Origin of the sequence: Paraburkholderia sp. IW21 (assembly GCF_041321145.1) — a bacterium.
Taxonomy (GTDB): domain Bacteria; phylum Pseudomonadota; class Gammaproteobacteria; order Burkholderiales; family Burkholderiaceae; genus Paraburkholderia.
In genome coordinates, this window is record NZ_JBGGWA010000002.1 from 229,368 (window position 1) to 457,374 (window position 228,007).

The 228,007-nt window shown below is 62.6% G+C and carries 207 protein-coding genes, 6 tRNA genes and 1 pseudogene (2 of these 214 only partly in view); 112 read left to right on the forward strand and 102 right to left on the reverse strand.

Annotated elements, in window-relative coordinates:
• Together fdhF and ACAX43_RS04895 are read left to right on the forward strand one after the other, a co-directional pair.
• Positions 1 to 1,353 carry the final stretch of a formate dehydrogenase subunit alpha gene (fdhF, locus tag ACAX43_RS04890; protein WP_370707295.1) on the forward strand. 1,620 nt of this gene lie to the left of the window's left edge, so only the last 1,353 of its 2,973 coding nucleotides appear in the window; the start codon falls outside the window, past its left edge; it ends in the stop codon at positions 1,351 to 1,353.
• Between the two features lie 8 nt (positions 1,354 to 1,361).
• Complete coding sequence (locus ACAX43_RS04895) at positions 1,362 to 1,613, forward strand: formate dehydrogenase subunit delta (protein WP_370707296.1); 252 nt, start codon at positions 1,362 to 1,364, stop codon at positions 1,611 to 1,613.
• 159 nt (positions 1,614 to 1,772) lie between these two features.
• Here ACAX43_RS04895 and ACAX43_RS04900 read toward each other — a convergent pair whose 3' ends face one another.
• Positions 1,773 to 3,497, reverse strand: coding sequence for an FAD-dependent monooxygenase (locus ACAX43_RS04900; RefSeq protein WP_370707297.1), 1,725 nt, complete (start codon positions 3,495 to 3,497; stop codon positions 1,773 to 1,775).
• Positions 3,498 to 3,784: 287 nt separating this feature from the next.
• Here ACAX43_RS04900 and ACAX43_RS04905 point away from each other — a divergent pair, with 287 nt between their 5' ends.
• Entirely contained in the window at positions 3,785 to 5,632 is a 1,848-nt protein-coding gene (locus ACAX43_RS04905; protein WP_370707298.1) for a tetratricopeptide repeat protein, read from the forward strand.
• A 111-nt stretch (positions 5,633 to 5,743) separates the two neighbouring features.
• Here the strand turns inward: ACAX43_RS04905 and ACAX43_RS04910 are convergent, their stop codons facing one another.
• A complete protein-coding gene (locus tag ACAX43_RS04910; RefSeq protein WP_370707299.1) occupies positions 5,744 to 7,045 on the reverse strand; it encodes an MFS transporter in 1,302 nt (433 codons plus the stop codon).
• 304 nt (positions 7,046 to 7,349) lie between these two features.
• Between ACAX43_RS04910 and ACAX43_RS04915 the strand changes: the two genes are divergently transcribed.
• Positions 7,350 to 7,874 carry an N-acetyltransferase family protein gene (locus tag ACAX43_RS04915; protein WP_370707729.1) on the forward strand — a complete coding sequence of 175 codons (525 nt, stop codon included), beginning with the start codon at positions 7,350 to 7,352 and terminating at the stop codon, positions 7,872 to 7,874.
• A gap of 288 nt (positions 7,875 to 8,162) precedes the next feature.
• On the forward strand, positions 8,163 to 9,350 hold the full coding sequence (locus ACAX43_RS04920; protein ID WP_370707300.1) for a hypothetical protein: 1,188 nt from the start codon (positions 8,163 to 8,165) through the stop codon (positions 9,348 to 9,350).
• A 76-nt stretch (positions 9,351 to 9,426) separates the two neighbouring features.
• Here the strand turns inward: ACAX43_RS04920 and ACAX43_RS04925 are convergent, their stop codons facing one another.
• The 3 genes from ACAX43_RS04925 to ACAX43_RS04935 all read right to left on the reverse strand — a co-directional run bounded on the left by ACAX43_RS04925 (position 9,427) and on the right by ACAX43_RS04935 (position 14,091).
• Positions 9,427 to 10,143 carry a DUF2968 domain-containing protein gene (locus ACAX43_RS04925; RefSeq protein WP_370707301.1) on the reverse strand — a complete coding sequence of 239 codons (717 nt, stop codon included), beginning with the start codon at positions 10,141 to 10,143 and terminating at the stop codon, positions 9,427 to 9,429.
• 411 nt (positions 10,144 to 10,554) lie between these two features.
• Positions 10,555 to 12,195 (reverse strand): gamma-glutamyl-gamma-aminobutyrate hydrolase family protein, encoded by a 1,641-nt coding sequence (locus ACAX43_RS04930; RefSeq protein ID WP_370707302.1) that lies wholly within the window; start codon positions 12,193 to 12,195, stop codon positions 10,555 to 10,557.
• Between the two features lie 138 nt (positions 12,196 to 12,333).
• The gene (locus ACAX43_RS04935; RefSeq protein ID WP_370707303.1) at positions 12,334 to 14,091 is read right to left on the reverse strand and encodes a cation:proton antiporter; all 1,758 of its coding nucleotides are present in this window, start codon (positions 14,089 to 14,091) and stop codon (positions 12,334 to 12,336) included.
• Between the two features lie 209 nt (positions 14,092 to 14,300).
• On the opposite strand from ACAX43_RS04935, the gene ACAX43_RS04940 reads away from it, so the two are divergent.
• The 10 genes from ACAX43_RS04940 to guaD all read left to right on the forward strand — a co-directional run bounded on the left by ACAX43_RS04940 (position 14,301) and on the right by guaD (position 27,282).
• Positions 14,301 to 14,990, forward strand: a complete 690-nt coding sequence (locus ACAX43_RS04940; RefSeq protein ID WP_370707304.1) for a DUF2848 domain-containing protein — start codon at positions 14,301 to 14,303, stop codon at positions 14,988 to 14,990.
• 7 nt (positions 14,991 to 14,997) lie between these two features.
• A complete protein-coding gene (locus ACAX43_RS04945) occupies positions 14,998 to 16,350 on the forward strand; it encodes an MFS transporter (RefSeq protein ID WP_370707305.1) in 1,353 nt (450 codons plus the stop codon).
• Between the two features lie 131 nt (positions 16,351 to 16,481).
• Positions 16,482 to 17,162 carry a GntR family transcriptional regulator gene (locus ACAX43_RS04950; RefSeq protein ID WP_370707730.1) on the forward strand — a complete coding sequence of 227 codons (681 nt, stop codon included), beginning with the start codon at positions 16,482 to 16,484 and terminating at the stop codon, positions 17,160 to 17,162.
• 38 nt (positions 17,163 to 17,200) lie between these two features.
• Positions 17,201 to 18,580: an amidase gene (locus ACAX43_RS04955; protein ID WP_370707306.1), complete on the forward strand. Its 1,380-nt coding sequence runs from the start codon at positions 17,201 to 17,203 to the stop codon at positions 18,578 to 18,580.
• A gap of 114 nt (positions 18,581 to 18,694) precedes the next feature.
• Positions 18,695 to 19,204 carry a disulfide bond formation protein B gene (locus ACAX43_RS04960; RefSeq protein ID WP_370707307.1) on the forward strand — a complete coding sequence of 170 codons (510 nt, stop codon included), beginning with the start codon at positions 18,695 to 18,697 and terminating at the stop codon, positions 19,202 to 19,204.
• A gap of 377 nt (positions 19,205 to 19,581) precedes the next feature.
• Positions 19,582 to 21,129 carry a xanthine dehydrogenase small subunit gene (xdhA, locus tag ACAX43_RS04965; RefSeq protein ID WP_370707308.1) on the forward strand — a complete coding sequence of 516 codons (1,548 nt, stop codon included), beginning with the start codon at positions 19,582 to 19,584 and terminating at the stop codon, positions 21,127 to 21,129.
• Entirely contained in the window at positions 21,129 to 23,561 is a 2,433-nt protein-coding gene (xdhB, locus tag ACAX43_RS04970; RefSeq protein WP_370707309.1) for a xanthine dehydrogenase molybdopterin binding subunit, read from the forward strand. Before xdhA ends, xdhB begins: the two co-directional genes overlap by 1 nt.
• Before the next feature lie 97 nt (positions 23,562 to 23,658).
• The gene (gene xdhC, locus ACAX43_RS04975) at positions 23,659 to 24,672 is read left to right on the forward strand and encodes a xanthine dehydrogenase accessory protein XdhC (protein ID WP_370707310.1); all 1,014 of its coding nucleotides are present in this window, start codon (positions 23,659 to 23,661) and stop codon (positions 24,670 to 24,672) included.
• A gap of 97 nt (positions 24,673 to 24,769) precedes the next feature.
• Positions 24,770 to 25,822: an adenosine deaminase gene (locus ACAX43_RS04980; RefSeq protein ID WP_370707311.1), complete on the forward strand. Its 1,053-nt coding sequence runs from the start codon at positions 24,770 to 24,772 to the stop codon at positions 25,820 to 25,822.
• A gap of 104 nt (positions 25,823 to 25,926) precedes the next feature.
• Positions 25,927 to 27,282: a guanine deaminase gene (gene guaD / locus ACAX43_RS04985; protein ID WP_370707312.1), complete on the forward strand. Its 1,356-nt coding sequence runs from the start codon at positions 25,927 to 25,929 to the stop codon at positions 27,280 to 27,282.
• Between the two features lie 81 nt (positions 27,283 to 27,363).
• Here guaD and ACAX43_RS04990 read toward each other — a convergent pair whose 3' ends face one another.
• Positions 27,364 to 28,635: an NAD(P)/FAD-dependent oxidoreductase gene (locus ACAX43_RS04990; RefSeq protein WP_370707313.1), complete on the reverse strand. Its 1,272-nt coding sequence runs from the start codon at positions 28,633 to 28,635 to the stop codon at positions 27,364 to 27,366.
• Positions 28,636 to 28,743: 108 nt separating this feature from the next.
• Between ACAX43_RS04990 and ACAX43_RS04995 the strand changes: the two genes are divergently transcribed.
• Complete coding sequence (locus tag ACAX43_RS04995; protein WP_370707314.1) at positions 28,744 to 29,472, forward strand: class I SAM-dependent methyltransferase; 729 nt, start codon at positions 28,744 to 28,746, stop codon at positions 29,470 to 29,472.
• Between the two features lie 24 nt (positions 29,473 to 29,496).
• Here the strand turns inward: ACAX43_RS04995 and ACAX43_RS05000 are convergent, their stop codons facing one another.
• From ACAX43_RS05000 to ACAX43_RS05085, 18 genes are all read right to left on the reverse strand, one after another.
• Positions 29,497 to 29,919, reverse strand: coding sequence for a signal peptidase (locus tag ACAX43_RS05000; protein WP_370707315.1), 423 nt, complete (start codon positions 29,917 to 29,919; stop codon positions 29,497 to 29,499).
• A gap of 38 nt (positions 29,920 to 29,957) precedes the next feature.
• Complete coding sequence (locus ACAX43_RS05005) at positions 29,958 to 31,211, reverse strand: beta-ketoacyl synthase (RefSeq protein WP_370707316.1); 1,254 nt, start codon at positions 31,209 to 31,211, stop codon at positions 29,958 to 29,960.
• Positions 31,208 to 32,434, reverse strand: a complete 1,227-nt coding sequence (locus ACAX43_RS05010) for a beta-ketoacyl-ACP synthase (RefSeq protein ID WP_370707317.1) — start codon at positions 32,432 to 32,434, stop codon at positions 31,208 to 31,210. The genes ACAX43_RS05005 and ACAX43_RS05010 overlap by 4 nt, the downstream gene beginning before the upstream one ends.
• Complete coding sequence (locus ACAX43_RS05015; RefSeq protein ID WP_370707318.1) at positions 32,434 to 33,159, reverse strand: 3-ketoacyl-ACP reductase FabG2; 726 nt, start codon at positions 33,157 to 33,159, stop codon at positions 32,434 to 32,436. Before ACAX43_RS05015 ends, ACAX43_RS05010 begins: the two co-directional genes overlap by 1 nt.
• Positions 33,156 to 33,641, reverse strand: a complete 486-nt coding sequence (locus ACAX43_RS05020) for a hotdog family protein (RefSeq protein WP_370707319.1) — start codon at positions 33,639 to 33,641, stop codon at positions 33,156 to 33,158. The genes ACAX43_RS05015 and ACAX43_RS05020 overlap by 4 nt, the downstream gene beginning before the upstream one ends.
• A gap of 8 nt (positions 33,642 to 33,649) precedes the next feature.
• Positions 33,650 to 34,834: a beta-ketoacyl-[acyl-carrier-protein] synthase family protein gene (locus ACAX43_RS05025; protein ID WP_370707320.1), complete on the reverse strand. Its 1,185-nt coding sequence runs from the start codon at positions 34,832 to 34,834 to the stop codon at positions 33,650 to 33,652.
• Positions 34,831 to 37,320, reverse strand: a complete 2,490-nt coding sequence (locus ACAX43_RS05030) for an MMPL family transporter (protein ID WP_370707321.1) — start codon at positions 37,318 to 37,320, stop codon at positions 34,831 to 34,833. Before ACAX43_RS05030 ends, ACAX43_RS05025 begins: the two co-directional genes overlap by 4 nt.
• The gene (locus tag ACAX43_RS05035) at positions 37,320 to 38,024 is read right to left on the reverse strand and encodes an outer membrane lipoprotein carrier protein LolA (RefSeq protein ID WP_370707322.1); all 705 of its coding nucleotides are present in this window, start codon (positions 38,022 to 38,024) and stop codon (positions 37,320 to 37,322) included. The genes ACAX43_RS05030 and ACAX43_RS05035 overlap by 1 nt, the downstream gene beginning before the upstream one ends.
• Entirely contained in the window at positions 38,012 to 38,443 is a 432-nt protein-coding gene (locus ACAX43_RS05040) for an acyl-CoA thioesterase (protein ID WP_370707323.1), read from the reverse strand. Before ACAX43_RS05040 ends, ACAX43_RS05035 begins: the two co-directional genes overlap by 13 nt.
• Positions 38,440 to 40,047, reverse strand: coding sequence for a histidine ammonia-lyase (hutH, locus tag ACAX43_RS05045; protein ID WP_370707324.1), 1,608 nt, complete (start codon positions 40,045 to 40,047; stop codon positions 38,440 to 38,442). The genes ACAX43_RS05040 and hutH overlap by 4 nt, the downstream gene beginning before the upstream one ends.
• A complete protein-coding gene (locus ACAX43_RS05050) occupies positions 40,034 to 41,803 on the reverse strand; it encodes a glycosyltransferase (protein WP_370707325.1) in 1,770 nt (589 codons plus the stop codon). Before ACAX43_RS05050 ends, hutH begins: the two co-directional genes overlap by 14 nt.
• Complete coding sequence (locus ACAX43_RS05055) at positions 41,803 to 43,497, reverse strand: AMP-binding protein (protein ID WP_370707326.1); 1,695 nt, start codon at positions 43,495 to 43,497, stop codon at positions 41,803 to 41,805. Before ACAX43_RS05055 ends, ACAX43_RS05050 begins: the two co-directional genes overlap by 1 nt.
• Complete coding sequence (locus ACAX43_RS05060) at positions 43,494 to 44,156, reverse strand: hypothetical protein (protein ID WP_370707327.1); 663 nt, start codon at positions 44,154 to 44,156, stop codon at positions 43,494 to 43,496. The genes ACAX43_RS05055 and ACAX43_RS05060 overlap by 4 nt, the downstream gene beginning before the upstream one ends.
• Positions 44,156 to 44,407 (reverse strand): acyl carrier protein, encoded by a 252-nt coding sequence (locus ACAX43_RS05065; protein WP_370707328.1) that lies wholly within the window; start codon positions 44,405 to 44,407, stop codon positions 44,156 to 44,158. The genes ACAX43_RS05060 and ACAX43_RS05065 overlap by 1 nt, the downstream gene beginning before the upstream one ends.
• A gap of 3 nt (positions 44,408 to 44,410) precedes the next feature.
• Complete coding sequence (locus tag ACAX43_RS05070; protein ID WP_370707329.1) at positions 44,411 to 44,710, reverse strand: phosphopantetheine-binding protein; 300 nt, start codon at positions 44,708 to 44,710, stop codon at positions 44,411 to 44,413.
• A complete protein-coding gene (locus ACAX43_RS05075; protein ID WP_370707330.1) occupies positions 44,685 to 45,479 on the reverse strand; it encodes a lysophospholipid acyltransferase family protein in 795 nt (264 codons plus the stop codon). The genes ACAX43_RS05070 and ACAX43_RS05075 overlap by 26 nt, the downstream gene beginning before the upstream one ends.
• Complete coding sequence (locus tag ACAX43_RS05080) at positions 45,463 to 46,206, reverse strand: beta-ketoacyl synthase chain length factor (protein WP_370707331.1); 744 nt, start codon at positions 46,204 to 46,206, stop codon at positions 45,463 to 45,465. Before ACAX43_RS05080 ends, ACAX43_RS05075 begins: the two co-directional genes overlap by 17 nt.
• A gap of 635 nt (positions 46,207 to 46,841) precedes the next feature.
• Positions 46,842 to 47,543: a DUF4136 domain-containing protein gene (locus ACAX43_RS05085; protein ID WP_370707332.1), complete on the reverse strand. Its 702-nt coding sequence runs from the start codon at positions 47,541 to 47,543 to the stop codon at positions 46,842 to 46,844.
• Positions 47,544 to 47,757: 214 nt separating this feature from the next.
• Here ACAX43_RS05085 and pepN point away from each other — a divergent pair, with 214 nt between their 5' ends.
• From pepN to ACAX43_RS05125, 8 genes are all read left to right on the forward strand, one after another.
• Entirely contained in the window at positions 47,758 to 50,463 is a 2,706-nt protein-coding gene (pepN, locus tag ACAX43_RS05090) for an aminopeptidase N (protein ID WP_370707333.1), read from the forward strand.
• 196 nt (positions 50,464 to 50,659) lie between these two features.
• Entirely contained in the window at positions 50,660 to 50,941 is a 282-nt protein-coding gene (locus ACAX43_RS05095; RefSeq protein ID WP_370707334.1) for a type II toxin-antitoxin system RelE/ParE family toxin, read from the forward strand.
• A 16-nt stretch (positions 50,942 to 50,957) separates the two neighbouring features.
• Entirely contained in the window at positions 50,958 to 51,413 is a 456-nt protein-coding gene (locus ACAX43_RS05100) for a HigA family addiction module antitoxin (protein ID WP_370707335.1), read from the forward strand.
• A gap of 120 nt (positions 51,414 to 51,533) precedes the next feature.
• A complete protein-coding gene (locus ACAX43_RS05105) occupies positions 51,534 to 52,550 on the forward strand; it encodes a class 1 fructose-bisphosphatase (protein ID WP_370707336.1) in 1,017 nt (338 codons plus the stop codon).
• A gap of 55 nt (positions 52,551 to 52,605) precedes the next feature.
• Positions 52,606 to 52,681, forward strand: a tRNA-Thr gene (locus ACAX43_RS05110).
• A 758-nt stretch (positions 52,682 to 53,439) separates the two neighbouring features.
• Positions 53,440 to 56,115 (forward strand): ATP-binding cassette domain-containing protein, encoded by a 2,676-nt coding sequence (locus ACAX43_RS05115; RefSeq protein ID WP_370707731.1) that lies wholly within the window; start codon positions 53,440 to 53,442, stop codon positions 56,113 to 56,115.
• Positions 56,116 to 56,637: 522 nt separating this feature from the next.
• Positions 56,638 to 56,787: a hypothetical protein gene (locus ACAX43_RS05120; protein ID WP_028200145.1), complete on the forward strand. Its 150-nt coding sequence runs from the start codon at positions 56,638 to 56,640 to the stop codon at positions 56,785 to 56,787.
• A gap of 284 nt (positions 56,788 to 57,071) precedes the next feature.
• Positions 57,072 to 57,668 (forward strand): chorismate mutase, encoded by a 597-nt coding sequence (locus ACAX43_RS05125; protein WP_370707337.1) that lies wholly within the window; start codon positions 57,072 to 57,074, stop codon positions 57,666 to 57,668.
• Positions 57,669 to 57,774: 106 nt separating this feature from the next.
• On the opposite strand, the gene ACAX43_RS05130 is transcribed toward ACAX43_RS05125, so the two are convergent.
• A complete protein-coding gene (locus ACAX43_RS05130) occupies positions 57,775 to 58,908 on the reverse strand; it encodes an exonuclease domain-containing protein (protein WP_370707338.1) in 1,134 nt (377 codons plus the stop codon).
• Between the two features lie 532 nt (positions 58,909 to 59,440).
• On the opposite strand from ACAX43_RS05130, the gene ACAX43_RS05135 reads away from it, so the two are divergent.
• Entirely contained in the window at positions 59,441 to 59,689 is a 249-nt protein-coding gene (locus ACAX43_RS05135) for a hypothetical protein (protein WP_370707339.1), read from the forward strand.
• Positions 59,690 to 60,191: 502 nt separating this feature from the next.
• The gene (locus ACAX43_RS05140; RefSeq protein WP_370707340.1) at positions 60,192 to 61,340 is read left to right on the forward strand and encodes a porin; all 1,149 of its coding nucleotides are present in this window, start codon (positions 60,192 to 60,194) and stop codon (positions 61,338 to 61,340) included.
• A gap of 164 nt (positions 61,341 to 61,504) precedes the next feature.
• Here the strand turns inward: ACAX43_RS05140 and greB are convergent, their stop codons facing one another.
• Complete coding sequence (gene greB, locus ACAX43_RS05145; RefSeq protein ID WP_370707341.1) at positions 61,505 to 62,074, reverse strand: transcription elongation factor GreB; 570 nt, start codon at positions 62,072 to 62,074, stop codon at positions 61,505 to 61,507.
• Positions 62,075 to 62,194: 120 nt separating this feature from the next.
• Here greB and ACAX43_RS05150 point away from each other — a divergent pair.
• Both ACAX43_RS05150 and ACAX43_RS05155 read left to right on the forward strand, forming a co-directional pair.
• Positions 62,195 to 62,271, forward strand: a tRNA-Arg gene (locus ACAX43_RS05150).
• Positions 62,272 to 62,360: 89 nt separating this feature from the next.
• Positions 62,361 to 62,437: transfer RNA gene (locus ACAX43_RS05155), tRNA-Arg, on the forward strand.
• 105 nt (positions 62,438 to 62,542) lie between these two features.
• Here ACAX43_RS05155 and ACAX43_RS05160 read toward each other — a convergent pair.
• From ACAX43_RS05160 to ACAX43_RS05180, 5 genes are all read right to left on the reverse strand, one after another.
• On the reverse strand, positions 62,543 to 63,031 hold the full coding sequence (locus tag ACAX43_RS05160; RefSeq protein WP_370707342.1) for a phage protein NinX family protein: 489 nt from the start codon (positions 63,029 to 63,031) through the stop codon (positions 62,543 to 62,545).
• 105 nt (positions 63,032 to 63,136) lie between these two features.
• Positions 63,137 to 65,494: a bifunctional (p)ppGpp synthetase/guanosine-3',5'-bis(diphosphate) 3'-pyrophosphohydrolase gene (locus ACAX43_RS05165; protein WP_370707343.1), complete on the reverse strand. Its 2,358-nt coding sequence runs from the start codon at positions 65,492 to 65,494 to the stop codon at positions 63,137 to 63,139.
• 107 nt (positions 65,495 to 65,601) lie between these two features.
• Positions 65,602 to 65,805: a DNA-directed RNA polymerase subunit omega gene (rpoZ, locus tag ACAX43_RS05170; protein ID WP_073427086.1), complete on the reverse strand. Its 204-nt coding sequence runs from the start codon at positions 65,803 to 65,805 to the stop codon at positions 65,602 to 65,604.
• Positions 65,806 to 65,865: 60 nt separating this feature from the next.
• Complete coding sequence (gene gmk / locus ACAX43_RS05175; protein WP_370707344.1) at positions 65,866 to 66,546, reverse strand: guanylate kinase; 681 nt, start codon at positions 66,544 to 66,546, stop codon at positions 65,866 to 65,868.
• Positions 66,547 to 66,564: 18 nt separating this feature from the next.
• Complete coding sequence (locus tag ACAX43_RS05180; protein WP_370707345.1) at positions 66,565 to 67,488, reverse strand: YicC/YloC family endoribonuclease; 924 nt, start codon at positions 67,486 to 67,488, stop codon at positions 66,565 to 66,567.
• Between the two features lie 267 nt (positions 67,489 to 67,755).
• On the opposite strand from ACAX43_RS05180, the gene rph reads away from it, so the two are divergent.
• The 4 genes from rph (at position 67,756) to ACAX43_RS05200 (ending at position 70,507) form a co-directional block, all read left to right on the forward strand.
• Positions 67,756 to 68,496 (forward strand): ribonuclease PH, encoded by a 741-nt coding sequence (gene rph, locus ACAX43_RS05185; RefSeq protein WP_370707346.1) that lies wholly within the window; start codon positions 67,756 to 67,758, stop codon positions 68,494 to 68,496.
• On the forward strand, positions 68,489 to 69,136 hold the full coding sequence (gene rdgB / locus ACAX43_RS05190; protein ID WP_370707347.1) for an RdgB/HAM1 family non-canonical purine NTP pyrophosphatase: 648 nt from the start codon (positions 68,489 to 68,491) through the stop codon (positions 69,134 to 69,136). Before rph ends, rdgB begins: the two co-directional genes overlap by 8 nt.
• A complete protein-coding gene (gene hemW / locus ACAX43_RS05195; RefSeq protein ID WP_370707348.1) occupies positions 69,133 to 70,362 on the forward strand; it encodes a radical SAM family heme chaperone HemW in 1,230 nt (409 codons plus the stop codon). The genes rdgB and hemW overlap by 4 nt, the downstream gene beginning before the upstream one ends.
• 55 nt (positions 70,363 to 70,417) lie before the next feature.
• Positions 70,418 to 70,507: transfer RNA gene (locus ACAX43_RS05200), tRNA-Ser, on the forward strand.
• Between the two features lie 35 nt (positions 70,508 to 70,542).
• On the opposite strand, the gene ACAX43_RS05205 is transcribed toward ACAX43_RS05200, so the two are convergent.
• The 3 genes from ACAX43_RS05205 to ACAX43_RS05215 all read right to left on the reverse strand — a co-directional run bounded on the left by ACAX43_RS05205 (position 70,543) and on the right by ACAX43_RS05215 (position 72,421).
• The gene (locus ACAX43_RS05205) at positions 70,543 to 70,767 is read right to left on the reverse strand and encodes a hypothetical protein (RefSeq protein ID WP_370707349.1); all 225 of its coding nucleotides are present in this window, start codon (positions 70,765 to 70,767) and stop codon (positions 70,543 to 70,545) included.
• Positions 70,768 to 70,779: 12 nt separating this feature from the next.
• Positions 70,780 to 71,010, reverse strand: a complete 231-nt coding sequence (locus ACAX43_RS05210; protein ID WP_325045684.1) for a hypothetical protein — start codon at positions 71,008 to 71,010, stop codon at positions 70,780 to 70,782.
• Between the two features lie 190 nt (positions 71,011 to 71,200).
• On the reverse strand, positions 71,201 to 72,421 hold the full coding sequence (locus ACAX43_RS05215; RefSeq protein WP_370707350.1) for a Bcr/CflA family multidrug efflux MFS transporter: 1,221 nt from the start codon (positions 72,419 to 72,421) through the stop codon (positions 71,201 to 71,203).
• 357 nt (positions 72,422 to 72,778) lie between these two features.
• Here ACAX43_RS05215 and hemL point away from each other — a divergent pair, with 357 nt between their 5' ends.
• From hemL to ACAX43_RS05250, 7 genes are all read left to right on the forward strand, one after another.
• Positions 72,779 to 74,062 carry a glutamate-1-semialdehyde 2,1-aminomutase gene (gene hemL / locus ACAX43_RS05220; RefSeq protein ID WP_370707351.1) on the forward strand — a complete coding sequence of 428 codons (1,284 nt, stop codon included), beginning with the start codon at positions 72,779 to 72,781 and terminating at the stop codon, positions 74,060 to 74,062.
• 62 nt (positions 74,063 to 74,124) lie between these two features.
• Positions 74,125 to 75,294: a bifunctional diaminohydroxyphosphoribosylaminopyrimidine deaminase/5-amino-6-(5-phosphoribosylamino)uracil reductase RibD gene (gene ribD / locus ACAX43_RS05225; RefSeq protein ID WP_370707352.1), complete on the forward strand. Its 1,170-nt coding sequence runs from the start codon at positions 74,125 to 74,127 to the stop codon at positions 75,292 to 75,294.
• Between the two features lie 15 nt (positions 75,295 to 75,309).
• Positions 75,310 to 75,924, forward strand: coding sequence for a riboflavin synthase (locus ACAX43_RS05230; RefSeq protein WP_370707353.1), 615 nt, complete (start codon positions 75,310 to 75,312; stop codon positions 75,922 to 75,924).
• Positions 75,925 to 76,124: 200 nt separating this feature from the next.
• Positions 76,125 to 77,261, forward strand: a complete 1,137-nt coding sequence (ribBA, locus tag ACAX43_RS05235; RefSeq protein WP_370707354.1) for a bifunctional 3,4-dihydroxy-2-butanone-4-phosphate synthase/GTP cyclohydrolase II — start codon at positions 76,125 to 76,127, stop codon at positions 77,259 to 77,261.
• Between the two features lie 50 nt (positions 77,262 to 77,311).
• Positions 77,312 to 77,815, forward strand: coding sequence for a 6,7-dimethyl-8-ribityllumazine synthase (gene ribH / locus ACAX43_RS05240; RefSeq protein ID WP_370707355.1), 504 nt, complete (start codon positions 77,312 to 77,314; stop codon positions 77,813 to 77,815).
• Complete coding sequence (nusB, locus tag ACAX43_RS05245; RefSeq protein WP_370707356.1) at positions 77,812 to 78,246, forward strand: transcription antitermination factor NusB; 435 nt, start codon at positions 77,812 to 77,814, stop codon at positions 78,244 to 78,246. The genes ribH and nusB overlap by 4 nt, the downstream gene beginning before the upstream one ends.
• Positions 78,247 to 78,310: 64 nt before the next feature.
• A complete protein-coding gene (locus ACAX43_RS05250; protein ID WP_370707357.1) occupies positions 78,311 to 79,507 on the forward strand; it encodes a pyridoxal phosphate-dependent aminotransferase in 1,197 nt (398 codons plus the stop codon).
• Positions 79,508 to 79,676: 169 nt separating this feature from the next.
• Here the strand turns inward: ACAX43_RS05250 and ACAX43_RS05255 are convergent, their stop codons facing one another.
• Entirely contained in the window at positions 79,677 to 80,906 is a 1,230-nt protein-coding gene (locus ACAX43_RS05255) for a transglycosylase SLT domain-containing protein (protein ID WP_370707358.1), read from the reverse strand.
• A gap of 609 nt (positions 80,907 to 81,515) precedes the next feature.
• On the opposite strand from ACAX43_RS05255, the gene ACAX43_RS05260 reads away from it, so the two are divergent.
• Both ACAX43_RS05260 and ACAX43_RS05265 read left to right on the forward strand, forming a co-directional pair.
• Positions 81,516 to 83,084 carry a UbiD family decarboxylase gene (locus ACAX43_RS05260; protein WP_370707359.1) on the forward strand — a complete coding sequence of 523 codons (1,569 nt, stop codon included), beginning with the start codon at positions 81,516 to 81,518 and terminating at the stop codon, positions 83,082 to 83,084.
• Positions 83,085 to 83,210: 126 nt separating this feature from the next.
• A complete protein-coding gene (locus ACAX43_RS05265; RefSeq protein ID WP_370707360.1) occupies positions 83,211 to 83,888 on the forward strand; it encodes a LysE family translocator in 678 nt (225 codons plus the stop codon).
• 75 nt (positions 83,889 to 83,963) lie between these two features.
• Here the strand turns inward: ACAX43_RS05265 and ACAX43_RS05270 are convergent, their stop codons facing one another.
• Positions 83,964 to 84,929: a threo-3-hydroxy-L-aspartate ammonia-lyase gene (locus tag ACAX43_RS05270; RefSeq protein WP_370707361.1), complete on the reverse strand. Its 966-nt coding sequence runs from the start codon at positions 84,927 to 84,929 to the stop codon at positions 83,964 to 83,966.
• A gap of 151 nt (positions 84,930 to 85,080) precedes the next feature.
• Positions 85,081 to 85,425, reverse strand: a complete 345-nt coding sequence (locus tag ACAX43_RS05275) for a hypothetical protein (protein WP_370707362.1) — start codon at positions 85,423 to 85,425, stop codon at positions 85,081 to 85,083.
• A gap of 777 nt (positions 85,426 to 86,202) precedes the next feature.
• Here ACAX43_RS05275 and ACAX43_RS05280 point away from each other — a divergent pair.
• The 5 genes from ACAX43_RS05280 to trmB all read left to right on the forward strand — a co-directional run bounded on the left by ACAX43_RS05280 (position 86,203) and on the right by trmB (position 89,487).
• A complete protein-coding gene (locus ACAX43_RS05280; protein ID WP_370707363.1) occupies positions 86,203 to 87,138 on the forward strand; it encodes a Rossmann-like and DUF2520 domain-containing protein in 936 nt (311 codons plus the stop codon).
• A 77-nt stretch (positions 87,139 to 87,215) separates the two neighbouring features.
• Positions 87,216 to 87,536 (forward strand): EthD family reductase, encoded by a 321-nt coding sequence (locus ACAX43_RS05285; protein ID WP_370707364.1) that lies wholly within the window; start codon positions 87,216 to 87,218, stop codon positions 87,534 to 87,536.
• Positions 87,537 to 87,754: 218 nt separating this feature from the next.
• The gene (locus ACAX43_RS05290) at positions 87,755 to 88,318 is read left to right on the forward strand and encodes a YggT family protein (protein ID WP_370707365.1); all 564 of its coding nucleotides are present in this window, start codon (positions 87,755 to 87,757) and stop codon (positions 88,316 to 88,318) included.
• A gap of 85 nt (positions 88,319 to 88,403) precedes the next feature.
• Positions 88,404 to 88,477 (forward strand) — tRNA-Gly (locus ACAX43_RS05295).
• A 224-nt stretch (positions 88,478 to 88,701) separates the two neighbouring features.
• Positions 88,702 to 89,487 carry a tRNA (guanosine(46)-N7)-methyltransferase TrmB gene (gene trmB, locus ACAX43_RS05300; RefSeq protein ID WP_370707366.1) on the forward strand — a complete coding sequence of 262 codons (786 nt, stop codon included), beginning with the start codon at positions 88,702 to 88,704 and terminating at the stop codon, positions 89,485 to 89,487.
• Between the two features lie 85 nt (positions 89,488 to 89,572).
• On the opposite strand, the gene ACAX43_RS05305 is transcribed toward trmB, so the two are convergent.
• From ACAX43_RS05305 to ACAX43_RS05315, 3 genes are all read right to left on the reverse strand, one after another.
• The gene (locus ACAX43_RS05305) at positions 89,573 to 90,409 is read right to left on the reverse strand and encodes an undecaprenyl-diphosphate phosphatase (protein WP_370707367.1); all 837 of its coding nucleotides are present in this window, start codon (positions 90,407 to 90,409) and stop codon (positions 89,573 to 89,575) included.
• A 77-nt stretch (positions 90,410 to 90,486) separates the two neighbouring features.
• Positions 90,487 to 91,083 carry a DUF1439 domain-containing protein gene (locus tag ACAX43_RS05310; protein WP_370707368.1) on the reverse strand — a complete coding sequence of 199 codons (597 nt, stop codon included), beginning with the start codon at positions 91,081 to 91,083 and terminating at the stop codon, positions 90,487 to 90,489.
• A gap of 94 nt (positions 91,084 to 91,177) precedes the next feature.
• Positions 91,178 to 91,510, reverse strand: a complete 333-nt coding sequence (locus ACAX43_RS05315; protein WP_370707369.1) for a YkgJ family cysteine cluster protein — start codon at positions 91,508 to 91,510, stop codon at positions 91,178 to 91,180.
• Between the two features lie 220 nt (positions 91,511 to 91,730).
• On the opposite strand from ACAX43_RS05315, the gene hemN reads away from it, so the two are divergent.
• Entirely contained in the window at positions 91,731 to 93,116 is a 1,386-nt protein-coding gene (gene hemN, locus ACAX43_RS05320) for an oxygen-independent coproporphyrinogen III oxidase (RefSeq protein ID WP_370707370.1), read from the forward strand.
• Positions 93,117 to 93,222: 106 nt separating this feature from the next.
• Positions 93,223 to 93,307, forward strand: a tRNA-Leu gene (locus ACAX43_RS05325).
• Positions 93,308 to 93,457: 150 nt separating this feature from the next.
• Here the strand turns inward: ACAX43_RS05325 and ACAX43_RS05330 are convergent.
• Complete coding sequence (locus ACAX43_RS05330) at positions 93,458 to 94,843, reverse strand: amino acid permease (protein WP_370707732.1); 1,386 nt, start codon at positions 94,841 to 94,843, stop codon at positions 93,458 to 93,460.
• A gap of 214 nt (positions 94,844 to 95,057) precedes the next feature.
• Here ACAX43_RS05330 and ACAX43_RS05335 point away from each other — a divergent pair, with 214 nt between their 5' ends.
• Positions 95,058 to 96,029 (forward strand): alpha/beta fold hydrolase, encoded by a 972-nt coding sequence (locus tag ACAX43_RS05335; RefSeq protein ID WP_370707371.1) that lies wholly within the window; start codon positions 95,058 to 95,060, stop codon positions 96,027 to 96,029.
• 113 nt (positions 96,030 to 96,142) lie between these two features.
• Here the strand turns inward: ACAX43_RS05335 and ACAX43_RS05340 are convergent, their stop codons facing one another.
• The 9 genes from ACAX43_RS05340 to ACAX43_RS05380 all read right to left on the reverse strand — a co-directional run bounded on the left by ACAX43_RS05340 (position 96,143) and on the right by ACAX43_RS05380 (position 107,041).
• Positions 96,143 to 96,976, reverse strand: a complete 834-nt coding sequence (locus ACAX43_RS05340) for a M55 family metallopeptidase (RefSeq protein WP_370707372.1) — start codon at positions 96,974 to 96,976, stop codon at positions 96,143 to 96,145.
• Complete coding sequence (locus ACAX43_RS05345; protein WP_370707373.1) at positions 96,976 to 98,079, reverse strand: P1 family peptidase; 1,104 nt, start codon at positions 98,077 to 98,079, stop codon at positions 96,976 to 96,978. Before ACAX43_RS05345 ends, ACAX43_RS05340 begins: the two co-directional genes overlap by 1 nt.
• The gene (gene gsiD, locus ACAX43_RS05350) at positions 98,076 to 98,981 is read right to left on the reverse strand and encodes a glutathione ABC transporter permease GsiD (protein WP_370707374.1); all 906 of its coding nucleotides are present in this window, start codon (positions 98,979 to 98,981) and stop codon (positions 98,076 to 98,078) included. Before gsiD ends, ACAX43_RS05345 begins: the two co-directional genes overlap by 4 nt.
• A gap of 7 nt (positions 98,982 to 98,988) precedes the next feature.
• A complete protein-coding gene (gene gsiC, locus ACAX43_RS05355; RefSeq protein WP_370707375.1) occupies positions 98,989 to 99,909 on the reverse strand; it encodes a glutathione ABC transporter permease GsiC in 921 nt (306 codons plus the stop codon).
• Between the two features lie 102 nt (positions 99,910 to 100,011).
• Positions 100,012 to 101,574 carry a glutathione ABC transporter substrate-binding protein GsiB gene (gene gsiB / locus ACAX43_RS05360; protein WP_370707376.1) on the reverse strand — a complete coding sequence of 521 codons (1,563 nt, stop codon included), beginning with the start codon at positions 101,572 to 101,574 and terminating at the stop codon, positions 100,012 to 100,014.
• 76 nt (positions 101,575 to 101,650) lie between these two features.
• Positions 101,651 to 103,573: a dipeptide ABC transporter ATP-binding protein gene (locus tag ACAX43_RS05365; protein WP_370707377.1), complete on the reverse strand. Its 1,923-nt coding sequence runs from the start codon at positions 103,571 to 103,573 to the stop codon at positions 101,651 to 101,653.
• 102 nt (positions 103,574 to 103,675) lie between these two features.
• Entirely contained in the window at positions 103,676 to 104,668 is a 993-nt protein-coding gene (locus tag ACAX43_RS05370) for an isoaspartyl peptidase/L-asparaginase family protein (protein ID WP_370707378.1), read from the reverse strand.
• Entirely contained in the window at positions 104,665 to 105,630 is a 966-nt protein-coding gene (locus tag ACAX43_RS05375) for a MurR/RpiR family transcriptional regulator (protein WP_370707379.1), read from the reverse strand. Before ACAX43_RS05375 ends, ACAX43_RS05370 begins: the two co-directional genes overlap by 4 nt.
• A 151-nt stretch (positions 105,631 to 105,781) precedes the next feature.
• The gene (locus ACAX43_RS05380; RefSeq protein WP_370707380.1) at positions 105,782 to 107,041 is read right to left on the reverse strand and encodes an MFS transporter; all 1,260 of its coding nucleotides are present in this window, start codon (positions 107,039 to 107,041) and stop codon (positions 105,782 to 105,784) included.
• 94 nt (positions 107,042 to 107,135) lie between these two features.
• Here ACAX43_RS05380 and ACAX43_RS05385 point away from each other — a divergent pair, with 94 nt between their 5' ends.
• Together ACAX43_RS05385 and ACAX43_RS05390 are read left to right on the forward strand one after the other, a co-directional pair.
• Complete coding sequence (locus ACAX43_RS05385) at positions 107,136 to 107,846, forward strand: 16S rRNA pseudouridine(516) synthase (RefSeq protein ID WP_370707381.1); 711 nt, start codon at positions 107,136 to 107,138, stop codon at positions 107,844 to 107,846.
• Positions 107,847 to 108,014: 168 nt separating this feature from the next.
• Positions 108,015 to 108,203, forward strand: a complete 189-nt coding sequence (locus ACAX43_RS05390; protein ID WP_370707382.1) for a hypothetical protein — start codon at positions 108,015 to 108,017, stop codon at positions 108,201 to 108,203.
• 26 nt (positions 108,204 to 108,229) lie between these two features.
• On the opposite strand, the gene ACAX43_RS05395 is transcribed toward ACAX43_RS05390, so the two are convergent.
• Positions 108,230 to 109,246: an NAD-dependent epimerase/dehydratase family protein gene (locus ACAX43_RS05395; protein WP_370707383.1), complete on the reverse strand. Its 1,017-nt coding sequence runs from the start codon at positions 109,244 to 109,246 to the stop codon at positions 108,230 to 108,232.
• Between the two features lie 94 nt (positions 109,247 to 109,340).
• Here ACAX43_RS05395 and ACAX43_RS05400 point away from each other — a divergent pair, with 94 nt between their 5' ends.
• Both ACAX43_RS05400 and ACAX43_RS05405 read left to right on the forward strand, forming a co-directional pair.
• Positions 109,341 to 110,372: a CDP-6-deoxy-delta-3,4-glucoseen reductase gene (locus ACAX43_RS05400; protein WP_370707384.1), complete on the forward strand. Its 1,032-nt coding sequence runs from the start codon at positions 109,341 to 109,343 to the stop codon at positions 110,370 to 110,372.
• Between the two features lie 384 nt (positions 110,373 to 110,756).
• The gene (locus ACAX43_RS05405; protein ID WP_370707385.1) at positions 110,757 to 111,941 is read left to right on the forward strand and encodes an acetylornithine transaminase; all 1,185 of its coding nucleotides are present in this window, start codon (positions 110,757 to 110,759) and stop codon (positions 111,939 to 111,941) included.
• A 170-nt stretch (positions 111,942 to 112,111) separates the two neighbouring features.
• Here the strand turns inward: ACAX43_RS05405 and ACAX43_RS05410 are convergent, their stop codons facing one another.
• The 7 genes from ACAX43_RS05410 to ACAX43_RS05440 all read right to left on the reverse strand — a co-directional run bounded on the left by ACAX43_RS05410 (position 112,112) and on the right by ACAX43_RS05440 (position 119,260).
• Positions 112,112 to 112,828, reverse strand: a complete 717-nt coding sequence (locus ACAX43_RS05410) for an ABC transporter ATP-binding protein (RefSeq protein ID WP_370707386.1) — start codon at positions 112,826 to 112,828, stop codon at positions 112,112 to 112,114.
• Positions 112,828 to 113,628: an ABC transporter ATP-binding protein gene (locus tag ACAX43_RS05415; protein WP_370707387.1), complete on the reverse strand. Its 801-nt coding sequence runs from the start codon at positions 113,626 to 113,628 to the stop codon at positions 112,828 to 112,830. The genes ACAX43_RS05410 and ACAX43_RS05415 overlap by 1 nt, the downstream gene beginning before the upstream one ends.
• 106 nt (positions 113,629 to 113,734) lie before the next feature.
• Positions 113,735 to 114,904: an ABC transporter ATP-binding protein gene (locus tag ACAX43_RS05420; RefSeq protein WP_370707388.1), complete on the reverse strand. Its 1,170-nt coding sequence runs from the start codon at positions 114,902 to 114,904 to the stop codon at positions 113,735 to 113,737.
• Positions 114,905 to 114,922: 18 nt separating this feature from the next.
• On the reverse strand, positions 114,923 to 115,873 hold the full coding sequence (locus ACAX43_RS05425; RefSeq protein ID WP_370707389.1) for a branched-chain amino acid ABC transporter permease: 951 nt from the start codon (positions 115,871 to 115,873) through the stop codon (positions 114,923 to 114,925).
• A gap of 228 nt (positions 115,874 to 116,101) precedes the next feature.
• Positions 116,102 to 117,301 carry a branched-chain amino acid ABC transporter substrate-binding protein gene (locus ACAX43_RS05430; protein WP_370707390.1) on the reverse strand — a complete coding sequence of 400 codons (1,200 nt, stop codon included), beginning with the start codon at positions 117,299 to 117,301 and terminating at the stop codon, positions 116,102 to 116,104.
• A gap of 541 nt (positions 117,302 to 117,842) precedes the next feature.
• Positions 117,843 to 118,802: a 4-hydroxy-3-methylbut-2-enyl diphosphate reductase gene (gene ispH / locus ACAX43_RS05435; protein WP_370707391.1), complete on the reverse strand. Its 960-nt coding sequence runs from the start codon at positions 118,800 to 118,802 to the stop codon at positions 117,843 to 117,845.
• A 2-nt stretch (positions 118,803 to 118,804) separates the two neighbouring features.
• On the reverse strand, positions 118,805 to 119,260 hold the full coding sequence (locus ACAX43_RS05440) for a peptidylprolyl isomerase (RefSeq protein WP_370707392.1): 456 nt from the start codon (positions 119,258 to 119,260) through the stop codon (positions 118,805 to 118,807).
• A 202-nt stretch (positions 119,261 to 119,462) separates the two neighbouring features.
• Here ACAX43_RS05440 and radC point away from each other — a divergent pair, with 202 nt between their 5' ends.
• The 4 genes from radC (at position 119,463) to nadB (ending at position 122,805) form a co-directional block, all read left to right on the forward strand.
• On the forward strand, positions 119,463 to 120,317 hold the full coding sequence (gene radC, locus ACAX43_RS05445; RefSeq protein WP_370707393.1) for a DNA repair protein RadC: 855 nt from the start codon (positions 119,463 to 119,465) through the stop codon (positions 120,315 to 120,317).
• 240 nt (positions 120,318 to 120,557) lie between these two features.
• Positions 120,558 to 120,791 (forward strand): 50S ribosomal protein L28, encoded by a 234-nt coding sequence (rpmB, locus tag ACAX43_RS05450; protein ID WP_370707394.1) that lies wholly within the window; start codon positions 120,558 to 120,560, stop codon positions 120,789 to 120,791.
• 10 nt (positions 120,792 to 120,801) lie between these two features.
• Entirely contained in the window at positions 120,802 to 120,969 is a 168-nt protein-coding gene (gene rpmG, locus ACAX43_RS05455; protein WP_007180630.1) for a 50S ribosomal protein L33, read from the forward strand.
• Positions 120,970 to 121,206: 237 nt separating this feature from the next.
• The gene (nadB, locus tag ACAX43_RS05460; protein WP_370707395.1) at positions 121,207 to 122,805 is read left to right on the forward strand and encodes an L-aspartate oxidase; all 1,599 of its coding nucleotides are present in this window, start codon (positions 121,207 to 121,209) and stop codon (positions 122,803 to 122,805) included.
• An 85-nt stretch (positions 122,806 to 122,890) separates the two neighbouring features.
• Here the strand turns inward: nadB and nadC are convergent, their stop codons facing one another.
• The 6 genes from nadC to purN all read right to left on the reverse strand — a co-directional run bounded on the left by nadC (position 122,891) and on the right by purN (position 129,798).
• Entirely contained in the window at positions 122,891 to 123,790 is a 900-nt protein-coding gene (gene nadC / locus ACAX43_RS05465) for a carboxylating nicotinate-nucleotide diphosphorylase (protein ID WP_370707396.1), read from the reverse strand.
• Positions 123,790 to 124,929: a quinolinate synthase NadA gene (nadA, locus tag ACAX43_RS05470; protein WP_370707733.1), complete on the reverse strand. Its 1,140-nt coding sequence runs from the start codon at positions 124,927 to 124,929 to the stop codon at positions 123,790 to 123,792. The genes nadC and nadA overlap by 1 nt, the downstream gene beginning before the upstream one ends.
• A gap of 130 nt (positions 124,930 to 125,059) precedes the next feature.
• Complete coding sequence (locus ACAX43_RS05475; protein ID WP_370707397.1) at positions 125,060 to 126,256, reverse strand: fatty acid desaturase; 1,197 nt, start codon at positions 126,254 to 126,256, stop codon at positions 125,060 to 125,062.
• A gap of 203 nt (positions 126,257 to 126,459) precedes the next feature.
• On the reverse strand, positions 126,460 to 127,815 hold the full coding sequence (locus ACAX43_RS05480) for a mechanosensitive ion channel family protein (protein ID WP_370707398.1): 1,356 nt from the start codon (positions 127,813 to 127,815) through the stop codon (positions 126,460 to 126,462).
• Positions 127,816 to 127,888: 73 nt separating this feature from the next.
• A complete protein-coding gene (locus ACAX43_RS05485; RefSeq protein ID WP_370707399.1) occupies positions 127,889 to 129,148 on the reverse strand; it encodes an RsmB/NOP family class I SAM-dependent RNA methyltransferase in 1,260 nt (419 codons plus the stop codon).
• Complete coding sequence (purN, locus tag ACAX43_RS05490; protein ID WP_370707400.1) at positions 129,145 to 129,798, reverse strand: phosphoribosylglycinamide formyltransferase; 654 nt, start codon at positions 129,796 to 129,798, stop codon at positions 129,145 to 129,147. The genes ACAX43_RS05485 and purN overlap by 4 nt, the downstream gene beginning before the upstream one ends.
• A gap of 117 nt (positions 129,799 to 129,915) precedes the next feature.
• Between purN and ACAX43_RS05495 the strand changes: the two genes are divergently transcribed.
• The 6 genes from ACAX43_RS05495 to dut all read left to right on the forward strand — a co-directional run bounded on the left by ACAX43_RS05495 (position 129,916) and on the right by dut (position 137,362).
• Entirely contained in the window at positions 129,916 to 130,911 is a 996-nt protein-coding gene (locus ACAX43_RS05495) for a bifunctional riboflavin kinase/FAD synthetase (protein WP_370707401.1), read from the forward strand.
• Positions 130,912 to 131,080: 169 nt separating this feature from the next.
• Positions 131,081 to 133,918 carry an isoleucine--tRNA ligase gene (gene ileS / locus ACAX43_RS05500; RefSeq protein ID WP_370707402.1) on the forward strand — a complete coding sequence of 946 codons (2,838 nt, stop codon included), beginning with the start codon at positions 131,081 to 131,083 and terminating at the stop codon, positions 133,916 to 133,918.
• Entirely contained in the window at positions 133,918 to 134,424 is a 507-nt protein-coding gene (gene lspA / locus ACAX43_RS05505; protein WP_370707403.1) for a signal peptidase II, read from the forward strand. Before ileS ends, lspA begins: the two co-directional genes overlap by 1 nt.
• A 164-nt stretch (positions 134,425 to 134,588) precedes the next feature.
• The gene (gene coaBC, locus ACAX43_RS05510; protein ID WP_370707404.1) at positions 134,589 to 135,803 is read left to right on the forward strand and encodes a bifunctional phosphopantothenoylcysteine decarboxylase/phosphopantothenate--cysteine ligase CoaBC; all 1,215 of its coding nucleotides are present in this window, start codon (positions 134,589 to 134,591) and stop codon (positions 135,801 to 135,803) included.
• 78 nt (positions 135,804 to 135,881) lie between these two features.
• A complete protein-coding gene (locus ACAX43_RS05515; RefSeq protein ID WP_370707405.1) occupies positions 135,882 to 136,901 on the forward strand; it encodes an LLM class flavin-dependent oxidoreductase in 1,020 nt (339 codons plus the stop codon).
• A gap of 14 nt (positions 136,902 to 136,915) precedes the next feature.
• Positions 136,916 to 137,362, forward strand: coding sequence for a dUTP diphosphatase (gene dut / locus ACAX43_RS05520; protein ID WP_370707406.1), 447 nt, complete (start codon positions 136,916 to 136,918; stop codon positions 137,360 to 137,362).
• A 115-nt stretch (positions 137,363 to 137,477) separates the two neighbouring features.
• Here the strand turns inward: dut and clpA are convergent, their stop codons facing one another.
• Together clpA and clpS are read right to left on the reverse strand one after the other, a co-directional pair.
• Entirely contained in the window at positions 137,478 to 139,775 is a 2,298-nt protein-coding gene (clpA, locus tag ACAX43_RS05525) for an ATP-dependent Clp protease ATP-binding subunit ClpA (RefSeq protein WP_120289911.1), read from the reverse strand.
• The gene (gene clpS, locus ACAX43_RS05530) at positions 139,772 to 140,086 is read right to left on the reverse strand and encodes an ATP-dependent Clp protease adapter ClpS (RefSeq protein ID WP_006050100.1); all 315 of its coding nucleotides are present in this window, start codon (positions 140,084 to 140,086) and stop codon (positions 139,772 to 139,774) included. The genes clpA and clpS overlap by 4 nt, the downstream gene beginning before the upstream one ends.
• 547 nt (positions 140,087 to 140,633) lie before the next feature.
• Between clpS and ACAX43_RS05535 the strand changes: the two genes are divergently transcribed.
• A complete protein-coding gene (locus ACAX43_RS05535) occupies positions 140,634 to 140,840 on the forward strand; it encodes a cold-shock protein (RefSeq protein ID WP_007180614.1) in 207 nt (68 codons plus the stop codon).
• A gap of 262 nt (positions 140,841 to 141,102) precedes the next feature.
• Here ACAX43_RS05535 and icd read toward each other — a convergent pair whose 3' ends face one another.
• A complete protein-coding gene (gene icd, locus ACAX43_RS05540) occupies positions 141,103 to 142,359 on the reverse strand; it encodes an NADP-dependent isocitrate dehydrogenase (RefSeq protein ID WP_370707407.1) in 1,257 nt (418 codons plus the stop codon).
• Between the two features lie 335 nt (positions 142,360 to 142,694).
• On the opposite strand from icd, the gene ACAX43_RS05545 reads away from it, so the two are divergent.
• The 11 genes from ACAX43_RS05545 (at position 142,695) to ACAX43_RS05595 (ending at position 155,590) form a co-directional block, all read left to right on the forward strand.
• Positions 142,695 to 143,264 (forward strand): pseudouridine synthase, encoded by a 570-nt coding sequence (locus tag ACAX43_RS05545; protein WP_370707408.1) that lies wholly within the window; start codon positions 142,695 to 142,697, stop codon positions 143,262 to 143,264.
• A 453-nt stretch (positions 143,265 to 143,717) separates the two neighbouring features.
• Positions 143,718 to 143,912, forward strand: a complete 195-nt coding sequence (locus tag ACAX43_RS05550) for a hypothetical protein (RefSeq protein WP_370707409.1) — start codon at positions 143,718 to 143,720, stop codon at positions 143,910 to 143,912.
• Positions 143,913 to 144,057: 145 nt separating this feature from the next.
• Positions 144,058 to 144,564: a DUF192 domain-containing protein gene (locus tag ACAX43_RS05555; RefSeq protein ID WP_370707410.1), complete on the forward strand. Its 507-nt coding sequence runs from the start codon at positions 144,058 to 144,060 to the stop codon at positions 144,562 to 144,564.
• 283 nt (positions 144,565 to 144,847) lie between these two features.
• Complete coding sequence (gene fusA, locus ACAX43_RS05560) at positions 144,848 to 146,953, forward strand: elongation factor G (protein WP_370707411.1); 2,106 nt, start codon at positions 144,848 to 144,850, stop codon at positions 146,951 to 146,953.
• Positions 146,954 to 147,159: 206 nt separating this feature from the next.
• Positions 147,160 to 147,675: a cupin domain-containing protein gene (locus tag ACAX43_RS05565; RefSeq protein WP_370707412.1), complete on the forward strand. Its 516-nt coding sequence runs from the start codon at positions 147,160 to 147,162 to the stop codon at positions 147,673 to 147,675.
• Positions 147,676 to 147,915: 240 nt separating this feature from the next.
• Positions 147,916 to 149,580 carry an ABC transporter substrate-binding protein gene (locus tag ACAX43_RS05570; protein ID WP_370707413.1) on the forward strand — a complete coding sequence of 555 codons (1,665 nt, stop codon included), beginning with the start codon at positions 147,916 to 147,918 and terminating at the stop codon, positions 149,578 to 149,580.
• A 75-nt stretch (positions 149,581 to 149,655) separates the two neighbouring features.
• Positions 149,656 to 150,666 (forward strand): ABC transporter permease, encoded by a 1,011-nt coding sequence (locus ACAX43_RS05575; RefSeq protein WP_370707414.1) that lies wholly within the window; start codon positions 149,656 to 149,658, stop codon positions 150,664 to 150,666.
• Positions 150,663 to 151,541 carry an ABC transporter permease gene (locus ACAX43_RS05580; protein WP_370707415.1) on the forward strand — a complete coding sequence of 293 codons (879 nt, stop codon included), beginning with the start codon at positions 150,663 to 150,665 and terminating at the stop codon, positions 151,539 to 151,541. Before ACAX43_RS05575 ends, ACAX43_RS05580 begins: the two co-directional genes overlap by 4 nt.
• Positions 151,538 to 153,709: an ABC transporter ATP-binding protein gene (locus ACAX43_RS05585; protein WP_370707416.1), complete on the forward strand. Its 2,172-nt coding sequence runs from the start codon at positions 151,538 to 151,540 to the stop codon at positions 153,707 to 153,709. The genes ACAX43_RS05580 and ACAX43_RS05585 overlap by 4 nt, the downstream gene beginning before the upstream one ends.
• Before the next feature lie 319 nt (positions 153,710 to 154,028).
• On the forward strand, positions 154,029 to 154,802 hold the full coding sequence (locus tag ACAX43_RS05590) for a hypothetical protein (RefSeq protein ID WP_370707417.1): 774 nt from the start codon (positions 154,029 to 154,031) through the stop codon (positions 154,800 to 154,802).
• A 305-nt stretch (positions 154,803 to 155,107) separates the two neighbouring features.
• Positions 155,108 to 155,590 carry a hypothetical protein gene (locus ACAX43_RS05595; RefSeq protein WP_370707418.1) on the forward strand — a complete coding sequence of 161 codons (483 nt, stop codon included), beginning with the start codon at positions 155,108 to 155,110 and terminating at the stop codon, positions 155,588 to 155,590.
• A gap of 71 nt (positions 155,591 to 155,661) precedes the next feature.
• On the opposite strand, the gene ACAX43_RS05600 is transcribed toward ACAX43_RS05595, so the two are convergent.
• On the reverse strand, positions 155,662 to 156,507 hold the full coding sequence (locus ACAX43_RS05600; RefSeq protein ID WP_370707419.1) for an aldo/keto reductase: 846 nt from the start codon (positions 156,505 to 156,507) through the stop codon (positions 155,662 to 155,664).
• A 200-nt stretch (positions 156,508 to 156,707) separates the two neighbouring features.
• Between ACAX43_RS05600 and ACAX43_RS05605 the strand changes: the two genes are divergently transcribed.
• Positions 156,708 to 157,454, forward strand: a complete 747-nt coding sequence (locus ACAX43_RS05605) for a GntR family transcriptional regulator (protein WP_370707420.1) — start codon at positions 156,708 to 156,710, stop codon at positions 157,452 to 157,454.
• An 85-nt stretch (positions 157,455 to 157,539) separates the two neighbouring features.
• Here the strand turns inward: ACAX43_RS05605 and ACAX43_RS05610 are convergent, their stop codons facing one another.
• The gene (locus ACAX43_RS05610) at positions 157,540 to 158,931 is read right to left on the reverse strand and encodes a CoA transferase (RefSeq protein ID WP_370707421.1); all 1,392 of its coding nucleotides are present in this window, start codon (positions 158,929 to 158,931) and stop codon (positions 157,540 to 157,542) included.
• Between the two features lie 115 nt (positions 158,932 to 159,046).
• On the opposite strand from ACAX43_RS05610, the gene ACAX43_RS05615 reads away from it, so the two are divergent.
• Positions 159,047 to 160,282 (forward strand): citrate/2-methylcitrate synthase, encoded by a 1,236-nt coding sequence (locus ACAX43_RS05615; RefSeq protein ID WP_370707422.1) that lies wholly within the window; start codon positions 159,047 to 159,049, stop codon positions 160,280 to 160,282.
• A 137-nt stretch (positions 160,283 to 160,419) separates the two neighbouring features.
• Here ACAX43_RS05615 and ACAX43_RS05620 read toward each other — a convergent pair whose 3' ends face one another.
• Complete coding sequence (locus ACAX43_RS05620; RefSeq protein ID WP_370707423.1) at positions 160,420 to 160,725, reverse strand: DUF2917 domain-containing protein; 306 nt, start codon at positions 160,723 to 160,725, stop codon at positions 160,420 to 160,422.
• Between the two features lie 199 nt (positions 160,726 to 160,924).
• Here ACAX43_RS05620 and ACAX43_RS05625 point away from each other — a divergent pair, with 199 nt between their 5' ends.
• From ACAX43_RS05625 to ACAX43_RS05635, 3 genes are all read left to right on the forward strand, one after another.
• Complete coding sequence (locus tag ACAX43_RS05625; RefSeq protein ID WP_370707424.1) at positions 160,925 to 162,343, forward strand: PLP-dependent aminotransferase family protein; 1,419 nt, start codon at positions 160,925 to 160,927, stop codon at positions 162,341 to 162,343.
• 265 nt (positions 162,344 to 162,608) lie between these two features.
• A complete protein-coding gene (gene mdtD / locus ACAX43_RS05630) occupies positions 162,609 to 164,063 on the forward strand; it encodes a multidrug transporter subunit MdtD (RefSeq protein ID WP_370707425.1) in 1,455 nt (484 codons plus the stop codon).
• Between the two features lie 370 nt (positions 164,064 to 164,433).
• Positions 164,434 to 165,708, forward strand: coding sequence for an EAL domain-containing protein (locus ACAX43_RS05635; protein ID WP_370707734.1), 1,275 nt, complete (start codon positions 164,434 to 164,436; stop codon positions 165,706 to 165,708).
• On the opposite strand, the gene ACAX43_RS05640 is transcribed toward ACAX43_RS05635, so the two are convergent.
• The gene (locus ACAX43_RS05640) at positions 165,664 to 166,650 is read right to left on the reverse strand and encodes a sigma-70 family RNA polymerase sigma factor (protein ID WP_370707426.1); all 987 of its coding nucleotides are present in this window, start codon (positions 166,648 to 166,650) and stop codon (positions 165,664 to 165,666) included. The two genes, ACAX43_RS05635 and ACAX43_RS05640, sit on opposite strands and share 45 nt — an antisense overlap.
• Before the next feature lie 332 nt (positions 166,651 to 166,982).
• Between ACAX43_RS05640 and clpP the strand changes: the two genes are divergently transcribed.
• Entirely contained in the window at positions 166,983 to 167,630 is a 648-nt protein-coding gene (gene clpP / locus ACAX43_RS05645) for an ATP-dependent Clp endopeptidase proteolytic subunit ClpP (RefSeq protein ID WP_370707427.1), read from the forward strand.
• Between the two features lie 175 nt (positions 167,631 to 167,805).
• Positions 167,806 to 169,230, forward strand: coding sequence for an NYN domain-containing protein (locus tag ACAX43_RS05650; RefSeq protein ID WP_370707428.1), 1,425 nt, complete (start codon positions 167,806 to 167,808; stop codon positions 169,228 to 169,230).
• Positions 169,231 to 169,481: 251 nt separating this feature from the next.
• Here the strand turns inward: ACAX43_RS05650 and ACAX43_RS05655 are convergent, their stop codons facing one another.
• The 8 genes from ACAX43_RS05655 to ACAX43_RS05690 form a co-directional block, all read right to left on the reverse strand.
• On the reverse strand, positions 169,482 to 171,215 hold the full coding sequence (locus ACAX43_RS05655) for a pyrrolo-quinoline quinone (RefSeq protein WP_370707429.1): 1,734 nt from the start codon (positions 171,213 to 171,215) through the stop codon (positions 169,482 to 169,484).
• A gap of 283 nt (positions 171,216 to 171,498) precedes the next feature.
• A complete protein-coding gene (locus ACAX43_RS05660; RefSeq protein WP_370707430.1) occupies positions 171,499 to 172,077 on the reverse strand; it encodes a glycine zipper family protein in 579 nt (192 codons plus the stop codon).
• A 209-nt stretch (positions 172,078 to 172,286) separates the two neighbouring features.
• The gene (locus ACAX43_RS05665) at positions 172,287 to 173,951 is read right to left on the reverse strand and encodes an ATP-binding protein (protein ID WP_370707431.1); all 1,665 of its coding nucleotides are present in this window, start codon (positions 173,949 to 173,951) and stop codon (positions 172,287 to 172,289) included.
• A gap of 1 nt (position 173,952) precedes the next feature.
• A complete protein-coding gene (locus ACAX43_RS05670) occupies positions 173,953 to 174,945 on the reverse strand; it encodes an ATP-binding SpoIIE family protein phosphatase (RefSeq protein WP_370707432.1) in 993 nt (330 codons plus the stop codon).
• Positions 174,930 to 175,367 carry an anti-sigma regulatory factor gene (locus tag ACAX43_RS05675; protein WP_370707735.1) on the reverse strand — a complete coding sequence of 146 codons (438 nt, stop codon included), beginning with the start codon at positions 175,365 to 175,367 and terminating at the stop codon, positions 174,930 to 174,932. Before ACAX43_RS05675 ends, ACAX43_RS05670 begins: the two co-directional genes overlap by 16 nt.
• The gene (locus tag ACAX43_RS05680; RefSeq protein WP_370707433.1) at positions 175,328 to 175,711 is read right to left on the reverse strand and encodes an STAS domain-containing protein; all 384 of its coding nucleotides are present in this window, start codon (positions 175,709 to 175,711) and stop codon (positions 175,328 to 175,330) included. Before ACAX43_RS05680 ends, ACAX43_RS05675 begins: the two co-directional genes overlap by 40 nt.
• Position 175,712: 1 nt before the next feature.
• The gene (locus ACAX43_RS05685; RefSeq protein ID WP_370707434.1) at positions 175,713 to 176,582 is read right to left on the reverse strand and encodes an STAS domain-containing protein; all 870 of its coding nucleotides are present in this window, start codon (positions 176,580 to 176,582) and stop codon (positions 175,713 to 175,715) included.
• 211 nt (positions 176,583 to 176,793) lie between these two features.
• Complete coding sequence (locus ACAX43_RS05690; RefSeq protein ID WP_370707435.1) at positions 176,794 to 178,725, reverse strand: diguanylate cyclase; 1,932 nt, start codon at positions 178,723 to 178,725, stop codon at positions 176,794 to 176,796.
• 89 nt (positions 178,726 to 178,814) lie between these two features.
• On the opposite strand from ACAX43_RS05690, the pseudogene ACAX43_RS05695 reads away from it, so the two are divergent.
• A pseudogene (locus tag ACAX43_RS05695) lies at positions 178,815 to 179,285 on the forward strand (aldo/keto reductase); the annotation flags it as partial.
• A 125-nt stretch (positions 179,286 to 179,410) separates the two neighbouring features.
• On the opposite strand, the gene ACAX43_RS05700 reads toward ACAX43_RS05695, so the two are convergent.
• Entirely contained in the window at positions 179,411 to 180,166 is a 756-nt protein-coding gene (locus ACAX43_RS05700) for an SDR family oxidoreductase (RefSeq protein ID WP_370707436.1), read from the reverse strand.
• Between the two features lie 49 nt (positions 180,167 to 180,215).
• Positions 180,216 to 180,617 (reverse strand): ester cyclase, encoded by a 402-nt coding sequence (locus ACAX43_RS05705; RefSeq protein ID WP_370707437.1) that lies wholly within the window; start codon positions 180,615 to 180,617, stop codon positions 180,216 to 180,218.
• A gap of 227 nt (positions 180,618 to 180,844) precedes the next feature.
• Here ACAX43_RS05705 and ACAX43_RS05710 point away from each other — a divergent pair, with 227 nt between their 5' ends.
• Positions 180,845 to 181,483, forward strand: a complete 639-nt coding sequence (locus tag ACAX43_RS05710) for a TetR/AcrR family transcriptional regulator (RefSeq protein WP_370707438.1) — start codon at positions 180,845 to 180,847, stop codon at positions 181,481 to 181,483.
• 152 nt (positions 181,484 to 181,635) lie between these two features.
• Here the strand turns inward: ACAX43_RS05710 and ACAX43_RS05715 are convergent, their stop codons facing one another.
• Positions 181,636 to 182,610 carry a LysR substrate-binding domain-containing protein gene (locus ACAX43_RS05715; protein WP_370707439.1) on the reverse strand — a complete coding sequence of 325 codons (975 nt, stop codon included), beginning with the start codon at positions 182,608 to 182,610 and terminating at the stop codon, positions 181,636 to 181,638.
• A 106-nt stretch (positions 182,611 to 182,716) separates the two neighbouring features.
• Between ACAX43_RS05715 and ACAX43_RS05720 the strand changes: the two genes are divergently transcribed.
• Genes ACAX43_RS05720 through ACAX43_RS05745 form a run of 6 tightly spaced genes read left to right on the forward strand, consistent with a single transcriptional unit; the run spans position 182,717 to position 187,821 of the window.
• The gene (locus tag ACAX43_RS05720) at positions 182,717 to 183,568 is read left to right on the forward strand and encodes a transporter substrate-binding domain-containing protein (RefSeq protein ID WP_370707440.1); all 852 of its coding nucleotides are present in this window, start codon (positions 182,717 to 182,719) and stop codon (positions 183,566 to 183,568) included.
• 14 nt (positions 183,569 to 183,582) lie between these two features.
• Positions 183,583 to 184,230 carry an amino acid ABC transporter permease gene (locus tag ACAX43_RS05725; RefSeq protein ID WP_370707441.1) on the forward strand — a complete coding sequence of 216 codons (648 nt, stop codon included), beginning with the start codon at positions 183,583 to 183,585 and terminating at the stop codon, positions 184,228 to 184,230.
• Complete coding sequence (locus ACAX43_RS05730) at positions 184,212 to 184,871, forward strand: amino acid ABC transporter permease (RefSeq protein ID WP_370707442.1); 660 nt, start codon at positions 184,212 to 184,214, stop codon at positions 184,869 to 184,871. Before ACAX43_RS05725 ends, ACAX43_RS05730 begins: the two co-directional genes overlap by 19 nt.
• A 30-nt stretch (positions 184,872 to 184,901) precedes the next feature.
• Positions 184,902 to 185,687 carry an amino acid ABC transporter ATP-binding protein gene (locus tag ACAX43_RS05735; protein WP_370707443.1) on the forward strand — a complete coding sequence of 262 codons (786 nt, stop codon included), beginning with the start codon at positions 184,902 to 184,904 and terminating at the stop codon, positions 185,685 to 185,687.
• 7 nt (positions 185,688 to 185,694) lie between these two features.
• A complete protein-coding gene (locus ACAX43_RS05740) occupies positions 185,695 to 186,405 on the forward strand; it encodes a DUF1989 domain-containing protein (RefSeq protein WP_370707444.1) in 711 nt (236 codons plus the stop codon).
• A 12-nt stretch (positions 186,406 to 186,417) separates the two neighbouring features.
• Complete coding sequence (locus ACAX43_RS05745; RefSeq protein WP_370707445.1) at positions 186,418 to 187,821, forward strand: amidase family protein; 1,404 nt, start codon at positions 186,418 to 186,420, stop codon at positions 187,819 to 187,821.
• A gap of 147 nt (positions 187,822 to 187,968) precedes the next feature.
• Here the strand turns inward: ACAX43_RS05745 and sodB are convergent, their stop codons facing one another.
• Both sodB and xseA read right to left on the reverse strand, forming a co-directional pair.
• Entirely contained in the window at positions 187,969 to 188,547 is a 579-nt protein-coding gene (gene sodB, locus ACAX43_RS05750; protein ID WP_370707446.1) for a superoxide dismutase [Fe], read from the reverse strand.
• Positions 188,548 to 188,766: 219 nt separating this feature from the next.
• Positions 188,767 to 190,146, reverse strand: a complete 1,380-nt coding sequence (gene xseA / locus ACAX43_RS05755) for an exodeoxyribonuclease VII large subunit (protein WP_370707447.1) — start codon at positions 190,144 to 190,146, stop codon at positions 188,767 to 188,769.
• Positions 190,147 to 190,717: 571 nt separating this feature from the next.
• Here xseA and lpxK point away from each other — a divergent pair.
• The 5 genes from lpxK to ACAX43_RS05780 all read left to right on the forward strand — a co-directional run bounded on the left by lpxK (position 190,718) and on the right by ACAX43_RS05780 (position 194,766).
• The gene (gene lpxK / locus ACAX43_RS05760) at positions 190,718 to 191,734 is read left to right on the forward strand and encodes a tetraacyldisaccharide 4'-kinase (protein WP_370707448.1); all 1,017 of its coding nucleotides are present in this window, start codon (positions 190,718 to 190,720) and stop codon (positions 191,732 to 191,734) included.
• Positions 191,715 to 191,918 carry a Trm112 family protein gene (locus ACAX43_RS05765; protein WP_006050060.1) on the forward strand — a complete coding sequence of 68 codons (204 nt, stop codon included), beginning with the start codon at positions 191,715 to 191,717 and terminating at the stop codon, positions 191,916 to 191,918. The genes lpxK and ACAX43_RS05765 overlap by 20 nt, the downstream gene beginning before the upstream one ends.
• A 138-nt stretch (positions 191,919 to 192,056) precedes the next feature.
• Positions 192,057 to 192,857, forward strand: coding sequence for a 3-deoxy-manno-octulosonate cytidylyltransferase (gene kdsB, locus ACAX43_RS05770; RefSeq protein WP_370707449.1), 801 nt, complete (start codon positions 192,057 to 192,059; stop codon positions 192,855 to 192,857).
• Between the two features lie 215 nt (positions 192,858 to 193,072).
• Positions 193,073 to 193,738, forward strand: coding sequence for an adenylate kinase (gene adk, locus ACAX43_RS05775; protein ID WP_370707450.1), 666 nt, complete (start codon positions 193,073 to 193,075; stop codon positions 193,736 to 193,738).
• A 269-nt stretch (positions 193,739 to 194,007) separates the two neighbouring features.
• Positions 194,008 to 194,766, forward strand: a complete 759-nt coding sequence (locus tag ACAX43_RS05780) for a 3-hydroxyacyl-CoA dehydrogenase (protein ID WP_370707451.1) — start codon at positions 194,008 to 194,010, stop codon at positions 194,764 to 194,766.
• Between the two features lie 103 nt (positions 194,767 to 194,869).
• Here the strand turns inward: ACAX43_RS05780 and ACAX43_RS05785 are convergent, their stop codons facing one another.
• Together ACAX43_RS05785 and murJ are read right to left on the reverse strand one after the other, a co-directional pair.
• Positions 194,870 to 195,712, reverse strand: a complete 843-nt coding sequence (locus ACAX43_RS05785) for a SirB1 family protein (protein ID WP_370707736.1) — start codon at positions 195,710 to 195,712, stop codon at positions 194,870 to 194,872.
• Between the two features lie 5 nt (positions 195,713 to 195,717).
• Positions 195,718 to 197,268, reverse strand: a complete 1,551-nt coding sequence (gene murJ / locus ACAX43_RS05790; protein ID WP_370707452.1) for a murein biosynthesis integral membrane protein MurJ — start codon at positions 197,266 to 197,268, stop codon at positions 195,718 to 195,720.
• A gap of 507 nt (positions 197,269 to 197,775) precedes the next feature.
• Between murJ and rpsT the strand changes: the two genes are divergently transcribed.
• Positions 197,776 to 198,054, forward strand: a complete 279-nt coding sequence (gene rpsT / locus ACAX43_RS05795) for a 30S ribosomal protein S20 (protein WP_074282377.1) — start codon at positions 197,776 to 197,778, stop codon at positions 198,052 to 198,054.
• Between the two features lie 218 nt (positions 198,055 to 198,272).
• Here the strand turns inward: rpsT and ACAX43_RS05800 are convergent, their stop codons facing one another.
• Positions 198,273 to 198,617: a DUF3579 domain-containing protein gene (locus tag ACAX43_RS05800; protein WP_370707453.1), complete on the reverse strand. Its 345-nt coding sequence runs from the start codon at positions 198,615 to 198,617 to the stop codon at positions 198,273 to 198,275.
• 435 nt (positions 198,618 to 199,052) lie between these two features.
• Here ACAX43_RS05800 and argF point away from each other — a divergent pair, with 435 nt between their 5' ends.
• Positions 199,053 to 199,982 carry an ornithine carbamoyltransferase gene (gene argF / locus ACAX43_RS05805; protein WP_370707454.1) on the forward strand — a complete coding sequence of 310 codons (930 nt, stop codon included), beginning with the start codon at positions 199,053 to 199,055 and terminating at the stop codon, positions 199,980 to 199,982.
• A gap of 238 nt (positions 199,983 to 200,220) precedes the next feature.
• Positions 200,221 to 201,447, forward strand: coding sequence for an argininosuccinate synthase (locus ACAX43_RS05810; RefSeq protein WP_370707455.1), 1,227 nt, complete (start codon positions 200,221 to 200,223; stop codon positions 201,445 to 201,447).
• 255 nt (positions 201,448 to 201,702) lie between these two features.
• Here the strand turns inward: ACAX43_RS05810 and murB are convergent, their stop codons facing one another.
• The gene (gene murB, locus ACAX43_RS05815; RefSeq protein WP_370707456.1) at positions 201,703 to 202,743 is read right to left on the reverse strand and encodes a UDP-N-acetylmuramate dehydrogenase; all 1,041 of its coding nucleotides are present in this window, start codon (positions 202,741 to 202,743) and stop codon (positions 201,703 to 201,705) included.
• A gap of 184 nt (positions 202,744 to 202,927) precedes the next feature.
• On the opposite strand from murB, the gene ACAX43_RS05820 reads away from it, so the two are divergent.
• Positions 202,928 to 203,413 (forward strand): YajQ family cyclic di-GMP-binding protein, encoded by a 486-nt coding sequence (locus ACAX43_RS05820; protein ID WP_370707457.1) that lies wholly within the window; start codon positions 202,928 to 202,930, stop codon positions 203,411 to 203,413.
• A gap of 78 nt (positions 203,414 to 203,491) precedes the next feature.
• Here the strand turns inward: ACAX43_RS05820 and plsY are convergent, their stop codons facing one another.
• Both plsY and ybaK read right to left on the reverse strand, forming a co-directional pair.
• Positions 203,492 to 204,136 carry a glycerol-3-phosphate 1-O-acyltransferase PlsY gene (gene plsY, locus ACAX43_RS05825; RefSeq protein WP_370707458.1) on the reverse strand — a complete coding sequence of 215 codons (645 nt, stop codon included), beginning with the start codon at positions 204,134 to 204,136 and terminating at the stop codon, positions 203,492 to 203,494.
• Between the two features lie 125 nt (positions 204,137 to 204,261).
• Positions 204,262 to 204,753: a Cys-tRNA(Pro) deacylase gene (gene ybaK / locus ACAX43_RS05830; protein ID WP_370707459.1), complete on the reverse strand. Its 492-nt coding sequence runs from the start codon at positions 204,751 to 204,753 to the stop codon at positions 204,262 to 204,264.
• A gap of 143 nt (positions 204,754 to 204,896) precedes the next feature.
• On the opposite strand from ybaK, the gene ACAX43_RS05835 reads away from it, so the two are divergent.
• A complete protein-coding gene (locus ACAX43_RS05835; protein ID WP_370707460.1) occupies positions 204,897 to 206,471 on the forward strand; it encodes a class I adenylate-forming enzyme family protein in 1,575 nt (524 codons plus the stop codon).
• 20 nt (positions 206,472 to 206,491) lie between these two features.
• Here ACAX43_RS05835 and xerD read toward each other — a convergent pair whose 3' ends face one another.
• From xerD to queG, 3 genes are all read right to left on the reverse strand, one after another.
• Positions 206,492 to 207,427: a site-specific tyrosine recombinase XerD gene (gene xerD / locus ACAX43_RS05840; protein ID WP_370707461.1), complete on the reverse strand. Its 936-nt coding sequence runs from the start codon at positions 207,425 to 207,427 to the stop codon at positions 206,492 to 206,494.
• Entirely contained in the window at positions 207,424 to 207,894 is a 471-nt protein-coding gene (locus ACAX43_RS05845; RefSeq protein ID WP_370707462.1) for a methylated-DNA--[protein]-cysteine S-methyltransferase, read from the reverse strand. Before ACAX43_RS05845 ends, xerD begins: the two co-directional genes overlap by 4 nt.
• Before the next feature lie 109 nt (positions 207,895 to 208,003).
• Positions 208,004 to 209,245 carry a tRNA epoxyqueuosine(34) reductase QueG gene (gene queG, locus ACAX43_RS05850; RefSeq protein WP_370707463.1) on the reverse strand — a complete coding sequence of 414 codons (1,242 nt, stop codon included), beginning with the start codon at positions 209,243 to 209,245 and terminating at the stop codon, positions 208,004 to 208,006.
• 17 nt (positions 209,246 to 209,262) lie between these two features.
• Here queG and tsaE point away from each other — a divergent pair, with 17 nt between their 5' ends.
• Together tsaE and ACAX43_RS05860 are read left to right on the forward strand one after the other, a co-directional pair.
• On the forward strand, positions 209,263 to 209,877 hold the full coding sequence (tsaE, locus tag ACAX43_RS05855; RefSeq protein WP_370707464.1) for a tRNA (adenosine(37)-N6)-threonylcarbamoyltransferase complex ATPase subunit type 1 TsaE: 615 nt from the start codon (positions 209,263 to 209,265) through the stop codon (positions 209,875 to 209,877).
• Positions 209,859 to 211,427 carry an N-acetylmuramoyl-L-alanine amidase gene (locus tag ACAX43_RS05860; RefSeq protein ID WP_370707465.1) on the forward strand — a complete coding sequence of 523 codons (1,569 nt, stop codon included), beginning with the start codon at positions 209,859 to 209,861 and terminating at the stop codon, positions 211,425 to 211,427. Before tsaE ends, ACAX43_RS05860 begins: the two co-directional genes overlap by 19 nt.
• Positions 211,428 to 211,516: 89 nt before the next feature.
• On the opposite strand, the gene ACAX43_RS05865 is transcribed toward ACAX43_RS05860, so the two are convergent.
• Positions 211,517 to 212,398, reverse strand: a complete 882-nt coding sequence (locus ACAX43_RS05865) for an EamA family transporter (RefSeq protein ID WP_370707466.1) — start codon at positions 212,396 to 212,398, stop codon at positions 211,517 to 211,519.
• Positions 212,399 to 212,571: 173 nt separating this feature from the next.
• Between ACAX43_RS05865 and ACAX43_RS05870 the strand changes: the two genes are divergently transcribed.
• Complete coding sequence (locus ACAX43_RS05870) at positions 212,572 to 213,444, forward strand: pirin family protein (protein ID WP_370707467.1); 873 nt, start codon at positions 212,572 to 212,574, stop codon at positions 213,442 to 213,444.
• A 74-nt stretch (positions 213,445 to 213,518) separates the two neighbouring features.
• The gene (gene trxA / locus ACAX43_RS05875; RefSeq protein WP_370707468.1) at positions 213,519 to 214,367 is read left to right on the forward strand and encodes a thioredoxin; all 849 of its coding nucleotides are present in this window, start codon (positions 213,519 to 213,521) and stop codon (positions 214,365 to 214,367) included.
• 52 nt (positions 214,368 to 214,419) lie between these two features.
• On the opposite strand, the gene tcdA is transcribed toward trxA, so the two are convergent.
• On the reverse strand, positions 214,420 to 215,277 hold the full coding sequence (tcdA, locus tag ACAX43_RS05880; RefSeq protein ID WP_370707469.1) for a tRNA cyclic N6-threonylcarbamoyladenosine(37) synthase TcdA: 858 nt from the start codon (positions 215,275 to 215,277) through the stop codon (positions 214,420 to 214,422).
• Between the two features lie 215 nt (positions 215,278 to 215,492).
• On the opposite strand from tcdA, the gene pdxH reads away from it, so the two are divergent.
• The 3 genes from pdxH (at position 215,493) to ACAX43_RS05895 (ending at position 218,827) form a co-directional block, all read left to right on the forward strand.
• Positions 215,493 to 216,134: a pyridoxamine 5'-phosphate oxidase gene (pdxH, locus tag ACAX43_RS05885; RefSeq protein WP_370707470.1), complete on the forward strand. Its 642-nt coding sequence runs from the start codon at positions 215,493 to 215,495 to the stop codon at positions 216,132 to 216,134.
• A 143-nt stretch (positions 216,135 to 216,277) separates the two neighbouring features.
• Positions 216,278 to 217,492 (forward strand): class I SAM-dependent methyltransferase, encoded by a 1,215-nt coding sequence (locus ACAX43_RS05890; RefSeq protein WP_370707471.1) that lies wholly within the window; start codon positions 216,278 to 216,280, stop codon positions 217,490 to 217,492.
• Positions 217,493 to 217,594: 102 nt separating this feature from the next.
• Positions 217,595 to 218,827: a DUF72 domain-containing protein gene (locus ACAX43_RS05895; protein ID WP_370707472.1), complete on the forward strand. Its 1,233-nt coding sequence runs from the start codon at positions 217,595 to 217,597 to the stop codon at positions 218,825 to 218,827.
• A gap of 16 nt (positions 218,828 to 218,843) precedes the next feature.
• On the opposite strand, the gene msrA is transcribed toward ACAX43_RS05895, so the two are convergent.
• A complete protein-coding gene (msrA, locus tag ACAX43_RS05900) occupies positions 218,844 to 219,392 on the reverse strand; it encodes a peptide-methionine (S)-S-oxide reductase MsrA (protein WP_370707473.1) in 549 nt (182 codons plus the stop codon).
• Between the two features lie 256 nt (positions 219,393 to 219,648).
• Here msrA and ACAX43_RS05905 point away from each other — a divergent pair, with 256 nt between their 5' ends.
• Positions 219,649 to 220,158, forward strand: coding sequence for a flavin reductase family protein (locus ACAX43_RS05905; RefSeq protein ID WP_370707474.1), 510 nt, complete (start codon positions 219,649 to 219,651; stop codon positions 220,156 to 220,158).
• A 91-nt stretch (positions 220,159 to 220,249) separates the two neighbouring features.
• On the opposite strand, the gene ACAX43_RS05910 is transcribed toward ACAX43_RS05905, so the two are convergent.
• Positions 220,250 to 220,759: an Lrp/AsnC family transcriptional regulator gene (locus ACAX43_RS05910; RefSeq protein ID WP_370707475.1), complete on the reverse strand. Its 510-nt coding sequence runs from the start codon at positions 220,757 to 220,759 to the stop codon at positions 220,250 to 220,252.
• A 130-nt stretch (positions 220,760 to 220,889) separates the two neighbouring features.
• Between ACAX43_RS05910 and kynB the strand changes: the two genes are divergently transcribed.
• The 4 genes from kynB to ACAX43_RS05930 all read left to right on the forward strand — a co-directional run bounded on the left by kynB (position 220,890) and on the right by ACAX43_RS05930 (position 224,651).
• Positions 220,890 to 221,528: an arylformamidase gene (kynB, locus tag ACAX43_RS05915; RefSeq protein WP_370707476.1), complete on the forward strand. Its 639-nt coding sequence runs from the start codon at positions 220,890 to 220,892 to the stop codon at positions 221,526 to 221,528.
• A 37-nt stretch (positions 221,529 to 221,565) separates the two neighbouring features.
• Positions 221,566 to 222,816 carry a kynureninase gene (gene kynU / locus ACAX43_RS05920; RefSeq protein WP_370707477.1) on the forward strand — a complete coding sequence of 417 codons (1,251 nt, stop codon included), beginning with the start codon at positions 221,566 to 221,568 and terminating at the stop codon, positions 222,814 to 222,816.
• Positions 222,817 to 222,826: 10 nt separating this feature from the next.
• The gene (gene kynA, locus ACAX43_RS05925) at positions 222,827 to 223,774 is read left to right on the forward strand and encodes a tryptophan 2,3-dioxygenase (RefSeq protein WP_370707478.1); all 948 of its coding nucleotides are present in this window, start codon (positions 222,827 to 222,829) and stop codon (positions 223,772 to 223,774) included.
• Positions 223,775 to 224,171: 397 nt separating this feature from the next.
• Positions 224,172 to 224,651 carry a hypothetical protein gene (locus ACAX43_RS05930; RefSeq protein ID WP_370707479.1) on the forward strand — a complete coding sequence of 160 codons (480 nt, stop codon included), beginning with the start codon at positions 224,172 to 224,174 and terminating at the stop codon, positions 224,649 to 224,651.
• An 84-nt stretch (positions 224,652 to 224,735) separates the two neighbouring features.
• Here the strand turns inward: ACAX43_RS05930 and ACAX43_RS05935 are convergent, their stop codons facing one another.
• The 5 genes from ACAX43_RS05935 to ACAX43_RS05955 form a co-directional block, all read right to left on the reverse strand.
• A complete protein-coding gene (locus tag ACAX43_RS05935) occupies positions 224,736 to 225,098 on the reverse strand; it encodes a hypothetical protein (protein WP_370707480.1) in 363 nt (120 codons plus the stop codon).
• Positions 225,099 to 225,166: 68 nt separating this feature from the next.
• Entirely contained in the window at positions 225,167 to 225,538 is a 372-nt protein-coding gene (locus ACAX43_RS05940) for a hypothetical protein (RefSeq protein ID WP_370707481.1), read from the reverse strand.
• A gap of 7 nt (positions 225,539 to 225,545) precedes the next feature.
• Positions 225,546 to 225,704 (reverse strand): colicin E5-related ribonuclease, encoded by a 159-nt coding sequence (locus tag ACAX43_RS05945; protein WP_370707482.1) that lies wholly within the window; start codon positions 225,702 to 225,704, stop codon positions 225,546 to 225,548.
• 530 nt (positions 225,705 to 226,234) lie between these two features.
• Positions 226,235 to 226,480 (reverse strand): hypothetical protein, encoded by a 246-nt coding sequence (locus ACAX43_RS05950; protein ID WP_370707483.1) that lies wholly within the window; start codon positions 226,478 to 226,480, stop codon positions 226,235 to 226,237.
• Between the two features lie 9 nt (positions 226,481 to 226,489).
• On the reverse strand, positions 226,490 to 228,007 hold the 3' portion of the coding sequence (locus ACAX43_RS05955; protein ID WP_370707484.1) for a DUF6531 domain-containing protein. The gene runs 639 nt beyond the window's last position; 1,518 of the gene's 2,157 nt are visible here — the last part of the coding sequence; the start codon falls outside the window, past its right edge; its stop codon occupies positions 226,490 to 226,492.

Genomic DNA, 228,007 nt, shown 5'->3' on the forward strand with positions numbered 1-228,007 from the left:
CCGGAAGCGACTGCGGAAGTCACCGGCGTCCCTGCCGCATCCCTGCGCGAAGCCGCACGCATCTACGCCACCGGCGGCAATGCCGCGATCTATTACGGCCTCGGCGTCACCGAACACGCGCAAGGTTCGACAATGGTGATGGGCATCGCGAATCTGGCGATGGCAACCGGCAACATCGGCCGCGAAGGTGTCGGCGTGAATCCGCTGCGCGGGCAGAACAACGTGCAGGGTTCGTGCGACATGGGCTCGTTCCCGCACGAACTGCCGGGCTACCGCCACATCGGCGATTCGATCACGCGCTCGTTGTTCGAGGAGGCATGGAACGTCACGCTGCAGCCCGAACCGGGCCTGCGCATTCCGAACATGTTCGACGCCGCCGTGCACGGCACCTTCATGGGTCTGTACTGCCAGGGCGAAGATATCGTGCAGTCCGATCCGAACACGCACCATGTGTCGGCGGCGTTGTCGTCGATGGAATGCATCGTCGTGCAGGACATTTTCCTCAACGAGACCGCGAAGTACGCGCATGTGCTGCTGCCGGGTTCGTCGTTCCTCGAAAAGGACGGCACCTTCACCAACGCGGAACGTCGCGTCTCGCGCGTGCGCAAGGTGATGCCGCCGGTGCCGGGTTACGCCGACTGGGAAGTCACCGTGATGCTTTCTCGCGCGCTCGGGTACGAGATGGATTACACGCACCCGTCGCAGATCATGGACGAGATCGCACGCCTCACGCCGACCTTCCAGGGTGTGTCGTACAAGAAGATCGACGAACTCGGCAGTATCCAGTGGCCATGCAACGAGAGCGCGCCCGACGGTACGCCGACCATGCACGTCGACACCTTCGTGCGCGGCAAGGGCAAATTCGTGATTACGAAGTTCATCGCAACGCAGGAGAAGGTCACACGCAAGTTCCCGCTGCTGCTCACCACAGGCCGCATCCTGTCGCAGTACAACGTCGGCGCGCAAACGCGCCGCACCGAGAACTCGCTCTGGCACGACGAAGACCGGCTGGAACTGCATCCGCACGATGCCGAGGAACGCGGCATCAAAACCGGCGATTGGGTCGGCATCGAATCGCGGGCGGGACAAACCGTGCTGCGCGCGAAAGTGACCGAGCGAATGCAGCCGGGGGTCGTCTACACGACGTTCCACTTCCCCGAATCAGGCGCGAACGTGATCACCACCGATAGCTCGGACTGGGCCACCAACTGCCCCGAGTACAAGGTGACCGCAGTGCAGGTGATGCCGGTTGAACAGCCGTCGCAATGGCAGCAGGACTATTCGCGCTTCAACACCGAGCAGCTGGAACTGCTGAAGCAACGCGAGTTGGCTAACACAACATCGGGTAAGTGAGGCAAGCCATGGACAATCAGAGCCTGATCAACATGGCGAACCAGATCGGCGAATTTTTCGATTCGATGCCGGACCGCGAAGAAGCCATCACCGGCATCGCCGATCATATCCGCCGCTTCTGGGAACCGCGCATGCGGCGCGCGTTGCTGGCGGCGCTCGACGAGCCCGATGCGAACGGTATCGCGATATCGGGCATTGTGAGGGAAGCGCTCGTCAAGCATCGTGACGAGCTGACGCCGGCCGCGCCTTCTACGGTATAGGCGGCAGCGTCCCCCAGCGCCTGCCGTGCATAAGGCGGCCCATGTGTCACGGGCCGCCTTATGCATGGTCGTCTCACGACCCGGTCTCAGACGACTGCAACAGGCAATCACCCAGGCCCATCTCAGACGGCCGCGTCACAGTTAATCTTGCGGCCCACCTCACAGCGCTGCCTGCTCGGGTATCACGCCACCCACCGTGAACCACGCTTCGCAATGCCGCAACAAGCCGTGCAGATCCGAGCCGGTTCGCCCGCGCGCGCTGATGTAGCCGTCCGGCCGCACCAGATAGAACGACGGCCGCGTGCGCCCATACGATTCCGATAACGGCGGGGCGCCCTCACCGCTCGTATCGGTCACCCGCCAGATCCGCACCGCGCCTGGCAGCAATCGCTCGACCTCCGCGGCAAGATGCTCCAGTTCCGGGTCCGGTGGAGGCTCGTGCTTCGCGGCTGGATCGAGCGGCGTTTCGTCGACGGGTGAAGGCGGGACCAGCAGGAACAACGAGAAGAACGCCGGATCGTGCAGATCGAAAATGCAGCCGACGCCCGGCGCGCGGCCAAGCGGCCCATCCACCACATGCACTAGCGCATCCGGCGCGCGCTCGCCGGCGCGTGGACCGCCGTCGAGCACACGCTCGAAGGTGAGCGGACTGCGCCGATACTGGATCGACAACTCGCTGATGGTCATCCGCGCCGCATCGCGCAGCGGACCGAGCGCCGCCAGCATCGGCATCACGCGCTCGCGCAGCAGCTTCAGCGGTCCATGATCGGCCTCGGCCATGTGGGTGATGAAACCGGTTTGCCGCAGCACGTCGCGCTCGATTGGATGCCGTTCGAGGTGGTACGTATCGAGCAGGCGGTCCGGCGCCGCGCCCTTCAATACACGGGCGAGTTTCCAGCCGAGATTGAATGCTTCCTGGATGCCCGTGTTCATCCCTTGCGCGCCAGCCGGACTGTGCACGTGCGCGGCGTCCCCCGCGAGGAAGATGCGGCCGACGCGCAGCTTGTCCACCATCCGGCTGTTCAGATGGAAATACGACGACCATGCCAGCTCCGATACGTCGATTCGCTCACGCACGCGCTGGGTGAGGAGCGCCTTGCATTCGTCGAGCGAAGGCGGCCGCACGACGTTGAGCGGCGGCTCGCCGAGCACTGCCGGCGTGGAGGGTGCGACGGTCGCGGCAGGTACGGCCGGATGATCCGCAATCAAACGATGACGGCCATGGCCCATCGGAAACAGCGCGACGAGACCCTCGCCTGACGCGAAGATGTGGAACTCATCGTCCGGCCAATCGGTTTCGGCGTGCACATCGGCGAGCAGGAAAGTCTGCTCGAAAGTCTTGCCCGCGAAGCTCAGACCCAGCCCGTGGCGGATCGCACTATGCGCGCCATCGGCGGCGATCAGGTACGACGGGCGCACGGTCTCCGTGTGACCGTCCGCGCGGCGCAGGGTCGCCTGAACGCTGGCGGAACCTTGCGAGAACATCGTCAGTTCGACGCCGCGTTCGACCGTCACGCCGAGCGTTGCGAGATGCTCGGTCAGCAAACGCTCGGTCACGGACTGATCGAGAAACAGCAGATACGGATAGCGCGTGTGCAGCGGATCGAAATCGAGTCGTGCAAGACGCATTCCATTGGAAAAAAGATTGGCGATGCGCGCGCGATGACCGAGTTCCAGAAACGACTCGATCAGCCGGTGCTGTTCAAACAGTTCGAGCGTGCGCGCCTGAATGCCGATGGCCCGCGAATAGGGGCTCGGCTGCATCGCCTTGTCGATCAGACGCACGGGGATGTGGGCTCGCGCCAGACTCATCGCCGCGGCGAGCCCGGTCGGCCCCGCCCCGACGATCAGCACCGGCGACGCATAGTGTGCAGCAACGTCCATGCAGAACTCCGGAGGCAACAGGACGTTCTAGTGTACGCCGCCGATTAACGGCTCAACGGTGCGCTGCATCAATCGCCGGGAGTTTGCCGGGGGCGGTGGCGGGTGTGTGTTCCGGCTCGGTGCGTGGTCGAGCGGCGCTCATCGCGTCAGTGCGCGCGCGGCGTAGGGTCCATCGCGCCTCGATGCTCGATGGTGCGGAGGTCGAGATAACAGGTCAAATTGGAGGGCGGCCCGGCGAGTGTGGGAAAATGCGGCGTCCGCCTCACCCGAAATACCATCCCCCCGTCATGCAACCTGTATTTGACCGCGCTTTCGCGGCGCATCGTGACGGCCGCCTCGACGACGCCGAACGCGGCTACCGCGCGACGCTCGACGGCAATCCCGTGCACGTCGATGCGTTGCACCTGCTGGGCGTACTGCGCCACCAGCAGGGCCAGCACGCCGAAGCCGCCGAGCTCGTGCGGCGCGCGGTGAACCTGCGCCCGGAAGATGCCGCGCTGCAACTGAACCTCGGCAACGCGCTCAAAGCGCTGGGCCAGATCGACGGCGCCATCGAACAGTTCCGCAATGCGTTGACGCTGGCGCCGTCCTTCCCGATGGCGCACTACAACCTGGGCAATGCGTATGCGTCGGTGGGCCGCCACGAAGACGCCGCCGACGCGTTCGCGAGATCGTTGCGCCTGCAACCGAACGACGCCTCGTCGCATAACAATCTCGGCAATGCGTTGCACGCGCTGGGCCGCTACCCGGATGCGATCGCGTCGTTCCGGCGTGCGCTCGAACTGCGCCCCGGGCATGCGGGCGCGCTGAACAACATGGGCATGTCGCTGAACGCGCTTGAGCGCGCGGACGAGGCGATCCCGTGCTTCCAGGCTGCGCTGGCAGCCGAACCGCGTTTCGTCGCCGCGCACTTCAATCTCGCCAATACCCTCGACGCCACCGGCCGCCACGAAGAAGCGGTCGCCTCTTTCCAGGCGGCGCTCGCCTTGCAGCCGAACCTGCCGCCCACCATCTTCGGGCTCGGCAACGCGCTCGCGGCGCTGGGACGCCATGCGCAAGCACTGCCGTATCTCGAGCGCGCCGTCGGGCTCGATCCGCAATTCGCGCTCGCGTGGCTGAGCCTCGGCACCGCGCACCAGGCGCTGGGCGCTCACGCCGCGGCGGTGCGCGCCTTCGATCAGGCGCTGCGCTTGCGCCCCGACCTGGCCTCCGCGCACATGAACCGCGCGCTCGCGTGGCTCGCACTGCGTGATTTCGCGCGCGGGCTGCCCGAATACGAATGGCGGCTGCAAACCACGGCGCAGCCGGTGATCCAGACGCTGCCCCGCTGGCGCGGCGAGCCGATCGAGGAGCGCACGCTCCTGATCCATGCCGAGCAGGGTTTCGGCGATACGCTGCAGTTCGTGCGCTTCGTCCCGCTGGCGGCGCAACGTGCGGCGCGCGTCGTGCTCGAAGTACAGCCGCAATTGCTGCCACTGTTTGCACCGGCCGCGCAAGCCTGGCGCGTAACGCTGATCGCCCAAGGCGCACCGCGTCCGGCGGCCGATCTGCAATGTCCGTTGCTGAGCTTGCCGCTCGCGCTCGGCACGACCTACGACACCATTCCTGCCCGCACGCCTTATCTCAGCGTGCCGCCGGCTTACGGCCGCAAATGGCGCGGCTCGCTCGGCGGTCACGCGAAGCGCAAGATCGGCATCGCGTGGTCCGGGCGCATCCAGCAAAACGAAACCCGTTCGATGCCGCTCGCCGCGCTCGCTCCCCTCTTCGCGCTCGACGGCATCGACTGGATCGTCCTGCAACCGGAACTGAGCGCCGACGAACGCGCGGCGCTCGACGCGCATCCGCGCGCGGCGTCGATTCATCGCTTCGATAAGCGGATCGGCGATTTTGCGGACACCGCGGCGATCGTCGAACGGCTCGACGCGGTCGTGTCGATCGATACATCGATTGCTCACCTGGCCGGCGCACTGAGAAAGCCGCTGTGGCTGATGCTGCCGTTTGCGGCGGATTGGCGCTGGTTCGCCGGCGAGACGCGTAGCGCGTGGTATCCAGGCGCTACGCTGCTGCGCCAACCTCAACCCGGCGCATGGGGCGACGTGGTGGAGGCCGTGGTGAACGAATTGCGCCACGGCTAGCTGAACACGGCGCGGGAAAATCAACCACCGCCGATGCAACACACTTAACAAAAACCCCCGCGCTCGTGAGACCGCGGGGGTTTTGTTTGCCCGAATGAAGCGGCGGAAACGTTACGCCGTTCGATATTGATCGCGTGCCTCCGGCGTGCGATACAACACCAGCGTCGCGATCAGCCCGCAAATCGCCGCCGCGCCCAGAAACAGGCCAGGCGCCGCCTTGTTGCCCGTGGTGTGAATCAGCAACGTGGAGATCGCCGGGGTGAAACCGCCGATCGTCGTGGCGAGGCTGTAGGCCAGCGAGAAACCGGCGGTCCGCACTTCGACCGGCATGACTTCGGTCAGCGCCACCACCATTGCGCCGTTGTAGCTGCCGTACAGGAACGACAACCACAACTCGACCGCCAGAAGGCGTGCGAACGACGGTTCCGCGACCAGCCATTGCAGCGCCGGGTACGCGGTGACGATCGTCAGGATCGTGAATGCCAGCAATACCGGACGACGGCCGATGCGGTCCGACAGCGCGCCCGCGAGCGGCAGCCAGATCAGATTCGACAGACCGATACAGACGGTGACGACAAGCGTATCGATCGATGACAGCTTCAGCACTTCCTTGCCGAAGGTCGGCGTATAGGCCGTGATCATGTAAAACGACACGGTGGTCATGATCACCATGCCCATGCCGCCCAGCACGATGCCCCAGTTCGCGGCCATCGTCTTCATGATTTCGCCCATGCTCGGTCGATGCTTGCGCGCCTTGAATTCCTCGGTTTCCTGCAGCGAACGGCGGATCAGGAACAGGAACGGCACAATCAGGCAGCCGATCAGGAACGGCACGCGCCAGCCCCATGCGGTCATCTGGTCCGCAGGCAGCACTTTGTTGAGCACCACGCCGATGAGCGCGGCGAACACCACGGCAACCTGCTGACTGCCCGACTGCCACGCGCAGTAGAAGCCCTTGTTGCCCTTGGTGGCGATCTCCGACAGATACACAGAGACGCCGCCCAGTTCGACCCCGGCGGAGAAACCTTGCAGCAGCCGGCCGCCCAGCACGAGCACGGGCGCGAGCACACCGATGGTCGCGTAGCCTGGTATCGACGCGACTGTGAGCGTGCCGAGCGCCATCAGGCCGAGCGTGAGGATCAGGCCTTTGCGCCGGCCGTGATGGTCGATGTAGGCGCCGAGCACGATCGCGCCGAGCGGCCGCATCAGGAAGCCCGCGCCGAATACCGACAGCGACAGCATCAGCGAGGCGAATTCGTTGCCGCTCGGGAAATAGGTCTTGGCAATCGCCGAAGCGTAATAGCCGTAGACCATGAAGTCGTACATCTCAAGAAAGTTGCCGCTGACCACGCGGAAAACCGTCTTGACCTTGGATTCTTCGGATGAGGAAGTAGCGTGTGACGCGGTAGACATGACATTCTCTGATAAGCCCGTCGCCACGGAAACAGGCGGCGATCAGGCAGTTGAAACGATCCGCTGTGCTCGGCAAGCGGTTGCTGCAGGCGACCTGACAGGACGCGCCGGGGGCGCCGCATTCTCATGCTGGGCACATTCGCGCGGCATCAGGGTAAACGTGGTGAAACACGCGGAGCCCGCAGCACGTAATGTTACCGTTCATGGCACCGTCGCGCATTTCATACGGTTTCATTACGGACAACCCCGCCGATTCCCGCGGTAAACTTTTGCACACAGGCAATTCCCGTTGACCACCATCCCGATGCAAACCACCCCTGCACTTTCGCTACGCCCCGCGGCCCTCGCGGATGCAGCGCTGATCGCCTCGATCCATAGCGCCAGCTGGCAGGCTACCTATCGCGGCCTGTTGCCCGACGCATTCCTCGACGGGGAAGTCGCGCGGGAGCGCGCCGCCTATTGGGAAGCGCGTCTGAACGCACCGGGCGGCGAGCGCCGCATCGTATTGATCGCCGAGCTCGCTGGCGAGCCGATCGGTTTCGTCTGCGTCGAACAGCAACCGAAGTCCGAGTGGGGCGTGCTGCTCGACAACCTGCATGCGCTGCCCGGACGCCAGGGCATCGGCGTGGGCAAGCTGCTGATGCGCGCAGCCGAAGACTGGGCGCGCGCGCAAGGAGAAGCACAGTTGTATCTCTATGTGCTCGAGGGCAATACGCCCGCGATCGGCTTCTATGAGAGGCAAGGCTGGCAATTCGTCGGCGCCGAACCGGACCACATGGGCGGCGTGGATATTACTGCATTGCGCTACGTGTACCGGCTGGATCGCTAGGACAAGCGCGCCTGGTTTGGTCGGTGTCCAAAATCTGTCCGAATCCACGCGGGACCAGCGCTTCTTTTTCGGACCAATCCGATCGTTAGTTCAGCCACTTCCTGGCATCATCTTCGACATCCCGATGGCTTTACAGTGACCACCCATGCGGCAGCGTGCTCGATCTGAGCACGGCGTTTCCGTATGGCGACGTGTACGGCGCTTCACGCGCATCACTCCGAAGCCAGAGTCCCACAGACCCCGGGGCCGCCAATCCGCGGCCCCTTTACGAGGCGCTGGAAGAGACCGATGTCCACTACCATTCCGCTCACCCTGATAGAAGGCGCCATGGCGCTACCGAACCTGCCGCCGCTCGGTCGCCGCCTGCCCCCGCCCTTCGGCCGAGATTGGGCATTGCTGCCGCCAGGCCGCACTCTGCGGGCGGAACTCAAGGCGCTCTATGCAGCCGTGCTACGTACCTTTTGCATGAGCGAACAGGCCATCCGCTCGTTCTGCAAATGGGCGCCGTTGAGCGAGGGGACTTCGGCCACGGCTGCCACGGCTGCGACGGCTGCGACGGCTGCGACGGCTGCGACGGCAACAGTGTTCGACGTGCCGCTCGATGAAGCCACTGAAACTTCGGCGGAAGCCGCAGCTTTCGCGCCGGTCAGCGCACCTGCGTTTGAGGCAACGCCACGCGGCGCGTCTATGAATTGGGGAGCGCTGGCGGGGGGCGCCTGCGCACTCGGCGGCGCTGCGGTGCTCACATGGCTTGCGCTCGGTCATCTGGCGCAACGTCATGCGGCTGGCGATGCAAAACCTGCGGGGGCAGTATTGGCGGATCGCGGCGCGCCGTCTACGAACCGGCAATGGCCTGACGCAGCGGCGGATCAGCGCACGCCGGCTGACAGTGGCGCAAGCGCGCGTGCATCGACTGAGGCGTCGGCGCACGCGGGCGCGGCATCGGAATCAGCGTTTGCGTCGGCGTCCACCGGTCCCAAGATCTTGCCAAGCGCAGTTGGCTCGGTTCCGTCTCGCGGCCTTACAACCGTCCTCTCAACGGAAGTCGCCGCCGCCCCTTCCCCGGCGCTGCCGCGTGTCTCCACCCGCCAAACCACCGCGCATCGTCGCGAAAAAACCGCCAGCCCGCACAAGAAAAGGCTCGGTCGGGCTGCGCAGATCAGCGCTGCGGCGCGACTGCCGAAAACCATGCCGGCAATGGCCACGGACCTGCCGCGGCACTCGATCCCGGCAGCCGTACAACGAACCTCGCCGAATCCCTCGGCGGCGGGTCCTTACTCACCGCTCGCGCCGACGCAACTCGGCGTCGACGGATACGCATCAACGACCCTGTCAGCCGGTACGCACATTCGCGACATTGCGGCGCCATCGCGCCCGGCTTCGTCGATCAATCCACCCGCAACCGGCGGGACAGAATGGATGAATCAAAAATCGCAGCGTCGCGTGACCGAGGTTCCCGATCAGTTCGCGAAGTAAGCCACCGCTATCGCAAAATCGAGGCGTAAAAAAAGCCCGGCAATCAAGAATGCCGGGCTTTTTTTCGCTTATGTGCTTACTTCTGGGTTGGCAATCCGAACTCGGTCTGCCGCTGCAACTGCATCACTTCGCCCTGAACCTGACGCAACTGCGCCTGCGCCTTTTCCTTTTCCGCGTGCAGCGCAACCGCCTCGCCTTGCGTTTGACGCTGGTAGTCGTTGACCTTGGCCTGCTGCGTACGGGCAACGTCGAGATCGGCCTGCAACCGTTTCGCGCGATCTTCGGACAACGCGATGATGTCTTCGATATACGCCTTCTGCGCTTGCAACTGCGTGCGGCGAATCTCGACGTCCGCGAGTTGCGCCGTCTGCTGCACGAAGCCGGCATACACTGCTTCGGCACGACCCACATCCGCCGACTTGATCACGCGCCAGAAATGTTTGTCCTGAAAGAGCGCGACGTAATACGTCATCTCCTGCGGATAGAAAAACAGACTCGCGCCGTAACTGCCGTTATAAGTGGTGCGCAGTTCGCTCAGCTTGGCGTCGTGAATCATCTGCATCAGTTCGGCGACGTTGCCTTGCGCATCGGCAGCGGTAGCCGGCGTGCCTGACGCGGCGCTGCGCAGCGCCGCGGCGACTGGCTGCGGCGTTAGCGTGTTCATGGCCGGCCGCGTGCCGACCAGCGGTGCGGCCTCTGCGCTTTGCGCCGCCAGCACGAAACCACCATGCTGCAACAGCGCACACGAGGTCGCGAGCAGCATGGTGCGCCGTACAATTAAGAGGTACTTCATACGTGCATGCTCCATGCAAATCCAAAATAGCCGCAGATTATCGCGCGGATTAGCCGTTAAGCGAAGCATTCAAGTGTCGCGCTGACAGACTTTAAATCGAGATAAATCTGTCGCGAATAATTTGGCCGGACGGACCCGTCAGTCACGAAATAATAAATTTCGGATAAGACAAAAACGCAACAATCTGACTCATGCGGACGTTTCCCAATTTGCATTGGATTTGCGAAAATCCAACATCAAAGTGGCTGCAATATGGAGATAAATGGATAAATAGTTGCCGCGTTGCCAAGGGAAGCAAACGGGAAGCGAAAGCCGGGGCAAGAATAATCGTTTCACGAGGTGCTGCCGCCAAACATGGCGGCAGCACCTCGTGAAAGTCGAGCGTGAAAGCGCGAGTTTAAGGACGTGGCCTTAAAACCGCGTTTCGCGCGCCACCCGCAGAAAGGTATCGAGCAACGGCGTGCAATCAAGCAACTCCGGGCCGCCCGCGCGATGAAACTCCGGGTGCCACTGCACGCCCATCACGAACGGCGCACGCCGATAGCGCACCGCCTCGATGATGCCGTCCGACGCCGACACCGCCTCGATATTCAGATCGCGGCCGAGCGTCTTGACCGCCTGATGGTGAATCGAGTTGACGATCGCCTCGCGCCGGCCCGGAAACATATTGGCCAGGGTCGATCCGTCCGGGAAATGAATGCTGTGCCGATGCTGATCGTAGTTCTCGTTGACGTGCACGTCGGCGGTCGGCACATCGGTGGCGATGTCCTGATACAAGGTGCCGCCGAACGCCACATTGATCAACTGGCACCCGCGGCACACGCCGAGCACCGGCTTGCCCGACTCGATGAACTCATGCAGCAGTTCGAGTTCGTACATATCGCGCACGCGGTCGCCAGGCCACTCGTGGCTCGTCGCCTGTTCCGCGTACGACTGCGGCGAGACGTCAGCGCCACCCTGCAGCAGCAGACCGTCGAGATGCTTCGCATAGTCGCGCAAACGAATGTTGCTTGGGTGCAGCATGCCCTGATGGCCGACCGTCGGAATCATGAACACCAGCACGTCGCGTGACATCACCCAGTGCGCAATCGATTCCTCGAGGTATTGCAGCGTCTTGCCGCGCAGCCCCTTCGCGCCCGGCTCCGGGTGGAAGATGCGCGCCGACACGCCGATGCGCAGCGTGCGCTGGGTGATCCGTTGGCCGGCGCGATCGAACAGTTGACGCGCCCGCGCCGCAATGATGCGGCCAAATACTGTCCACGCCGAATCGTTCTGCTTCAGATAGCGCGGCGGCGACGGCGGCAAGGCGTTCGGCGGCGGCGGGTTGGTTGCGGTGAAGTCCGGCGCGGCGCCGAAGCCGGGCGGCGGCGAACCAGCCGGGCGGGCGGCCGCGGCGGCCTCGTCCGCTTTTTCCGCTAGGGAAGCTCCGTCAGCCGGCACGCTCACTTCGCCGGTTAGCGGCGCGCCGCTCTCCAGCGTGGGCACACGTGAGGCAGGACTTTTGGCGGCATGCCGCGCCGCGACCGCCGCCTCGCGCTCATGCACCGCGGCCTCCTGCTTCGCGGTCGAGGCAGCCGCCGAGCTTCGCGCTTCGGCCGCGTCGCGTCGCCGCGCCATTTGCGCATCCGTGGGTGTGACGGTGGACGCGCTCTCCGGGTCGTCGGTGGACGATCTCACGGCCGCCTCTTCGGCAGCGGGCGATACACTTGAAGCAGCAGGCGCATCAGCCGACGAATCTTCCGGCAAAGCGATCGAGGGGGGAGTGCCGGGCACCGCCGATGCCGTACCCGTGCCTGGCGTCGCCGCCGCAGAAGTAGTCGCGACAGTAGTCGTGCCCTCACCCGCCGTCCCCGAAGCGACAGTCGGCGTCACCAGGTCCTTGATCGGGGACTGGATGGAATCTTCGTGGGAGAGCGGTAGCGAGGCCGCCGGCTCAGCCGGTGTTGTATCGGATTTCGACGTGCCAAGGGTTACGCCGGACGGCGTTGACGTCGCCGAAGGCGACGGAGGGATGCCGGGCTTGCCGGCGTTTTCAGGTTTGTTTTCGCTCATGACAGTCCGACAGGCGCCTTCCACGCGAACGGATGAATATGCCCTGATTATCCGCCTGCGGGCCACGTGCCGCAAACCCGCACACAATTGCTCACATTGTTGCGGGCCACTACGCAGGCCGCCTCAGGGCGATCTACCTTACGGATCCGGTTGTTCTTCGAAAGTTTCGCGCAGCGCGATCTGCATGGCCGCGTGGATTTTCACGCACCACCGCCACACCAGCGCCAGCAGCAACGCGGCGCAGATCAGCACCACGGTCAACAGGCCCGTCGGCGGCAAGATTCCCCCCGAAAGCACCGCGACCAGCAAAAACACACCGACCATCGAGACCACCGGTACCAGATCGGAGATCGCGTAACGGATCGCACGCGTGAAGCGCCCTGCTGTCGCCTGCTGCACGCTCACCTCGGCAAGCAGCAGGGCAAGCGACTTCGTCTTCCGATAGACCGCCACCAGGAATGGCATCGACAGTACCAGCGCGATGCTCCACAGCACCACGCGCTGCATCGGCTCGGAAGTCATCCAGTGGGCGAGCAAGGTGCTGGTATACGGCGCGCTATACGATCCGATCAGAAAGATCGCCGCGACCAGCGCGAGATTGACGGCGATCTGCAGAATGATCCGCCGCGTCATGCCGAACAGCGTCGGCTCGCCGGTTTCAGTGCTCAGGCTGCGCAGCCACTGCCCGTACATGCCGAACACGTTGGCGAGCGTGCGCGGCATCGCCCGGCCAAGACGCTGCGTCAGCGGATCGGCGGCGCGAATCAGATAAGGCGTGAAAAGCGTGGTCAAGGCGGACACGGCCACCGCGATCGGATACAGAAACGCGCTCGTCACCTTTAAGGTGAGACCGAGCGAGGCGATGATGAACGAGAACTCCCCGATCTGGGAGACGGTCATGCCCACCCGCATCGCCGTACGCCCATCCTTGCCGGCGAGAAAAGTGCCGAGTCCGCACGAAACGATCTTGCCGACGATCACGGCCGCCGTGATCACCGCAATCGGCCACGCATAGTCCACCAGCACGGCCGGGTTCAGCATCAGGCCGATCGTCACGAAGAAGATCGCGGAGAAGGCGTCGCGCAGCGGCGCGATCAGGTGCTCGATCCGATGCAGATGGCGCGACTCGGCCATGATCGCGCCGATCAGGAACGCGCCGAGCGCAATGCTGTAATCGAGCTTCACCACCAGCAGACAGAAGCCGAAGCAGAAGCCGAGCACCGATACCAGCAGCATTTCATCGCTCCTCGCGCGTGCCACGTAGTTCAGCGCGCGCGGCACGAGCAGAATGCCGACCACCAGCGAGACCGTCATGAAGAGCAGCAGCTTGCCGAGGGTGACGACCGCGACACCCGCGCTCAGGTGCCCGGTCTGCGCGATCCCGGAGAGCAGGACCAACATTGCAATGGCAAGAATGTCCTCGACGATCAGGATCCCGAACACCAGTTGCGCGAAGCTCTCACGCTTCAGGCCCAGTTCGGACAGCGCCTTGACGATGATGGTGGTCGACGAAATCGCCAGAATCGCGCCGAGGAACAGCGAATCCATTGGACTCCAGCCGAACGCGCTGCCGATCTCGTAACCGATCCATAGCATCAGCACGATTTCGGAGAGGGCCGCGACGATCGCCGTCGCGCCGACCTTGAACAGCTTGCGCAGGCTGAATTCGAGCCCGAGCGAAAACATCAGGAATACCACGCCCAGCTCGCCGAGCGTCTGGATGGTCTGCTCGTCATGGATCAGTTGGAACGGCGGCGTGTACGGCCCGATGATCACGCCCGCCGCGATGTAGCCCAGCACCACCGGCTGTTTCAGGCGATGGAACAGTACTGTGACGACGCCGGCGAGCGCCATCACGACCGCCAGATCCTGAATGAAGCCGATGCCCTGATGCATGGATGCGTTCCTTACAAAAAGTAATGTCTTGAAAACGCAGTGTAACGCACCGGTGCGGCATGCCGGATCGCGCAAACGCCGAAAGGACATGGGATTGAACGGACCACAAGGCGCACCGGCGCGCGCTCCCACCGAAACTTTTTTGACACGCTGGACGCCAGTGAAATATCACAATAATATTTTCTGCATATTTTCTTGGGAGTCGAGTGATGCGGCAGGTGTTCTTCAATGTTGTAGATCGTTCCGGCAGCAGTCGCGCCGATGTCGTCGAGGTGAATCGTCTGACGATCGCCGGCTGGGCCGGGCGCGATCAGGCCGCGATCGAGCATCACATCGCCGAACTGGCCGAACTCGGCGTGAAGCGGCCGTCGACCACGCCCTGTTTCTATCGCCTCGGCGCCGAGCTGCTGACGCAGGCCGAGCAGATCGACGTGGTCGGCGTGAAGTCCAGCGGCGAAGCCGAGTGCGTGCTGGTGCGCTCGGCAGCAGGGCTGCTCGTCACCGTCGGCTCCGACCACACCGACCGTGAAGTCGAAGCCTACGGCGTCACCGTATCCAAGCAGGTCTGCCCGAAACCGGTCGCGCGCGACGCCTGGCGTTTCGAAGACGTTGCCGGCCACTGGGATCAGCTTGAACTGCGCGCTTTCGCTGTGACAAACCACGGCGAGCGGCGCGTCTACCAGCAAGGCAGCGTCGCGTCGCTGCTGCCGGCTGCCGATCTGCTGGACCGCGCGCCCGTCGCTGACGGTGCCGCGATGTTCTGCGGCACGCTGGCCGTCCAAGGCGGCATCGTCGGCATGGCCGACGGCGACGCGCTGGAACTCGAACTGCACGACCCTGTGCTGAACCGCACGCTGCGCCACGCTTATCGCGTGCGAGCGCTACCTATCGTCGAATGAGGCATCCATGAATCCCCCTTCGCTATCCGCCAACGCCGACGCGTCTTCCGACGCGTGGCTCGAAGCCGCCGCCCTGCGCAAGATCACCTGGCGCATCATGCCGTTCCTGTTTCTCGTCTACGTGCTGTCGTACCTGGACCGCGTCAACATCGGTTACGCGAAGCTGCAGTTCACCGGCGATCTCGGCCTCTCGAACGCGGCGTACGGACTCGGCGCCGGGATCTTTTTCCTCGGCTATTTCGTGTTCGAAGTGCCGAGCAACTTGCTGCTGAAGAAGTTCGGCGCCCGCGCCACCATCGCCCGCATCACGATGCTGTGGGGCGCGCTGTCCTGCGTGATGATGTTCGTGCACTCGGAAACGATGTTCTACGTGCTGCGCTTTTTCCTCGGTGTCGCCGAGGCCGGGCTGGTACCGGGCGTGGTGCTGTACCTGACCTTCTGGTTTCCATCCGACCGGCGCGCGCGGATGGTCGCCGTGTTCATGGCGGCAATTCCGGTCGCGGGCATCATCGGCGCGCCCTTGTCGGGCTTTCTGATGTCGGCGCTGCATGAAGCGCACGGTTTGCGCGGCTGGCAGTGGATGTTCCTGATCGAAGGCATTCCGTCGATCCTCGCCGGCTTCTGGGCTCTGTCGGTGCTGCGCAACACGCCCGCCGAAGCCGCCTGGCTCACCGCCGACGAAAAGCGCGTGATCACGAACCGCCTCTCGCGGGAAAACGCGGCGGCCGCGGCGGCCGGCGCGGAGCAAAGCCTGGGCGTTGCATTACGCTCGGGACGCTTCTGGCTGCTGACGCTGATCTACTTCTGCCTCGTCACCGGCAATGCGGGCTTCTCGTTCTGGCTGCCGCAGATCGTCAAGGATCTCGGCGTCACCAACCTCGTCACGAATGGCTTCGTCACCGCGATTCCTTATCTCGCGGCGGGCATCGGCATGATCCTGATCGGCCGCTCGTCGGATATCACGGGCGAACGGCGCTGGCACTATGCCGTGTGCTGCTTCATCGGCGCGGCGGGGCTGCTCGGCAGTGCCTCGGTGACCAATTCGATTCCGCTCGCCGTCACCGGCTTGTCGATCGCGTATGTCGGCATTCTGGCGGGCTTCGGCATCTTCTGGTCGATGTCCACCACCTTCCTGCAAGGCACGGCGGCGGTTGCCGGTATTGCCGTGATCAACTCGATTGCGAACCTCGCCGGCTACGTGAGCCCGTATGTGCTCGGTATCGTCAAGGATGCGACGCATAGCGTGACCTTTGGACTGGTGCTGATCGCGGGCGCGCTGATCGTCGGCGGGTTGGTCACGTTGATGATGCCGCGTGTCGAGGTGCAGCACGCCGCCGCGGTGACGCCGAGGAGCGCCTGACATGCAGTGATTGACCCGCGCGCGGCCATCGCGTATGCGCACGCGGCGCCGGTGAGCAACCGCCCGCCACGCGCCATCCGCGCAAAACCTTGCTCTACAATGCGGACGACATCGCCCGCTTCCCTCTTCACATGACGCTTTTGCAGACTGCCCGCCCTTCGAACCCCGCCCGCGAGACCGCGTCCGCAAGTCTCGCCGAACAGGCCTATGCGTTCGTCAAGCGCGAGATCATCACGATGCGCTTGCGGCCGAGCGAGGTGCTGAACGAAGCGGAACTGATGGTGCTGACCGGCATCGGCCGCACGCCCGTTCATCAGGCGCTGCACCGGCTGGTGCACGAAGGCATGCTGACCATCATGCCGAGAAAGGGCATCATGGTCCGCCCGGTATCGCTCGACGACGTGCTGGCGATCATCGACGTACGGCTCGTCAACGAAGGCTATTGCGTCGAGCTGGCCGCGCGCCATGCGCAGCAGCACGATTTCGATGCGATGCAGGCGCTGCTGGACCGCTCGTCGGTATGCGTCGCCGCCCACGATATCGAAGGCATGATGGATATCGACCGCGAGTTTCATCTGGCGATTTCGGCCGCGTCGCGCAATCCGGTGCTGGCCGACATCCTGCGCGGACTGCATGAGCGCTCGCTGCGCTTCTGGTTCATTTCGCTGTCCGAGCTGCATCATCTCGAAGACGTCCACGAAGAACATCTCGAACTGTTTCGCCTGCTGCGCGAACGCGATGCCGAAGGCGCTCGCCAATCGGTGCAAAAGCATATTGAAGCGTTCCGCGCGACTCTCTTCAATCGAATCTAACCGGCATCACTCGGTTCAACCGGATCTGAACGAACATCATGGCCACTGAATTCACGCCCTTTCCGCCGCTTGCCCAGCTTGCCGCCGATCTCGCCGCCGGCCGCACCACGAGCCGCGCGCTCGTCGAAACCGCGCTCGAACGGATCGCCGATCCGGCCGGCCAGGGCGCGGTCGCCTTCATGCACGTCGACGCCGACAGCGCCCGCGCGGCAGCTGACGCACACGACCGTCTGCGCGCCGCCGGCACGGTGCTCTCGCCGCTCGCCGGAATTCCGGTGTCGGTCAAAGACCTGTTCGATATCGAAGGGCAGCCGACCCGCGCCGGTTCCGTGGTGCTGGCCGACGCGCCTGCCGCCAAGGCGGACGCGGTCGCGGTCGCGCGCCTGAAACGGGCAGGCGCGGTGATCGTCGGGCGCACCAATATGAGCGAGTTCGCGTTTTCCGGACTGGGCCTGAACCCGCACTACGGGCATCCGCTGTCGCCGTATCAGCGCGGCGTGAAGGGTGACGAGCGGATTTCGGGCGGTTCGTCGTCGGGTGCGGCGGCGTCGGTGGCGGACGGCATGGCCGCCATCGCGCTCGGCACCGACACCGGCGGCTCGATCCGCATCCCGGCTGCGCTGTGTGGCCTGACCGGCTTCAAGCCGACCGCCGACCGGATTCCGAAGCAAGGCGGCGTACCGCTCTCTTCGACACTCGACTCGTTCGGGCCGATTGGCGTCTCGGTGGCGTGCTGCGCGCTGGTCGACCGGATGCTGGCCGGGCTGGAACCGCGCATCCCGGCGGTCCGGCCGCTGGAAGGCGTGCGCCTCGGCGTATTGACCCATTTCGTGACGGACGGCGTCGAACCGGCCGTCGCCGCGGCGATCGATACGGCGCTGAAGCATCTGGAAGCGGCCGGCGCGATCGTCAGCGAAGTGCGCTTTGCACCGCTCGACCGTTTGCCCGAGATCAACCGCTTCGGCTTTTCGCCGATCGAAGCGTATGCATGGCACCGTCCGCTGCTGGAAAAGCACCGCGATCAATACGACCCGCGCGTGCTGGTGCGCATCCTGAAGGGCCAACCCGCCAGTGCCGCCGACTATCTGGACCTGCTAGCCGAGCGCCAGGCCATGCTCGACGAAGCCGCGCGCACGCTGTGGCAGCGCTTCGACGCGGTGGTCGCGCCGACCGTGCCGGTGGTGCCGCCGCGCGTCGCCGATCTGGAACACGACGATGACGCATTCGGCCGCACCAACGCGCTGATCCTGCGCAATCCGAGCGCGTTCAACTTCCTCGACACCTGCGCGCTGTCGCTGCCCTGCCATCTGCGCGGGGAAGCGCCGGTGGGCCTGATGCTGGCGAGCGCGCCGCACGCCGACGACGCCTTGCTGGCAATCGGTCGCGGCGCCGAGGCGGTGCTCAACGCGATTCGCTGAGCGGGGGCGTTGAACGGAATCGCGGCTTAATGCGCGGTAAACGTCAAGGGGGGAGGTTCGCGCTAGAATCGCGGGCACCTTCGCCCTTTCCGTTTCCAGACAGCCACACGATCCATGAATAACGACAATGCGATGCTGCGCCGCGAGCGCTCCCTGCTGGTTCTGCTTGGCCTGATCTGCGTCGGCCTCGTGGCCGGCGCCCTGTATATGCAATACGGGTTGCACGAAGATCCGTGCCCGCTGTGCATCATCCAGCGCTATTTCTTCTTGCTGATCGCGATTTTTGCGTTCCTCGGCGCGCGCTTCAACAGCTGGCGCGGCGTGCGTCTGCTGGAAGTGCTGGCGGCCCTGTCGGCATTGGGCGGTATCGTGACGGCCGCGCGGCATGTGTATATTCAGGCGAATCCGGGCTTCAGCTGCGGATTTGACGCGCTGCAGCCAATGGTCGACAGCCTGCCGCCCGCCCATTGGCTGCCGGGCGTCTTCAAGGTTGCCGGCCTCTGCGAAACGGCTTATCCGCCGATTCTGGGCCTCTCACTGCCGATGTGGTCGCTGATTGCGTTCGTGGTGGCTTACGTGCCGCTGGCGCTGAGCCTGTATAAGAATCGCCGCCGCTTCGCCTGATCGGGCCGGCTGCGCTGAAGCAGCACTGAATTAGCGCCGGACTTCGTGCCGCCCGCCGCGGCGGCCGCAGTCCGGCGTTTTTTCGCCTGCGCCTTTTCATCCCGGTTTTTGCCTCGCTTTTGCTGGATTTTTCCCCGCTGTGCCCCGTCCTGCCGGGCTTCCCGCCATCCGCACCGTCCCACGCACCTCCCCGGCCTGGCGCGAATCATCCTTATCTCATGACCGCTTCCGAATAAGCTTCATGCGATAGGGGAAATGTTTTCAGGACAAGGTAGTGCTATCTTCGAACCTGGATGGCGATCTACGTGCGCGAGGCCGGCTTTGGCGCGACCCCATGCGTAACGCGCGCCCGGTCCGCACTGTCTTTCGGATTCGCCATGACAACGCAAACCATCCGCTTTTACCACCAGGGGTCCGTCCGTGAGGTTTCGGGCGTCCCTGCATCGCGCACCGTGCTTCAGCATCTGCGTGAGGATCTGCATTGCACCGGCACCAAGGAAGGCTGTGCGGAAGGCGACTGTGGCGCCTGCACGGTCGTCGTCGGCGAACTGGATGCGCAGGGCGGCGTCTCGCTGAAAGCGGTCAATGCGTGCATCCAGTTCCTGCCGACGCTGGACGGCAAAGCCCTCTTCACCGTCGAAGACCTGCGCGCCGCCGACGGCGCCCTGCACCCCGTGCAACAGGCGATGGTCGATTGCCACGGCTCGCAGTGCGGTTTCTGCACCCCAGGCTTCGTGATGTCGATGTGGGCGCTGTACGAAAACCAGCCGGCCGCCGCCGGCCTGCCCACCCGCGATGAAATCAACGCCGCGCTATCGGGCAATCTGTGCCGCTGCACCGGCTACCGGCCGATCGTCGACGCGTCGCAGAAGATGTTCGACTATCCGCAATACCCGCGCGTGACGCTAGACCGCAAGGCCGTCGCCGACAAATTGCGCGAGATCCAACGCCGCGAGACCTTCGAATACAGCGCGCCCGATACGCGCGGCGGCGCGTTCGGCTCGCCCACCTTCCACGCGCCGGTCACCCTCGACGCGTTCGCCAAACTGCGCGCCGAGCACACCCAGGCACGCCTTCTGGCCGGCAGCACCGACGTCGGCCTGTGGGTCACCAAGCAGTTCCGCGATCTCGGCGACATCCTGTATATCGGCAACGTCGCCGAATTGAAGACGATCGAGCGCGACGCGCAAACGCTGACGATCGGCGCGGCCGTCACGCTCGAAGACGCGTACGCAGCACTTGCCGCCGATTACCCGGAACTGGCGGAGATGTGGACGCGCTTCGCGTCGCTGCCGATCCGCAATGCCGGCACGCTCGGTGGCAACGTCGCGAACGGCTCGCCGATCGGCGATTCGATGCCCGCGCTGCTCGCGCTCGGCGCCGAAGTCGTGCTGCGGCACGGCCCCAAAACCCGCACGCTGACGCTCGACGCTTTCTACCTCGGCTATCAGAAGACCGCGCTCGCGGCCGGCGAATTCGTCACGGCGCTGCGTGTGCCGCGTCCGGCGCGCGATCTGCGTTTTCGTACGTACAAGGTGTCGAAGCGCTACGATCAGGACATCTCCGCAGTGTGCGCGGCGTTCGCGCTGCACCTCGGTGAAAACGGCGCGATCCGGGAAGCACGCATCGCCTTCGGTGGCATGGCCGCGACGCCTAAACGCGCCGCGCAAACCGAAGCCGTGCTGAACGGCGCGACGTGGGACGAAAGCACCGTGCGGCAAGCGATGAACGCACTCGTCGCCGATTACCAGCCGCTTACCGACATGCGCGCCTCGAGCGCCTATCGACTGAAGGTGGCGCGCAACCTCCTGTGGCGCTTCCACCTCGAAACGCGCGACGACGCGCCGCTCGCCCTCTTCGACGTGAATGCGTTCGCGTTCGAAAACGGCGTGCCGGACGCAGCCGTTGCGAAGGAGTCGTCGTGATGAACCGGACCGATGCTTTCGTCGAACATGCGGGGAGCCACGCTGAAAAGCACGCCACCGCTCAGGGCAGCGAGCCGGCAATCGGCGTGTCGCTGCCGCATGAATCCGCCACGCTGCACGTGAGCGGTGAAGCCACCTACACCGACGACGTCCCCGAACTGCAAGGCACGCTGCACGCAGCGCTTGGGCTGTCGCGACATGCGCACGCGCGCATCGTCTCGATCGATCTGGACGCGGTGAGAAAAGCGCCCGGCGTGATCGCCGTGTTGACCGCTGAAGACATTCCCGGCGAGAACAACTGCGGCCCGGTGCTGCACGACGATCCGATTCTCGCCGTCGATGAAGTGCTGTATCTCGGCCAGCCGGTGTTCGCCGTGATCGCCGAAAGTCATGAGCTTGCACGCCGCGCCGCTGCGCTCGCGAGGAGCGATGACGTCGTGCGCTATGAGCCGCTCGAGGTCATCCTCACGCCAGCCGAAGCGAAAGCCAATAAGCAATTCGTCCTGCCGCCCATGCATCTGAAGCGCGGCGAACCCGACGCAAAGATCGCCTCCGCGCCGCATAAAATCAGCGGCACGTTCGAAGTCGGCGGCCAGGAACAGTTTTATCTCGAAGGCCAGATCGCGTACGCAGTGCCGAAAGAAATGGACGGAATGCTCGTCTACAGTTCGACGCAGCATCCGAGCGAAATGCAGCAGGTGGTCGCGCATATGCTCGACTGGCCGGCGCATAACGTCGTATGCGAATGCCGGCGGATGGGCGGCGGCTTCGGCGGCAAGGAATCGCAATCGGCGCTGTTCGCATGCGTGGCCTCGCTGGCGGCGAAACTGCTGCGCCGTCCGGTCAAACTGCGCGCCGATCGTGACGACGATTTCATGATCACCGGCAAGCGCCACGACGCGATCTACGAGTACGAAGCCGGCTTCGACGATAAAGGCCGCATTCTCGGCGCGCGTGTCGAGATCGCTCTACGTGCCGGCTACTCCGCCGATCTGTCCGGCGCCGTGGCCACGCGTGCCGTCTGTCACTTCGACAACGCGTATTACCTGTCCGACGTCGATATCGTCGCGCTGTGCTGCAAGACGAATACGCAGTCGAACACGGCGTTCCGCGGCTTCGGCGGCCCGCAAGGCGCCCTGGTGATGGAAGTGATGCTCGACAGCATCGCACGTCAATTGAAGTGCGATCCGCTCGACGTGCGCCTCGCGAATTACTACGGCATCGGCGAGCGCGACACGACGCCGTATGGCCAAAAGGTCGAAGACAACATCATCGCGCCGTTGACCGACGAGTTGCTCGAAACCAGCCACTACCGCGCGCGCCGCGAAGCGATCGCCGCGTTCAACGCAAAGAGCCCGGTGCTCAAACGGGGCCTGGCGTTTTCGCCGGTGAAGTTCGGCATCTCGTTCAACGTGCCGTTTCTGAATCAGGCCGGCGCGCTGGTGCATGTGTACAAAGACGGTTCGGTACTCGTCAATCACGGCGGCACCGAAATGGGCCAGGGGCTCAACACGAAGGTGGCGCAAGTCGTCGCGAATGAACTCGGTTTGCCGCTTGCGCGTGTACGCGTAACGGCGACCGATACGTCGAAGGTCGCCAACACCTCGGCAACCGCGGCATCCACCGGCAGCGACCTGAACGGCAAAGCGGCCGAAGCGGCTGCGCGGACGATTCGCGTCAGGCTCGCAGAACTGGCGGCGAAGCAACTCGGCGGCACCGCCGACGCGGTGGAATTTGCCAACGGCGAAGTGTCGGTGAACGGCGGTGCGATGCCGTTCGAGCAACTGGTCGGCGCGGCCTATCTGGCGCGCGTGCAGTTGTGGTCGGACGGTTTCTATACGACGCCGAAAGTGCACTGGGATGCGAAAACGCTGACCGGTCACCCGTTTTATTACTTTGCGTACGGTGCGGCGGTGTCGGAAGTGGTGATCGACACGCTGACCGGCGAATGGAAACTGGTGCGCGCGGACGTGTTGCACGACGCCGGCCAATCGATCAACCCGGCGATCGACATCGGCCAGATAGAAGGCGGGTTCATTCAGGGCATGGGCTGGCTCACCACGGAAGAACTGTGGTGGAACCGCGATGGCCGCTTGATGACGCACGCGCCGTCGACATACAAGATTCCCGCGGTCAGCGATACGCCTGCGGCGTTCCATGTTCGGCTTTATCAGAATCAGAACGCCGAGCCGACGGTGTTCCGTTCCAAGGCTGTGGGCGAGCCGCCCCTGCTGCTGCCGTTCTCGGTATTCCTCGCAATTCGCGACGCGGTCGCGGCTGCGGTGCCGGGCGCGGAAAATGCACCACGGTTGCGCGCGCCTGCGACGCCCGAAGCGATTCTCGATGCGCTCGAAGCGTTGCAGCCGCCGGGGACGTCAGCGGAACCCGCGACGGAAGCGGCCACTACGGCCACGACCGCCACCACCATTTAGCAACGTTAAGCAAAGGCCTGACGCGACACGAACGCGCCAGGCCACACTCAACCGGCCGCACGGATACCCCGCGCGGCCACGTATGGAGAACCGCCGGATGCAAGCCTGGCTACCTGACCTGCAACAACTGCTCGCGCACGGCGACGCTGCCGTGCTGGTGACGGTCGCGCGCGTCGAGGGTTCGGCGCCCCGCGAAGCCGGCACCAAGATGATCGTCACGCGCGATTCGGCCAAGCACACGATTGGTGGCGGACACCTCGAATGGAAAGCCATCGAGACCGCGCGCCAGGTCCTGCGCGACGGCATGCGCTCGCCGCATATGCGCCGCCTCGAACGCTTCGCGCTTGGACCCAGTCTCGGCCAATGCTGCGGCGGCGCTGTGATTCTCGCCTTTGAGCGCCTCGACATCGGCGATCTCGGCTGGATCACGTCGCTCGCGAAACGCGTGGCCGCAGGTCTTTCGACGGTGCGTAGCGTATCATTCGGCCCCGCACCGGATGCGGTGATGCTGTCCGACCCCGAACCGGGTGTGGATGCCGCCGACTGCCTGCTGTGGGACGGCGCCGGCTTCGACGACAGCGGCGCGCTGCTCACCGAAACCATCGCGCCGGGCGACTTCCAGGTCGTGCTGTTCGGCGCCGGTCACGTGGGCGCGGCGCTGGTTCGCGTGCTTGCCACGCTGCCTTGCACCGTGCGCTGGGTCGACGAACGCGACGCGCAGTTTCCGCCGGTGGAAACACTGCATGCGCCGAACGTGAAGATCGATCCGAACGACGCGCCCGACGAAGCCATCGACGAGGCCGCGCCGCACACGTACTTCATCGTGATGACGCACAACCATGCGCGCGATCTCGAGTTGGCCGAGCGCATTTTGCGGCGTGGCGATTTCGCGTTCTTCGGCATGATCGGCTCGCACACCAAGCGCAAGCAGTTCGAGCATCGGCTGGCCGCGCGCGGCATCGATCCGTCGCGGATTGCGCGGATGAAGTGCCCGCTCGGCGTCGACGGTATCGTCGACAAGTCGCCGGAGATCATCGCGATCTCGGCGGCGGCCCAGGTGTTGCAGGCAGTGGAGGCGAATGCAGGCGCGCATGCGGCGCAGACGGTCTGATTTGCCGCACAATCGACCTGCCGCCCACACTGCGATTGCCTGCTGTCCTGCATCCCGCATTCGGCGCGAACCGACTCCAACGAACTTCTGACCGACCATGAATACAACGACCGCAATCCGTACGCCACTCGTCGAGAAAACCGCGCGCGCGCCGAAGGCCGAGCTGCACATCCATATCGAAGGCTCGCTCGAACCCGAGCTGATCTTCGCGCTCGCCGAACGCAACGGCGTGAAGCTTGCGTACGACTCGATCGAAGCCTTGCGCGCCGCGTACGCCTTCACCGATCTGCAATCGTTCCTCGACATCTATTACGCCGGCGCGAGCGTGCTGCTGCACGAGCAGGACTTCTACGACATGACGATGGCGTATGTCGAACGCTGCCTCGCCGATAACGTGATTCACAGCGAAATCTTCTTCGATCCGCAGACGCACACCGAACGCGGCGTGCCGATCGCGACGGTCGTCGCCGGTATCGAACGCGCGTTGGCCGATGCGGAAAAGCGCGGTATGACGAGCAAACTGATTCTATGCTTCCTGCGCCACCTGTCGGAAGAGGATGCGCTCGCTACGTTCGAAGAAGCGCGGCCGCTCTTCGAGCAATACAAGCATCGCCTGGTCGGTGTCGGGCTGGATTCGTCGGAGCGTGGTCATCCGCCTTCGAAGTTCGAACGCGTATTCGCCAAGGCGCGCGCGCTCGGTCTGAAGCTGGTCGCGCATGCGGGCGAAGAAGGGCCGCCGTCGTATATCTACGAAGCGCTCGATCTGCTGAAGGTGGATCGCGTCGACCACGGCGTGCGCAGTATCGAAGATCCGGCGCTCGTCACGCGCCTCGCCGATACGCGCGTCGCATTAACCGTGTGCCCGCTGTCGAACCTCAAGCTCTGCGTGTTCGACGACATGACCAAGCACACGCTGAAGGACCTGCTCGATCGCGGTGTCGCCGTCACGGTGAATTCCGACGATCCGGCTTATTTCGGCGGCTACGTGAACGCCAACTATTTCGCCACTATCGACGCGTTGAAGCTCAACGATGCCGAGGTCTACACGATCATCCGCAACAGCTTCGAAGCGTCGTTCGTCACGCCCGAGCAACGCAGCGAACTGATCGCGAAGCTCGACGCGCACTGGCACTCAGGCGGCCCGCATTGACGGGCCAATGAATAGCAGCCGGCGGCGGCACGGGCTCCCTGCAGAGCCAGAATCAAGCCGCTGTCTGCGCTGTTTAGCTTCTCACATTCGGAGACGGTTTTTTCATGACTCAATCGGCACAAGCGGCCCAGTCAGCATTCCGCGCACAACTGCTGACCTTCAACGGTGATCCTGCGAAATCGCCCAACGCGGCGGTCTTCAACGAGGACGGTTTGCTGATCGTCGAAGACGGTCATGTCGTCGCGGCGGGCGCGTATGCCGCGCTTGCGTCGCAACTCGCCCCCGGCACCCAGGTGCAGGAGATGCGCGACAAGCTGATCGTGCCGGGTTTCATCGATACGCACATCCACTATCCGCAGACCGACATGATCGCGTCGCCGGCCCCGGGTCTGCTGCCGTGGCTCGACACGTACACCTTCCCGACCGAGCGCCGCTTCACCGATCCGGCCTACGCGCGCGACACGGCGAGCTTCTTCGTCGAAGAGCTGCTGGCGTGCGGCACGACGACCGCGCTGGTGTATTGCACGGTCCATAAGGAATCGGCCGACGCGCTCTTTACCGAAAGCGAAGCGCGCAATCTGCGCATGGTGGCCGGCAAGGTGCTGATGGACCGCAACTGCCCCGAGTTCCTGCGCGACACCGCGCAATCGGGCTACGACGACAGCGCCGAGCTGATCGGCCGCTGGCACAACCGTGGCCGCCAGATGTACGCGCTCACGCCGCGTTTCGCGCCGACTTCGACCGAAGCGCAGCTTGAAGCGTGCGGCGTGCTGGCGGGCAAGCATCCGGACATCTTCATTCAGAGCCACGTCGCCGAAAACACCGACGAAGTGAAATGGGTCGCCGATCTGTTCCCGGGCCACCGCAGCTATCTGGACATTTACGATCACTACGGCCTGCTGCGCCGCCGCGCGGTGTACGGCCATTGCATCTACCTCGACGAGGAAGACCGCAAGCGCATGGCGCAAACCGGCACGGTCGCCTCGCACTGCCCGACCTCGAACCTGTTCCTCGGCAGCGGCCTGTTCGATTTCGACAAGGCCGACGAAGCCGGCATGCCGATCGCGCTGGCAACGGACGTCGGCGGCGGCACCTCGTTCTCGATGCTGCAGACGATGAACGAAGCGCACAAGGTTGCGCGTCTGACCGGCCATCATCTGACGGCCACGCGTATGTTCTATCTGGCAACCGCGGGTGCCGCTGAGGCGCTCGATCTGGCGGACAAGGTGGGGACGTTGAAGCCGAAGTCGGAAGCCGACTTCGTCGTGCTCGATCCGCAAGCCACGCCGCTGCTCGCGCGCCGCACCGCACGCACCGAATCGCTCGAAGAACTGCTGTTCGCATTCGCGCTGCTCGGCGACGATCGCGCGATCTACGAAACGTATGCGGCAGGCAAACGCGTGCATCGCCGCGACGACGTGCGGCAGCATGCACCGCGTACGGCGAAAATCGCGGCTTGAGTTGATTCGCACGCACCAGAAAAAACGGCGCTTCGTTTCCGAAGCGCCATTTTTTTTTGCCTGTACGTTGCAGCGTGCCGCTCAAGGCTGCGTGCACACCTCGTGCAACGCATTCAACCGCCGCACCGGATCGGCGACATACGGATTCGTTTCATCCCACGCATAACCGGCGAGCACCGCGCTGATCATCCTGCGGATCGACGGCGTCTGGTGCGGATAGAAAATGATGTCCTGCAACTCGCCCGTGTACCAGCGCTCGACGAACACGCGGAACGTGTCGATGCCCTTGCGCAACGGCACGTCGTAAGCCGCCGACCAGTCCACCTGCTCGCCATCCAGTTGGCGGTTCAACGTCTGCACCGCGAGATGCGCGGAACGCAGCGCAATCGTCACGCCCGACGAGAACACCGGATCGAGAAATTCGCCCGCATTGCCGAGCAGCGCGTAACCCGGTCCGTGCAAACGCTCGACGTTCGCCGCGTAGCCGCCGATATGGCGCACCGGCATCAGGAATGGCGCGTTGCCGATCAACGGGCCGAGTGTCGGCTCCTGCTGGATCAGTGCACGCAGTTTCGCGTCGCGTTCCCCTTCCGGCACATCGAGGAAACTGGCCTCGGCGACGCAGCCCACCGACGAACGGCCGTCCGCCAGCGGAATCATCCAGAACCACACGTCGCGCCGCTCCGGGTGCGTCGCCACACAGATCTTGTTGCGGTCGGTCGCGCCAGCCGGAATGCCGTCGCGCACGTGCGTGAAGATGGCGGCGCGTGTCGGCATGCGCGTGGGCGTTTCGAGGTTCAGCAAGCGCGGCAGTACGCGGCCGAAGCCGCTCGCATCGAATACAAAACGCGCTTCGACTTCATACGCGTGGTCCGCTTCGTCGATCACGTCGAGCACCGGCCTGCTGTCCAGTGCGCCCGCTTTGCCCATTTCGCCGGTCCGCATCGCCCGGACCGTATGACCGAAGCGCACGTCGGCGCCCTGCTGCGCCGCGCAGCGAATCAGGATGTCGTCGAACACCGCGCGCTCGACCTGGTACGTAGTGCCCCATCCTGCCGAATGCTTGTCGCGGAAGTCGAACGCCGACGATTGATCGCGATAGACAAAATGCGCGCCGTTCTTGTACTGGAAACCGGCTTCGACCACTGCCTGCAGCATGCCGGCCTCTTCCAGGTAGGCCATGCTTTGCGGCAACAGACTTTCGCCGATCGAGAAACGCGGAAAATGCTGGCGCTCCAGCACGAGCACCGAGCGGCCCGCCTGGCGCAGAAGCGCCGCTGCAACGGCGCCCGCCGGACCCGCGCCGATGATCGCTACATCGACGGTCATGCGTTTTGACGAATTCGTATTCAAGGTAGCCTCAATCGTTTGCTTGCGTGGAACAGCGTTACGCTGCACCCTTACTTCTCGTTACAATTACCGCTCTCGCAGCAAGAACACTATTCCGACGGGGAGCCCAGCGTGTCGCCATCCGAATCATCCAGTGTGCCTTTCGTGCCGGAAACGGCCTTCGGGATCTGGTTCCTGCGCACCCATACCTGGGGACATCATGTCTTGCGGGTCGCGATCAATGACCTCAAACGCCTGATCGATGCACCCTTGCCTGCCGCGCCGGTCATCGTGGACGTCGGCTGCGGGCAAGGCATCTCGTTTCGCCTGCTCGCCGAGGCGTTCAATCCGCGCCGCATTGTCGGCGTCGATTTTCACAAGCCGTCGCTGGTGCTTGCCGCCGCTGCCGCCAACGCCTGCCGCGACAGGCTCGCCGATATCGAACTGCTGCACGGCGACTGCGCGAAGCTGCCGCTGCCCGATGCCGGCGCCGACATCGTGTTCTGCCATCAAACCTTCCATCACCTCGTCGAGCAAGAACGTGCGCTCGCCGAGTTCCGCCGCGTGCTCAAACCCGGCGGCATCCTGCTGTTCGCCGAATCCACCGACGTGTACATCAAATCGTGGGTGATCCGGCTGCTGTTCCGCCATCCGATGCAAGTGCAAAAAAGCGCCGACGGCTACCTCGACATGATTCGCCGCGGCGGTTTCAGCTTCGGCCCGCGCAACGTCTCGCTGCCCTATCTCTGGTGGAGCCGCGCGAAAGACTTCGGCCTGCTCGAGCGCCTCGGCCTCTACCGTCCGCAACCTGGCAAGCGCCGTGAAACGCTCGTCAATGTCGCGGCGATCAAGGCCGATTGATAAAGCGTGCGAGTCCGCTTCGGCTTAGTTCGCTTCCAGCACGACGAGCTGGCCGCTCACCGCGATCGCGGCCGCGCTGGGGCTCACGCCGCACGTGAAGTCGGTCGACGAGTTGCTCTCGGTGCTATGAAAGCGCGTCGCCACATCGATCACGGCATTCGCATGGCGTTCGCGGGCTGCCGCGCGCAGCTTTTGCACCGCTTCCGCCAGCGCTTCGTGGCAAGCTTCGTCGGGACTCGACACCTTGCGTGCGATCCGCACGGAGTACGACGCGCCGCCCAACTGGCTCTTCACCGCCGGGTGGCTCTGCTGGCCGAAATACACCGGCACGCCGCCGCTCGACTGGCCGCCGGCTGCCGCAAGCGGCAGCGACTTCACGTTCGTGGCGCATCCCGCTTGCGTCAGCACCACCACCGCCAGCGCGCCAAATACAAAACTTTTTTTCATTTTTATTGCCCTCGTTTTTTTTCAAAATGGCGGCTAGTTCAACCGCCCTGCCACACTTCAAACATCAGGCTCGCGCAACTGCCGCCGAACCCGAATGAATTTGACATAGCCGTGCCGATACGCGCCTCGCGCGACACGTGCACCAGCGGCATTTCGCCAAGACTCGCGTCCGGCGTCTCGATGCCCACCGTGCCTGCGATGAAACCGTCGCGCATCATCAGCAGCGTGTAGATCGCCTCGTGCGCGCCGCATGCGCCGAGCGGATGCCCGGTCATGCCTTTGGTCGACGAGAACGCGGGTACAGCGCCGCCGACCACGCCGCAGGCCAGATCGCCAAATACGTCAATTAATGCGCGCAGTTCCTCGACGTCGCCAAGCGGTGTCGACGGTGCGTGCGTGTTGATGTAATCCGGGCGCTTGCCCGCCTCGCCCAGCGCGCCGCGCATCGCCCGCGCGATGCCTGCCGCCCGCGGCGCGACCATGCCGGCGACGTCCGTGCAGTCGCCAAAGCCGATCAGCTCGGCGTAAATACGGGCGCCGCGCGCCATCGCGTGATCGAGCGATTCGAGCACCAGCACGCCGCCGCCCGACGCGATCACGAAGCCGTCGCGCGCCGTGTCGTAGGGGCGCGACGCATGCTGCGGCGTGTCGTTGAAGCTGCGCGACAGCGCCCCCATCGCGTCGAACATCAACGTCATGTTGTCGTGCAGCGACTCGCTGCCGCCGGCCAGCACGATCTGCTGGCGGCCGGTCTGGATCAGCTGCATCGCCTGGCCGATCGCGAGCGCCGACGTCGTGCACGCCGACGACGGCGAATAGCTGACGCCTTCGAGTCCGAACACCTGCGCGACGTTGGCCGACGCGGTGCTGCTCATCGCGTGCGGAACCGTGTACGGCGGCACTTTGTCGACGCCGCGTGCATTCGCAATCGCCATGGCCGCGTCGTAACTCGACATCGTGCCGACGCCCGAGCCGATCACCGCACCCGCACGTGGCGAGCGCAACATGGCAGGCTCAAGTCCGGCGTCGTCGATCGCCTTGCGGGCGGCGTGGCACGCAAAGCGCGCGGTGTCGCCCATGAAGCGTTCGAGCTTGCGCGCGAACGGCGGCTCCTGCGCGACCGAGGCAACGCCCGCCACCTGCGATCCGAAACCGCGCTCACGCCACGCCTCGATCCGCTCGATGCGCGAGCGGCCCGCGCGCAGCGCGGCGGACACGTCGTCGAGCGTATTGCCGAGGCACGACACGATTCCCATGCCGGTGACGACCACACGTTGCAGCACGACGCTCATCGAACGCGCCTGAAAATCAGCGACGTATTGATGCCGCCGAATGCAAAGTTGTTGCTCATGACGTGTTCGGCGTCGATCTCACGGCCTGTACCCATGATGTAATCGAGCGCTGCACAAGCCGGATCGACGTTCTCCAGATTCAAGGTCGGCGCATACCAGTTGCGCTTCATCATCTCGATGGTCCACCACGCTTCCAGTGCACCGCACGCGCCGAGCGTATGGCCCACATAGCTCTTGAGCGAACTGATCGGCATGCGCGCGCCGAAGGTCCGCGCGGTCGCATGGCTTTCGGCGATGTCGCCGCGATCCGTGGACGTGCCGTGCGCGTTCACATAGGCGATCGCTTCGGGCGGCAGTTGCGCATCTTCAAGCGCGAGCTGCATGGCAAGCGCCATGGTTTCGGCGGTCGGCTGGGTCATGTGCGCGCCGTCCGAGTTGCAGCCGAAGCCGACGATCTCCGCGTGAATCCGCGCGCCGCGCGCCACCGCGTGTTCGTATTCTTCGAGCACCAGCGTCGCCGCACCTTCGCCGACCACGAGGCCGTCGCGCGCGGCATCGAACGGACGCGGCGTGAGATGCGGTTCGTCGTTGCGCGTGCTGGTCGCGTATAACGTATCGAACACGGCGACCGCCGGGCCCGACATTTCTTCCGCGCCGCCCGCCAGCATCAGCGTCTGTTTGCCGGCCAGAATCGCTTCATAGGCGTAGCCGATCGCCTGGCTGCCCGACGCGCACGCGCACGAGGTCGGGATGATCCGCCCTTTCAGGTCCCAGAACAGGCTGACGTTGACGGCCGTGGTATGCGGCATCATCTGCACGTAGCTGTTCGACGTGACGTCGCTCATCGAGCCGGTTTCGAGCATCGTGCCGAAGGCGCGAATCGGCTGCACCGAGCCCGACGACGAACCGTAGGCGACGCCCATGCGGCCGTCCTTGATGCTTGCGTCGACGGACAGGCCTGCATCGGCGAGCGCCAGTTCGCTCGCGCGCACCGAATACATCGACACCGGGCCCATCGAGCGGGTTTTCTTGCGCGGATAATGCGCGGGCACCGCGAAGCCCGGCAACGGACACGCGAGCCGCGTATGCAGCGACTCGAAGTAATCCCACTCGGGCATACGACGCACCGCGTTCACGCCGCGCTTCAGGCGTGCTTCGATTTCGTCCCAGCTATCGCCGAACGCCGTGACGCCGCCCATGCCGGTAATGACGACGCGTTTCATCACACCATCCCACCGTTGACGCCGATCACCTGACGCGTGACATACGAGGCCGCATCCGACATCAGGAAGCTGACCACGGACGCCACTTCGGCAGGCTGGCCGACGCGGTTCATCGGCACCGTCTTCAATGCGTGCTCGAGCGGCATCTGGTCGAGCATGCCGGTATCGATCAAGCCCGGCGCGACGCAATTGACGGTGATGTGGCGCGTCGCCAGTTCGACGGCGAGCGCCTTGCTCGCGCCGATCAGGCCGGCCTTCGCCGCGCTGTAGTTGACCTGGCCGCGATTGCCCATCACGCCGGACACCGACGCGATCGTGACGATGCGGCCGCCCTTCTTCGCGCGCACCATCGGCATGGTCAACGGATGGACGACGTTGTAGAACGAGTCGAGACCGGTTTCGATCACGATGTCCCAGTCTTCCTCGGTGAGCGCGGGGAACGCGGCGTCGCGGGTCACGCCCGCGCTGCACACGATGCCGTAGTAAGGGCCATGCGCCGCGACGTCCGCTTCGAGCACGTCGCGGCACACGGCGCGCTCACGCACGTCGAATTGCAGCACGCGCGCCGTGCCGCCTTGCGCGGCGATGCCCGTTGCGACTGCTTCGGCTTCAGTGCGGCCCGTGCGGCAATGCACGGACACCGCGAAGCCGTCGGCAGCCAACTTGTACGCAATCGCGCGGCCGATGCCGCGGCTTGCGCCGGTAACGAGAACACGCCGGCTCATGAACTGAAACTCCCTTCGATGAATGACTGGAAATTGGGCGGTTGAAAGACCTTGATGACGGCTTCGGCGCAACACACGTCGCCATGATGGATCGTGCATTCATAGGCGCCGTGGCCTTCTTCGCCGCGCAGCAATTCTGTCGCGTGAATCAGCAACTGGGCACCGGCGGCGAACGACGGTTGCAAAGCTTTATAGCTGCGCGAGCCAAGCAGGACACCGTGACGCGTCTTGCCGCCGCCGCGCATCGCCCGCAATGCCACGTGTGCCGCGATCGCCTGCGCCATCAACTCGATGCCGATCCAGGCGGGCATCGCGCCGTCGGCGTCCGCATACCAGGCGTCGGCATGCACGGTCGCCCGCGCGCTCAGCGTGTCTTCGCTGAAAGTGCTCACAGCATCGATCAACAGCATCGTGCCGCGATGCGGGATGATCGCTTCGATCGGGTGCAGGACGAGTTCCTCGAGGGATAACGTTCGGGTCATCTCGCGTATCACCGTCCAAGGATCAGGCTGACATTGCTGCCGCCGAACGCAAACGAATTGCTCATCACGTACTGCGACCCTGCGGCGCGCGGCAGAAAACGCTCGCGCTCGACGAGGTCCAGCACCGGCAGCGCGGGATCGGCATCGCCGTCCCACAGATGACGTGGCAGCGGCACGTTTTCACGCGCCAGCGTCAACCACGCGAAGCCGAGTTCCGTCGCACCCGCGGCGCCGAGCTGGTGACCCGTCAGCGGCTTGGTGCCGCTCGTTGCCACACCGTCGGGGAACACGCGCGCCATCAGCTTCGCTTCCATGTCGTCGTTCTTGCGCGTGGCGGTTGCGTGCAGATTCACATAGCCGATCGACGCAGGCGCGATGCCCGCATCGGCGAGCGCCGCGCGCAGCGCGAGTTCGCCGCCCACGCCTTGCGGGTCGGGCGAGGAAATATGATGGGCGTCGCTCGATTCGCCGGCGCCCGCGAGTCTCACCGCCGCTTCGTCGCGGCTCATCAGGAACACGGCGGCGCCTTCGCCGACGTTGATTCCGCAACGATTGCGGCTCATCGGATTGGAGCGCACGCCGCTGGTCGATTCGAGCGACGCGAAACCCTGCACCGTCAACTCGCAGAGCGAATCGACGCCACCCACCACCACCGCATCGCACAGCCGCAATTGCAGCAGCCGGCGCGCCGACGCAAAAGCTTTCGCGCTCGACGTGCAAGCAGTCGAGATCGTGAACGCCGGCCCGTGCACGCCGAGCGCGGCAGCGGCAAACGGCGCGGCGGTGCCGATCTCCATCTGCCGGTAATTGAAGTTGGCGGGCAAGTCACCGGCTTGGGCCTGATAGACGAATGCGGCCTCGGCCGCTTCGATACCCGACGTGCTGGTGCCGAGCACCACGCCGATCCGATGCGCGCCGTAACGCTCGCGCGCCGCCTCGACGGCGGGCGCGATCTGCGTGAGCGCGGCGAGCAGCAAGCGGTTATTGCGGCAGTCGTAACGCGCGAGCGCGTCGGGCGGCGCCAGATCCAGCGGTGTGAGCACGCGGCCCACAAAGGCCTCGCCGATGCCCGTATGCGCAGTCGCCATGCCGGGCGCGTGAGCCGCGGCGAGCGCCGGGACGATACACTCGAGGTCGCCGCCGAGTGCATTGATCATGCCGAGCGCGTGCAAATAAACTGATGGCGCCTTCATGCGGCCCTCCTTGATTCCGATGGCATGCCGATCGGCGCGAGCAGCACCGACACCGCGATACCGAGCGCGAGCGTGGCGCCGAAGCTCCTCAGCGCGGGCATCGCGCTCATGCCGAGCATGCCGAACGACAGCAGCGTGGTGGCCGCCGACAGCAGCACACCCGTCCACACCGCGCCGAGGTCCGCGTCCGCGCGCAAGCAGCCTTCGCGCAGAAACACGGCATAGTTCGCGCCGACGCCGAGCACCAGCATCAGCGCAAGCCAGTTGAAAAGATTGAGCGGCACGCGGAGGTAACCGAACACCGCGAGTGTCACGCCGACGGCCAGCAGCACGGGCAGCGTCACGGTGATGCCGCCGCGCACGCGGTCGCCCAGGCGGACTTTCTGCCGGGTGCCTCCCAATCCCCCAAGGGGACTTCCTGCGGGGGGGGGGACTTCCTTCGGGGCGTAACGTAGCGTCAGCAAGACGAGCACAAGCGCCAGCGCACCGCCGAGCCACCAGCCGCTATCCACGCGATACTCCCCGAACAGTGCCGACACACTCGCCGCCTTGTCGACAAAGACAACGCCTGGCAGGGCCCGGGCGGTGGCGATCAGCGCGGGTTCGTTCTGCGGTGTCACGCCTTGAGGAATCACGACCGCGGCATAGGCTTTGGCAGCCGAATCGACAACGCCTAGCCACAGATGTTTGTACGGCTGCGACCACGGCGCGGCGAGCCATGTGTCGACCGTCAGCGGCGGCTGCGGTTTCGCGTACGCGGCGAGCCAGGCGTCGGCGACTGCGTCTTTAAAGCCCGCCTGCAGCAAGGTGGCACGCAATGCCGCGGGGTCGTTGAACACGTGCTGCGCGAGCAACGCACGATCTTCGTTTTGCCGTTTCGCCGACGGCACGAATTGCGCCACCGATTGATAGCTGCCAATCTGGTTCGCCGTGCCGTTCAACCCGTCCAGCTTCGCGCCCAGCGCTTCGGCCCGTTGTAAAACAATTTCCGGCGTTTCGCCGCGCACCACAAAAAACTGCGTGCTGTTATCGACGCCGACCGCCGCGCGCACCTTGTCTTCCTGCGCGACCAGCGACGGATCACGCTCGATCAGCAGATGGATATCGTCATCGCTCGTCAGACGCAGCCAGCCGGGAATCGCCACGACCAGCAACAGCGCGGCAACGAACCACGCGCGCTTACCGCCGATCGCGCGATGCCATGCCGTCAGCAAACGTGCCGCGCCGGCGAACACACGCTGCGGGCTGTGCTTCGGTGCGCGCGTGAGCAGCGCGGGCAACAGCCACAGCACGGAAGCAAACGCGGTCACAATGCCGACCATTGCGAAGCACGCAATCTGCTTGAGCGCGGGAAACGGCACCCACGTGAGGATCGCGTAGCCCAGCAAGCTGGTGGCAAGCGCCACCGTCAAGGCCGGACGCACGGCGCGCGCACCACGCCGCGCGTCCCAATCGCGCCCGGCACCGAGATAGACCACGAAATACTGAATCGAATAATCGACCGCTTCGCCGATCAGGCTTGCGCCGAACACGAGCGTCAACAGATGCAGTTTGCCGAACACCAGCATCGTCACCGCGAGCGCGCAGACAATGCCGAGCGCCGTCGAAACGAAGCCGAGCACGAGGAGACGCGGCGAGCGGAACACCCACATCATCAACAACGCAATCCCGCACAGCGATGCGACACCGATCAGATGCACCTCGCGTTCCGATGCGCTGCGGGCCGATTCCGCGTAGAACACCGCCCCTGTTCTCGCGACTAGGACGTCGGGGAATGCCTGCTTCAACGCGCTTTCGCCCTGTGCTATTGCGGCGAGCACGGCGTGTTGCGTCTTCGTTTCGTAGGCGGAGCCCGGCAGCGTGGCGACGATCAGCACGCTGGTAGCGAGGCCGCGATGCGACACCAGCATGTTGTCTTCGAGTTCCAGATTCGACGTGGCGAGCGGCACATCTCCTAGCCAGTGTTCGAGCCAGCCGAACGGATCGTCGGCGAGCGGTGTGGTCAGGCCGCCGCGTAACGGGCTGTAGATACGTTGGGCGAGCGCGTCATGCAGCGTGGTGCTTGTAGCGCCGCTCGCGAGCGCTTCGCGATCGGCAGGCGCCAGCAGACCGAAGCGATACGGCATGTATAACGCAGCGATCTGTGACAGATCGAACGGCGGCAACTCCGCCGTCACTGAACCGAACGCCCCGCTCTTCTGCAGTGACGCGCCGAGTTGTTTCGCTGCCGCTTTCGCATGCGCGCCGTCGTTGCTGGTGACGAGAAAAACCGTGCGGTCGCCGAGCGCGCTCGCCAGCGTATCGACCGCCTTTTCGGCGACCGGATCCGCTTCGGTGGCGGGGAGCAAAGCCAGCAGATCGGTCTGTAGGGGTGACGGTCCTGCGAAACGCCACCCGCAATACAGCGCCGCGACGAGCGCGAGCAGCAACCACGCGGCAAGCATGCCCCACGTCTGTTTCGCGGACCGCTGTTGCAGCACCTGCATTACGGCGCTCCGAGCAAGCTGCGCTCAGCCGGCGTCGGCTCGGTCACCGCCGCGCTCTTCGCAAAGTCGAGCTTCGTGATGTCGCCGTTCGCGAGCGTGATGCGCAAGCTCTGCAGATAGTCGCCGCCCTTCATCTGCAAGCCTTTGATCGACTGCGCGATCTGCGGCTGGTTCGGCGTGAGTTGCATATGCCACTGCGCGGCGCTGCCTTCGGCCTCTACGTCGAATTGCGAGTACAGCGCCGACAGGTCGCCGCCGAGCATCGCGCGCATCATCTTCGAGACCTGCGCGACGCCGCGCGTGCCTTGCGCGCCGTGGGTCGTCACGCGCTGCCCGTTGGCGTTCACCTCGGCGACGCCCGCATCGGTGATGACATAGGTGGCTTTGTACGGCGTGTCGATTTGCCAGATCACGCCGCGCTCACGGAAGAACAGCAACGACCCGGTGCTGACGAGCGGTTGCTTCATCGCGGCGAGTGTCTGCGTTTGTGTGAATTGCGCGCGAACACCCTTGGCTTGCGCGAGGTGCGCGGCGATTTGCGAAACCAGTGCCGGGTTGCCCGCGGACGGCGCGGCTTCAGCCGCCGACGCTGCCGCCGGCCACGCCGCCACGCTTGATACGCTCAATACGGTCAGTGCGCTTAGCGTCGTGCCTAGCGCGAGCAATCCGCCCGCTGCCACACCGCGGAAATTCATCGTCCCCATACGCGCTCCAGCTTTTCGAAAACGACCGGCGGCGAGACGAACTGCAATTCCTGCGTTGCGGCGTCGACCGCGACCTGGATCGTGTAGCCCTTCGTCAGCCGTGTGCCGGATGCGCAATCGACAATTTCGTAGCCTATTTTCAGGCGGTTTTCATGTTCGAGCAGTTGCGTGCGCACCTCGATCGCCTGACCGTAGGTCGCCGGGCGGACATACTTCAGATGCGCCTCGACGATCGGCCACAGGTAGCCCGAGGCCTGCATTTTGCGGTAGTCGTAATCGAAGACGCGCAGCAGCGCCGCACGACCGATCTCGAAGTACTTCAGATAGTGGCCGTGCCAGCACACGTTCATCGCGTCGACGTCGTGAAACGGCACTTCGACGGTCGCGCTTGCGGTCAGCACTTTAGAGGAAGCTGTCATGCGTTCGAGCCTCCGCGATAATCGCTCACCAAATCGCACGCGGCGATGCGCGCGGTCAGTGCGCGCAGATCGCTTTCCAGAGCGCGATCTTCGTCGACGAACGGCGATTGCGCCGTCACGCTGTCAATGAAGGCTTGCAGCGGCGCAGGCATCGGTGTGGCGCTATCGATCTTCAACCGCAGACGCGCGGCTTGCACCGTCGCGAGCGTATGCGCGGCGGCAACCTGCTCGGTCAATTCCAACACGCGCAAACAGTCGCGCGCGGCGATCGTGCCCATGCTGACCTTGTCCTGATTGTGCGCCTCGGTCGAACGCGAGAAAACGCTTGCCGGCATCGTGTTCTTCAACGCTTCGGCGGTCCACGCAGAGGACGAAATCTGCACGGCCTTGAAGCCGTGATTGATCGCCGCACGCGCGGGCGCGGCGCCCGACAGATTGCGCGGCAAGCCGTTGTTGAAATTCACGTCGACCAGCAGCGCGAACTGCCGGTCCATCAGATCGGCGAGATTGGCGACCGCGACTTTCAGCGAGTCCATTGCGAACGCGATATGGCCGCCGTAAAAGTTGCCGCCGTGCAGCACGCGTTCGTTGTCGGGATCGATCAACGGGTTGTCGTTCGCGCTGTTCAGTTCGTTCTCGACATCGCGCCGCACCCACGACAAGGCGTCACGCGCGACACCAATCACATGCGGCGCGCAGCGAATCGAATAACGGTCTTGCAGACGATGCCCCGGCGTATCGTCGCGCCCGGAAAGATCGTCGCGAATCCATGCGGCGGCTTCGGCCTGGCCGGCGTGCGGTTTCACTTCGAACAGCATCGCGTCGAAGTGCGCGGCGCGGCCGTCGAGTGCAACGGTAGAGAGCGCCGTGAGACGGGCGGTAAGCCGCGTCAGATGATCGGCCCGCGCGAACGCGAGACAGGCGAGGCCCGTCATCACCGCGGTGCCGTTCATCAGCGCGAGGCCTTCTTTCGGCGCGAGCGTCAATGGCGCTTGACCGAGTTCGGTCCACACTTCACGCACGTGGCGCAAGCGGTCTTCGAACATCACATCGCGTTCGCCCGCCAAGGCCGCGGCCACATAGGAGAGCGGCGTCAGATCGCCGCTTGCGCCAACCGAGCCTTCCGACGGAATACGCGGTAACACGCGATGATTGATCAGATCGGCAAGGCGTTCGAGCAACACGGGGCGCACGCCGGAAAAACCGTAGGCCAGCGAGTTGAGCCGCGCGGCGATCACCGCGAGCGTTTGCGCGTCGTCGAGATACTGGCCCATGCCGCAGCCGTGATAACGGGTCAGTTGCAACGGCAAGGCTTCGACGAGTTCCATCGGCACATCGACCACGCAGGCGTCGCCGTAGCCGGTGTTGACGCCGTACACGGTCGCGCCCGCCGCCAGATGCCGGCGCAGAAAATCCGCGCCGCGCTGGATGCGCGCGCGCCACGCCGGATCGGCGCTCAACGCAACCGGCGCACGATGCTGCGCGATCGCGACGACCTCTTCGATCGTCAGCTTGCGGCCACCGATGGTCACCGCCGCCGCATTTGCGCGGGTGTTCTCATTGACGCTGACGTCCGGCGCTTCGATCAGATCATGTTCGGCCATGCGTGCCTCGCTTGGGGCTGGCCCAGAAATCGAAGAAATTGAACCATTGATAAGGTGCCTTGCGGCAATAGTGTTCGAGCCGCGCCGCGTAACGCTGCGCCCACGCGGCGAGATGCTGCGCGCGTTCGCGGCGCGGCAACTCGATACGCTCGGCGAACGGCTCGAAGTACAGACGATAACCGTCTTGCTCTTTCAGGCAGAAGAACAGGTAGACCGGACAGCCCAGCGCATGCGCAAGCACGTAAGGGCCTTGCGCGAACGGCGCCGTCGATCCTAGAAATTGCGCTTCTGTCGTGCGGCCGGCTTCGTGAGCCGGCACGCGATCGCCGACGATCACCAGCAACTCGCCCGCGTCGACGCGCTCCTGCATCATCATCGCGGTCTCGGGCCCGAAGTCGCTGACTTCGAGCAGACGCCGCGCGAACTCGCTATTGGCCGAGGCCAGCACGCTATTGAAGCGCCGCGCGTGTTCGGTGTAGACCACGGCCGTGACTTTGGCGTAGGCGCCCTGCGCGGCGAGCGCGCGGGTCATTTCCAGATTGCCCAGATGCGCGCCGATGACGAGCGCGCCCTTGCCGCTTGCAACCAGGGCTTCGAATGCCGAAGGATCCTCGAACTTGACGTCGGCGTTGTTGACACGGCCGGACCATGCAGCGAGCTTGTCGAAGCCCGATTGCGCGAACGCCAGCATGTGGCGATAGGCGGACAGCCAACCCGGGCGCGGCGTATCGCCATGCGGCGCGGTCTCGCCAAGACGCGTGAAGTAGTTGTTCGACGCCTCGCGCGCGGCGCGGCCCGTCAGCAGAAAATACGCGACGACCGGATGCAGCCAGAGCGCGGTGAAACGGCGGCCGAACAGCTTGCAACTGAGCGCGAGCAACGACATGCCCAGATGGCTGCCGCGTTCGGCGATACGCCACCAGTCCTGGGGGCCCTGTTCGGGTTGGTCAGCTTGCTTGCCCGGTTCGCGATGGTTGCTCCGCTTGCCCGCTTCGCTTGCGATGACCGGGCGGCGCGGCATCGCTTTGTGCGCGAGCAGCATCGGCAGACGCCACAGCATGCCGAATACAAGACGCGTGTGAGTGCGGCTGATGCGCACGTTGTCCCACAGCACGTCGAAATGCGAGACGCCATCACTGGCGTAAGTGACGCGCGTCGGGATCGAGCGGAACGCTGCGCGCCGCCAATGAAGGCGCACGAGAATTTCAATGTCGAAGTCCATGCGCGTCGGCAGTTGCACGCTGTCGATCAGCTCGCAGGCCAGCGCAAGCGGATACAGACGGAAGCCGCACATCGAATCGCGAATTGTCAGCGAGAGCGTTTCGATCCACACCCACACGTGGGTCAAATAACGGCCGTAGAGGCGCGACTTCGGCACGCTCTCGTCGTAGACCGGACGGCCGAGGATCACTGCGCCCGGTTCGGCTTGCGCGGCCTGGATAAAACGCGGCACGTCTGTCGCGTCGTGCTGGCCATCGGCGTCGATCTGCAAGCCATGCGTGTAACCCGCAGCGCGCGCGGCGCGCAATCCCGCCATGACCGCCGCGCCCTTTCCACCGTTGACCGGCAAGCGCAGCAGCTTGAGCTGCTCCGCGTACCGTTGCGCAAGCGCGGCGAGCACCTGCTGGGTCGCCGCATCGCTGCCGTCGTCGACGACCAGGATCGGCAAGCCGTGCACCGCGAGATGGGCGACGGTCGCGCCGATCGCGTCCTTGTGGTTGTAAATCGGAATGACGATGCACGGGGCGAAGCTCATCACGCGGGCTCCCGATACACGATCACGCCGGATGCGCATTCGCGGCCGCTCAACCGGTACGCGAACTGCACGCGCCGACGCTCGGCGTCGTGTGCAAGCGTGAGATTCAGCACCGCGCCCGGCGACACCGGCGCCATGAATTTGAGCCGGTCGATCGATGCGAGCCTACGTACAGCCGGCAGCTGTTCGGCGGCCAGACGCATGGCCCAGTGCACCTGGACCACACCCGGCAGAATCGGCAGACCGGGGAAGTGGCCGGCGAAATGCACGAGCGTCGGCGGCACGCGAAGTTCGTAGTGCAGCGTGTCGGCGCTGCGCGCTTCGGCGAGCACTTCCACGCCGTCGGTACGCGGCTCGAAAGCCGCGGCGACGGCGGCCACCGGCAGTTTGCCGCGCGCGTCGAACGGCAAGGTGAGGCGAAAACGCCAATGACGCGGCAGCACCACCACATCGAAATACGCAGCGAGGTGCCGGCGCAGGGTTTGCGCGAGCCGCACGCGGCCCTCGTCGCGCAATGCCGCACTCCCCGCTTCGGTCAGGGCCACCACGGCGCCGACGCGCTCGCGCGAGGCGCCTTCCAACGGCACGATCGCCGCTTGCGCGACAAACGGATGCCGCGCGAGACGCGCTTCGAGCTCCGGCAACGACACGCGCTTGCCGTCGAGTTTGAGCACGCGATCGAGCCGGCCTTGCAGGCGGAAGCGGCCGTTTGCGTCGAACGCGATTTTGTCGTCGGTGCGATGCCAGCCGGTGTGATCGAGGTGCGGCGAGCGAACGTTCAGCGCCCCGTCTTCGTCGCGGCGTACTTCGATGCCGGCCACCGGCTGCCAGGCATCGGTCTGATCCTGACGCCGCCACGCGATGCCGCCGGTTTCCGTGCTGCCGTAAATTTCGAGCGGCGCGGCGCCATACGCTGCGGCGTATTCCCGCGCGGTTTCCAGCGCGAGCGGGCCGCCGGAAGAAAAGAATGCGCGCGGCGCCGGCGTCAACGCGGCGAAGCCAGGCAACGCGGGCCAACGCGACAATTGCGCGGGCGTCGAGACGACCACCGTCGCGCCGTCATGCTCGATCTGCGTTTGCAAATGCAAGGGCTCGATGCTGATCGCGCGGTCGAACGCACGGCCCGCGGCAAGCGGCCACAACACGCGAAACAGCAAACCGTAGATGTGGTGATGCGGCACGCTCGCGAGCATCGTCGCGTCGCCGACCAACGCGCCCCACTGCTTTTCGAGCGTATGCACTTCGGCGTTGAACTGTGCGAGCGTCTTGCGGATCGGCTTCGGTACACCGCTGCTGCCCGACGTGTAGAGCGTCAACGGGGCTTGCGGATCGATTGAGTAAGCGGCGCTTTGCGTGCGCGTGATATCTCGCCCATAGGGCGGCAAGTCCGCGTCGGTCAGCACGGCGTCGTATGCGTCGGCGAGATCGGCCAGATAACCTGGCGTCGCATTGGCCGGAATCACCGGCTCCTTGCCACATGCGAACAGCGCAAACAGCGCACAGGCGAAATCGAACGGATCGTCGACGCACAACGCGTAGCGTTGCGCGGTTTGCGTTCGGATCAGCGCGACCAGTGCCGCAACCCGCTCGCGAAACGCGGCGCTATCGAGCATCACGGCGCCGTCGCGGCACACTGGGGCGTTCACACCAGCGGCCTCTTGGGCCGCCGACAACACATCATGCAACGCGATCATGCCGCCTCCGAACGCGCGGCTCGCGGCAGCACCACCAGATAACGCCAGATGACCTCGGCCACCAGCAGCACGCCGATCAGCCCATAGGCGATCGCGCCGTTATAGAGCGACCAGTTCGCGCGGCTCCAGTACAGCGCCGTATAAGCGGAGAAGGCGCCGTTCACCGCGAAGAACACGCACCACACCTGCGTCACGCGCCATGTATGACGCACCGCGCCCGGCGGCAGATCCGGATTGCCGAGCCTCGCAAATTTTTCGATCATCGACGGCCCGCGCACGAGCGTCGCGCCGAACGCGATCAACAGGCCCAGATTGACGAGCGACGGATAGAGGCGCAACAGCAGCTCGCTGTTGGTGAACACGATCGCCGCCGAGGCGCAGCTCAGCAAGCCGACCACGGTCCAATCGATCGTGGAGAGCCGACGCAACGAGGTCGCGACCGGCCCGCTGCCGGCCCAGCGTTGCAGCCACAGGATCGCAAACAGCATGCAGCCGACATAGCGCGGCGTGTCCCAGCGCCAGGCGCACAGAATCAACGCGGGATACGCGAGTTTCAACACGACCTGCAACACCGTTTTGGCCCAGTGGCGCCCGGTGCCGGGCGATGCCGCGCCGGGCTGGCTCGCCGCCGCTTGCATTCGCGAGCGCACGGACGGCATCAGCCTTGTGCCGCCAGCAGGGATTCGACCGCGCTGATCACATCGCCGACTGTGCGCACCGACTTGAACTCTTCCGGCTTGATGCGGCGGCCGGTCATTTCCTGCAGTTTGATCGCGAGGTCGACGGCATCGATGCTGTCGAGATCGAGGTCTTCGAACAGATGCGCTTCGGGCGTCACGCGCTCCGGCTCGATCGCGAAGTTCTCTTTGAAAATGGCGCGGATGCGTTCAAGAATCTCTGCCTCGGACACGATTTATTCCCCCTTCTTTGTGGTTTCGTTCGCAGCGTGCGCGGCGTCCCGTTGACTCGCGACCAGCGCGGCCAGCGTGCTGATCGAGCGGAAGTGTTCGCGGGTGCGTTCGTCGTTCGCGGCGATGGTCAGTTGGTATTGTTTGCGCAGCACGATGCCGATCTCGAGCGCATCGATCGAATCGAGACCGATGCCGTCGGTATCGAACAACGGTGCATCGTCGTCGATATCGGCCGGGCTCAGGTCTTCCAGATCGAGGGCTTCGATCAGAAGCTGTTTAATTTCCAGTTTTAAAGAATCCATAGTCGAACAGGTGCTGAGTAATGTGTGCTTCGATGGCGCTAGTCACGCTGCGCGCCGCGAGAGACGGTGTGGAGTCATGGGCCGCAAGCTGCTCGACGCCAATTGGCTCGAGCACGTTCACGCGGATCCGGAAAGCACGCGCCGGCACGTCATACCAGCGCATCTGCTTGGTGAACGCCGGCGGATCGCAATCCATCAGCACCGGCACGATCGGCGCGCCGGCCTTCAACGCCATGTGCGCGAAACCGCGTGAAAACGCGTGCAGCCGGTTCGGTGCGGGGCTGCGCGTGCCTTCGGGAAAAATAATCATCGTGTAGCCTGCCGCGAGCTGCCGCGCGCCGGCTTCGATCAGTTCCGAAGGATCGGCATTGCTGACGTATTCCGCCGAGCGCACGATCCCCCAGAAACACGGGTTGCTCCAGTGTGCATTTTTCACCACGCAACAGGCATGGGGCGTGAGCGACAACAACACCATCACATCGAGGTAAGTCGGGTGATTGGCGACCACGATCGCAGGACCGCCCGCGCGCAGCGCCTGCGCGCCCGACACCTCGAGCTCCATCACGCCGATGTACCGTAACACGGCAACCAGCGCGCGGAAAAACCAGTGGATCACGCTTGTCACCACACGCTGCCGCGACGCACGATGCGGCCACAGCCACGCGAGCGGGAACACCAGCACCGAGAACAGTACGCCGCAAATGCCGAACACGACGAAGGCCATGCCCGTCGCGCAGAATCGCCAAAGGTAATCAAGCCGCGCGTTCATGCCAGCTCCAATGCCAGGCGGCGCCGGCGCCCTGCCAAACCGCGGGCCGGCCTGTTTCCAGGCTGTGCAGCAGCGCCTGGCTCTGGGTCGAGAAGCTTTCGTCCGGGCTTGCCTCGCTTGCCCGATCTGCGTGGCTCGCCTGCTGCCCGTCCTCTGCAGCCTCCAGCCCACCCGCGCCCGACAGCGTGCAGATCAACTGCCCCGCTGCCGTTTCGCCGTTCAGCAGGATCGCGATCGCGCCACCCTGCACTTCATCTTCAATCGTGCCGTACGCCGGATCGGCCGGTTCGTCGGCATATACCACCAGCACCGGCGAGTCCGGCTGGGTCGCGTATTGTGCGTACGCTTCCAGCAATGCGTAGCCGAGCGTCTCAGCGCCGGCCGAGATCGCACTGGCCGCGGAACGGTCGCTGCGCGCGATGCCGAACACGCCGGTCATTGCGTTCAGCACCGACAGGCTGAAAGCGGTCGGCGAGACCGGCTCGCCCGCGCTGATGGTGCGCAGGATGTCCGTGGTGCGTCGCAATTCGCCGTGGCGCGAGGCGAACACGACCCGTACCTCGTTTTGCGCCACGCAATCGTGCGCGACCTTCAGGGCGACTCTGGACAACGTGCTCAGGCGACGCCGCACGATTGGCTCGATAAAGCCAATATCGGGTGCGGCGGATGCGGCAGCAGGCCAGCTAGACCAGCGAGCGACCGGAATGGTCCAGTGCAGATCGGGCATATCGGTGTTCGCACGTAGAAGCGAGGAAAGGCTGAGGGCGCCCGGCGGAATACACAGCCGTCAACAGCGGGTGCGCGCCGCGCGGAACGGCAATCTCCAGCCGGGGGTCAATCCAACTTATATATAGGGTTCAGCAAATTAACGGCACCTGGCCCCGATTATTTAGGCGCCTTTGCTAATTAGTCTGATGGATTGTCTCGGGCTCCCTATGGTCGCCGGAATCATACTGAATATTCTGGATTAAATCAGCCACAAAAGACGTATCCATCTGTATCCGTATCACCAGTGCGACGGAGGACTGGACAGCGTGAGAGGACCGGCCTGGCGGCCCTTGCACATCCCCCGATAGGGTCGGAAAGCCGCTGCGGCGCGCTTTGCGGGCGCGTCAAACGCTGCGGCATTCACAAATACGCCCCAATACTTTCATTTAACTTTCCAATCAAGTGTTTCAGTTCGGAACATTTCAATGAATTTCCCGACGCGCGGCGTGGCTCACGCGAATTGAAAGGCAAAACGGCCCGGCAGAGATGACTTGCCGGGCCGTTTTTTGCGCCGCAGCGGCGCCGTTGCGGGCACCGCCTGCTGCTTCCCGCCGACCGCCTGTCACCTATTGCCGGCAGCAGGCTGCGTGCGGCTCACTGCACAACTTTTGCACCTGGCGCCGTGACCGGCGCGGGCGCGGCGCCGTTTCGATCCACTTCGTTCGACGTCCCGCCATTCTTGTCGACTGGAATCTTCACGGTATGCACCACACCGTTGCCGAGCGGGAAATCGGCCAGCGCGCTGCGGGCCAGATACGGCATGGCCCTCACCAGCGACGACTCGCCGCCGGAGTTGCGCGCCGTCACGTTGTAGACCTCCTTGCCTGAAGCACGCTCGGTGATCCGCACGCCAAGCAGGTGCGTGAAGACCGGGTAGCTTTGATTCACGTAGGCGGTGGGAAACGGCCCCATCGGGCCCCACGGACCCCACGGGTCGAATGGGCGCCCCCAGTAAGGCGCCGGCCAGGGGTTGTAATAGACCGGCTGCGCGACCGTCACCATGTCCGAGCGAATCCCATACGACAGCCCGACGAGATAGCGCGCCTGGGAAGCGTCGACCTGACGGAATGCGTGCGTGGCGAGTTCGTTGCCGACGAGGCGCTCGTAGGTGGTGAGTTCGAGATTGTTCTGCTGATCCGCCGCCCGCGTGAACGCATAGGTACGGGTGGCATCATTGCCGCTCCAGTCGGAGAACGCGGTGACCTGGGTGGTCACGTAGGTCGTGCAGCCTGACAGCAGCACCGTCAGCGTCGCCAGCAGCAGCGTGGCGCGGCGGGTCCATCGATCGATTTTCATGGTCTACCTCTTGTTGCCTGTTATCGCCAGTCTTGACCGGGTTCGTTTCTGAGCAGCCATTCCCGTGCAGGGCGCCCGATAATACGCTGACCGGGCGATTCGGTAAAAAGTTCGCTCCGCACGATCCGCCGAGGCTTTGTACAATGGCTCGACACGCCCGGCTCGCGCGCGAGAAGCGCACGTGCCGGCTCGAGTTCCATTACTACAGAACGCCATGGCCGATACCGCAACGCCCAATGTGATCCGCCGCGCCGATTACGCGCCGCCCGCCTTCCTGATCGAAACCGTCGCACTGGAGTTCGATCTGGTCCCCGAACGCACCGTCGTCAGGAACACGATGCGCGTGCGCCGCAATCCGGAAGCGTCGCGCGCCGCGCATCTCGAACTGATGGGCGAACAACTTGAATTCGTCAGCGCCGCGATCGATGGAACGCCCTTCGCCAACGCACATGCGCACGAGCACGGCCTCACGCTCGACAACGTGCCGGACACCTTCGAACTCACGCTAACCAGCCTCTGCAATCCGGCGGAAAACACCACACTGTCGGGCCTGTATGTGTCGGGCGGCAACTTCTTCACGCAGTGCGAGGCCGAGGGCTTTCGCCGTATTACCTACTTCCTCGACCGCCCTGACGTGATGGCGACTTACACGGTCACGCTGCGTGCCAGCAAGACCGATTATCCGGTACTGCTGTCGAACGGCAATCTGCTCGAAGAAGGCGATCTGCCGGACGGCCGCCATTTCGCGCGCTGGGAAGATCCGTTCAGAAAGCCAAGCTATCTGTTCGCGCTGGTCGCGGGCAAGCTGGTGGCGCTGGAAGAACGCGTGAAGAGCGGCTCGGGCAAGGAAAAGCTGCTGCAGGTGTGGGTCGAACCGAACGATCTGGACAAGACGCGCCACGCAATGGATTCGCTGATCAACTCGATCCGCTGGGACGAAGCGCGCTTCGGACTCGAACTGGATCTGGACCGTTTCATGATCGTCGCGGTGAGCGACTTCAACATGGGCGCGATGGAGAACAAGGGGCTCAACATCTTCAACACGAAGTACGTGCTGGCGAACCCCGAAACGGCCACGGACACTGACTTCGCGAACATCGAGGCGGTGGTCGGCCATGAGTATTTCCACAACTGGACCGGCAATCGCGTAACGTGCCGCGACTGGTTTCAGCTAAGCCTGAAAGAAGGCCTGACGGTGTTCCGCGATCAGGAATTCTCAGCCGACATGGCCGGCGGCCAGAGCAATGGTGGGGACGAAGCCGCGCGCGCCACCAAGCGTATCGAGGACGTGCGCGTGCTGCGCCAGATGCAGTTCGCCGAAGACGCAGGTCCGATGGCGCACCCGGTGCGCCCGGAAAGCTACGTCGAGATCAACAACTTCTACACGATGACGGTGTACGAGAAGGGCTCCGAAGTCGTACGGATGTATCAGACGCTGTTCGGCCGCGACGGTTTCCGCAAGGGCATGGATCTGTACTTCAAGCGCCATGACGGCCAGGCCGTGACCTGCGACGATTTCCGTCACGCGCTTGCCGATGCGAACGGCCGCGATCTCGCGCAATTCGAGCGTTGGTACAGCCAGGCCGGCACACCGCGCGTGTCCGTGCGCGCGAAGTACGACGCCGCGCAGCAACGCTACAGCGTGACGCTCACACAAGGTTATGGCGAAGGCGCGCCGGCCGCGCGCGAAACGCAAAAGGGCCCACTGCTGATTCCGTTCGCGATCGGTTTGATCGGCAAGGACGGTGTGGACCTGCCGCTGCAGCTGGAAGGCGAAGCGAAGGCTTCTGCCTTCACCACACGCGTGCTCGAATTCACGCAGACCGAGCAGACCTTCACGTTCGTCAACGTCGCGCAAGAACCGCTGCCGTCGCTGCTGCGTAATTTCTCGGCGCCCGTGATCGTCGAATACGACTATTCAGCCGACCAGCTCGCGTTCCTGCTCGCCCATGACAGCGATCCGTTCAACCGCTGGGAAGCCGGTCAACGGCTCGCCACGCGCGAGCTGCTGACGCTCGCCGGACGCGCCGCCACTGGCGTGCCCTTGCAAGTCGACGACTCGGTGGTCGCCGCGTTCGCCCGCGTGCTGACCGACACGTCGCTCTCGCCTTCTTTCCGCGAACTGGCGTTGATGCTGCCGTCTGAAGCGTATCTGGCGGAGCAGATGGCCGAATCGAATCCGGCAGCCGTGCATGCGGCACGGCAATTCGTGCGCAAGCGCCTCGCGAACGCGCTCAAGAAGGACTGGCTCAAGGTGTATGAACAGCACCGCACGCCGGGCGCGTATGAAGCGACGCCTGAGGCTTCCGGTCATCGTGCGTTGAAGAATCTCGCGCTGTCGTATCTCGCGGAACTGGACGATCCGGCTGAAGCCGTGCGTCTCGCATCCGCCCAGTACGACGTCGCCAACAACATGACCGACCGCGCGGCGGCGCTCTCGGCGTTGCTCAATGCAGCGGCGGCAAATGGCGGCAGCGTCGAGGCGCAGCAGGCGCTGGACGACTTCTACCGGCGCTTCGAAAAGGAACCGCTTGTCATCGACAAATGGTTCGCTTTGCAGGCCACGCAGCGGGGCAGCGCGCAACGTCCGGTGATCGACATCGTGCGCAAGTTGATGGCACACCCGGCGTTCAACCTGAAGAACCCGAACCGCGCGCGCTCGCTGATTTTCAGCTTCTGCGCGGCGAACCCGGCGCAGTTTCACGCCGAAGACGGATCGGGTTACGCCTTCTGGGCCGACCAGGTGATCGCGCTCGACATTATCAATCCGCAAGTGGCCGCCCGCCTCGCCCGCTCGCTGGAACTGTGGCGCCGCTTCACGCCGACGCTGCGCGACGAGATGCGCGCGGCCCTGGAGAAAGTGGCCTCGCAGGTGAAATCGCGCGACGTGCGCGAGATCGTGGAGAAGGCGCTGGCGTAACGCTTGTCCCAAAGCGCCTCAAGCGTCGAAAAGCCGGCACGTGTTGCCGGCTTTTTTTCGTCCTGAGTTTTGCCCGGAATCGGCTGCCCGACAGCAACGTTAGCCATCTGGACGACTGTTCGGATCACTTTGGCAGGGTGAAAGTAAACACATTCACTTAACGGTTTACGTTTAACGCTACGCGTTATATCATTCTATGATCACGACATTCGGCGACAAGGCTACAGCGAGAATCTTTCAGGGCAAGTTTGTGCATTCACTGCCGCTTCATATGCAGGCGCTCGCACGCCGCAAGCTGCTGATGATCGACGCCGCCCACTCCATTCACAGCCTGCACGCGCCGCCCGGCAACCGGCTCGAAGCTTTGCAGGGGCAGCGCAGCGGGCAATGGAGTATTCGCATCAACGCGCAATGGCGCATCTGTTTTCATTTTGTCGACGGCGAAGCGCTGAATGTCGAGATTGTCGACTATCACTGATTATTGGGAGACCGGCATGGTCATCAAACGCTCCGATCTGAACAGCATCGATTTCTCGGACATCGACACGGGCGAAAGCATCCCGGAGATCCATCCGGGCGAGATTCTCCGTTGCGAGTTCCTCGAACCGCTTGGCATGTCCGTCAATGCGCTCGCACTTGCGCTTCGCGTACCGGCGCCGCGCATTAACGACGTCGTGCGCGGCAAGCGCGCCATCTCGGCCGATACCGCTCTGCGGCTCGAGCGCTACTTCGGCGCGAGCGCGCAGTTCTGGCTGAACCTGCAGATCGCCTACGACCTGCGCATCGCCACCGCGGCAGCCGGCGAGCAGATCGAACGCGAAATCGAGCCGATGCCCAAGGCAAACCGGCCGAAAATGCCGAAAATCTCGGCCGAACACGTCCGTGCCGCCGCGCTCGCCACCAGCCTGAGCGGCAACGTCACGGCCCTCAAGGGGCGCCGCAAAGCCTGAATTTGGCCACGCAATGCAACACCTGGCGACACGACCGCACGCCCTTCCGTCTCAAAAGCACGGGGCCGACACAACGAGCGGTTAAAATCGAGACATTCCTCAAGCCCCTGGAGTACAGCAATGGCTTTGCAACGTCGTACCACTCTCACGAAGTACCTGATCGAGCAGCAGCGCGAGACCAACAACCTGCCGGCCGACCTGCGCCTTTTGATCGAAGTCGTCGCGCGCGCGTGCAAGGCGATCAGCTACCACGTCAGCAAGGGCGCGCTGGGCGATGCACTCGGCACGGCGGGCAGCGAGAATGTCCAGGGCGAAGTGCAGAAGAAGCTCGACATTCTGTCGAACGAAATCCTGCTCGAAGCGAATGAATGGGGCGGCAATCTGGCCGGCATGGCGTCCGAGGAAATGGAACAGTTCTTCCCGATTCCGGCCAATTACCCGAAGGGCGAATACCTGCTGGTGTTCGATCCGCTCGACGGCTCGTCGAACATCGACGTCAACGTGTCGATCGGCACCATCTTCTCCGTGCTGCGCTGCCCGGACGGCCAGCAGCCGACCGAACAGTCGTTCCTGCAACCCGGCACGCAGCAGGTCGCGGCGGGTTATGCGGTGTACGGCCCGCAAACCGTGCTGGTGCTGACCACGGGCAACGGCGTGAACTGCTTCACGCTCGACCGCGAACTGGGTTCGTGGGTACTCACGCAAAGCGATATGCGCATTCCGGTGGAAACGGGCGAATACGCGATCAACGCATCGAATGAGCGCCACTGGTATCCACCGGTCGAGCAGTACGTCGGCGAATTGAAGGCCGGCAAAGACGGCCCGCGTCAGAGCGACTTCAACATGCGCTGGATCGCGTCGATGGTGGCCGACGTGCACCGTATCCTGAACCGCGGCGGCATCTTCATGTATCCGGCCGACAAACGCACGCCGGACAAGCCAGGCAAGCTGCGCCTGATGTACGAAGCGAACCCGATGGCTTTTATCGTCGAGCAGGCGGGCGGTGCCGCGACCAACGGCGAGAAGCGCATTCTGGACGTTCAGCCTAAAAGCCTGCACGAGCGTGTGGCGGTGTTCCTCGGCTCGAAGAACGAAGTCGACCGTGTCACACGCTACCATCTCGAAACAAAAAAGTGATTGCAGGGGCTTGCCAAGTTCGTAAAGAACTCCCTATAATCTCGTTTCTCCTGATGCCGGAATAGCTCAGACGGTAGAGCAGCGCATTCGTAATGCGAAGGTCGGGGGTTCGATTCCTCTTTCCGGCACCACAAGATTCAAGCAAAAAGCCCAGTCCTCGTGACTGGGCTTTTTGCTTTTCCGCGCTTTTCGTCTTTCTGCTTTTTGTTTCCGGATTTCTACTTCCCGCACTCCGAGCAGGCTCAGCTTGCCTTCCTCCAGTCACCCAACTTCCGCTACTTCAACGCCGACTGCCACAACGGCAAACAACCGCTCCAACTCATTCGCCAAAATCCAATCGATCGTCTCGCGCGGCTATCACGAGATTGCGAGCGACCACCGCATCTGCAACGATTACGTTCACGGCCTGCTGAGTGCCATAGGCCGAAACGGCCTCCTGCGGCGCCGACGAAAATCACAAGATCCGGCCGGCACACTCGATTCCGACCTGACGTCCTTTCCAGTAGACAGCGTTTTCCATGACGAACTCTCTCAACGGGAAGACAGCCATCTTCCGCGCCGGCCCTGGCGCGTCCGTTATCCAGCGCACTCTACGCTGCGAATAGCCGCTTCCATCAATAGGCGGCGCTGCCCATGCTGCCCGGCTTGTCATCCGCTGACGAGGTTTTGGCGCCATGAAAAACGACCGCCGGTTTCATCGGAAAGGCTTCGCAACGTTCTCCTTTCCGCCGCGCTTCGACTATGCCGATTGACGGCACTGCGATCTAGATTCGTGCGCCGCCGTCAATCCCACTGGAAATCATTCCCACGTTGCCGGGCATGTTCCGTGCGGACTTACATGCATTCGCCCGGCCAGCCGGGCTGCCGCGCCTACTCGCTATCGACCGCCATGGACGCCATCCGCAACACGCCTCGCTCGACCTCGACCGCCCCTGATGCGCCCGCCCCGGCTGGTTTCGTTCGCGTGCGTGGCGCTCGGGAGCACAATCTTAAGAACGTCGACGTGCAAATCCCGCGCGATGCGCTGGTCGTGTTCACCGGCGTTTCCGGCTCAGGAAAATCCTCGCTGGCGTTCGGCACGCTCTACGCCGAGGCGCAGCGCCGCTACTTCGAATCGGTCGCACCGTATGCAAGGCGCCTGATCGATCAGGTCGGCGTGCCCGAAGTCGACGCGATCGAAGGTCTGCCGCCCGCGGTCGCGTTGCAGCAGCAGCGCGGCACGCCGAGTGCACGGTCGTCGGTGGGCAGTGTGACGACGCTGTCGACCCTCGCGCGCATGCTGTACTCGCGCACCGGCGACTATCCGCCGAAACAACCCATGCTGTTCGCCGAAGACTTTTCGCCAAACACGGTGCAAGGCGCGTGTCCCACATGCCATGGGCTCGGCCGCGTCTACGAGGTCACCGAAAAATCGATGGTGCCCGACGACTCGCTAACCATCCGCGAGCGCGCGATCGCCGCATGGCCGCCCGCATGGCACGGACAAAATCTGCGTGACATCCTCGTGACGCTCGGCTACGACGTCGATACGCCGTGGCGCGACTTGCCGAAGAAAGACCGCGACTGGATCCTCTTCACCGACGAACAGCCGACCGTGCCCGTATACGCCGGCCTCACGCCCAGGGAAACCCGCGCCGCGCTTAAACGCCGTGCCGAACCGAGTTATCAGGGCACCTTCACCGGCGCACGCCGGTACGTGCTGCATACCTTCGCCAATACCCAAAGCGCGCTGATGAAAAAACGCGTGTCGCGGTACATGATCGGCAGCGAATGCCGGACTTGCCATGGCAAGCGGCTCAAGAAAGAAGCGCTCTCGGTGAAGTTCGCCTGCCTCGATATCGGCGAGTTTTCACAATTGCCGCTCGCGCGGCTCGCCGCGCTTCTCGAACCGATCGCGCGGGGCGAATGGCCGGATGCCGCGACAGGCGCTGACTGCAAAGGTAACGTGCTCAGCAGGCATGCGATGCGCGACGCCGTCGATAAGCGGGTCGCCGCGGGCGGCTCCGCGCACAAAGCCTCACCCGACGTGCGACGCACACCGAATCTTTCCGCGGAAAAGCGCGTGGCCGCACAGCGCATTTCAGCCGAACTGCTGGAGCGTCTGACCACGCTGAACGATCTCGGCCTCGGCTACCTCTCGCTGGAGCGCAGCACGCCGACGCTGTCGTCCGGCGAACTGCAGCGCTTGCGATTGGCCACCCAGTTGTCATCGCAATTGTTCGGCGTCGTATATGTGCTCGACGAACCGTCCGCCGGTCTGCATCCCGCCGATGGCGAAGCGCTCTTCAGCGCGCTGCAAGGGCTGAAGGCGGCGGGCAATTCGCTGTTCGTCGTCGAACATGATCTGGAGATGATGCGGCGCGCCGACTGGCTGGTCGACGTTGGCCCCGCAGCCGGCGAAGCAGGCGGTCATGTGGTTTATAGCGGCCCGCCCGCGGGACTCGCCAAAGTCGAGGCGTCGCAAACACGCCGGCATCTGTTCGCACCGCTCGCGCCCATTGATCGCACGCCGCGCTCGCCCGCCGGATGGCTGCGGCTCGCCAATATCACGCGCAACAATCTGCACGGGCTAAACGTAGCGTTCCCGCTCGGATGCTTTACGACGGTCACCGGCGTGTCGGGCTCCGGCAAATCGAGCCTCGTGAGCCAGGCGCTGCCGGAACTGGTCGCAAGCCGCCTGGGACGAATCGTCGAAGACCCGGACGATGACGAACAGGATCCACTGCTCGTCACCGCAATGGCGCCGACGAGCGGCCACATCGCCGACGGCATGGAGGTGTTGCGGCGACTCGTTCGCGTCGACCAGAAGCCGATCGGACGCACGCCGCGCTCGAACCTCGCCACTTACACGGGCCTGTTCGACCACGTGCGCAAACTGTTCGCCGACACGCCGCTCGCGCGCAAGCGCCGCTATGGCGCCGGCCGCTTCTCGTTCAACGTCGCGCAAGGCCGTTGCCCGACGTGCGAAGGCGAAGGCTTCGTCAGCGTCGAGTTGCTGTTTCTGCCGAGCGTCTACGCACCCTGCTCGACCTGCCACGGCACGCGCTACAACCCGCAGACGCTGGAAATCACGTGGCGCGACAAAAGCATCGCGGCGGTGCTCGATCTGACCGTCGACGCCGCCTGCGCTTTCTTCGCCGAAGAAGTCAGCGTGATGCGCGCGCTGAAAGCGTTGCGCGACATCGGCCTCGGCTATTTGCGGCTCGGCCAGCCGGCCACCGAACTGTCCGGCGGCGAAGCGCAGCGCATCAAGCTCGCCACCGAACTACAGCGCGCGCAGCACGGCGACACCCTGTACATCCTCGACGAACCCACCACCGGACTGCATCCCGTCGACGTGGACAGGCTCATGGTGCAACTGCAAGGGCTCGTCGATGCGGGCAATACGGTGGTGGTGGTCGAGCATGACATGCGGGTGGCGGCCCAGAGCGACTGGGTCATCGACGTCGGCCCGGGCGCGGGCGACGCGGGCGGCAAGATCGTGGCGAGTGGCACACCGGCTGAAGTTGCGCGTGTCGATGAAAGCCGCACAGCTGCTTATCTGAAGCAACGGATCGCGGCGTGAGCCGAATATGTACAAGAGACGGCGGACGGCGAGCGCCGCGCTTCATCCTGAACCGGTGTCTTTCCAATTGCGAAAATTGCTTTGAAAAGTTCTTCAAACTCGTCAACGAAGTCGCGCAATCGCTCGTTTACGAAAGATTAGGCACCCGAATGAACACACCAGCCGATCGGTAATTAACGAACGTTCGGTCTTGTGAACAGAAAAACCTCCCGATGCCGCACCGCACAAAAAGCATGGAAATGTTCATATCAACACATATGAACGAACGACGCTATGGTACTAAGGAGATAATCCGCCAAAGCCGCGCGGAGCAAGGCTGGGAAGAGGACAGTGAGCGATATGAAAATCGATTGGTTGGCCACCGCCAACAGGGCATGCGCAGTCAACCGGTTAATTCTATTCAAACATTCCCATGCGATGTTTAGCTGTACCGTTAAAGCAACAAAGGACCCGTAAGCCGCATCAGGCACTGGTGCAAAACGGGGACCGAGGCAGATAATCGGTTTGTAAAGGAGAAAGATCATGGATGCCAAACCACCGAAGATTCCGACCCCGGATAAAGTTTTCAGCCCGGATCCGGAACCCGCTGGCGTCGAGTTTCTGGGTGCCGAACTGCCTGAGCACGTTCGCGCTTTTTTCGACGAACAACGCAAGTCGTGCGATTCGAAGTAATTGTGCAGTGGCGCGATGCAGCATCGGCGTCCGCGCGTCCGGCGCGCGGCGCGGGGTTGCACGCGTCCGCGATTGTCTTGCGCCACAGTGTGTGATGCGAGCCAGGACTGCTTGAGCGCGGCGCTCGGCCATGTGGCCCTGCGTTGGGTCGCGCACGTCTTTAACCGGCACTGCTGAATATCCGCCAGGCACTTTATTTTCGATGCGCCACGCGCCCGCTCGTTCACGGCATCGTCTATTCTTCTGGTTTTTCCTCCGCGGCCTCCCGGCCACCCTCGCCTTCCATGAATCGTTCGTATCGCTTTGGCGCGTCATGCGCGCTCGCGTTGTTCATTGCGCTCGCCCTCGCGCCGGCCTCCGCCATCGCGGACGGAGACGACACGGCTCTCACCAATCTGATCGCGCTGGCCTCGCAGCGCCTGGCGCTCGCGGAGCCTGTTGCGCGCTGGAAGTGGGCGAACCGTCAGGCGATCACCGATACGCCGCGCGAGAACGCGTTGCTCGCCGATGTCGAGAAACGGGCCGCGGCGGCGAACGTTGATCCAGCGTTTGCGCACGCGTTCTTCCAGGATCAGATCGACGCCAGCAAGGACGTGCAAAACGCGCTGTTTGCCACCTGGCGCAGCGCGCCGCCGCCCGAAGGGCCCGCGCCCGACCTCGCAACCAGCACGAGGCCTCAATTGGACAGGCTGACGCAGTCGCTCGTGGCCGGACTCGCACGCGTGCAACCGTTGCGTGCAGCGCCCGATTGTCCGTCACGCGTCGCGCAAGCGCTTGCGAACTGGAAATCGTTGACACGCTACGACTCGACCCGTTCGAGCGCGTTGACCCGCGCTCTCGGTCATGTGTGCGAAACGGGGGGAGTCGGCGCGACGGGTTAAAAGGGCGGGCGCCTTCGAACCTGGGGCTTGAAATCCCGTTGTTCTGCCGCGCTCGACTGTGGGTTTGAACTCGACTCGCGTTAAGCAGCGTGTTGAAGCGCGACGCTTAAGCCAGATTCGACACGCTCAGCGGCATCACCCGCAAGCCGCGCGCCAAGTGGCTCTGCAAAAGGCGATAGGTCGACAGTTCGAAGGGCCCGGCCACGCTCGACGCATGCAGTGCCGTCGCCTGCGCGAGCGAGGGCGCGTGACCGATGTAGCGCCACCGGTCGACAACGTGAAAAACGCGCGCGTGCGCCGCTTCTTCGCGCTCCTCGAAAACGATCGGGCCGTCGAACGGCCAGGGTGCATCCGCCGGATCGCTTTTCGTGACGCGCGGTACGCGGTTATGGCCGGGCCGCAGCGTTGCGATCCACTGCGCCTCCGCGAACATGGCGCCCAGTTCGCCGCCGGTCGCGCGCCACTCGACGCGCCGCACCTGCTGCGCGAGCCGCACATCCTTCGACGAACGCCGCTCGCCGGTCAAATGCGAGCGCAGCCGCTGACGAACACGCACGCTTCGCCCAACATAGAGTGGCAGATCGCCTTCGCCATAGAAGGCATAGACGCCGCATCCGGCCGGCGCGGTATCGAGCAGATCTTCGGTGATGTCGCCGGCAAGCCGGTAGCGCCGCGTGGTGCGCTCGATCTGTGACCGCAGAACGTCAAGTGGCACGAGACCATGCAGACGTTGCCAGAACTGCCAGATCAGATCGGCGTCGGCGAGCGCGCGGTGGCGATCGGACGGGACGAGTCCATGACGCTCAACCAACGCGTCGAGCCCATGGCGCTTTTCCGCCGGAAACAACGCGCGCGACAGACGTACGGTGCACAGCACATCGGGATCGAACGCAAGCCCGGCCCGGCGAAACTCGCCGCGCAGGAAACCGCGGTCGAAACTGGCGTTGTGCGCCACGAACAATTTGCCATTCAGACGCTCAAACAGCGCTGGCGCGATGACATCGAATGTCGGCGCGCCTCGCACCATCGCATTCGTGATGCCGGTGAGCTGCTGAATGAATGACGGAATCGGTTGCTGAGGATCGACCAGACTGCTCCAGCGCGAAACGCCGGCCGGTCCTATTTCAACCACGCCGACTTCGGTAATGCGATGTTCGCTGGTCGAGCCACCGGTGGTTTCAAGGTCGACGAAGACGATCGGCACATCTAGGGCCGGTTCCGGCAGAAACTGTTCAGACATGGAAAGGGATACTTTGGACGCGTGGGTTCTGCGGCAAGTATGCACCAGTTAGACGCTGCGCACCCTCTCTGCATTGCGTTGCCGTTGGCGCCACGCGCCTCAAAAGACTGCTTTTCCCCGCAAACCCCGCGCTGCTCACCGAAGCGGAAATTATTATGTTTTGGTAATGGAAAATAGAAACACCGCAGAGGCTATTACTTCCATATAACGCTCACCCGATTAATTCACACCGGATAGTCACTAAACGTCAATCACAGCAATAATAACGAATAATCCTAAGCCCGCATCTGGCGAGGCTTTTTGGCAGCCAAGCCATCTGGCTGCAAGCGCGGAGTAGCGCAACACGTACTTAAAGGGGCTGGATGTTTGCCGCTTGCCCACCCTTTGGGCCAGCTTTTAAATATTTCACCATGTTGATGACAATATGTAACAAAACATGATTTTAGTAAGTGTTTGTCCGAGTTGTTGTTTCTCACTCACGGCAGCATGATGAAAAAATGTCGCGCGTAGTAATGCACATCAGGAGATTGCCATGCTGTCCAACGAGTTCCGCCGTCTCGTCACCTGGCTCACCCGACCGCACGTAAAAACGGGTTCTGATCAGTCGAGGCCAGTAGCCGCATCACCTGCGACCTTCGAGTTCGATCCCATGTGGCATGGGGATCACTGGCAAAACCTGCTGTCGTCGCCCATGGACGCACGCCACTATGTGATGGAAGACTGGAGCGTTCCGGTATCGACCGCGTGGAGCGAAGTGGACGGTGCTGCGCCCGCGCACTGACTGACATGCGCGCCCGACACGCAAAAAAAAGCGCGACTGGGAGTCGCGCCGACAAAGGTTTGGAGATCTTTCTCGTCAACGAAAAAGTCTGCTTCGGAAAGCAGAAATTTCAGTATAGCGGCATAGCCGCTGTTGATTATTCACACAATCAACAATCATCTATTGCCACTTCAACAATAATCCGCCTTTACGATTTGTCGCGTTGTTTTTTTGCATCGATTACTGTAGCAACTAAGCAACGCAATTCACATTAATGCCTTTTTCACTCTCCTCAATAACGCTGCAAGCCTTTATCAGCAAGGCTTAAGCGGCATTCGCCCATCGTTTCATATCGCGTAATACTTTATTGCGCAAATCGGAACGCCCACTTCTCGGGCGGCTCTCTACACTCAGCGAAATCGGAAACCGGCGCGTTTGAGTACAGCGCGCGCTTCAGGCGGCGCCCAACGTGCAGGTCTTCTTAAGCCTGGGCTCATGCCCCCTCTCGCTCTCGGAGTTACAAATGAAAAAGACTCTCATGGTCGCAGCCCTCACGGGCGTTTTTGCAACGGCAGCACATGCTCAAAGCAGCGTCACACTGTATGGCTTGATCGACGCCGGTATCACCTATACGAATAATCAGCACGGCCACAGCAACTGGCAAGAAACGAGCGGCTCGGTGAACGGCAGCCGTTGGGGCTTGCGTGGTGCCGAAGACCTGGGCGGCGGTCTCAAGGCGATCTTCACGTTGGAAAACGGCTTCGGCATTAACGACGGCACGTTCAAGCAAGGGGGTCGTGAATTCGGTCGTCAAGCCTTCGTCGGTCTGGCGAGCAACCAGTTCGGCACCGTGACGCTCGGCCGTCAGTACGACAGCATGGTCGACTACGTCGGCCCGCTGGCGCTGACCGGCACGCAGTACGGCGGCACGCAGTTCGCCCATCCGTTCGACAACGACAACCTGAACAACTCATTTCGCGTCAACAACTCGGTCAAGTACCAGAGCGTGAACTACGGCGGCTTCAAGTTCGGCGGCATGTACGGGTTCTCGAACCAGGCCAACGGCTTCGCCAACAACCGTGCTTACAGCGCGGGCGCATCGTACAACTGGGGCGGCCTGAATGTCGCTGCTGCTTACTTGCAACTGAACAGCAACGGTGCGACCGGCGCGGCTGCAGCGTTCAATTCGGGTGGCGCGGTGTCGAGCGACAACACGTTCTTCGCCGGTCGTCAGCAAACGTGGGGCGCAGGTGCTAACTACGCGTTCGGCCCGGCAACGGTCGGCCTCGTGTACTCGCAAACGAACCTGTCGAGCCTGGTGGGCATCGGCGCAAGCGCATCGGGTCAAACGGGTGGTATCGGTTTCCCGAGCAACAGTGCTCACTTCCAGAACTTCGAAGCTAACGCTCGTTACGCTCTGACGCCGGCAGTGAGCATCGCCGGTTCGTACACCTACACCCGCGCAAGCCTCGCCGGCACGCGTCCGCACTGGAACCAGTTCAACCTGCAAACGTCGTACGCGCTCTCCAAGCGTACGGACGTGTACCTGCAAGGCGAATACCAGCAAGTCAACGAAAACGCCATCGTCGATGCCGACATCAACGGTCTGGGCGCGGCTTCAAACAACAACAAGCAAATCGCGGTGACCGCAGGTCTGCGTCACCGCTTCTAAAGCGGCTAACAACACCCGCAGCACTGAAGGCGCCGTTCGCGGCGCCTTTTTTTATGCCGCGCCGGAAGCGCTTTTTGCAGAAGAAACGAGAGGGGCCGGCTGCCAGACGCCGAATGAGACCGCATCAGACACCCGTTCCCGAAGGCAAGCGCCAAATCACTGGCCTAGCCGCCGGTATCAGGCGGCGGATATTTGACGTCGAGTATCTCGATCTGCTCGGGGCCGGCCGGCGTGTACAAAGTCACCGTATCACCGATTTTTGCCTTGAGCAGCGCACGCGCGATCGGCGAGATCCAACTGACGTGGCCCACATCCAGATCCACTTCGTCGACGCCGACGATGGTCACGGTATGCACCTCACCGTCTTCCGTTGCGTATTCGACGGTCGCGCCGAAGAAAACCTGATCGACGTTTTCCTGCTTGCTACTGTCGACCACCTCGGCGATATCGAGGCGCTTGGTCAGAAAGCGAATCCGCCGGTCGATTTCGCGCAGCCGGCGTTTGCCATAGATGTAATCACCGTTTTCCGAGCGGTCGCCGTTCGAGGCTGCCCACGACACCAGCTTGACCACCTCCGGCCGCTCGACATCGATCAGATGCAGCAGTTCATCGCGCATGCGCCGGTAACCGGCGGGCGTGATGTAGTTTTTCGTACCCGCTGGGATTTCCGGCTGGGCGACGTCGAGGTCGTCGTCATTCTCTTCACTCGACTCTTTGACAAAGGCCTTGTTCATGATGGTCCATTAACTGCAGCAAGCGACTGCCTATCAAGGGTACACGATCAGGGCAATGAGACAAATCGCAGTTACATGCTTCCCTTTTTGAAAACCTTTGCTATAATCTCGTTTCTGCGTGCGGCTGTAGCTCAGTTGGATAGAGTACTTGGCTACGAACCAAGGGGTCGTGGGTTCGAATCCTGCCAGCCGCACCACTTATTCGAGGGCCTTTCTCCAGGAAGGCCCTTACGTTTTACCCAGTTTCATCGCAGTATCATTGAAATAAGCGTCACCCGTTTAGCGTGCGGCTGTAGCTCAGTTGGATAGAGTACTTGGCTACGAACCAAGGGGTCGTGGGTTCGAATCCTGCCAGCCGCACCATCTATTAAGGGCCTTCCGATCGGAAGGCCCTTTGTTTTTTCGAGCGGTTTTAGTCAGACCACTACCGCCCTGCCATGCTTGAGAGCCCCTGTGGCGCAACCGCAGCTATCGCGGGGAAGACTGGATATCGCCGATCCGCCCATCAGGGCTCGGCACATCTTCGACCGAACCACCCACCGTTTGTTCATCGATCGGCTCCGCCCGCTCGCCCGTCAGCGCCTGCGGCTGGCGCAACACATCGTCCACGCTATCGCCGAAGCGGCTTTCAATGAACGCCCGCAACAGCGCGACCCGCAACGAGTCTCCTCGCCCGTCCACGGTTCGATGCCCACCTTCGAACTCCGCGACGCAGTGCGCCGCGCCTTGATCGGTCCGCTCCCGCACCTCCAGCCGCTGCGCGCGCTCCAACACCGCTGCTGCCGCCTCCCACGACGTGGAGGGCGTGAAACGGCCATCCCACGCGCGGCCGCGGTCGTTGCCGCGGATCGAGACGGTTTCACCGCTGTCGGTAAAGTAGATTTCGCGCACAAAGTCGTGCAGGCTGCGGGCGACCCAATAGTCGAGTGCCACGCCGGTAAGGTCAGCTACGTGCATGAACGTTCTCCCTGAAGTTCAGGTGAGACTCGCTGGTGGCAGCAGCGTTCAGATCCGATGAAGCACCGTAGCGGGGCGCCCCCGCCAATCTCGGCGACCGGCAGGTCAGTAATCGGCCCGTTCCCGGTCGATTCGCATTCCGCCATCGTGACGGTGATGCCCTTCCTCGCTCGGCCGCTCGCGCGCAATGCGCATCACGTCCGGATTCGTCCGCACGCGACGCATTACATTGGCCAGATGGACACGATCGCTAACCTGAATCACGAAGCGCAGCACCGTGAATTCCTGCGACAAGTCTTCGTCCATCGCGATGTGGACGATGTTCGCATCCGCCGAGGTGATATCGGCAGCCACGCGGGCAAACACGCCTTTGGTGTTCTTGACCAGCACCTTCACGGCGACGTCGAACAGACGTCCCGGCTGCGGCGCCCACGCAACGTCGATCCAGCGGCCCGGATCGCGGCGGTGAATGCGCTGCGCGACGCGGCAGTCGGTAGTATGGATCGCCATGCCGAGGCCGATGCCGATGTAGCCCATGATGTCGTCGCCCGGAATCGGACGGCAGCATGCGGACAACTGCACTGACATGCCTTCAGTGCCCGTGATGACGACCGGCGGCGCATGAGGCAAACCGGATTCGGAGCGCGACCCGTCGTCGTCGGCGTCGCGGCCGCTCATCAGCACCTCGATGCGCTTGGCCATGACCGCCGCGACACGCCGGCCGAGACCGATATCCGCGAAGATTTCCTGACGGTTCTTGTTGCCCGTCCACTGCACCAGCTTTTCCCACGCTTCCGGCGTCACATCCGACAGCGCCAGCCCGTAGCCCTTCAGCCCCTGATCCACCAGGCGTTCGCCGAGCTGCACGGACTCGTTCAGACGCATCGTCTTCAGATAATGGCGGATCGCCGAGCGCGCCTTGCCGGTGCGCACGAAGCCCAACCACGCCGGATTCGGCTTCGAATACGGCGCTGTAATCACTTCGACGATATCGCCGCTCTTCAGCTCGGTACGCAGCGGCAGCAGTTCATTGTTGATCTTCACCGCGACGCACTGGTTGCCCAGGTCGCTGTGGATCGAATACGCGAAGTCGAGTGCGGTGGCGCCGCGTGGCAGCGCCATGATCCTGGACTTCGGCGTGAACACGTAGACCGCATCCGGGAACAGATCGATCTTCACATGCTCGAGGAATTCGCTCGAATCGCCCGCTTCGCTCTGAATGTCGAGCAGCGACTTCAGCCACTGATGCGCGCGCTTCTGCACATCGTTCAGATCCGCGCCGCCGTTCTTGTAAAGCCAGTGCGCGGCGACGCCCGCTTCGGCGATCTCGTGCATCTTGCGCGTGCGCACCTGGAACTCGATCGGCGCGCCGAACGGGCCGACCAGCGTGGTGTGCAGCGACTGATAGCCGTTCACCTTCGGGATCGCGATGTAATCTTTGAACTTGCCTGGCACCGGCTTGTAGAGCGCATGCAGCGCGCCGATGCAGGTGTAGCACTCCAGCGCGCTTTCGACCACCACGCGGAAGCCATAGACGTCGAGCACCTGCGAGAACGACAACTGCTTGTCGCGCATCTTCTTGTAGATACTGAAGATGGTTTTTTCACGGCCAGTGACTTCGGCGTCGAGCTTCGCGTCGGCAATCGCGCGCTGCACCGACTCGAGAATCTTGCCGACCACTTCACGCCGGTTGCCGCGCGCGGCCCTGACGGCTTTTTCGAGCGTGGCGTACCGATGCGGGTTGAAGTTCGCGAAGCTCAGGTCCTGCAACTCGCGATAAGTATTGTTCAGGCCGAGCCGATGGGCGATGGGCGCGTAGATATCTATCGTTTCGCGCGCCACGCGGCGGCGCTTTTCGTGCGGCACCGCGCCCAACGTGCGCATGTTGTGCAGACGGTCGGCGAGCTTCACCAGAATCACGCGAACGTCGCGCGCCATTGCAAGCAGCATCTTGCGGAAGTTTTCCGCCTGCGCTTCCTCGCGATTGCGAAACTCCATCTTGTCCAGCTTCGACAACCCGTCGACCAGTTCCGCGACCTTGGCGCCGAAACGCTCGGCGAGTTCGGCCTTGGTCACCCCCTGGTCTTCCATCACGTCATGCAGCAGCGCCGCCATGATCGACTGGGCGTCGAGATTCCAGCCGGCGCAGATTTCGGCGACGGCGACAGGATGCGTGATGTAGGGCTCGCCACTCTGGCGATACTGACCGAGGTGGGCTTCGTCGCTGAAATGGAACGCTGCCTTGATGTCCTTGATTTCTTCCGGCTGCAAATAGCCGGACAAGGCGGACGTCAGTTTGGCGATCGAAACGACGTCATGCCGGCGCGGTTGCTCCGGCGTGGCGGTCGGCCCGAACAGATGGCGAAACGACTGTTCGAGGACCGCGTCGATGTACTTCCGTGCAGACGAGGGCGAGTCGGCGTCGTGTTCCACTTCCGTGGCGGTGGGCGGGGTAGCACTCAATTTCGCCTCCGTAGCGGTTAGGGTTGGACGCCGGTCTGCACGTTGATGCAATTACGTGCGGCAAATAGGTGTGGCAAATGCAGCACTCGAAAACGGAACAGCGCGCCTTAAACCGGCACCTTCTTCAGCATTTCGACGCCAACCATGCCCGCTGCGATTTCACGCAACGCGACGACCGTGGGCTTGTCGCGGCTTTCGATCTTCGGTGTATGGCCTTGAGCGAGCTGACGCGCGCGATAGGTTGCGGCAAGCGCGAGTTCGAAACGGTTCGGGATCTGTTTGAGACAGTCTTCGACGGTAATGCGGGCCATGTTGGATTCCTTCTCAGTATGTTGCTTATTCTACCTTATGTGCTCGATACACCGCCGCGCTCACGCGTGTGGCAGGTGGATTCCGAGCTGCACGAAAAGCTGCGTGTGGCGCGCGTATTGCGAGGCGAAGCGGGAACGCGTCGCCGCCACCAGACATTGCAGTTCGCCGAGCGCGCGATCGAAGTTGTCGTTGATCACGACATACTCCGCTTCGGCCGCGTGCGCCATCTCGCTGCCGGCTGCAAGCAGGCGCCGCGTGATCACATTCGGTTCGTCCTGACCGCGCTTTTTCAAACGCTCTTCAAGCGCATCGAGCGACGGCGGCAAGATGAAGATTTCGACCGCGTTATGAAACTGCTTCTTCACCTGTTGCGCGCCCTGCCAGTCGATTTCGAGCAGCACGTCATGGCCGCTTTTCATCTGCTGTTCGATCCACACGCGCGACGTCGCGTAATAGTTGCCGTGCACTTCCGCGCTTTCCAGAAACTCCCCTTCCGCATGCCGCGTCAGGAAATCGTCGACGGTCGTGAAGTGGTAGTGCTCGCCGTCCTGCTCCTTCGGACGCGGCGGGCGCGTGGTGTATGAAATCGACAGACGGATCGCATGGTCGCCGGCGAGCAGCGCATTCACGAGCGTCGACTTGCCCGCGCCCGAAGGCGCGACCACCATGAACAGGTTGCCGGGGTAGGCCCCGGCGTAAGGATTGCGCGGTGCGCTGGTTTCGCGTGTGTGGTCGGTCATGTTATCGAGGCTCGCGCCTTACTCCAGGTTCTGTACTTGCTCGCGCATCTGTTCGATGAGCAGCTTCAGGGTCATCGACGAATCGGCCAGTTCCTTCGCGGCCGCCTTCGAGCCGAGCGTGTTCGCTTCGCGATTCAACTCCTGCATCATGAAGTCGAGCCGCTTGCCAAGCTTGCCGCCCTTCTCGATCACGTGACGCGTTTCGTTCAGGTGAGCCGTGAGGCGCGACAGTTCTTCGGCGATGTCGATGCGAATGCCGTACATCGTCACTTCCTGGCGAATCCGTTCGTTGATTTCTTCGCGCGAGACGATCGTCGCCGCCGTATCCGGCGCGGCAATGCCGAGCGCTTCCTGCAAGCGTTCGACGATCTTCTGCTGATGCTTCGTGATCAGTTCCGGCACGAGCGGCGTGATCTTCGTGACGATCGCTTCCATTTCGGTAACGTTGGCGAGCAGCATCGTCGCGAGTTGCGCGCCTTCGCGGGCACGCACGTCGATCAGATCGGCAACCGCCTGCTTGCCGCACGCAAGCACCGCATCGCGCAGCACTTCCGGCGCCACGCCGCTTTCGGCCAGCACGCCCGGCCAGCGCAGAATTTCGCCGGTGCGCAAGCGCCCTGCTTCCGGGAACGTCGACAGCACCGTGCGCTCGAGCAACGCCAGTTGCGTCAGTGCCTCGCGGTTGACCGAGCCGGCGTTGGCCGACTGTTCGCTGCGCTGCAGGTTGATACGGATATCGACCTTGCCACGCGAGAGCTTGTTCATCAGCATTTCACGCAGCGTCGGTTCGCAGACGCGCACGTCTTCCGGCATGCGGAAGTTCAGATCGAGAAAGCGCGAGTTCACCGTGCGCAGTTCAACCGAGACGCTCACGCCACCGGTGCCTGAGGCTGCGACGAGTTCGCGCGTGGCGCTCGCATAGCCAGTCATGCTGTAGATCATCGTATTTCTCGCGATTGCGGCCATGCGTTTGACGATGGCCAGAGAGTCGAATCGCCCGGCGTGTACGAGACGCGGGGCGGGGAACCCGCATTATCCCATTTTTACCGGCGAGACCCCCTTCGCACGAGGGCAGCACGCGCGAAGCGCTACCTTGCGCAGAGCCCCAGCACATGCGGACAGCCGTCCGACGGACAGGCCGCCCCGCACCCGGCGCGTTCGGCGGTAAAATTGCGCTTTCCTCCCGCTTTTCTTCCGGACCGATCCAACATGACCCACAACACCCAACGCCCCAGCGGCCGCCAGGCCAATCAGCTGCGCGACGTGCGCATCACGCGCCACTACACGAAGCATGCAGAGGGCTCGGTGCTGGTCGAATTCGGCGACACCAAGGTCATCTGTACGGCGAGCATCGCCGAAACGGTGCCGTCGTTCCTGCGCGACCGCGGCCAAGGCTGGCTCACTGCCGAATACGGCATGCTGCCGCGCGCCACGCACACCCGCAGCGACCGCGAAGCCGCGCGCGGCAAGCAGACCGGCCGCACCCAGGAAATCCAGCGTTTGATCGGCCGCGCGCTGCGCTCGGTGTTCGATCTCGAGAAGCTCGGCGCACGCACGCTGCATATCGATTGCGACGTGATCCAGGCCGACGGCGGCACGCGCACGGCCAGCATCACCGGCGCATTCGTGGCAGCCCATGACGCGGTGGCTAAACTCCTCGCTGCGGGGCGCATCGAAAGCTCGCCGATCAGCGATTACGTCGCGGCGATTTCGGTCGGCGTGTACGACGGTCTGCCGGTGCTGGATCTCGATTACGACGAAGACTCGCAATGCGACACCGACATGAACGTGGTGATGACGGGTGCGGGCGGTTTCGTTGAAATTCAGGGCACCGCCGAAGGCGTGCCGTTCTCGCGCCACGAAATGAACTCGTTGCTGGATCTGGCGAGCGACGGCATCAACACGCTGATCGCAAAGCAGAAGGACGCGTTGGAGCAAAAGGGTGAGTGAGGTTCGTCAAGGCTACGGCGCGGTTGCGTCTGACTCGCCGCTGAAGAAAATCGTGCTGGCGTCGAACAACGCGGGCAAGCTGCGCGAGTTCGCGGCGCTGCTCGGCGCGGCCGGCATCGAACTGATTCCGCAAGGCGAGCTGAACGTGCCGGAAGCCGAGGAGCCGCATCCCACTTTCGTCGAAAACGCGCTGACCAAGGCGCGTCATGCGGCGAAGCACACCGGCCTGCCCGCGCTCGCCGACGATTCGGGCCTTTGCGTGCGCGCATTGCGCGGGGCGCCCGGGGTCTATTCGGCGCGCTACGCGCAATTCGCGGGCGGCGAGAAAAGCGATGCGGCGAATAACGCGCGCCTCGTTTCCGCATTGCAGGACGAAGCCGATCGTCGCGCGTATTACTACTGCGTGCTGGCGCTCGTGCGTCATGCGGACGATCCCGAACCGCTGATCGCCGAAGGCCGCTGGCACGGCGAGATCCTGAATGCGCCGCGCGGCGCGCATGGCTTCGGCTATGACCCGTACTTCTTTTTGCCGTCCCTGAATGCGAGCGCCGCGGAACTCGAACCGGCAGTGAAGAACGCCAGCAGCCACCGCGCGATTGCATTGCGGCACCTGCTCGCGCGTTTGACGGAGGAAGCGTGATTCCGATCAAACCGGCGCCTGCCGATATCGGCAGCGGCGTCATCAAAGCATTTACGTCGCCAGGCAGTATTCGCCTGACGTCGCTGCCGCCGTTGGCGTTATATGTGCACTTTCCCTGGTGCGTGCGCAAGTGCCCATACTGCGACTTCAACTCGCATGAATGGAAAGGCGATACGTTCCCCGAAGCCGACTATCTCGACGCGCTGCGCGCCGATCTCGAATTGGCGCTGCCGCTCGTGTGGGGCCGCCAGGTGCATACGGTGTTCATCGGCGGCGGCACGCCTAGCTTGCTGTCCGCAGCTGGGCTCGACAGAATGCTGTCCGACGTGCGCGCGCTGCTGCCGCTCGACGCCGACGCGGAAATCACACTCGAAGCCAACCCGGGCACGTTCGAAGCCGCCAAGTTCGCCCAGTTTCGCGCGAGCGGCGTGAACCGCTTGTCGGTGGGCATCCAGAGTTTCAACGAAGCGCATCTGAAAGCGCTCGGCCGCATTCACGACTCGACGCAAGCACGCCATGCGGTCGACGTGGCCGCGAGCACGTTCGACAACTTCAATCTCGACCTGATGTTCGCGCTGCCGCAGCAAACGCTCGCCGAATGCCAGGCCGACGTGGAGACGGCGTTGTCGTACGCGCCGCCGCATTTGTCGCTGTATCACCTGACGCTCGAACCGAACACGCTGTTTGCAAAATTCCCGCCCGCGTTGCCCGACGACGACGCATCCGCCGACATGCAGGACTGGATTCACGAACGCACGACGGCCGCCGGTTACGAACGCTACGAGGTGTCCGCGTATGCGCAGCCGCATCGGCAGAGCAAGCACAATCTGAACTACTGGCGTTTCGGCGACTACCTCGGCATCGGCGCGGGCGCGCATACCAAGCTGTCGTTTCCGAACCGCGTGTTGCGTCAGGCGCGCTACAAGAATCCGACCACCTTCATCGAGCAGGCGAAGGCCGGCACGGCAGTCCAGGAAGAGCATGAGGTGGGCCCGCGCGATTTGCCGTTCGAGTTCATGCTGAACGCGCTGCGACTGGTGGAAGGGTTTCCGGTGCATCGGTTCATCGAGCGTACAGGAATGTCGATGACGTCGATCGAACCGGCGCTGCAGGAAGCGGAACGGCGCAAGCTGATTACCCGCGACCACGAAAAGATCGCGCCGACGCCGCTCGGCCAGGCGTTCCTGAACGATCTGCAGGCGCTGTTTCTGAAAGATCCGCAGTGATTGCAGTTCGACCGAGCGCCGCAGCGAGGTTTTTTCAGGTTACAATTTAGGGCTTGGAGGTGTGGCCGAGTGGTTTAAGGCACCGGTCTTGAAAACCGGCGAAGGAGTGATCCTTCCGTGAGTTCGAATCTCACCGCCTCCGCCAGACAAACAATGAATACGGGCCCATCGGCCCGTTTTTCATTTCTGGTCGCCAAGCAGCCGCACTGCCGAGCTTTCCTTCAACCCGTCATGCAGATGGGAAACTGGCACGACGGCACGCGCCGACCGAGCTTCGCCCGCCATCGCGCGTAAGCTCACCTGGTGTTCGACACCGGCGATATCGACGCGCACCTGCACCAGTTGCTCGATGCTGCTGCCGGCGCCTTCGCAGCGCATGGCTAAGCACACGACGCTGTCCGCCACTCACCACCCGCGTCACACGCTAAGCACGTCCAGCTTCTCACGCGCATCGGCGCAGCGGCGATTCAGGTCGCGATGCATCAGCTGGCTGTCTAGCAGCGCTGATACATCAGACAAACCATAATCAAAGCGCAAGACGTATTCGATGTCTGTGTAATCGTGATAGGCGCCACTGTCTGCCAGCTTCTGCGCTTCGGCAAAGGCAGCATGTTGCCGCTCGCCGTTCATCAAATCTCTGATCGCCATGATTGCCGCTCCGAGGAACAGTGATGCCATCATAGCAACGCAAATCGAAACGCACGGTCGCGCGCGCACAACACCTGGTGTTTTCCGTAGATGCCATGCTTAGCGCAAGACGGACAAGCAAGTGTGCCGCGCGTTTCGGCTAAGGAACCCCGTTCCGCCTTCACCGGCGAATTCCCGCCTCAGCCAACCGTCAAGCGGCAGCGACGGGCACCTTCATTCCGTGCCACTTGACGACCAGAATCCGCCCGACATAACACAACACGCCCGCGACGCCCACGACAACGCCCATGCCCTTCGGCGAGCCATCCTGCCAGAGTCCAACCGCGAGGCTCGACAGCGCGCCGAGCGCCAACTGCACTGCGCCGAACACGGCGGCCGCGGCGCCGGCATTGAGCGGATAGCGATGCATCAGGTCGGTCGTGCAGTTAGCGGACAACAGCCCCACCACCCCGACCACGAAGAACAAACCGAACACGATCGACCATAGCCCGCCCCACCCCGTCAGCGACACCAAACAGACGAACAAGGATGCGATGCAACTCACGGTCGCTGCAAAAGAAATAATCGGCAGCGAACCGAGCCGCCCGACGAGGCGCGTATTCATGAAGTTGCCGAACATGATGCCGACGATATTCAGCGCGAACAGGAAGCCGTAATGCTGTGCCGACACATGGAAATATTCGATGTACACAAACGGCGTGGCCGTGATGTACGCGAACATCGACGCGAATGCCATGCCGCCACATAGCATATGCCCCCACGCGACCGGATCGCGCAGCAACTTGCCGTACGCGCCGAACGATTGCAGCAACGCCGACTCCGCACGCTTCTCGCGCGGCCACGTCTCCGGCACCTTGAGGAACGCGGTGACCGCGCAGATCGTGCCGAATAGCGTCAGCACGACAAAGACGACACGCCAGCCGCCGAGCAACAGCAACTGCCCGCCGATCAGCGGCGCGAGCAACGGCCCGATCGACGTGACGATGGCGAGCATCGACAACACGCGTGCCGCGTCGGTCGGCCCGTGCGCGTCGCGGGCAATGGCACGCGCCAGCACCGAGGCCGCGCCCGCACCGAGCGCCTGCACGAAACGGAACGTCACCAGCGAGCCGATCGAGAACGACAGCGCGCAGGCCACGCTCGCCAGCGCATACATGATGATGCCGCCGAGCAGCACCGGCCGGCGGCCATAGGTGTCTGAAAGCGGACCATAGAGCAGCATGCCGATCGAAAAACCGAACATGAAACTGGTGAGCGTGGTTTGCGCGGCGCCAGTGCTGATCGCGAACGCCTGCGCGATAGTCGGCAGGCTCGGCAAGTACATATCGATGGAAATCGGCCCGCACGCGGCAAGCGCGCCGAGCAACAGAATCAGCCGGCCATCGGGCCGGCGTCTGGCGACGTGAGACATGGGAATCCGGATGAAGCGCCGCGCCATCACAGGCAGCGGAACGCGGTGAAACAGGGAAAACAGCAGCTTGACGGCGTCAATTGTACGCGATGGTTAAAACATCCGCCGCGTCAGGGCGGCCCATCCATGCCTCGCGGCAAGCGCAGCGAAAGGTCGCGCGACAACCACACCGAAGGCCGCGGCGAAAACGGCGGCAACGAAACGCGCGCACGAAAGCTGAGAACAGCCTCGCCCGGCCGGGGCAAGCACAAGACCTGTTCACGCTGACTCCGGTACAATTTCTCTACTCATCCCAGCGCCGCGCGAGCCGCCTCCAGGCCCTCGCGCCGCCGCGCTACTCAAATTCCAGCCACCGCCATGTCCAAAAACCAGACCCTCTTCGACCGCGCGCAGCGCACCATCCCCGGCGGCGTGAACTCGCCGGTCCGCGCTTTTCGCTCGGTAGGCGGCACTCCGCGTTTCGTCGAGCGCGCACAGGGCCCCTACTTCTGGGACGCGGACGGCCAACGCTATATCGACTACATCGGGTCATGGGGCCCGATGATCCTTGGCCACGTTCACCCGGAAGTCCTCGAAGCGGTCCAGCGCGTGCTGGTCAACGGCTTCTCGTTCGGCGCTCCGACCGAATCCGAAGTGGAAATCGCCGAAGAAATCTGCAAGCTGGTGCCGTCGATCGAACAGGTCCGCATGGTATCGAGCGGCACCGAAGCGACCATGAGCGCGCTGCGTCTCGCGCGTGGCTTCACGAACCGCAGCCGCATCGTCAAGTTCGAAGGCTGCTATCACGGCCACGCGGACAGCTTGCTGGTCAAAGCCGGCTCGGGCCTGCTCACGTTCGGCAATCCGACGTCGGCGGGCGTGCCGGCGGACATCGCCAGGCACACCACGGTGCTCGAGTACAACAACGTCGCGGAACTCGAAGAAGCGTTCAAGGCATTCGGCAACGAGATCGCCTCGGTAATCGTCGAGCCGGTGGCGGGCAACATGAACCTCGTGCGTGCCACACCCGAATTCCTGCAAGCTTTGCGGCGCCTGTGCACCGAGTACGGCTCGGTGCTGATTTTCGACGAAGTGATGTGCGGTTTCCGCGTCGCGCTGGGTGGCGCGCAAGAGGTCTACGGCATCACGCCGGACCTGACGTGCCTCGGCAAGGTGATTGGCGGTGGCATGCCGGCGGCAGCCTTCGGCGGCCGGCGCGACATCATGGCTCACCTCGCGCCGCTCGGCGGCGTCTACCAGGCGGGCACGCTGTCGGGCAATCCGATCGCGGTCGCCGCGGGCCTGAAGACGCTGCAACTGATCCAGGCGCCGGGCTTCTACGACACGCTCACCACGCGCACCACGCGTCTCGCGCAAGGTCTCGCTAATGTCGCGCGCGAAGCGAAGGTACCGTTCGCGGCCGATTCGCTCGGCGGCATGTTCGGCCTGTACTTCACCGAGTCGGTCCCGACGAGCTTCGCCGAAGTCACGAAGAGCGACGTGCCGCGCTTCAACGCGTTCTTCCACAAGATGCTCGACGCGGGCGTGTACTTCGCGCCCTCGGCGTATGAAGCGGGGTTTGTTTCGATCGTTCACGACGACACGATCATCGACGCCACGATCGATGCAGCACGCGGCGCCTTCGCCTCGCTCGCGGCCTGAAAGCGGCCATCACCGAAACCCAGGCTCAGCACTGCCTAGCCACCGTACCCGACCGGACACCGATGTTTTCGCAAACCGACTTCGTCCATATGGAGCGCGCGCTCGCACTGGCCCGGCGCGGCATGTACACGACCGACCCGAATCCGCGGGTCGGCTGCGTACTCGTCAAGAACGGCGAGGTGATCGGCGAAGGCTTCACGCAACCGGCCGGCCAGGATCATGCCGAAATCCGCGCATTGAAGGACGCGCGTTCACGCGGCCATGATCTGCGCGGCGCCACGGCCTACGTGACGCTTGAGCCGTGCAGCCATTTCGGCCGCACCCCGCCGTGCGCGAATGCGTTGATCGAAGCGCAGATCGAGCGCGTGGTCGCGGCCATGGAAGACCCCAATCCGCAAGTCTCCGGACGTGGCCTCGCGATGCTGCGCGATGCCGGCATCGAAGTGCGTTGCGGGTTGCTCGCCAACGAAGCGCACGAGTTGAACATCGGTTTCGTATCGCGCATGACGCGCGGCCGCCCGTGGGTGCGCATGAAGGTGGCTGCCTCGCTGGATGGCCGCACCGGCTTGCCCTCGGGCCTCAGTCAATGGATTACCGGTGAAGCGGCGCGCGCCGATGGTCACGCGTGGCGCGCCCGCGCGTCGGCGATCCTGACCGGCATTGGCACGGTCAGGGAGGACGATCCGCGCATGACCGTGCGTGCCGTCGACACGCCGCGCCAGCCGCAACGCGTGCTGATCGACAGCCAGCTCGACGTGCCGCCCGACGCCCAGATTCTGGCCGGCGCACCCACGCTGATTTTCTGCGGCAATCTCGATCAACGTCATACCGAACGCGCGAGCGTGCTGCGCGATCGTGGCGCGGAGATCGTGCAACTGGCGAATGCGGCCGGCAAGGTCGATCTGCCCACCATGCTCAAAGTGCTCGGCGAGCGCCACGTCAACGAACTGCACGTCGAGGCGGGCTACAAGCTGAACGGCTCGCTGCTGCGCGAAGGCTGCGTGGACGAGCTGCTGGTCTATCTTGCGCCAAGCCTGCTCGGCATTGACTCGATGAGCATGTTCAATCTGAACGCGCCGGAAACGCTCGAAGGCCGCATGCAGCTGAATTTCCACGCGGTCGACCGGATCGGCGAGGACCTGCGGATTCTCGCGCGCTTCGTGCCTCGCGTTGCACTTCAGCCGGCACCTGAATCCGGGACCGAGGCCGCCCCCCAACCTACTTCGAATTGATCAAGGATTAGCACGATGTTTACAGGAATCGTCGCGGCGGTCGGCCGCATCGACTCAGTCAAACCCCTCGGTACGGATGGCGACGCGGGCGTGCGCCTGAACGTCGAAGCCGGCGGCCTCGATCTCGACGACGTCCAGCTCGGCGACAGCATCACGATCCAGGGCGCCTGCATGACGGTCGTGGCAAAGACCGCGCATTCGTTCGAAGTCGACGTGTCGCGCGAAAGCCTGAACTGCACGGCGGGCCTCGGCGAGACCGGCGAGGTCAATCTCGAGAAGGCGCTGCGCGCGCACGACCGGCTCGGCGGCCATATCGTCTCCGGCCACGTGGACGGCCTCGGCACCGTCACGCATTTCGCGCCGGTGGGCGAATCGCATGAATTGCGCGTGCTGGCGCCGCGCGAGATCGGCCGCTATCTGGCGTACAAGGGGTCTATTACTGTCAACGGCGTGAGCCTGACCGTCAACTCGGTTAAAGATCGCGACGATGGCTGCGAGTTTTCGATCAATCTGATTCCGCACACGGTCGAAGTGACCGCGCTCAAGCGCTTGCGCGAAGGCACGCAAGTCAATCTGGAGATCGATCTGATTGCGCGGTATGTGGAGCGGATGCTGAACGCGCCGAAATAACCTGCGACAAAGTCCGCCGCTCATGGGCCGGCAGCGGCACCCTGCCGCTTCCAACCGGTTCATGCGTCCATCGTTTCAACAAGCATACGGGCGGCGGGCGGCCCAACGCCAGTCGGCCAAACGGCCTATGCCATCCGGCGCAGGCGACGCCGGAGCGCGCGTGGCGTAAAATACGCGCTTTCTTCGAAACTCTCGCCAACATGACGCTCGCCTCCACTCCAGAGATCATCGCCGAACTGAAAGCCGGCCGGATGGTGATCCTCGTCGACGAAGAAGACCGCGAAAACGAGGGCGACCTCGTGATCGCCGCCGAATTCGTCACACCGGAAGCGATCAATTTCATGGCCCGCTACGGCCGCGGCCTGATCTGCCTGACGCTCACGCAAGAACGCTGCAAGCTGCTGAACCTGCCGCTGATGACGTACCGCAACGGCACGCAGTACGGCACGGCATTCACAGTCAGCATCGAAGCGGCCGAAGGCGTGACCACCGGCATCTCGGCAGCCGACCGCGCCCGCACCATCGCCACGGCGGTGGCGTCGGACGCCAAGGCCGAGCACATCGTGCAACCGGGCCACGTGTTCCCGATCATGGCCCAACCTGGCGGCGTGCTGGTGCGCGCCGGCCACACCGAGGCCGGCTGCGACTTCACCGCACTGGCCGGTCTCACGCCGGCCGCGGTGATCTGCGAGGTCATCAAGGACGACGGCACGATGGCGCGTCTGCCGGACTTGATGGAGTTTGCCAAAGAGCACGGTCTGAAAATCGGCACGATCGCGGATCTGATTCATTACCGCAGCCGCACCGAATCGATCGTCGAGCGCATTTGCGAACGCACCATGCAAACCGCGCACGGCGCGTTTCGCGCGGTGATGTATCTCGACCAGCCAAGCGGCCAGCCGCACATCGCGCTGGTGCGCGGCACGCCGAATCCTGAGCAGGACACGCCGGTGCGCGTGCACGAGCCGCTGTCGGTGCTGGATTTGCTCGAAGTCGGCGAATCGACCCACTCCTGGACGCTGGATGCGGCAATGAAAGAAATTGCCCAACGCGACCTCGGTGTGATCGTGCTGCTGAACTGCGGCGATTCGAAAGATCATCTGGTCGACGTATTCAAGGCGTTCGACTCAAAAGAAAAAGCCGAGGCGCTCAAACGCCGGCCGGTCGACTTCAAGACGTACGGCATCGGCGCGCAGATCCTGCGCGAGCTGGGTGTCGGCAAGATGCAGGTGCTGTCGAACCCGCGCAAGCTGGGCAGCATGTCGGGCTACGGCCTCGAAGTCACCGGCTTCGTGCCGATGCCGGGCAGCATCGCGCAGGCTCCGCAGCAAGGCTGATCCGACCATTCACGCGCTAAAGCGCCAACTCAAAACACTACGGAATTCACATGGAAATCGGACAATACCAACCGAATGTCGACGGCGACGGACTGCGTATCGGCATCGTCCAGGCGCGCTTTAACGAACCCGTCTGCAACGGCCTCGCGGATTCTTGCATCGAAGAACTCGAACGCCTGGGTGTGACTGGCGAAGACGTGCTGCTGGTCACCGTGCCCGGCGCGCTCGAAATCCCGCTGGCGCTGCAAAAGCTCGCTGAAAGCGCGCAATTCGACGCACTGATCGCGCTGGGCGCGGTGATTCGCGGCGAGACGTACCACTTCGAACTGGTGTCGAACGAAAGCGGCGCGGGCATCACGCGTATCGGCCTCGACTTCGGCATTCCGGTCGCGAACGCCGTGCTGACCACGGAAAACGACGAACAAGCCGTCGCCCGCATGACCGAAAAAGGTCGTGACGCAGCACGCGTAGCCGTCGAAATGGCGAATCTCGCCGTCGCGCTCGAACAACTCGGCGGTGACGATGAAGAAGACGAAGAAGAGGAAGAGGCATGAAGAGCGCACGCCGACGCTCCCGCGAACTGGCCACGCAGGGGCTTTACCAGTGGTTACTGTCGGGTTCGCCCGGCAGTGAGATCGACGCACAGCTGCGCGGCGCGCAAGGCTTCGACAAAGCCGACCACGAGCATCTGAATGCCGTCCTGCACGGCGTGATCCGCGATTCGGAAGCACTCTCCGCGGATATCGCACCGTGCCTCGACCGCCCGATCGACCAGCTTTCGCCGGTCGAACGCGCCGTGCTGCTGGTCGCCGCGTTCGAACTGAAAAATCACGTCGATATTCCCTATCGCGTGGTCATCAACGAAGCGGTCGAAATCGCCAAGACGTTTGGCGGCGCGGACGGCTACAAGTACGTGAACGGCGTGCTGGACAAGCTGTCGGCGCAACTGCGCGCGGCTGAAACGCAGGCGGCTCGCAAGCATTGAGCGTCAGACGGGACGAGCGCGCAAGGCGCCGTCCCGCTTTTGCCTCTGAACTGGATTTAATCGTATGAACTCCGTGACCGAACCCTTGGTGCGGCTTGCTGCCCGCGTCGACGCCATCCAGCCTTTCTACGTGATGGAACTGGCCAAGGAAGCCGCGCTGCTCGAGCGCAATGGGCGCGACATCATCCACATGGGAATCGGCGAACCTGATTTCACCGCACCCGAGCCGGTTATCGAGGCGGCCGCGAGCGCGCTGCGCCGCGGCGTCACGCAATACACCAGCGCACTTGGCGTCCATGCGCTGCGCGAGGCGATTTCGGCGCATTACGCCGAGGTCTACGGCGTCAGCGTCGATCCGGCGCGGATCGTGGTCACCGCCGGCGCTTCTGCCGCGCTGCTGCTGGCGTGCGCGGCGCTGGTCGATCGCGACGACGAAGTGCTGATGCCTGACCCGTGCTACCCGTGCAACCGCCACTTCGTGATCGCGGCGGAAGGCAAGCCGGTGCTGGTGCCAAGCGGCCCGGCCGAACGTTTCCAGTTGACCGCCGCCGACGTCGAGCGCCTGTGGAACGAGCGTACCCGCGGCGTGCTGCTCGCGTCGCCGTCGAACCCGACCGGCACGTCGATCGAACCGGCCGAACTCGAGCGTATCGTCAAGGCCGTGCGGGCACGTGGCGGCTTTACGATCGTCGACGAGATCTACCAGGGCCTGAGCTACGACGCCAAGCCCGTCTCGGCACTCTCGTTCGGCGACGACGTGATCACCGTCAACAGCTTCTCGAAGTACTTCAACATGACCGGCTGGCGTTTGGGCTGGCTGGTGGTGCCGCCCGGCATGGTCGGCGCGTTCGAAAAGCTCGCGCAGAATCTGTTCATCTGCGCGTCGGCGCTCGCGCAGCATGCGGCGTTGGCCTGCTTCAAACCGGAAACGATCGCGATCTATGAAGCGCGCCGCCTCGAATTCAAGCGCCGCCGCGACTTCATTGCGCCGGCGCTTGAATCGCTGGGCTTTTCGGTCCCGGTAATGCCTGACGGCGCGTTCTATGTGTACGCCGATTGCCGCACGGTCGCGCATCCGGCAGCCGGCGACAGCGCCGCGCTCACCAAAGCGATGCTGCACGAGGCGGGCGTGGTGCTGGTGCCGGGCATGGACTTCGGCACGTACGCGCCGAAGGATTACATCCGGCTGTCTTATGCAACCGCCTATCCCAAGCTGGAAGAAGCGGTCGAGCGGCTGGCAAAGCTCTTCGGGCGGCACTGACTGCAAACAGGCGTCGCGCTAAAGTCCGAGGCCCGGAAAGGATCTAATAAAGCAAAGGGCTTGCAATGCCTCACCGTCAAGCACCGCCCAGATACAAAAAAAGGACACCAACGTGTCCTTTTTTTTCACCAGCCGCTTTTCGCGTCACGCCAATACGGTTACGCCAACCTCAAGCGCCCAACTCCGAAGCCGATGCCACATGCTTGGTAGCATCCGCGTTGGCGTCGTCCTGCTCGGACACCGGCGCCTTCACCGGCGTCGCCGCGCTCAACGGATGACCGCCGCCATCCAGTGTCACCTGCACGCGCTTGCCGTTGCCCGAAGCTGAAGCAGCCGTGTTCGACGCCGTCAGAACCGGTGCCTGCGGTGCATTGATCGGCACCTTGCGGCCTCGCGCCACATCGCGCAGACGGCCACGCTCAGCCATTACCTTGGCGCCGTAGCCGCCGTCGTCCGGCGAGGTCGAGCCGACGTACAGGCGCAAGCCGCCCGGCAGCGAGCCGCCGCGCGCGATGCAATCCTTCAGAACCAACGCACCCACCTTGATGTTGGCGACAGGCTGAAGCGCCGCGCTCTGGCCGCCGAAATACTGGAATTTGTCCGAGTGAACCTTGGACATCACCTGCATCAGGCCCTGAGCGCCCACGCCGCTCTCGGCGTACGGATTGAAGCCCGATTCGATCGCCATCACGGACAGCAGAAGAAGCGGGTCGAGACCGACTTCGCGGCCGGTGTCGAACGCTGCCTTCACGAGTTCGCTAACGGGCCCCTGAGCGACGCGATAGCGACGTGCCAGGTAAGACGCGACCAGATCCTGCTCGCGGGTCGAGACCAGCACGCGATCGTCGCGTGCGTCGGCCGAGACGCGCTGCGCCGGAATCAGCCGGGCCAGCGCGGACACGCTCTGCATGGTGCGCGGGTCGAGCCCGTTCAGCGCCGCCACACCCATACCGGCTGTGCCGGAGCTGTCGAAGGGGCCGTCGAATCGGGTGTTGATGGCGGTGACGCCGCCGTTGGCGGCGGTAACACTGGTGCTGGTCGAGGTGACGCCGGTGTTGCCTTTGCCATTGCTCGCGCCGCTCACGGCGTCGCCACGGTTCGCATTCGCGGACAACGATTCGTCAGACGACGACGCACCCGGCGGTCCGAAGGCCGGCAGCGGGTGGCCCTGCAGCAGACGGGCGGGACCGGCTTGCACGGCGGCGGAAATGACCGGCATCAGCTTGGCGGCAAGGGTGCCGCGCCAAGCCGGCATCAGCCACAGCGCGAGTGCCAGCACGACGGCGGAACCGCCGACGATGCTGAACAGGTGATGACTCATTCGCGTCCCGCGACGCAACGCACCGCGCACAACGTGCGCAATACGCTCATCGGGACGCCACGATAACCAGGCGTTCATTCAGATCTCCCATGTTGCATGATCGACGAACCCCGCCAATTGAACAGGCGGTAACACACATTCGTAGAGTCAAGACATCGCGCGCTCCGTCTGGTTAGGGCAGCAGCGACGTCGGGAAAACGGCAAATACCGTTTGTGGGGAGCCATCTTGAAAAGAGGCCCGCGCATGCCAAAAAAAAGCATGCAGGCGGAGGCTCCCACGCGAAAAACCAGCGTCAGTTGGCGCTGGCGAGGACTTCAATAAGGCCGTCGGATACCGTGCAGGGGGCGGTAAACGGTGACGCGTTGCGTCTGATGGGACCGGGGGCAGTGGTAAAAAGGTTCATGCCCTGCAACCAATGTGGACGGATTCTATGCAGGGTTTTATAGATCGTCAACACTATAGATAGGCAGATGTATAACTAATTGTAATAATGAACGGTGTTCAGTCCGCTGAAAACCGCGCGGTGCGCGCCTCTTGAGCAATCTCAATTTCCCCTCAGGATGCGGGCCGTTTAGCCGATCTACGTGCGCCAGCCAACACAGGTAAAATCGACAATCGTTTTGGCGCCGCAAAGCCCTTGCCGCGCCCTTCCTTTCCGCCGCTTGCGCGGCTCTAAACCGCACCAGATGAAATACAAAGACCTGCGCGATTTCGTCGGCCGTCTCGAGACGATCGGTGAACTCCGCCGTATCTCGCAAAACGTCTCGCCGATCCTGGAAATGACCGAACTGTGTGACCGCGTGCTGCGTGCCGGCGGCCCGGCTTTGTTGTTCGAGAGCCAGCAGCAGCATGCGTTTCCGGTCCTCGGCAACCTGTTCGGCACACCCCGTCGCGTCGCCCTCGGCATGGGTATCGATGCGCAACCCGGTGAAGGCGATGGCGCCGCGCTGGAGTCGTTGCGCGATGTCGGCCGCCTGCTCTCCGCATTGAAGGAACCGGAGCCGCCGAAAGGGCTCAAGGACGCCGGCAAATTGCTCTCGCTCGCGAAGGCGGTTTGGGACATGGCGCCCAAAACGGTGAGTGCGCCGCCTTGCCAGGAAATCGTCTGGGAGGGCGACGATGTCGACCTCGCCAAGCTGCCGATTCAGACCTGTTGGCCAGGCGATGCAGGCCCGCTGATTACATGGGGCCTGACCGTCACAAAAGGCCCAAATAAGAGCCGACAAAATTTAGGCATATATCGCCAGCAACTGATCGGCCGTAACAAACTGATCTTGCGCTGGCTCGCCCATCGCGGCGGCGCGCTCGATTTTCGCGAGTTCGCGCTGCAGAATCCGGGCAAGCCCTACCCGGTGGCCGTAGTGCTGGGCGCGGATCCGGCGACCATCCTCGGTGCGGTCACGCCGGTGCCCGACACGCTCTCCGAATACCAGTTCGCCGGCCTGCTGCGCGGCGGCCGCACCGAACTCGCCAGGTGCATCACGCCGGGCGTCGACGGATTGCAGGTGCCCGCGCGCGCGGAAATCGTCCTGGAAGGCTTCATCTATCCGCAGGAAGGCGCACCCGCACCGGCCCCTGCCGGTGCGCCGCCCCGTCCCGCCAAGGGTGCATCGGCCGCCTATGAGCATGCGCTGGAAGGCCCGTACGGCGACCACACCGGCTACTACAACGAGCAGGAGTGGTTCCCCGTCTTCACGGTCGAGCGCATTACGATGCGGCGCGACGCGATCTATCACTCCACGTACACCGGCAAACCGCCCGACGAACCCGCGGTGCTCGGCGTCGCGCTCAACGAAGTGTTCGTGCCGCTGTTGCAGAAGCAGTTCGCCGAGATCACCGATTTCTATCTGCCGCCCGAAGGATGCAGCTACCGTATGGCGATCGTGCAGATGAAGAAGAGCTACCCCGGTCACGCCAAACGCGTGATGTTCGGCGTGTGGAGTTTCCTGCGGCAATTTATGTATACGAAATTCATCGTGGTGGTCGACGAGGACGTGAATATCCGCGACTGGAAGGAAGTGATCTGGGCGATCACCACACGCATCGATCCGGCGCGCGACACCGTACTGGTGGATCGCACGCCGATCGACTATCTGGATTTCGCCTCACCGGTCGCGGGTCTCGGATCGAAGATGGGACTCGACGCAACCAACAAATGGCCCGGCGAAACCGATCGCGAATGGGGCCGCCCGATCGAGATGGACAGTGCGGTCAAACAGCGCATCGACACCTTGTGGAATGAATTGGGACTGTAAAAAACAGACCTCGAATCACCCCATTGAATTGCCGGATTCTGTCGGAATCGAAGCGATCCGTTCGCCAGCCGGATCGCTCGCGCACGAACAAGTCTGAATAACAAAGCTGATGGAGCCGTTGCGCGGATGCATGCCTTTTCAATGATGTCGGATGGATTTTTTCTGTCGTTGTCCTTGTGTCTGGACATCGGCCTCGTCAACGTCGCGATGATTTCGCTGACGCTGTCGCACGGCTTCAAACCGGGCTTCTGGTTGGGCCTCGGCTCCTGTATCGGCGATCTGATTTACGCGGCGCTCGCGCTCGCGGGCATGGCCGCGCTGCTGCAGTTCGAATCGGTGCGCTGGGTGGTATGGATCGGCGGCGCGGCGATTCTGCTCTTTCTCACCTGGAAGATGGCGCGTGAAGCGATATTCCCTGCGTCGGCCCCTGCGGTTGCCGGCGAGGCCAATGCCAATGCGCCGCATCTGTCGGCGTGGCGCGGCTTTCTGCGCGGCGTGTTGCTGGCGGTGTCGTCGCCTTCGGCAATTCTGTGGTTCGCGGCCGTCGGCGGCGCGCTGATCGCGAAAGCCGGCGCCACCAGCGTGACGACTGCGCCGGTGTTCCTTGGTGGCTTCTTCCTCGGAGGCTTGTGCTGGACGATCTTTATCTGCGGACTCGGCAGCCATGGACGCAAACGCGCCGGCACCGGGTTGCTGCGCGCGTGCCACGTGTTGTCGGCGCTGCTGTTCGCGTACTTCTCGTATAGCGTGATCGTCAATGGGTATCGCGATCTGATCGTGCAAACCGCGCAGGTGGCAAGCTAGAAAAAACGGCTCGCGCTGGCGAGCCGTTTTTCATCAACTTCAACGTGTACAGCACGGCGTAAAACTAAAAGCCTCTCAGGCGAGAAACTGCGCGAGCTTCGCCAGATCGACGTTGCCGCCGCTCACCACCACGCCCACGCGCTTGCCCTTCACCGGCACGATGCCGTTGAGCACGGCGGCCGCGGCGAGGCAGCCGGTCGGCTCGACCACGATCTTCATGCGCTGCGCAAAAAAACGCATCGTCTCGATCAACTGCTCGTCGCTGACCGTTTCAATTTGGGCGACCCGCTTCCGGATGATGGCGAACGTGTAGTCGCCGAGATGCGTGGAGGCGGCGCCATCGGCAATCGTGCGCGGCGCGTCGATATGCACGATCTCGCCGCGCGCAAGCGATTGCTGGCCGTCGTTGCCTGCTTCAGGCTCGACGCCGATCACCGTGCACGCAGGGCTCAACGAGGCCGCTGATAGCGCGCTGCCGCCGATCAGTCCACCACCACCGAGACAAACGAACAGCATGTCGAGCGGACCGGTTTCTTCGATCAACTCCTTGACCGCCGTGCCCTGCCCCGCGATCACGTGCGGATGGTCGTAAGGCGGAATCAGCGTCATGCCACGCTCGTTAGCGAGACGCCGGCCGATCTCTTCGCGATTCTCCGTGTAGCGGTCGTAACTGATCACTTCGCCGCCATAGCCCTTGGTTGCAGCCACTTTGGCCGCGGGCGCGTCGTGCGGCATGATGATCGTCGCCCGGATGCCGGCAAGGCGCGCCGACAACGCGATCGCTTGCGCATGATTGCCCGACGAGTACGTCAACACACCCGCTTTGCGTTGCTCTGCATCGAAATGCGAAATCGCGTTGTAGGCGCCGCGAAACTTGAAGGCGCCCATGCGCTGAAAATTTTCGCACTTGAAGAACACCGACGCGCCCGTGCGCTCGTTGAACGTGCTCGAGGTCAGAACGGGGGTACGGTGAGCAACGCCTTCAAGGCGCGCTGCGGCGTCGAGTACGTCGTCGAAAGTGGGAGCGGGAAGCGCTTGCATCGGCGAAACTCTCCAGAGCGGTGGCGAAACAACCATTCTCCCAGCTTCGACGGTCCTTGGGTATGCCAGCAGTAGAAATGGAAACGGCGTAACCCCGGCGATCAAGCCGGCGTTACGCCGTCAACCAATCCTTGTGCTCTCTTTGCTGCGATTAGCGGCGATAGTAGCCGTGGCCGTAATAACCGCGGTCGCGGTCGTGGTCGTAGCCGCGGTAATAGCCGTGGTGATAATAAGGACGGCCATAACCACCGTAGTACCCACCCACCACGACGGGCGGCGGCGCATAAACGACAGGTGGCGCGTACATCACGGGCGGAGGCGCGTATACCACGGGCGGCGGCGGTGCGTAGTACACCGGCGGCGGGGCGGCATAGACCGGATACGCCGGGGCGAACGGAACGCCGATACCGATACCAACGGAAACATGCGCTTCTGCAGCAGTAGCGAACCCCACGCCGAGTGCAGCGGCGACGACAAACGGAACGATCTTTTTCACTTTATATTCTCCTGGCGCGGCCCACTGAGGTCGCCAACTTCGCATGCCTTGCATGCAAGGCATGCTCTGATATAAGGGTATCGAAAAAGACCGCGCCTATTTGTTCGCATTTGTTGCAAATTGCAATTGGCGGCAATGGAGTGGGATTTGCGTCGGTGCAGCGCACCGTTGGCAAGCTGCGTAGCGAGCTGAGAACTAAGGGTTTGCGCGCCGTTGAGCACGCGTGGATCAGTCGATCTGGGAGCCTTGCGGCGTGGCGCGCGGACTTGTCAGTAATCTTTGATTACAAATTAGCTTCAATCCTGACGGCACACATAAAAAATGCCCGGCGTAACCACGCCGGGCATCTCTTAACTCGAGCAGACGATATTTCAGCCTACCTTCACATAGGCGAATTCTCTGGAGACGTTAGGTGGAACGTATGCGCCGCTGATCCGCACGCGCGGAGTCAAGCGCTTCTTCTGATCCCACCAGCGACGGCGCTGCGAATGCGTCAAGAACCGCAAGTGCTTTCGGTAAGAAAAAATATTCATCGAGACCTCCCGAATTTGACTGCGAGACGAAAAACCCAGAACAGCAACTGCCAAACCGGCTCATGAAGAAATTTTGAGCACTTTTCGGACCCGCGGGGCGCGCGCCGCCGAATGACCGACCGGACGCGTTATATCGCGCGCGAACTGTTCAGAGGAATGCCGGCGCCGGGCCACGCCACGGGCGGCCGGATGCGCGATACTTCTGCTTTCCCGTTCAAATCTCTCGTCTGTGGAGCAGGCACCCATGTCCCAGCCCTCTTTGCCGCGCCTCGGCTTCATTGGTGCGGGTCGGCTTGCGCGCTGTCTCGCGCTGAGCTTTTCACGCGCCGGCTATCCGGTCACGGCGGTAGCGAGCCGCACGGCGGCCTCGGCTAGCCGTCTCGCCAGTCAAATCGAACATTGCGCGGCATGCGACGATTCACAACAAGTCGTCGACGCCGCCGATATCGTCTTTTTAGCCGTTCCTGACGACAGCATCAGTACGACAGCGCACACACTGCGGTTCACGCCGAACGCGGCCAGCCGACACGCCAAGGCGCTCGTGCATTGCAGCGGCGCCTCGCCGGTCGAATTGCTGGCCCCGGCGCGCGCCCAGGGCGCCTCGATCGGCGGCTTTCACCCACTGTACCTGTTTAGCGGCGATCCCACCGACGTCGAACGGATCGCCGGTTGCTCGGTGACGATCGAGGCCGACGGCACGCTCAAGGACACGCTGACGGCGCTCACCGTCGCCTTGCGCTGCCATCCGCTGTCGATTCCAGCCGGCGGCCGCATGCTCTATCACGCCGCCGCGCACTATGCCGCCAGCTTCGCGCTGTGCAGCCTCGCGGAATGCGTCGCACTGTGGCGCACGCTGGGCTTTGCCGAAGACGACGCGCTGCGCGCGCTGCTGCCGATGCTCTCCGGCACCATCGAAACCGCTCGGGATAAAGGTCTGCCCAACGCGCTCGCGGGTCCGGTGTCGCGCGGCGATACGGGCGTCGTGGAGAAGCAATTGGCGCTGCTGGAAGGGCTCGGCGGCGACCATGCCGCGTTGTACGGCTTGCTGACGCGTCGCGCAGTCGAGTTGGCCGAACGCCGCGCCAAACCGCCCGCGGCGATCGAGGCGATCGCCGAGGCCGTCGAAGAATCGCTCAACCGGTCGCTGAATCAGGCCGCGGGAGGTTCAAGCGTCAAGTAAGGCGTGATAATGTGACGTCCGGCGCCGCGCGCAATCCGCCAGCGCCGCGCTTCGAGACCAACAGACGAGAACGCACAATGATCAAGGTCAGCATCCTCTATCCGTATCGGGAAAACGGTCACTTCGACGTGGACTATTACTGTGTCACGCACATGCCGCTTGCGGCGAAGCTGTTCGAGCCGTCGCTAAAAGGCTGGTCGGTGGACGTCGGCATCAACGCCGGGCCGCCGGGAACGCCGCCGCCATACGTCGCCGCAGGGCACTTCCTGTTCGATAGCGCAGACGACTTCTACAAGGTCTTCAAGCCGGCCTCGGAGCGGTTAATTGCCGACATCCCCAATTACACCGATGGTGGCAATGGCACGATTCTGATCAGCGAGATCAAGATTTCTCTGTGAGATCCGTGGTCGAGGGCGGCTCGGTAATATGCAGGTCGCCGTGGCGCCTTGCTTGAAGGTCGGGAAATTGTTCCACCGCGCCACTACTTGCGGCACGTGACGCGCCCGCCCTCCGGAACGGCGCAGACAATCAAAACGAACCCGCCGGCGCACCGATCGGTTAGCGCCGGCACCCCGTGGCCGATCGACGGCCGCCATCAGAAGGATAAGGACACGAGATGTTTGGCGATATCGCCCGTTTTCTACTCAATACCGTCTTTACGTTGTTCGGCGCCGCATTGCTGCTGCGCGCATGGCTGCAGGTCGTGCGCATGCCGCCGTACAACCCTGTCACGAACGCCGTGCTGCAAGCCACCAACTGGATCGTGCTGCCTTTGCGGCACATCCTGCACAGCACGCGCAACATCGACTGGGCGAGCCTTGCCGCGGCTCTGCTCGCCGCGATCGTTTACGTGGTGCTCATGGTGGTGCTCACGGGCGCCGATCCGCTCACGCTCGTCCCTACCCTGCTGATCGTCGCCGTGCTGACCCTCATCAAGTGGGCGCTGAATCTGATCATCTGGTTGACGATCCTGATGGCGCTGCTGTCATGGCTCAATCCGCGCTCGCCGGCCATGCCGATCCTGTACCAGCTGACCGCGCCGTTTTTGAATCCGCTGCGCCGCGTGGTGCCGCAACTCGGCGGCATCGACCTCTCGCCGATTCTGCTCTTCGTGATCGTTCAGGTGCTGCTGATGGTGGTGACGCGTGCGGCCGTTCAGTTGACCTACTTCGTGATCTGAACGGGGCGCCGTGTGCCGTGTGGGCATGGGTGGCCTTAGCGCGATTTGCGCTAACCACCCGTTCCCGAGTAGAATCGGGCGCTCTGCGGGCGTCGTATAATGGTAATACCCTAGCTTCCCAAGCTAGAGCCGTGGGTTCGATTCCCATCGCCCGCTCCAGATACTTTCCAGCCAGCCTGGCCATTAGCCACGCTGGCCGAGCCTTCAGCAGAATCCAGCACGAGCCGCCTCCATGAAGGCGGCTTTTTTGTAGTGGCAGCGGCCCGGCGCAGCGATTCGCGGGGTTCGTGCGTGCGAGCCGCAACATGTCGCGCGAGCGCAGACGGCGCCTTGCAGCATGTCACACTAGCCGCGAAGCCCTCACCCTTGTAGCAGCATCGACAATGATCCACGATCCAAACGACGCCGGCCTGCCGGACCAACTCCCATCGGCTTCCAACGAAGCCGAAGGCCACCTGGCCAGCGACGGCGACGCGCCGCACGAAGAAGCCCTGCATCGACGCCGCATCCGCAGCTTTGTCACGCGCGCGGGCCGCGTATCGACTGGTCAGCGCCGCGCAATGGACGAGCTCGGCCCGCGTTTCGTCGTGCCCTTCACACCGCAGCAACCCGACTGGAATAGCGTGTTCGGCCGTGAAGCACCCCGCGTACTGGAAATCGGCTTCGGAATGGGCGCGACCACCGCGGAGATCGCCTCGCACCGTCCCGACGACGACTTCCTCGGCGTCGAAGTGCATGAGCCGGGTGTCGGCGCGTTGCTGAAGCTGATGGGCGAACAGAAACTGTCGAACATCCGCATCATTCAGCACGACGCGGTCGAAGTGCTCGAACAGATGATCGCGCCGGACAGCCTCGACGGCGTGCATATCTTCTTTCCGGACCCGTGGCACAAGGCGCGTCATCACAAGCGCCGGCTAATCCAGCCCAAGTTTGTCGCATTGCTCGTTTCTCGTCTGAAGCCGGGCGCCTATCTGCATTGCGCGACCGACTGGCAGAACTACGCCGAGCAGATGCTCGACGTACTGAGTGCCGATCCCGCACTGGAAAACACCGCGGACGGCTACGCCCCGCGTCCCGAGTATCGTCCGGTGACGAAGTTCGAACGCCGTGGGTTGCGGCTCGGACACGGCGTGTGGGATCTGGTCTTCAGGAAACGCGCCGCGGCGTAAAACCGCACGCCACAGCCCGCTCGCAGCAAGCAAAAAGGTCCGCAAACGCGGACCTTTTTTCATGGCTCGAACGACAGAAGGAAACTCAATCCGCCCAGCTCAATGCGCCGCTGTAGCCCACCAGCAGGATCAACATGCCGAAGCCGATCCGGTACCACGCGAAGGCCGTGAAATCGTGCGTGGCGATGTAGCGCAGCAGCCAGCGCACGCACGCGAAAGCGCTGACGAAGGCCGCCACGAAGCCGAGCGCGAAGCTGCCGAGCGCGTCGACGGACAACAGGTGCCAGTCCTTGTAGAGCTCGTAAGCGGTCGCACCGAAAATGATCGGGATGGCAAGGAAGAAAGAAAACTCCGTCGCGACACGCCGATCGAGGCCAAAAAGCATCCCGCCGATGATCGTCGAGCCCGAACGCGACATGCCCGGGATCAGCGCGAAACATTGAGCGAGGCCGACTTTCAACGCATCCAGCGGGCGCAGGTCGTCCACGTTCTGCACCCGCGGCGCCACCTCGCCGCGCGCGCGCTGGCGCGCTTCCGCCCACAGAATCACTACCCCGCCCGCCACCAGCGCAAAGGCGACCGGCACCGGCGAAAACAGCGCCGCCTTGATGGCCTTTTCGAACAGCAGACCGAGCACGACCGCCGGAATCGTCGCGATGATCACGTTCAGCGCGAAGCGGCGCGCGTCGGGCCGGCTCGGCAAGCCGGCCACGACGTTGCCGATGCGGCGGCGAAACTCCCAGCACACGGCCAGAATCGCGCCGAGCTGGATCACGACATCGAAGGTTTTCGCATGCTCATCGGTGAAATTGAGGAGACTGCCCACGACGATCAAGTGACCGGTGCTCGACACCGGCAAAAACTCCGTCAACCCTTCGACGACGCCCAGAATCAGCGCCTTGCAAGCCATTAGCCAGTCCATCCGTGACCCTCATCGCTATAGATAGTCGAAACGAACAGGGTCAGCACGCTGCGCGCGGCCCTGCCGGCCGCGCACCGTCATTTCTCGACGATTTGCACGCGTATGCCGTTTGTAAGGATGGTGATTGTACCGGGTTCGTAATTCACGCCGGCAAATTGCAGCTGTTCGGGCTTGAAGGTGTAGATCGGATAGTTGGTCAGCAACTGCGTGGCGAGCAATGCCGCCGCGGCATTGATCTGCTGCGTGTAGGCCTGCGCCTGCCCGCTCACGCTGACGTTGTCGACATTCGGCGCCTTCAGCACGACCGACTTGCTGGCGGCGTCGTAGGCCAGTTCGCTCGACAGCGTGAAGATGCCGTCGACCGGTTGCGGCATGAACGGGCTCACGAGCCGCGCGTCGAGCTTCACCGAGACGCGGTTGGCGTCTGGCAGGAAGCCCACCACCGGATGGGTCAGCGCGACATCGAACACTTGCGAAACCGTGCGCTGATACGGGAATTTACGCTGCACCGCGTCCTGCACCTGCTGCTGCGAGAACGTGTAGTGCGAGGGGATGAACGGAAAAATCGGTGTCGCCGCGCAGGCCGCCAGCGACATGGTGATGCCAAGCGTGGTGCAGCCTGTCAGCGCTGCAAGCAGGAAGCGGCGCCGGGTCGGCGCAGCGAGTCGAGTCATGCGAAATCTCCTGTGGAAGCTTTCTCGATCATGCGGTTGCGTTGGGTTGTTCTGATTCGAATCACTGGATGACGTGACGGTTCGCTCATGCGCGCTATCGGCGCGCCGCGAGTTGTTGCGGTTGAGTCTGCATTTCCAGCTGGGTCAGCCACGCGAGTGCTTCACCTCGGCTCGTGCCGCACATGTCCGTCTGGGGCTGCAAACCGGAACAGCACGCCGGCCGCTCCGGCTGACCGAAGATCGCACAGCGCAGATCGTCGCCGAGTTGCACGCAGCGCACCCCCGCCGGCTTGCCGTTCGGCATGCCCGGGATCGGGCTCGAAATCGAGGGCGCGATACAGCACGCACCGCAATCGGGGCGGCACGCATGACCGGTTACATTGAACGGAGACTCACGCTTCACAACGCTGTTCGGCACATCATTCACGACATTTTTCCTGAACTCGAAAACATACACGCCATACCAGACCCGCATTGTGCCACCGCATTCCGTGCGACCTTTTTACACAAGCCGGTGAGTGGTCCCTCACGTAAACTTGACGAATACGAAAGGCCACGCTCAAGAGGCGTCCGCGCTGTTCGATCCGGTCTTGCTGACCCGCCGGCTCCTTTGCCTCTTTACGGTGGCCATCAGACCCGAGCCCCTCATGACCACCGCCAACACGCTGTTCCGCCCAGACCTGCTCGCCAAATACAACGCGAACGGTCCACGGTATACGTCCTATCCGACCGCCTTGCAGTTCCGCGACGACTTCAATCCCGCCGACTATTTGCGCGCCGCGGCCGATCCAGGCGCTTCCGCCACGGATCTCTCGCTGTACTTCCACATTCCGTTTTGCGACACCGTCTGCTTCTACTGCGGCTGCAACAAGGTCGTCACGAAAAACCGCGCGCATGCGCGTCCTTACGTCGAACATCTGAAGCGCGAAATGGCATTGCAGGCCGCGTGTTTCGACACGCGGCGCCCCGTGTCGCAATTGCATTGGGGCGGAGGCACCCCCACGTTCCTGTCGCACGCCGAAATGGCGGAACTGATGGCGTCGGCCAGCGAGCACTTCACGTTGCTGCCCGATACCGAAGGCGAATATTCGATCGAAGTCGATCCACGCGAAGCGTCGCCGGAAACCATCGCGCATCTGCGTATGCTCGGCTTTAACCGGCTTAGTCTCGGCGTGCAGGATTTCGATCCGGTGGTGCAGCAGGCGATCAATCGCATTCAGCCGCTCGAGATGACCGCATCGGTGATGGGAGCCGCACGCGATACGGGCTTTCACTCGATCGGTGTCGATCTGATTTACGGGCTGCCACATCAAACAGTCGACAGCTTCAGCCGCACGCTCGACACGATGATCGAGCTCGCACCCGATCGCCTTTCGGTGTTTGCCTACGCGCACATGCCGCAGCTCTTCAAGATGCAACGTCAGATGGACGCGGCCACGCTGCCCTCGCCTGCCGTGCGGCTCGCGATCCTGCAACGGGTAGTCGAGCGGTTGACAGATGCAGGCTATGTCTACATCGGTATGGATCATTTCGCGCTGCCCACCGACGAACTTGCACGCGCGCAAGCGCAGCGTACGTTACATCGCAATTTCCAGGGCTATAGCACGCGTGCGGAATGCGATCTGATCGGCTTTGGCGCGTCGTCGATCGGCAAGGTCGGCGACGTGTACGCGCAGAACGTCAAGGACCTGCCCGCCTATGCCGCGACGATCGACGCGGGCAAGCTCGCGATCACGCGCGGCGTGCGGCTCACCGCGGATGACCGTCTGCGCCGCGATGTGATCACGCAATTGATGTGCAATCTCGAACTGCGCTTCGATGAATTCGAAGCCGCTTACGGCATCCGCTTCGCCGATACGTTCGAGCCGGAGTTGGAGCGCTTGCGCGGCTTCGAGCAAGACGGCCTGGTGTCGGTGAGCGGCAGCAAGCTTGAAGTGCGGATGGCCGGACGCATGCTGGTGCGTAACATCGCGATGGCGTTCGACCGCTATCTGGGCCAGCAAACGCTCGAACGGTTTTCCCGCACGGTTTGAAGACGCTGAACGCCAAGAAAGCGAGCGGCTTGCCCGTCGTCGAATTTTCGGCCATAATCTGCGTCTTCGCCGCGCGCCATGTTCTGACGCGTGCGCTGCAAGACCTGCCCAGGTGGTGAAATTGGTAGACGCAGGGGACTCAAAATCCCCCGCCGCAAGGCGTGCCGGTTCGATTCCGGCCCTGGGCACCAAAGAATTCGATTGACCTGCCGTTTCAGCTTTTCCTCGAACCCCGCCAGCACATGCTGCTTGCGGGGTTTGTTGTTTCTGACCTGCTCAACATGCGCAAACGGCGTGAGCGGCGTGAGCGCGAAACCCGCCGCCCACGCCATCTGCAAGCGCTACCGCCCTGCCACCCGCACGCCGCTATGCATCGCCGCGCGCCGGCGCTTGAACACATAGCCGCCCCACATCACCACCAGCCACGCAGGCACGAGCCACACCGAGACCGACAAGCCCGGCGTCATCGCGAGAATCACGAGGATCAGCGCCATGAAGGCGAGGCAGATCCAGTTGCTGACCGGGAACCAGAACGACTTGAACACGAGCGTCTCGCCTGCCGCCACCATCGCCTTGCGCGACTTCAGATGCGTCAGGCTGATCAGCGCCCAGTTCAGCACCAGCGCGGCAACGACTAACGCCATCAGCAAGCCAAGCGCTTCCGCAGGAATCAGATAATTGACGATCACGCAGGTGAACGTGGCGAGCGCCGACAACCCGATCGCCATATACGGCACGCCGCGCCGGTCGACCTTCATCAGCGCACGCGGTGCATTGCCCTGTTCCGCGAGACCGTAGAGCATGCGGCTATTCGCATACACGCCGCTGTTGTAGACCGAGAGCGCCGCGGTCAGCACCACCACGTTGAGCACGTTCGCGGTCAGCGTCGAACCGATCTGCGAGAAAATCATCACGAACGGGCTGCCGCCGGCCGCTACCTGATTCCACGGATACAACGAAAGCAGCACCGCCAGCGAGCAGATGTAGAAAATCAGAATCCGGTAGATCACCTGATTCACGGCCTTCGGAATGCTCTTCTGCGGATCGTCGGCTTCAGCTGCCGTAATGCCGATCAACTCCAATCCGCCGAAGGAGAACATGATGACCGCGAGCATCATGAACAGGCCATGAAAACCATGCGGGAAAAAGCCGCCATCGGCCCAAAGATTGGTGATCGAGGCTTGCGGGCCGCCATGGCCGCTGATCAGCAGATAGCCGCCGAACAGGATCATGCCGATCACCGCCACCACCTTGATGATCGCAAACCAGAATTCGGTTTCGCCATAGGCTTTGACATTGGCGAGATTGATCGCGTTGATGACGGCGAAGCACACCAGCGCCGATACCCAGGTCGGCACGCCTGGCCACCAGTAATGGACATAGGTGCCTACCGCGGTCAGCTCGGCCATGCTCACGAGCACGTATAGCACCCAGTAGTTCCAGCCGGACAGAAAACCGGGAAAGTCGCCCCAGTACTTGTACGCGAAGTGGCTAAACGAACCGGCAACCGGTTCCTGCGCGACCATTTCGCCCAACTGCCGCATGATCATGAAGGCGATGATGCCGCCGATCGCGTAGCCGAGAATCATGGACGGCCCGGCTGCCTTCAACACGCTGGCGGAGCCGAGAAACAAGCCGGTGCCGATCGCCCCGCCCAGCGCGATCAGTTGGATATGGCGATTCTTAAGCCCGCGCTTCAGGCCGTCTTGCTGCTGTGCACTATTCAACATTGCGCTCCAGTGTATGGATATCGATCACCCGGTCGGACTTATGGTCCGGCCTGGCAAAACCTGAAATTTTACCGTGGCCGATATTACCTACATACTGGGAGCAACCCGCGCTTGGTTCTGCGCCGCACCTAACGACGAGGATAGTGATTGTCACTAGCGTGGTGCTTCTGTATGTTGCCCTAGTCGAGGTTTCAGCCTCCGGAGATTCAACATGTCGCCCAAACGTCTGCTTTGCGCCGCTGCTTTGTGTCTCTGCTTCGCCGGAGCCAGCGCGCTTGCGCAAACCGCGGCACCCATGGCAGAACCCGCCGCCGAACCGGCCAACGCGCCCGACATGGATTCGACGAGCGCGCCAGAAGCGCCGGCCCCGCCACCAGCGGCGCCGGCCACTGCGCCCGCCAAACCGGCGGCCACCGTCCCCACGCCCGTTGCACCCGCTGCGCCAAAGGCAACCGCCCACGCGCCACCCGCCACCCCGATGACCGGCCCCGTGCGCAACGTCGTGCTCGTTCACGGCGCTTTCGTCGACGGGTCGAGCTGGAACGGTGTCGTCGCGAAGTTGCAGCAGAAGGGCTATCACGTCAGTTCGGTGCAGAACCCGCTCACGTCTCTCGCCGACGACGTCGCCGCCACCCGCCGCGTCCTCGCGCGCCAGGATGGCCCGACCATCCTGGTGGGTCATTCATGGGGCGGCGTGGTGATCACCGAAGCGGGTGCGAATGCCCCGAACGTCGCCGGCCTCGTCTATGTGGCGGCGATTGCGCCGGATCTGCATGAATCGGCGCTGGATCTGATGAAGCGCGCGGCGCCGATGCCGGCAGGCCAAGCCATGACCGCGGACCCGTCCGGCTTCCTTTGGCTAGACCGCACCAAATATCACGCCGACTTCGCCGCGGACGTGCCCGAAAATCTGACGCGCGTGCTCTCCGCCGCGCAACAACCGATCGCCGCGAAGGCGTTCAGCGAAACGGTGAGCCAGGTGGCGTGGAGAGAAAAGCCGTCGTGGTACATCGTGACGACGCGGGACCGCGCGGTGTCGCCCGAGGTCGAACAGTTCATGGCCAACCGGATGGGCGCGAAGATCGTGCCGATCTCATCGAGCCATCTCGTACCGGTGTCGCACGCGGGCGCGGTCGCCGACGTGATCGATCGTGCCGCGCGAGAATTGAGCCGGCAGCAGTAAGCAGTAGCCGGCTTCCTGCAAGCGAACCCAATTGAATCCGCGTGGGCAGACTACTGGCGGAACGTAAGCGAGATCAAACGGCTGTGTGTGCAGTGCAGGCAGTCGCGTATCGGCTAGCGCAGCATGAACGACATCGCCGACAGGCAGTTCAGCATGCGCACCGCATGTTCGGCGGATGCCGCGCCAAAGCGCAACGTGACGGCGTCGATGCGCGTGAGCGTCGGCCATTGGCAGAACAGATCGGCGAGCGCGGTAGTTTGCACACGCAATTCGCATTCGACGACCTTCGCTTCAGCGCGTGAAGCTTGCGGCGCATGACCATTGTCGATGTGTTGTCGCACCACTTCGCGGGCGGCATTGGCGATCGCATCGCGAGCGCTTGCCGGGGTTTGCGTGACACCGCTCGCATGACCCGTCGCCCGCTTGGTGACGACAAAACGCGCGCCGGGAAAACGCGGTGCGGTTTCTTCCGCGAATACGTCGTCGCCGGATAAAAGCGCTACCTGTGCGCCATATTCTTCCGCCAGCGCTCCGTACAACCCTGCCTCGCCGACTTCGACACCGTTCAGCGAAACCCGCGCAAACGCGAAGCTGTTGATCGTATGCGCGAGGACGCCGCGCGTCTGCGACTTCGCGTGATAGCCGATCATGAACACCAGCGCCGCGCCGTACTCGAGCCCGGCCATCATGCCGAGCGTGCGCGGTTTGCCGAGCACCACCTGGGCGCGTGCGTCGAGCAGATCGGGGAGCAGATTGCGGAAACCGCCGTGCGAATCGTTGACCCATACCTGCGTGGCGCCCCCGGCGAATGCGCCTTCGATCGCGGCGTTGGCTTCGAGCGTCATCCAGCGGCGCGCGGCTTCGTATTCGCCATTGCCCGCGCGCGTTTGCTCGGGATGGAATACACCGGCCACGCCTTCGATGTCGGCGGAAATCAGGACTTTCATCAGGAAGATTGCTTGAGGAGTTGAGCGAGGTCGGGCGCGCTGTCGTGCAGCGATAAACGTCGATGGCCGTCGCGGCCTGTGACAGATGTGGCGCTCCATAATGCATCGACGATCGCGTGCTCGACGCTGTCCGCGCAGGCACGGAATATCGGATCGAGGCGGGCATCGGCGAGCAAGGGCGGCAGCGTGACGAACGCTGCATCGTGCCGCACGGTGTAGGCCGTTGAGAACGCCAACGCGATATCGCCACTGCCGTGCCCGTACACCGAGCCGGTTCGTGCGAGACCGGCCGCGGCGCGCAACGAGAGACGCTTGAGTTGGCGGGCATCGAGCGGCGCATTGGTCGCGACGATCATGATGATCGAGCCTTGCTCGGGCGGCGAGGCGGTCGCTGTGATCGTCGAGGCCGTCGAACTCGCCGCAACAACGTTGGCTGCACGTTTGGCCAACTCGCGGCCAAGTGGCGCGCCGTCGATCGTCAGCATCGGCAGGCGGCCAAAATTCGCCAGCACTAACGCGCCGACCGTATAGGTCTGCCCCGCTATATCGACCACGCGCGATGCATTGCCGATCCCGCCCTTCAGATCGAAGCAGGACATGCCGCGCCCCGCCCCGACTGAACCGCTTGCGACCTCGGCGCTCGCCGCGTCGCAAGCCTCTTCATAGTGCTGTTCGTCGATAACGAGCGCCTGAATATCGTTCAGGTATCCGTCATTGCACTCGAACACCAACGGATTCACCGTCGGCCATTCGCGGCCGATTTGCGGATTCGCTTTGATCGCCGCGCGAATCTGCGCTTGAGCGATGGCGCCGACGCCAAAGGTATTGGTCAACGCAATCGGCGTCTCCAGCACGCCGAGTTCCTCGATCTGCAGGAGCCCGATGCTTTTACCGAAGCCGTTGACCACCGACACCGCGGCAGGCACCTTGTCGAGAAACGGATCGCCACGGTGCGGATGAATCACGGTGACGCCGGTTTGCACGGCGCCTTCATCCAGCGTGCAATGACCGACTGCCACGCCTTGCACGTCGGCGAGAGTCCCACGCGGGCCGCTCGGCAATACGCCGATATACGGTGCGCTTTGAGGTTCTGAAAAACTCATGACCGATCGAGCTTCGGATCAAGCGCGTCACGCAGACCGTCGCCGAGCAGGTTGAACGCCAACACGGTGAGGAAAATCGCCAGGCTCGGAAACAGCGCGATATGTGGCGCGGTGACCATATCGGCGCGCGCTTCGTTGAGCATCGCGCCCCACTCCGGCATCGGCGGTTGCGCGCCGAGTCCGAGGAACGACAAACTCGCCGCCGTGATGATCGACGTACCGATCCGCATCGTGAAGTACACGACTATCGACGAAATTGTCCCCGGCAAAATATGCCTCACGATGATGGTCCAGTCCGATGCGCCGATGCTGCGTGCCGCTTCGATATACGTGAGTTGCTTGAGCATCAGCGTATTGCCGCGCACGAGTCGCGCAAACGCGGGAATGCTGAAAATCGCCACCGCGCAGATCACATTGATCATGCCGTTGCCGAGAATCGCGACCACGCCGATCGCCAGCAGAATGCCGGGGAAGGCGAACAGCACGTCGGCGATACGCATGGTGATACGGTCCCACCAGCCTTCGTAGTAACCGGCCAGTAAGCCGAAGAACGTGCCGATCACCGCGCCGATCGCCACCGAAAGAAACCCGGCCTCGAGCGAAATGCGCGACCCCGCCAGAATGCGGCTGAAAATATCGCGGCCCAGCGAATCGACGCCGAACCAGTGCGCAGCCGAGGGCCCCGCGTTCAACGCGTCGTAGTCGAAGAAATTCTCCGGGTCGTACGGCACGATATGCGGCGCGGCGATGGCGACCGCGATCAACAGCAGCACGAAGATGCCGGCGGCGAGCGCCACGTGCTGCTTACGGAATTTGCGCCAGAACTCGCTCCACGGGGTGCGGATCGCGCTTTCTGCTTGAGCGGTTCTGGCCGCATTCGCCTCGGTGGCTGTCGTGCTCATGCGGGCCTCACTTGAAACGGATGGTCGGGTTGATGACGGCATACAGCACGTCCACAACCAGGTTGATGATGATGAATTCGAGCGAGAACAACAGCACTTCGGCCTGAATCACCGGATAGTCGCGCATCGCCACGGCATCCACCAGCAGGCGTCCGAGGCCCGGCCAGTTGAACACCACTTCGACCACGATCGAGCCGCCCAGCAGAAAGCCGAATTGCAGACCCATCATCGTGACCACGGGAATCATCGCGTTGCGCAGGCAGTGTTTGACGATCACGAGCCGCTCAGGCACGCCCTTGGCGCGTGCGGTGCGTACGAAATCCTCGTTCATCACCTCGACGAACGAAGCGCGCGTGAAGCGCGCCATCACAGCCGCGACCGCCGCACCCAGCGTAAGCGACGGCAGCACGTAGCTCTTCCACGACCCGTCGCCGACGATCGGCAGCCAGCCGAGCTTCACCGAAAAAACCTCCATCAGCAGCATGCCGAGCGCGAAGGCGGGAAACGAAATGCCCGACACCGCGAGCGTCATGCCGAGCCGGTCCGGCCAGCGATTGCGCCACACCGCCGAGACGATGCCGATGCCCATGCCGAGCACCACCGCCCACACCATGCTGGCGAGCGTGAGCAGCAGCGTCGGCATGAAACGCTCGCCGATTTCCTGACTCACCGGCCGCTTGCTGCGCGTGGATGTGCCGAAGTCGCCATGCGCGATCTTCACGAAGAAGTTGGCGAATTGCTGGGGCATCGGCTTGTCGAGGCCGAGATCGGCGCGCACCAGGGCGACGGTCGCTTCGTCCGCTTCGGGACCGGCGGCGAGGCGCGCCGGATCACCCGGCAACAGATGCACGAACAGGAAAACCAGCACGGCGACGATGAAGAGCGTCGGCAGCAGGCCAAAGAGACGTTTGACGAGGAAAGTCAGCATGAAACCCAATCCGGCAATGATGCGGGCAACGAAGAATCGTGAGAAGCCGACCATTCAGCCGGCGTGCGCTTAGGGAACACGCCGCGCCGAACGGTCAACTCATCACTTGATCGCGATCTCGTCGAAATTGAACGAGCCGTCCGGCGCGACATACGCGCCCGACAAACGCTTGCTGCGCGCATACACGACCTTTTCCTTGACGAGGAAAATCCACGGCGCGTCGGCCCAGATGCGCTTTTGCGCATCCGTGTAAAGCGCTGCCTTCTGCGTGCGGTCGGTGGTTTCGAGCGCCTGTTTCAGATCGCTGTCGACCGTGTCGTTCTTGTAGTACGCGGTGTTGACCATCTTCGGCGGGAACGAGACCGAGTCGAGCAGCGGCGTGATCGCCCAGTCCGCTTCACCCGTCGACGACGACCAGCCTGCGTAATACATGCGCACCGGCGCGGTCGCCGGGTCCTGCGCGCTTTCCACCTTGGCCACGCGTTGGCCCGCTTCGAGCGCCTCGACCTGCGCCTTGATGCCGACCTGCGCCAGTTGCTGCTGGACGAACTGGATCACCTTCTGCGCGGTCGAGTAGTTATACGCGGACCACAGTGTCGTTTCGAAACCGTTCGGATAACCCGCTTCCTTCAACAGTGCACGCGCCTTCGCCGGATCGTACGGCCACGGACCGAGCTTCACCGCGTAATCGACGCCTTGCGGCACCACGCCGTCAGCCGGTGTCGCATAACCGGCGAACACCACCTTCGACAGCGCGTCCTTGTTGACCGCGTAGTTCAGCGCTTCACGCACCTTCGGATTGTCGAACGGCTTCTGGTTTACGTTCAGGCTGATATAGCGCTGGATGATCGACGGCGAGGCGATCAGATCGACCTTCGGGCTCGACTTCAACTGCGCGGCCTGCTCGAACGGCACCTGGAACGCGAAGTCTGCTTCGCCGGTGCGTATCAACGCCGCACGCGTGTTGTTGTCCACCACGGGCTTCCAGTCGATCGCATCGATTTTCGGGTAGCCCTTCTTCCAGTAGCCGGCGAACTTTTTCACCGTCAGGTCGCCCGTGGGGTCCCACTTCACCAGTTCGAACGGGCCCGTTCCGACCGGATGGAAGGCGATGTCCTTGCCGTACTTCTTCAGCGCGTCCGGCGAAATCATCACGGCCGACGGATGCGCCAGCACGTTGACGAATGCGGAGAACGGCGCCTTCAGCGTGATCTTCACCGTGTACGGATCGACCACTTCGGTCTTTTCGATGCGGTTGAACATGTTGTAGCGCTTAAGCTTGTTCGCCGGATCGGTCACGCGGTCGAAATTCGCTTTCACCGCGGCGGCGTTGAAGTCGGTGCCGTCCTGGAACTTCACGCCGTGGCGCAGCTTGAACGTGTAGACGCGCGCATCCGGGCTCGCCTGGTAGCTGTCGGCCAGCACGTTGACCAGCTTCATGTCCTTGTCGAAGCCGAACAGGCCTTGATAGAACGACTTGGCGACGGCTTGCGAGAGCGTGTCGTTGGCGTCGTACGGATCGAGCGTCGTGAAGGTCGACGCGACGGCCATCACGGCCGTGGTTTCGGCATGCGCCAGATTGCCCGCGAGCATCGCGAACACCACCGCGCCGCCGCTAATCAGCGCGCGCAAACGAAACGGAGAAGACGGGACCAGCAGGTTCATGAGAGTAAGCTCCAGGCTGCGAAATGAAACAGGTTGATGTGAGGCGGATAAGAATTCGCAAGTGCTTGCGGGTGGGTCAATAAGCGCCGCCGACCCGATGCTGGGCGACGAAGTGATCCGGACCGACTGCAATCAGCGGCGCCACGATCGGCTCGTCGTTCAATGCGCGGATCGGGCTGGGGATTTCATCGGCGGCCAGCATCCGTTTCGCGTGACGGCGTGCCGGATCGGCGACCGGCACCGCCCCCATCAGCTTCTTCGTGTACGGATGCTGCGGCGCTTCAAAGACCGCGCGGCGCGGACCGATCTCGACGATCTGGCCGAGATACATCACTGCGACGCGATGACTGACGCGCTCCACCACCGCCATATCGTGCGAAATGAACAGATAGGCAACACCGAGTTCGCGCTGCAGATCGAGCATCAGGTTGACGATCTGCGCCTGCACGGAGACGTCCAGCGCGGAGACGGATTCGTCGGCGATCACGACTTTCGGATTCAATGCCAGCGCGCGAGCAATCGCGATACGTTGCCGCTGCCCACCGGAAAATTCGTGTGGATAGCGGCGCGCCGCTTCGGGCGGCAAGCCGACCTTTTCGAGCAGCCACGCAACCCGCGCTTGCGCTTGCGCGCCTTGAGCGACGCCATGCACGAGCAGCGGCTCCATGATCGAGAAGCCGACCGTCAAACGCGGATTCAGGGAAGCGAACGGGTCCTGGAAAATAAACTGAATATCGCGGCGCAGCGCTTGCAACGCCGGGCCTGTGAGGGCGCTGATTTCCTTGCCGCCGAATTCGATCGAGCCGCTCTGGCTTTCCACGAGGCGCAGCAATGAACGGCCCGTCGTCGATTTGCCGCAACCCGACTCGCCGACCAGCGCAAGCGTTTCGCCCGGACGCAGATCGAAGCTGACTTTCTCGACCGCATGCACGCGGCCCGTCACGCGGCCGAACACACCGCTCCTGACCGGAAAGCGCGTGATCAGATCGCGCACGCGCAGAATCGGCGGCGTGCTTTCGTGGATCAGCGGTTGTGTTTCCGCCGCTACAGCGGCTGCGGGACGAGCGGGTTCGTCGGTGCCGGTGAGCGTCGCTTGCTCGACGGTCAGAATCGGAAATTTGGCAGGCTGATCGGTGCCTTGCATGGCGCCGAGGCGCGGCACCGCGGCAAGCAGCGCTTTCGTATAAGGATGCGAAGGCGCGGCAAACAGCGTATCCGAAGCGCCCTCTTCCACCTTCTCGCCGCGATACATCACCAGCACGCGATCGGCCACTTCGGCGACGACACCCATATCGTGCGTGATGAAGATCACGCCCATGTTCATCTCGTCCTGCAAGCCGCGAATCAGTTGCAGAATCTGCGCCTGGATCGTCACGTCGAGCGCGGTGGTCGGCTCATCGGCGATCAGCAGCGCGGGCTTGCACGACAGCGCCATCGCGATCATCACGCGTTGGCGCATGCCACCCGACAGTTGATGCGGAAACCGCGCGGCCACGCGGCGCGCTTCCGGAATGCGCACGAGTTCAAGCAGGCGCAGCGTTTCGGCGTGCGCGGCAGACCGGCTCTTGCCTTGATGCAGGGCGATCGCTTCGCTGATCTGATCACCGACCGTGAACACCGGGTTGAGGGATGTCATCGGCTCCTGAAAGATCATCGCGATGTCGGCGCCGCGAATCGAACGCATCGTGCCGGACGATGCTTTCGCAAGGTCGAGCACGCTGCCGTCGCGGCGCCGGAAGGCGATGCTGCCGCCGGCAAGGCGCCCCCCGCCGTGCTCGATCAGCCGCATCAACGCAAGCGAGGTCACCGATTTGCCCGAACCGGATTCGCCGACGATCGCCAGCGTCTCACCGCGCTCGACCGTCAGGGAGAGGTTGCGCACCGCGTGGAAGGTCTTCTCGCCGCTGCGAAACACGACCGACAGATCGTCGACCGCGAGCACGCGTTGCGGCGGCAAGGTTTCGATAAGCGGGCGGGCTATGTGCGATGAAGTCGGCACGATGGTTCCTTTGAATTCGAACGCGGCAAACAGTGGCAAAAGCGGGTGGCAAAAACAGGTGGCAAAAACGATGCTTCAAGTCATGCCGCGGAGAAGACGGCGCTAGCGGTAGATCGCCGTCACCGGCGCCTCGCCGATACGCGCGAAACCGCGATACATGCCCTCGGTATTAAATGGCAGCGTGACGTTGCCGCGCGCATCGACGGCGACCAGACCGCCGCGTCCGTCGATCTTCGGCAGGCGGTTCATGACCACGTCGTAGGCCGCTTCTTCCAGCGAGACGTTGCGGTATGCCATTTGGGCCGCGACGTCGTATGCCGCGACCATGCGCATGAACATTTCGCCGGAGCCGGTGGTCGACACCGCGCAGGTTGCGTCGTCCGCATAGCAGCCCGCGCCGATCAACGGCGTATCGCCGACCCGGCCGACCTGCTTGTTGGTGACGCCGCCCGTCGAGGTGGCGGCCGCCACGTGGCCGTGCTGATCGAGTGCGACCGCGCCCACAGTGCCGAACTTGCGATTCGGATCGATCGGTTCGTGCGGCGTGGGATCGTCGCCGTTCGACGACGGCGCGGCGGCCAGCGTCGCGCCGTCATGATCGAGCATCGCGCGCTGCTGACCGACCGCGAGTTGCCACTGGCGATAACGCGCGTCGGTATGGAAATACTCGGGCTCGACACATTCGAGTCCTTGCGCGGCCGCGAAGGCTTCCGCGCCTTCGCCCGTGAACAACACATGTTCGCTGCGCTCAAGGACGCGGCGCGCCGCCAGAATCGGATTGCGCACGCGTTTCACGCAGCAGATCGCGCCGGCGTCGAGCGTGCTGCCGTCCATGATGGCCGCGTCGAGTTCATGCGTGCCGGCCGCCGTGTAGACCGCGCCACGGCCCGCGTTGAAGAGCGGGCAGTCTTCGAGCAGACGCACGGCTTCGCTGACGGCGTCGAGCGCACTGCCGCCGTCGGCGAGTACGCGCTGGCCCGCGCTCAGCACCGCATGCAAGGTAGCGTGGTATTCGGCTTCGGCGCTGGCCGACATCGACGCGCGCAGGATCGTGCCTGCCCCGCCGTGAATAGCAATGACTGCGTTGGAGTTCATCGTTTTGTTTTGGTAGTGCGGGGACTGCGGGTTGAAGAGCGCGCAGGCTGCTCACGTGTGTCAACGCGTGCGGCTTGCGGATCGGTGAGCCACGGCAGCACGAATTCGGTGACCTCGGCGGCGGCTTTCACCGAGCGTTTCGCGCGATACGCAACGGCGTCGCAGAGTGCTTCGATCACGGCCAGCACGGCGGAATCCGCATTGGCCGCGAGCCGCCGTTCCGAACGGATATAAAGCGCCAGGTCGGCGAACTGCGCGAGCGGCGAACGCGGGCTGTCGGTCAGTGCGAGCACGCGCGCGCCGCGGCTTGCCGCGCGCCGGGCGAGTTCAATGGTGTCCTCGACATAGCGCGGGAATGCGATGCCGACGACGAGATCACCTTCATCCGAATTGAACAGACGGCGTGCCGCGTGCGACGGCCCGCCGATCAAGGCGAGCGACTGCACATTGTCGTGATACGGCATCAGACCGTGTTCCATCAGACCGGCAAGAAATGCACTCGAGCCCGCGCCGAGTACGAACACGCGACGCGCGGCGAGAATAGCTTCGACCGCGGCTTCGGCGGCGGCGCTGTCGATGGCCGTGCGAGTGGAATGCAGATTGGCGGCCGCCTGTTCGAGCGAAGCGTCGATCAGCGTGTCGCCGGGTGCGAGTGATTCCTGCGCGCTACGCAGCCGTTCGACTGGCGCAAGCGTCGCTTCGAAGCCCCGTACGAGCGCTTCGCGAAACTGCGGATAGCCGTCGAAGCCGAGCGCGCGAGCGAAGCGATTCGCCGTCGCCACCGACGCGCCAACCACGCTCGCCAGTTCGTCGATTCGCATGGTCGCCGCGCGGAACAGATTCGCCAGTACGTAGTCGCCCATGCGCCGATGGATAGGCGTGAGGGTCGGCATCGCTGCGGCGATACGCGCGGCAATGGCCTGCTCGGCGGGGTTGGAAGCAACAGACGAGTGATGAATCATGCGAGCGAGTGGTCCTGCCGACTGTTCCGCAAGGGGACTTCCTGCGGGGCGCCCCCAAAGAGGACTTCCTTCGGGGCGCAATCAAAATGAATGAAAGTATATTTACATGGAAATCTCGCAGAAAAAAATTCATTTTCATTTTCGAGGGTTTTCATTGAGCGATCGCTGCGCCCTCTGGAATGTCCGCAAGTCGGGCCGCGGGCGACATGACGATGATCAGCGCCTGTACCAGGAAGGCCGCGGCCGCCGCGATGAGGCACGCCTCCATGCCCCAGCGCGCGCTGATCGCCGCGCCAAGCAATGCGCCCACCGGCCGCGCGCCATAGGTCGCGGTGTTGTTGAGCGCGGACACGCGGCCCATCATCCGTTCGGATGTAATCGCCTGACGCAGCGTGGTCGAGCCGACCACCCACAGGATCGGTCCGGCGCCGAGCAGGAAGAAGCTCAGCATCGCCAACCAGAACGACGGCTCGAAGATCGTCGCCACCATGACGAGCGAGGCGAGCAAACCGCACGAGGGGCCGATGGTCAGCACGCGCCCGAACGCGAGACGCCGCGCGATGGCCGGCGCGGCGAGCGCGCCGCACACCATGCCGATGCCGTAAGCGCCGAGCGTCACACCGACCATCGAAGCGCTCAGTCCCAACCGATGCACGGCGTACGGCACATACACCGCCTGCAGCACAAAGAAGCCTAGATTGAAGAAAACCGCAGTGGCGAGCATCGGGCGCAGCAGCGTGTCATGCAGCACGAAGCGCGTGCCGTCGCGCAGTTCCAGCAGAAAGTGACGCTGGGGCGCAGCCGCTCGCGGCGGTTCGCGCAGCCCCGCGAGCAACGCGACGGCCAGCGCCGACAGTGCAGCCGCGCAGCCATACGCCCACCCGGCGCCGATCCAGCCGACCAGCAATCCGCCGAGCGCCGGCCCCGCCGAATACGCGACGCTGCGCGCCAGTTCGAGCCGGCCATTCGCGTTGGCATAGGCCTCCCGCGGCACGAGCGAAGGCACCAGGGAAGGCGCCGCGACGTTGTAGGCCACCGTGCCGGTCGCGGCAATGAAGCCGAGCGCGGCGAGAAGCGGCAAGCTCAGCGTGTGCGTCGTCACAAGCAGCAGCACGCACAGCATCGCGACCACGCGCACGCTTTCGGCCAGCGTCATCAACGTGCGGCGCGAGCGGCGGTCGGCCCAGACGCCGAGCGGAATCGACAGCAACAGGAATGGCAGTGTCTGTGCGGTTTGCAGCAGACCCGTGTCGCGCGCATTGGCGCCGAGCGCAAACACCGCGACGAGCGGTGCGGCGGCGAGACTGACCTGCTCGGCGGATTGCGCGACCAGATTCGACCATGCGAGCCGCCGGAATGCGGCGGGCAGACGGATCGTGGATGAAGACGACGAAGAGGACGTGGCATGCATCGATGAGCTCCTGCGATGGGACGTGGGGAGACCATCGTGGCCGCTTCGGCGCTGCGCGGCGCTCCGCTTCTTGCGGTGTTATTCTTCGCTCGCCATGAATCTCGAAAGCATCCTCTTCACCCAAGGTTTCGGCTCGCGCCGCCAATGCCGGGCATTGGTCGGCGACGGCCGCGTGAGCATCGGCGGCGCGGTGTGCATCGATGCCGACACCGATTTCCCAACCGACGACGACACCTTCTGCTTCAGCGTGGACGGAGCCGTCTGGCCATATCGCGAACGCGCCTATCTGCTGCTGAACAAGCCCGCCGGCTACGAATGTTCGCGCGACCCGCAGCATCATCTGAGCGTGTTCAGCCTGCTACCGCCGCAATTCGCCGAGCGCGGCGTGCAATGCGTGGGCCGCCTCGATCAGGACACAACCGGCCTCCTGCTGCTCTCCGACGACGGCAAGTTCGTCCACATGTTCACGTCGCCGAAACGCAAAGTGCCGAAGCTGTACATCGCGACCACGCGCCATCCTCTCGACGACACGCAACTGAGCGCCCTGCGCGACGGTGTCTTGTTGCACGGCGAACCCAAGCCGATCGTCGCCGTCGACGCACAGGCGCGCGGTGAGCGCACGCTGGCACTCACCGTCATGGAGGGCAAATATCACCAGGTCAAACGGATGATCGCAGCGGCCGGCAACCGTTGCGAAGCGCTGCATCGCGAGCGGATCGGCGGACTCGCGTTGCCCGCCACGCTGGCCGTTGGCGCATGGCAGTGGCTCGACGAAACCGACCTCGGATCTTTACGGAGCGGGTAAACCGGTAGGGCCCTTTTAAAGCCTTGATGCATCGGGAGAACCATGTGGCCGCCCGCACACAAGCCCTGCGGGATGCTCCATTGCACGCTGCGGCGCAGCATGCTCTTCCTTACGACGCGCCCTATACTCGATTAAACAAAGACTACAAAGAGTTCAAGGAGGGGCGCCATGGTCATCCACCACACCATCGAAATCTCGCACCTGATGATTGCTTTCGTGTGCCTCGGGGTGGTCCTGGTCGGCGGACTGCTGGTCACGATGCGGCTGCGGCATAAATATCATCCGAACCTGATCGGCGCACTGATTGGCGCGATGCTGTGTTTCCTCCTGCTGGAGGCGTTGCCGGCGCTAACTTGAGCCGGCGAGGCGGCGCGTTTCCAATTTCACATCTCGCGCAAAAAATCCTCCACGCTCGGATACCGCAAGCGCACGCGCAATTCCTCTTTGAGGCGCCGGTTCACAAGCCGCCTCGATTCACGCATGAAGGACAGCAAGGTCGGCTCGATCTGCCGCTCTGCTTGCGCGCGTGCGATGCGAGGCGCGTGCTCAAGTCCGAACGCATCGGCTACCACATCGAAGTATTCGCCCATTTTCAGCGACGTATCGTCGGACGCGTGAATCACGCGCCCCGGCCGCCCATGCGTGGCGAGACGCACGAGAATCGCGGCGAGGTCGTCGGCGTGGATGTGGTTGGTGTAGACGTCGTCAGCATCGATCAAGGCCGGCGTGCGCTTTTCAAGCCGCGCGAGCGGCAGACGATTGCCCGCGTAGATGCCCGGAATCCGCGCAATGCTTGCGGTGACCGCGCCGCGGGCGGTCGTTCGCCGCAATTGCCGCTCGGCCGAGACGCGGCGTTTGGCGCGTGCATTGGACGGCTGCGGCGCGCGTGTCTCGTCGATCCACGCGCCGCCGCAATCGCCGTAGACGCCCGTCGTGCTTGCGTAAACCAGCCTCACAGGCGCGTGTGAACCGGCAGTCCGCCGCACCCTGTCGGGTACAATATCGGCTGCTTCAGATTCCGCCCACGAGGCACGAACGCGGCGCAGCCGCCCCACCGGCGCCACCGCGCCGCGTGCGGCACGCAACGCCCGAGTGCGGCGCGCGCTCAGAGTAGCGAGCAAGGCACGGGTGCGGCGGTCGTCATCGCCGTTCTTTTGCGGCGGCGCGAGATGCAGTACCGTCGGCGCGAGGCCTGCAAGCCGTTTCAGGCTGCGGCGCGCGTCGAGGTCGCCGACCAGCGGCGTGACGCCAGCGGCGCGCAATTCGGCGCTGCGCCCGGCGTGACTGGTGAGCGCGAAGACATGCGCGCGTGGCAGCAACAGAGGCACGCAGCGCATGCCGACGTCGCCGCAACCTACGATCAACACGCGCGGCCGGCGGAAATTTCGTGTCGCTTTCATGGTGGACGCATTGTAGCCGTCAAGCGCGGCAGGTACCGCACAGTGATACCGCGGGTCCGATAACGATTACCGACTTTTCGATTTCGAACACTCTATGGCATTTAACGTCACGCTCCGGCAAAGCGGCCGGCAGTTCCAGGTAGAACAGGACGAACCGGTCCTCACCGCCGCCTTGCGCCAGGGCATCGGCCTCCCGTACGGCTGCAAGAACGGCGCCTGCGGTTCGTGCAAAGGCACCGTGGTCAGCGGTCAGATCGAACAGCGTCAGCATTCGTCCTCCGCATTGTCGAACGACGAAAAGACGCGCGGCATGGCGCTCTTCTGCTGCGCGACGGCGTGCTCCGATCTCGAAGTGGATATCCGCGAAGTAGCCGGTGTTGGCGACGTACAGGTCAAGAAGCTGCCATGCCGTGTGAACGCGATCGAGCGCAAGGCCGACGACGTCGTGGTACTGAAGCTGCAATTGCCCGCCAACGAACGTCTGCAATATCTGGCCGGCCAATACCTCGAATTCATTCTGAAGGACGGCAAGCGCCGCAGCTATTCGATGGCGAACCCGCCGCACGCGGAAGGCCCGATCGAATTGCACCTCCGTCACATGCCCGGCGGCGCTTTCACCGATCACGTGTTCAACACAATGAAAGAGCGCGACATCCTGCGCTTCGAAGCGCCGCTCGGCACGTTCTTCCTGCGCGAAGATTCGGACAAGCCGATCGTGCTGCTGGCCTCGGGCACCGGCTTCGCACCGCTGAAGGCGATCATTGAGCACGCGGTGTTCAAGAACCTGAACCGCCCGATGACGCTCTATTGGGGCGCGCGCCGCAAGAAGGACCTGTACCTGCTCGATCTGGCCGAGCAATGGGCTCGCGAGATTCCGAACTTCAAGTTCGTGCCGGTGCTGTCGGAACCGGACGCGGGCGACGCGTGGACGGGTCGCGTCGGCTTCGTGCATCGCGCGGTAATCGAGGACCTGCCAAATCTGTCGCCGTACCAGGTGTACGCGTGCGGCGCGCCGGTCATGGTCGAGTCGGCGCAACGCGATTTCACCCAGCATCATGGGCTGCCGGAAGACGAGTTCTACGCGGATTCCTTCACAAGCGCGGCGGATCTGGCGAACGCGGTTTGAGGGAATTTCAGCAATAAACGGCCCGATCGGAACATCGATCGGGGCCGTCTGCAGCGACGTGTCAGCGCCAAGGCGGATGCACAAAAATCCGCCTTGGCGCGAATCCGTGCAAATTCATGGTTTACACCGGCGCTTTCCTTGTCGTATTCTTTCGCGCATGAACCGCATCCAGTCCGAACTCCGACGTCGCCGCTCGCCGCTCCCTTAGGGACGCCGCTGGCTTCGTCACGGATTCGCGCCGCACAAAGGCGCAAGCAGTTCGAATCATGAAAGCCACGGCATGCCGTGGCTTTTTTGTTTGCTTTTTTGTTTTTCCCCGACCCCTGTTTCCTGTTTGGCCGACCGTTCATTAACCCTTCACCCTGCTGTCTGGAGCCTGCCGTCATGAATTTCAATGAGTATCCGATCGAGTCGCTGATGTACATCACGAACCGGCCCGAAGTCGTTTTCACGCACGGCAAGGGCTCGTGGCTCTACGACAACACCGGCAAGCGATATCTGGACTTCATCCAGGGCTGGGCGGTCAACAGCCTCGGCCATTGCAACGACGGCATGATCGAAGCGCTGAACAAGCAGGCTCAACTGCTGCTCAATCCGTCGCCGGCGTTCTACAACGGCCCGATGGCACAACTCGCCGGCCTGCTCACGCAGCACAGCTGCTTCGACAAGGTATTCTTCGCGAACAGCGGCGCCGAAGCCAACGAAGGCGCGATCAAACTCGCGCGCAAGTGGGGCAAGAAGTTCAAGGACGGCGCGTTCGAAATCATCACGTTCGATCACAGCTTCCACGGCCGCACGCTCGCCACCATGTCGGCAAGCGGCAAGCCGGGTTGGGACACCATCTACGCACCGCAAGTGCCGGGCTTTCCGAAGGCGGACCTGAACGACATCGCGTCGGTTGAAAAGCTCATCAACGCGAAGACGGTCGCGGTGATGCTCGAACCGATCCAGGGCGAAGGCGGCGTGATTCCGGCCACGCGCGAATTCATGCAGCAACTGCGCGCGCTGACCAAACAGCACAACCTGCTCCTGATCGTCGACGAAGTGCAGAGCGGCTGCGGCCGCGCCGGCACATTGTTCGCGTATGAGCTGTCGGGCATCGAGCCGGACATCATGACACTCGGCAAGGGCATCGGCGGCGGCGTACCGCTCGCGGCGCTGCTCTCGAAAGCGGAAATCGCCGTGTTCGAACCGGGCGATCAGGGCGGCACGTACAACGGCAATCCGCTGATGACCGCGGTGGGCTACTCGGTGATCTCGCAACTGACCGCGCCGGGCTTCCTCGAGGGCGTGCGCGCACGCGGCGAGTATCTGCGCGCCAGGTTGCTGGAGTTGTCGGAAGAACGCGGCTTCGAGGGCGAACGGGGTGAAGGTCTGCTGCGCGCGCTGCTGCTCGGCAAGGACATCGGCAACCAGATCGTCGAGAAGGCTCGTGTGATGCAGCCCGACGGCCTGCTGCTGAACGCCGCGCGTCCGAACCTGCTGCGCTTCATGCCGGCGCTGAATGTCACGAACGAAGAAATCGACCAGATGATGGCGATGCTGCGTTCGATTCTCGACACGCTGTAATCCGGCAGGACAGCGCGTATGACGACGACTGCAACGTTATCGATCCGCCGCTTCGACGCGAGCGACACCGCGACGCAGGCAGCCGTTTGAATAGAAAAAGGCAGCATGCGGGATACGCATGCTGCCTTTTTTACGCACTAAAGCAAACTGAGTCTGGGTTATTCACCCACTCATTCGCCCAGGTAAGCCGCCCGCACCTTCGGATCATCGAGCATCTGCTTCGCGTCGCCGGACATCGTGACCAGACCCGAGTCCATCACGTAGCCGCGGTTCGCCGCCTGCAACGCGAGACGCGCATTCTGCTCGACCAGCAACACGGTCATGCCCTCGCCCGAGATCGCCCGCACCACTTCGAAGATCTTCTCGACCATGATCGGCGACAGACCCATCGACGGCTCATCCAGCAACAACAGCTTCGGCTTGCTGATGATCGCGCGCGCCATCGCCAGCATCTGCTGTTCGCCGCCCGACAACGTGCCCGCGTATTGCGTCGCCCGTTCCTTCAGGCGCGGGAAGAAGCCGAACATGCGATCGACGTCCTTCTTGATGCCATCCGTGTCGTCACGCAGATAAGCGCCCATCTGCATGTTCTCGATAATCGACATGCGCGAGAAAATGCCGCGGCCTTCCGGCACCATCGCGAGACCGCGCTTGAGCAACTCGTGCGCCGGGATGCCCTTGATCGACTGGCCCATGTACTCGATGTCGCCTGCCGCGTACGGCTTCAGACCCGTGATCGTCTTCATCGTCGTGGTCTTGCCCGCGCCGTTCGCGCCGATCAGCGTGACGAGCTCGCCCTGCGCGACTTCGAGGTCGATACCCTTGACTGCCTGGATGCCGCCGTAATTGACCTGCAGGCCCTTGATTTTCAACATTGCCGTTGCCATTAGTGGACCCCCGCACCCAGATAAGCTTCGATCACCTTCGGATCCTTCTGCACGTCTGACGGCAGACCTTGCGCAATCACCTTGCCGTAGTCGAGCACCGTCATCTGGTTGCACAGACCCATCACGAGTTTCACGTCGTGCTCGATCAGCAGGATCGTCTTGCCGTCGCTGCGGATCTTGTCCAGCAACTTGGTCAGCTCGACCTTTTCCGTTGCGTTCATGCCGGCAGCCGGTTCGTCCAGCGCGAGCAGCTTCGGGTCGGTCGCCAAGGCACGGGCGATTTCCAGACGGCGCTGGTGACCGTACGACAGGTTGCGCGACGTGTAGTCCGCATACTGCGCAATGCCGACGTACTCCAGCAGTTCGACCGCGCGCTCCTTGATCTCGCGCTCTTCCTTACGCTCGGACGGCGTCTGGAATACCGCGCCCAACAGACCATGCTTGGTGCGCACGTGGCGCCCGACCATCACGTTTTCCAGCGCGGTCATGCCGCCGAACAGACGAATGTTCTGGAACGTACGGGCAATACCCGCCTTCGCCACCTGGTAGACGGCGGTCGGCGTGTATTCCGTGCCGTCGAGCTTGAACTCGCCCGAATCCGGCGTGTACAGACCCGTGATCACGTTGAAGAAGGTCGTCTTGCCGGCGCCGTTCGGACCGATCAGGCCGTAAATCTGGCCCGACTTGATCTGCAGACCGACTTCGGAGAGAGCCTGCAAGCCGCCGAAGCGCTTGTTCACGCCCTTCACCGACAGGCGGATCTGATCGCTGCCCACACTGTTGTTCACGTTATCGCTCATATGATTTCTCCTGTCGACCCGAGTTAGCGCTTTAGCTGTCGACCAGAGTTGGCGCTTTAGCGCTTACTCTGGTCCCATGCAAAGCACTTACTCGGGTCCCATGGCCTCAGGCGCGCACCGGCTTCTTGCCAGCGCGCTTCGCCAGTTTCGCAATCTTGTCTTCGTGCTTCGGCGACGGCCACAAGCCTTCCGAGCGGTACAGCATGATCACGACCATCGCGAGGCCGTACAGCAACTGACGGATCACTTCGGTATCGACGATTTCATGGCCGAAGATCGCGTTCTGCAGCGGACCCATCGTCGAGCGCAGGAATTCCGGGAACACGGCGAGCAGCACCGCACCGAGAATCACGCCCGGGATGTGGCCCATCCCGCCGAGCACCACGCACGCCAGCACCACGACCGATTCCCAGAACGTGAACGATTCCGGCGACACGAAGCCCTGGAATGAACCGAACATCGCGCCCGACAGGCCGCCGAACGACGCGCCCATCGCGAAGGCCAGCAGTTTCACGTTACGGGTGTTGATGCCCATTGCCTTGGCGGCGATTTCGTCTTCGCGGATCGCAGCCCATGCACGGCCGATACGCGAGTGCTGCAAACGCGTACAGGTCCAGATCACGAACAGCGCGCACAGCACGAACAGGTAGTAGTACGAGTACACCGATGGGAACTGGAAGCCGAACAGCGTGTGAGTCTGCGCGAGGCTGAAGCCGCCCACCGACACCGGATCGATCCCCGTGATCCCCTTCGGACCGTTGGTGATGTTCACCGGGCGGTCGAGGTTGTTCATGAAGATCCGCACGATTTCCCCGAAGCCCAGGGTCACGATCGCGAGGTAGTCGCCACGCAGACGCAACGTCGGCGCGCCGAGCAGGACGCCAAAGGTCGCGGCGAGCGCCATCGCGACCGGCACGATGACCCAGATCGGCGCATGCAGGCCGTTCGGGAACAGATGCGCGATCCACGCGAACTGCGAGGTCAGGTGCGGCGAAGACAGCAGAGCCGCGACGTAGGCGCCGATTGCGTAGAACGCGATGTAGCCCAGGTCCAGCAGGCCGGCAAAGCCGACCACCACGTTCAGGCCCAGCGCGAGCATCACGTACAGCATCGCGAAGTCGAGCACGCGGACCCAGTAGTTGCCGCCGGCCGCGCCGATGATCATCGGCGCCGCGATCACGAAGATCGCGGTGATGATGCCGACGGTCAGCGTCTTCGTCAGGTTCTTTTCAGGGATGAGCGTCGTGGACGGCTCGATCGGTTGAATTGAGGTCATGTCTATTTTCTCCCGGGATCAGGCGCGATCCGCAACACGTTCGCCGAGCAGCCCCGACGGACGGAACACCAGCACGATGATCAGCACGATGAAAGCGAACACGTCCTGGTAGTTACTGCCGAACACACCACCGGTCAGGTTGCCGATATAGCCTGCACCCAACTGTTCGATCAGGCCGAGCAGCACGCCGCCCACCATCGCCCCGCCGAGATTGCCGATCCCGCCCAGCACCGCCGCGGTAAAGGCTTTCAGGCCAGGAATGAAGCCCATATAAAAGTGTGCGTTGCCGTATTCGGACGCGATCATCACGCCGGCCAAGGCGGCCAGCGCCGAGCCGATCATGAAGGTCGCCGAAATCACGAAGTTCGGGTTCACGCCCATCAGGCTCGCGACACCCGGGTTCTCGGCGATCGCACGCATCGCGCGGCCGAGCTTGGTCTTGTGAACCAGCAGCAGCAGACCGCCCATCACGAGGAACGCCACCACGATGATCACGATTTCGGTCATCGAGATCACAGCGCCTGGCGTCGTATCCGTGGCCTTGATCACGTTGATCGGGTCAGTGGGCAACAGCTGCGGGAACGGCAGCGGGTTGCGCGACCAGATCATCATCGCAAGGGTTTGCAGCAAGATCGACACACCGATCGCGGTGATCAGCGGCGCGAGACGCGGCGCCTTACGCAACGGCCGGTAGGCCACGCGCTCGATCGTGTAACCGACCACGGCGCAGACCACGGCCGCGATGATCAACGCGATACAGAGCGTCGGCACATTGCCGAGACCGGGGAAGTGGTTCTGCAGCACGCCTATGGCTGAGAGCGCAACCATCGCGCCCACCATCAACACATCGCCGTGAGCGAAGTTGATGATGCCCAGGATGCCGTAAACCATCGTATAGCCCAGTGCGATGATGGCGTAGACGCTGCCAAGCACCAGCCCGTTGAGGACCTGCTGGATGAAGATATCCATTTAATGCTCCTTAGCCCGTGCGACTGGATTCGCGTTCTTCATCAGCCGGTGGGCGGTGATGCGGTACGGAATCTCAACGGCACTGCGGGTACTGATGTAAAAGACCGGTAAGGGTTATCCGCTACCCGGTTCGCCTACGACTGGGATGCAGTCGCTCACTTGCCGATGGCGGATGCAAAAACGGCACCGTTGGGTGGTTTCGGTGCCGTCAGGCTGAACGTCTCGTCATCACATCTTCACGACGTCGAGGACCGCTTTTTTGCCGTCCTTGAAGTTGTAAAGCGTAATGGCGCTCTCTTTCAAATCACCCTTGTCGTCGAACGCGATGTGGCCGATTACCCCGTTGTAATCGGTGGACGGCATCGCAGCCAGCACCTTGGGCGCCTCGATCGAATTAGCGCGCTTCATTGCATCGACAATCACGTACACAGCGTCATACGTGAACGGCGCGTAAATCTGCACCGGCGTGTGGAAGCGGTCGACGTACTTCTTTTCGAAGTCCGCTCCCTTGTCCATTTTCGAAAGCGCGAGTCCCGCCTCCGAACAGACCAGGTTTTGCACGGCGGTTCCCGCCAGCTCACCCACCTTGTCGGTACACACGCCGTCGCCGCCAAGGATTTTTGCCCTGATACCGAGCGCCGCCGCCTGTTTGGTAAACGGCCCGCCCGTCGCGTCCATGCCGCCGAACATGATCACGTCCGGCTGAACACTCCTGATCTTCTTAAGGACGGCTTGAAACTCCGTAGCCCTGTCATTCGTGGCTTCGCGCGCGACGATCTTCGCCCCGCTCGCCTGTACCGTCTTCGCGAACTCGTCGGCCAGTCCCTTGCCGTAGACGGTTGAGTCGTCCACGATCGCGATGCGTTTCGCGCCGAGCACTTTCGTTGCGTAGTTGGCAAGCGCCGGCCCCTGCTGCGCATCGGTCGCGACTACCCGATAAGTCGTCTTGAAACCTTGCTGCGTATAGCCGGGATTCGTCGACGACGGCGAGATCTGCACAATGCCGGCATCGCTATAGATCTTCGACGCAGGGATCGAGACGCCCGAATTCAGGTGCCCTACCACGGCGACGACGTGATCGTCGACGAACCTTTCGGCGACCGCCGTACCTGTTTTCGGGTCTGCCGCGTCGTCTTGCGCGTCGAGCTGCAACTGGATCTTGTGACCGTCGATGGTCAAACCCTGCGCGTTGATTTCCTCGACCGCCAGGCGCGCCCCGTTTTCATTGTCTTTCCCGAGGTGCGCAATGCCACCCGTCAACGGGGCAGCATGACCGATCTTCACGACCGTCGCTTCGCTCGCCGGGGCCGCGGCCGCCGTGACAGCCGAGGCACCGGCTCCCGCCTCGCTTTCCTGTTTCTTGCCGCAAGCGGTCAACATCGCAACCGCGGTCACGATGGACACGGCGTAAGCAAATTTGACTCGCATTAAGTAGGTCTCCTGCGCCTTGCAAAATCCGTTGTTCGGGACCCGGAGGCCTTGAGAACGCGCGCATTGTAACTCCAATTATGCGACGCGCAATATTGTTGAAACGGTGGGGTTTTCCTGCATTGCAACCTTATTTTGAGAGAGAAAGCCGGTGTATGGCGCAACCCGGTTGCGCCTGTTTTTCGTGCACCAGTTGCACCAGCGCCGCACCCAATGGCATCAAGTGTTGCAGCGATATGGCCCGACCCCTGATTCCACCGTGCTTTTCGTTATGTATTACGTTTCTGTCAATATCAGGAGGCACGCACTATTTTAGTGCATCAAAAATGGGCGCAACGCGTTTAGTGTGATTAAAACGGGGGCAGATCGTCTGAAAATCGATTAAAAGCCAAATCGCAATTCAAAAGAATTTGTGTGGGAGGACACTGAAAACAGCATTGATCGATGATCTGGCACTTTATGAAGAAAGCGCTCGCGGATCTGCGGGCGTAAAAAAGCGCGCTCTCAGGCGCGCTTTTCTTTCAAAAACGAAAACAAATTGTCAGGCAGGCAGACCCAGCCCGCGCGGCAGCGGAAACGCGATGTTTTCCTCGATACCGTCGAGCGCGCGGACGTTGCGCACTCCGAGCTCCCGTAACCGGCCGATCACAGCTTGCGCCAGCGCTTCCGGCGCCGAGGCGCCCGCCGTCACGCCGATCCGGCGCTTGCCTTCGACCCAGACCGGATCGATCTGGTCCGGCGAGTCCACCATATAGGAAGGCACGCCAAGCTTTTCGGCCAGCTCGCGCAACCGGTTCGAGTTCGAGCTATTCGGGCTGCCGACCACGATCACGACATCGCATTGCGGCGCCATGAACTTGACCGCGTCCTGGCGGTTTTGCGTGGCGTAGCAGATGTCCTGCTTCTTCGGTTCGCGGATCGCCGGGTATTTTGCCTTCAAGGCGCCGATGATCTCAGCCGCATCGTCGACCGACAAGGTGGTTTGTGTGACGAACGCAATCCGCTCGGGATCGGCCAGGGTTAGCGCCTGAACGTCTGCAATATCTTCGACCAGATGCATGCCTGCGCCGGCCTGCCCCATCGTGCCCTCGACTTCAGGATGGCCCTTGTGGCCGATCATCACGATGTCGAACCCGTCCTGGCGCATCTTCGCGACCTCGATATGCACCTTGGTGACAAGCGGACAGGTGGCGTCGTACACCCGCAGGCCGCGCGACTCGGCTTCCACGCGCACTGCCTTCGAGACGCCATGCGCGCTGAAAATGACCGTATTGCCCGCGGGTACTTCTTCCAGTTGCTCGATGAAGATTGCACCCTTCTTGCGCAGATCCTCGACGACATAGGCGTTATGGACGATTTCGTGGCGTACGTAGATCGGCGAGCCATGCAGCTTGATGGCCCGCTCGACGATTTCGATAGCCCGATCGACGCCGGCACAGAATCCACGCGGCTGCGCCAGCAGGATCTCGGCGTCGGCAAGAGTCGTATCCGTGATGCTCATGTTTACAGAATCCCGATGATTTTCACTTCAAACGCCAGCGCCTGGCCGGCAAGCGGGTGGTTGAAATCGAACAGAGCCGACGTTTCACCGACTTCCTTCAGGACGCCGGCGTAGCGGCCGCCACCCGGCGCGTTAAATTCGACCAGATCGCCCGGCGAAAAATCCTCGCCGATCATGCTGTTTTCGCGCAGCGTAGCCAGCGACACACGCTGGATCAGTTCCGGATTGCGGGGACCGAACGCCTGACCCGGCGCTAGCTGAAAGGTCGAATGGTGGCCTACCTTCAAACCCAGCAAAATATCTTCCAGCGGGGGCGCCAATTGACCCGCCCCGAGCAGAAGCGTGGCAGGCCTCTCGGTAAACGTATTGATGACTTCGGCGCCATCGGCAAGGGAAAGCCGGTAGTGAAGCGTCACGTGTGAACCGGGTTTCACTTCGGAAATGTCGATGATGCTCATGCAATGCTCGCTCAGTCGAAGCGCGCTGCACGCGTGCGCCGCGGACGCAGTCGACGCGTGTGGCAAACCGTTGGAGGTGCCTTGCGCAAAGCGCCTATTGTAAGCCACATAGCGGGCGGCGGCTTGGGTCCGTCGCGCGCACCCCGCCAAGGCCGGGGCATCGCCCGCCTCACCAAACCCGAACCCGAGGACACGTATACATATGGTCGACTACGCCCGCACGATTGACGAAGCAACGCTCGAAGCGGCATTGCCGGAACCCGCGGCGTCCGCCGCCGCACTGCTGGTCGTGGCGCCGGTCCGCGCATCCGCCGCCGTTGCCAGTACCGAAGTTGGCAACGCAGTTAGCATCGCGAACTCCGGCACGCCCCCATCCCGAAAGCTCGTACGAGGCAAATGGCATAAAAGCGACATGCCGCGCGAAAGGCTAATCGAAGAAGGACCCGGCGTCCTGTCGGATACCGACATGATCGCGCTGGTGCTAGGCTCGGGCCTGCCCGGCCACGATGTATTCCACCTCGCCCGCACGCTGCTCGACCGGTTCGGCACACTGCGCGCGATGCTAGATGCAACCTACACGGATTTCGAGGGCCTGCGCGGCATCGGGCCCGCGAAAAAGGCGCAACTGCTCGCCATCATGGAGATGGCGCGGCGCTCGCTAGCCGATAAAATGCGTCAGCGCTCGCTGATGAACTCGCCCGAGGCGGTGGAAGATTACCTGCGCTTGCGGATCGGTGGCCATGCGCAAGAGGTTTTCGTGTCGCTCTTTCTTGACGCCCGTCACCGGCTGATCCGCTGCGAGGAAAGCGCACGGGGTACGCTCACGCGCATGGCCGTCTATCCGCGTGAGATCGTGCGGCGAGCGCTCAGTCTGAATGCCGCCAGTCTGATCGTCGCGCATAATCACCCTTCAGGCGCCGTCCAACCCAGCGCGAGCGACTGCCGGCTGACGCACACGCTGCGCGACGCCCTCGCGCTGATCGACGTGCAACTGATCGATCACCTGGTGATCGGTGCGGATAGCACGTACTCCTTTGCCCGCGCCGGCTGGCCGTGACGAGATCTGAACAGGGCCGCGACAGCTTGGCACCGTGTCCCGGCATCGCAAATAAGGTTTGATTTTGCGGCTTTTTTTCCGCTATAATTCCGGTTTGCCTATTTCCAACCCCCTGTTCCGAAGCCACCAAGGCGTTCCGGAAAGGAAAAGCGACCGAAGTTTCACAAAACTTAAGCGCGGCTCTTTTCGGGAAACTTTCACGGCGTTCGAACTCAGAATTAGCGTATTAGGAGTGCTCTCATGGCACGCGTATGCCAAGTAACTGGGAAAGCGCCGATGAGCGGCAACAACGTTTCCCACGCAAACAACAGAACCAAGCGCCGGTTCCTGCCGAACCTGCAAAACCGCCGTATTTGGGTGGAAAGCGAAAACCGTTGGGTGCGTCTGCGCGTTTCGAACGCCGGCCTGCGCCTGATCGACAAGAACGGTATCGACGCTGTGCTCGCAAATCTGCGTGCACGCGGTGAAGCCTAAGGAGTAAATCATGGCGAAAGGCGCACGCGACAAGATCAAGTTGGAATCGACCGCAGGCACGGGTCATTTCTACACGACGACGAAGAACAAACGCAACATGCCGGAAAAGATGCTGATCAAGAAATTTGATCCGGTCGTCCGTAAGCATGTTGAGTACAAGGAAACCAAGATCAAGTAAGTCTTGGCTCCTGCCTGACGAAGACAAAAAGATTTGCAAAAAGCCTCGCATTCGTGCGGGGCTTTTTTGTTTTCAGCGTGCCAATGGTGCGCTGTTTAGTCGCCATTGTCCTATTCAGACAGTCTTACCCCATTCGGCCAGCTTTCCCTCATTCGCCGTGACGCGTATCCTTTCTCGTTTTAGCGGCGTGCGGATGGCGCGCCGTCATGGCAAAAACGAAAGACGGAGATGTAGGCGATGGAATTCGATGTGGCGATTGTCGGTAGCGGTCTGGCAGGCTTGAGCGTCGCGCTCAATCTCGCGGAGACCCGGCGGGTTGCGGTGGTCGCCAAGCGATCGATGACAGAAGGCGCGAGCGATTGGGCGCAAGGCGGCATTGCCGCAGTGCTGGATTCGGCGGACAGCATTGAGAACCACGTGCGCGATACGCTGATCGCCGGCGGCGGATTGTGCGACGAGGCGGCGACACGCTTTATCGTCGAACATGGGCGTGCCGCGATCGAATGGCTGATTGAGCAAGGCGTGCCATTCACCAAAGACGACGCCGCCGAGCTCGGCTTTCATCTGACACGCGAAGGCGGTCACAGTCATCGCCGGATCATTCATGCTGCGGATGCAACGGGCCATGCAGTGGTCGCCACGCTCAGCGAACGTGTACGCCGCCATCCGAACATCACCCTGCTCGAAGACCATTATGCGATCGATCTGATCACCTCGGACCGTCTCGGTCTGCCAGGCCGCCGCTGCCACGGCTTGTACGCGCTCGATCTGCAAAGCGGCCGCACCGTGACAATCGAAGCGCCGCACACGGTGCTCGCCACCGGCGGCGCCGGCAAGGTCTATCTATACACCACCAACCCCGACACCGCGACCGGCGACGGCATCGCGATGGCGTGGCGCGCCGGCTGCCGCGTGTCGAACATGGAATTCATCCAGTTCCATCCGACCTGCCTGTTCCATCCTTATGCGAAGTCGTTCCTGATCTCGGAGGCGGTGCGCGGCGAAGGCGGCATCCTGAAGCTGCCGGATGGCACACGCTTCATGCCGAACCATGACGAACGCGCCGAACTGGCGCCGCGCGATATCGTCGCGCGCGCGATCGACTTCGAGATCAAGAAGCGCGGCATCGATTGCGTGTATCTCGACATCAGCCATCAACCGCCCGAGTTCCTGCGCGAACACTTCCCCACGATTCTGGCCCGCTGCCTGGAGTTCGGCATCGACATCACCAAAGAACCGATTCCGGTTGTGCCGGCCGCGCACTATACGTGCGGCGGCGTCGTCACCGATCTGGCCGGTCGAACCGATCTTGCGGGCCTCTATGCGGTTGGCGAGACGTCATGCACCGGCCTGCACGGCGCGAATCGGCTTGCCAGCAACTCCTTGCTCGAGTGCCTAGTGATCGGACGCTCCGCCGCGCAGGCCATTGAGGAAGAAGGCTTCAGCGCTGCCGTCCATGCGCCGCTGCCGGACTGGGACGAAAGCCGGGTGTCCGATCCGGACGAAGAAGTGGTGGTCGCGCACAACTGGGACGAACTGCGTCGCTTGATGTGGAACTACGTGGGCATCGTGCGCACCGACAAGCGGCTGGCCCGAGCCAAACATCGGCTTGCCCTGCTGCGCGACGAGATTCAAGAGTACTACGCGAACTTCAAGGTGAGCCGCGATTTACTTGAACTACGCAATCTGGTGGATGTGGCGTCGCTGATCGTCGAAGGCGCTCGCTCGCGGCGCGAAAGCCGCGGTTTGCACTTCAGCCGTGACTGGCCCGCCACGTTGCCTAAGGCGCTGCCGACGGTGCTGTCGCCGGAACACGTACGCAATCGCAACGTTTGATTCGTATCAGTTGAAATAAAAAGGCCATCGCGGACAAATCCCGCGATGGCCTTTTTCATCGGCTTCGACAGCTTATGCACTCACCTCAGACAACCCGCATCGAGTAATCCGTTGCGCGCACGTCCTTGGTCAGCGCACCGATCGACACACGATCGACGCCCGTTTCCGCAATCGTCCGCACCGTCTCGAAGTTCACGCCGCCCGAGACCTCCAGCACCGCCCGCCCTGCCGTGATGCGGACCGCGTCGCGCATCGCGTCGAACGAGAAGTTGTCCAGCAGAATCGACTGCGCGTGATGCGCCAACGCCGCTTCCAATTGCTCCAGTGTCTCGACTTCGATCTGGATCGATACGCCCGCATTCAACGCGAGCGCTGCGTCCATTGCCGCCCCGACACCGCCGGCTGCGGCAATGTGGTTTTCCTTGATCAGAATGCCGTCATACAACGCGAGCCGTTGATTCGCGCCGCCCCCGACACGCACCGCGTACTTCTGCGCGAGCCGCAAACCCGGCAAGGTTTTGCGTGTATCGAGGATGCGCGTTTGCGTATGAGCGATAGCGTCGACATAGCGGCGCGTTGCGCTCGCCACGCCCGACAACAGTTGCAAGAAGTTCAGCGCATTGCGTTCAGCGGTCAACAGCGCGCGGACCGGACCGCGTAGCTCACAGACGGGCGAGTCAGCCGTCATCCGATCGCCCTCGCGATAACACCACCGCACGTCAATGCGCGGATCGACCTGGCGCATCACCGTGTTGAACCAGGGCACGCCGCACAGCACAGCATCTTCACGCACGATGATGCGTGCATCGCGCACGTCGCCCGCAGGGACAAGGCGGCCGGTCTGATCGCCTGCGCCGACATCTTCGGCGAGAGCGTCAGTCACGTTGCGCGCCAACGCAGCCTCGAATGCCGCGCCGTACTGCGCCTGAATTTCAGCGAACAGCGGCGACACCGCTTCCAACTGATTGCGTTCCACCGCACCCATTAGGCTGCTCCCACGTTCGAATACAGTTGCGCGTCACGCGCGAGATCGCCACTGGCCTGCACGCGCTTCTTGTGACGCGCCGCGAAGTCGAGCATCCGGTCGATCGGCAGTCGCGCCCGCTCGCCGATCGCACGGTCGACGACGATCTCGTTGTGGCCGCGTTCGAGCACATCGGCCAGATTGGCGAGGCCGTTCATCGCCATCCACGGGCAGTGCGCGCAGCTCTTGCAGGTCGCGCTGTTGCCCGCCGTCGGCGCGGCGATCAACGTCTTGCCGGGTGCGGCGAGCTGCATCTTATGCAGAATGCCGAGATCGGTCGCCACGATGAAATGCGTGGCGTCGAGTTTTTGCGCGGCGTCGATGAGTTGGGTTGTCGAACCCACCACGTCCGCTTGTGCAACCACATTGGCCGGCGACTCCGGATGCACCAGCACTTTCGCGCCCGGATATTCGGCGCGCAGCAGATCGAGTTCGATGCCTTTGAACTCGTCATGTACGAGACAGGAGCCCTGCCACAGCAACATGTCCGCGCCGGTCTTGCTCTGGATATAGTTGCCAAGGTGCCGATCTGGCGCCCAGATGATCTTTTCGCCGCGCGCATGCAGATCTGCGACGATTTCCAGACCGATGGACGACGTCACCATCCAGTCGGCGCGCGCCTTGACGGCCGCGCTAGTGTTGGCGTACACGACCACCGTGCGATCGGGATGAGCGTCGCAGAAAGCCGAGAACTCATCGACTGGACAACCGAGATCAAGCGAACAGGTCGCATCGAGATCGGGCATCAGAATGCGTTTGTCCGGACTCAGGATTTTCGCGGTCTCGCCCATGAAGCGCACGCCCGCGACTACCAGTGTTTGCGCCTCATGATCGCGGCCAAAGCGCGCCATCTCCAGCGAGTCGGCCACGCAGCCACCGGTTTCGTCGGCGAGCTCCTGCAATTCGGCGTCGACATAGTAATGCGCGACGAGCACCGCTTTCTCGCGCTTAAGCAATGCGCGGATGCGCTCCTTTAGCGCCGTCTTCTCTTTCGCCGACGGCACGTCGGGCACCTTCGCCCACGCCTGCCCGATCCCGCAGGTCGTGCCCTGCGCCTGTGGCCGGTCGTATTCGACGGTCCTGATCGCCTGCTGATCCATGATCTCCTCTGCCTTCGCTTTGCCGCTGCGGACCGTCAATCGCGTGTCGTTGCAGTTTCCGCAGCCCAAAAAGCAAAACCCCGCCAACGCGGGGTTTTGTGACGTAACGAAATTTTAATGGATTTCGCGATCAAGCATAACGTCGCAGGCGCATCGCAAATTCTTGCAGCGCTTTAATACCGCTCTGCTCGGCACGATGACACCAGTCTTGCAACTGAACCAGCAGTTGATCGCGCGACGCATTCGAGCGCTCCCACATCGCCGCCAACTCATTGCGCATGTCGATATAGGTCTTGAGCTTCTGGCTGTTCGCGAAGATCTGCGGCAGCTGGCGCTTCTGCGGTTCATCGAGACCCGCTTCTTCCTTGTGGAACCAGCTACGCGCACCGCGCATCACCTGATATTTCTCACGCGCGCCCACTTCCTTCAGATGCGCCAATTCCTGGCGGTACGCGCGCTTGAGCGCCTTGCCGTAACGCGCCATCACTTCGTAGCGGTTCGCCAGCACGGCCTGCAGCGTGTCCTGATCGAGAACGAGCTTGCCGGTGGTCAGACGGGGCGTGGGCGCGATCTTCTTCACCTTGGCCAGACGGAACGCCGACATGATACGGATGTACATCCAGCCGATATCGAACTCGTACCACTTGTTCGACAGCTTGGCCGACGTCGCATACGTGTGGTGATTGTTATGCAGCTCTTCACCGCCAATGAGGATGCCCCACGGGAAGATGTTCGTGCTGGCATCCGACGAATTGAAGTTGCGGTAGCCCCAGAAGTGCGCGAGGCCGTTGACCACACCGGCTGCCCAGAACGGAATCCATACCATCTGCACGGCCCAGATCGTCAGGCCGACGACGCCGAACAGCGCGACGTTCAGCACCATCATCAGGCTCACGCCGAGAATCGGGTACTTGGTGTAGACGTTGCGTTCCATCCAGTCATTCGGCGTGCCGTGACTGAACTTGCGCATCGTTTCTTCGTTCTTGGCTTCGGAACGGTACAGTTCCGCGCCTTCGAGCAACACCTTCCAGATGCCGCGCGTTTGCGGGCTGTGCGGATCTTCTTCGGTCTCGCACTTGGCGTGGTGCTTACGGTGAATCGCAGCCCACTGGCCGGTCAGCATGCCGGTGGTCATCCACAGCCAGAAGCGGAAGAAATGGCTGACGACCGGATGCAGCTCCAGCGCGCGGTGCGCCTGGCAGCGATGCAGATAGACCGTCACGCCAATGATCGTGATGTGTGTCGCGACCAGTGTGTACAGCACAAGTTGCCACCACGAGAAGTGGAGCAAACCGTGGGCAAGGAAATCGAGCAAAGAATTCAACAAGGCAATTTACCTGTGGAACAAGAGACGCCAGACACACGCAAAATGCGCGTGTCAAGAAAGTGAAAGCATACAGCGGGATTGGACGACATTCTACTTGAAGCGTTCCAAGTGTTTGTAACAAATAGGGATTTTTTGTGCGACATCAATCGGAAGGAACCCGCCGCAGGTCTTTTTCAGACCCGCCGGCGGGTTCGAAGCGCCCGTCAGTGGGCGCCGTCGGCCTCATTAGCCGCGGGCGCGGTCATTGTTACCGCATGCGGCATCGCGTCGCTCATGTTGCCGACGATTCGCACTTCGCGTTGCGCAAAGGGAATTGAGATGTCGTGTTCGGAGAACAAACGCCATATGTTGCGATTGACGGTCGAGCGCACGCTCGACGTGCCGGTCGCCGCGTCTTCGATCCAGAAGCCCAATTCGAGATTGATGCCGTCGGCGCCGAAGCTCGCCAGGTAAGGCGTGGGCGCCGGCTCCTGAAGCACCCGCGCGACGTCGTGAGCAGCTTGGACAAGCAGCGCCATCGCCTGCTCGACGTCGGACGTGTACGCGACCTGCACGGCCACCTTGGCGTAACCGCGCGTCTGATAGGAAGACTGGTTCTGCACCACGTCCGTAATCAGCTTTTCGTTCGGAATCAGCGTCTCAATCCCGTCCAGCCCACGCACCACCGTATAGCGCGTGCGAATCTGCGTGACCCTGCCCTGCAGGCCGCTGACGTTGATCGTGTCGCCGATGCGCAGCGACCGGTCGATCAGGATGATGAAACCGGACACATAATTGCTGGCGATCTTCTGCAGCCCGAACCCGAGCCCGACACCCAGCGCGCCGCCGAACACGCCCAACACCGTAATGTCGATGCCGACCAGCGACAGACTGATCAGCACCGCCGCCAGCACGAAAGCTGCGCGGCCGACGCGCGCCACCACGACCTTGAGGTTGGCGTCGAGCGTCTTCGAGCGCATCAGGCGGTCTTCGAACGTGGCCCCGAGCCACATCGCGACGATCATCGTCACGCAGACCCACAGGAGGCCCGTGGTGAGCGAGAGCAGCGTCATGTGCGCGTTGGCGACCCTGAAGCGCACGCTCGCCATCCACGCGATCACGTCTTCCTGAATGCCCATCACGGTGAGCACCATGCCGATCCACACCACCAGCGAGACGATCTTCTCGACCAGGAACAGCCACGGATGCGTCTCGCCGTCGTGACTAAACACGCGTCGCGCGAAGAAAAACACGATGTAAATCAAGCCGATGCCGAACAGCGGCACCAGCGCCAGATCGAGCAGCGCGGTATGCATGAACTGGCCGGTGATCGCCCGTGCAAGCCAGACAAGCGCCGCGCCGATCAACGGAAAGAACGCGCGGTTCAGGCTTTCCGCGCCGAAGCGCAGCGTCTGGTAACGCGTCTGCCGGCGCAGATCGAGCGTTCGGCGCAGCAGGCGCGCGAGCAGCCATGCAGTGACCAGCGTCCCGAGCAGGACGCTGATTTGCCATAGCATCACCGATTGGCCGAAGTCGTGCGCGAGGTCGCCGAACATATGAGAAAAAATGCGGTTTTGCATGATGTCGCGAAAATCGCCGGCGCGCCCTGTTCAGCAGAAGAACGCGGGCACGCCGACCAAGCCATTGCACCCGTTAGCTCTGGCGTTCCAGCACGGCGGCGAAGAAGCCGTCGGTTGCGTGGCGGTGCGGCCACAGCGACAGGTAGTCGCCCATTTCCAGCTCGATGCGTTGCTCGGCCAGCACATCACGCGCGGGCACCAGTGCGAAGTCCGGATGGTCGGTGAGGAATTGCTGCACGACAGCTTCGTTTTCCGCTTCCAGAATCGAGCAGGTTGCGTAGATGAGACGGCCGCCCTTCTTCACCAGACGCGAGGCGCTGGCCAGAATCGACGCCTGCTTCGGCGCCAGCTCGGCAACCGAATCCGGCGACTGGCGCCATTTGAGGTCGGGATTGCGGCGCAGGGTCCCCAAGCCGCTGCACGGCGCGTCGACCAGCACGCGGTCGATCTTGCCGGCCAGACGCTTGATCTTGGCATCGTGTTCGCTGTCGATCAGCACCGGGTTCACATTGGACAGCCCGCTGCGCGCAAGGCGCGGCTTGAGCTTGGCCAGACGCCGTTCGGAGATATCGAATGCGTACAGACGCCCGGTAGAGCGCATCGCAGCGCCCAGCGCCAGCGTCTTGCCGCCCGCGCCCGCGCAGAAGTCGACAATCATCTCCCCGCGCTTGGGCGCGACCAGCGAGCACAGCAACTGGCTGCCTTCGTCCTGGACTTCGACCCAGCCGTGCTGGAACGCGTCGAGCTTGGTGAGCGGCGGCTTGCCGACCACCCGCACGCCAAACGGCGCAAACGGCGTCGCCTCGCCTTCGATGCCCGCCTTCGACAGTGCGTTCAGCACGTCGTCGCGGCTTGCCTTGATCGGGTTCGCGCGCAGATCCAGCGGCGCCGGGTAGTTCAGCGCGGCGGCCAGTTGCGCCAGTTCCGCAGGCTCGAAACGCTTGGAGAGCGCCTGATAGATCCAGTCGGGCAGATTCAGGCGAATCCGCAGCGGCAGGCTTTCCGGGTCGATCCTTGCGACGTGTTCGAGCCAATGCGACTCGGTTTCCGAGACAAACGGCTTGAGCGCCGTGCGCCCCGCCGTCTGCATCAGTCCCAGCAAGGCCATGCGGCGGGCCGGACTGCCCGCGCCGCCTTCGGCCAGATGGGCAAACTCCATCCGGCGGCGCAGCACCGCGAAGACTGCCTCGGCGATCACGCCCCGTTCGCCGTGCCCGAGCTTGGGGTGGGCGCGGAAAAAGCGGCTCGTCGTGGCGTCGGCCGGGCCGTTCAGCTTCAAGACTTCAGCCAGCAAAGTCTCGGTTTGTCCAATCAAAAAACCATGTAATCTCATGCGCCCTCTCCGGCGGTGTGACCGGCAAAGAGCCATTGCGGCTCCGGCGGCGTAAGCGTGACGCGCAAGCCGTCGAGAGCAAGACGCCCTTCGACGAACCAGCGCACCGCGCGTGGATAAATAATGTGTTCGGTTGCCAGCACGCGTTCGGCGAGCGTGGCGGCGGTGTCGCCTGACTCGACGGGGACCGCCGCCTGCGCGACGATCGGCCCGTGATCGAGCTGCGACGTGACAAAATGCACTGACGCGCCGTGCAGCCGCACGCCGGCGTCAAGCGCCTGTTGATGCGTTTTCAGACCCGGAAAGCTCGGGAGCAGCGACGGATGCACGTTCAGCATGCGTCCGGCGTAATGGTCGACGAAACCGGCCGTGAGCACCCGCATGAAGCCGGCGAGCGCTACCAGATCAGGCGCGAAGGCGTCGATTTCGCGCGCGAGCGCGGCGTCGAAGCTGTCGCGCTCGGGAAACTGGCGGTGATCGACCACCGCCGTGGCAATACCGTGCGACGCAGCGAACGCAAGGCCCGCAGCGTCAGGACGGTTGGCAATCACGGCGGCGACCTGCGCCGGCCAGCCTTCGTCCGCGCAGGCGCGAATGATAGCTTCCATGTTGCTTCCCCGTCCGGAAATCAGGATGACGAGTTTTTTCATCCGCGGATTTTATCATTCGGAGGCCCCGAAACCGTGACGCGCCGCCGTCTCCTGCGCTGAGCGTTTATAATCGTTTGTTTTGCGGCATCCTGGCCGCCCTACCTCAAACCCGCTATCGTGAGAGTCTTCCGCGGTCTTCCCAATGCCGAAAGCCGTGCGCCCTGCGCACTGACCATCGGCAACTTCGACGGTGTCCACCGCGGCCATCAGGCTTTGCTCGCCCACGTCCGGGCCGCAGCCGATGCACGCGGCCTGCCCGTCTGCGTGATGACCTTCGAGCCGCACCCACGCGAATTCTTCAACCCCGCCGGCGCGCCGCCGCGTATCGCGATGCTGCGCGACAAGCTCGAGGCGCTGCGTACCAACGGCGTCGACCGGGTCGTGGTCGAGCATTTCAATCACACCTTCGCGAGCCAGTCGCCGGATACGTTCGTCGAACGGATCATCGTCAACGGCCTGCATGCGCGCTGGGTGATGATCGGCGACGATTTCCGCTATGGCGCCAAGCGCGCGGGCGATTTCGCGTCGCTCAAGGCCGCGGGCCAGCAATACGGTTTCGAGGTCGAACAAATGGCCACCGTGGCCGATCCGTCCGGCGCGCGCATTTCCAGCTCGGGCGTGCGCGCGGCGCTGGTGGCGGGCGATCTTGATTCGGCCCGTGCCGCGCTCGGCCGCGATTACCTGATCAGCGGCCACGTGGTGCACGGCATGAAGCTTGGCCGCGACCTCGGTTTCCCCACGCTCAATGTGCCGATTGCGCACAAGCGCCCGGCGCTCGCCGGCATTTTCGTCGTGCGCGTGCACGGCGTGGCGGACGAACCGCTGCCCGGTGTCGCAAGCCTCGGCCTGCGCCCCACCGTCGACGATTCCGGCCGCGTGCTGCTCGAAGTGCATTTGCTTGACTGGCACGGCGACGCGTATGGCAAACTCGTGCGCGTCGAATTCCTGAAGAAGCTGCGCGACGAGGAAAAGTACGTCGACCTCGAAACGCTGACCGCCGCCATCGCGCGCGACGTCGCCAATGCGCGCGCGTGGTTCGCGGCCGTCGGCGCCGGCACGCCGGGCAGCCGTTCCACCGGTTTCGCCACCTCGGCCACCGACCGAATTAGATAGCCGCCGCGGTACATGCGAGCGCACTGAGTGCTGCATGTACCCACCGCTGCGCGCATCGAAGGGCGTCCGTGGATCACGCGACATGCCTGCCGGGCGCGCCCCACGCCCTGCGCATCTTGCGCATACCGCAGCTCTGCTGCGCATAGAAAGAATTCACCGCGACCTCATCATGAGCAATAAGAAAGCCGATTCGAAACCGCAGTCACGCTACCCGGTCAACCTGCTCGACACGCCGTTCCCGATGCGGGGCGACCTGCCCAAGCGCGAGCCGCAATGGGTCAAGGAATGGCAGGAACGCAAGGTCTACGAGACGATCCGCGCAGCCAGCAAAGGCCGTAAGAAGTTCATCCTGCACGACGGGCCGCCGTATGCGAACGGCGACATCCACCTCGGCCACGCGGTGAACAAGATCCTGAAGGACATGATCGTCAAGGCGCGCAATCTGGCGGGCTTCGACGCGGTCTACGTGCCGGGCTGGGATTGCCACGGCATGCCGATCGAAATCCAGATCGAAAAGCAGTTCGGCAAGTCGCTGCCGGCCGCCGAAGTAATGCAGAAGGCACGCGCCTACGCGACCGAACAGATCGAGAAGCAGAAGGTCGGCTTCCGCCGTCTGGGCGTGCTCGGCGATTGGGACAACCCGTACAAGACGATGAACTTCACGAACGAAGCCGGCGAAATCCGCGCGCTCGCGAAGATCCTGGAAAAGGGTTACGTGTTCCGCGGCCTGAAACCGGTCAACTGGTGTTTCGACTGCGGCTCGGCCTTGGCCGAAGCGGAAGTGGAATACAAGGACAAGACCGATCCGACCATCGACGTGCTGTTCAGCTTCGCCGAACCGCAAAAGACCGCGCAGGCGTTCGGTTTGAATGCGTTGCCGCGTAACGAAGGCGGCATCGTGATCTGGACCACCACGCCGTGGACCATTCCCGCCAACCAAGCGCTGAATCTGCACCCGGAAATCGTCTACGCGCTGGTCGATACACCGCGCGGCTTGCTGATCCTCGCCGAAGAGCGTGTTGAAGCGTGCCTGAAATTGTACGGACTGGAAGGCACGATCGTCGCCACCACACCGGGCGCGAAGCTCGTCAACCTGCGCTTCAATCACCCGCTCGCGTCCGCCCATCCGGGCTATAAGCGTACGGCGCCGGTTTATCTCGGCGAGTACGTGACGACCGAAACGGGTACGGGGGTGGTCCACTCGTCGCCGGCGTACGGCGTGGAAGACTTCGTGTCGTGCAAGGCGCACGGCATGTCCGACTCGGACATCATCAATCCGGTGATGGGCGACGGCCGTTATATCGAATCGCTCGCGCTGTTCGGCGGCCTCTCGATCTGGGCCGCCAACCCGCAGATCGTCGAAGCGCTGCAGGCTGCCGGTTCGCTGATGCGCACCGAGAAATACACGCACAGCTACATGCACTGCTGGCGCCACAAGACGCCGATCATCTACCGCGCAACCTCGCAATGGTTCGCCGGCATGGACGTGAAGCCGAACGACTCGGACAGGACGCTGCGCGAAACCGCGCTCGAAGGCATCGAAAACACCGCCTTCTATCCCTCGTGGGGCAAGCAGCGCCTGTTCAGCATGATTGCCAACCGCCCGGACTGGACGCTGTCGCGTCAGCGTCAATGGGGCGTGCCGATGGCGTTCTTCGTGCACAAGGAAACCGGCGAGCTGCATCCGCGCACGCTGGAGTTACTCGAAAAAGTCGCGCAACGCGTCGAGAAGGCCGGCATCGAAGCATGGCAAACGCTCGACCCGCGCGAACTGCTCGGCGACGACGCCAACATGTACGAGAAGAACCGCGACACGCTCGACGTCTGGTTCGACTCCGGCACGACGCACTGGCACGTGCTGCGCGGCTCGCATAAAGACGAATTGCAATTCCCGGCCGATCTGTATCTGGAAGGCTCGGACCAGCACCGCGGCTGGTTCCACTCGTCGCTCCTGACGGCGTCGATGCTCGACGGCCGCCCGCCCTACAACGCGCTGCTGACGCACGGCTTCACGGTCGACGGCGAAGGCCGCAAGATGAGCAAGTCGCTCGGCAACGGTATCGATCCGCATGAAGTGGCGAACCGCCTCGGCGCGGAAATCATCCGTTTGTGGATCGCCTCGACCGATTACTCGGGAGAACTCGCGATCTCCGAGGAAATCCTGAAGCGCGTGACGGAAGGCTATCGCCGTATCCGCAACACGCTGCGCTTCCTGCTCGCGAACCTGTCGGACTTCGACTTCGCGCAACACGCGCGTCCGGTGGAAGACTGGCTCGAGATCGATCGCTATGCGGTGGCGCTGTCGGCGAATCTGCAAAACGACATCCTCTCGCACTACGAAAAGTACGAATTCCACCCGGTAGTCGCGAAGCTGCAAACGTTCTGCTCCGAAGACCTCGGCGGCTTCTATCTGGACGTGCTGAAGGACCGCCTGTACACCACGGCGGCCGACTCCGTCGCTCGCCGTTCGGCTCAGACCGCGCTGTATCACATCGCGCACGGCCTGCTGCGCTTGATGGCCCCGTTCCTGTCGTTCACCGCCGAAGAAGCGTGGAAGATCTTCTCGCCGAACAGCGAAACGATCTTCACCGAGACCTACCACGCGTTCCCGGCCGTGCCGGACGCCGGCAACCTGCTCGACAAATGGACGCTGCTGCGCGCCGCGCGTAGCGACGTGACCAAGGCGCTGGAAGAAGCACGTGTCGCGAACCTGATTGGTTCGTCGCTGCAGGCTGAAGTCGAAATCCGCGCGAGCGGCGCGCGTTACGACGCGCTCGCCAGCCTCGCCGACGACCTGAAGTTCGTGCTGATCACGTCGGCGGCGAACGTTGTGAAGGTCGGCAGCGAGGCGGAAGAAGGCGTCGAAGTCATCGCCTCGAAGTATCTGAAGTGCGAGCGTTGCTGGCACTACCGCGCGGACGTCGGCACCAACGCCGAGCATCCCAACCTGTGCGGCCGCTGCTTCAGCAATCTGTTCGGCAACGGCGAAACGAGGAGCGCGGCATAATGGCAAGAACCATGTCGAAAACGTCGTCTGGAAACAGTTCGCTGGCGCCTTGGCTTGGCGTCGCGCTGATCGTGATTCTGTTCGATCAGCTCACCAAGATCGCGATTCAGAAAGTGTTCGCCTACGGGGTTCCGCATGAGGTCACGCCGTTTTTCAACCTGATCCTCGTGTACAACCGTGGCGCCGCCTTCAGCTTCCTCGCGATGGCGGGCGGCTGGCAGCGCTGGGCGTTCACCGCGCTCGGCGTGGTCGCGGCACTCGTGATCTGCTACCTGCTCAAGCGTCATGGCGGACAGAAGATGTTCTGCACGGCGCTCTCGCTGATTCTCGGCGGGGCGCTCGGCAACGTGATCGACCGGCTCGCGTACGGCCATGTGATCGACTTTCTCGATTTCCATGTGCGCACATGGCATTGGCCGGCGTTCAATCTCGCCGACAGCGCGATCACGATCGGGGCGATCCTGCTCGTGCTCGACGAGTTGCGGCGCGTGCGCGGCTCACGCTAACGCCGCTTAGGCCGTTTGGGCCGCGCTTTATGTGCGCGCTTGCGTCCGGGCTATGTTTGCGCCTTTGTCCGCGCCTTTGTCCGCGGTAACGCCCGGTTCGCAGGCGGCTAGCGGGGCGACACCCGCACCGCTAGCCCGCCACCACGCTTTGTCGGAGGCTTTCGTTGGCAACCGCAGAACTCGCAGGAAAACACCTCGTCCTCGGCATGACGGGCGGCATTGCCTGCTACAAGATCGCCGAACTCTCGCGTCTGTTGACCAAGGCCGGCGCAACCGTGCAGGTCGTGATGACCGAAGCGGCGACGCAATTCATCACCCCCGTCACGATGCAGGCCCTCTCCGGCCGGCCGGTGTACACGAGCCAGTGGGACGGGCGCGTGCCGAACAACATGGCGCACATCGATCTGTCACGTGAAGCCGACGCGATCGTCATTGCGCCCGCCTCCACCGATTTCCTCGCCAAACTTGCGCACGGCATGGCCGACGATCTGCTCTCGACGCTATGTGTCGCGCGCGATTGTCCGCTGCTCGTCGTGCCCGCGATGAACCGGCAGATGTGGCAAAACCCGGCCACGCAGCGCAATGTCACGCAACTGCGCGCGGACGGCATCGAAGTGCTCGGCCCGGATTCGGGTCCGCAGGCGTGCGGCGAAGTCGGAGACGGGCGGATGCTCGAAGCGGCCGCTACTTACGAAGCGATCGCGTCGTTCTTCGCGCCCAAGATCCTGTCCGGGCGTCGCGTGTTGTTGACCGCCGGTCCGACCTTCGAACCACTCGATCCAGTGCGTGGCATCACCAATCGTTCGAGTGGCAAGATGGGCTTTGCGTTGGCGCGGGCCGCGCAGCAAGCCGGTGCCGACGTGCACCTGGTGGCCGGTCCCGTCGCCCTGGAAACGCCGTGGGGCGTATTCCGCGAAGACGTGCAAACCGCGCAGCAGATGCACGAGGCGGTGATGCGCTCGGTCGCCGACTACGACATTTTCATCGGCGTAGCCGCGGTGGCCGACTGGCGCGTCGATCATGCCAGCGAGCACAAGATCAAGAAGGCCGCTGACCGTGCGCTGCCGACCTTCTCGTTCGTCGAGAATCCGGACATTCTGGCCTCGGTCGCGAGCCTGCCGCATCCGCCGTTCGCAGTCGGCTTTGCAGCGGAAAGCGGCGACCTCGAAGTGCATGGCGAAGAAAAGCGCCTGCGCAAGAATGTGCCGCTGTTGATCGGCAATCTCGGACCGCTGACCTTCGGCCTCGACGATAACGAGGTCATTCTGTTCGAAGCTGGCAGCGCAACGAAGCTGCCGCGCGCCGACAAGCAGACGCTCGCGCGCGCCTTGATCGCCGAAATTGCGAAGCGTCTGCCCGACACAAGTCTGATTCGCTGATAGCGACTCGCGGCGGTGCTGCTTGCAGCCATCGCGAGCCGCTTTCTAGCGCACTGAATCATCTGGAGCAGTACTGCCATGACGCTACTTTCCGTGCTCGATCAAACGCCCGTGATCGGCGGGCACTCAGTGGCAGACGCGATCGCCGCCACCGTCGAACTCGCCCAGCTTGCTGACGATCTCGGCTACACGCGCTACTGGTGCGCAGAGCATCACGGCTTGCGCGGCGTGTCGAATCCTTGCCCTGAGGTGATGCTGGCGCGCCTCGGCAGCGTGACCAAACGTATTCGCATCGGCTCCGGTGGCATCATGCTGCCGTACTACAGCCCGTTCAAGGTCGCCGAGCAATTCATGATGCTTGAGGCGCTCTTTCCGAATCGCATCGATCTCGGCGTAGGACGCGCGCCGGGCGGCGATATGCGCACGGCGCAAGCGGTGGCCGCTGGCGCCTACAATCGCGGCGACATTTTCCCGCAGCAAGTCGCGGATCTGGTCGGCCTGATGCACGGCACACTGCCCGAGGGTCATCTCGCGCACGGCGTGCTCCTGCAACCGCAGATCAATACGCGTCCGCAATTGTGGATACTCGGTTCGAGCGAATTCGGCGGCCTGTTGGCGGCGCAACTGGGCATCCGTTTCGCATTCGCGCATTTCATCAACGCGCACTTCGGGCATCAAGTGGCGCTCGCCTATCGGGATCGATTCAAAGCCAGCCAGGAAGCGCAGCAACCCTATCTGGCTGCGGCCGCGTTCGTCATCTGCGCGGACACCGAACAGGAAGCGGCCGACCTGGAGAAAGCCGTCGACTTGCGTCGGGTGCAAATGGCTTATGGCTTGAACGAGCCGATCCCGACGGTCGAACAGGGCGTCGCGCAGGAATACGGCGAACGCGAGCAACTGGTGATCGACCGCGAGAAGCCGCGCAGTATCATCGGCACGCCGGAAACCGTAACCGAACGCATGCAAGACTTGCAGGCGCAATTCCAGGCCGACGAACTGATCGTGCTCACCGTGGCGGGCAGCTACCGCGCTCGCCTGCGCTCCTATGAACTTCTCGCCGAAGCGTTCGAACTTGGACGCCCGGCCCCCACCCCTTAAACCTTCGAACCTGCATGAAACTCGACCTGAAGATTCTCGATGCGCGGATGCGCGACCAACTCCCGGCCTACGCAACCACCGGCAGCGCGGGCCTCGACCTGCGCGCCTGCCTCGACGAACCGTTGACGCTGAAACCCGGCGAAACCGCGCTGGTGCCGACGGGTCTGGCGATTCACGTCGCCGATCCGGGCTATGCCGCGTTGATTCTGCCGCGCTCGGGTCTGGGCCATAAGCATGGCATCGTGCTGGGTAACCTGGTCGGCCTGATCGATTCGGATTACCAAGGTCAGCTGATGATCTCGACGTGGAACCGTGGCGAGACTACGTTCGTGCTGAATCCGATGGAGCGCCTCGCGCAACTGGTGATCGTGCCGGTGGTTCAGGCCGAGTTCAATATCGTGGATGATTTTGCGGAAAGCGAGCGTGGTGCGGGCGGTTTCGGCAGCACGGGCAAGCACTAAGGATGCCGCATCGCATTGCGGCATGGACCGCAATGCGACGTATAGTCAAGAACGCAAAAAGCAGAACGGCGCGGGTTTAATCCCGCGCCGTTCTGCTTTCAGGTACGACTCAAACTTACTCGACTTCGACCGCTTCCGGATTCGGATTGCGCGGCGCCGGATGCTCGTCGAAGGTCAACTGCACCTTGTCTTCCGCATCGACATCCACCGTCACGCGGCCGCCGTTCATCAGCTTGCCGAACAGCAACTCGTCGGCCAGTGCACGACGGATCGTGTCCTGGATCAGACGCTGCATCGGCCGCGCGCCCATCAACGGATCGAAACCGTGCTTGGCGAGATGCGCACGCAGTGCGTCGGTGAAGAGCGCATCGACCTTCTTCTCATGCAGCTGATCTTCCAGTTGCATCAGGAACTTGTCGACCACGCGCATGATGATTTCTTCATCGAGCGAGCGGAAGCTGATCGTCGCGTCCAGACGGTTACGGAACTCCGGCGTGAACATGCGCTTGATGTCGACCATTTCGTCGCCGGTCTCCCGGCGATTCGTGAAGCCGATCACCGATTTGCCCATCGCCTCGGCGCCCGCATTCGTCGTCATGATGATGATGACGTTGCGGAAATCCGCCTTACGGCCGTTGTTGTCCGTCAGCGTGCCGTGGTCCATCACCTGCAGCAGCACGTTGTAGATGTCCGGATGCGCCTTCTCGATTTCGTCGAGCAACAACACGCAGTGCGGCTTCTTCGTGACGGCTTCGGTCAACAGACCGCCCTGGTCGAAACCGACATAGCCCGGCGGCGCGCCGATCAAACGGCTCACCGCATGACGTTCCATGTATTCCGACATGTCGAAGCGGATCAGTTCGATCCCCAGCGTGAACGCCAGTTGCTTCGCCACTTCCGTCTTGCCGACGCCGGTGGGACCGGAGAACAGGAACGCGCCGATCGGCTTGTCCAGCTTGCCGAGACCCGCGCGCGCCATCTTGATCGCGGCCGACAGCGCGTCGATGGCCGGGTCTTGCCCGAACACCACGCTCTTCAGATCGCGATCCAGCGTTTGCAGCTTGCTGCGATCGTCTTGCGACACGCTTTGCGGCGGGACACGGGCGATCTTCGAGATGATTTCTTCGATCTCGTTCTTGCCGATGGTCTTCTTCTGCTTCGACTTCGGCAGGATGCGTTGTGCCGCGCCCGCTTCGTCGATCACGTCGATCGCCTTGTCCGGCAAATGACGATCCGTAATGAAGCGTGCCGACAATTCAGCCGCCGCCGACAGCGCACCCGACGAATACTTCACGCCGTGATGCTCTTCGAAACGCGACTTCAGGCCGCGCAGGATCGCCACCGTCTGTTCGACGGTAGGCTCGGTCACGTCGACCTTCTGGAAACGACGCGACAATGCCGCATCCTTTTCGAAGATGCCGCGATATTCCGTGAACGTGGTCGCACCGATGCACTTCAGTGTGCCCGACGACAAAGCCGGCTTCAGTAGATTCGATGCGTCCAGCGTACCGCCCGACGCGGCACCCGCGCCGATCAGCGTATGAATTTCGTCGATGAACAGGATGGCGTGCGGACGTTCCTTCAATTCCTTGAGGACCGTCTTCAGGCGTTGCTCGAAGTCGCCGCGATACTTGGTGCCGGCGAGCAGCGCGCCCATGTCGAGCGAATACACCTGCGCATCGGCCAGGATATCCGGCACTTCGCCGCGCGTAATGCGCCAGGCGAGTCCTTCGGCGATCGCGGTCTTGCCGACGCCGGCCTCACCGACCAGTAGCGGATTGTTTTTGCGCCTGCGGCACAGCACCTGGACCACGCGCTCGACTTCCGACTCGCGCCCGATCAGCGGATCGATGCGGCCGTCTTTCGCCATCTGGTTCAGGTTCTGCGTGAACTGGGCGAGCGGCGTTTCCTTCTGCGCGGCAGCCTCGTCGGACTCGGCATTCGCGTCGCTCGCTTTCGCGGCGTCCGTGCTGCTGGTCTTGGCGATGCCATGCGAAATGAAGTTCACCACGTCCAGCCGCGTCACGCCCTGCTGCTGCAGGTAGTACACCGCATGCGAGTCCTTCTCGCCGAAGATCGCGACCAGCACATTCGCGCCGGTCACTTCCTTCTTGCCATTCGAGGTGGATTGCACATGCATGATCGCGCGCTGGATCACACGCTGGAAACCCAGCGTGGGCTGCGTGTCGACGTCGTCCGTGCCGGGCACGGTAGGCGTGTTGTCATGAATGAAGTTGCGCAGGTTCTGGCGCAGATCCTCGATATTGGCCGCGCATGCACGCAACACCTCCGCGGCCGTTGGATTGTCCAACAGTGCCAGCAAAAGATGTTCGACCGTGATGAACTCGTGCCGCGCCTGGCGTGCTTCCATGAACGCCATGTGCAGGCTGACTTCCAGTTCCTGGGCAATCATGCTTCCTCCATCACACACTGCAGCGGATGCCCGGCCTGCCGTGCGTGGGTAACGACTTGCTCGACTTTGGTCGACGCGATGTCCCGCGTATAGACCCCACAAACTCCCCTGCCCTCGCGATGCACCTTCAACATAACCTGTGTTGCGGTTTCTCGATCTTTATTGAAGTATTCCTGCACGATCATCACGACAAATTCCATTGGCGTGAAGTCGTCATTCAGCAGCACCACCTTGTACATGGACGGCGGCTTCAGCTTCTTTTCCTGCCGCTCCAGTACGGTGCCGTCCTGCTTGTCCGGGATAATCGCCATACACCCATTCTAAACAACTAGGACAGGCCCGCAATCCTGTCAAAACCCGGCCGACCGGCCGGTAAGCCCGTTCGCTACCGCTTGATGGGTGATTACCCCCAAGCGTTGCGTCATTCGACGAGCCGATTGCGGAGCCGGCCCTTTCCTGTGATGCGTCGCGGCCATGCTGCGCCGCAGTCGGATCGAGTATCGCACAACCTGCCGGAGCTGGCTGAGGGCGCTCGCCGGGCCAACCGGCGGCGGGCTAACCGCTGAACAGCAAGTGAGTCGATTATGCGACTTTTCAAGACGGCCCGCTTGCGCAACCGCACATAACGAAAGCGGGAAATACCCTGGAAAGTGCCTGTTTGCAACGCGACACCGGCATCTCAAAATTTTCTTGACACTCGAATTAAGAGCCTCAACAATCAAGCTGGCACTTTTTTCACTGAGCCATAATCCGAAAAAATGCCGATGGTGAGCTTGTGAGGAGGGAGCGGCTGCCTCGCGCGGTCGTCGAGCTTTTCGAGGGCTCGTGGTAGTGACATGAGTTACAGGGGAAGTTGGAATGGCAACTGGTACGGTCAAATGGTTCAATGACGCAAAAGGTTTCGGATTCATCACGCCTGACGAAGGTGGTGAGGATCTGTTTGCACACTTCTCGGCCATCCAGATGAATGGGTTCAAGACCCTCAAGGAAGGTCAAAAAGTAACCTTCGAGGTCGTGCAAGGCCCGAAAGGCAAACAGGCATCGAACATCCAGGCACCCGCCTGAAACTGTTCGTTACCCGTCCTTTGAAACCCGGCTTCGTGCCGGGTTTCTTTTTTGCGCGGCGCGTTCTGATCGCAGGCCTTAGGCACCCTCTGGACACCGGCGAAGGCAGATGTTGTCCCGAGTATCAGGGATCCGTCAGTTTTCCGTACGTTATCGCACTTTCCATCCACCATTTCGACACGCCAAAAAAAAACCCCGGCCGCCTCTGAACGGCACGGCGCCGGGGTTTTTAACACGAGCCGGGGAACCCGGCGCGAATCGCTTACATGTTTTCGATCAACACCTGACCAAAGCCCGAGCAGGATACTTGCGTCGCGCCTTCCATCAAGCGGGCGAAGTCATACGTGACCCGCTTTTGCAGAATCGACTTTTCCATCGACTTGATAATCAGGTCGGCTGCTTCGATCCAGCCCAGATGGCGCAGCATCATCTCTGCCGAGAGGATTTCCGAACCCGGATTCACGTAGTCCTTCCCTGCGTATTTCGGCGCGGTGCCGTGCGTGGCTTCGAACATTGCAACCGAATCCGACATGTTCGCGCCCGGCGCAATCCCGATACCGCCCACTTGCGCAGCCAGCGCGTCCGACACGTAGTCGCCGTTCAGATTCAGCGTGGCGATCACATCGTATTCGGCCGGGCGCAACAGGATCTGCTGTAGGAACGCGTCGGCGATTACATCCTTCACCACGACGTCGCCACCCGTTTTCGGGTTCTTGATCTTCATCCACGGGCCGCCGTCGATCAGCTCCGCACCGAATTCCTTTTGCGCCAGCGCATAACCGTAGTCACGGAATGCGCCTTCCGTGAACTTCATGATGTTGCCTTTATGCACCAGCGTGACCGAGCGGCGCTCATTGTCGAGCGCATACTGGATCGCCTTGCGCACCAGACGCTCCGTGCCCTCGCGCGACACCGGCTTGATACCGATCCCCGACGTTGCCGGGAAGCGGATTTTCTTCACGCCCATTTCTTCCTGCAGGAACTTGATGACCTTCTTCGCCTGTTCCGACTCGGCAGCCCATTCGATACCTGCGTAGATGTCTTCCGAGTTCTCGCGGAAGATCACCATGTTGGTCTTTTCCGGCTCACGCACCGGCGACGGCACGCCCTTGAAATACTGCACCGGGCGCAGGCAGACATATAGATCGAGTTCCTGACGCAGCGCCACGTTCAGCGAACGGATACCGCCGCCCACAGGGGTGGTGAGCGGACCCTTGATCGACACCACATATTCCTTCAGCACCTGCAGCGTTTCTTCCGGCAGCCAGACGTCCGGGCCGTACACCTTGGTCGACTTCTCGCCTGCGTAGATTTCCATCCAGTGGATTTTCTTCTTGCCTGCGTAGGCCTTTTCTACTGCGGCATCCACCACCTTCAACATCACCGGCGTGATGTCGAGGCCCGTACCGTCGCCTTCGATATAAGGAATGATTGGCTGGTCGGAAACATTGAGCGAGAAATCTGCGTTGACAGTAATCTTGTCACCGCCGGTCGGAACCTTGATGTGCTGATACGGCATGATCGGACTCCAGTGAAGGCTGTGCTGAAAGCTGATGGGAGACTGCGGAAACTGGCCGCTCCTCGCTACGCGCAATGCCGGACGCCTGCGAGCGCCCTGGTCGCCTATTCTAGCCCACACGGACGCTGCAACGAGCCCATAGCGGCTCCGGGTTTTCCAACATTGTCGAAAATCAAAACGACAGGCCGAATACTCTTATATCTTATATAAGACAAATGACTTTCTGTCGCGCATTATGCATTACTATTCCGCCATTTACTACCGAACCGGCGCCCTTAAAGCCCGATCTGCGCTTCACGCTGCGGCGGCCGCCACTCGACTTTCACCATTCCACTATGCGTCTTCTCGCCCTGAACAAACCGTTCGGTACCATCTGCCAGTTTTCGCCTCACGAAACGCGGGCGTCGCTGGCCGACTGGGTCAAGGTGCCCGGCGTCTATCCGGCGGGCCGGCTCGACTCCGATAGCGAAGGGTTGCTGCTTCTCACCGACGACGGCGCACTACAAGCACGCATTGCCGAGCCGCGTCACAAGCTCGTCAAACGTTATTGGGCACAAGTGGAAGGCGCGGTCGACGAAGCCACGCTGAAGAAACTCGCGCAGGGTGTGGATCTCGGCGATTACGTGACACGACCCTGCCGCGCCGAGTATGTCGAACCGGCCGGATCGTTGTGGGTGCGCAATCCGCCGATCCGCTATCGCGCCGCCATTCCGACCACGTGGATCGCGTTGTCGATCACCGAAGGCAAGAACCGTCAGGTGCGTCGCATGACCGCGGCGGTCGGTTTTCCGACATTGCGCCTCGTGCGCGTTGGCGTCGGCGCGCTTGACATTTTTTCACTCGGACTGCAGCCGGGAGAGAGTGTCGAATTGCCAACCAAGGCACCATGGGAAGGCGTGGTTTGAACGCTATGGAATAAGCGCAACGCCTGCACGAACCCAGAGTGAATGGGCATTTTCACCGCCAGTAAAAAATCTAACTCGTTGTATCCGCAAACAAAATGGCGCGTGAAACCAAAATGAGAGATGCGTGAAACAACCACGCCGGCGATCGTCGTACGGTTATCCATTCGCATGCGCGCGTGGACATATAAATTTTCCGGAAAATTCACGTCAACCGGCACGCGAGCTCACGCGTTATTCGACGCAGATGCCGCCCGAAGCTATCCGGCATTCAGCCTTAAGGGCCTTTGCACAAGCCGCGCAAGCGGTAAGTACAGGGAGTCTGAGCGCTAGGCAGACGTGTCGAAAAATTGTTCGATGCGGCTGTCAACCGAAAGGTGGATGGCACGTTTACCGACATGACTCCATATATAACCGGGTCATTTGGTTAATTAACTCAAGCTGAGGATTCACAAAATGAACAAACTGATCGCCGCTCTGGTCGCTGGTCTCTTCGCAACGGCAGCATTCGCACAAGCTTCGGCACCGGTAGCAGCTTCGGCAGCTCCGATGGCAGCAGCTTCGTCGGCAAAGAAGACCACGAAGCACGCTCACAAGAAGTCGCACAAGAAGGCAGCAGCAGCTGCTGCAGCTTCGGGCGCTTCGGAGTAAGTTTGTTGTAAAAACGCAGTCAAGAACTCGCTTCATTGCCGTTCTTACGGCGTTGAAAGGCAGATCACCGCAAGGCGATCTGCCTTTTTGTTTGTGACGCGCTCGCGTAACATTCGCGGGTTAATTTCCAGCAAGGAGTCATGCCGTGCGATTTCCCATGCGCTCGTTGATTGCGCGTTTCGCTGTTGCCGTGGCACTGCCGCTCGCCGCAATGTCGTTTGCCGCTACCACCGCCGCTCCCGCTCATGCACAGCAGATGCCGGCCGGCGCGAAACAGCCCAGCGAATTTCCACGCGCGAAGCTGACGGCGGGCATGTTCGTGATCGACGCCGCCGTTGCCGCGAACGATGCGGACCGCGAGCAAGGTCTCATGTATCGCACGAACCTCGCGCCGAACGAAGGCATGCTGTTCGTCTTCAACGAAAACGCCGTGCATTGCTTCTGGATGAAGAACACGCTGATCCCGCTGTCGGTCGCGTTCATGCGCGCCGACGGCACGGTCACCGACATCGACGAAATGCAGGCCGAGACCACCAACAATCACTGCCCGAAGAACAACGGCGTGTATGCGTTGGAAATGAGCAAGGGCTGGTTCTCGTCGAAAGGCATCAAACCGGGAATGAAGATCCAGGGCTTGCCGGCCGCGCAATAAAAACGCGCCGGCCACGGCTTCGGCCGCCACATCTTCGCCAGTTGCTTTTGAAAAGCCGGAGCCTTTTTACAAGGCGCCGGCTTTTTCATTTGCAAGGCGGCGCGTGCCGTGCCGCCCGCCGAAGCCCTGCCAGCAGGCGTTCACGACCGGCCGGCAACATTCCTGCAAAAGACGGGCCGACGCGCTATCCTTGTATTCTTAGCAAAGCAGCACCCAGGCTCCCCGGGCAGCACAGACTGCCGCCCGGCAAGCGTTTCAGGCGCGCCATTCCAAGGAGGTTCACGTGCCCCGCAAGACTCCCATCGAGCGCTACCGAAATATCGGCATTAGCGCTCACATCGATGCCGGCAAAACCACCACCACTGAACGCATCCTGTTCTACACCGGCGTGACCCACAAGATCGGCGAGGTTCACGACGGTGCGGCGACGATGGACTGGATGGAACAGGAGCAGGAGCGCGGCATCACCATCACGTCGGCGGCCACCACCGCTTTCTGGAAGGGCATGGCCGGCAACTATCCGGAACACCGCATCAACATCATCGACACTCCGGGCCACGTCGACTTCACGATCGAAGTGGAGCGCTCCATGCGCGTGCTCGACGGCGCGTGCATGGTGTACGACTCGGTCGGCGGCGTGCAGCCGCAGTCCGAAACGGTGTGGCGCCAGGCGAACAAGTACAAGGTGCCGCGCATTGCGTTCGTCAACAAGATGGACCGTGTCGGCGCGGACTTCTTCCGTGTGCAGCGGCAGATCGGCGATCGTCTGAAGGGCGTCGCGGTGCCGATCCAGATTCCGGTCGGTGCGGAGGATCATTTCCAGGGCGTGGTCGACCTCGTCAAGATGAAGGCGATTTTCTGGGACGAAGAAAACCAGGGGATCAAATTCGAGTACAGAGAAATCCCGGCCGAGCTGGCGGCTACCGCGAAGGAATGGCACGACAAAATGGTCGAAGCCGCGGCCGAAGCCGATGAGAACCTGCTCGAGAAATACCTCGGCGGCGAGACGCTGACCGAGGAGGAAATCAAGCACGGTATCCGCGTGCGCACGATCAGGAACGAGATCGTGCCGATGCTGTGCGGCAGCGCGTTCAAGAACAAGGGCGTGCAAGCCATGCTCGACGCGGTGATCGACTATCTGCCGTCGCCGCTCGATATCCCCGCGATCACGGGTCACGACGAGCACGATAAGGAAATCGAGCGTCATCCGAGAGACGACGATCCGTTCTCCGCGCTGGCCTTCAAGATCATGACCGACCCGTTCGTCGGCCAGCTGATTTTCTTCCGCGTGTATTCGGGCGTGGTGAATTCGGGCGACACCGTCTACAACGCGATCAAGGAAAAGAAGGAACGCCTTGGCCGGATCCTGCAGATGCATGCGAACGAGCGCAAGGAAATCAAGGAAGTCTACGCAGGCGACATCGCCGCGGCAGTCGGCTTGAAAGAAGCGACCACGGGTGACACGCTGTGCGATCCGAACCACGTGATCATCCTTGAAAAGATGATCTTTCCGGAACCGGTGATTTCGCAGGCCGTCGAGCCGAAGACCAAGGTCGACCAGGAAAAGATGGGCATCGCGCTGAACCGCCTGGCCCAGGAAGACCCGTCGTTCCGCGTGCAGACGGATGAAGAATCCGGCCAGACCATCATCTCCGGGATGGGCGAGTTGCACCTGGAAATTCTGGTCGACCGGATGAAGCGCGAGTTCGGCGTCGAGGCGACTGTCGGCAAGCCGCAGGTTGCCTACCGCGAAACGGTGCGCAACAAGGTCGAGGATATCGAAGGCAAGTTCGTCAAGCAGTCGGGCGGCCGCGGCCAATACGGCCACGCGGTGATCACGCTCGAACCTGCGCCGCAAGGCAAGGGCTACGAGTTCGTCGACGCGATCAAAGGCGGCGTGATTCCACGCGAATACATTCCGGCAGTCGACAAAGGCATTACGGAAACGCTGAAGGCCGGCGTGCTCGCGGGCTATCCGGTGGTCGACGTGAAAGTGACGCTGACCTTCGGTTCGTACCACGACGTCGACTCGAACGAAAACGCGTTCCGCATGGCTGGTTCGATAGCCTTCAAGGAAGCAATGCGCAAGGCCAGGCCCGTGCTGCTCGAACCGATGATGGCCGTCGAAGTGGAAACGCCCGAAGACTTCATGGGCAACGTGATGGGCGACCTGTCGAGCCGTCGCGGACTCGTGCAAGGCATGGAAGACATCGCCGGTGGCGGCGGCAAGCTGGTGCGCGCCGAAGTGCCGCTCGCGGAGATGTTCGGCTATTCGACGTCGCTGCGTTCAGCAACTCAAGGCCGCGCCACGTACACAATGGAGTTCAAGCACTACGCTGAAACGCCGAATAACGTGGCCGAGTCCGTCATCAACGCGAAGCATAAGTAAGCGCGAAGGGTTGCGACACGCCATGTGCTGCAACCCAGGCTGCAATGAAGGCAAATGACAAAAAGCCTGTCCCGAGTGTGGACGGGCTTTTTTTCGTCCGCGACACCGCCTGTGGCGGCAGGCAACACACACGTTGTTGAACGTGCAAAAATGTCAAACGGCGCCGCGCCGACCGCCCGGACTAACGCCCAATGAGGAGAGACACCATGAGCCAGGATCATGAACACCCGCATTACAAGGATGAGCAACCGCCGGCACCTACCGACTGGCGCGAACACGGTGTCAAGGTCATCAAAGGTGACCAGCTCGACAGCAACACCGCGCAAACGCCGGGCATGAATCGCGCGGCGGCGATCAATGCCGCGCGTGTCGGCGCGCAGAAAATCTGGGCCGGCACCGTGACGATTCATCCGAATGCCAAGACCGGCGCGCATCATCACGGCGCGCTCGAAAGCGTGATCTACGTGGTGCGCGGTCAGGCACGCATGCGCTGGGGCGAGCATCTCGAGTTCACGGCCGAAGCCGGCCCGGGGGATTTCATCTTCGTTCCGCCTTATGTGCCGCATCAGGAAATCAACGCAAGCACCGACGATCCGCTCGAATGCGTGCTGGTACGCAGCGACAATGAAGCGGTGGTGGTGAATCTGAACATCGACGCAGTGGAAGCGCCTGAAACGGTCTTCTGGGTCGATCCGATTCACAAGCATCCGCACGATCACTAAACCGCTTTCACGCGACCATGGAGCGTTGTGGCGACGACACACGCCGGCCCTTTTATCCGCAAAACGGGAACCCGACCGCACAGCAAGCGCTCCGAATGGATGGGCAATCGCTTACACTGAAACCGCTTCTCGCCACTGCAGTTCATTACAGCTTTTCGTCATTGCATTAAAGTCGCGCCGTCGCGTGTATCCTGCGCGGCCCTTCAGAACCGACAGCAGAACGGACTGGACACGCCATCGATGAAGACTCCCGCAGACCGATTTCCCGAACTCGACGCAGCCCGCCGCACCGGCGACGCCTACGGCAACCACGCCATCGACGAATTTGTCGCCGGACGCATCACGCGCCGCGATCTGCTGCGCTATGCGAGCGTGATCGGTTTGTCGCTGGTTGGCGGCGGCGTGCTGAATGCGCCGCAAGCGCGTGCGCAAGGCGCACCGAGCCCGTCTAACCAGACGATCCGGGTAGCCCATCTGACGCCCGCCGGCGCGGTCGATCCGCTCACCGTGACCGATGCCGCGAGCCTCGCGCTGCTGAATCAGACCGGTGAATTCCTGATCGACGACGACGGCGAAAAGCTCGTCCTGAAGCCGGCGCTTGCCTTGTCGTGGAAGCCGAACGACAAGGGCGACGTGTGGACCTTCAAGCTGCGCCCGAACGTCAAGTTTCACGACGGTCAGGTATTCACGGCCAAAGACGTGGCGGCCACCTTCGATCGGCTCGCCGATCCGGCCAGCGGTTCGGCGGCGCTCTCGGTGCTCAAAGGCGTGCTGTCCAAAGGCGGCGCGAAAGTGGTCGACGACCACACCGTCGCATTCCATCTCGACGCGCCGAACGGCAACTTCCCGTACTACGTTTCCTCCGACAATTACAACGCCGTGATCCTGCCCGCGAACTATGCGGGCGGTTATGAAAAGAGCTTCATTGGCACAGGTCCGTTCAAGCTCGAAAAGTATCAGGCGAAGGTCGGCGCGTCGTTCGTGCGCAATCCCGATTACTGGGGCGACAAAGCGTTACCGCAGCGCGTACAGTTTTCGTTCTATGCCGACGAACAGGCGCAATTGCTCGCGTTGCAGGGTCATCAGGCCGACGTAATGGGCACCTTCACCGTGCAGGGCGGCGCCGGTATTCTGAACAATCCCGACTTCAAGGCGGTCGGCGTCAAATCGAGCGCGCATCGGCAGATTCATATGCGCAACGACAATCCGTTGTTCAAGGACAAGCGCGTGCGCCAGGCGTTGGCGTTGTCGCTCGATCGCGACGTGCTGGTGCGCGGGTTGTTCAAAGGCCGCGCGCAACTCGGCAACGACAGTCCGTTCGCGCCCGTCTTTCCGTCATCGGATGCGGGTGTCGCGCAACGCAGGATCGACGTCGCCAAGGCGAAGCAACTGCTTGCGCAGGCGGGCGTGCCGAACGGCTTCGACGTCACGCTGACCACCGAAAAATACATGGAGATTCCCGATCTCGCCGTGGTCGTGCAGAATGCCGCGAAGGCGATCGGCGTACGCATCAATCTGAAGGTCGAGAGCCAGTCGCTGTATTACGGCGCCGGCACGCCGGGCAAGTCCGATTGGCTGGACTCGCCGCTCGGCATCACCGACTACGGTCATCGCGGCGTGCCGAACGTGTTTCTGAACGCGCCGCTCACCAGTACCGGCACGTGGAACGCCGCGCACTTCAAGAACCCGCAATACGATCAACTGGTCGCGCAGTTCGTCGCGGCGATCGATCTGGGCACGCAGAAGAAAATCTCCGGACAGATCCAGACGCTGCTGCTCGACGAAACGCCCGTGATCATTCCGTTCTTCTACGATCAACTGATTGCGATGCGCAAGGGTGTGAATGGCGTGCGCTTCACTGCGCTCGCGCAACTTTATTTCGACCGCGCGGTGTTGAGCGCGTAATGTCAACGCAACAGCGGCGAACGCAAAAACCGTTGAACGCATGAGCGCACGGCGCTTCTTCGGCAGGAGATCACGATGTCGACCACGGTGACCCCTTCCGCCTCCCCGGTCTCGAGCGGCAACGCGGGCCGCGTCGTGCGTTTTCTGGCGACGCGGGTCGGTCTATCGCTGATTACACTGTGGCTGCTGTCGGTAATCGTGTTCGCTGGCGGCCAACTGCTGCCCGGCGATATCGGCCGCGCGGTGCTCGGGCCGCTCGCCGATGCGCGCGCGGTCGCGGCGCTCAATCATCAACTCGGCGCGGACCGACCGCTCTTCACGCAATACGTCGAGTGGATCTCGCATTTCGTGCGCGGCGATATGGGTCTCTCGTATGCGTACCGCGAACCGGTCGGACCGTTTATCGCCGACGCGCTGGCGCATTCGGCGAAGCTCGGTCTGCTCGCGTTTATCGTCGTCGTGCCGCTCGGCATTGCAGGCGGCGTCTGGTCGGCGATGCACGCGGGACGCTGGCTCGATCGCACCATCAGCATCGCCGGTTTGTCCGCGACCGTGGTGCCGGAATTCGTCTCGTCGATCGTGCTGATTCTGGTGTTCGGTGTGTGGCTGCGCTGGCTGCCGATCGAAGCGTCGTATCCGCCCGAAGCGAGCGCAGTCGAACAGTTGCGGCATCTGGTTCTGCCGGTGCTGCCGCTGGTGCTGGTGTTCTTCGGCTATATCGCGCGGATGGCGCGAGCGGGCACTGTCGAAGCGCTCGACGCGGATTACACACGCACCGCAATCCTCAAAGGCTTGCCGCGCCATACCGTGATCTGGCGGCACGTCTTGCGCAACGCGCTGCTGCCCACCATCACCGTCGCCGCGACGCAGCTCGGCTACATGATCGGCGGCCTCGTGGTGGTGGAGACGCTGTTCCACTATCAAGGCATCGGCTCGCTGATCTACAACGCCGCCAAGGCCAAAGACTTTCCAATGCTCGAAGCGGGCGTGCTGACAATCGGCGTGGTCTACACCGTCGCGAATCTGGTTGCCGATGCGCTGCATATCCTGCTCAACCCGCGTCTGCGGGTGAGGAGCGCCGAATGAGCACCATCGTTCCGCCGGCCGCGCCGCCTGCTCCACGTCCGGCTACGGAGCCGCGCTTCGACCCGTTGCGCGTGCTGCTGCGCTCGCCCACGTTTGTGATCGGCGTGCTGATCGTCGGGTGGTGGATCGTCTGTGCGATCGGCGGCCAATGGATCGTGCGGATCGATCCGTATGCATCCGATCCGCTCAACTCGCTCATGCCGCCCGATAGCACCCATTGGTTCGGCACCGATCAACTCGGCCGCGACGTGTTCTCGCGGGTGATCGTCGGCGCGCGCGACATTCTGACCATCGCGCCTTTGGCGACCGTGCTGGGCACGGTCGCCGGCACCGCGCTGGGATTGATCGTGGGCTATTTCGAAGGTTGGGTCGACAACGTAGTGGGACGCGCGATCGACGCCGTACTCGCGCTGCCGCTCGTGATCGTCGCGTTGCTCGCGCTGGCTGCGGTCGGCGCATCGAACTTCACTGTGATCCTCGTGATCGGCATCACCTTCACGCCGATCACCGCGCGTACCGTGCGCGCCGCCGTGTTCGCCGAACGGCATCTGGACTACGTCGCTGCCGCGCAACTGCGCGGCGAACGCGCGCCCTACATCATGTTCGTGGAGATCCTGCCGAACGTGCTGCCGCCGATCATCGTCGAGGCCACTGTGCGCCTCGGGTATGCGATTTTCGCTGTCGCGACGCTGTCGTTTCTCGGCTTCGGCATCCAGCCGCCTTCCTCCGACTGGGGTCTCGCGCTGTCCGAGTCGTACACCCTGATGGCAGGCGGTGCATGGTGGACGGTGGTGTTCGCGGCCGGCGCGATCGCCACGCTCGTGGTCGGCGTGAATCTGATCGCCGATAGCGTGCAAGGCGTGCTCGACCGATGAACGGCCCGCCGCCTGCCTCCTTCCCCGCCTTCGATGTCTCGAAGAGCGATCGCACCGATGCGCTGACCGTCGTCGGCCTGACGGTCACGTATCGGATGCGCGGACGCGATCGCGAAGTGCTGCAAGACGTATCGTTTCGCATTCGGCGAGGCGAAGCGTACGGCCTCGTCGGCGAATCGGGATGCGGCAAATCGACGGTCGCCATGGCGGCGCTGCGCTATCTGCCGCGCAACGGCAAGGTGAAGGCGGGCAAGATCATCATCGCCGGCCAGGACGTGCAGAAGCTCGATGCCGACGCTTTGCGGATGATGCGCGCGACTGCGATCTCGATGGTCTATCAGGATCCGGGACGCGCATTGAATCCCTCGCTGACGATCGCGCGGCAAGTCAGCGAAGCGTTCGAGGCAGCCGGTGTCTCGCGTGACGAAGCCGTGCAGCGTACCGTCGAAATCCTGAAACGCGTGCGCATCGCTTCGCCCGAGCGCGTGATGGACAGCTATCCGCATCAACTGTCGGGCGGCATGCAGCAGCGCGTGGTCATCGCGATGGCGCTCGCATCGAACCCGGCCTTGCTGATTCTCGACGAACCGACCACGGGTCTCGACGCCACCGTCGAAGCCGAAGTGCTCGACCTCGTTGCGCAACTGCGCGAGGAACTCGGCACCGCCGTGCTGTTCATCAGCCACAACCTCGCGGTGATCGGGCGGATGTGCGAACGCATTGGCGTGCTGTATGCCGGCAAGCTAGTCGAGGAAGGCGCAACCCAGGACGTGTTCGCACGACCACGGCATCCCTATACGGTTGGACTGCTGCGTTGTTTGCCGACTGAGGGGCGCAGCAAGGACACGGAACGGCTCGATACGATCGCGGGCAACTTGCCCTTGCCCGGTTCGGTCACGCAGGGCTGCATCTACGCGGACCGCTGCCGCCTCGCCAGCGACCGTTGCCGCCGTGAAGCGCCTCCGCCATATCGCGTGAGCGCCGCGCATGGCGATCAGATGGCGCGCTGCCACTACCACGAGCGCGCCATCGAACTGCCGCGCGCGGCTGCGGAAGCATTGCCCCGGCATGCCGATGCGTTGCGTGACGGCGAGCGCCCTGCACTCGTGCTGCGCGCGGAAAAACTCTCGAAGACTTTTCACGTGTCCGGCGCGCCGCTGCGTGCAGTGGACGATGTCTCGATCGATCTGGCGAGTGGCGAAACGCTCGGCCTCGTCGGCGAATCCGGCAGCGGCAAGACGACGCTCGCGAAACTGATGCTCGGCCTGCTCACGCCGGACGCGGGCAGCGTGCTCGAACTCGACGGCGCGCCACTCGCCGCGCGCGTCACGCGACGCAACGACGAGCAGGTCAAATCGCTGCAGATCGTTTTCCAGAATCCGGACTCGGCACTCAATCGCGCACATTCGGTGAAGCGGCTGATCGGCCGCGCGCTGTCGCGCCTCACCGCGTTGCGTGGCGCCGCGATCGACGAACGGCTCACCACGTTGACAGCGGCCGTGCGCTTGCCCGAACGCTACCTCGGCTCACGCACGCGGCAATTGTCGGGGGGACTCAAGCAGCGCGTGGCGATTGCGCGCGCGTTTGCCGGCGAGCCGCGCGTGGTGGTCTGCGACGAGCCCACCTCCGCGCTCGACGTCTCGGTGCAGGCCGCGATTCTTAACCTGCTCGCCGATCTGCAACGCGAGCGCGGCGTGAGCTACGTTTTTATCTCGCACGATTTGCACGTGGTGCGCTATCTGTCAGATCGCATCGCGGTGCTGTACCTCGGCAGGCTGCTGGAGATCGGACCAGCGGCCGCCGTGTTCGACGGACCCCACCATCCCTATACCGAAGCGCTTCTGTCTTCGGTGCCGACACTCGACGCGCACGCCGACAAGGGCCGCATACGCCTGTCCGGCGATCTGCCGAGCGCGGCATCGCCGCCTTCAGGTTGCGTGTTCCATACGCGCTGCCCGCGCAAACTCGGGGCGATCTGCGAACAGCAAGACCCGCCATTCCTCGAAGCGGGCACGAACGACGCCGCCCCGCCGCGCGTGCATCGCATCCGCTGCCATATCCCCGTCGACGAACTGCGTGCGCTGCAAGCCGCCACGCGCGACAACGCAGGCAAGGCCTCAGGCACCGGCTCGGAGAATGCCCCGCAAGATGCCGCGCGCAAGGAGTAGCGCCCGCTAACGCGGCTTTCAGACCACGCGTTTCATCACCGCAACGTTTTCGAGCGTTTTTTCCGCGCGCGTATCGCACGCCCCTATTCGACGCCCGTCGCCGCAAGGCTTTGCGAGCAATGGCATGGATATCGCTAAGTACGGTTCAGACATTCGAAGCTAAAGGAACACGGAGGGATCGGGCGCGCCGCTGGTGCGCATCGCCGGGGGCGCAACGCGATGCGCGACGAGGCCCGCGTTCAGACTGAGCCGTCGCTGACGAATCAGTATGGGAGATGGCGGCAATGAGGTGCCGGCGTTCCCTCGGGGGGGAGATGTGATGAAGACCAGAAAATTCAATCAGCACTACTGCAGGATTATACGGAATGCCGCAATCGTGGCCGGCGTGACCTTGCTGGTGACCCAGGTTGCGTATCCGGCATCGACCGATGTGATCCCCAAGTGGATCGTGCTTGCCGACACGCCATTGCCAGCCAGCGGCGCGCATGCCGCAACGCAACTCGTGCCGGACGACGGCTCGGCGGCAGGCGCGGTGGCCACCGGCGTCGCGCCCGGAGAAACGACCGCTGCCGACGATGCGGCCCTGGTGTTCCGGCCGCGTGACTGTACAGGCATCAACATCGGTGTGTGCGCGCAGCATGGCGGCGGCAACGGCAGCAACGGCGCTGCGAGCGCGAGCAACAGTGGCGCGGGCGCAAGCGGAAATGGTGCGGGCGCCGCCGGCGCAGCGGCAGGCTCGGGGAGCGGCGGTGGTAAGGGTAACGGTGGCGGCGGTGGTGGCGGTAGCGGTGGCGGTAGCGGTGGTGGTAGCGGTGGCGGAAGTAGCGGCGGAAGTAGCGGCGGAAGTAGCGGTGGCGGAAGTAGCGGCGGCGGAAGTAGCGGCGGCAGCAGCGGCGGTTGCGGTGGTTCCAGCGGCGGCTCAGCCGGTGGAAAAGGAGGTGGCCCCGGTAGCGGCGGTGGCTTCGGTGGTGGTTTTGGCGGCGGCTTCGGTGGCGGGTTCGGCGGCGGCTTTGGCGGAGGCTTCGGCGGCGGTCACGGAGGCAAGGGTAGCGGCGGTAGCGGTGGTGGCAATGGCGGAGGGAACGGGCACTAGCAGTCGCCCGCTCTTCGGGTAGGGGGCCCCCGCGCCCTACCCGTCGCTAACCACAGACCTGCGTCCCGTCCGCAGCCCGCCGGCGTCGGCGGTGACGTTTCGATCCCCCGGTCGAGCGTCACCGCCCGAGGCCGGTTGGATTCGACAGCGCACGCAGGCGGCGCGATACATCGGCGCGAACCGCAAGCATGCAGCGCTCGCACACGCTTAAAACCAAAACAATCGTTCGTGTCGTGCGTGACTGGAACCAAACCGAAGCGATTGCCTCATATCAAATTCAACGTTCGATATGAGGGCACTACAACATGCAACGAAACGTCCCCCGCTCCATGGCAAGTACGGCCACCGGCCTGCTGATGGTCACCGCCCTGGGCCTCGCATCGCTCGCCCATGCGCAAAAACCTGCGCAAGCCCCCACTACGTCGGCACAGCCGCAGCCACAATCCATGTCGCAAGCCGCGCCGCCGGTCGATCCCACCTTCTCCGCCTATTCGCTCGCGCAAACCTGCAAACGGAAAACCGACAATGTCGCGCAAGGCCAATGCGTCGGCGCGATCCGCGGCATCATCCACGGCTATCAGTACGGCGTGCTGTTCCTCGGTCAGCGCGCGTCGCTGCCGCCGAACGAAACCCAGCGTGTCTCGCTGTGTTTGCGCAACACGCAGGTCTCGTCGATCGTCGACGAATTCGTGGCCGATGCCGCCCAGGTCAACGAAGATTCGCTCAAGCACACGCCCGCTGAAGTCGCCGTACTGGGCTCCGTGCACATGCACCACGGATGCAATTAAGGATACCGGCGCAGCGTGCCGCGAGCGGCGGCCCGCAAGGCCTGCTGCAAGTCGAACGGCCGCTGCCGCACTTAGAGCATTTCGAGTGGCCGCTTGCCACGCGGTGGTTTGAAGTAAGTGTCGATAGCGGCGAGTTCATGAGCGCCGAGTTGCAGTTGCGACGCGCGATGGTTGTCGCGCACGTGCTCGACGCGGCCCGCCTTCGGAATCGCGAACACCCCGGGCTTTTGCAGCACCCACGCGAGCGCCACCTGAAACACCGAGACGCCGCGTGCGTCGGCGATGTCGTCCAGCGGCGAACGCTTCGGCAAGCGCGCGTGATCGACCGGGCTGTATGCCATCGCCGGCATCGCATGCTCGGCGAGCCAGGGCAACAGGTCGAATTCCGGCCCGCGGCGCGCGACGTTGTAGAGAATCTGATTGGTCGCGCACGCCTCGCCGCCCGGTGTGGCAACAAGTTCTTCCATATCGTCGGTATCGAAGTTGCTGACGCCCCAATGCCGGATCTTGCCCGCGCGGCGCAATGCCTCGAAGGCCTCGACCGTTTCCGCGAGCGGCACCGAGCCGCGCCAGTGCAGCAGATACAGATCGAGCCGATCGGTTTTCAGGCGCTTGAGGCTCTGCTCGCAAGCCGCGATCGCACCACGCCGGCCGGCGTTATGCGGATACACCTTGCTGACGAGAAACACCTGATCGCGCAGCCCCGTCAGCGCTTCGCCGACGAGCGATTCGGTCGCGCCGTCGCCATACATTTCCGCGGTATCGATCAGCGTCATGCCCAGTTCAATGCCGCATTGCAGCGCGGCGATTTCAGCCGCGCGGCGCGCGGGCTGTTCACCCATCTCCCAGGTGCCCTGCCCCAGTTTCGGAATGCGTTCGCCGTCGGGCAGGCTAACGCTTGCGATGTCGGTCGTCATGCTTTCTCCTCGAAGTGCCTGGATGTGCGGCGATGCCCGTACCCTGATGCACGCGGGCGAATGCGCGGCGCGTGCCACGGAAATCATAGCGACGAGTTTAGCGGTTGAACGGACACCCGATCGGCCACCAGGCAAAAGCCCGCTATAACGGAGTGCGCCGATGTCATAGAATTGCCCCTTGCCCTTTTTGCGTGAGCCCCATGACCTCTGCCTCGGAAGACCGCTGGCGCGACCTGCGCCCGGACCCGGAAAGCGACACGCCGCTATATCTGCAACTTGCTCGCAAGCTCGGCAGTGCGATTCACGAAAACCGTTGGAACGCCGGGGAGGCGCTGCCTTCGGAGCGCGTGCTGTCCGAGGCACTCGGCGTATCGCGGATCACGTCGCGCAAGGCGATTGCCTTACTGGTCGAACAGGGATTGATTCGCCGCACTCAAGGTGCCGGCAGCTTCATCACGCCACGGTATGAAGATCCGCTGTCGCGTCTATCGAGTTTCAGCGAGATGCTGCGGCGGCGCGGCTTCACGCCGAGCTCGAAGTGGTTGTCGCGGGAGATTTCGCCCGCCAATCGTGACGAGGTGATTCAGCTCGGCTTATCGCCGGCAGCTGCCGTGACCCGATTGCGCCGCCTGCGGCTGGCCGACGGCATCGTGATGGCCGTGGAGAATTCGACCTTCCCTGCTGCGATGATTCCTGATCCTCAGGCGATCGGCGATTCGTTGTACACGTATCTGGAGAATCGCGGGCTGACGATTGTGCGCGCGCTGCAGCATTTTCGCGCGGTAAACGCGAGCGAAGAGATCGCGCAGCAGATGAGCATCGCCCCCAACGAGGCACTGTTGCTGATCACGCGCGTGGGCTATACCGCTGATCAGCGGGCGATCGAGTTGACGGACACCTACTGCCGGAACGATTACTACGATTTCGTCGCGGAACTTAGAAAATAGTCTTTTGCCCACGCGGCGCCTTTTCCGGCGCACCTTCGGCCGAGTGCGGCAGGCAAGCAGCGAGGCGCCGTGCAGGCAAAAGCCTTCACGCCCAGTTAGCCTCGTGCGCGCCTATCCGAGCCGGCGGCAACGCAAAATAAGCTGGCGTCTCCTCCAGACTCTCAGCCGGCAGAACGCCCAGAACACGCCCGAACTCGGACTGCACGGTCGCGAGGCAATCCCGGACGTCATCGATCGAAACATCGGGAGCCTTCCAGCCATCGGGAAGTAACCCAAACGACTGCAACCACCGCCCCGTCTGTGCGAGCGAAACCCGCACATGCCAGCTCCCACCTTCGGTGGCCCGCCGCCTCAAAGCGACCATTGCGCCGAAAGCAGCCAGATATCCAGTCGCATGATCCAACGCCTGGCAAGGCAGATGCTTAGGCTCGTCCCATGCCGCCGCCTGACGTTCAGTAAAAGCAATTCCACTGGCAGACTGCACCAGACTGTCGAACCCGCGCCGCCCAGCCCAAGGCCCCTCGTGCCCATAAGCACACACCGACACATAAACTATCCCCGGCCGCGCCCGCGCCAGTTCCTCGGGGCCCAACCCGCGCGCCGCCAGAGCCCCTGGCCGATAGGCCTGCAAGAACACATCGGCACCTCCCACCAGGCCAAGTAGCTTCTCGCGGCCGCCCGCATCGCGCAGATCGACCACTGCCGAGCGCTTGCCACGCCCGTTGTCGATCACCAGCGGCGCAATGTTCGGCAAATGCGGACCGTTGATCATCAACACCTCGGCGCCATGCTGCGCAAGCGCCCTCCCTGCCACCGGCCCCGCAATGATGCGCGACAGGTCCAGCACTCGGACACCTCCCAGCGGCCGGTCCGCACGGCCCCTCAGCGGTGGCTCGACCGGCGCGTCGCCGATGCGCTCGATCTCGAACAGCGGCAAGCCCGCAATCGCTTTCGCCTGATCGAGCGCGGCCCACTCATCGGGCGTGCGAATCAGCGCAGCGCACAAACCGGCGTCGGCGAGCGTCTGGTCGAGCGATTCGCCATCCCAGCCGTGAATCGCCTCGGCCACCGCCGCGCGATCATTCGCGCAGCCGAGCACCTTCAGCACGCCTTCGAGATGATGTGGAAAGTTCGTGTGCAGTTGAATCCAGCGGTCGTCTCGCGTCGCGTAGAAACCTGTCACCGGGTCACGCAAGGCGGGCGGCGGACCATCGTCAATGCGCAGATAGCGCTCGCTGCGAAACGCGGCAAGCGCGCGGCGCATTTCCACCGTGACATGTTGCCCGTGCCCTGTACGCAAGCGATGGTATTCGGCAGCCGCAAGGCCGGTCGCGGCGATGGTCGCCGAGGCCAACGCGCCGACCCGGTAGACCGACGGCAAGCCCGGATCGGTGCCGGCAAGCGAGACGGACCCGAGCGCGGTCGGGTCGCATCCCGCGACTGTCCAGATATGTTTGAGAGCGAGTTCGGGCGTCATGGGGTTCACGTCGAAGCAGGAAGAAGTGAACCGAGTCTAGAATTTCGCCCTGCCTCAATCAATCTTGATTATGATAATCAACATATATTGATTTCTTCGGTTTCCGCGCGTTTCCATGCCACCCTTCCATTCCCTGACCGCTGCCGAAGCCGCCTCCGCACTCGGCATCAGCCTGCCCACGCTTTATGCGTATGTCAGCCGCGGCATGCTGAGTTCGTCGCCGGATGCGCAAGGCAAGCATAGGCTTTACGACGCCGCCGAAGTCCGGCGGCTCGCTCGGCGCAAGGCAGACGGCAAGCGCGCCGGCAAGGTCGCGCAGAAGGTGCTGGACTGGGGCGTGCCGGTGCTCGAATCGTCGATTACGCTGGTGGCCGACGGCCGTCTGCTGTATCGCGGGCACGACGCCATGGCGCTGGCGCGCACGGCTTCGCTAGAGGATGTCGCGGCATTGCTGTGGGAATGCAGTGCGAGGCGCATAGCCGATGCACCGGCGGTACCGTTCGCCGCGGCTCAGTGGGGTGCGTGGCTCAAGTTGTGGAGTGACAGCACGCCGCTTGACCGCGCGCTCGTGCTGTTGCCGGCCGCCGCGGCGCAAATGCCGCGGGTGTGGGCGCTCGGCCGCGATGCGCAACTCGATACCGCCTGCGCGGTCATGCGACTGCTGGCCGCCGCGATGATCTCGGCGGCGCCGTCGAACGAACCGCTGCACCGGCAACTGGCTTCAGCGTGGAATGTGCGCAACCGGCAGCAGGCCGGGCTGCTGCGCGCGGCGTTGGTGGCCTGCGCGGATCATGAACTGAATGCGTCGACCTTTACGGTGCGCTGCATCACGTCGACGGGTACGCATCTGTTCGGCGCGGTGGCGGGCGGCCTGGCCGCGTTGGCCGGGCCGCGGCACGGTGGCGAGACGGTGCGCATTGCCGCGCTGCTCGATGAAGCGGCGCGCGCGCCCGATCTGGACCGCTATCTGGCGAACCGGCTCGCGCGACACGAACACGGCACGCATGGGCCGGTGCTATCAGGCTTTGGCCATCCGCTTTATCCGGCGGGCGATCCGCGAGCGCGCCTGCTACTCGCCCTGCTCGCCGACTGTGCGCCGGCCCGCTCGCCGCTCGGCGAAGTGCACGCGCTCGCACGCACGGTGCGCGACACGACCGGCGCGGAGCCGACCGTCGACTTCGCGCTCGCCGCCATGGAACGGGTGCTCGGTCTGCCGGGCGGCGCCGCGTTCACACTGTTTGCGGTCGGCCGGGTGGTCGGCTGGATCGCCCATGCAATGGAACAGACGCGCGACGGCCGATTGATCCGGCCACGCGCGCGCTATATCGGGGAGTACGAGGCCGCCGATTGAGGCGCTGTGCACGCCGAAAGCCTGGGGATTGCGGCATGCGCCGCCTGCGGCGGGCGCAAGCAAATTTGGCCTGCACCCGCCGCATTAGGGATAGGCGTCGCAGCGATCCTGGCGACCGGGGTCCCCAGAGTTGCCCGTCAGGCCACGCCCAACCAGCGCGGCAGCCAGCTCAACACCGGCAAACCGCGCAGAGGCCGCGGTGCGGCGCGTTCTGAACCGCTAGCCAGGGCGAAACGCGCGCCGACCTGCCCTGCGCTAACCCACGCCACCGCACCGCGCGGCAACTCGATCGACTGCCCGGTTGCCAGCCAGTGATCCTCGCTGCCCCCTTCGACAGTCAGCCAGATCTCGCCCGAGATCACCTTGAAAATCGACGGACGCGCGACACGCCAGGCCGCCGCGGGCTCGCCCTGTTCCAATTCGAAAATACGGACTTCACGCATCGCCTTTCTCCTTCAAAGAACTTTTCTGTTGTACCGATTATTGACGTGCGATCATCGGAAGCCCATGCACAGTTCCGAACACTTCTATTGGAACTGTTCAGTCGAAAAACCGGACAGTTGGCGGCGATCGCGCATGACGAGCGCACGTCGAACGCGTGACACCCCGGTCCTCCAGCTGTCCGGCGAAGGAAAGAACCGCATGAAACTCGAAATCCAACTCGATCGGGACAATGGCGTTCCGCTCACCGAGCAGATCGTCGCGGGCGTCACCACGTGGATTCGTTCGCGCACCGCTCACCCAGGCTCAAAGCTGCCGTCGATCCGCCAGTTCGCCGCCGACTACGAGGTCAGCCGGTTTCCCGTGATCGAGGCCTACGACCGGCTGGTGTCGCTTGGCTATATCGACTCACGGCACGGCTCGGGCTTCTATGTAGCCGACCGCCAGCCGCAGGGCACGCATTGCCAGGGCTCTTCGGACCCCCGCCGCGCCGAGGATGAATCGGGGCACATCCTCCAACAGTTCAATCATCCGGGTGAGACGCTCAAGCTGGGCAGCGGCTTCATTCCCAATGCGTGGCGCGACATGGATAGCCTCGCGCAAGCGATCCGCCACGTGTCGCGCACCGACACGGCCAGCATGGTCGATTACGCCACCCCGCTCGGCAACCTCACGCTGCGCGAGCATCTGCAAGGCCGCATCGGCCAACTGGGAATTCAGGCGGACGCGTCGCAGATTCTGATCACCAACGGCGCGAGCCAGGCGCTCGATCTGCTGATGCGCTACATGCTCAAGGCCGGCGACACGATGTTCGTCGAGGATCCCGGCTACTACAACCTGTACGGTCTGCTGAAGCTGCACGGCGTGAAACTGATCGGCATTCCGCGCACCCGCAACGGTCCCGATCTGGACGTGCTGCAGGCGCAGTTGCAACTGCATCGGCCAAAGCTGATGTTCATCAACACCGTGTTCCACAATCCGACCGGCACCACGGTCGCGCCTCAAGTGGCGTTCCGGCTGTTGCAGCTGGCGCGCGAGCACGGCTTCTCGATCATCGAAGACGACATCTATGCCGACTTCCAGGCCGACGTCACCGACCGCCTCGCGACCCTCGATCAGCTCGAACACGTCATCTACGTAGGCGGGTTGTCGAAGACGCTGTCGTCGTCGCTGCGGATCGGCTGCGTGGTGGCGAGCCACGCCATCATCAAGGATCTGGTCGACATCAAGATGCTGACGAGCCTCGGCGGTTCACGCTTTGCCGAAGCGGTCGCGGTGTCGCTGCTGGAGCGCGGCGCGTACCGCAAATACCTGGAACGTTTGCGCCGACGCATGCGCGATGCACTCGGCTCCACCATCCAGACGCTCGAAGACGCCGGCTGGGAGCTGTTCGACAAGCCCGTTGGCGGCAAATTCGTGTGGGCGCGCGTACCGCATATCGACAACGCCGAACGGCTGGTGGAATGCGGCGCACCGCTCGGCGTGACGGTGGTGCCCGGCAGCTATTTCCGGCCGAACATGGAAGTAAGCCCCTGGATCAGGATTCACGCGGCGTTCGGCAACGAACCGCGTGCCCAGGCGTTTTTTCATGCTGCCGCGGCGTTGCCTGCATCGGCCTGATTGGCGCACCTGCCCTGCTTATCTGGTGTTCGTGATTAGCGTGCGAGTCTCGCTGGCACGTACGGGCGAGCCGCGTGATCGAGAGCATGCGCGGAAATGCGTTGCCTGCCCGCAAGAGAGCGAGCGGCTCATTACGGGTCTGCCCGAGTTCACTTCGGATCGCGTTGCGGATCGCGTAGTCCACTGCGCATGCCCGCTGCGCAGGTGAGCGCTTTTCCCTAGAATAGCGACTCCCAGCCCCTCCCTGCGCGCCTAGCCGCCCTCCATGATCACGCCGCCAAGCCTGTCCGCCTCCAAGGCCCCCTCCGCCCCCACCGCCCGCTCGCTCACCGTGCTGCTGTGGCTCGTTGCCACCGGCTTCTTCATGCAGACGCTCGATTCGACCATCGTCAACACCGCGCTTCCCGCGATGGCCACCAGCCTCGGCGAGTTGCCGTTGCGCATGCAGTCGGTGGTGATCGCCTACTCGCTGACGATGGCGGTGATGATCCCGGTGTCCGGCTGGCTCGCCGACAAACTCGGCACGCGGCTCGTGTTCCTCAGCGCGATCCTCGTGTTCGCGGTCGGCTCGTTGCTGTGCGCGAACGCGCATACGCTGAATCAACTGGTGATCTTCCGCATCGTGCAAGGCGTGGGCGGCGCAATGCTGCTGCCGGTGGGACGGCTCGCGGTGCTGCGCACCTTTCCGGCGGAACGCTATCTGCCGGCCTTGTCGTTCGTCGCGATTCCGGGGCTGATCGGACCGTTGATCGGGCCGACGCTCGGCGGCTGGCTCGTGAAGATCGCTTCGTGGCACTGGATCTTTCTGATCAACGTGCCGGTGGGCATCGTCGGTTGCATCGCAACGTTTATCTTCATGCCGGATAGCCGCAGCGAGCATGTCGGCAAGTTCGACCTGAAGGGTTATCTGCTGCTGATCGGCGGCATGGTGGCGATTTCGTTCGCGCTCGACGGGCACAACGAGTTCGGCATTCAGCACGCCACGGTACTGGTGCTTCTGATCCTGAGCCTCGCCTGTTTCGTTGCCTACGGTTTGCACGCCGTGCGCGAGCCCGCGCCGATTTTCTCGCTCGACCTGTTCAAGATTCACACCTTTAGCGTCGGCCTGCTCGGCAATCTGTTCGCGCGAATCGGCAGCGGCGCGATGCCCTACCTGATACCTCTGCTGTTGCAGGTGAGTCTTGGCTATAGCGCCTTTGAAGCCGGCATGATGATGCTGCCGGTGGCCGCCGCCGGCATGGCGTCCAAACGCCTCGTTACCAGGCTGATCATCAAATACAGCTATCGGCGCGTGTTGATCGTCAACACGGTGCTGGTGGGCTTGACCATGGCGAGCTTCGCGCTCACCAGCGCGAGCCAGCCGCTATGGCTGCGGCTCGTGCAGCTGGCGTTCTTCGGCGGCGTGAACTCGATGCAGTTCACCGCGATGAACACGCTCACGCTCAAGGACCTCGGCACCGGCGGTGCGAGCAGCGGCAACAGCCTGTTTTCGCTGGTGCAGATGCTGTCGATGAGTCTCGGCGTGACGGTAGCCGGCGCCTTGCTCGCGACCTTCACCGGCATCTTGCCGCGCGTGACGGCAGCCAGCTCGCTGCCCGTGTTTCATGCGACGTTCCTGTGTGTCGGCATCATCACGGCGGGCTCGTCGTGGATCTTCGCGCAACTGTCGCCGGATATCCGCACGCCGGCGAAAAAGACTGATCCTTCGGAGCGGACCTGACATTCGAGTCGGGCCGCGGAGCCTCGCCGTGACCTTGCGATGCCCTCACCGTGACAGGCCGTGACTTCGCGATGCCCTCGCCGCGACTTCGCTGACGTCCTGACGTCCTGCCGTCACCACCACAATCATTCGCCGCGCCCCCGCCGCCGACCCGCAACGGGGCGCGGGCCGCACCACTGCAGTGCGAATCATCGCTTTCGCGCCTACGCTGGCGCACAATCGTCGTCACTGAACGCGGAAACAAACCGCGCCCGGTGTGTTTCCACACGCGCATAGTTCTTGCTCGCCTATCCTGTAAACTCGCAACTTGTGCGTGGGATTCCGTCCCGCGCGCATGCAAACGCGCCGCCACCTCCACACGACTGACATGATGAGCATGATCGAACTCGATCCTCCCGGCTTCCAGCCACCGCGCCCGATGGCCGGCGACGAAGGTTCCCGGCGCACTGTTCTGTACGGCGGCTACACCGTTTTCAGCGTGTTCCAGCCGGTTTTCTCGGTCTCTCACCGACGTGCGATCGGTTACCACGCTTCGCTGCGCGCACACGACGAACATGCGCTGCAGGTCCCGTCGCACGAGGTATTCACGCAGGCGGCGCGGCGCGGGGACCTGCTGGAACTCGGACGGCTCGCCGAATCGCTGCATCTGGGCAACTTCAACGCGTTCGACAGCCACGACGAATGGCTTTTCCTGAGCCTGCACCCGGCGGCGTTGATGGACACCAGCTACGGCGATGCACTGCTCGCCGGCCTCAAGGCGCTGGGCTTGCCGCCGCAACGCGTGGTGCTGGAAGTGTCCGAACAGGCGGGCGGCGAGACCACCCGCTTCGCCGACATCATCGACGCGCTGCGCAAATCCGGCTTCCTGATCGCGCTGGACGGCTTCGGCGCGAAGCATTCGAACATCGATCGCGTGTGGAATCTGCGTCCGGACATCGTCACGCTCGACCGCTGCATTCTCGCGCAAGCGAGCGAGCACGCCCATATCGAACGCGTGCTGCCGGGCCTCGTCTCGCTGCTGCACGAATCCGGGCAGCTTGTGCTGATGGGCGGCCTGAGCACCGAGCGCGATGCGCTGATCGCGCTCGAATGCAACGTTGACTTCGTGCAGGGCGCGTTCTTCGCGGGCCCGAGCGTCGAGCCGGTCAAGCCGCAGGCGGCGGCCGGCTTGATGGACTCGCTCTCGGCAGCGCTGCGCGAGCGGGTTGCCGCGCGCGAACGCGCGCAGTCCGCGCGGCTTGCGCCCCATGTCACCGCGCTGAAAACGGCGGCTGCCCAACTCGTGGCCGGGGAATCTGTTGCCCAGGCTACGGCGCCGCTGCTCACGCTCGGCGAGACGGCACGCTGCTTCGTGCTGGACGGTTCGGGCAGGCAGATCGGCGACAACGTGCTGCCATCGGGGCGTGCCTCGCAGCGCGCAAAGCGCTTCCGGCCACTGCTGCATTCGGAAGGTGCGAGTTGGGAACGCCGGCTGTACTTCATCCAGGCCATGCGCGTGCCCGGCCAGGTGCACCTCACGCCGCCCTACCTGTCCATCAACGAAGCACACCTGTGCGTGACCGCCTCGATCGCCGCCCATACGCCGCACGGCACACAGGTGCTATGCGTCGACATCAACTGGGAAGTCGCAGCCCATCGTAATTGAGGCAATGGCGTGACGGACCGAGCCTTGCTGAATCCGCGCGAGCAGTTTCATGACGGCCGCGCGGCCCAGCATGCGGTTGGTTGCCTGCAAACGGGCCGAACTAGTGACAGCGCGCAATGCGACGATCCTCGCCGAACCGTCCGCAAGATGCTCCGTCGACACGTCGATTACAGCGACAACCTCGCCCTCGGAGAGCAATGCAATGCACATTGCTCCTTCGACCGACACCATCTCGGCATGGCTCGCCTGATGCGCAAGTGCTGTCACCGTCTCCATCCAGGCCACGGGTGCCAGTTCCTGCGCGCACACCGGCGCGTCGCTGACGACGGCCGGCGCGTCGCTGAAGAGGCGTAGTAAGCCAGCCCGGTCCTGCGCCTCCAGCGCCGTACGCAAGCGCTCCACGATCCGCGCATGCGCGGCGGGGTCGGGCCGCTCCACGGGCGCGCCCGCACGCTGCAAACGTGCCTTGGCCCGATGGACGATCTGCCGGCAATTGGCCGGCGTACGTTCGAGGATTTTCGCAATCTCCGCGTAGTCGCAATCGAAAGCTTCGTGCAGCACGAATGCCGCACGCTCGTCGGGCTTCAGCCGTTCGAGCAGCAACATGACGCCATAGGACATCTCCGCGGCGCGTAAGGCCAGTTCCTCCGCCGAGGGCGCCACCTCGTCGAGCCACGGCTCCGGCAACCAGCCGGCGGCCTGCGACGCGCGTTCCCGCTGCACATGCCGCAGCCGGTCGATGGCCGCGCGCGTGGTGATCGTGGTGAGCCACGCGGCCGTGACCTGCACCTCCTGCGTATCGGCGAGATGCCATTTCAGCCAGACATCCTGCACCACGTCTTCCGCTTCGGCGCGGCTGCCGAGCATCCGGTACGCCAGCGCAAGCAGGCGGGCGCGCATGGCCTCGAAGCTGGATGCCTTGTCGATTCCTTGTTCCGTCATGCGTAGACCTCCAGATCGTGCGTGGTGAAAAGCGCGCCGTGCCTGCGTGCCTGCGTGCCTGCGTGCCTGCGTGCCTGCGTGCCTGCGTGCCTGCGTGCCTGCGTGCCTGCGTGCCTGCGTGCAACATTGTCCGAGCGCGCCGCTTCAATCGACATTCTTGCAGCTTGACGCTTTAGGACCAGCGGATGTGACAGCTCCACGAAAAAATATTTCTGTCACGTCCCCACGTTCCCCTTCGTCATATGGACAACAACCGGCGCAACGGGTGCGCGGTCGTTCGAACCGGCCACCCTTACCGGCTCCTCGCGCTGCGCCACATAAACGAGGCAAACATGCATTCCAGCTATCCATCCATTACCGGTCTCGGCCTCGTGCCCACCGTAATCGAACAGTCCGGCCGCGGCGAGCGCGCCTACGACATCTATTCCCGCCTGCTGCGCGAGCGCATCGTGTTTCTGATCGGCCCGGTGAATGAACAATCAGCCAGTCTGATCGTCGCGCAGTTACTGTTTCTGGAATCCGAGAATCCTGACAAGGATATTTCTTTTTACATCAACTCGCCGGGCGGCTCGGTGTACGACGGTCTCGCGATCTACGACACGATGCAATTCATCAAACCGGAGGTGTCGACCTTGTGCACCGGCTTTGCCGCGAGCATGGGGACATTTTTGCTGACGGCCGGCCAGCGCGGCAAACGGTACGCTTTACCGAACGCGCGCATCATGATTCACCAGCCGTCGGGCGGCAGCCAGGGGACCGCCGCAGACGTCGAAATTCAGGCCAGGGAGGTGCTCTACCAGCGCGAACGCCTCAACGCGATGATGGCGGAGCGCACCGGGCGCAGCGTCGAGGAGATCGCACGCGACACCGACCGCGACAACTTCATGTCGGCGCACGGCGCAAAGGCGTATGGCCTTGTCGACGCGGTGCTGGAGACACGTGCGGCGCTAAGCGAACCGACTCGTCATCATGACATGTAGCGCAACAGGTACGCGGCCGCCCTGCCCACACGAGTCGGGCTAAAAGCCGTCTCCTCTCGGGGCTTTTCATATCCCACATCGGTGCGCCAGAAACACAAAAGCTGATCACCTCCGCCGGAATCGCTATCATGGTCGCGATTCGTCGAATTTGACGATCGCTTCAATGGAGATATTCATGGCGTCATCCAACGAAACCATCAGCATGGCGCTATTCTGCGACTTCGAAAACGTCGCGCTCGGCGTGCGCGACGCAAAGTACGACAAGTTCGACATCAAGCTGGTGCTCGAACGTCTGCTGCTCAAGGGCAGCATTGTCGTGAAGAAAGCGTATTGCGACTGGGACCGCTACAAGAGTTTCAAAGGTGCGATGCACGAGGCCAATTTCGAGTTGATCGAGATTCCGCACGTGCGCCAATCGGGCAAGAATTCCGCCGACATCCGGCTCGTGGTCGACGCACTCGACCTGTGCTACACGAAATCGCACGTCAATACATTCGTCATCATCAGTGGCGACTCGGACTTTTCGCCGCTGGTATCGAAGCTGCGCGAGAACGCCAAGCAGGTGATCGGCGTCGGCGTGCAGCAATCCACCTCGGATCTGCTGATTGCGAACTGCGACGAATTCTTCTTTTACGACGACCTGGTCCGCGAAAGTCAGCGCACGGTAGCCAAACGCGAGTCGTCGCGCCCGCAACAGGCCGCGCAGCAGACGGCCAAGCGTGCGCCCGACGAAGAAAAGACCCGTCACAAGGAAGACCTCGAAAAGCGTCGTACCAAAGCGGTCGAGATCGCGGTGCAGACGTTCGACGCGCTCGCTTCCGAGCGCGGCGACAGCGGCAAGATCTGGGCGTCGGTACTGAAGAACGCAATCAAGCGCCGCAAGCCGGATTTCAACGAGACGTACTACGGTTTTCGCGCGTTCGGCAATCTGCTGGAAGAGGCGCATGCGCGCGGGCTGCTCGAATTCGGCCGCGACGAAAAGTCGGGTGCGTATGTTTATCGGAGCACGGGTGCAAGCGCGGCAGCCGAAAACGTGAACGAGCCGATCGAATCCGCCGAATCGGCAGAGATGGTTGAAACGCAAGTTGCCGAAACGGTGATCGCCGAGTCGGGCGGGAAGCACGAGTCGCGCCGCAGAGGCCGCGGCAATCGCAAGGCCGGGCGCGGCCATCAGGAAACGGCTCAGGACGAGCGCGCGCCTGTCGAGCACGGCGGTCACGGGCAGGCTCAAGCGGAAGCGATGCACACGCACGCGCCGTCAGCCGGCGAGTTCACTTTCGAGCAGCCGGAAGCGGCTTGGGCGGAACCGGAGACCTTTGCGGCTGAACCGGTCGCCGTCGGCAACGAAGCAGCACAGGGCGCCAGCAGAACTCAACCAAAGCGCGGCAAGGAACGGACACCGCGCAAGACGGCCGCCCGGAAGACCAGGAAGGCCGCCCAGCCCACGGTCGATGAGGCACCGGAAATCGCTGCGCCTGCGGAGACGCTCGCACAGCCTGTGCACGAGGAAGCGCCCGCCGCGGCCAAAAAAGCGGCACGCAAAACCGCACCGCGCAGCCGCCGTCCGCGTAAGACAACGGCTACGGGCGACGCAGAGTAAGCGCCGCCACATTGCGTGACGCGTACCGGCGAAATGTGAAAGCACCGGTACATGCTTCATGACAAAAAAGCCCCTGCTCGTAATGAACAGGGGCTTATCATTTCCAGTCCGCTGCAGCTCGATCTCGCTCAAACCGCAACAGCATCATAAGGTCGCGCAGCTCAACGCACGCTGCGCCACGGTCAACAAAACACGGCCCCCGTCATCCCGCGACGGCATGTCGACTATGGCCGCAACGGCAACCGCCCCGCTCACAGCAAACCAAACACCGCCACTCCATTGGTCGCACCCACATAGACTTTGCCCCGCGCGATCATCGGCGTGATGAACTTGTTGCCCGCGCCCCATTGATCGCGCGCACCCGCCTGGTTGCTGTTGTACAACTCGTGCGCGAGGTTGCCCGCGTCGTATGCATGCAAGGCACCCGTCGTGCCGTTTTCCGCCGCCCAGACGATGCCGTTGCTCGTGCCGTTGGCCGACACGGCCGGGGTCGCGCCGGGATACACGAACGTAGTCGGACTCTTCGACGAAGCAGTGGTGGCGAGAAGCGCCCCCGAGACCGGCAGCGCCTTCAGATTGTCGCCCATGCCTCCGTAATACACCACGCCGCCGTAGTAGGCCGGCGATCCCCAGATGCCACCCGCGAGCGTGCCGGTCAACACCTGCCAGTTATTGTTCGCCGTCGGACTGAATTTGCCCATTGAGTCGCGATCGACCACATAGATCAGGTTGTCCTTGCCGGCCGCCACCGCCAGGTGTTTGACGATGCCGCCAGAAGTCGTCTGATCCGGTAACAGCATCACGCCGCCCGAGCCGAAATCGTTGTCCGCATTTGCTTCCGCCACGACGTTGTCCATCGCGAAGTAATCCGTAACGTGCAGGTTTCCTAACGACAGCTTCATCAGCGAGTTACCGAAGTCCCCGTCGATCGGAAAGCCCTGCGCATTCAGCGTGGTGCCAAATGTGCCGTTGCCGTCCACCACGTAAATCGAGGTGCCGTCCGACGCCATCCCCGAGCCGGCCATCCAGATCGATCCCTGACTGCCGTTCGGCGTGATGTTGAGCACGCTGGTCTGTTTCAACGTGTCGGCGCTATACGCCATCAACCAGCCGGTATAGGCGCCGGCCATGCAGTGCGCGGTCCAGCCCATGTAGATGTTGCCGCCGACCAGCGTGAGTGCCGCGCGCTCCGTGTGCAGCGACGGATTGAAGGCGATGATCCCGTTGACGCTGCCCGCGCCGTTGCCCGGGTAGGTTGCCGCGATCTCCGTCGGGCCGCCGGGCACTTCTGCGCCCGTGGTCAGATCGAGCGCGTGAAGACGATGGTGATACGCGCCCCCGCTGTCTTTGGTCATCGCCACCGCATACAGCACGCCATTCGTGCCGCGATTACGGTCGATGACCGGCGTCGACGTAATGCCGATTTCAGGTGTGATGTCCTGACAGCCGCGATCGTCGCTGGGTGCTTCGCCATTGCCGATCAACGAGACTTTCCACAATTGAGCAAAGGTGGCGGCGTCGTAGGCGTACACGCTGTCGTGTTCGGTAACGACGTAGACCACATCGTGCGGCGTGCCGCCGATCGACAGACTGGTCACGAAGAGCGGCTGCGCATCGACCTTGCCGTCCCCGGCGAGGAACGCGACTTTACCGAAGCTGGCTGAGTTGACGTTTGCCAGCGTTAGGGTCGTCTCGGCGAGCATCTGGCCGGTGCGGCCGAGATCGTTGTGATGCATCAGCACGTCGGTGGCATACGCCGTTGTTCCCATGGACGTACTGCTGGAACCCATTGAGCCGGTGCCCCCCGTACTGCCGCCGCTGCCGGTTGTCGAGCCGCCGCCGGCTGAACCGGACGCCGTACCCGGTGCGCCGCCCGAGCCGCCGCCACACGACAGGAAGCCGGCGGCAACGAACGCGATCGCCAGCCACGCGCCCACACGGGACCAGACGTTCGGATTGAACGTACCGGTTTGCGGTCGCTGCATAGTCGCCTCGTTTGCACGATGTCCAGCCAACTCCGTATGTCGAGCAGCGGAGTCGAAAGCGGCGTGTGCCGGCCTGGCTGGAGTGGAGTTTGCGGGCTGTGCAAAACCGCCAGACAACTGGCGTTCACAGCCTTCCATCCAAACGTACGCCCTTTGCCGGACGGCTTGCCGCCATCGTTTCGCGTCTTTCCGCCAGATATCGCAAAAGCGCTTTACAGCAACAAGCTTGCCTGATCGCGGGCGCCAACGACTCGTTTCAGCGAGACCAGACTACCGATCGAAATCAGTAGTACGGATAAGGCGCGTACATCACCGGCGGCGGCGCGACATATCTGGGCGGTGGCGCATAGTAGTACGGTTGCGGTGCAACATAGACCGGCTGCGGCGCGTAATAAGCCGGGGCCTGCGGCTGCGAGATCGTGTTGCCTTTTGAAGTCATGCACTGCGCGTAGGCGGCGTCGTAGCGAGCCTGCAGGCCCGCAGCGGAATACTGCGCGCCATTCGCGCCGTTCGCGCCGCCGATCAACAATCCGCCGCCCGCGCCGATCGCCGCACCCGCGCCCGCATTGCCGGCTGCCGCGCCGATCAGCGCGCCGACGGCGGCACCGCCGAGCGTGCCCAATGCCGCACTGTTCACGCTGGTCGTGGTCGCCGCCTGTGCAGCCCCGTTCGGATCCGTGGAGCGGTTCGCGTAGTCCCGGCATACATAGTCGTCCTGCTGGAACTGCCCGAGCGACTCGCCGCTGCGCGGCAGCGCGACCACACTCGGACCACTCGGTGGCATCACCGCGCAACCACCGAGCGCGAGCGCAAGGACGGCGGCCGGTATGGCAATGCCTATCGACTTAGTGCTGGAAATCATGTTCGTACGCTTCAGAGACACTGGAATTTAAACGTTAGGCCAATCGGCAGCGTCCGTGGTTACTGGATCGTTACAGAAAATTTTTCGCTTACATGACCCAACGGAGACATTCGGCAGAGATTTGGAGATGTTCGGCGTTGTACCGACCCCGACTTCAAGGCGCGCGCCACGGGGACACTTGTCCGGCAACGGGCCAGCACCGCGCCGAGTTACATCCCAAGCGTCGATAGAAAAGTCAGAAGCTCGCCGATGGGGAGGGGTTTTGAAAAATAATGATTGAAGCCGGCCTGCGTGGCATGGCTTTTATAGTGAGGGGTCGAATATCCGCTTAGCGCGACCAGCGTCAACGGCGACGAAATCCGCATTTTGCGTAAAGCGATCGCCACATCGAACCCCGGCATATCCGGTAAGCCGAGATCGATCACCCCCACCGTGGGGCTGAACGTCTCGGCCAGCGTCAAGGCGCTGGTACCGTCATAGGCGACCGCGCATGGATAACCGTGCAGTTCCAGAAGCGCCGCCAGCGCATCCGCTGAATCCTTATTGTCGTCAACGACCAGTACTTTCTGTCCACCGTTTCCGCTCATGTAGGGAGGAGACGGCGAAACTTCGGCGACTTCCTCGTCGACTATCGGCAAGGTGACAACGATACGGCTGCCCGTGCCGGCGCCATCGCTGAAGGCAGCCACCGATCCGCCATGATCCCGCACGAGTCGCTGCACGACCGTCAAGCCTATCCCGAGCCCGGCATCCTGTCGTCCGATCGCGGTAGATGCCTGAGCAAACAGGTCGAACACGCGCGGCAGCATGGCAGCATCAATGCCCACCCCTTGGTCAGCGACCGTGACCTGAACCTCATTACCCACGCGCGCGGCCCTTATTTCGATCGTGTCGGGCTGCAACGTATAGCGCGCGGCATTGTGGATGATGTTGTTGAAAACCTGCTTGAGTCGCGCGACGTCGACTCGAACCGACACAGGTTCACCAGGATACTCGACTTGAACGCGATGGCCGCGTCGACTCAGCTCCGGCAGTGAGATTTCAATTCCGCCGTCAATCAGAGCGGCGATCGGGATGACTTCGGTCTGCAACTCCACCTTGCCACGCGTGATCCGGGAAACATCCAGCAGATCGTTGACCATCCGGGACAAGTGCGCGGTCTGCCGCCCGATGACTGCAAAAGTCCGCTCACGAGTGTCGGCGGTATTGCATTCCGCCAACTCAAGCGCGAGCGAGATTGCGGCAAGTGGATTGCGCAATTCGTGGGCGAGCATCGCCAGAAACTCGTTTTTCCGTACATCGGCGTCCTCGAGCTCTGCTTTCTTTCGACGCAGTTCTTCGAGTGTCAGGAGCATTTCGCGGTTTTGCTGCTCGAGTTCCTCGACCGGCGTCTGCGGCTTGCGCCGGATGAGTTGCTCGACACGGGAACTCAATTCGCGCCCCGAAAGTCGTGGTGTGCCGCGCGGAAGGAATATTTCCAGCGTAACCGTCGTACCTTTGCCCGGTTCTGATTGAATGAAGAAGCCGTCAGTCAGGCGCCGGCTCCCAGGAATGCCTACGCCTGCCTCACCGGGGCGGCCGTGGGAGTCGCTGAGTATTTCGTCGAGATTGGTGATGCCGGCACCGTTGTCGCTTACCTGCGCAATCACGCACTGCGTATCGTCGGCGTCCGTGGCGTCGCCCACGAAAAACGTCAACGTGCCGCCGCCGGCGAACTGAACCGTATTGCGCGCGATTTCCGATACAGCAGTAATGAAGCGGGTCCGCTGTACGTTATCAAGGCCGAATAGCTCGCCGATCTGTCGCGAGCGGTCACGAATGGCCACAAGGCTCAGGTTCGTGCTAATCGGCGTCGAAAGAATGCGGTGACGCATGTCAAGTTGCCTTCACGACGATGATCGTTGCATCGTCGGCGTCGCGCGCGAAGTCGCGGTACAGGACGTTGGCGATCAGGCTTGGATGCCGGTCAGTCAGACCAGGATGACGATTCAGGTTCCAGCGCGTGGAGAGGCCGTCTGTGGTCGCGATGAATACGCTGCCCTTTGACCAGGCTACGTCGCTGGGGCGAACGGTCCGCATGTTATAGCCCACGGTGCCATCGGTTGAAATCAGATGCTCCGTCTCACTGCCCGAACTTACGATTCCGACTATATTCCCGACACCGGCAAACGACATCATTCGTTTGTCTGTATCGAACAACGCAACCGCCATCACCGCGCCTCGCGTTGTTTTGATTCCTTGATGAACGCGACGCAGTACGTCGGCAGGCTTATCGCTGAGCTCGGCCAGGAGGAATATGCTTACCGCCCGGTTCGCTGCCTCCGCTGCCAATGGCCCGTGACCCAATCCGTCAAGCAGGGCAATCCACAGATGCGTCCCAATCTGCCTCACTCCCCACGCGTCACCGCATACGGCCTGCCCGGGCTTCGGGGTGGATTTGGCGCCGATCTGGAACCCGTTCAACGCTCCGTCACGCGAGTCAGCGATTCGCGCGAGCAACGCTGTGCCGTTCCCCGGGACCGAATAGATGTCGAAAAGCGCTGAATGTCGCGCAATGGTGCCGAGGCCCGCCCCTAAACTACCGCCTGTCGAATACCCGTCCGTACGTGCCGATGCAAGGTTGGTGATGCCGGGGCCGCGATCGAGCGCGATGATTTCGAGTCCCTGAGAGGCGCCTTCCAGAAAACTTTTGAGCGTGATTTCGCCTTGACCGGCGTACTTGATAATGTTCGTCGCGGCCTCTGTCACGATCAGGGCAGCGTCGGCCTGAAGTTTTTCCGACAAACCGAGCGCTTGCGCCATATGTATCGCACGCCGGCGTACATCTGCGACACCGCTTTTGTCCGTCAGGCTTAGCGTCGCTTCCATTGAACAATGCTCACTCTGGTACCCTGCCCCACGATGGATGTAATTTCGAATTCGTTGACGAGCCGGCGCGCGCCGCCCAGCCCGAGACCCATGCTCCTCGCCGTACTGAAACCATCCTCGAGCGCATGCTCGATGTCGGGGATGCCGGGGCCGGAGTCTTCAAAAACAAGCTTGATGCCGGGCCGGCCCTCGTGATTGACCTCAGTAATCGTGAGCGTGCCCCCCTTGCCGTGCACCAGCGTGTTGCGGGCTAGTTCGCTCGCAGCGGTGACGAACTTGGTCCGCTCGAGCGTGCCGAAGGCTAACCGCGTGGCCCAATCCTGGACTGCTTTACGCGCAAGATTGACCTGGTCGCCCGAGCGAATGTCCAGTACGACTTCGCTTAATTTAACGATGGCGACTCTCCCGCGTCGCCCAGCGATGCACGCAGCAGTGCCATGCCTTTATCGACATCGAGCGCGGTACGGATTCCGTTAAGCGACATGCCCAGCTCGACCAGCGTAATCGCCACCGCGGGTCGCATCCCGACGAGGACCGTCGCGGCGTCCATGACGCGCGCCATCGCAGCGATATGGCCCAGCGTGCGGCCGATGAAAGAATCGACGATCTCCAGCGCAGAGATGTCAATCAGGACACCCTTCGCACGAGTACGCTCAATCCGCGAGGTCAGGTCGTCCTGCAGGCTCAGCACCAATTCATCATGGAGCTCGACCTGAATCGAAACCAGCAGAAATTCACCGAGCTTGAGAACTGGAATCTGCTCCATCTCAATTGTCCTGCTTCGCGGGCGCGATCTTGCCCACGGCGAGACCAACACGTCGCAACGCAATCTTGAGGGCTTCGGCAAGCGTGGCTTTTGTGACGACGTCGCCCAAGTCGACGCCGAGGTGAACGATTGTTTGTGCAATCTGCGGACGAATACCGCTGATGATGCATTCAGCGCCCATCAGGCGCGCGGCGGCAACGGTCTTCAGCAGATGCTGGGCGACCAGCGTGTCGACCGTGGGTACGCCAGTGATATCGATGATTGCAATGGCGGCTTCGTTTTCGACGATCGAATCGAGCAGGCTCTCCATCACGACCTGCGTGCGCTCGCTATCGAGCGTACCAATCAACGGGAGCGCCACGATCGAATCCCACAGCCGCACCACCGGCGTGGTCAAATCGAGGAGTTCCTGCTGCTGGCGCTCGATGATCTCCTGACGCGTGTTCTGGTAAGCCTCGACGGTCATTAGGCCGAGTTGGTCCAGCGTCTGCGTGAGCTTCCAGTACTCGTCTACAAGACGACCGGAATCCTTGCCGAACTCTTTACGCAGCAAGTCGAATAGCGGTTTTTTCAACGAGAAAATGAAGGTTGCTGTCTCCGCAGGCGAAAATCCCTGAATCACGCGCTCGCGCGACAACGCGGTCAGGTGCGCCCGGATCGGCTGCCACGCCTCGCCGCTCAGTTGCTCGTTATAGTCACTTTTCACCGCCTTGGTGAAACTGGAAAGAAACGCGCGCGACGACTCTTTCAATTCGCCGTCCGAGATCGCCCCCTGCCGCGTGCTGCCTGACAATTGTCCCTCGACCCAAGCCGCCAGAATCGATCCTTCGTTCTTCTCCAGAATGCCCGCAAAATCTGTTTGCTCGCTCAAAGTCCGCTCCCGTATTTATCTCAATTTAGACAGAGTGTCATCATACAGTGCGTCTAGCAGAAGTCGTCAGCGAGTCAGGTCCAATCCGCAGTCGTCATATAAAGGATGCGACCGCGAAATCCTGAGGTCCAGGCGGCGATACACCTGTCCACGATTCGTATGGTGATTACGAGGTCCGAAAGTGGCGGAGTTTGACGGACCTCTGGCCAGACTACTCACCATAAATCTCGATTCGGTTGCGTCCCCGCTCCTTCGCGCGATAAAGCGCCCTGTCGCCTCGGGACAGGGGCTGCTGGGTTCCGACATCCGTCGCCCGCATGATGTCGATGCCGATGCTGACCGTCAGCACGATGGGCTCGTCGTCATACAACAACGGGGTGCTTAACATACGCTGCTGTACGCGTCCCGCGAACGCGATGGCGGCGTCGGTACCGTTATCGGGTAGCACCATCGCGAATTCCTCCCCGCCGAGTCGGCCTACGATGTCGCCTGCACGCATTTCAGCCCGGAGCAGCGCGGCGAAGTGACCGAGCGCGCGGTCGCCGACCGGGTGTCCCCAACGATCGTTGAGCGCCTTGAAGTGGTCCAGGTCGAACATCAGCACAGCGGCCACGCGACTTTCAGCGCGCCGGATACGCGCCAATTCTGCCTCGCTTTGCATCATGAAGTGGCGACGATTGGGCAGTTGCGTCAGGAAATCGATTGTCGCCAGCTCCTGCAGCTCGGCCTCGATGTGCTTGCGATCGGTCACATCCGTGATGAAGCCGTGCCACAGCGTGCTGCCGTCGTCCAGCCGTCGCGGCCGCGCATCGCCCAGCCGCCAGCGCAAGCCTTGTCGCGGCAGGCGCACCCGGTATTCCAGGTGCCACGGCAACAGGCTCGCCGCCGATTCCTTAAGCGATTCGCGGTATGCGTTCAGATCGCGTGCATCGATCAGCGCGTCGATCGTCTCCGCGCTCGTGGCGGCCTCGTGCGGCGTCAACTCGTAAATATCGCGGATTCCGTCGCTCGCGTAGGGAAAAAATGCACGCCCGTCAGGCATCAGCCTGAACTGAAAGACCAGGCCCGGAACCTCGTCGGTCAGGTTCGTGATCAGCTCGATGGATTGCTGAAGCTGCGCGGCCATCTCTCGCAAAGCCGTAATATCGGTCGTCGTACCGACCATACGCAACGCCCGGCCGTCGCTGTCCCGCTTCACCACTTTGCCGCGACTACATATCCACTTGTAGCTGCCGTCCTTGCAACGAATCCGGTGTTCGACCGCGTAGCTGTCGGTTCTGTTTTCAAAGTGAGTCTGCATCGTCGCCCGTACGTATTCGATGTCGTCCGGATGCAAGCGAAGATAGGCCTCTTCGATCCGGTTGCCGATCTCGTGGTCCTCGTAGCCGAGGATCGCCTTCCAGGCACGCGAGTAGTCGATTTCGCCGGTGACGACATTGCGGTCCCAGACGCCGGTCCCGCTGCCGGCAAGCGCCAGCGTCATGCGTTCTCCGCCGGCCTCGAGTTCTTCCACGCGCTCACGCAGCGTCGTAAGCGCTTGATCGCGTTCGTATCCGTGCGCGATCAGCCCTGCCAATTCGCGCAGGAACTCGCGTTGTGCTTCGTCGAGCGTGCGGGGCAACTCGTCTAGCAGGCACAGCGCACCCCAATGGCGTCCATCGGCGCTCGTCAGCGCACAGGCCGCGTAAAAGCGCGGCCTGTGCATTGCGATCCCGTACGCGTCGCCGCGAAAACGCTCGTCGTGCCAGGTATCCGGCACGACGACCGTCCTGTCCGGCATCATGCTTGCGTGTAACGATGGACCTGACAGGTCCGGAGGCAGCATGTCAGGCAACACGCCGTCGACCGCAAGCATCCGCTGACGACGCGCGTCGGACACCATAACCATGGCGGTTGCGACACCGAAATGAACCCGCGCGAGTCTCGTCAACGCCTGGCATTCCCGGCTCGCCGGCGGGACCGCCAGATCGCCGGCCGCGGTTGTAGCGGACGAAACGGCGTGTTGATCGGAATTGTTGCGAACGAGCATAGGAAGCGCTGACCGTTGGAGGCTGGGAGTCATGGCAAGCAATTCTATAACGGCACCGGGCGTCGTTAATTTAGGGGGAATTGTTCCAGTGCTCGCGCCAGAGATGCGTTGCACAGGAGATACGCCGCCTTGCTCATGGCGTTTAACTGGACATTCCGACACGCATGTCGGGTCCGAACCGGATGGCAATCATGTCGCGGTACTTGCAGAGCGAGTATTCGCTCTGGTGGCGTGAACCGGAGGAAACGGTGCTACCGACGCTCGAGGAGCTAGGGATTGGCTTCGTTCCGTTCAGCCCGCCGGGCAAGGGCTTTCTGACCGGTGCGATCAACGAGAACACCGCCTTCGACAAAACAGACTTCCGCAACGTCGTGCCGCGTTTCTCCGAGGAAAACCGCAAGGCCAATGCCCATCTGGTTGAAGTGCTCGGGCAGATCGCCGACGGCAAAAGCACCACGCGTGCGCAGATCGCGCTTGCGTGGCTGCTCGCGCAGAAGCCGTGGATCGTGCCGATCCCCGGAACGACCAAGCTGCATCGGATGGAAGAAAACGTCGACGCGGTGGCGGTCGACCTGTCGGCCACCGATCTGTCGGCCATTGACGTCGCGCTGCAGCAGATCAAAGTAGTGGGAGATCGTTACCCGGCACACCTTCAACAGCGTGTCGATCGCTAATTTTTCTGTTACGCCAACCAGGGGCGGCGCTCGCGTGTTCAAAAGGGGCACAGCAGCAGGCAGCCCTGAACTCTTTTATCAAAGGGATCAGGTCTGCCTGCGTCACGTTTCCGGCAGGAAGCTATTCATCCACCCAGCACTTCCAGCATCTGTGCATTCAAGCCATTGACGAAAGCGTGCTCACCGGGTCCCGGGTTCTCGCGAAACTGCTTCGCACCTTCGACCAGAACCTCATCCACATCCGTTCCGAGGACAGCGATCGTTTCATCGATGAAGACGTCGAGCGGCATCGCCTGTTCGGCCTCGCGGCTGTTCATGAGGTCCGTGCGCACCCAGGGCGGTGCGATCTCGAGTACGCGAACCTTCGTGTTCCGCAGCATGAAGCGTTGCGAGAGGATGTACGAATGCAGAGCCGCCTTGGTCGACGAATACACGGCGGTCACGGCCAGCGGAACGAAAGCCAGAACCGAGCTGGTATACGCGACGACAGCGTCGTTCCTGGTCTTGAGGTGATCGATTAGCGCCGACGTCATCCGGATCGGCCCCATGAGATTGGTCGTAATGGTGGACACCATCAGTGCATCGTCGATGTGACCGCCCGCCTGGTCAGGCTGCATGATCCCTGCGTTGTTGATCAGCACGTTCAGATCGGGATAGTCCGCGATCAGCTGTGCCGCTACCTTCTCGATGCTGGTCGCGTCGGTAATGTCGAGTTCGATTGCAGCCATACCGGGATTCGCCGCCACCACCTCGTCGAGATGGCTGCGCCGGCGGCCGCTGATGATGACCTTGTTGCCGCGCTTGTGGAGCGCCTCGGCTAGCCCGCGGCCAATGCCCGAACCGCCGCCCGTGATGAAGATCGTGTTTCCAGTGAGTTTCATGATCGTTTCCTTGTTGATGCTTCAGTTTCAGTAGTTGATGCTCGCGTGGTCAGGCAGGGAACCGGTCGCCGAACATCGGCAGACCGCTTGCGGATTCGGCCCTGGTCGCTTCGTCCTGAAGGACGTCCCAATGCTCGGCGAGCTTGCCGTCTTCAAAGCGGATGACGTCCGCTGCAATCCACGCAGCCGGCCTGCCGATCGCCGAGAAGCGGCCATGCGCGATGACATAGTCACCCTCGGCCACCATCAGTTGGTTCTCATAGCGCGCGCTGTCAGGCAGCGCGCGAACCAAGTTGAACAAGCCATCGCGTCCCGGCGCAATATGCGCGCTATGTTGAATGTAGCGGTCGGACCAGAAGCGCTCGGCTGCAAGGTAGTCGCGCTTGTTGAACAGGGTCTCGAATGCTTCCAGCGCGAGCGCCTTGTTCTGCTCAGGGGTTGTCTTCGTCATATTGAGATCCTCTTTAAAGATTCAGGTGACGACGCGTTCAGGCGTCAGATAACCGTTTGCCCCCTGTTGCCTGAACGTTCAGGTAAAGAAGGCTATACTTAAGACAATGGTGAATGACATTGTCATTGACGTGGAGTGTGGGCGCCGGCCCCGGCAATGTCAATGGTGATCGACATTGTATTTTTCAATGGGTCTTATTGGGTCGTTGTCGGCCGAAGGGAGGGAGAGTGGGTGTTTCCAGGCAGCAGGCGGTTGAAAACCGGCGCGCGATCGTGGCCGCCGCCGAGAAGCTGTTTCGCGAGCGAGGCGTCGATGCAGTCGGGCTCGCCGAACTGATGAAGGCGGCAGGCTTTACGCAGGGCGGGTTCTACAACCACTTCAAATCAAAAGACGCGCTGGTCGCCGCAGTGATGGAAAAAGCGATGGAAGATGGTGGAGACGCTTTTGCTTCCATAATCGAAAGCGCCAAATCAGCTGACGCTAACGCGGTCAAGCACAACATTCAGTGGTACTTGTCCCCCGACCATCGTGCGAACATCGAGGCGGGCTGCCCCTTGTCGGGTTTTGTAGGCGACGCCCGCCGGTTCGGCGACGTGGCGCGTGGTTCTTACGCGCAAGGTCTCGCGGCAAACCTCGAACGGTTCGCCAAGGTCATCGAAGAGACGGAGGGGATCAGCGAAGGCAGCCGCGGGAAGGCGATCACCTTGTTCAGCCAGATGGTCGGTACGCTGCTGCTTTCGCGTGCGGTTGCAGATGTTGACCCAGCCCTCGCGAATGAAATTCTTGATGAGGGTCGCCAACATCTCCTCACCGCCGTGGACCCGCAACCTGGCATTCAATCGCGTGGACACTCGCGCCGACGGTAGAGAAACATCGCCGCCTCAAGCATATTAAGGAACGTCTACACGACTCGTTTGCGGATCAGCTGCCTTCTGCTCGCTGCACGGCACGAGCGTTGAGCCAGCAAATACCAGCACGGCTCGCGACGTTGGCCGCGATTCCGCTTTGCCGCGATCGCTTACGCATGAGAAAAGGCATCGACGATAAAATCGATGAACACGCGAACCTTCGGCAGATGATGACGATCCGCTGGCCAAAGCAGCCAGATTTCGTCATGGGGATATTGATGCACGAAGTCTCGAAGAACCGGTACCAGCCTGCCGTCGTCGACTGCCGCGCCGGTGACCGAATACGGAAGCGACGCGATACCTGCGCCCGCCAACGCCAGCAAGCGCACGGCATCCGAGTCGGTCGACACCAGCGTAATGGGCACCTGAACGGGCGAGCCCGTCGAAAGTTCGTGCAAGGGCCAGCCCTCCACCCGCCCTTTATCCGGATTGCGATACCGGATGCATCGATGCTTGACGAGATCGGCAGGCTCGCGCGGGATCCCGGTTTCCTCGAGATACGTCGGCGCCGCAACCAGCATCGAAACCTCCTTGCCTAGCGACCGCCCCCGCAAAGTCGAGTCGGTGGGTTGACCGGTGCGAAGCACCAGATCGAAGCCTTCCGCTACCAGATCGACGCGCCGGCTTTCCAGCGCGAGGTCAAGCTGGATTTCCGGATACCGGCGAACGAACGCGTCCAGCATTGGCAAAACAACTGCCCGGCCAATGGCCGGCGCCATGCTAACCCGCAACGGGCCCCGTGGCTGGCTGGTGCTTTCAGAGAGTGCGGCTTCCGCCGCAGTCACCGCCTCGAGGATGTGTTGCGCATGCCGCAACAGCAAGCTTCCCGTTTCCGTGAGTTTGAGGCTGCGCGTCGTTCGCGCGAACAGCGGTCTGCCAATACGCTGCTCGAGCCTTTGTACCGCCTTGGCCACCCCCGACGCCGTCATGTTCAGTTGACGCGCAGCGCAGGCAAAGCTTCCGTCCTGGGCGGTGCGGACGAAAGCGAGCACCGCAGAACTTCCGCGCTCGCCAAACAACTCATCAAGGACAACATGTCGTGATGTATCGGACATTGCGACACCTATCGTGGTCATTTCCGACATCGTATCCTTTAATCACCGTTCCACACGTATCCCGGGCGGCAAAAAGCTGAGGACAAGCTGCGATCGTCCCGTTAGACCGTCCCGGCGAACCCAAAGGAGGAGACGCATGAATCACAAGCATTGGATGAAAGCGGCTTTCGCAGTCGCTTGCTATGTGGCAGTCGCAAATGCCACTGCCGGCGATTTGCTGGCAACGGTCAAAAATCGAAAGGAGATCGTCATTGCGACCGAGGCTGCCTTCATGCCTTTCGAATTCGTCAGCAAGGGTGCGATCACCGGCTACGACGAGGACTTGCTCCACTACGTGCTCGAAGGCCTTCCTGGCGTCAGGCTGACGCAGCGGGACCTGCCTTGGGCAGGGGTGCTGCCGGGTCTCGCCGCGGGGAAATTCGACATGGTGGTCACGGCGGTTGGCATCACGCCCGAACGGGACGACAAGTTTGCTTTCACCGTGCCCGTCGCTGATGCAACCGTCGCATTAGTCAAGCGAGCCAACGACGGCGGCCTTGCGAAGGCGGAAGACATCAGCGGTCGAGTGGTAGGAGCCCAGGTTGGCACATCGCAATTGAGAGCGCTCCAGCACTACGACAAAACGCAGAGAAGTCACGGACACGCGGCGGTGAAAGACATAAAGGAATATGCGACGGTCGATGAAGCCTACGCCGATCTGGCAGCGGGGCGAATCGATGCCGTAGCGCAATCTTTGGCCAATCTCTCCCCCCTCGTCAAGACACGTCCAGATACGTTTGCCATCGTAAAGCCATCGATCGGACCTCAAGCCTACTTCGCATGGGTCGGTCGCAAGGACAACGACAGCGCGTCTCTCGTTAAGTTTTTCAGCGATCGAATTGCGCAAGCCAATTCGAACGGAAAAATGCGTGAGTTGCAGATCAAATGGTTCGGCTTCCCAATGCCCGTGCCCGTGACGCACGTCGCCGCGCCGGCTGACCAGAACTAGCAAAGGATCATCCGATGTTCCTGCAACTCCTGGAGTACCTGCCCGCCTTTGCCGGCGGTGCAACGGTCACAGTGGCGATATCAGCAGCCGCAATTGCGTTGGGGTTCTGCGGTGGAATCGTGCTTCACATCTTGCGCGAATCGGGCAGCCCCACGGCTTACCGGCTCACGCAACTATTCGTCAGCTTCTTTCGCGGTACCCCGATGCTGGTGCAGTTGCTGATGACCTTCTACATTCCGCCCACACTGGGTCTTGAACTGAATCCGTACGTCGCTGCGGTACTCGCACTAGGTCTTAACTCGTCGGCGTATCAATCGGAAATCCTGAGAGCGGGCTTCAATGCGGTATCGAAAGGTCAAGTCGAAGCCGCCCAGATCATGGGGCTCAGCAAGTTCCAGACGTTGACGAAGATCCAGGTCCCCCAAGTACTGCGCCGCACACTGCCTTCGCTGTTGTCAGAGACAGCGGACATCGTGAAGGGATCTGCAATCGTATCGGTCATCGCTGTGACCGACACGCTCCGGGTGGCTAACCAACTTGTGAGCATCACCTATCGGCCGCTCGAAATGTTCGTCATCGCCGCACTCTTTTATCTGGCGTCGATTTCGATCATTCAATGGGGTGGACATTTCGCCGAGTCGGCATGGAAGAGAAAGTCATGAGCATCAGCACTGTCCTGACGAGTGCACCGCTCTTCGCCAGGGCTGCATTGGTCACCGGCGAAATCAGTGTTGCGAGCATCCTTCTCGGTGCTGCGCTAGGTTTCGTGATACATGCCGCTCTGCGAAATTTTCCGCGGCAAATCGGGCGAGCTTATCAAGCCTACGTATGGGTGTTGCGCGGCACGCCGTTCCTGGTGCAGTTATTCATCGTCTACTACGGTGCGCCCTCCATCGGCATTACACCATCGGCGCTACAGGCCGCCATTGGAGCGCTCGCCCTATATGCCAGCGCCTATTTCGCCGAGATATTTCGGTCGGCCTGGAGCGGAATACCGTTAGGCCACGCAGAAGCCGCGCTGAGTCTCGGAATTTCACGGACTGCGCTGTTCCTGAAGATCGAGGCGCCGCAGGCACTTCGGTTTTCGATTCCGTTGCTGGTCAACCAGTCGATCATCGTTCTGAAGGAATCGGCCCTTGCGTCCATGGTAACGGTGCCGGAGCTCACGATGACCGCGGGGCGGGTTGTTGCCGAAACTTTCAGCTTTGTCGAACCCTATTCGCTCCTCGCGCTCGCCTATTGGGCGATGGCCTACGCGATCTCGTCCGTCGGCCGCCGTATCGAGCAAAAGGTCAACTTTTAAAACGTGAAGATGATGCCGCCAACCACAACGATGATCGAAATGAAGGGTGTTGGAAAGTCCTACGGAACGCATCGCGTGCTGAAGCGCTTTGATCTTGCCGTCAATGCCACCGAGATCGTCACGCTAATCGGTCCATCCGGATCGGGAAAGACCACGGCGTTACGGTGCATGAACTTTCTCGAATCCTACGACGAAGGCGTCGTCCTCATAAAAGGACGCAGCCTCGGATACGACTTCGAATGTCCCGAATCAAGGGCACTGCAATCCGCGAGAACACTTGCAGATGTGAGGCGCCCGACTGCAATGGTCTTTCAGCAATTCAACCTGTGGCCGCACATGACAGCCCTTGAAAACGTGATGGCACCTCTGGTTCTGGCGCGCCGCATGGATCGCGAGCAGGCGAGAAAGATCGCCCGGCGAACGCTCGAACGTGTCGGACTGAGCGCGAAGGTGGACAGTTACCCGGGCCGGTTAAGCGGCGGCCAGCAACAACGGGTCGGAATTGCCCGCGCGCTATCCGTGGAGCCCGAGGTCATGTTGCTTGATGAACCGACTTCAGCGCTCGATCCAGAACTCGTCGGCGAAGTACTGAACGTCATCATGCGACTGGCGAAAGACGGCATGACAATGGTCATGGTGACACACGAGATGCGTTTTGCCGCAGAAGTCTCAAGCCGCATCGTTTTCATGGAAGCAGGAGAAATCATCGAGACGGGCACGCCCGACATTCTGACGACCCCGTCGTCTTTGCGGCTCAAACAGTTTCTCACCCCGCTGCGCAGCCGATCGACAGCCAGCACAGCCAACATCCAATGAGGTAAATATGCAAACAAACGATTCGCCTGCCAATTCCTGTTGCGATCGAGACCACGGCACCCCTGACACATACAACGACACGGTCAGATCGCCCATCTCCGCCGACGGACGTCCTGTGCTGGCCACGACCTACGTGGTGCCCGCGAGACACGCTCGTGCGGTAAAACTGGATGCCCGGCAAATCATCCGGATCACGAATACACACGGTACGCAGGTTTGCGACTTGTGGGTCTTCAATCGGAACGACCTCAACGAGTATTTCTCGATTGAACATACGCGCGGAAAGATCACCCGCGTCAATCCCGCAGTGGGGGATGTTCTGTTGACGAATCGACGCCGCCCGATTCTTCGTTTCGACGCAGATACATCATCCGGCATTCACGACACCTTGATCGGCGCATGCGACGTGGGAAGGTATGTCAGCCTCGGCTTTGAAGGCTATCACGATAACTGCGCCGACAATCTGCGTCAGGCATTACTGGCGATTGGTCTGCGTGCGCGTGCTGTGCCGCAGCCGCTCAATCTCTGGATGAACATTCCGGTTTCTACCGAGGGTTTGCTTTCGTTCCAGCCAACCGTGTCCAAACCTGACGACTTTGTCGAATTCACCGCCTCAATGGATTGCGTGGTGGTCATGTCTGCCTGCCCGATGGATTTGAACGGCATTAACGGCAAAAAGCCGGTCGACGTGCACTTCGAAGTAAGGGAAATAAACTAAGGAGTTCGGTGAGTGAAGATTGAAAACTTGAATGGCGTGGGGGCCATCGAACTGACACAGGCCTATGCGCGCGGCGAAATGGATCCTTCGTCAGCATTGGACGTGTATCTCGAAGCAGCCGACGCATCTCGCGGCGTGTTCACGACGGTTCTCAAGCAACGCGCCCAGGACGAGGCGCGAGCGTCGACGATCCGTTGGCGTGCCGGCCGTCCGCTAAGTCCGCTGGATGGCGTACCAGTGGCGTGGAAAGATCTTTTCGACGTGCGCGGTGAGGTCACCACGGCCGGCTCGGAGACTCGTCGCTATGAGCCACTCGCCCGGGCAGACAGCTTTGTGGTCGCGCAGGCAACGCGAGCCGGCATGATTTGTATGGGCAAAACCAACCTCAGCGAGTTTGCTTATTCCGGCCTTGGAATTAACCCCCACTACGGAACCCCAGTCAATCCGCACAACCTGGCGGGACGCCGCGTACCCGGCGGCTCGTCGTCCGGCTCGGCCATTGCGCTTGTAACGGGCTGTGCGCCTGTCTCGATGGCTACGGACACGGCCGGATCCATTCGCGTACCTGCGGCATTCAACGGTTTGGTGGGATTCAAACCATCCAGCCGACGGTACGCCAAAGACGGGCTATTCCCACTTTCGACAACACTCGACTGCATTGGCCCGCTCGCATTCAATGTCGCGGATTGTATTGCGCTGGATCGGATCCTTCGCGGGGATTGCAATGCACTCCCCCCGCAGCGCGATGATGATTTAGCCGGCCGCCGGTTCGTCGTCGATCATCAGATTCTCTCTGACAGCAGGCTCGCCCCGGCCGTCAGAGTCAATACCGAGAAGGTCATCGGCACGCTGCGGCGCGCGGGCGCGCGCATCGAATCGCGATCGTTGTCGTCGCTCACGCGGGTATCCGAACTGGATGCATGCTGTAGCTGGCTGGGATCAATCGAGGCCTTTGCACTGCACCGGACACTACTCAATTCGCCGCGCGCTGCGGCGCTCGACCCACGCGTTCGCACACGGCTCGAGACGACCCGAGTCGTTTCTGCGGCTTGCTACATCGAGTTGTGCGCTGAACGCCTGCAGTTGATTGACGCGGTTCGGGACGAACTGGGTGGAGCAGCTTTGATTTTGCCGACCGTGGCTCACACGGCTCCCGATCTTGCATCGTTGGAGGCGGACGATGCCCTGTTTGCTTCGGTTAATCTGAAAACGCTGTGGCTCACCAAGTTTGCCAGTTTCCTCGACATGGTCGCTATATCTCTTCCGTCCGGCGCTGATCAGGACGGATTGCCGACGGGCATTCAACTCCTCCTGCCATCCCAGCAGGAGGACAAAGCCCTGATTCTCGCAAGTCTGATAGAAACAGCCCTGATCGACCACCGCGATGACGGTGGCGTAGAAAGCGTCGCAGGTTGAAAGATTCGCATCTGCGGCAACCGCCCTCGCGGCAGAGCAACGGACTTCGACGGAACGCCGGCTAGAAAGCAGAAAGCCCTCGAACTCGAGGGCTTTCATTCTTACTACCGATTCCAAACTATATTGTCACGCTACAACCCGGCGATCTCACGCGAAGTTCTTCGACGCGAATTCCCAGTTGACGATGTTCCAATACGCTTCGACGAACTTCGGACGCGCATTGCGGTAGTCGATGTAGTACGCGTGTTCCCACACGTCGATCGTCAGCAGGGCCTTGGCGTCCGTGGTCAGCGGCGTAGCAGCGTTGCTCGTCGACACCAGATCGAGCGAACCGTCGGCCTTCTTCACCAGCCATGCCCAGCCCGAGCCGAACGTGCCGACTGCGGTCTTGGCGAATTCTTCCTTGAACTTGTCGAACGAACCCCACTTGGCGTTGATCGCGTCAGCCAGTGCGCCGGCAGGTGCACCGCCGCCTCGCGGCGACAGGCTGTTCCAGAAGAACGTGTGGTTCCACACTTGAGCCGCGTTGTTGAACACACCGCCGGATGCCTTCTTGACGATCTCTTCAAGCGACAGGTTCTCGAACTCCGTGCCCTTGATCAGATTGTTCAGGTTGGTCACATAGGTCTGATGATGCTTGCCGTAATGAAACTCGAGCGTCTCTTCCGACATGTGCGGAGCGAGTGCGTTTTTCGCGAACGGCAGCGGCGGGAGCGTATGTTCCATGGTGCTTTCCTTGTGTCTGTATCTGTTGTGGGGGGAGTCTGCGGATAACGCTTTAGAGCACTCGATTGTAGGCGAGTTGGAATAACCCCGCAAACCAGCGGACTTTATGCCTGGCATCGGCGAACATGCTGCACATATAGCGTAATTAGTGCTTTCGCAGGGTCGTGCCCGGCCCATGCGGAGGTCAAAAGTACGCTTTCGCGAGCTGTCGGCGAAGTGTCAGAAACCGTCGGTCAGGCGCGGTTGCACATCGGCAAGCGCAATGTCCGCTGCCCCTTCGGCGAGATGCACCGTGAGGCGCCGCCCCGGCTTCAGCGACGACGGCGAGCGCACCGCGCGGCCGCTCTGTGCATCGAGCACCGCTGCATAACCCCGTTCCAGCGTGCGCTGCGGACTCAGCACTTCGAGCCGCGCCGCGAGCGTTTCGATACGCGCAGTCTGACGTTCATGCTGGCGTAACAATGCAGCGTCCAGACGCTGCGTGAGATTGCCGAGCTTCACCTGGTGCGCGGCGAGATCCGGGCGCCAACGCTGCCAGCGCATCTGCAGCAGAGAAAACCGCGCTCGCGCATCACGCACGGGGCGCGCGCCGGCCGATGCCAGCCGCACGCTCAATTGTTGAAGGTGCGTGCGCTGCCGCGCGAGCCGCTCGGCCGGCGACACCAGCCGACGCGCGAGCCAGTCGAGTTGTTGGGCGCGCCGCTCCATCATGCGGCCGAAGCCGCGGGCGAGCGTCGCATGCCGATGATCGAGTTCGCGGAGCAACAATACGCGCTGCGGGCTGACGAGTTCTGCCGCGCCGGTGGGTGTCGGCGCGCGCACGTCGGCGGCGAAGTCGGCGATCGTGAAATCGGTTTCGTGACCGACGCCACTCACTACCGGGATCGCGCTTTCTGCAATCGCGCGCGCGAGCACTTCTTCATTGAATGCCCACAGGTCTTCAATCGAACCGCCGCCGCGGCACACGATCAGCACGTCGACTTCGCGCCGTGCGTTGGCGGCGTCGACCATCGCGGCGAGCTTGGCGCTGACGCCCGCACCTTGCACCGGCGCCGGATAGACGATCACCGGAATATGCGGCGCGCGACGGGATAAAGTGGTCAAGACGTCACGCAACGCGGCGGCTTGCAACGACGTTACGATGCCGATCGCACGCGGATGCGCCGGCAAGGCGCGTTTGCGTTCGGCGGCGAAGAGACCCTCTGCTTCGAGCTGGGCCTTCAGCCTGAGAAACGCTTCGTAGAGACGCCCCTGCCCGGTGCGGCGTACCGCTTCGACATTCAGTTGCAGTTCGCCGCGCGGCTCGTACATCGTCACCAGCGCGCGCACTTCGATGCGGTCGCCTTCGCGCGGTGTGAATTCGGCGTATTGCGCACGACCGCGGAACATCACGCAACGCATCTGCGCCTGTGCGTCCTTGATCGAGAAATACCAATGGCCGCTCGCGGCACGCGTGAAGTTCGACACTTCTCCCGCCACCCAGACAAGCGGAAACGAGCGTTCGAGCATCGTGCCGATCGCGCGGTTGAGCGCGGAAACAGGGACGACGACTTCACCGCCGGGCGTAGCCGACGAGGAAAAAGGGTTTTCGGGATTCATGCGAGGAATATGTTTGACTGGCCGGACAGACGATAGACCGAGCGGCCATCGGCGTCCAGCGCGGCGTCCGAATTGTAAAAAGTGTCCACATGGCGGGACTCGCTAGACGAATGGCGCCACATCGCCCGCCAGGCCGCGTGGATGCGAAGCATGTCATTGATTTATATGGTGTTTATATCTCATTAAAGAGAGTGATTGCCGATACGGAGCACTCGGCGCGGCCCTCTCGGGCCATCGAACGGCAGGTTCTCCACAAAGTTATCCACAGGCTGGGCGTGTCGCTCGACGGGTCAACTCGCCGCGCGGCGCAAGATGCGCGACTTGCCGGGCGGGACGCACGCGCGCTAGAGTGGCGGGTTCGACAGCATGCCGAACGCCCCCGCAGCGCTCGCCAATACGGCACACTGCACGAGCGCAGCGGATGCTGCCGCTGCTTCGTTTTTTCGCTTCACTTTTCGATTGCCCGGAGAATCGCGTTGATGCTTGCCTCGCGTAATGCGCCTAGCGCTTCCACGCCGCCGTCCTGCCCCCTTCGGACGTGCGGCGCATCGTCCGTCCGTGCGGCTTGCCAATGAGCGAACTGAACGACCGTCTCGAAGCTCGCCTTGCGCGCGAATGGCAGCAGCGCGGTCCGCTTGCGTGGGCACTGACGCCCTTCGCGTGCGTGTTCGGCGCGATTGCCGCCGCGCGCCGCACCGCCTTCTCGCTCGGCTGGTTGAAATCCGTGCGCGTCGGCGTGCCGGTGGTGGTGGTCGGCAACGTGACCGTCGGCGGCACCGGCAAGACGCCGACCGTCATCGCGCTGGTCGAAGCCTTGCGCGCAGCCGGCTTGACGCCAGGCGTGGTGTCGCGTGGCTATGGCGCGCGCGTCAAGGGGCCGACGCCCGTTACGCCGGCGTCGGCGGCGAGCGTCGGCGGGGATGAACCACTGCTGATCGCGCGGCGCACCGGCGCACCGGTGTGGGTCTGCCCCGATCGCGTCGCGGCCGCGCAGGCGCTGTGCGCCGCGCATCGCGAAGTCGACGTGATCGTCAGCGACGACGGCTTGCAGCATTACCGCCTCGCCCGCGACGCGGAACTCGTGGTCTTCGACCATCGGCTCGGCGGCAACGGCTTCCTGCTGCCGGCCGGTCCGCTGCGCGAACCGCTGTCGCGCCGCCGCGATGCAACGCTGATCAACGATCCGTACGCACGCACCCTGCCCGCGTGGCCGAACACGTTCGCGCTGAAACTCGCCCCCGCCGACGCATGGCACCTCGACAACCCCGGCCTGCGCCGCCCGCTCGCGCAATTTGGCGGCGAGCGCGTGCTGGCCGCGGCCGGCATCGGCGCGCCGGAGCGTTTTTTCGCGACGCTGCGCGCGGCCGGTCTCACGCCCGCTACCCGCGCCTTGCCGGATCACTATGCGTTCGAGCGCAATCCTTTTGCAGACGTGGACGCCGACGCCATCCTGATAACCGAAAAGGATGCGGTAAAATTAGGGTCCTGGCACGACGCGCGCATCTGGGTTGTCCCGGTCGAAGCCGCGCTCGATCATCGCCTCATTGCATTAGTTGTGGAGAAAGTCCGTGGACGCTCGCCTGCTTGAAATTCTCGTCTGCCCGATCTGCAAGGGCCCGCTTAGCTACGACCGTTCGGCGCAGGAACTGATCTGCAACGCGGACAAGCTCGCTTATCCGATCCGCGACGGTATTCCCGTGATGCTGGTCGACGAAGCACGGCAGACCGTGGAAGGCACGCCGGTCGATCTGAATCCGGGCTCCGTGGCCTGATTCAGTTGTGCCCACGCGGGGCGGCTGCTGCGTTTTGCGCGGCCCGCTTTTCTGATCGGCATTTGCCGTCTTTTCCCGTCAGCGCCCGCGTGTACTCGCGAGCGCTTTCTTCCGGTTTCATCGCCGCGCGTCCTTCCGATGACCCACGCTAACGCCACCTCTCCTCCGTTCATCGCCGTCGTGCCGGCCCGGCTCGCTTCGACACGTCTGCCCAACAAGCCACTCGCCGACATCGGTGGCAAGCCGATGGTGGTGCGGGTCGCCGAACGTGCGCGCGAATCAGGCGCGCAACAGGTGCTGATCGCGTCCGACGCGCAAGCGGTGCTGGATGTGGCCCGCGAGCACGGGTTCGAGGCCGTGCTGACACGTGCCGATCATCCGTCGGGCACCGACCGCCTCGCGGAAGTGGCAGCGCAGTTCGGCTGGAGCGACGAGACAATCGTGGTGAACGTTCAAGGCGACGAGCCGCTGATCGATCCGGCGCTCGTGTGCGGCGTCGCGTCGCACCTCGCGGCGAGCAGCGGCTGCGCGATCGCGACCGCGGCGCACCCGATCACCGATCCTGCGGAAATTTTCAATCCGAACGTCGTCAAGGTCGTGCTCGATGCGCGTGGCGTCGCACTGTATTTCTCGCGCGCGCCAATTCCCTGGGCACGCGACGCGTATCAGCCCCATTGGCCCAACGTCGCGTCCATGCCGGCGCCGCCCGCACCCGCGGTGGTCCACCGGCATATTGGCTTGTACGCGTACCGCGCCCAGTTCCTGCGCACTTACCCGAAACTGGCGATATCGCCCATCGAGCAGGTCGAAGCGCTCGAACAACTCCGCGCGATGTGGCACGGCGAGCGAATCGCGGTGCTCGTCACTCAGAATGCGCCGCTGCCCGGCGTCGACACGCCCGCTGATCTCGCGCGCGTACAGGCTTTATTCGGGTCTTGAGCGTAAAAACCCATGGCATAATCGGACGGTTGTGCGCGCCTCCCGTTAAAGAGCGAGAGTCGGGGTTTGCCCAGGTCGCACCGTTGCCGTCTCGCAGCGCCGTCGTTTTCGACGTGCAGCGCGAGACTTGAAACGGCAGTCGACGCGGGTCCCTGGACGAATCGTGGGATAGCTGCAGCGCCGCCAAAGAATTCACATAGATCTGGAGATATCACATGCGTTTGATTCTTTTGGGTGCGCCTGGCGCGGGTAAGGGCACTCAGGCGAACTTCATCAAGGAAAAGTTCGGCATTCCGCAAATTTCCACGGGTGACATGCTGCGCGCGGCCGTCAAGGCAGGCACGCCGCTCGGCCTTGAAGCCAAGCGCTTCATGGATGCCGGCGAACTGGTCACCGACGAACTGATCATCAACCTGGTAAAAGAACGTCTGCAGCAGCCGGACTGCGCGAACGGTTATCTGTTCGACGGTTTCCCGCGCACTATCCCGCAAGCTGAAGCCATGAAGCAGGCCGGTGTCGCGATTGATTACGTGCTGGAAATCGACGTGCCGTTCGACGAGATCATCGTGCGTATGAGCGGCCGCCGCTCGCACGCCGCGTCGGGCCGTACGTACCACGTCAAGTTCAATCCGCCGAAGGTCGAAGGTATTGACGACGTCACGGGCGAGCCGCTGATCCAGCGTGACGACGACAAGGAAGAGACGGTCAAGAAACGCCTGGACGTATACGTTGCGCAGACCAAGCCGCTGATCGAGTACTACAACAATTGGGCGAAGAACGGCGACCCGTCGAGCTCGCTGAAGGCGCCGCAATATCGGCGCATTTCGGGCCTCGGCACGGTCGAAGACATTCGTACCCGCGCGTTCGACGCGTTGAAGTAATCTCGCCTCTGTAAGTGCTGTTCGAGAAACCCGCCCATTCCGGCGGGTTTTTTATTGCGCGCCGCGTGGCGTGGCGCGCACCTCCGCTTGCATTTGTCCGCCACGCCCCGCATTAATTAGCCATCCGTAGCGGTTCCCTGCACTGCGTGTCGCGACACACCCCCCACCCACCCGCCGCTGCGCTTTCCGCATCGCAGCATAGCCGTTACAATCGTTCATCGAAAAAATACTCGATCGAGACATTACTGAACCGTAGCAAAGGAGAAGACATGGAGATTCGTGACAACGTATTCCTGATCACCGGCGGTGCATCGGGCCTCGGCGCGGCCACGGCGCGCCTGTTCGTCGAGAATGGCGGCAAGGTGGTGCTCGCCGATCTGAATCAGGACGCCGGTGAGGCGCTCGCGAAAGAACTCGGCGGCGTGTTCGTCAAGTGCGACGTGAGCCGCGAAGACGACGCCACGCAAGCAGTCGAAGCCGCAACGAAGCTCGGCACGCTGCGCGGCCTCATCAATTGCGCGGGCGTCGCGCCGGCTATCAAGACGGTGGGCAAGGACGGTCCGCATCCGCTCGAGTCGTTCTCGCGCACCATCTCCATCAATCTGATCGGCACCTTCAACATGATCCGGCTCGCCGCCGCGGCGATGTCGAAGAACGAGCCGAATGCGAATGGCGAGCGTGGCGTGATCATCAACACGGCATCGGTGGCCGCGTACGACGGCCAGATCGGCCAGGCGGCTTATGCGGCGTCCAAGAGCGGCGTGGTCGGCATGACGCTGCCGATCGCACGCGATCTCTCGCGCAACGCGATCCGCGTGATGACGATTGCGCCCGGTATCTTCGAAACACCGATGCTGCTCGGCATGCCGCAGGAAGTGCAGGACGCGCTCGGCGCGATGGTGCCGTTCCCGCCGCGTCTGGGCAAGCCATCCGAATACGCGATGCTGGCCAAGCAGATCTTCGACAATCCGATGCTCAACGGCGAAGTGATTCGTCTGGACGGCGCGATCCGGATGCAGCCGAAGTAACGGGGATATCCAGCGTGCCGCTTCAGGCGGCTGCGCCAATGAAAAACGCCTGCACATGAACCCTGTGCAGGCGTTTTGTTTTGACTCGTTAGAAAGCGCCTTTCTAGTCGCGATCGTCGTGCTGGGCGCGTTGACGCAATTCATGCAACTGCGACTCCACCACCGTCGCGTCTTCGGCGTCCGGCCGGTCGCCGAGATAGCGCTCGAGATCCTCGAGCGCCGGGCGCAGATAATCGAGCCGCGCATAGGCGAAACCGCGATCGCGCACTTCCTCGATACTTTCGGGCAACAGGATCACGAGACGCTGCTGCACCGCCAACAGACGCTGCCAGCGTTCCGTCTGAAGATAAGTGGACTTCAGATTGCGCAGCATGCGAGCGATGATCTCGCGGCGCGTGGCCGGTTGCAGCAGCATGCGCAGCGCCCGGCTCACCGACTCGCCCGCCGACGCCACATACGGCTCCAGCATGTCCACCATCTGCGATTCGGACAGCGAATGCCCCGTGGTCGGGTCGAGCATCACGTCGCCCTCAGGCGTCGTCACGCGTAACAGGAAGTGACCCGGAAACGACACGCCCCGCGCCGGAATGCCGATCTGCTCGGCCATCTCCAGATATAGCACTGCCAGCGAAATCGGAATGCCACGGCGCCGTCTGAGCACGGCATTCAGATGGCTATTGTCGGGATCGTAATAATCGTTGAGGTTGCTGGCGAAACCCAGCTCGCGGAAGAAGAACCGGTTCAGGACACCGACCTTCTGCTTGATGTCGGCTTCGTCCGGCATGCGGCGCTGCAGGCGTACCACCAGCTCGTCGATTTCGGCCAGCGTGCCTTGCAGATCGAGATCGGGGTAAGCGTCCTGCGCGAGCGAGAGCGCTGCCTCGGTCAGCGGCAGGCTGTCGTCGTCGGCAACCAGCGTGCTGAAATAGTCGAGAACCCGCGTCATCGTGATCACTTCACTCGCCTTTTGAAATACGCGTACTTGAAGCCCATCAGCCAAAGCATACCGAAATATAGCGCGGCGAACAGAACGAGGCATGCCCCCAGCAACACGATACGGTCGAGCGGGCGATCATGCATGCCGATCCAGTCGAAGCTGATCGCCAGCCAATGCATCGTGCCGCCGAGCACCAGACAGGCGCCGAGCAACTGCACGAAGAATTTGAGCCAACCGTTCGACGGCATGTAGATGCCGCGCTTGCGCAGGCCGAGGAACAAGAACAGCGCGTTGACGCACGCGCCGAGCCCGACGCTCAAGGTCAGGCCCGCATGCGCGAAAATCGGCACGAACAGAAAGTTGCTCAACTGCGTGACGATCAGCACGCCGACGCCGATCTTCACCGGCGTCTTGATGTCCTGCTTCGCGTAGAAGCCCGGTGCGAGAATTTTGATCAGAATCAGGCCGATCAGGCCAATGCCGTAAGCCGACAGCGCACGGCCGACCATCACCACCGAGTTGCCGTCGAACTTGCCGTAGTGAAATAGCGTGGCGGTAAGCGGCAGGGCGAAGAAAAACAGCGCGACAGCGCTCGGCGCGGCCAGCAGGAAAGTGACGCGCAGACCCCAGTCGAGCAGCGAGGAATACTCGTGCGGATCGGCGTCGACGTGCGCCTTCGACAAACTCGGCAGCAGAATCGTGCCGAGCGCGACGCCGAGCAGCGCGGTCGGAAACTCCATCAGCCGATCCGCGTAGTTGATCCACGAAACGGCGCCCGGGCCGATGCGCGATGCAATATTGGTGTTGATGATCAGGCTGATCTGCGCGACCGACACGGCGAACATCGCCGGCACCATCTTCGACAGCACGCGCTTCACGCCGCGATGCGCAAGCGCCTTCAGCGGATTCAGGCCGATGCGCGGCAGCATGTCGATCTTCTTCAGACCCGGCAGTTGCACGATGAATTGCAACACGCCGCCGGCGATCACCGCCCACGCCAGCGCATAGACCGGCGTTTGCAAGCGCGGCGCGACGAACACGGCCGCGAAGATGAAGGCGACGTTCAGCAGGACCGGTGCGAAAGCGGGCAGTGAAAAATTCTTGTACGTATTCAGCACGCCCGACGCCAGCGACGTCAGCGAGATGAAAATGATGTACGGGAACATGATGCGCGTCATCGTCACGGCGAGTTCATACGCGTGACCTTCATGCGTGAGACCGGACGCGACAATGAACACCACGCCCGACGCCCCCACCACTCCGATCACCGAGAGGATCGCGAGCGCCCAGGCCAGCACGGTGGAGGTGGCGTCGACGAGCGCCTTGGTGGCGTCGTGTCCTTGCTGGTTCTTGAACTCCGCGAGAATCGGGACGAAGGCCTGCGAGAACGCGCCTTCGGCGGAAATACGGCGCAGCAGGTTTGGAATACGGAAGGCGACGTAAAACGCGTCAGTGTATTGACTGGCACCGAACGCACGAGCGATCAGCGTTTCGCGGGCCAGTCCGGTCACGCGCGACAGCAGCGTGAAGCCGCTGACCGTCAGCAGGGCTCGGAATAGATTCATGGGGCGCTTATTATACGGGTGCCGCAGGTGCGGACGACGAGCCGGAACGCGAGTCGGACCGATTTGCGCCGCAGACGTTCGTTGGGATGAGCGGATCGGACCGTTTTTTGTTGTCTGCCGCACACCTCACCTGTCCCGCTCTCGCCGGCAAACCCGGAGCCCGTGGCGGCTTACAGAATCCAGAAGCGTGCGCGGCAGCGCTGCACATCAGGATTGGCGAATCCCCCGTTGCCACGTGCCTGATTTTGTTGCTATAATCGCCGGTTTCGAAGCTCGCTCAATTTTCGGACGGGGTTCGGCACGCGATACTCAAACGGCACGCAAGCCGTATTGAGGCGCCCACCAAACTCGAAAAACTCCGGAACACGGGCCAGCCTTCGCGTAGTTCGATCGATTATTTCGACACTTTTGCGCTCTTGGGCAATCGCTTCCAAGAGTTCGATCTAAAAGCAGCACCTACCGCTTGAAGGTCAGGTACTGGAAACAGGAACAGGATAAGGAACCGTCATGGCTAACACCGCACAAGCACGCAAGCGCGCCCGCCAGGCCGCCAAGGCAAACTCGCACAACTCGGCACTGCGCTCGAAGTTCCGCACGGCTATCAAGGCTGTTCGCAAGGCAATCGAAGCCGGCGACAAGGCTAAGGCCGTCGAGATCTTCCAAGCGTCGTCGAAGACCATCGACATCATCGCCGACAAGAAAATCGTTCACAAGAACAAGGCAGCTCGCAACAAGAGCCGTCTCGCTGCAGCCCTCAAGGGTCTGCAAGCGCCCGCAGCGCAGTAAATCCGGTCAGCCCGCTTCGGTGGGCTACCTCCTGTTTCCGCTGCATCAGAATGGCTCGCTTCGGCGAGCTTTTTTGCTTGGGGCTTGTTAAGCCTGATCTCGGTCCGCGCGCGTGTCAGCTGGCGGCTATGTTGAAGCCTCCGCTGAAGCCAACGCTTCTTTCAGGCATAAAAAAACCCGCTGCCGGCGGGTTTTGTTTTGCTGATCCTGCTTGCGCCTTAAAGCGTGTTCTTACCCTGCTGCGTGCCGTGTTCAGGTGGCAACTCACACGCCTCGGTGACGACGAGGTCATTGTCTTTCGCAAAGTTCAGGACGAAATCGAAGGCCATCGGTTCGATGTCGCGCAAGCGCGAATCGAGAATCACGCATTTGAGGTCGCCAAGCATGGTTGGCCGGACGTACAGCGAGTATTGCAGGTAAGCGTTCCGCCCCCTGCCGCCCGGGCTGGGGCCGAAGCATGACATCACGCCTGCGAGCCGCTCCGACCAGTCGCTCGGCCGAAACTTTCTTCCCGTCGACGTAATGCCCTGAATGAAATATTCGGTTGGAACTGCTTCGGCCATGTAGGAATACCTGTGTGACTGCCCAGCGGGATGACGGCAAAGCGGCTTTGAGGATGCCTGAACACGCCGCAGACGCAAGCAAATGCCGCTACGGAGCGCTACGCCACCATACGCCGCGAAGGCTGGTTGAACCGCCTCAACGTTCATCATGACGGCGCACGGCGAAAAAACTTTCCGCGTCGCGCGAGCCGTGTCCCGTAAGCGGAATACCGGCCTGCTGGGCTTTGGGATAACCGCCAGATTATAGCGCAGCGGACCTTTTTCCGCAGCGCACACAAGCTTTGTCTGATGGTTGCGCGAGGCTTTCAGGCAGCTCGCCCGGCCTTTTGGCCGACTCGTCAAACGGAGCGAAATCCTTTATGCTGCATTGAGTTACCACAAACGACGGCGGCGCCGTCCGGCAATCCTGCCGGGTGAGACCGCCGTATTTGTTTCATGACCGCCAAGAAAATTCGCCATTACCTGCAGTTCAAGGATTTCTCGCTGGAAGACTACGAGTACGTGCTGGAACGCGCGCGCATTCTGAAACGCAAATTCAAGAACTACGAGACTTACCACCCGCTGCACGACCGCACGCTCGCGATGATCTTCGAGAAAAACTCGACTCGCACGCGCCTGTCGTTCGAAGCCGGCATCTTCCAACTGGGCGGCCACGCCGTCTTCATGAGCACGCGCGACACGCAGCTCGGCCGCGGCGAACCGATCGAAGACGCAGCGCAAGTGATCTCGCGCATGGTCGACATCATCATGATCCGCACGTTCGGCCAGGACATCCTGCAGCGCTTTTCCGAGAATTCGCGCGTGCCGGTGATCAACGGGCTGACCAACGAATATCACCCTTGCCAGGTGCTGGCAGACATCTTCACTTACTTCGAGCACCGCGGGCCGATTCGCGACAAGACGGTTGCGTGGGTGGGCGACGCCAACAACATGCTGTACACGTGGATCGAAGCGGCCCAGATTCTCGGCTTCAGGCTGCGCCTGTCCACGCCGCCGGGCTACAAGCTCGACCGCGCGATGGTCGCCGCCGAAAGCGCACCGTTCTACGAGGAATTCGACGATCCGAACGAAGCTTGCGCCGGCGCCGACCTGGTCACTACGGACGTGTGGACCAGCATGGGATTCGAAGCCGAAAACGAAGCACGCAAGAAAGCCTTTGCAGATTGGTGCGTAGACGCCGAAATGATGGCGCGCGCCAATCCGGATGCACTCTTCATGCACTGCCTGCCGGCCCACCGCGGCGAGGAAGTCAGCGCGGAAGTGATCGACGGCCCGCAAAGCGTCGTGTGGGACGAAGCCGAAAACCGCCTGCACGTGCAAAAAGCGTTGATGGAATATCTGCTGCTTGGCAAGCTGAATCACTAAGCGAGCCACTGCGCAGCACCTGCGTGAAGCGCGACGGGGGCCTTGAATACGAGGCAAGGCAACCCCGTCAGTGCCACGCGTCGGGCCGGCGTCCACAGTTGCACGCGGACCCGGCTATGTCACCGCACTGCCCCAAAAACGCGGGCACCCTGCGGTTTAGTGTCAAAATAGTGGTTTTCCGCGCTCCGGAACCGCCGGTTCGCCTTGTTTTCCAGCTTTTTCCAGCTACGAGTTCACCATGAGCGATATCAAGAAAGTCGTGCTCGCCTATTCGGGCGGCCTCGACACCTCCGTCATCCTGAAGTGGTTGCAGGACAACTACGACGCCGAAGTCGTCACGTTTACGGCCGACATCGGCCAGGGCGAAGAACTGGAACCGGCCCGCAAGAAGGCCCTGCAACTCGGCATCAAACAGGACAACATCTTCATTGAAGACCTGCGCGAGGAATTCGTGCGCGACTACGTGTTCCCGATGTTCCGCGCCAACACGATCTATGAAGGCGAGTACCTGCTGGGCACGTCGATCGCACGTCCGCTGATCGCCAAGCGTCAGATCGAAATCGCCCGCGCAACCGGCGCGCAAGCGGTGTCGCACGGCGCCACCGGCAAGGGCAACGACCAGGTTCGCTTCGAACTTGGTTACTACGCGCTGGAACCGGGCATCAAGGTGATCGCACCGTGGCGTGAATGGGATCTGCTGTCGCGCGAAAAGCTGCTCGCGTACGCCGAAAAGGCCGGCATTCCGATCGAAATGAAGCACAAGCAAGGTGGCGCGCCGTATTCGATGGACGCGAACCTGCTGCACATTTCATTCGAAGGCCGTCACCTGGAAGATCCCAAGGCCGAAGCCGAAGCCGATATGTGGCGTTGGACGGTGTCGCCGGAACAGGCGCCCGACCAGGCTGAATACATCGACATCGAATACGAACACGGCGATCCGGTCGCGATCGACGGCAAGCGTCTGTCGGCGGCGGAAATGCTGACGGAGCTGAACCGTTTGGGCGGCAAGCACGGCATCGGCCGTCTGGATCTGGTGGAAAACCGCTACGTCGGCATGAAGTCGCGCGGCTGTTATGAAACGCCGGGCGGCACGATCATGCTGAAGGCGCACCGCGGCATCGAGTCGATTACGCTCGACCGCGAAGTGGCGCACCTGAAAGACGACCTGATGGCACGGTACGCTTCGCTGATTTATAACGGCTACTGGTGGAGCCCGGAGCGCCGCGCAATTCAGGTGCTGATCGACCATACGCAAGAGAAGGTCAACGGCTGGGTGCGTGTGAAGCTGTACAAGGGCAGCGTGTCGGTTGTCGCGCGCGATTCGAAGGAAACGCTGTTCGACAAAACCATCGCCACGTTCGACGACGACGGCGGTGCGTACAATCAGGCCGACGCCGGCGGGTTCATCAAGCTGAACGCACTGCGCATGCGGATTGCGGAAAACGCACGCCGTCAGCGTAACTAAGCATTGGAGGCGTCCCAGTGAAGGCTTAACTTCGCGTGAGCGAAGTTAAGCGCCGCGAGGCGCGGCCGGAGCCGAAGCGCGGATGCGAAAAAAGGCGCCGGGAGGAAACTCCCGGCGCCTTTTTCAATTGCGGCATCCCGCTCCCCCTGCCACGAAAAGCCAGCCCCGCCTTCAACTCCAAATTGCTTTTGCGAGCGCCAAACCCCTCTGCGCCGCCCGGTCGGCCGCCATTGACCGGCACCGGTGCCTGCTGCGTCACAAACAAACCGGCTCCGCTTCCAACTTCACGCCAAACCGCGCCAGCACATCCTGCTGAATCGCATTCGCGAGCGCCAACACCTCCGCCCCGCTCGCCCCACCGCGATTGACCAATACCAAGGCCTGCCGCTCATGAACCGCCGCGGCGCCCATCGCCCGGCCTTTCCACCCGCATCGATCGATCAGCCAGCCTGCGGCAAGCTTCACCCGGCCGTCCGGCTGAAGGTAGGACACGACCTCCGGCTCCCGTACCTTTAGCGCCTCGAACTCCACCGCTTCGACCACCGGATTCTTGAAGAAACTTCCCGCATTGCCGAGCACTAGCGGATCAGGCAGTTTTGCACGCCGCACCGCGACCACCGCATTGAAGATCGCCTGCGCAGCCGGCTGCGTGCCGTCATGGCCGCCCGCGGCCAGCTCACGCGCAAGATCCGCATACCCGGCGCGAGGCTGCCAAACCTTCGGCAAACGGAAAGTGACCGATGTGATCACGAAACGGTCGCGCCCTTCGCGCTTGAAAAAACTGTCGCGATAGCCGAATCGGCAAGCGTCAGCATCGAGTTCGACTACGGCGCCCGTTTCCAGCTCCACCGCCCGCAGCGACGCAAAGCGCTCGCACATTTCCAGGCCGTAAGCGCCGATATTCTGAATCGGCGCCGCTCCTACCGTACCCGGAATCAGCGCGAGGTTCTCCAATCCAGACAGCCCTTGCGACAAAGTCCATGCCACAAACTCATGCCACGGCTCGCCTGCCGCCGCCTCGACGTACCACGCGTGGTCGTCCTCGCGCACGATGCGGCGGCCTTGCATCTCCACCAGCAGGACCAATCCGGCGAAGTCGCCCGTCAACACGACGTTGCTGCCGCCGCCCAGCACCAGCCGCGGCAGGCCGGCAACACGCGGATCGCGCACGGCCGCCATCAGTTGCGCTTCGCGCTCGATCCGGCACGCAAACTGCGCGCGGACATCAAAGCCGAAGGTGTTATGCGCCTTCAGCGGATAGCCGGCAAGAAAGGCAGCAGAATCGGATTGAGACATCAGAATGAGAATAATGAAACGACGAATCAAACAACAACGGGCCCCCGCCGCGCGACAATGTGCGACGGCCTTGGGCAAAAGGGAGTGGCGTCGGTAAAATGACGTCCGGTCCGTGATTATAGCGAGTGCCCCGTGAGCAGCCGACCGGCCGCGCCACGCACCGCAGCACTATTGGGAGAAAACAATGCCATCGTTCGACGTCGTCTGCGAAGCAAACATGATCGAAGTCAAGAACGCGATCGAGCAGTCCAACAAGGAAATTTCAACGCGCTTCGACTTCAAAGGGTCGGACGCGCGCCTCGAGCACAAGGAAAACGAAATCACCGCCTATGCCGACGACGACTTCAAACTCGGCCAGGTGAAAGACGTCATGCTGTCGAAAATGGCTAAGCGCAACGTGGACGGGCGCTTCCTCGACTATGGAAAGATCGAGAAGATCGGCGGCGACAAGGTCAAGCAGGTCATCACGATCAAGAAGGGCGTGTCCGGCGATCTTTCCAAGAAAATCGTGCGCCTCGTGAAGGACAGCAAGATCAAGGTCCAGGCGAGCATTCAGGGCGACGCGGTGCGCATCACGGGCGGCAAGCGTGACGATCTGCAAAGCGTGATCGCGATGCTGCGCAAAGATGTGACCGATACCCCGCTCGACTTCAACAACTTCCGCGATTAAGCACGTATCGCGCTGGACGCCGGGACCGCACCGACACACGCTGGCTCAAGCGACGGCCAGCGCGCCCTTCTCTCCCGTTCAAGGTTCGTTGCCGCTCGCCGGGCTGGTTGCCGCGTCGGCCTTCTTCTTGTCGCCGATGCGGCTTTCCTGGCCGCGCATCAGCTTGGCGATGTTGCCGCGGTGGCGCCACACCAGCAGCGAACTCATCACCACGATCGCCAGCGCGATGATGTGCGGCCCGAACAGAAAGCCGTCGAAGATCGGCGCGAACACCGCCGCGGCCAAAGCCGCCAGCGACGAATAACGCGTGAAGAACGCCACGATCAGCCACGTCAGCAAAGTCGCGACACCGAGGATCGGATTGATCGCGAGCAGCACGCCCGCTGCGGTCGCCACACCCTTACCGCCCTTGAAGCGGAAGAAAATTGGAAACAGGTGGCCGAGAAACACCGCGACGCACGCAATCGCAACCGACGTGTCGTCGAGTCCGTAACGCGCGCCGAAGTGCACGACGAACCACACCGGCAGCCATCCCTTGAACGCGTCGCCGATCAGCGTGAGAATCGCGGCCTTCTTGCTGCCGCTGCGCAGCACGTTGGTGGCGCCCGGGTTGCCCGAGCCGTACGAGCGCGGGTCGTCCAGCCCCATCGCGGCGCTCACGATCACGGCAAACGACACCGAGCCGATCAGGTAGGCAACGACAGCAACGATCAGGTTTTGCATCTGGGACTCTTATAAGGATCGGCGGTCTGAAACTCGATACCCCAACCGCAACAGGGAACGAAACTGGGAACGAAGCGGCGCACATTCTACCGAACCCGCTCGCCCGGAAAACATTCAGGCAAACGTCAATCGACGCTCGCGCATTGAACCGGCTTCGCCGCCAGCAGATCGGTCAATATCTTGGACTCGATGCTGACCAGAAAGCCGCGCCGCCCGCCGTTCAGCCAGATCGTGTCCATCTCGAGAATGCTCGACTCGACGTACACCGGCATCTGCTTGCGCGTACCGAATGGCGACGTGCCACCGATCAGATAGCCCGAATGCCGGTTCGCCACCTCGGGCTTGCACGGCTCGACGCGTTTCGCGCCGATCTGCCGCGCGAGATTCTTGGTGCTGACGGTGCGGTCGCCGTGCATCAGTACGATCAGCGGCTTGGCATGCTCGTCTTCCATCACCAACGTCTTGACGACATGATGTTCGTCCACACCGAGCTGGCGCGCCGACTCCGCGGTGCCGCCGTGCTCGACGTATTCGTAAGGATGTTCGCCGAACGTGACGCCGTGACGGCGCAGAAACTGCGTTGCCGGGGTTTCGGAGACGTGTCTGAATTTGCTCATCGGCGCATTGTAATGGCGACTTTGCACGACGGCTATTTGCCGAACGGCCAATTGTGCGGGTCTGTCGATTGTGGCACGATCGTTCGAAAATCTTCTGGCGCACAGCATGCCGGGCACCAAACCACATTTAGCAAACATCTTGCATGGGAGACAGCGTGAGCCTCGCTTCATCCACCCGTTCCACCCTCGACATCCCCGCGTTGCTGGCCGCGTTGCCCGCGCGCATCGCCGAAATTCCCGCGCTTGCAGCCGCCCGCGATCCACAGCACGTTGCATTGATCGAGGATGCGCGCCGCTTCACCAATGCGCAACTTCTGGAAGCCGTCGATGCCACCGCCGCGCTGCTGCGCGACTGGGGCGTGCGTGGCGGCGATCGCGTGATGATCGTCGCGGAGAACAGCATTGCGCAGATCGTGCTGCTGTTCGCCACCGCGAAACTCGACGCGTGGGCACTGGTGTCGAACGCGCGCCTGTCCGCTGCCGAACTCGACGCGATCCGCGTGCATGCGCAGCCTCGCATGGTCGCGTATGCGGTCGAAAGCTCCGCAGACGCGCGGCAACACGCTGAGCGCCATCAAGCCTTCACAGTGCCTGCCATCACGCCGGATATCGGCACGTGGTCGTACACGATCGACGCCCACGCGAAAGCCGAACCGGTGGAACCCGCTAACGATCGTCAATGCGCCGCACTCATCTACACCACCGGTACCACGGGCGCGCCGAAAGGCGTGATGCTGTCTCACCGCAACTTGCTGTTCATCGCGGCTGTTTCGAGTCGCTTACGCAAAGTCGGCCCTGACGATGTCGTGTACGCCGTCCTGCCGATCTCGCACGTGTACGGCTTCGCGTCGGTTTGCCTCGGCAGCCTGCACGCCGGCGCAACCTTGCGCCTCGTGCCGCGCTTCGCGCCGGAAGCCGTGCGCCGCGCGCTCGCTGAAGAGCGCGTGTCGATTTTCCAGGGCGTCCCGGCCATGCACGCCAAACTGCTCGAACATCTGCAGACGCACGGCCACGCGTGGTCGGCGCCGCATCTGCGCTTTGCCTATTCGGGCGGCTCGCCGCTCGACGCCGCGTTGAAGGCGCATGTCGAAGGCGTCTACGGACTCCCGTTGCACAACGGCTACGGTATGACCGAGAGCAGTCCGACCGTCTCGCACACGATGCTCGATGCACCGCGCAGCGATTGCTCGGTGGGCGAGGTCATCCCCGGTGTCGACGTGCGTTTCGTCGGACTCGACGGCATGGACGCCGCGCCGGGTGAGATCGGCGAGCTATGGGTGCGTGGCCCGAACGTAATGCTCGGCTACTATCGCAGCCCGGAGCAGACCCGCACCGCGGTCACCGAAGATGGCTGGCTCAAGACCGGCGACCTCGCACGACAGGACGCGGACGGCGCGTTGCATATCGTCGGGCGCAGCAAGGAGTTGATCATCCGTTCGGGCTTCAACGTCTACCCGGCGGAAGTCGAGCATGTGCTGAACGCGCATCCGCAGGTGGTGCAGTCGGCCGTGATCGGGCGCGCAGTCGAGGGTAACGAGGAAGTGGTCGCGTTTGTCGAATTGGTTGCGGGCGCGAAGGTGACGTCCGCTGAATTGATCGCGTGGTGCGGCGAGCGTCTCGCGCCGTATAAGCGTCCTGCCGAAGTGAAGGTGCTCGCCGCGCTGCCGGCTGCATCCACCGGCAAGATTCTCAAGCACCGGCTGCGCGAGTTCGTTTGAAGCTACAGCCGGGGCGCACATCATCCCCTTGGATGATGCTGCGCATGCAGCGACTTCAACCGTTCACGAGCCACGTGCGTGTAAATCTGCGTAGTCGAGATATCCGTATGACCCAGCAGCAATTGCACGACGCGCAAATCGGCGCCGTGGTTCAGCAGGTGTGTCGCAAACGCGTGCCGCAGCGTATGCGGTGAGAGCGGCGCGTGCACATCGGCCGTTGCCGCGTGACGCTTGATGATGTTCCAGAACTGCTGGCGCGTCATGCCCTCTGCTCGGCTCGTGACGAACAGCGCGTCCGTCGCGCGCGCACCGAGCAACGCTGGACGCGCTTCGCGCAGGTAGCGTTCGATCCAGCCATGCGCCTCTTCGCCGAACGGAATCAGGCGCTCTTTCGAGCCTTTGCCCATCACGCGCACCACGCCATCGTTCAGGCTCACTTCCACCGTCTTCAGCGTGACGAGTTCCGTGACGCGCAAGCCGCTCGCGTACATCAGCTCTAGCATCGTGCGGTCGCGCAGGCCCAAGGGCGTCGCGATATCGGGCGCACCGAGCAGCGCCTCGACTTGCGCTTCGGTCAATGTCGACGGAAAACGCGGCGGTTGCTTGGCCGAACGAATCCGCACCGTTGGATCGACCTTCGCGCGATGCTCCCGCACCGCCCACCCGTAGTAGCGGCGAAACACCGAGAGCCGCCGGTTCGCCGAGGTGGATTTGTCTTTCTGACGCGCGGCGCTATAGGCGTTGAGATCGGCCTCGCTGGCGGTGTCGAGCGACGTGTCGCGGGTGTGCGCGAGCCATTCGCAGAACAGGCGCAGATCGCGCCGGTAGGCATCGAGCGTGTTGCGCGACAAGCCGTGCTCGAGCCACAGTGCGTCGCAGAAAGCATCGATCGAGGCCGAGCTCGCCACAAACAGAGGTGACGCGACGCTCGCATCTTCAGCCAGGGTATCGCTCATGCGTAGGGAATGCCTTCATGCGCCAGCAGCCAGCGCTTGACGTTGCGAAAGAAGCCATCTCCGGCATGATGCGCGAATCCGCCGATGCCGCTCGAACTGACCACCCGATGGCACGGAATCACAATCGGAAAATAATTGGAGCCGCACGCCTGACCGACTGCGCGCGGTGCGCTGCCGAGTTGCCTCGCCAGTTGCCCATAGGTCAGCACGACGCCCGGCGGGATGTCGCTGATCGCTTGCCAGACGCGCTTCTGAAACGCGGTGCCGACCGCTGCCAGCGGCAATTCGAACTTCGCGGATGCACGCTCGAAATAACGCTCGATCTGCTCGGCCGCCTGCTTCGCGAGAGGCGTGTCCGGCGCGACGTTCTGCATCGACTCCGGCAGATAGACGATCTCGCGCACGGCATCGCCTTCGAGGCGGATGCCGACCTTACCGAACGGTGCATCGATCACTGCGTTGAACATGGTTGTTTGCTCCGTGACTGGCGCGGCGTTCCAAGCCTCCAAATAGCGTACCTACATGAGGTTTCAGGCGCGCTACCCAGGAAAACGGCCCCACCGGAATGCCGCTACTTTACGCCGCTTCCAACGCCCATTCCACATGCTCGCGCACCACGGCGGAAGGGTCGGCGGCACGCAGCTTCAGCGCGTGAACGATCGCCTCACGCGACGCTCCAGTCAAGCTTTGAGGAGAAGCACGCAGCGCATTGCCCATCCCCACCGCCAGATTGCGCAGCCAGCTTTCATAGCCGATGCGGCGAATCGCACTGCCCTGCATGCGCGTATCGAACTCGTCCGCGCTCCACGCGAACAACTCGACCAGCGTCGCGCGATCGAGCCCGTGCCGCACATCGAAATCGGCGACCGGCGCGGCCTGCGCGAACTTGTTCCAGGGACATACAAGCTGACAATCGTCGCACCCATACACACGATTACCGATCAGCGGCCGCATTTCCAGGGGAATACTGCCCTTCAATTCGATCGTCAGATACGAAATACAGAGGCGCGCATCGACCTTGTAAGGCGCCACGATCGCGCCCGTGGGACATGCGCCGATGCAGCGCGTACAACTGCCGCAATGCGAACCCGGCGTTTCGGGCGCGTCGTCGGGTGAAGTGTCGGCGTCGGTGGGCAACGGCACGTCAACGTAGATTTCGCCGAGGAAAAAAAGCGAACCCGCATCGCGCTGCAGCAACAGCGTGTGCTTGCCGCGCCAGCCGATGCCGGCCTTCTGGGCAAGTTCTACCTCTAGCACCGGAGCAGAATCGGTAAATACGCGGTAACCGAACGCCCCGATCTCCGCTTCGATTTTTTCGGCCAGATGTTGCAAACGGTTACGCATCACCTTGTGATAATCACGGCCTCGCGCATAGATCGAGACCACCGCCGCCGAGGGGTCCGCAAGCCGCGCATGCTCGGCTGCGCGCCAGTCTTGCGGCACGAGGGGGGTGTCCTGCAAAGCGCTTTCGTGTGCCTTTCCGTTCAATGTTTCAGTGGGCAAATAGGCGATGCGCGCGGTAATCACACGTCGCGTGCCGGCCACAAGCTCGGCCGGCCGCGCGCGTTTCATGCCGTGTTTCGCCATATAATCCATCTCGCCGTGGCAACCCGCATCCAGCCATGCTGCAAGTGGCGCTTCGGCAGCGGAGAGATCGGTGTCGCTAATACCGATCGCCCCGAAACCCAATTCGCGGCCCCACGTTTTGATGTTCAGCGCGAGCGCTTCCAGCGCCGCTTCATCGAAATGACGCTCGGCGCGCGCATCGTCGTTAGACGCGGGCGTGCTGGAAACGGGGGACTTCGGACTTCGGTTCATCACGCCATTTTACGAGAATGCCCGTCAATCCCGATCACGCGATCCAACCGCCCGCGAATGTCCTCCTCGAACGCTTCTTCGCGCTCGCGGACGAGGCCGCCACCCAGGCGTTCGGCGAGCGCTTCGCACAGGCGATTGAAAGCGTGTGCGGGGAGCACCAGAACCCGCCCCAAACAACGCAGCAGGAAGCGCAACAACGCGCGCCGGGCGCTTCGGGCGACACCGCATTCCACGGACTGCAAGTACAACTCGTCGGCGAGCTCGGCGCCGGCAAAACCACGCTCGTGCGCGCGACCTTGCGTGGCCTCGGCCACACCGGACGCGTGCGCAGTCCCACCTACACGCTCGTCGAACCCTACGTGCTCGAGCGGCCCGTTGGGGAACTCGCGCTCTATCATTTCGATCTGTACAGATTCACCGATCCGGCCGAATGGGCCGACGCGGGCTTTCGCGAGTACTTCGACAGCGGCGCCATCTGCCTCGTCGAATGGCCGCAACGCGCGGGACGCCTGCTAGGCGTGCCGGATCTCGTCTTCTCGCTCGACCTGGATAGCAGGAACGATGGTGACGGCCGCGTACTCGTCGCACGGGCATACAGCGAATCAGGAAAGGCATGTCTCGAAAGATGTTGATCAAACCGTTCCACTCGATCGAATCGGCGGCTACTGCAACGCATAACTGGCGGCGCCGGCAGATTCTGCGCGCAGGCGCGTCGACTTTGATGCTCGGCCTTGTCGCTCCGCGTCTCGCGTGGGCCAGTTCCGTGCTCGGCGTGCGGGTCTGGCCGGCGCGCGACTACACGCGCGTGACGATCGAATCGGATCAGCCTTTGCAGAACGCGCAGCAGTTGCTGCAGGGCCCGGACCGGCTGGTGGTCGATCTGAGCGGGCTCGATCTGGATCAGGCGCTCAAGGACCTCGTGTCGAAGATCACGCCGAACGATCCGCAGATTCAGTCGGTGCGCGTCGGGCAATATCAACCGCACGTGGTGCGTATGGTGTTCGACCTGAAGGGCTCGGTGAAGCCGCAGGTGTTCACGCTGCCGCCGGTTGGCGCATACAAGTACCGGCTGGTGTTCGACCTTTATCCCGCCGTCGCGCCCGATCCGCTGATGGATCTGCTCGCGCAGACCGAGCGCAAGGAACAGCGCCTGAACGAAAGCAATGCGCCGCCCGTGACCTTGAGCGGTCCCGGCACCACGCCGCCCATCGCCGATAACAGCGAAACCTTCTTCGAGCGTTACGCGCAAAACGGCAGCAACGGGCCGGCGCCCAGCGTGCCACGTCCGCCGGTGCATAGCGTGCCGACGCCGGCTCCGCCCATCCTGGGCAAACCGGCAGCACCCGTTGCACCGCCCACCGCCATCGCCCGCAACAAGAGTGGCACCAGCGGCGGCAACCTCGGCGAAAGCGGCGGCGATGGCGAGGATAGCTACGCATTTACCAACCCGAAGTCCGGCAAGAGCAATACGGTGCGTCTTCTGACCGTCGCGATCGATCCGGGTCACGGCGGCGAAGACCCGGGCGCGATCGGCGGCGCGGGCACCTACGAGAAGCACGTCGCGCTCGACATCGCGAAGAAACTGCGCGCGAAAATCGACGGACAGGCGAACATGCGCGCCATGATGACGCGCGACGCCGACTTCTTCGTGCCGCTGAACGTGCGCGTGCAGAAGGCGCGGCGCGTGGGCGCGGACCTGTTCGTCTCGATCCACGCGGACGCGTTCACCACGCCCGAGGCGAAGGGCTCGTCGGTGTTCGCCTTGTCCGAGCATGGCGCGTCGAGCGCAGCGGCACGCTGGATGGCGAACAAGGAGAACGCGTCGGATCAGATCGGCGGGATCAACATCAAGTCCGCCGACGCCACCGTCAACCGTGCGCTGTTCGACATGTCGACCACCGCGCAGATCCGCGATTCAATGCGTTACGGCAACTTCGTGCTGAAGGAAATCGGCGGTATCAACAAGCTGCACAAAGGCGCGGTCGAACAGGCGGGGTTTGCTGTTCTGAAGGCGCCGGATATTCCGTCGATCCTCGTGGAAACCGCCTTCATCAGTAATCCGGATGAGGAGCGCCAGTTGAACGACGACGCGTATCGGGAGAAGATGGCCGATGCAATCATGACCGGCATCAAGCGCTATTTCGCGGCGAATCCGCCGTTGGCAAAGAACCGCATGACGTGAAGCCACGTTGCGTCACGCGGCTTCACGCTGGCGATAAAAAATGGCTGCTCAATGCGGCCATTTTTTTATGCTACACGTTGGAGAGGCGCTCACCGCGCCGGTGAAAGCCGCTGCACGACCCAACCACCGAACACATTCACCGCCAGCCCCGCCATCACCAGCAAGGCGCCCGCGATCTGCGCCGGGGACAACTGCTCGTCGAGAAACAAGGACGCCGACGCCAGCCCGACGATCGGCACCAGCAGCGAGAACGGCGCAACCTGGTTCGCCGGATAGCGCGACAACAGCCGGCTCCACAGCCCATAGCCGATCAGCGTCGCGACAAACGCAAGGTACACGACGGCAAAAATCGACGTCGCGCTGATGCCGGACAGCGCCGCGACGATCCGCTGCGGCCCCTCGAACGCGTACGACAGCGCCAGAAACGGCAACGGCGGAATCAGGCTGCCCCACACGACCAGCCCGACCAGATCGATCTGGCCGACCTTCTTCGTGACGATGTTGCCGAGCGCCCACGAACACGCGGCGCACAGCGTGAGGACGAAACCGGCGAACGTCATCGCGTGACCGCCTTGCATGCCGATTACCGCGAGGCCGCCCGCCGCGATCAGCAAACCGACAAGGTTCGACACGTGAAAGCGCTCATGCAGAAACAGCGCTGCCAGGATCAGCGTGAAGAATGCCTGCGCCTGCAACACCAGCGAAGCGAGCCCCGCCGGCATGCCGACGTACATCGCCGAGAACAGGAAAGCGAACTGGCCAAACGAAATGGTCGCACCGTACGCGAACAGCCAGCGCCACGGCAGTTGCGGCCGCTTGACGAAAAACACCGCCGGCACCGCGGCGAGCGAGAAACGCAGCGCGCCGAGCAGCATCGGCGGGACGCCGTGCAGGCCCACCTTGATCACGACGAAATTGACGCCCCACGCAACCACGACGACCAGCGCGAGCAATAAGTCCCTGGGCGACATCCCAGTCTCCGTTGTTGGTTCGATCCGGCAGTTTAGCGGAGCCGGCAACGGCATGGAATCGCGCGCATGACGGAATCCCGGAGCAGTACGGCACGCAAACCGTCGCTATTCCACCCTCCGCAGTAGAATCATCCAGTAAGCAAGATCCAACTCACATTCCAGCCGAGCTGCCCATGTCTTCCTCGATCAAAGCAGTCCTCAAACCCCATCTGCGCGACGTCGGCAGTCTCACCGTGCGGCGCGTGCTGCCGGCCATGGCGGCGCGGCTGATTGGCCCGTTCATCTTCTTCGACCACATGGGCCCCGCCACGCTCGAACCCGGCGTCGGTCTCGACGTGCGTCCGCATCCGCATATCGGCCTCGCAACCGTCACGTATCTGTTCGAAGGCTCGGTCATGCATCGCGACAGCCTCGGCTCCGAGCAGAAGATCGTGCCTGGCGACGTCAACTGGATGACGGCGGGTCGCGGCATCGTCCATTCCGAGCGCACGCCGGCCGAAGACCGCGCGAGCGGCCTGACCATGCACGGCATCCAGACCTGGGTCGCGCTGCCGCTCGAAGACGAAGATATCGAACCGTCCTTCTCGCATCACGCGGCCGACACGCTGCCGGTGGTCGAGCGCAACGGCGTCACGCTGCGCGTGATCGCCGGCACCGCGTTCGGCCAAACCTCGCCGGTCACGACCTTTTCCGGCACGCTGTATGTCGCTGCGCAGTTCGCACCGGGTGGCGCGTTCGCGCTCGAACCGGAACACGAGGAACGCGGCGTCTATCTGGTGGACGGCGATCTGGAGATTGACGGAACGCCCCTCGAAGCGGGCCAGATGGCCGTACTGGCGCTCGACGAAACCGTTACGCTTGCCAGCACGCACGGCGCGCGCGCGATGCTGCTCGGCGGCGAGAAACTCGATGGCGAGCGCTTTATCGAGTGGAACTTCGTCGCCAGTTCGCGCGAGAAGATCGAAGCCGCGAAGCTCGCGTGGACCCATCAGGAGATGGGCAAGGTACCGGGCGAAACCGAATGGATTCCCTTGCCTGTGCGCTAATGAGCCTAAGGCGCATTGAATGCGCGGTCTTCGACCCCACCTAGCCAACAAACCGTTTTATCGACGAGGACGCAATGGACACCACTCTGGCCACCTTCGAACAGGACGTCATCACGGCGTCGACACTGGCCCCCGTGCTGGTCGATTTCTGGGCGCCGTGGTGCGGCCCCTGCAAGACGCTCGGCCCGATGCTGGAAAAGCTCGAAGCCGAAGCCGCCGGCAAATGGAAGCTGGTGAAGGTGAACGTAGACGAAAATCAGGAACTGGCCACGCACTTCCAGGTACGCAGCATTCCGCACGTCATGGCGTTTGCAGACGGGCGGCCGGTCGATCAATTCGTCGGCGTGTTGCCGGAGGGTCAGCTGCGCGAGTTTATCGAGCGCCTCGTGCCGCAAGGCGCGGACGCGGCACGACTCGAAGCGCAAGCCGCGCTGGCCGAAGGCCGTCGCGAGGACGCCTACGATGCACTGCAGGCCGCGCTCGCCTACGACCCGGGCTTCGACGAGGCGCGCATGGACCTCATCGAAATGCAGCTCGAAGACAGTCGCATCGACGAAGCGCGCAATGAAGTGGACCTGCTATCCCCGAAAACCACGCAGGGAATCGACGCCCGCTTCAACGCAATCAAAACGCGGCTCGACGCAGTGGACGCGGCAGCGGACCTGCCGCCCACGGATGCGTTGGAAGCCCGTGTCGCTTCGCACCCGGACGATCTCGAAGCGCGTTTCGATCTGGCCAGTGCGCTGATCGCCCGCCGCAAATACGAGGGCGCGCTCGAACACCTGCTGGCGATTGTGCAACGCGACCGCACGTTCCGCGACGATATCGGCCGTAAGACCATGCTGTCGGTATTCGATCTCGCCGCGCATCAGCCGGAGCTGGTGTCGCAATGGCGGCGTAAGTTGAGCGCGTCGTTGTTTTAATCGATGCGGTGTTCAGATGCGGCGAACGAGCCGCGCTGAACGCCCCAACGCTTCAGGCCGCCGCCTGCTTCGCCAACGCCCGCAATACATGCGCGGCCGCGGCAAAACCGAAGCTCGCGGTCACGCACACACTCGAGCCGAATCCCGCACAGTTCAAACCGACCGGCCCCGTATGACCCGGCGAGGTCGTGACGTGCTCCGCTGCCTCGTCGATATCGCAGACGGCGGCTTCCGGATAGATCAGCGGCTCGTCGGAATACACCGCGCTCACCTTGAACTTCGCCTTCGGGCCACGCGGAAAACCGTGCTGTTTGCGCAACTGCCCACGCACTTTCGACAGCAACGGGTCCTGGATAGTCGACGCGAGATCGTCGATACGAATGCGCGTCGGGTCTAGCTGGCCACCCGCGCCGCCTACCGTAATCAACGGCTGCTTCATTTCGACACACCACGCGATCAACGCGGTCTTGGTGCGCACGCTGTCGATCGCGTCGATCACGTAATCGAAACCGCCGCCGAGGGTCGCCGCGAAATTGTCCGGTTCGACGAAGTCTTCAATCAGCCGCACGTCGCAGAACGGATTGATCGCCGCGATGCGTTCCGCCATGGCCTCGACCTTCGGTTTTCCGTAGTTGCCGTCCAGCGCGTGGATCTGGCGGTTAGTGTTGCTCTCGGCAACGTTGTCGAGATCGATCAAGGTCAGCGTGCCGAGCGCGCTGCGCGCCAACGCCTCCGCCACCCACGAGCCGACCCCGCCGATACCGATCACCGCGACATGCGCGCCTTCGAACGCGGCGAGCGCCGGCGCGCCATACAGGCGGGCAACGCCGCCGAAGCGCCGCGCGCGGTCGGCGGTTTCGCTCCCGTCGAGGCTGGTAGTAAGATCGGAATGCGCGGTAGTGCTGGACATGGTGGCAGGCTCGTCAAATGCTTGCAAAACGGAAAGTGGTCGCGCTCAGGCGTTCGCAGCCCGTATTTTGCCTGATCGTGTTAATCCGGACGGCCGCGTATAAGATCACAGCATGACGGAATCGCTAAGCGCACCGTGCGGAGCCGTGTTCGGGTCACGCGCAAAAAATTTACTCCTTAGCTATACTGGTTGTACTGTAGCGTTCGCATAAGAATATGACTTCACTCGCCGAACTTCGAAAAAACTATTCGCTGGGTTCTCTGGACGTTGCCGATGTCGACCGCAACCCGTTTCGTCAATTCGACACGTGGTTTCAACAAGCGGTAGACGCCAAACTGCCCGAGCCGAATACGATGACGCTGGCCACGGTCGACTCGCGCGGCCGGCCGTCGGCGCGCATCGTACTGATCAAAGGCGTCGACGAGCGGGGCTTTGTGTTCTTCACCAACTACGAAAGCCGCAAGGGCCGCGAACTGACCGCCAATCCCTATGCGAGCCTGCTGTTTTACTGGATCGAACTCGAACGCCAGGTACGCGTCGAGGGTAGCATCGTCCAAACCAGTGCTGAAGAAAGCGATACGTACTTCGCGTCGCGCCCGCTCGGTTCACGCATCGGCGCATGGGCATCCAATCAGAGTCAGGTAATTGAAAGCCGTTCGCAGCTCGAAACACGCGAACGCGAAATCAGAGCGCAATACGGCGACCAACCGCCGCGCCCACCTCACTGGGGCGGTTATCGTTTGGTACCCGAAGCAATTGAATTCTGGCAGGGCCGACCGTCGCGTCTGCACGACCGTTTGCTCTACACACGTTCAAGTGAAAGCAGCGACTGGCAAATCTCCCGCCTATCGCCTTGAATCGAATAGAACACCGTACGCGCGTTGCCAACGCAGCAGCGCGCGCCCGGCCGGATTGCGCCTCGCGGTATAGGAGTTGAACCGCACAGTGAGCGGCGATCCACACAGGCTTTGCTTTAATTCAACGAACACGGAGAAATCACATGTTCTGGGAGAAGAAGCTGGCGCAGTGGGTGGAGGACGTTAAAACCAAGGCTAACCTGCCGGCACGCCTCGTGCTGTGGGACGGCCAGCAACATGACTTCGGGCAGTTCGCCGCGCCCCAGGTCACGCTACATGTAAAGAGCGCCACGGCGCTGCCCTATCTGCTCGAACCGAGCCTCGACAATCTCGGCGAGGCGTACGTGAAGGGCAAGATCGACATCGAAGGCAAGCTGTCGGACATCATCAACATCGGCTATCAGCTGGCGCGCAATACCGTCACCAGCGCGGGCAAGCTGGCGCGTGTGCGACGCTACTTCAGTCACTCGAAGTCGTCGGACAAGAAGGCCATTCAGTATCACTACGACGTCTCGAACGAGTTCTACAAGCTTTGGCTCGACGAGAACATGGTGTACTCGTGTGCGTACTTCGAGAATGGCGATGAGGATCTCGCCACCGCGCAGATCAAGAAGATCGACCACATCCTCACCAAGATCCAGTTGCAACCGGGGCAGCGCCTGCTCGATATCGGCTGCGGCTGGGGCGCGCTCGTCTTGCGCGCGGCACAGAAGTTCGGCGCTCAGTGCGTCGGCGTGACGCTGTCGCAGAACCAGTTCGATCTCGCCACCGCACGCGTGAAAGCCGCAGGCCTGGAAAACCAGATCGAGATTCGTCTGCAGGATTATCGCGACATCGAAGGGCAGTTCGACCGCATCACCAGCGTCGGCATGTTCGAGCACGTCGGCCGTAAGAATCTGCCCGGCTACTTCGAGAAGATCCGCGATCTCCTCGTCGACGAGGGCATCGCCATGAATCACGGCATCACGTCGAGCGATTCGGAGAGCGGCGAAACCGCGCTGGGCGGCGGCGAATTCATCGACCGCTACGTGTTCCCCGACGGCGAACTGCCGCACATCAGCCTCGCGCTCGAAGCGATGCAGCGCGGCGGCCTCGAAGCGGTTGACGTCGAAAGCCTGCGCCGTCACTATGCGCACACGCTGAACCTCTGGGCGGAAAACTTCGAGGCGCATGCGGACGAAGCCCGCACGCTCGTCGACGACGAAAAATTCCGCATCTGGCGTTTGTACCTGGCTGGCTGCGCGTATGCGTTCGAAACCGACGACGTCTCGATCTACCAGACGGTGTGCCGCAAAGCCGGCCGTAGTGCGACAACCCTGCCGTGGTCGCGCCGCTATATGTACGACAAACCGCTGTGATACGGTTGCGCCGCGGCGATTTGCCGTGGCTGCGTGCCAGGGCCAGGTGCATTCAGCGGCGGTCCGACGCGGCGCAACCTTTAAACAGCAGGTCGAAAAACGATGGATCAGAGCGGGGCAAGTGAAGTTGAACAGCCGGTGAGCGGCGAGCATGACGCGCAGGCTGACGCCGTGCAGTTCGATCTGTTCGGAATGCCGGTGGAGCAGGCGCCGGCGCCGGCCGAGCCGGACGTTGTCGGCAAGCCGCACCCCGCGCCGGCCGCTACCGCTGACAGCCCGAAAAAACGCCGCACGCGCGAGGTTCTCGCCGCCCCACCTTCGTCTGAACTCCTGGCGCTGGCCGCCGACCTGCCGCCGCAGGTCCACCTCGGCACGTCGACATGGTCGTTTCCAGGCTGGAACGGCATCGTCTACGGTGACGAATACAGCAATAGCAAACTCTCGCGCGAGGGCCTGACCGCTTATGGCGCGCATCCGCTGTTAAGGACCGTCAGCATCGACCGGTCGTTTTACCAGGCGCTCACCGTCACCGAATACTTGCGTTACGCCCAGCAAGTGCCGGAACACTTCCGCTTCATCGTCAAAGCGCCGATGACGATCACCGACGCCACCGTGCGCGCCGAACGCGGCGAGCCAGTCTCGCTAAACCCGTGTTTTCTGAACGCGCAAATGGCGATCGACGAATTCGTCACGCCATGCCTCGAAGGCCTCGGCGTCAAGGCCGGTGCACTGGTGTTCCAGCTCTCGCCGCTGCCCGACGCGATGCTCGCGCAGCCGGCGGTGTTCATCGAGCGCCTCGGCGAGTTCCTGATGGCGTTGCCGAAGCTGCCTGACGACACTTGCTACGCGATCGAAATCCGCGACGCGAGTTTGCTCACGCCGCGCTTCATCCGCACGCTCAAGACGGCGGGCGTGCGGTATTGCGTGGGGATTCATGCGCGGATGCCGGACCCGCTGCGCCAGGCGGCGGCGCTTGCGCTGCTCGACGGCGAGCCGGCGGGGCCGCTGATCGTGCGCTGGAGTTTGCACGGCGGCTTCAAATACGAACAGGCGAAGGCCAAGTACGAGCCGTTCAACCAATTGGTCGATCAGGACCCCGCGACTCGCGCCGCACTGGCCGAGTTGGCCGCGCGCTATGCGCTGGCCGGCCACCCGGTGGTGATCGCGATCAACAACAAGGCAGAGGGTTCGGCGCCCTTAAGCTGTGTGGAACTGGCGCGCACGATTATCGAAGCCTATGCGCGCCTCGCTCATGAGCACGAGTATGACCATGAGGAACCACGGCCGGACGAGCCCGAACCGCACGAAACCGGCGAATCCGGCGAGCTGGGCTAAGCGACGCCGCGCCTGCTCAACTCGCCTTGATCCGATGGGCGAACTTCTGACGAAACTTCGCGACCTTCGGCGCCACCACAAACGAGCAGTACCCTTGATTCGGGTGCTGCGCAAAATAGTTCTGGTGATACGCCTCGGCCGGCCAGTAGTTGCCGTCGAGCGGCAACACCTGGGTGACGATCTGACCGTCGTAGATGCGCTGATCGCCGATCTCGCGGATCGCCTGCAGCGCCGTTTCATGCTGCGCGTCGGAATTCGTGAAAATTACCGAGCGGTATTGCGTGCCGACGTCGTTGCCCTGCCGGTTCAACTGCGTCGGATCGTGAATCGCGAAGAAAATATCGAGAATCTCGCGATAGCTGATCTTCACCGGATCGAAGTCGACGTTGACCACTTCCGCGTGGCCGGTTACGCCGTCGCACACCTGTTCGTAGGTCGGCCGCGGCGTCTGGCCGCCCGCATAGCCCGACTCCACCGAGTTCACGCCTTCGACGCCCAGATACACCGCTTCGAGGCACCAGAAACACCCGCCACCGAGGGTGGCGACTTCGCCTGTCTGACTCATGCTGCTCGCTCCTTGACATACATAGTCGGCCGATGCCGGTCCCGCTTGATCGCAACGCTCATGCCACCGTCGAGACTTTCCAGCTTAGCGGGTTTTCCACTTACCGGCACGAGTCGCGGCCAGTCCTCCGCGATTGCAGTTAAAATTGGGACAAATCGACGATTTTCACTATGACTTTCGAATCATTTGTTTCCGGCCGTACACGCGATGGGTTCAGCCCAGGGTTCACCCGGCTTGGCACCAAGGCTTCCGCCCGATGAAGCACGCGAGCCCGCCCAACTTCGACCAGGCCGCCTTCAAGCAGGCGCTCAGCCAATTCGCCACCGGCGTCACGGTCATCACCACGCGTTCAGCGTCCGGCCAATTGATCGGCATCACGGCCAGCTCGTTCAATTCGGTCTCGCTCAATCCGCCGCTGGTGCTGTGGAGCCTCGCCAGCCGCTCGGCGTCGATGCCGGTGTTCCGGGCGAATAGTCACTATGTGGTCAATGTGCTGGCCGCGTCGCAGATCGATCTGTGCAAACGCTTCGCCGCCGTGAAGGGTGACCGCTTCGAAGGCGTGTCGCACGCGGAAGGCGACACCGGCATGCCGGTGCTCGACGGCGCGCTCGCCTGGTTCGAATGTCATAACCGCAGCCGTTACGAAGAAGGCGACCACGTGATTTTCGTCGGCGAAGTGGAGCGCTGCGGCGTCCACGAGAATGCTGCGGAGATCGCGCCGCTGGTCTTCCAGAACGGCCAGTTCCACGGACTCAAGCCATTCTGAACGCAGTGCCGCTGGGCGGTACCGGCGAACGCGAGCAGACAAAAGCCGGCGCAACCGGATGCAAGCGAACACTCGCAGGCGACGCTCGCACTCAGTTATGCGGCGCGCTGTGTCCGCTGGTTTTCGTCACTAGCGACACCGGCACGCCCGAATCTTCCTTCAACGTCTGCAGCACGATATTCGAACGAATATCCATCACGCCCGGCGCTTTATAGAGGCGTTGCAGCACGAAATCCGAATAATGTTTGAGATTGTGCGCGAGCACCCGCAGCAGGTAATGGGTCTCGCCGGTTACGACAAACGCGCCGACCACTTCCGGCCAATCCCGCACCGCCTCCGCAAAACGCTCGTGCCAGTTCTCCTGGTCGTTGCGCATCGACACCTGCACAAACGCTTCCAGTTCGAAACCCAGCACTTCGCGGTTCAGACACGCGCGGTAATGTTCGATGACGCCCTGCTCCTCCAGCAAGCGCAGGCGTCGCAGACAGGCTGACGGCGAGAGCGAGATGCGCTCCGCCAGGTCGAGATTGCTGATCCGTCCTTCTTGCTGAAGCACCGTCAAGATACGGCAATCGGTGGCGTCGAGCGAGATCGCGTTCATATTCGGTCTCCCTTTCCCATTTGCCTCAAATTATGTTCCAAGACACGGCGCAGAAGGAGATTTTTTCGCAATCACATTTCGCGGCAAGCCACCTATCATTCCCAGATAGACACAATCCGCCGTTGGAGACATGGACACACTCTGGGACATTACCCCCGCCGTCGATACCGCGACGCCCGTCTGGCCGGGCGATACGCCGGTCGGCATCGAACGCGTGTGGCGCATGGAGGCGGGCTCGCCCGTCAACGTCGCGCGGCTGACGCTGTCGCCGCACACCGGCGCCCACACCGACGCCCCGCTCCACTACGACGCCGAAGGCGCCGCCATCGGCCAGGTGCCGCTCGATGCGTACCTCGGCCGCTGCCGCGTGATCCATTGCATTGGCGCAGCGCCTGTTGTGACGCCGCAACATCTGGCCGGCTTGCTCGACGATCTACCGCCGCGAGTCTTACTGCGCACTTACAAGAGCGCACCGACTACCGTTTGGGACACCGCGTTTTGCGCGGTCGCCCCCGAGACCATTGATCTGCTGGCTGCCATGGGTGTGAAGCTGATCGGCATCGACACCCCATCGCTCGATCCGCAGGAATCGAAGACCATGGACGCGCACCACCGGATCCGCGTACACCGGATGGCGATTCTCGAAGGCATCGTGCTGGATGCCGTCGCGCCCGGCGACTACGAACTGATCGCGCTGCCGCTCAAGCTGACCACGCTCGATGCGAGCCCCGTGCGCGCCGTGTTGCGCGCGCTGCCCGAATCCCGCTGATCTTTCCGACTTCCCTGATCTCTCTCACTGGACCACCATGAACCATCGTGACGAAGCACTGGCGCTCGATAGCGCCGACCCGCTCGGCGGCCTGCGCGACCAGTTCGCGCTGTCGTCGACGACCATCTATCTCGACGGCAACTCGCTTGGCGTACCGCCGGCTGCCGCCGCGCAGCGCGCCCAGACCGTGATCGCCGCCGAATGGGGCGAAGGTCTGATCCGCAGCTGGAACGCCGCCGGCTGGTTCGAACTCCCGCGCCGCCTCGGTAACAAGCTCGCGCCGCTGATCGGCGCGGCGGACAACGAAGTGGTCGTCACCGATACGATTTCGATCAACCTGTTCAAGCTGCTGTCGGCTGCGGTACGGGTGGCAAATGCGCGCGATCCGAAGCGTCGCGTGATCGTCTCGGAGCGCTCGAATTTCCCGACCGATTTGTATATCGCGCAAGGGTTGATCGAGCAGCTCGACCGTGGTTATGAATTGCGCCTCGTCGACGATCCGTCCGAGCTGCCTGCGGCGATCGGCGACGACACCGCGATCGCGATGATCACGCACGTGAACTACCGCACCGGCTACATGCACGACATGGCCGCGCTGACGAAGCTGATTCAGGACAAGGGCGCGCTCGCGCTGTGGGACCTCGCGCACTCGGCGGGTGCGGTGCCCGTCGATCTGAACGGTGTCGGCGCGGACTACGCGGTGGGCTGCACGTACAAGTATCTGAACGGCGGCCCGGGTTCGCCCGCGTTCGTGTGGGTGCCCAAGCGGCATCAGAACGATTTTGCGCAACCGCTGTCCGGCTGGTGGGGACATCGCGCGCCGTTCGAGATGGACCCGACGTATCAACCCGATGACGGTATCGGCCGCTTCTTGTGCGGCACGCAACCGATGGTGTCGATGTCGCTGGTCGAATGCGGGCTCGATGTGTTCCTGCAAACGGATATGCAGGCGATCCGCGCGAAGTCGCTTGCGCTGACCGATTTGTTCATTGAACTGGTTGAGGCGCGTTGCAGCGAGTTTCCGTTGAAGCTTGTGACGCCGCGTGAACATGCACAGCGCGGGTCGCATGCGAGCTTCGAGCATCCGCATGGTTATGAGGTGATGCAGGCGTTGATCGCGCGTGGGGTGATCGGCGATTATCGCGAGCCGCATGTGTTGCGGTTTGGTTTTACGCCGCTGTATACGCGGTTTGTCGATGTGTGGGATGCCGTGGAGACGCTGCGCGACGTGCTCGTGCACGAAACCTGGCGGGCACCTGAATTTGCCGCTCGCGGCGCTGTAACCTGAGGAGCGCGCGATGACCGATCACATGCAAACGCCGGGTTTGCCGGAAGAGAAACCTGCGCAGGGTTGTCCGTTTGGGCATGGTAGTGGCGGTGCGCATGCGGCGTCCGCTCCGGGTGCCGATTCCGCGGTCGATTCCGGCGATGGCTGGCATGACGCGCAGCTCGATTTTTCGGAGTCGATGAGTTACGGCGACTATCTGTCGCTGGGGACGGTGCTGGACGCGCAGCATCCGTTGTCGCCGGATCACAACGAGATGCTGTTCATCATTCAGCATCAGACGAGTGAGTTGTGGATGAAGCTCGCGCTGTATGAGTTGCGCGCGGCGTTGAAGGCGGTGCATCGCGATGAATTGCCGCCGGCATTCAAGATGCTCGCTCGTGTGTCGCGGATCATGGAGCAGCTCGTGCAGGCATGGAGCGTTCTCGCGACGATGACGCCGTCCGAGTACACGGCGATGCGGCCTTATCTGGGAAGCTCTTCCGGGTTTCAGTCTTATCAGTATCGGCAGATCGAGTTTCTGCTCGGGAATAAGAATGAGCAGATGCTGAAGCCGCATGCGCATCGGGCGGATGTTCTTGCCGAGGTGACGGCTTCGCTGGAGGCGCCTTCGTTTTATGACGAGGTTGTGAAGTTGCTTTCGCGTCGCGGGTTTGCGATATCGCCCTCCAGGCTGGAGAGAGATTGGACACACCCTACTACTCATGATGCTTCTGTCGAAGCGGCTTGGCTCGAGGTTTATCGCAATCCTTCGCAGCATTGGGAGTTGTATGAGATGGCCGAGGAGCTCGTCGATCTTGAGGATGCGTTTCGCCAGTGGCGATTCCGGCATGTGACGACGGTTGAGCGGATTATCGGATTCAAGCAAGGCACGGGCGGCACGAGCGGCGCGCCTTATCTGCGGAAGATGCTGGATGTGGTTTTGTTTCCCGAGCTTTGGCATGTGAGGACGATGCTTTAAAGCGTCTTCTTCTTTTCGTTGCCCATGCGCGAGGTATTGACGGCATGCGCGCGCTGCGTCGTGACTCGCGGACGCATCGGTCCAAATGTAAAGATTGGTTATAATTCGCGCGTTTAGCCTGGGTAGTTGATCGTCTTAAAAAACGGGTGGGTTAGATTTCTATTTGCCGTTAGACAAGACGGCCGGGTGTGAGAGCCCGAAGCGTAAAACCGCACTACCTGCGAAAGTGGGTAGTGCACAACCATGCACGTCTGTTCCTATGGGCGGGCTGTGGTGAGGGAGCCGCGAGGCTCGCCGGTTTTGGTTCTACGCCCGGTCTCTCAAACTCGCTACGTGCCCGCTCACCCCATCTTTTAGCGAGTGTCGGGCGATTCAGGAACTAACCGGAAATCGCACCATGAGCAAATCCACTAAAAAGCCTCAAACTGCATCACGCCCGCCTGTTGATGCGCACCAGTACGAAAAACTCGCACTGTCGGCGTTTGAATCCTGCGAACGGCAACTCCGCCAGCTTGCAACGCTGATTGACCTCGCGGCCAGCATCACCCGATGCCCGGCTACAACGGTGGAAGAAAGACGCCGAGAGCGAAACCTGCTGGAACACCTGCTCAATACCACCGAACAGTATCAGCAGGAAGCTGAATGCGACCGAGAACTGTACCAGGTGATCGCGCTCGATGCGAAGGGGATTGCTCACAGCTGCATCACGGCGAAAGCTGCGGCGAAACTTCTTTCAGATGCCGCGCAGGCCGGACGAGAAGCGAGAGAAGCCGAAGCGGAAGCAGCGGCGGACAAGGCGGCGACGCGTAAGCAGGAGCGCGTAAGGACTGCCGCATGCGCGCGGGCAGATGCACGACAGACAGTAGTGAAGCACTAAGTTGAAGTAGCGGCAAACGTGCCGCTGCAAGGGGGAAGGCGCGATTGGGTCGCGCCTTCGTTATTTGTATTTTTGGTTAGCAAGCTATCCCAAGCGCTGCAAGGCATCTGCATACGCTTCCGAGTCCAAAACTACAAACGAAAAGTAAATGTCCGCGCCTTTCTCACGAATAAACTCACGCAAACAACTCCGCGCGAAGCGCTTCCGAGTATCCATGAATGCCTCCCAAGCCATGACACTTGTTGGAGATGCATCGCCAATAGCATCGAGGTAAAGCTCCTTTTCATAAGGCGTTATACGCGCACCATCGATTCCGATGATTGCTAGTCCAAGCCGATCGCAACGGTCAACGAAAAGCAGCGCGTCGGAAGAAGTAAGAAACACCTCACCACCGGGCGAAACCTCTGCTCGCTCCAGATACGGTGCATAGATATCGATAATTTTCATGATACGGTCCTCTAAACTTGGACTTCCAGCTGGTATCGTACCGGTGTGATACCTGCATAATCGTGCCGTCAAAAATAACGATGTCGGCGCAGAGAATTTTCATATTCGTCGACGTCGATTATCACGATAGAAAAGTAGGTGTTGGCTCCTTTCTCTGCCTGCATCTCCTGCATGAACTTCTGCGCGGCGCTATTGCACTGCCTCCGGAAGTCATCCCAAGGCTGTTGAACCCTCGGTGAGTAGTCCGCAATCCCGTCAAGGTGAGGGTATGTGGCCTCCAAAATGATAGTGAATGTATCCACGCCAATTATCGCCACGTTAGCATTTTCGCAATCGTCAGGAATGCATAACGCGACCTCACTCTCAATATAAATCTCCGCGCCAGGCTCGCCTATTGACGCCGAACGGTACTTCTCAAAAATCTCGTCTTGGATAGTCATGCTGGCCTCAGAAGGGTGATTTCCAATTGGGATCGTTGCGCTTCGATATTTGCACAATCGTCCCGTCTATGTCATTCCTAACGACATAATGCCCGTCCTCACGCATGAACGCCGTGGCAGGATCGTCATGCCTCGCGCCCCCTATCTTTACTGTTCCTGATGTCACGCGCGGGCGCAGTTCTGTACGAGCCCGCCGGCCGGATCAAGTAGCCGGGAGACACCGCGCTTGTCGTCGTATTCCAGTCGCCCAGTCAGGTCATTGTTCGCACCGGTTCCTGCTGCATGCTGAGTGATAAGGGTAAGCGAGCCACTGCCGCCTTAGTTCAGTGGTCGAAGAAATCCGGTTCTGGTGCTATCCGAAAGCAGGACGCCTTGAGCCGCTCTGCACCAAATTCAAGGCGGCACTTCCCGACGCGCGCCGCATGCCACCTGATCAGCTGAACGTGACAGGCTCGCCATCTCGCGATATAAGACGCGTGCCGGTCATGACGAACCACACCCTCGTGGCGTAATTCCCACAGTCGTATCCGCATACGGGTGCGAAGGCGAGCACTATGTAAGCAGCAACGGTGCCGGCAATTGCCCGATTGCAGCGAACATCACGAGGCCCGCCAACCTCTTCATTTTATTGCTAAAAACAATATTTTCATTGGTTAATAAAGAAGGCGCGAATTACTCGCACCTTCTTTATGTGTGTTACCGTTTACGCCGTCTCTTCTTAGACGGATTTACGATCACCCCTTCGGGGGCAAGGTCCGGGTAGTCTTCCCAGAGCGGAAGCAAAAGCAGACTTATGCCACCCGCCACCCTTCCGGCCTCAGTGCGAAAAAACTCAAACTCTTCCACTGAGCAGCGCTCCTGAACGAGCCTGATTGAATCCTCAACTGACCGAAAGGCACCGAGCAGTAGCCTGTCAAGTTCCGTGGCAATTTCCTTATTCATTGCATCTTCCTAACAGTCGTTATCAGCCAAGCACATAACCAGACATTTGTGATAATTCCGCCCGTCGTTTGTTGCGGGAGTGGGCAGCGTCTGCATCGTGCATTTGTCGATACACCTCTCACGCACCTCTCGACAACGCTTCGTCGCGGGGCGGCCATAACTGCACTTAATGAAACCCGCATCGGTGTCGCTGTTGTTCTGGAACAATTGAGCGTACAAGATCGCCCGTTTCGACTGGCCGTTCTGCTCGGGCATCAGGATAGGAAATGGTACCTGCTCCTGCGCCGCTATTTGCAGTTCAGGCACGTCACCCCGAACAGGCTGACCTGTCTGGGTGACGGTAAGTCCGCGATAAAAGAGCTTCCACGCCAGCTTGGCTTTCGCAAAAACATAACACTCTGCGCATACCGGTGTGATTGTCACCGGGGCACTCATCTTTTGAGACTTACGCGAACCCGAGAGATTAGCGGGCGGCCCGACAGGATCAGCACCAGTCTCATAGTTACTAATCCACTGGTCAATCTCATCACTAGATATCGCTTGCGCGACACCACCGTTCTTCGCTACCGTGCCCATCCGGCTCATCACATGACCATTAGGCATATAGCTGTAGTCCACAGTTAGAAAGCGCTTCAGTCCTCCCGTCAACGCTGTTGCATCTTCGTTGTAGGTGAACCGGCTGAGGCGTCCGCGATTGTCATAGGTAAAGCGTGCTTCACGGTAGTTCCCGGTAACTCTCGTTACGCGGTTCGACGCATCGCGATCGGCTTCACCAAGGAGCCAATGTGAGATCAATTCCTGAGCGGTTTGCAGATTGCCAGTTTCATCTGGGAAGTACACCCAATCTTCGGTTTTGACGTCATTCACAAAAACTGTTGCCTGTGCCAGCCGGTTGTTGGCATCGTAGCGTGCGCCGACAGTCAACTTGTTGCCTGTGCCAGTCGCATCGAAACCGCTTGCGCCAGTCACGTCAGACGTGTCGAACTCGCTATACCCAGTGACGTTGCCACCTGAGTCATACACAAACGCACGCATCTTGCGGGGAGTTGCAACAAGTGAAGGATGCAGACTAGTCGCGTCCGCATAGCGCACCGAAGTTGTCACCGTGCCACTAGCGCTACTCACAACTGCGCGAACCGGTCGGCCCGCTGCATCGTACGAATATGCCGCGCTTCCGTCCGGTGCAGTTTTTTGTAGCAAGTTTCCGCTCGAGTCCAACGTCCGGGTCTCGGTGCCATCGGCAGTACTGCCACCCGAAATGCGTAACATGCCGGCTATTGGCGTGAAGTCGATCGTACCGGAACCGCCCGCCCACGACATCGTGGTCGAGCCGTTGCTGTAGGCGAACTGGACGTTCTTGGTAGTATCCGGATGAGTTGCTGAAATAGCACGTCCCCTTCCGTCATATGTCCACGTCGCGATCCGTGAGCCAGATTCGTCAATCACACCCGTTAGTGCATTCTTGAAGCGCGAGTCATCGTAGACGTAGCGGCGCACATAACCATCAGGCCATGTGACCGATACGAG

Excerpts from the sequence above, each read along its gene's own strand:
- ACAX43_RS04895 (WP_370707296.1), top strand. The coding sequence starts at position 1,362 with ATGGACAATCAGAGCCTGATCAACATGGCGAACCAGATCGGCGAATTT.
- ACAX43_RS04900 (WP_370707297.1), bottom strand. The coding sequence starts at position 3,497 with ATGGACGTTGCTGCACACTATGCGTCGCCGGTGCTGATCGTCGGGGCG.
- ACAX43_RS04905 (WP_370707298.1), top strand. The coding sequence starts at position 3,785 with ATGCAACCTGTATTTGACCGCGCTTTCGCGGCGCATCGTGACGGCCGC.
- ACAX43_RS04910 (WP_370707299.1), bottom strand. The coding sequence starts at position 7,045 with ATGTCTACCGCGTCACACGCTACTTCCTCATCCGAAGAATCCAAGGTC.
- ACAX43_RS04915 (WP_370707729.1), top strand. The coding sequence starts at position 7,350 with ATGCAAACCACCCCTGCACTTTCGCTACGCCCCGCGGCCCTCGCGGAT.
- ACAX43_RS04920 (WP_370707300.1), top strand. The coding sequence starts at position 8,163 with ATGTCCACTACCATTCCGCTCACCCTGATAGAAGGCGCCATGGCGCTA.
- ACAX43_RS04925 (WP_370707301.1), bottom strand. The coding sequence starts at position 10,143 with ATGAAGTACCTCTTAATTGTACGGCGCACCATGCTGCTCGCGACCTCG.
- ACAX43_RS04930 (WP_370707302.1), bottom strand. The coding sequence starts at position 12,195 with ATGAGCGAAAACAAACCTGAAAACGCCGGCAAGCCCGGCATCCCTCCG.
- ACAX43_RS04935 (WP_370707303.1), bottom strand. The coding sequence starts at position 14,091 with ATGCATCAGGGCATCGGCTTCATTCAGGATCTGGCGGTCGTGATGGCG.
- ACAX43_RS04940 (WP_370707304.1), top strand. The coding sequence starts at position 14,301 with ATGCGGCAGGTGTTCTTCAATGTTGTAGATCGTTCCGGCAGCAGTCGC.
- ACAX43_RS04945 (WP_370707305.1), top strand. The coding sequence starts at position 14,998 with ATGAATCCCCCTTCGCTATCCGCCAACGCCGACGCGTCTTCCGACGCG.
- ACAX43_RS04950 (WP_370707730.1), top strand. The coding sequence starts at position 16,482 with ATGACGCTTTTGCAGACTGCCCGCCCTTCGAACCCCGCCCGCGAGACC.
- ACAX43_RS04955 (WP_370707306.1), top strand. The coding sequence starts at position 17,201 with ATGGCCACTGAATTCACGCCCTTTCCGCCGCTTGCCCAGCTTGCCGCC.
- ACAX43_RS04960 (WP_370707307.1), top strand. The coding sequence starts at position 18,695 with ATGAATAACGACAATGCGATGCTGCGCCGCGAGCGCTCCCTGCTGGTT.
- xdhA (WP_370707308.1), top strand. The coding sequence starts at position 19,582 with ATGACAACGCAAACCATCCGCTTTTACCACCAGGGGTCCGTCCGTGAG.
- xdhB (WP_370707309.1), top strand. The coding sequence starts at position 21,129 with ATGAACCGGACCGATGCTTTCGTCGAACATGCGGGGAGCCACGCTGAA.
- xdhC (WP_370707310.1), top strand. The coding sequence starts at position 23,659 with ATGCAAGCCTGGCTACCTGACCTGCAACAACTGCTCGCGCACGGCGAC.
- ACAX43_RS04980 (WP_370707311.1), top strand. The coding sequence starts at position 24,770 with ATGAATACAACGACCGCAATCCGTACGCCACTCGTCGAGAAAACCGCG.
- guaD (WP_370707312.1), top strand. The coding sequence starts at position 25,927 with ATGACTCAATCGGCACAAGCGGCCCAGTCAGCATTCCGCGCACAACTG.
- ACAX43_RS05000 (WP_370707315.1), bottom strand. The coding sequence starts at position 29,919 with ATGAAAAAAAGTTTTGTATTTGGCGCGCTGGCGGTGGTGGTGCTGACG.
- ACAX43_RS05005 (WP_370707316.1), bottom strand. The coding sequence starts at position 31,211 with ATGAGCGTCGTGCTGCAACGTGTGGTCGTCACCGGCATGGGAATCGTG.
- ACAX43_RS05010 (WP_370707317.1), bottom strand. The coding sequence starts at position 32,434 with ATGAAACGCGTCGTCATTACCGGCATGGGCGGCGTCACGGCGTTCGGC.
- ACAX43_RS05015 (WP_370707318.1), bottom strand. The coding sequence starts at position 33,159 with ATGAGCCGGCGTGTTCTCGTTACCGGCGCAAGCCGCGGCATCGGCCGC.
- ACAX43_RS05020 (WP_370707319.1), bottom strand. The coding sequence starts at position 33,641 with ATGACCCGAACGTTATCCCTCGAGGAACTCGTCCTGCACCCGATCGAA.
- ACAX43_RS05025 (WP_370707320.1), bottom strand. The coding sequence starts at position 34,834 with ATGAAGGCGCCATCAGTTTATTTGCACGCGCTCGGCATGATCAATGCA.
- ACAX43_RS05030 (WP_370707321.1), bottom strand. The coding sequence starts at position 37,320 with ATGCAGGTGCTGCAACAGCGGTCCGCGAAACAGACGTGGGGCATGCTT.
- ACAX43_RS05035 (WP_370707322.1), bottom strand. The coding sequence starts at position 38,024 with ATGGGGACGATGAATTTCCGCGGTGTGGCAGCGGGCGGATTGCTCGCG.
- ACAX43_RS05040 (WP_370707323.1), bottom strand. The coding sequence starts at position 38,443 with ATGACAGCTTCCTCTAAAGTGCTGACCGCAAGCGCGACCGTCGAAGTG.
- hutH (WP_370707324.1), bottom strand. The coding sequence starts at position 40,047 with ATGGCCGAACATGATCTGATCGAAGCGCCGGACGTCAGCGTCAATGAG.
- ACAX43_RS05050 (WP_370707325.1), bottom strand. The coding sequence starts at position 41,803 with ATGAGCTTCGCCCCGTGCATCGTCATTCCGATTTACAACCACAAGGAC.
- ACAX43_RS05055 (WP_370707326.1), bottom strand. The coding sequence starts at position 43,497 with ATGATCGCGTTGCATGATGTGTTGTCGGCGGCCCAAGAGGCCGCTGGT.
- ACAX43_RS05060 (WP_370707327.1), bottom strand. The coding sequence starts at position 44,156 with ATGCCGTCCGTGCGCTCGCGAATGCAAGCGGCGGCGAGCCAGCCCGGC.
- ACAX43_RS05070 (WP_370707329.1), bottom strand. The coding sequence starts at position 44,710 with ATGGATTCTTTAAAACTGGAAATTAAACAGCTTCTGATCGAAGCCCTC.
- ACAX43_RS05075 (WP_370707330.1), bottom strand. The coding sequence starts at position 45,479 with ATGAACGCGCGGCTTGATTACCTTTGGCGATTCTGCGCGACGGGCATG.
- ACAX43_RS05080 (WP_370707331.1), bottom strand. The coding sequence starts at position 46,206 with ATGCCCGATCTGCACTGGACCATTCCGGTCGCTCGCTGGTCTAGCTGG.
- ACAX43_RS05085 (WP_370707332.1), bottom strand. The coding sequence starts at position 47,543 with ATGAAAATCGATCGATGGACCCGCCGCGCCACGCTGCTGCTGGCGACG.
- pepN (WP_370707333.1), top strand. The coding sequence starts at position 47,758 with ATGGCCGATACCGCAACGCCCAATGTGATCCGCCGCGCCGATTACGCG.
- ACAX43_RS05095 (WP_370707334.1), top strand. The coding sequence starts at position 50,660 with ATGATCACGACATTCGGCGACAAGGCTACAGCGAGAATCTTTCAGGGC.
- ACAX43_RS05100 (WP_370707335.1), top strand. The coding sequence starts at position 50,958 with ATGGTCATCAAACGCTCCGATCTGAACAGCATCGATTTCTCGGACATC.
- ACAX43_RS05105 (WP_370707336.1), top strand. The coding sequence starts at position 51,534 with ATGGCTTTGCAACGTCGTACCACTCTCACGAAGTACCTGATCGAGCAG.
- ACAX43_RS05115 (WP_370707731.1), top strand. The coding sequence starts at position 53,440 with ATGGACGCCATCCGCAACACGCCTCGCTCGACCTCGACCGCCCCTGAT.
- ACAX43_RS05120 (WP_028200145.1), top strand. The coding sequence starts at position 56,638 with ATGGATGCCAAACCACCGAAGATTCCGACCCCGGATAAAGTTTTCAGC.
- ACAX43_RS05125 (WP_370707337.1), top strand. The coding sequence starts at position 57,072 with ATGAATCGTTCGTATCGCTTTGGCGCGTCATGCGCGCTCGCGTTGTTC.
- ACAX43_RS05130 (WP_370707338.1), bottom strand. The coding sequence starts at position 58,908 with ATGTCTGAACAGTTTCTGCCGGAACCGGCCCTAGATGTGCCGATCGTC.
- ACAX43_RS05135 (WP_370707339.1), top strand. The coding sequence starts at position 59,441 with ATGCTGTCCAACGAGTTCCGCCGTCTCGTCACCTGGCTCACCCGACCG.
- ACAX43_RS05140 (WP_370707340.1), top strand. The coding sequence starts at position 60,192 with ATGAAAAAGACTCTCATGGTCGCAGCCCTCACGGGCGTTTTTGCAACG.
- greB (WP_370707341.1), bottom strand. The coding sequence starts at position 62,074 with ATGAACAAGGCCTTTGTCAAAGAGTCGAGTGAAGAGAATGACGACGAC.
- ACAX43_RS05160 (WP_370707342.1), bottom strand. The coding sequence starts at position 63,031 with ATGCACGTAGCTGACCTTACCGGCGTGGCACTCGACTATTGGGTCGCC.
- rpoZ (WP_073427086.1), bottom strand. The coding sequence starts at position 65,805 with ATGGCCCGCATTACCGTCGAAGACTGTCTCAAACAGATCCCGAACCGT.
- gmk (WP_370707344.1), bottom strand. The coding sequence starts at position 66,546 with ATGACCGACCACACACGCGAAACCAGCGCACCGCGCAATCCTTACGCC.
- ACAX43_RS05180 (WP_370707345.1), bottom strand. The coding sequence starts at position 67,488 with ATGATCTACAGCATGACTGGCTATGCGAGCGCCACGCGCGAACTCGTC.
- rph (WP_370707346.1), top strand. The coding sequence starts at position 67,756 with ATGACCCACAACACCCAACGCCCCAGCGGCCGCCAGGCCAATCAGCTG.
- ACAX43_RS05210 (WP_325045684.1), bottom strand. The coding sequence starts at position 71,010 with ATGGCGATCAGAGATTTGATGAACGGCGAGCGGCAACATGCTGCCTTT.
- ACAX43_RS05215 (WP_370707350.1), bottom strand. The coding sequence starts at position 72,421 with ATGTCTCACGTCGCCAGACGCCGGCCCGATGGCCGGCTGATTCTGTTG.
- hemL (WP_370707351.1), top strand. The coding sequence starts at position 72,779 with ATGTCCAAAAACCAGACCCTCTTCGACCGCGCGCAGCGCACCATCCCC.
- ribD (WP_370707352.1), top strand. The coding sequence starts at position 74,125 with ATGTTTTCGCAAACCGACTTCGTCCATATGGAGCGCGCGCTCGCACTG.
- ACAX43_RS05230 (WP_370707353.1), top strand. The coding sequence starts at position 75,310 with ATGTTTACAGGAATCGTCGCGGCGGTCGGCCGCATCGACTCAGTCAAA.
- ribBA (WP_370707354.1), top strand. The coding sequence starts at position 76,125 with ATGACGCTCGCCTCCACTCCAGAGATCATCGCCGAACTGAAAGCCGGC.
- ribH (WP_370707355.1), top strand. The coding sequence starts at position 77,312 with ATGGAAATCGGACAATACCAACCGAATGTCGACGGCGACGGACTGCGT.
- nusB (WP_370707356.1), top strand. The coding sequence starts at position 77,812 with ATGAAGAGCGCACGCCGACGCTCCCGCGAACTGGCCACGCAGGGGCTT.
- ACAX43_RS05250 (WP_370707357.1), top strand. The coding sequence starts at position 78,311 with ATGAACTCCGTGACCGAACCCTTGGTGCGGCTTGCTGCCCGCGTCGAC.
- ACAX43_RS05255 (WP_370707358.1), bottom strand. The coding sequence starts at position 80,906 with ATGAACGCCTGGTTATCGTGGCGTCCCGATGAGCGTATTGCGCACGTT.
- ACAX43_RS05260 (WP_370707359.1), top strand. The coding sequence starts at position 81,516 with ATGAAATACAAAGACCTGCGCGATTTCGTCGGCCGTCTCGAGACGATC.
- ACAX43_RS05265 (WP_370707360.1), top strand. The coding sequence starts at position 83,211 with ATGCATGCCTTTTCAATGATGTCGGATGGATTTTTTCTGTCGTTGTCC.
- ACAX43_RS05270 (WP_370707361.1), bottom strand. The coding sequence starts at position 84,929 with ATGCAAGCGCTTCCCGCTCCCACTTTCGACGACGTACTCGACGCCGCA.
- ACAX43_RS05280 (WP_370707363.1), top strand. The coding sequence starts at position 86,203 with ATGTCCCAGCCCTCTTTGCCGCGCCTCGGCTTCATTGGTGCGGGTCGG.
- ACAX43_RS05285 (WP_370707364.1), top strand. The coding sequence starts at position 87,216 with ATGATCAAGGTCAGCATCCTCTATCCGTATCGGGAAAACGGTCACTTC.
- ACAX43_RS05290 (WP_370707365.1), top strand. The coding sequence starts at position 87,755 with ATGTTTGGCGATATCGCCCGTTTTCTACTCAATACCGTCTTTACGTTG.
- trmB (WP_370707366.1), top strand. The coding sequence starts at position 88,702 with ATGATCCACGATCCAAACGACGCCGGCCTGCCGGACCAACTCCCATCG.
- ACAX43_RS05305 (WP_370707367.1), bottom strand. The coding sequence starts at position 90,409 with ATGGACTGGCTAATGGCTTGCAAGGCGCTGATTCTGGGCGTCGTCGAA.
- ACAX43_RS05310 (WP_370707368.1), bottom strand. The coding sequence starts at position 91,083 with ATGACTCGACTCGCTGCGCCGACCCGGCGCCGCTTCCTGCTTGCAGCG.
- hemN (WP_370707370.1), top strand. The coding sequence starts at position 91,731 with ATGACCACCGCCAACACGCTGTTCCGCCCAGACCTGCTCGCCAAATAC.
- ACAX43_RS05335 (WP_370707371.1), top strand. The coding sequence starts at position 95,058 with ATGTCGCCCAAACGTCTGCTTTGCGCCGCTGCTTTGTGTCTCTGCTTC.
- ACAX43_RS05340 (WP_370707372.1), bottom strand. The coding sequence starts at position 96,976 with ATGAAAGTCCTGATTTCCGCCGACATCGAAGGCGTGGCCGGTGTATTC.
- ACAX43_RS05345 (WP_370707373.1), bottom strand. The coding sequence starts at position 98,079 with ATGAGTTTTTCAGAACCTCAAAGCGCACCGTATATCGGCGTATTGCCG.
- gsiD (WP_370707374.1), bottom strand. The coding sequence starts at position 98,981 with ATGAGCACGACAGCCACCGAGGCGAATGCGGCCAGAACCGCTCAAGCA.
- gsiC (WP_370707375.1), bottom strand. The coding sequence starts at position 99,909 with ATGCTGACTTTCCTCGTCAAACGTCTCTTTGGCCTGCTGCCGACGCTC.
- gsiB (WP_370707376.1), bottom strand. The coding sequence starts at position 101,574 with ATGAACCTGCTGGTCCCGTCTTCTCCGTTTCGTTTGCGCGCGCTGATT.
- ACAX43_RS05370 (WP_370707378.1), bottom strand. The coding sequence starts at position 104,668 with ATGAACTCCAACGCAGTCATTGCTATTCACGGCGGGGCAGGCACGATC.
- ACAX43_RS05375 (WP_370707379.1), bottom strand. The coding sequence starts at position 105,630 with ATGATTCATCACTCGTCTGTTGCTTCCAACCCCGCCGAGCAGGCCATT.
- ACAX43_RS05380 (WP_370707380.1), bottom strand. The coding sequence starts at position 107,041 with ATGCATGCCACGTCCTCTTCGTCGTCTTCATCCACGATCCGTCTGCCC.
- ACAX43_RS05385 (WP_370707381.1), top strand. The coding sequence starts at position 107,136 with ATGAATCTCGAAAGCATCCTCTTCACCCAAGGTTTCGGCTCGCGCCGC.
- ACAX43_RS05390 (WP_370707382.1), top strand. The coding sequence starts at position 108,015 with ATGGTCATCCACCACACCATCGAAATCTCGCACCTGATGATTGCTTTC.
- ACAX43_RS05395 (WP_370707383.1), bottom strand. The coding sequence starts at position 109,246 with ATGAAAGCGACACGAAATTTCCGCCGGCCGCGCGTGTTGATCGTAGGT.
- ACAX43_RS05400 (WP_370707384.1), top strand. The coding sequence starts at position 109,341 with ATGGCATTTAACGTCACGCTCCGGCAAAGCGGCCGGCAGTTCCAGGTA.
- ACAX43_RS05405 (WP_370707385.1), top strand. The coding sequence starts at position 110,757 with ATGAATTTCAATGAGTATCCGATCGAGTCGCTGATGTACATCACGAAC.
- ACAX43_RS05410 (WP_370707386.1), bottom strand. The coding sequence starts at position 112,828 with ATGGCAACGGCAATGTTGAAAATCAAGGGCCTGCAGGTCAATTACGGC.
- ACAX43_RS05415 (WP_370707387.1), bottom strand. The coding sequence starts at position 113,628 with ATGAGCGATAACGTGAACAACAGTGTGGGCAGCGATCAGATCCGCCTG.
- ACAX43_RS05420 (WP_370707388.1), bottom strand. The coding sequence starts at position 114,904 with ATGACCTCAATTCAACCGATCGAGCCGTCCACGACGCTCATCCCTGAA.
- ACAX43_RS05425 (WP_370707389.1), bottom strand. The coding sequence starts at position 115,873 with ATGGATATCTTCATCCAGCAGGTCCTCAACGGGCTGGTGCTTGGCAGC.
- ACAX43_RS05430 (WP_370707390.1), bottom strand. The coding sequence starts at position 117,301 with ATGCGAGTCAAATTTGCTTACGCCGTGTCCATCGTGACCGCGGTTGCG.
- ispH (WP_370707391.1), bottom strand. The coding sequence starts at position 118,802 with ATGAGCATCACGGATACGACTCTTGCCGACGCCGAGATCCTGCTGGCG.
- ACAX43_RS05440 (WP_370707392.1), bottom strand. The coding sequence starts at position 119,260 with ATGAGCATCATCGACATTTCCGAAGTGAAACCCGGTTCACACGTGACG.
- radC (WP_370707393.1), top strand. The coding sequence starts at position 119,463 with ATGGTCGACTACGCCCGCACGATTGACGAAGCAACGCTCGAAGCGGCA.
- rpmB (WP_370707394.1), top strand. The coding sequence starts at position 120,558 with ATGGCACGCGTATGCCAAGTAACTGGGAAAGCGCCGATGAGCGGCAAC.
- rpmG (WP_007180630.1), top strand. The coding sequence starts at position 120,802 with ATGGCGAAAGGCGCACGCGACAAGATCAAGTTGGAATCGACCGCAGGC.
- nadB (WP_370707395.1), top strand. The coding sequence starts at position 121,207 with ATGGAATTCGATGTGGCGATTGTCGGTAGCGGTCTGGCAGGCTTGAGC.
- nadC (WP_370707396.1), bottom strand. The coding sequence starts at position 123,790 with ATGGGTGCGGTGGAACGCAATCAGTTGGAAGCGGTGTCGCCGCTGTTC.
- nadA (WP_370707733.1), bottom strand. The coding sequence starts at position 124,929 with ATGGATCAGCAGGCGATCAGGACCGTCGAATACGACCGGCCACAGGCG.
- ACAX43_RS05480 (WP_370707398.1), bottom strand. The coding sequence starts at position 127,815 with ATGCAAAACCGCATTTTTTCTCATATGTTCGGCGACCTCGCGCACGAC.
- ACAX43_RS05485 (WP_370707399.1), bottom strand. The coding sequence starts at position 129,148 with ATGAGATTACATGGTTTTTTGATTGGACAAACCGAGACTTTGCTGGCT.
- purN (WP_370707400.1), bottom strand. The coding sequence starts at position 129,798 with ATGAAAAAACTCGTCATCCTGATTTCCGGACGGGGAAGCAACATGGAA.
- ileS (WP_370707402.1), top strand. The coding sequence starts at position 131,081 with ATGAGCAATAAGAAAGCCGATTCGAAACCGCAGTCACGCTACCCGGTC.
- lspA (WP_370707403.1), top strand. The coding sequence starts at position 133,918 with ATGGCAAGAACCATGTCGAAAACGTCGTCTGGAAACAGTTCGCTGGCG.
- ACAX43_RS05515 (WP_370707405.1), top strand. The coding sequence starts at position 135,882 with ATGACGCTACTTTCCGTGCTCGATCAAACGCCCGTGATCGGCGGGCAC.
- dut (WP_370707406.1), top strand. The coding sequence starts at position 136,916 with ATGAAACTCGACCTGAAGATTCTCGATGCGCGGATGCGCGACCAACTC.
- clpA (WP_120289911.1), bottom strand. The coding sequence starts at position 139,775 with ATGATTGCCCAGGAACTGGAAGTCAGCCTGCACATGGCGTTCATGGAA.
- clpS (WP_006050100.1), bottom strand. The coding sequence starts at position 140,086 with ATGGCGATTATCCCGGACAAGCAGGACGGCACCGTACTGGAGCGGCAG.
- ACAX43_RS05535 (WP_007180614.1), top strand. The coding sequence starts at position 140,634 with ATGGCAACTGGTACGGTCAAATGGTTCAATGACGCAAAAGGTTTCGGA.
- icd (WP_370707407.1), bottom strand. The coding sequence starts at position 142,359 with ATGCCGTATCAGCACATCAAGGTTCCGACCGGCGGTGACAAGATTACT.
- ACAX43_RS05545 (WP_370707408.1), top strand. The coding sequence starts at position 142,695 with ATGCGTCTTCTCGCCCTGAACAAACCGTTCGGTACCATCTGCCAGTTT.
- ACAX43_RS05550 (WP_370707409.1), top strand. The coding sequence starts at position 143,718 with ATGAACAAACTGATCGCCGCTCTGGTCGCTGGTCTCTTCGCAACGGCA.
- ACAX43_RS05565 (WP_370707412.1), top strand. The coding sequence starts at position 147,160 with ATGAGCCAGGATCATGAACACCCGCATTACAAGGATGAGCAACCGCCG.
- ACAX43_RS05570 (WP_370707413.1), top strand. The coding sequence starts at position 147,916 with ATGAAGACTCCCGCAGACCGATTTCCCGAACTCGACGCAGCCCGCCGC.
- ACAX43_RS05575 (WP_370707414.1), top strand. The coding sequence starts at position 149,656 with ATGTCGACCACGGTGACCCCTTCCGCCTCCCCGGTCTCGAGCGGCAAC.
- ACAX43_RS05580 (WP_370707415.1), top strand. The coding sequence starts at position 150,663 with ATGAGCACCATCGTTCCGCCGGCCGCGCCGCCTGCTCCACGTCCGGCT.
- ACAX43_RS05585 (WP_370707416.1), top strand. The coding sequence starts at position 151,538 with ATGAACGGCCCGCCGCCTGCCTCCTTCCCCGCCTTCGATGTCTCGAAG.
- ACAX43_RS05590 (WP_370707417.1), top strand. The coding sequence starts at position 154,029 with ATGAAGACCAGAAAATTCAATCAGCACTACTGCAGGATTATACGGAAT.
- ACAX43_RS05595 (WP_370707418.1), top strand. The coding sequence starts at position 155,108 with ATGCAACGAAACGTCCCCCGCTCCATGGCAAGTACGGCCACCGGCCTG.
- ACAX43_RS05600 (WP_370707419.1), bottom strand. The coding sequence starts at position 156,507 with ATGACGACCGACATCGCAAGCGTTAGCCTGCCCGACGGCGAACGCATT.
- ACAX43_RS05605 (WP_370707420.1), top strand. The coding sequence starts at position 156,708 with ATGACCTCTGCCTCGGAAGACCGCTGGCGCGACCTGCGCCCGGACCCG.
- ACAX43_RS05610 (WP_370707421.1), bottom strand. The coding sequence starts at position 158,931 with ATGACGCCCGAACTCGCTCTCAAACATATCTGGACAGTCGCGGGATGC.
- ACAX43_RS05615 (WP_370707422.1), top strand. The coding sequence starts at position 159,047 with ATGCCACCCTTCCATTCCCTGACCGCTGCCGAAGCCGCCTCCGCACTC.
- ACAX43_RS05620 (WP_370707423.1), bottom strand. The coding sequence starts at position 160,725 with ATGCGTGAAGTCCGTATTTTCGAATTGGAACAGGGCGAGCCCGCGGCG.
- ACAX43_RS05625 (WP_370707424.1), top strand. The coding sequence starts at position 160,925 with ATGAAACTCGAAATCCAACTCGATCGGGACAATGGCGTTCCGCTCACC.
- mdtD (WP_370707425.1), top strand. The coding sequence starts at position 162,609 with ATGATCACGCCGCCAAGCCTGTCCGCCTCCAAGGCCCCCTCCGCCCCC.
- ACAX43_RS05635 (WP_370707734.1), top strand. The coding sequence starts at position 164,434 with ATGAGCATGATCGAACTCGATCCTCCCGGCTTCCAGCCACCGCGCCCG.
- ACAX43_RS05640 (WP_370707426.1), bottom strand. The coding sequence starts at position 166,650 with ATGACGGAACAAGGAATCGACAAGGCATCCAGCTTCGAGGCCATGCGC.
- clpP (WP_370707427.1), top strand. The coding sequence starts at position 166,983 with ATGCATTCCAGCTATCCATCCATTACCGGTCTCGGCCTCGTGCCCACC.
- ACAX43_RS05650 (WP_370707428.1), top strand. The coding sequence starts at position 167,806 with ATGGCGTCATCCAACGAAACCATCAGCATGGCGCTATTCTGCGACTTC.
- ACAX43_RS05655 (WP_370707429.1), bottom strand. The coding sequence starts at position 171,215 with ATGCAGCGACCGCAAACCGGTACGTTCAATCCGAACGTCTGGTCCCGT.
- ACAX43_RS05660 (WP_370707430.1), bottom strand. The coding sequence starts at position 172,077 with ATGATTTCCAGCACTAAGTCGATAGGCATTGCCATACCGGCCGCCGTC.
- ACAX43_RS05665 (WP_370707431.1), bottom strand. The coding sequence starts at position 173,951 with ATGCGTCACCGCATTCTTTCGACGCCGATTAGCACGAACCTGAGCCTT.
- ACAX43_RS05670 (WP_370707432.1), bottom strand. The coding sequence starts at position 174,945 with ATGGAAGCGACGCTAAGCCTGACGGACAAAAGCGGTGTCGCAGATGTA.
- ACAX43_RS05680 (WP_370707433.1), bottom strand. The coding sequence starts at position 175,711 with ATGGAGCAGATTCCAGTTCTCAAGCTCGGTGAATTTCTGCTGGTTTCG.
- ACAX43_RS05700 (WP_370707436.1), bottom strand. The coding sequence starts at position 180,166 with ATGAAACTCACTGGAAACACGATCTTCATCACGGGCGGCGGTTCGGGC.
- ACAX43_RS05705 (WP_370707437.1), bottom strand. The coding sequence starts at position 180,617 with ATGACGAAGACAACCCCTGAGCAGAACAAGGCGCTCGCGCTGGAAGCA.
- ACAX43_RS05715 (WP_370707439.1), bottom strand. The coding sequence starts at position 182,610 with ATGTCGGAAATGACCACGATAGGTGTCGCAATGTCCGATACATCACGA.
- ACAX43_RS05720 (WP_370707440.1), top strand. The coding sequence starts at position 182,717 with ATGAATCACAAGCATTGGATGAAAGCGGCTTTCGCAGTCGCTTGCTAT.
- ACAX43_RS05725 (WP_370707441.1), top strand. The coding sequence starts at position 183,583 with ATGTTCCTGCAACTCCTGGAGTACCTGCCCGCCTTTGCCGGCGGTGCA.
- ACAX43_RS05730 (WP_370707442.1), top strand. The coding sequence starts at position 184,212 with ATGGAAGAGAAAGTCATGAGCATCAGCACTGTCCTGACGAGTGCACCG.
- ACAX43_RS05735 (WP_370707443.1), top strand. The coding sequence starts at position 184,902 with ATGATCGAAATGAAGGGTGTTGGAAAGTCCTACGGAACGCATCGCGTG.
- ACAX43_RS05740 (WP_370707444.1), top strand. The coding sequence starts at position 185,695 with ATGCAAACAAACGATTCGCCTGCCAATTCCTGTTGCGATCGAGACCAC.
- sodB (WP_370707446.1), bottom strand. The coding sequence starts at position 188,547 with ATGGAACATACGCTCCCGCCGCTGCCGTTCGCGAAAAACGCACTCGCT.
- xseA (WP_370707447.1), bottom strand. The coding sequence starts at position 190,146 with ATGAATCCCGAAAACCCTTTTTCCTCGTCGGCTACGCCCGGCGGTGAA.
- lpxK (WP_370707448.1), top strand. The coding sequence starts at position 190,718 with ATGAGCGAACTGAACGACCGTCTCGAAGCTCGCCTTGCGCGCGAATGG.
- kdsB (WP_370707449.1), top strand. The coding sequence starts at position 192,057 with ATGACCCACGCTAACGCCACCTCTCCTCCGTTCATCGCCGTCGTGCCG.
- adk (WP_370707450.1), top strand. The coding sequence starts at position 193,073 with ATGCGTTTGATTCTTTTGGGTGCGCCTGGCGCGGGTAAGGGCACTCAG.
- ACAX43_RS05780 (WP_370707451.1), top strand. The coding sequence starts at position 194,008 with ATGGAGATTCGTGACAACGTATTCCTGATCACCGGCGGTGCATCGGGC.
- ACAX43_RS05785 (WP_370707736.1), bottom strand. The coding sequence starts at position 195,712 with ATGACGCGGGTTCTCGACTATTTCAGCACGCTGGTTGCCGACGACGAC.
- murJ (WP_370707452.1), bottom strand. The coding sequence starts at position 197,268 with ATGAATCTATTCCGAGCCCTGCTGACGGTCAGCGGCTTCACGCTGCTG.
- rpsT (WP_074282377.1), top strand. The coding sequence starts at position 197,776 with ATGGCTAACACCGCACAAGCACGCAAGCGCGCCCGCCAGGCCGCCAAG.
- ACAX43_RS05800 (WP_370707453.1), bottom strand. The coding sequence starts at position 198,617 with ATGGCCGAAGCAGTTCCAACCGAATATTTCATTCAGGGCATTACGTCG.
- argF (WP_370707454.1), top strand. The coding sequence starts at position 199,053 with ATGACCGCCAAGAAAATTCGCCATTACCTGCAGTTCAAGGATTTCTCG.
- ACAX43_RS05810 (WP_370707455.1), top strand. The coding sequence starts at position 200,221 with ATGAGCGATATCAAGAAAGTCGTGCTCGCCTATTCGGGCGGCCTCGAC.
- murB (WP_370707456.1), bottom strand. The coding sequence starts at position 202,743 with ATGTCTCAATCCGATTCTGCTGCCTTTCTTGCCGGCTATCCGCTGAAG.
- ACAX43_RS05820 (WP_370707457.1), top strand. The coding sequence starts at position 202,928 with ATGCCATCGTTCGACGTCGTCTGCGAAGCAAACATGATCGAAGTCAAG.
- plsY (WP_370707458.1), bottom strand. The coding sequence starts at position 204,136 with ATGCAAAACCTGATCGTTGCTGTCGTTGCCTACCTGATCGGCTCGGTG.
- ybaK (WP_370707459.1), bottom strand. The coding sequence starts at position 204,753 with ATGAGCAAATTCAGACACGTCTCCGAAACCCCGGCAACGCAGTTTCTG.
- ACAX43_RS05835 (WP_370707460.1), top strand. The coding sequence starts at position 204,897 with ATGGGAGACAGCGTGAGCCTCGCTTCATCCACCCGTTCCACCCTCGAC.
- xerD (WP_370707461.1), bottom strand. The coding sequence starts at position 207,427 with ATGAGCGATACCCTGGCTGAAGATGCGAGCGTCGCGTCACCTCTGTTT.
- ACAX43_RS05845 (WP_370707462.1), bottom strand. The coding sequence starts at position 207,894 with ATGTTCAACGCAGTGATCGATGCACCGTTCGGTAAGGTCGGCATCCGC.
- queG (WP_370707463.1), bottom strand. The coding sequence starts at position 209,245 with ATGAACCGAAGTCCGAAGTCCCCCGTTTCCAGCACGCCCGCGTCTAAC.
- tsaE (WP_370707464.1), top strand. The coding sequence starts at position 209,263 with ATGCCCGTCAATCCCGATCACGCGATCCAACCGCCCGCGAATGTCCTC.
- ACAX43_RS05860 (WP_370707465.1), top strand. The coding sequence starts at position 209,859 with ATGTCTCGAAAGATGTTGATCAAACCGTTCCACTCGATCGAATCGGCG.
- ACAX43_RS05865 (WP_370707466.1), bottom strand. The coding sequence starts at position 212,398 with ATGTCGCCCAGGGACTTATTGCTCGCGCTGGTCGTCGTGGTTGCGTGG.
- ACAX43_RS05870 (WP_370707467.1), top strand. The coding sequence starts at position 212,572 with ATGTCTTCCTCGATCAAAGCAGTCCTCAAACCCCATCTGCGCGACGTC.
- trxA (WP_370707468.1), top strand. The coding sequence starts at position 213,519 with ATGGACACCACTCTGGCCACCTTCGAACAGGACGTCATCACGGCGTCG.
- tcdA (WP_370707469.1), bottom strand. The coding sequence starts at position 215,277 with ATGTCCAGCACTACCGCGCATTCCGATCTTACTACCAGCCTCGACGGG.
- pdxH (WP_370707470.1), top strand. The coding sequence starts at position 215,493 with ATGACTTCACTCGCCGAACTTCGAAAAAACTATTCGCTGGGTTCTCTG.
- ACAX43_RS05890 (WP_370707471.1), top strand. The coding sequence starts at position 216,278 with ATGTTCTGGGAGAAGAAGCTGGCGCAGTGGGTGGAGGACGTTAAAACC.
- ACAX43_RS05895 (WP_370707472.1), top strand. The coding sequence starts at position 217,595 with ATGGATCAGAGCGGGGCAAGTGAAGTTGAACAGCCGGTGAGCGGCGAG.
- msrA (WP_370707473.1), bottom strand. The coding sequence starts at position 219,392 with ATGAGTCAGACAGGCGAAGTCGCCACCCTCGGTGGCGGGTGTTTCTGG.
- ACAX43_RS05905 (WP_370707474.1), top strand. The coding sequence starts at position 219,649 with ATGAAGCACGCGAGCCCGCCCAACTTCGACCAGGCCGCCTTCAAGCAG.
- ACAX43_RS05910 (WP_370707475.1), bottom strand. The coding sequence starts at position 220,759 with ATGAACGCGATCTCGCTCGACGCCACCGATTGCCGTATCTTGACGGTG.
- kynB (WP_370707476.1), top strand. The coding sequence starts at position 220,890 with ATGGACACACTCTGGGACATTACCCCCGCCGTCGATACCGCGACGCCC.
- kynU (WP_370707477.1), top strand. The coding sequence starts at position 221,566 with ATGAACCATCGTGACGAAGCACTGGCGCTCGATAGCGCCGACCCGCTC.
- kynA (WP_370707478.1), top strand. The coding sequence starts at position 222,827 with ATGACCGATCACATGCAAACGCCGGGTTTGCCGGAAGAGAAACCTGCG.
- ACAX43_RS05930 (WP_370707479.1), top strand. The coding sequence starts at position 224,172 with ATGAGCAAATCCACTAAAAAGCCTCAAACTGCATCACGCCCGCCTGTT.
- ACAX43_RS05935 (WP_370707480.1), bottom strand. The coding sequence starts at position 225,098 with ATGAAAATTATCGATATCTATGCACCGTATCTGGAGCGAGCAGAGGTT.
- ACAX43_RS05940 (WP_370707481.1), bottom strand. The coding sequence starts at position 225,538 with ATGACTATCCAAGACGAGATTTTTGAGAAGTACCGTTCGGCGTCAATA.
- ACAX43_RS05950 (WP_370707483.1), bottom strand. The coding sequence starts at position 226,480 with ATGAATAAGGAAATTGCCACGGAACTTGACAGGCTACTGCTCGGTGCC.